The 222075-nt window shown below is 60.4% G+C and carries 184 protein-coding genes, 6 rRNA genes and 6 pseudogenes (1 of these 196 cut by a window edge); 115 read left to right on the top strand and 81 right to left on the bottom strand.

The window, feature by feature from the left end; genetic code table 11:
- The first annotated feature begins 512 nt into the window (after positions 1 to 512).
- From rpmH to CGLUCO_RS12970, 10 genes are all read left to right on the top strand, one after another.
- Positions 513 to 656 carry a 50S ribosomal protein L34 gene (gene rpmH / locus CGLUCO_RS13015; protein WP_005391571.1) on the top strand — a complete coding sequence of 48 codons (144 nt, stop codon included), beginning with the start codon at positions 513 to 515 and terminating at the stop codon, positions 654 to 656.
- Positions 657 to 1016, top strand: a complete 360-nt coding sequence (rnpA, locus tag CGLUCO_RS13010) for a ribonuclease P protein component (protein WP_034988574.1) — start codon at positions 657 to 659, stop codon at positions 1014 to 1016. It abuts the gene before it with no gap.
- Positions 1003 to 1224, top strand: a complete 222-nt coding sequence (gene yidD / locus CGLUCO_RS13005; protein WP_005391575.1) for a membrane protein insertion efficiency factor YidD — start codon at positions 1003 to 1005, stop codon at positions 1222 to 1224. Before rnpA ends, yidD begins: the two co-directional genes overlap by 14 nt.
- Before the next feature lie 31 nt (positions 1225 to 1255).
- On the top strand, positions 1256 to 2221 hold the full coding sequence (yidC, locus tag CGLUCO_RS13000; protein ID WP_070740904.1) for a membrane protein insertase YidC: 966 nt from the start codon (positions 1256 to 1258) through the stop codon (positions 2219 to 2221).
- Between the two features lie 767 nt (positions 2222 to 2988).
- A complete protein-coding gene (gene rsmG / locus CGLUCO_RS12995) occupies positions 2989 to 3606 on the top strand; it encodes a 16S rRNA (guanine(527)-N(7))-methyltransferase RsmG (protein WP_005391580.1) in 618 nt (205 codons plus the stop codon).
- 6 nt (positions 3607 to 3612) lie between these two features.
- Entirely contained in the window at positions 3613 to 4494 is an 882-nt protein-coding gene (locus CGLUCO_RS12990) for a ParA family protein (protein WP_005391582.1), read from the top strand.
- A gap of 3 nt (positions 4495 to 4497) precedes the next feature.
- Positions 4498 to 5511, top strand: coding sequence for a ParB/RepB/Spo0J family partition protein (locus tag CGLUCO_RS12985; RefSeq protein ID WP_084037269.1), 1014 nt, complete (start codon positions 4498 to 4500; stop codon positions 5509 to 5511).
- A 3-nt stretch (positions 5512 to 5514) separates the two neighbouring features.
- Positions 5515 to 6072, top strand: coding sequence for a hypothetical protein (locus CGLUCO_RS12980; RefSeq protein WP_084037271.1), 558 nt, complete (start codon positions 5515 to 5517; stop codon positions 6070 to 6072).
- A gap of 10 nt (positions 6073 to 6082) precedes the next feature.
- The gene (locus tag CGLUCO_RS12975; RefSeq protein ID WP_084037273.1) at positions 6083 to 6763 is read left to right on the top strand and encodes an ATP-binding cassette domain-containing protein; all 681 of its coding nucleotides are present in this window, start codon (positions 6083 to 6085) and stop codon (positions 6761 to 6763) included.
- A complete protein-coding gene (locus CGLUCO_RS12970; protein ID WP_084037275.1) occupies positions 6760 to 7833 on the top strand; it encodes a hypothetical protein in 1074 nt (357 codons plus the stop codon). The genes CGLUCO_RS12975 and CGLUCO_RS12970 overlap by 4 nt, the downstream gene beginning before the upstream one ends.
- Here CGLUCO_RS12970 and CGLUCO_RS12965 read toward each other — a convergent pair.
- The 7 genes and pseudogenes from CGLUCO_RS12965 to CGLUCO_RS12935 all read right to left on the bottom strand — a co-directional run.
- Positions 7830 to 9002, bottom strand: a complete 1173-nt coding sequence (locus CGLUCO_RS12965; protein ID WP_198481454.1) for an N-acetylmuramoyl-L-alanine amidase — start codon at positions 9000 to 9002, stop codon at positions 7830 to 7832. The genes CGLUCO_RS12970 and CGLUCO_RS12965 overlap by 4 nt on opposite strands.
- Before the next feature lie 37 nt (positions 9003 to 9039).
- Positions 9040 to 9351, bottom strand: coding sequence for a thioredoxin (gene trxA, locus CGLUCO_RS12960; RefSeq protein ID WP_005391590.1), 312 nt, complete (start codon positions 9349 to 9351; stop codon positions 9040 to 9042).
- Positions 9352 to 9361: 10 nt separating this feature from the next.
- The gene (gene trxB, locus CGLUCO_RS12955) at positions 9362 to 10333 is read right to left on the bottom strand and encodes a thioredoxin-disulfide reductase (protein ID WP_084037319.1); all 972 of its coding nucleotides are present in this window, start codon (positions 10331 to 10333) and stop codon (positions 9362 to 9364) included.
- 117 nt (positions 10334 to 10450) lie between these two features.
- The gene (locus CGLUCO_RS12950; RefSeq protein WP_005391593.1) at positions 10451 to 11011 is read right to left on the bottom strand and encodes an RNA polymerase sigma factor; all 561 of its coding nucleotides are present in this window, start codon (positions 11009 to 11011) and stop codon (positions 10451 to 10453) included.
- Between the two features lie 178 nt (positions 11012 to 11189).
- Positions 11190 to 13715: a murein biosynthesis integral membrane protein MurJ gene (locus CGLUCO_RS12945; RefSeq protein ID WP_084037279.1), complete on the bottom strand. Its 2526-nt coding sequence runs from the start codon at positions 13713 to 13715 to the stop codon at positions 11190 to 11192.
- A 27-nt stretch (positions 13716 to 13742) separates the two neighbouring features.
- Positions 13743 to 15785 carry a hypothetical protein gene (locus CGLUCO_RS12940; protein WP_084037281.1) on the bottom strand — a complete coding sequence of 681 codons (2043 nt, stop codon included), beginning with the start codon at positions 15783 to 15785 and terminating at the stop codon, positions 13743 to 13745.
- Positions 15782 to 16279 (bottom strand): annotated as a pseudogene (locus tag CGLUCO_RS12935) (NUDIX hydrolase); the annotation flags it as partial. The pseudogene CGLUCO_RS12935 and the gene CGLUCO_RS12940, both read right to left, overlap by 4 nt.
- 130 nt (positions 16280 to 16409) lie before the next feature.
- Between CGLUCO_RS12935 and CGLUCO_RS12930 the strand changes: the two are divergent.
- The 4 genes and pseudogenes from CGLUCO_RS12930 to CGLUCO_RS12915 all read left to right on the top strand — a co-directional run bounded on the left by CGLUCO_RS12930 (position 16410) and on the right by CGLUCO_RS12915 (position 19506).
- On the top strand, positions 16410 to 17843 hold the full coding sequence (locus tag CGLUCO_RS12930) for a CCA tRNA nucleotidyltransferase (protein WP_084037283.1): 1434 nt from the start codon (positions 16410 to 16412) through the stop codon (positions 17841 to 17843).
- Positions 17840 to 18517: a YqgE/AlgH family protein gene (locus tag CGLUCO_RS12925; RefSeq protein WP_070740925.1), complete on the top strand. Its 678-nt coding sequence runs from the start codon at positions 17840 to 17842 to the stop codon at positions 18515 to 18517. Before CGLUCO_RS12930 ends, CGLUCO_RS12925 begins: the two co-directional genes overlap by 4 nt.
- Before the next feature lie 2 nt (positions 18518 to 18519).
- Positions 18520 to 19181: pseudogene (locus tag CGLUCO_RS12920) on the top strand (AzlC family ABC transporter permease).
- Entirely contained in the window at positions 19171 to 19506 is a 336-nt protein-coding gene (locus tag CGLUCO_RS12915) for a branched-chain amino acid transporter permease (protein WP_005391607.1), read from the top strand. The pseudogene CGLUCO_RS12920 and the gene CGLUCO_RS12915 overlap by 11 nt, the downstream one beginning before the upstream one ends.
- On the opposite strand, the gene CGLUCO_RS12910 is transcribed toward CGLUCO_RS12915, so the two are convergent.
- The 9 genes from CGLUCO_RS12910 to CGLUCO_RS12870 all read right to left on the bottom strand — a co-directional run bounded on the left by CGLUCO_RS12910 (position 19503) and on the right by CGLUCO_RS12870 (position 27673).
- Positions 19503 to 19799: a hypothetical protein gene (locus CGLUCO_RS12910; RefSeq protein WP_084037285.1), complete on the bottom strand. Its 297-nt coding sequence runs from the start codon at positions 19797 to 19799 to the stop codon at positions 19503 to 19505. The two genes, CGLUCO_RS12915 and CGLUCO_RS12910, sit on opposite strands and share 4 nt — an antisense overlap.
- On the bottom strand, positions 19792 to 20745 hold the full coding sequence (locus tag CGLUCO_RS12905) for a bile acid:sodium symporter family protein (RefSeq protein ID WP_084037287.1): 954 nt from the start codon (positions 20743 to 20745) through the stop codon (positions 19792 to 19794). Before CGLUCO_RS12905 ends, CGLUCO_RS12910 begins: the two co-directional genes overlap by 8 nt.
- Positions 20746 to 20755: 10 nt before the next feature.
- Complete coding sequence (locus CGLUCO_RS12900) at positions 20756 to 21136, bottom strand: Rieske (2Fe-2S) protein (protein WP_084037289.1); 381 nt, start codon at positions 21134 to 21136, stop codon at positions 20756 to 20758.
- A gap of 340 nt (positions 21137 to 21476) precedes the next feature.
- A complete protein-coding gene (trpA, locus tag CGLUCO_RS12895) occupies positions 21477 to 22319 on the bottom strand; it encodes a tryptophan synthase subunit alpha (RefSeq protein WP_084037291.1) in 843 nt (280 codons plus the stop codon).
- Between the two features lie 3 nt (positions 22320 to 22322).
- Positions 22323 to 23552: a tryptophan synthase subunit beta gene (gene trpB, locus CGLUCO_RS12890; RefSeq protein WP_084037293.1), complete on the bottom strand. Its 1230-nt coding sequence runs from the start codon at positions 23550 to 23552 to the stop codon at positions 22323 to 22325.
- Positions 23545 to 24927: a bifunctional indole-3-glycerol-phosphate synthase TrpC/phosphoribosylanthranilate isomerase TrpF gene (gene trpCF, locus CGLUCO_RS12885; protein WP_084037295.1), complete on the bottom strand. Its 1383-nt coding sequence runs from the start codon at positions 24925 to 24927 to the stop codon at positions 23545 to 23547. Before trpCF ends, trpB begins: the two co-directional genes overlap by 8 nt.
- Positions 24928 to 25539: a glutamine amidotransferase-related protein gene (locus CGLUCO_RS12880; protein ID WP_084037297.1), complete on the bottom strand. Its 612-nt coding sequence runs from the start codon at positions 25537 to 25539 to the stop codon at positions 24928 to 24930.
- Positions 25539 to 27020 carry an anthranilate synthase component 1 gene (locus CGLUCO_RS12875; protein WP_084037299.1) on the bottom strand — a complete coding sequence of 494 codons (1482 nt, stop codon included), beginning with the start codon at positions 27018 to 27020 and terminating at the stop codon, positions 25539 to 25541. The genes CGLUCO_RS12880 and CGLUCO_RS12875 overlap by 1 nt, the downstream gene beginning before the upstream one ends.
- A gap of 230 nt (positions 27021 to 27250) precedes the next feature.
- Complete coding sequence (locus CGLUCO_RS12870; protein WP_084037301.1) at positions 27251 to 27673, bottom strand: SdpI family protein; 423 nt, start codon at positions 27671 to 27673, stop codon at positions 27251 to 27253.
- Between the two features lie 71 nt (positions 27674 to 27744).
- On the opposite strand from CGLUCO_RS12870, the gene CGLUCO_RS12865 reads away from it, so the two are divergent.
- A complete protein-coding gene (locus CGLUCO_RS12865; protein WP_084037303.1) occupies positions 27745 to 29010 on the top strand; it encodes a dicarboxylate/amino acid:cation symporter in 1266 nt (421 codons plus the stop codon).
- A 21-nt stretch (positions 29011 to 29031) separates the two neighbouring features.
- A complete protein-coding gene (leuS, locus tag CGLUCO_RS12860; protein ID WP_084037305.1) occupies positions 29032 to 31806 on the top strand; it encodes a leucine--tRNA ligase in 2775 nt (924 codons plus the stop codon).
- A 67-nt stretch (positions 31807 to 31873) separates the two neighbouring features.
- On the opposite strand, the gene CGLUCO_RS12855 is transcribed toward leuS, so the two are convergent.
- A complete protein-coding gene (locus CGLUCO_RS12855) occupies positions 31874 to 32056 on the bottom strand; it encodes a hypothetical protein (protein WP_198481455.1) in 183 nt (60 codons plus the stop codon).
- Positions 32057 to 32218: 162 nt separating this feature from the next.
- On the opposite strand from CGLUCO_RS12855, the gene CGLUCO_RS12850 reads away from it, so the two are divergent.
- Together CGLUCO_RS12850 and CGLUCO_RS12845 are read left to right on the top strand one after the other, a co-directional pair.
- Positions 32219 to 40666 carry a Rib/alpha-like domain-containing protein gene (locus CGLUCO_RS12850; protein WP_084037309.1) on the top strand — a complete coding sequence of 2816 codons (8448 nt, stop codon included), beginning with the start codon at positions 32219 to 32221 and terminating at the stop codon, positions 40664 to 40666.
- A 273-nt stretch (positions 40667 to 40939) separates the two neighbouring features.
- Positions 40940 to 41278, top strand: coding sequence for a hypothetical protein (locus CGLUCO_RS12845; RefSeq protein ID WP_005391631.1), 339 nt, complete (start codon positions 40940 to 40942; stop codon positions 41276 to 41278).
- Between the two features lie 33 nt (positions 41279 to 41311).
- On the opposite strand, the gene CGLUCO_RS12840 is transcribed toward CGLUCO_RS12845, so the two are convergent.
- A complete protein-coding gene (locus CGLUCO_RS12840) occupies positions 41312 to 42091 on the bottom strand; it encodes an Fpg/Nei family DNA glycosylase (RefSeq protein ID WP_084037311.1) in 780 nt (259 codons plus the stop codon).
- 85 nt (positions 42092 to 42176) lie between these two features.
- Here CGLUCO_RS12840 and CGLUCO_RS12835 point away from each other — a divergent pair, with 85 nt between their 5' ends.
- The 4 genes from CGLUCO_RS12835 to trhO all read left to right on the top strand — a co-directional run bounded on the left by CGLUCO_RS12835 (position 42177) and on the right by trhO (position 46771).
- Positions 42177 to 43664, top strand: a complete 1488-nt coding sequence (locus CGLUCO_RS12835) for a DUF1846 domain-containing protein (protein WP_034988591.1) — start codon at positions 42177 to 42179, stop codon at positions 43662 to 43664.
- Between the two features lie 3 nt (positions 43665 to 43667).
- Complete coding sequence (locus tag CGLUCO_RS12830) at positions 43668 to 44129, top strand: VanZ family protein (protein WP_050762625.1); 462 nt, start codon at positions 43668 to 43670, stop codon at positions 44127 to 44129.
- An 81-nt stretch (positions 44130 to 44210) separates the two neighbouring features.
- Positions 44211 to 45341: an HNH endonuclease signature motif containing protein gene (locus tag CGLUCO_RS12825; protein ID WP_198481456.1), complete on the top strand. Its 1131-nt coding sequence runs from the start codon at positions 44211 to 44213 to the stop codon at positions 45339 to 45341.
- Between the two features lie 575 nt (positions 45342 to 45916).
- On the top strand, positions 45917 to 46771 hold the full coding sequence (gene trhO, locus CGLUCO_RS12820; protein WP_084036447.1) for an oxygen-dependent tRNA uridine(34) hydroxylase TrhO: 855 nt from the start codon (positions 45917 to 45919) through the stop codon (positions 46769 to 46771).
- A gap of 8 nt (positions 46772 to 46779) precedes the next feature.
- On the opposite strand, the gene CGLUCO_RS12815 is transcribed toward trhO, so the two are convergent.
- The 4 genes from CGLUCO_RS12815 to CGLUCO_RS12800 all read right to left on the bottom strand — a co-directional run bounded on the left by CGLUCO_RS12815 (position 46780) and on the right by CGLUCO_RS12800 (position 49301).
- Complete coding sequence (locus CGLUCO_RS12815) at positions 46780 to 47187, bottom strand: hypothetical protein (RefSeq protein ID WP_005391637.1); 408 nt, start codon at positions 47185 to 47187, stop codon at positions 46780 to 46782.
- Entirely contained in the window at positions 47188 to 47814 is a 627-nt protein-coding gene (locus tag CGLUCO_RS12810) for an SDR family oxidoreductase (RefSeq protein ID WP_084036446.1), read from the bottom strand.
- Positions 47811 to 48722 carry a universal stress protein gene (locus CGLUCO_RS12805; protein WP_005391640.1) on the bottom strand — a complete coding sequence of 304 codons (912 nt, stop codon included), beginning with the start codon at positions 48720 to 48722 and terminating at the stop codon, positions 47811 to 47813. The genes CGLUCO_RS12810 and CGLUCO_RS12805 overlap by 4 nt, the downstream gene beginning before the upstream one ends.
- Before the next feature lie 123 nt (positions 48723 to 48845).
- On the bottom strand, positions 48846 to 49301 hold the full coding sequence (locus tag CGLUCO_RS12800; protein WP_005391642.1) for a MarR family winged helix-turn-helix transcriptional regulator: 456 nt from the start codon (positions 49299 to 49301) through the stop codon (positions 48846 to 48848).
- Positions 49302 to 49625: 324 nt separating this feature from the next.
- Here CGLUCO_RS12800 and CGLUCO_RS12795 point away from each other — a divergent pair, with 324 nt between their 5' ends.
- The 11 genes from CGLUCO_RS12795 (at position 49626) to CGLUCO_RS12745 (ending at position 59082) form a co-directional block, all read left to right on the top strand.
- A complete protein-coding gene (locus CGLUCO_RS12795; RefSeq protein ID WP_070740985.1) occupies positions 49626 to 50009 on the top strand; it encodes a DUF5318 family protein in 384 nt (127 codons plus the stop codon).
- Positions 50010 to 50072: 63 nt separating this feature from the next.
- A complete protein-coding gene (locus tag CGLUCO_RS12790) occupies positions 50073 to 52250 on the top strand; it encodes a transglycosylase domain-containing protein (protein ID WP_084036445.1) in 2178 nt (725 codons plus the stop codon).
- Positions 52251 to 53666, top strand: a complete 1416-nt coding sequence (locus CGLUCO_RS12785; RefSeq protein WP_084036444.1) for a glycosyltransferase family 87 protein — start codon at positions 52251 to 52253, stop codon at positions 53664 to 53666. It abuts the gene before it with no gap.
- Positions 53667 to 53676: 10 nt separating this feature from the next.
- On the top strand, positions 53677 to 53856 hold the full coding sequence (locus CGLUCO_RS12780; protein WP_005391647.1) for a hypothetical protein: 180 nt from the start codon (positions 53677 to 53679) through the stop codon (positions 53854 to 53856).
- Positions 53856 to 54074, top strand: a complete 219-nt coding sequence (locus CGLUCO_RS12775; RefSeq protein WP_005391648.1) for a hypothetical protein — start codon at positions 53856 to 53858, stop codon at positions 54072 to 54074. Before CGLUCO_RS12780 ends, CGLUCO_RS12775 begins: the two co-directional genes overlap by 1 nt.
- 117 nt (positions 54075 to 54191) lie before the next feature.
- Positions 54192 to 54479, top strand: coding sequence for a 30S ribosomal protein S6 (gene rpsF, locus CGLUCO_RS12770; protein ID WP_081446544.1), 288 nt, complete (start codon positions 54192 to 54194; stop codon positions 54477 to 54479).
- A gap of 73 nt (positions 54480 to 54552) precedes the next feature.
- Positions 54553 to 55122 carry a single-stranded DNA-binding protein gene (locus CGLUCO_RS12765; protein ID WP_084036443.1) on the top strand — a complete coding sequence of 190 codons (570 nt, stop codon included), beginning with the start codon at positions 54553 to 54555 and terminating at the stop codon, positions 55120 to 55122.
- A 45-nt stretch (positions 55123 to 55167) separates the two neighbouring features.
- On the top strand, positions 55168 to 55620 hold the full coding sequence (rplI, locus tag CGLUCO_RS12760) for a 50S ribosomal protein L9 (RefSeq protein WP_084036448.1): 453 nt from the start codon (positions 55168 to 55170) through the stop codon (positions 55618 to 55620).
- A gap of 508 nt (positions 55621 to 56128) precedes the next feature.
- Positions 56129 to 57592 (top strand): replicative DNA helicase, encoded by a 1464-nt coding sequence (dnaB, locus tag CGLUCO_RS12755; RefSeq protein ID WP_005391653.1) that lies wholly within the window; start codon positions 56129 to 56131, stop codon positions 57590 to 57592.
- Between the two features lie 83 nt (positions 57593 to 57675).
- Complete coding sequence (trxA, locus tag CGLUCO_RS12750) at positions 57676 to 58044, top strand: thioredoxin (protein ID WP_005391654.1); 369 nt, start codon at positions 57676 to 57678, stop codon at positions 58042 to 58044.
- Between the two features lie 153 nt (positions 58045 to 58197).
- Complete coding sequence (locus tag CGLUCO_RS12745; protein ID WP_084036442.1) at positions 58198 to 59082, top strand: PspA/IM30 family protein; 885 nt, start codon at positions 58198 to 58200, stop codon at positions 59080 to 59082.
- 88 nt (positions 59083 to 59170) lie between these two features.
- Here CGLUCO_RS12745 and CGLUCO_RS13145 read toward each other — a convergent pair.
- Positions 59171 to 59515, bottom strand: a pseudogene (locus CGLUCO_RS13145) (NYN domain-containing protein); the annotation flags it as partial.
- Positions 59516 to 59946: 431 nt separating this feature from the next.
- Positions 59947 to 60517: pseudogene (locus CGLUCO_RS13140) on the bottom strand (NYN domain-containing protein); the annotation flags it as partial.
- 583 nt (positions 60518 to 61100) lie between these two features.
- Between CGLUCO_RS13140 and CGLUCO_RS12735 the strand changes: the two are divergent.
- From CGLUCO_RS12735 to CGLUCO_RS12700, 8 genes are all read left to right on the top strand, one after another.
- Positions 61101 to 62625, top strand: a 16S ribosomal RNA gene (locus CGLUCO_RS12735).
- Between the two features lie 376 nt (positions 62626 to 63001).
- A 23S ribosomal RNA gene (locus tag CGLUCO_RS12730) occupies positions 63002 to 66101 on the top strand.
- Between the two features lie 135 nt (positions 66102 to 66236).
- Positions 66237 to 66353 (top strand): 5S ribosomal RNA (gene rrf / locus CGLUCO_RS12725).
- Positions 66354 to 66989: 636 nt separating this feature from the next.
- Positions 66990 to 68514, top strand: a 16S ribosomal RNA gene (locus CGLUCO_RS12720).
- Positions 68515 to 68890: 376 nt separating this feature from the next.
- Positions 68891 to 71989, top strand: a 23S ribosomal RNA gene (locus CGLUCO_RS12715).
- Between the two features lie 135 nt (positions 71990 to 72124).
- Positions 72125 to 72241: ribosomal RNA gene (gene rrf / locus CGLUCO_RS12710) — 5S ribosomal RNA — on the top strand.
- The 16S, 23S and 5S rRNA genes sit together here, the layout of an rRNA operon.
- A 141-nt stretch (positions 72242 to 72382) precedes the next feature.
- Positions 72383 to 73435, top strand: a complete 1053-nt coding sequence (locus tag CGLUCO_RS12705) for an alkene reductase (protein WP_084036393.1) — start codon at positions 72383 to 72385, stop codon at positions 73433 to 73435.
- Positions 73436 to 73489: 54 nt separating this feature from the next.
- Positions 73490 to 73957, top strand: a complete 468-nt coding sequence (locus CGLUCO_RS12700; protein WP_084036394.1) for a hypothetical protein — start codon at positions 73490 to 73492, stop codon at positions 73955 to 73957.
- Positions 73958 to 73986: 29 nt separating this feature from the next.
- On the opposite strand, the gene CGLUCO_RS12695 is transcribed toward CGLUCO_RS12700, so the two are convergent.
- The 3 genes from CGLUCO_RS12695 to CGLUCO_RS12685 form a co-directional block, all read right to left on the bottom strand.
- Positions 73987 to 76509 (bottom strand): ABC transporter permease, encoded by a 2523-nt coding sequence (locus CGLUCO_RS12695; RefSeq protein ID WP_232621934.1) that lies wholly within the window; start codon positions 76507 to 76509, stop codon positions 73987 to 73989.
- A 95-nt stretch (positions 76510 to 76604) separates the two neighbouring features.
- Positions 76605 to 77327 carry an ABC transporter ATP-binding protein gene (locus CGLUCO_RS12690; protein ID WP_005394457.1) on the bottom strand — a complete coding sequence of 241 codons (723 nt, stop codon included), beginning with the start codon at positions 77325 to 77327 and terminating at the stop codon, positions 76605 to 76607.
- A 700-nt stretch (positions 77328 to 78027) separates the two neighbouring features.
- Complete coding sequence (locus CGLUCO_RS12685; protein WP_084036396.1) at positions 78028 to 78912, bottom strand: pseudouridine synthase; 885 nt, start codon at positions 78910 to 78912, stop codon at positions 78028 to 78030.
- On the opposite strand from CGLUCO_RS12685, the gene CGLUCO_RS12680 reads away from it, so the two are divergent.
- The 5 genes from CGLUCO_RS12680 to CGLUCO_RS12660 all read left to right on the top strand — a co-directional run bounded on the left by CGLUCO_RS12680 (position 78911) and on the right by CGLUCO_RS12660 (position 81743).
- On the top strand, positions 78911 to 79057 hold the full coding sequence (locus CGLUCO_RS12680) for a hypothetical protein (RefSeq protein WP_198481457.1): 147 nt from the start codon (positions 78911 to 78913) through the stop codon (positions 79055 to 79057). The genes CGLUCO_RS12685 and CGLUCO_RS12680 overlap by 2 nt on opposite strands.
- Before the next feature lie 71 nt (positions 79058 to 79128).
- Positions 79129 to 80028, top strand: coding sequence for a universal stress protein (locus CGLUCO_RS12675; protein ID WP_084036397.1), 900 nt, complete (start codon positions 79129 to 79131; stop codon positions 80026 to 80028).
- Positions 80029 to 80120: 92 nt separating this feature from the next.
- Complete coding sequence (locus tag CGLUCO_RS12670) at positions 80121 to 80387, top strand: GlsB/YeaQ/YmgE family stress response membrane protein (protein ID WP_005388061.1); 267 nt, start codon at positions 80121 to 80123, stop codon at positions 80385 to 80387.
- A gap of 106 nt (positions 80388 to 80493) precedes the next feature.
- Positions 80494 to 81114: a TetR/AcrR family transcriptional regulator gene (locus CGLUCO_RS12665; RefSeq protein ID WP_084036398.1), complete on the top strand. Its 621-nt coding sequence runs from the start codon at positions 80494 to 80496 to the stop codon at positions 81112 to 81114.
- A gap of 407 nt (positions 81115 to 81521) precedes the next feature.
- Positions 81522 to 81743, top strand: coding sequence for a hypothetical protein (locus CGLUCO_RS12660; protein ID WP_301387014.1), 222 nt, complete (start codon positions 81522 to 81524; stop codon positions 81741 to 81743).
- Between the two features lie 26 nt (positions 81744 to 81769).
- On the opposite strand, the gene yidC (CGLUCO_RS12655) is transcribed toward CGLUCO_RS12660, so the two are convergent.
- A complete protein-coding gene (gene yidC, locus CGLUCO_RS12655) occupies positions 81770 to 82918 on the bottom strand; it encodes a membrane protein insertase YidC (protein WP_084036399.1) in 1149 nt (382 codons plus the stop codon).
- A gap of 51 nt (positions 82919 to 82969) precedes the next feature.
- On the opposite strand from yidC (CGLUCO_RS12655), the gene CGLUCO_RS12650 reads away from it, so the two are divergent.
- Both CGLUCO_RS12650 and CGLUCO_RS12645 read left to right on the top strand, forming a co-directional pair.
- Positions 82970 to 83731 carry a class E sortase gene (locus CGLUCO_RS12650; RefSeq protein WP_084036400.1) on the top strand — a complete coding sequence of 254 codons (762 nt, stop codon included), beginning with the start codon at positions 82970 to 82972 and terminating at the stop codon, positions 83729 to 83731.
- 1 nt (position 83732) lies between these two features.
- Positions 83733 to 83891 (top strand): hypothetical protein, encoded by a 159-nt coding sequence (locus tag CGLUCO_RS12645; protein WP_005394507.1) that lies wholly within the window; start codon positions 83733 to 83735, stop codon positions 83889 to 83891.
- Between the two features lie 114 nt (positions 83892 to 84005).
- Here CGLUCO_RS12645 and CGLUCO_RS12640 read toward each other — a convergent pair whose 3' ends face one another.
- A complete protein-coding gene (locus tag CGLUCO_RS12640) occupies positions 84006 to 84497 on the bottom strand; it encodes a DUF2020 domain-containing protein (RefSeq protein WP_005394509.1) in 492 nt (163 codons plus the stop codon).
- Between the two features lie 18 nt (positions 84498 to 84515).
- Between CGLUCO_RS12640 and CGLUCO_RS12635 the strand changes: the two genes are divergently transcribed.
- Positions 84516 to 85724: a sensor histidine kinase gene (locus tag CGLUCO_RS12635; protein WP_084036401.1), complete on the top strand. Its 1209-nt coding sequence runs from the start codon at positions 84516 to 84518 to the stop codon at positions 85722 to 85724.
- Positions 85721 to 86359, top strand: a complete 639-nt coding sequence (locus CGLUCO_RS12630; RefSeq protein ID WP_005388069.1) for a LuxR C-terminal-related transcriptional regulator — start codon at positions 85721 to 85723, stop codon at positions 86357 to 86359. Before CGLUCO_RS12635 ends, CGLUCO_RS12630 begins: the two co-directional genes overlap by 4 nt.
- Positions 86360 to 86387: 28 nt before the next feature.
- On the opposite strand, the gene CGLUCO_RS12625 is transcribed toward CGLUCO_RS12630, so the two are convergent.
- Positions 86388 to 86540 (bottom strand): hypothetical protein, encoded by a 153-nt coding sequence (locus CGLUCO_RS12625; protein ID WP_005388070.1) that lies wholly within the window; start codon positions 86538 to 86540, stop codon positions 86388 to 86390.
- Positions 86541 to 87221: 681 nt separating this feature from the next.
- Complete coding sequence (locus CGLUCO_RS12620; protein WP_084036402.1) at positions 87222 to 87833, bottom strand: DUF6474 family protein; 612 nt, start codon at positions 87831 to 87833, stop codon at positions 87222 to 87224.
- Positions 87834 to 87899: 66 nt separating this feature from the next.
- Here CGLUCO_RS12620 and CGLUCO_RS12615 point away from each other — a divergent pair, with 66 nt between their 5' ends.
- Together CGLUCO_RS12615 and CGLUCO_RS12610 are read left to right on the top strand one after the other, a co-directional pair.
- Positions 87900 to 89282, top strand: coding sequence for a TM0106 family RecB-like putative nuclease (locus tag CGLUCO_RS12615; RefSeq protein WP_084036403.1), 1383 nt, complete (start codon positions 87900 to 87902; stop codon positions 89280 to 89282).
- A gap of 74 nt (positions 89283 to 89356) precedes the next feature.
- On the top strand, positions 89357 to 90511 hold the full coding sequence (locus CGLUCO_RS12610; protein ID WP_198481458.1) for a DUF8462 domain-containing protein: 1155 nt from the start codon (positions 89357 to 89359) through the stop codon (positions 90509 to 90511).
- Positions 90512 to 90622: 111 nt separating this feature from the next.
- Here the strand turns inward: CGLUCO_RS12610 and CGLUCO_RS12605 are convergent, their stop codons facing one another.
- Positions 90623 to 91762: a hypothetical protein gene (locus tag CGLUCO_RS12605; protein WP_084036406.1), complete on the bottom strand. Its 1140-nt coding sequence runs from the start codon at positions 91760 to 91762 to the stop codon at positions 90623 to 90625.
- 181 nt (positions 91763 to 91943) lie between these two features.
- Between CGLUCO_RS12605 and CGLUCO_RS12600 the strand changes: the two genes are divergently transcribed.
- Positions 91944 to 92147 carry a hypothetical protein gene (locus tag CGLUCO_RS12600; RefSeq protein ID WP_084036404.1) on the top strand — a complete coding sequence of 68 codons (204 nt, stop codon included), beginning with the start codon at positions 91944 to 91946 and terminating at the stop codon, positions 92145 to 92147.
- Between the two features lie 24 nt (positions 92148 to 92171).
- Here CGLUCO_RS12600 and CGLUCO_RS12595 read toward each other — a convergent pair whose 3' ends face one another.
- On the bottom strand, positions 92172 to 92780 hold the full coding sequence (locus tag CGLUCO_RS12595; RefSeq protein WP_070739860.1) for a superoxide dismutase: 609 nt from the start codon (positions 92778 to 92780) through the stop codon (positions 92172 to 92174).
- 118 nt (positions 92781 to 92898) lie between these two features.
- Between CGLUCO_RS12595 and msrA the strand changes: the two genes are divergently transcribed.
- Both msrA and CGLUCO_RS12585 read left to right on the top strand, forming a co-directional pair.
- The gene (gene msrA / locus CGLUCO_RS12590; protein ID WP_084036405.1) at positions 92899 to 93516 is read left to right on the top strand and encodes a peptide-methionine (S)-S-oxide reductase MsrA; all 618 of its coding nucleotides are present in this window, start codon (positions 92899 to 92901) and stop codon (positions 93514 to 93516) included.
- Between the two features lie 282 nt (positions 93517 to 93798).
- A complete protein-coding gene (locus CGLUCO_RS12585) occupies positions 93799 to 94503 on the top strand; it encodes a putative endonuclease domain-containing protein (protein WP_143336887.1) in 705 nt (234 codons plus the stop codon).
- A 66-nt stretch (positions 94504 to 94569) separates the two neighbouring features.
- On the opposite strand, the gene CGLUCO_RS12580 is transcribed toward CGLUCO_RS12585, so the two are convergent.
- The gene (locus CGLUCO_RS12580) at positions 94570 to 95211 is read right to left on the bottom strand and encodes an aminotransferase class IV (protein ID WP_005388081.1); all 642 of its coding nucleotides are present in this window, start codon (positions 95209 to 95211) and stop codon (positions 94570 to 94572) included.
- Positions 95212 to 95817 carry a DedA family protein gene (locus tag CGLUCO_RS12575; protein WP_005388083.1) on the bottom strand — a complete coding sequence of 202 codons (606 nt, stop codon included), beginning with the start codon at positions 95815 to 95817 and terminating at the stop codon, positions 95212 to 95214.
- Between the two features lie 570 nt (positions 95818 to 96387).
- Here CGLUCO_RS12575 and CGLUCO_RS12570 point away from each other — a divergent pair.
- The 6 genes from CGLUCO_RS12570 to CGLUCO_RS12545 all read left to right on the top strand — a co-directional run bounded on the left by CGLUCO_RS12570 (position 96388) and on the right by CGLUCO_RS12545 (position 114542).
- On the top strand, positions 96388 to 97587 hold the full coding sequence (locus CGLUCO_RS12570) for an IS110 family RNA-guided transposase (RefSeq protein WP_084036587.1): 1200 nt from the start codon (positions 96388 to 96390) through the stop codon (positions 97585 to 97587).
- 856 nt (positions 97588 to 98443) lie between these two features.
- On the top strand, positions 98444 to 100069 hold the full coding sequence (gene pabB, locus CGLUCO_RS12565; protein ID WP_232621935.1) for an aminodeoxychorismate synthase component I: 1626 nt from the start codon (positions 98444 to 98446) through the stop codon (positions 100067 to 100069).
- Between the two features lie 151 nt (positions 100070 to 100220).
- Complete coding sequence (locus CGLUCO_RS12560) at positions 100221 to 104015, top strand: Rib/alpha-like domain-containing protein (protein ID WP_084036282.1); 3795 nt, start codon at positions 100221 to 100223, stop codon at positions 104013 to 104015.
- Between the two features lie 10 nt (positions 104016 to 104025).
- Positions 104026 to 106413 carry a zinc-binding protein gene (locus CGLUCO_RS12555; RefSeq protein ID WP_084036281.1) on the top strand — a complete coding sequence of 796 codons (2388 nt, stop codon included), beginning with the start codon at positions 104026 to 104028 and terminating at the stop codon, positions 106411 to 106413.
- A 1224-nt stretch (positions 106414 to 107637) separates the two neighbouring features.
- A complete protein-coding gene (locus tag CGLUCO_RS12550) occupies positions 107638 to 109149 on the top strand; it encodes an alkaline phosphatase D family protein (RefSeq protein ID WP_084036280.1) in 1512 nt (503 codons plus the stop codon).
- 440 nt (positions 109150 to 109589) lie between these two features.
- Complete coding sequence (locus CGLUCO_RS12545; RefSeq protein WP_198481459.1) at positions 109590 to 114542, top strand: Rib/alpha-like domain-containing protein; 4953 nt, start codon at positions 109590 to 109592, stop codon at positions 114540 to 114542.
- Positions 114543 to 114658: 116 nt separating this feature from the next.
- Here CGLUCO_RS12545 and CGLUCO_RS12540 read toward each other — a convergent pair whose 3' ends face one another.
- Positions 114659 to 116218 (bottom strand): hypothetical protein, encoded by a 1560-nt coding sequence (locus CGLUCO_RS12540; protein WP_084036278.1) that lies wholly within the window; start codon positions 116216 to 116218, stop codon positions 114659 to 114661.
- A gap of 271 nt (positions 116219 to 116489) precedes the next feature.
- A complete protein-coding gene (lplB, locus tag CGLUCO_RS12535; RefSeq protein ID WP_494515792.1) occupies positions 116490 to 117551 on the bottom strand; it encodes a lipoate-protein ligase small subunit in 1062 nt (353 codons plus the stop codon).
- Between the two features lie 97 nt (positions 117552 to 117648).
- Here lplB and CGLUCO_RS12530 point away from each other — a divergent pair, with 97 nt between their 5' ends.
- The gene (locus tag CGLUCO_RS12530; protein WP_005394539.1) at positions 117649 to 117849 is read left to right on the top strand and encodes a hypothetical protein; all 201 of its coding nucleotides are present in this window, start codon (positions 117649 to 117651) and stop codon (positions 117847 to 117849) included.
- Between the two features lie 113 nt (positions 117850 to 117962).
- On the opposite strand, the gene CGLUCO_RS12525 is transcribed toward CGLUCO_RS12530, so the two are convergent.
- A complete protein-coding gene (locus CGLUCO_RS12525; RefSeq protein ID WP_084036276.1) occupies positions 117963 to 119420 on the bottom strand; it encodes an alpha/beta-hydrolase family protein in 1458 nt (485 codons plus the stop codon).
- Positions 119421 to 119471: 51 nt separating this feature from the next.
- On the opposite strand from CGLUCO_RS12525, the gene CGLUCO_RS12520 reads away from it, so the two are divergent.
- Genes CGLUCO_RS12520 through CGLUCO_RS12505 form a run of 4 tightly spaced genes read left to right on the top strand, consistent with a single transcriptional unit; the run spans position 119472 to position 123915 of the window.
- Positions 119472 to 121292 carry a pyruvate kinase gene (locus CGLUCO_RS12520; protein WP_084036275.1) on the top strand — a complete coding sequence of 607 codons (1821 nt, stop codon included), beginning with the start codon at positions 119472 to 119474 and terminating at the stop codon, positions 121290 to 121292.
- A 1-nt stretch (position 121293) separates the two neighbouring features.
- Positions 121294 to 122079, top strand: a complete 786-nt coding sequence (locus CGLUCO_RS12515; protein ID WP_084036274.1) for a glycerophosphodiester phosphodiesterase family protein — start codon at positions 121294 to 121296, stop codon at positions 122077 to 122079.
- Positions 121997 to 122887, top strand: coding sequence for a DUF5926 family protein (locus CGLUCO_RS12510; protein WP_232621937.1), 891 nt, complete (start codon positions 121997 to 121999; stop codon positions 122885 to 122887). The genes CGLUCO_RS12515 and CGLUCO_RS12510 overlap by 83 nt, the downstream gene beginning before the upstream one ends.
- A complete protein-coding gene (locus tag CGLUCO_RS12505) occupies positions 122884 to 123915 on the top strand; it encodes an esterase/lipase family protein (RefSeq protein ID WP_070741446.1) in 1032 nt (343 codons plus the stop codon). Before CGLUCO_RS12510 ends, CGLUCO_RS12505 begins: the two co-directional genes overlap by 4 nt.
- Positions 123916 to 123986: 71 nt before the next feature.
- Here the strand turns inward: CGLUCO_RS12505 and CGLUCO_RS12500 are convergent, their stop codons facing one another.
- From CGLUCO_RS12500 to pheA, 4 genes are all read right to left on the bottom strand, one after another.
- Positions 123987 to 125354: an HNH endonuclease signature motif containing protein gene (locus CGLUCO_RS12500; RefSeq protein ID WP_232621938.1), complete on the bottom strand. Its 1368-nt coding sequence runs from the start codon at positions 125352 to 125354 to the stop codon at positions 123987 to 123989.
- A 963-nt stretch (positions 125355 to 126317) separates the two neighbouring features.
- Positions 126318 to 127007: a hypothetical protein gene (locus tag CGLUCO_RS12495; protein ID WP_232621939.1), complete on the bottom strand. Its 690-nt coding sequence runs from the start codon at positions 127005 to 127007 to the stop codon at positions 126318 to 126320.
- A 361-nt stretch (positions 127008 to 127368) separates the two neighbouring features.
- Positions 127369 to 127932, bottom strand: coding sequence for a histidine phosphatase family protein (locus tag CGLUCO_RS12490; RefSeq protein ID WP_005394561.1), 564 nt, complete (start codon positions 127930 to 127932; stop codon positions 127369 to 127371).
- A gap of 7 nt (positions 127933 to 127939) precedes the next feature.
- The gene (pheA, locus tag CGLUCO_RS12485; protein ID WP_084036270.1) at positions 127940 to 128767 is read right to left on the bottom strand and encodes a prephenate dehydratase; all 828 of its coding nucleotides are present in this window, start codon (positions 128765 to 128767) and stop codon (positions 127940 to 127942) included.
- 36 nt (positions 128768 to 128803) lie between these two features.
- On the opposite strand from pheA, the gene CGLUCO_RS12480 reads away from it, so the two are divergent.
- Together CGLUCO_RS12480 and CGLUCO_RS12475 are read left to right on the top strand one after the other, a co-directional pair.
- Positions 128804 to 129907: an amidase family protein gene (locus CGLUCO_RS12480; RefSeq protein WP_232621940.1), complete on the top strand. Its 1104-nt coding sequence runs from the start codon at positions 128804 to 128806 to the stop codon at positions 129905 to 129907.
- Positions 129904 to 131079 (top strand): LCP family protein, encoded by a 1176-nt coding sequence (locus CGLUCO_RS12475; protein WP_005388122.1) that lies wholly within the window; start codon positions 129904 to 129906, stop codon positions 131077 to 131079. Before CGLUCO_RS12480 ends, CGLUCO_RS12475 begins: the two co-directional genes overlap by 4 nt.
- On the opposite strand, the gene CGLUCO_RS12470 is transcribed toward CGLUCO_RS12475, so the two are convergent.
- Both CGLUCO_RS12470 and CGLUCO_RS12465 read right to left on the bottom strand, forming a co-directional pair.
- Complete coding sequence (locus tag CGLUCO_RS12470) at positions 131059 to 131811, bottom strand: type 1 glutamine amidotransferase domain-containing protein (RefSeq protein ID WP_084036268.1); 753 nt, start codon at positions 131809 to 131811, stop codon at positions 131059 to 131061. The two genes, CGLUCO_RS12475 and CGLUCO_RS12470, sit on opposite strands and share 21 nt — an antisense overlap.
- Positions 131812 to 132194: 383 nt before the next feature.
- Entirely contained in the window at positions 132195 to 133580 is a 1386-nt protein-coding gene (locus tag CGLUCO_RS12465; protein WP_198481460.1) for an acyltransferase family protein, read from the bottom strand.
- A gap of 525 nt (positions 133581 to 134105) precedes the next feature.
- Here CGLUCO_RS12465 and CGLUCO_RS12460 point away from each other — a divergent pair.
- Both CGLUCO_RS12460 and CGLUCO_RS12455 read left to right on the top strand, forming a co-directional pair.
- A complete protein-coding gene (locus tag CGLUCO_RS12460) occupies positions 134106 to 134324 on the top strand; it encodes a type II toxin-antitoxin system HicA family toxin (protein ID WP_268753248.1) in 219 nt (72 codons plus the stop codon).
- Positions 134321 to 134761 carry a hypothetical protein gene (locus tag CGLUCO_RS12455; RefSeq protein ID WP_232621941.1) on the top strand — a complete coding sequence of 147 codons (441 nt, stop codon included), beginning with the start codon at positions 134321 to 134323 and terminating at the stop codon, positions 134759 to 134761. Before CGLUCO_RS12460 ends, CGLUCO_RS12455 begins: the two co-directional genes overlap by 4 nt.
- 1 nt (position 134762) lies before the next feature.
- Here the strand turns inward: CGLUCO_RS12455 and CGLUCO_RS12450 are convergent, their stop codons facing one another.
- The 3 genes from CGLUCO_RS12450 to CGLUCO_RS12440 are packed head-to-tail and all read right to left on the bottom strand — an operon-like array spanning position 134763 to position 136839.
- Positions 134763 to 135110, bottom strand: coding sequence for a metallopeptidase family protein (locus tag CGLUCO_RS12450; protein WP_084036193.1), 348 nt, complete (start codon positions 135108 to 135110; stop codon positions 134763 to 134765).
- A complete protein-coding gene (locus tag CGLUCO_RS12445) occupies positions 135107 to 136093 on the bottom strand; it encodes a septum formation family protein (RefSeq protein WP_084036192.1) in 987 nt (328 codons plus the stop codon). Before CGLUCO_RS12445 ends, CGLUCO_RS12450 begins: the two co-directional genes overlap by 4 nt.
- Positions 136094 to 136104: 11 nt before the next feature.
- The gene (locus CGLUCO_RS12440) at positions 136105 to 136839 is read right to left on the bottom strand and encodes a GntR family transcriptional regulator (RefSeq protein WP_005388134.1); all 735 of its coding nucleotides are present in this window, start codon (positions 136837 to 136839) and stop codon (positions 136105 to 136107) included.
- Positions 136840 to 136880: 41 nt separating this feature from the next.
- Here CGLUCO_RS12440 and serS point away from each other — a divergent pair, with 41 nt between their 5' ends.
- Complete coding sequence (gene serS, locus CGLUCO_RS12435) at positions 136881 to 138137, top strand: serine--tRNA ligase (RefSeq protein ID WP_084036191.1); 1257 nt, start codon at positions 136881 to 136883, stop codon at positions 138135 to 138137.
- The gene (locus CGLUCO_RS12430; protein ID WP_016458398.1) at positions 138134 to 138907 is read left to right on the top strand and encodes an HAD family hydrolase; all 774 of its coding nucleotides are present in this window, start codon (positions 138134 to 138136) and stop codon (positions 138905 to 138907) included. The genes serS and CGLUCO_RS12430 overlap by 4 nt, the downstream gene beginning before the upstream one ends.
- A gap of 214 nt (positions 138908 to 139121) precedes the next feature.
- On the opposite strand, the gene CGLUCO_RS12425 is transcribed toward CGLUCO_RS12430, so the two are convergent.
- On the bottom strand, positions 139122 to 140099 hold the full coding sequence (locus tag CGLUCO_RS12425) for an ATP-binding protein (RefSeq protein ID WP_301386995.1): 978 nt from the start codon (positions 140097 to 140099) through the stop codon (positions 139122 to 139124).
- Positions 140100 to 140311: 212 nt separating this feature from the next.
- The gene (locus CGLUCO_RS12420; RefSeq protein WP_232621943.1) at positions 140312 to 140596 is read right to left on the bottom strand and encodes an AlbA family DNA-binding domain-containing protein; all 285 of its coding nucleotides are present in this window, start codon (positions 140594 to 140596) and stop codon (positions 140312 to 140314) included.
- Positions 140597 to 140795: 199 nt separating this feature from the next.
- Between CGLUCO_RS12420 and CGLUCO_RS12415 the strand changes: the two genes are divergently transcribed.
- Together CGLUCO_RS12415 and CGLUCO_RS13090 are read left to right on the top strand one after the other, a co-directional pair.
- Positions 140796 to 142187, top strand: coding sequence for a sodium:proton antiporter (locus CGLUCO_RS12415; protein ID WP_084036190.1), 1392 nt, complete (start codon positions 140796 to 140798; stop codon positions 142185 to 142187).
- Positions 142188 to 142207: 20 nt separating this feature from the next.
- Entirely contained in the window at positions 142208 to 143053 is an 846-nt protein-coding gene (locus tag CGLUCO_RS13090; protein ID WP_084036189.1) for a pentapeptide repeat-containing protein, read from the top strand.
- A 378-nt stretch (positions 143054 to 143431) separates the two neighbouring features.
- On the opposite strand, the gene CGLUCO_RS12410 is transcribed toward CGLUCO_RS13090, so the two are convergent.
- A complete protein-coding gene (locus CGLUCO_RS12410) occupies positions 143432 to 143647 on the bottom strand; it encodes a transposase (RefSeq protein WP_213084998.1) in 216 nt (71 codons plus the stop codon).
- A 215-nt stretch (positions 143648 to 143862) separates the two neighbouring features.
- Here CGLUCO_RS12410 and CGLUCO_RS12405 point away from each other — a divergent pair, with 215 nt between their 5' ends.
- Positions 143863 to 144906 (top strand): pentapeptide repeat-containing protein, encoded by a 1044-nt coding sequence (locus tag CGLUCO_RS12405; protein ID WP_084036188.1) that lies wholly within the window; start codon positions 143863 to 143865, stop codon positions 144904 to 144906.
- A 115-nt stretch (positions 144907 to 145021) separates the two neighbouring features.
- Here CGLUCO_RS12405 and CGLUCO_RS12400 read toward each other — a convergent pair whose 3' ends face one another.
- Positions 145022 to 145672: a methionine ABC transporter permease gene (locus CGLUCO_RS12400; RefSeq protein WP_084036187.1), complete on the bottom strand. Its 651-nt coding sequence runs from the start codon at positions 145670 to 145672 to the stop codon at positions 145022 to 145024.
- Entirely contained in the window at positions 145669 to 146691 is a 1023-nt protein-coding gene (locus tag CGLUCO_RS12395; protein WP_232621944.1) for a methionine ABC transporter ATP-binding protein, read from the bottom strand. Before CGLUCO_RS12395 ends, CGLUCO_RS12400 begins: the two co-directional genes overlap by 4 nt.
- 223 nt (positions 146692 to 146914) lie before the next feature.
- Between CGLUCO_RS12395 and CGLUCO_RS12390 the strand changes: the two genes are divergently transcribed.
- On the top strand, positions 146915 to 147712 hold the full coding sequence (locus tag CGLUCO_RS12390; protein ID WP_084036186.1) for a fumarylacetoacetate hydrolase family protein: 798 nt from the start codon (positions 146915 to 146917) through the stop codon (positions 147710 to 147712).
- A 238-nt stretch (positions 147713 to 147950) separates the two neighbouring features.
- On the opposite strand, the gene CGLUCO_RS12385 is transcribed toward CGLUCO_RS12390, so the two are convergent.
- The 6 genes from CGLUCO_RS12385 to CGLUCO_RS12360 all read right to left on the bottom strand — a co-directional run bounded on the left by CGLUCO_RS12385 (position 147951) and on the right by CGLUCO_RS12360 (position 153065).
- Positions 147951 to 148562, bottom strand: coding sequence for a hypothetical protein (locus CGLUCO_RS12385; protein WP_005388166.1), 612 nt, complete (start codon positions 148560 to 148562; stop codon positions 147951 to 147953).
- Positions 148563 to 148583: 21 nt separating this feature from the next.
- Positions 148584 to 149141 (bottom strand): hypothetical protein, encoded by a 558-nt coding sequence (locus tag CGLUCO_RS12380; RefSeq protein WP_143336849.1) that lies wholly within the window; start codon positions 149139 to 149141, stop codon positions 148584 to 148586.
- Between the two features lie 464 nt (positions 149142 to 149605).
- Positions 149606 to 150265, bottom strand: coding sequence for a methionine ABC transporter permease (locus tag CGLUCO_RS12375; protein WP_005394610.1), 660 nt, complete (start codon positions 150263 to 150265; stop codon positions 149606 to 149608).
- On the bottom strand, positions 150262 to 151236 hold the full coding sequence (locus CGLUCO_RS12370; protein WP_084036185.1) for a methionine ABC transporter ATP-binding protein: 975 nt from the start codon (positions 151234 to 151236) through the stop codon (positions 150262 to 150264). Before CGLUCO_RS12370 ends, CGLUCO_RS12375 begins: the two co-directional genes overlap by 4 nt.
- 4 nt (positions 151237 to 151240) lie before the next feature.
- Positions 151241 to 152068 (bottom strand): MetQ/NlpA family ABC transporter substrate-binding protein, encoded by an 828-nt coding sequence (locus CGLUCO_RS12365; protein WP_084036184.1) that lies wholly within the window; start codon positions 152066 to 152068, stop codon positions 151241 to 151243.
- 235 nt (positions 152069 to 152303) lie between these two features.
- Positions 152304 to 153065, bottom strand: a complete 762-nt coding sequence (locus tag CGLUCO_RS12360; RefSeq protein ID WP_232621945.1) for a MetQ/NlpA family ABC transporter substrate-binding protein — start codon at positions 153063 to 153065, stop codon at positions 152304 to 152306.
- A 59-nt stretch (positions 153066 to 153124) separates the two neighbouring features.
- Here CGLUCO_RS12360 and CGLUCO_RS12355 point away from each other — a divergent pair, with 59 nt between their 5' ends.
- Positions 153125 to 153586, top strand: a complete 462-nt coding sequence (locus CGLUCO_RS12355) for an S-ribosylhomocysteine lyase (RefSeq protein WP_005388184.1) — start codon at positions 153125 to 153127, stop codon at positions 153584 to 153586.
- Here the strand turns inward: CGLUCO_RS12355 and CGLUCO_RS12350 are convergent.
- The gene (locus tag CGLUCO_RS12350) at positions 153583 to 154176 is read right to left on the bottom strand and encodes a hypothetical protein (protein ID WP_084036182.1); all 594 of its coding nucleotides are present in this window, start codon (positions 154174 to 154176) and stop codon (positions 153583 to 153585) included. The two genes, CGLUCO_RS12355 and CGLUCO_RS12350, sit on opposite strands and share 4 nt — an antisense overlap.
- Positions 154177 to 154638: 462 nt before the next feature.
- Positions 154639 to 155310: a DUF3800 domain-containing protein gene (locus tag CGLUCO_RS12345; RefSeq protein WP_005388188.1), complete on the bottom strand. Its 672-nt coding sequence runs from the start codon at positions 155308 to 155310 to the stop codon at positions 154639 to 154641.
- A 123-nt stretch (positions 155311 to 155433) separates the two neighbouring features.
- Here CGLUCO_RS12345 and CGLUCO_RS12340 point away from each other — a divergent pair.
- Positions 155434 to 155565 (top strand): annotated as a pseudogene (locus CGLUCO_RS12340) (ATP-binding cassette domain-containing protein); the annotation flags it as partial.
- Here the strand turns inward: CGLUCO_RS12340 and CGLUCO_RS12335 are convergent.
- Complete coding sequence (locus CGLUCO_RS12335; protein ID WP_232622046.1) at positions 155503 to 155676, bottom strand: hypothetical protein; 174 nt, start codon at positions 155674 to 155676, stop codon at positions 155503 to 155505. The pseudogene CGLUCO_RS12340 and the gene CGLUCO_RS12335 overlap by 63 nt on opposite strands.
- Here CGLUCO_RS12335 and CGLUCO_RS12330 point away from each other — a divergent pair.
- The 4 genes from CGLUCO_RS12330 (at position 155675) to CGLUCO_RS12315 (ending at position 158940) form a co-directional block, all read left to right on the top strand.
- On the top strand, positions 155675 to 155968 hold the full coding sequence (locus tag CGLUCO_RS12330) for an ABC transporter permease family protein (protein WP_232622047.1): 294 nt from the start codon (positions 155675 to 155677) through the stop codon (positions 155966 to 155968). The genes CGLUCO_RS12335 and CGLUCO_RS12330 overlap by 2 nt on opposite strands.
- 187 nt (positions 155969 to 156155) lie before the next feature.
- Positions 156156 to 157076, top strand: coding sequence for a hypothetical protein (locus CGLUCO_RS12325; protein WP_084036180.1), 921 nt, complete (start codon positions 156156 to 156158; stop codon positions 157074 to 157076).
- 447 nt (positions 157077 to 157523) lie between these two features.
- On the top strand, positions 157524 to 158279 hold the full coding sequence (locus CGLUCO_RS12320; RefSeq protein WP_084036179.1) for a tRNA threonylcarbamoyladenosine dehydratase: 756 nt from the start codon (positions 157524 to 157526) through the stop codon (positions 158277 to 158279).
- Positions 158269 to 158940 carry a TatD family hydrolase gene (locus CGLUCO_RS12315; protein WP_084036178.1) on the top strand — a complete coding sequence of 224 codons (672 nt, stop codon included), beginning with the start codon at positions 158269 to 158271 and terminating at the stop codon, positions 158938 to 158940. Before CGLUCO_RS12320 ends, CGLUCO_RS12315 begins: the two co-directional genes overlap by 11 nt.
- Here the strand turns inward: CGLUCO_RS12315 and CGLUCO_RS12310 are convergent.
- On the bottom strand, positions 158922 to 159374 hold the full coding sequence (locus tag CGLUCO_RS12310; RefSeq protein ID WP_232621946.1) for a hypothetical protein: 453 nt from the start codon (positions 159372 to 159374) through the stop codon (positions 158922 to 158924). The genes CGLUCO_RS12315 and CGLUCO_RS12310 overlap by 19 nt on opposite strands.
- Positions 159375 to 159981: 607 nt before the next feature.
- On the opposite strand from CGLUCO_RS12310, the gene CGLUCO_RS12305 reads away from it, so the two are divergent.
- Positions 159982 to 161205, top strand: a complete 1224-nt coding sequence (locus CGLUCO_RS12305) for a hypothetical protein (RefSeq protein ID WP_084036177.1) — start codon at positions 159982 to 159984, stop codon at positions 161203 to 161205.
- A 287-nt stretch (positions 161206 to 161492) separates the two neighbouring features.
- Here CGLUCO_RS12305 and CGLUCO_RS12300 read toward each other — a convergent pair whose 3' ends face one another.
- Positions 161493 to 162755: an ATP-binding protein gene (locus CGLUCO_RS12300; RefSeq protein ID WP_232621947.1), complete on the bottom strand. Its 1263-nt coding sequence runs from the start codon at positions 162753 to 162755 to the stop codon at positions 161493 to 161495.
- Positions 162756 to 162917: 162 nt separating this feature from the next.
- Between CGLUCO_RS12300 and CGLUCO_RS12295 the strand changes: the two genes are divergently transcribed.
- Positions 162918 to 163214, top strand: a complete 297-nt coding sequence (locus CGLUCO_RS12295) for a hypothetical protein (RefSeq protein ID WP_084036175.1) — start codon at positions 162918 to 162920, stop codon at positions 163212 to 163214.
- 446 nt (positions 163215 to 163660) lie between these two features.
- On the opposite strand, the gene CGLUCO_RS12290 is transcribed toward CGLUCO_RS12295, so the two are convergent.
- The 3 genes from CGLUCO_RS12290 to CGLUCO_RS12280 form a co-directional block, all read right to left on the bottom strand.
- Positions 163661 to 163816, bottom strand: a complete 156-nt coding sequence (locus CGLUCO_RS12290) for a hypothetical protein (RefSeq protein ID WP_159447578.1) — start codon at positions 163814 to 163816, stop codon at positions 163661 to 163663.
- Between the two features lie 413 nt (positions 163817 to 164229).
- Positions 164230 to 165462, bottom strand: a complete 1233-nt coding sequence (locus CGLUCO_RS12285; RefSeq protein ID WP_084036174.1) for a type II toxin-antitoxin system HipA family toxin — start codon at positions 165460 to 165462, stop codon at positions 164230 to 164232.
- A 2-nt stretch (positions 165463 to 165464) separates the two neighbouring features.
- Positions 165465 to 165830: a helix-turn-helix domain-containing protein gene (locus CGLUCO_RS12280; protein WP_198481461.1), complete on the bottom strand. Its 366-nt coding sequence runs from the start codon at positions 165828 to 165830 to the stop codon at positions 165465 to 165467.
- Between the two features lie 513 nt (positions 165831 to 166343).
- Here CGLUCO_RS12280 and CGLUCO_RS12275 point away from each other — a divergent pair.
- Complete coding sequence (locus tag CGLUCO_RS12275) at positions 166344 to 167696, top strand: TRAP transporter large permease subunit (RefSeq protein ID WP_005393248.1); 1353 nt, start codon at positions 166344 to 166346, stop codon at positions 167694 to 167696.
- Between the two features lie 3 nt (positions 167697 to 167699).
- Positions 167700 to 167978: a hypothetical protein gene (locus CGLUCO_RS12270; protein ID WP_070741367.1), complete on the top strand. Its 279-nt coding sequence runs from the start codon at positions 167700 to 167702 to the stop codon at positions 167976 to 167978.
- On the opposite strand, the gene CGLUCO_RS12265 is transcribed toward CGLUCO_RS12270, so the two are convergent.
- Positions 167975 to 168685 carry a GntR family transcriptional regulator gene (locus tag CGLUCO_RS12265; RefSeq protein ID WP_232621948.1) on the bottom strand — a complete coding sequence of 237 codons (711 nt, stop codon included), beginning with the start codon at positions 168683 to 168685 and terminating at the stop codon, positions 167975 to 167977. The genes CGLUCO_RS12270 and CGLUCO_RS12265 overlap by 4 nt on opposite strands.
- A 10-nt stretch (positions 168686 to 168695) precedes the next feature.
- Between CGLUCO_RS12265 and CGLUCO_RS12260 the strand changes: the two genes are divergently transcribed.
- Positions 168696 to 171515: an FAD-binding and (Fe-S)-binding domain-containing protein gene (locus CGLUCO_RS12260; RefSeq protein ID WP_084036172.1), complete on the top strand. Its 2820-nt coding sequence runs from the start codon at positions 168696 to 168698 to the stop codon at positions 171513 to 171515.
- Between the two features lie 430 nt (positions 171516 to 171945).
- Here CGLUCO_RS12260 and CGLUCO_RS12255 read toward each other — a convergent pair whose 3' ends face one another.
- Positions 171946 to 174099: a beta-glucosidase family protein gene (locus CGLUCO_RS12255; protein WP_084036171.1), complete on the bottom strand. Its 2154-nt coding sequence runs from the start codon at positions 174097 to 174099 to the stop codon at positions 171946 to 171948.
- 85 nt (positions 174100 to 174184) lie between these two features.
- On the opposite strand from CGLUCO_RS12255, the gene CGLUCO_RS12250 reads away from it, so the two are divergent.
- Positions 174185 to 175282, top strand: coding sequence for a chymotrypsin family serine protease (locus CGLUCO_RS12250; protein WP_084036170.1), 1098 nt, complete (start codon positions 174185 to 174187; stop codon positions 175280 to 175282).
- A 67-nt stretch (positions 175283 to 175349) separates the two neighbouring features.
- Positions 175350 to 176033: a hypothetical protein gene (locus CGLUCO_RS12245; protein ID WP_005388220.1), complete on the top strand. Its 684-nt coding sequence runs from the start codon at positions 175350 to 175352 to the stop codon at positions 176031 to 176033.
- Between the two features lie 351 nt (positions 176034 to 176384).
- Here CGLUCO_RS12245 and CGLUCO_RS12240 read toward each other — a convergent pair whose 3' ends face one another.
- Entirely contained in the window at positions 176385 to 178133 is a 1749-nt protein-coding gene (locus CGLUCO_RS12240) for an HAD hydrolase family protein (RefSeq protein ID WP_084036169.1), read from the bottom strand.
- Between the two features lie 292 nt (positions 178134 to 178425).
- Between CGLUCO_RS12240 and CGLUCO_RS12235 the strand changes: the two are divergent.
- The 3 genes and pseudogenes from CGLUCO_RS12235 to CGLUCO_RS12225 all read left to right on the top strand — a co-directional run.
- Positions 178426 to 179467, top strand: a pseudogene (locus CGLUCO_RS12235) (MFS transporter); the annotation flags it as partial.
- A 552-nt stretch (positions 179468 to 180019) separates the two neighbouring features.
- Complete coding sequence (locus tag CGLUCO_RS12230) at positions 180020 to 180364, top strand: hypothetical protein (RefSeq protein WP_231285981.1); 345 nt, start codon at positions 180020 to 180022, stop codon at positions 180362 to 180364.
- Between the two features lie 4 nt (positions 180365 to 180368).
- The gene (locus CGLUCO_RS12225; RefSeq protein ID WP_084036168.1) at positions 180369 to 180722 is read left to right on the top strand and encodes a hypothetical protein; all 354 of its coding nucleotides are present in this window, start codon (positions 180369 to 180371) and stop codon (positions 180720 to 180722) included.
- A 227-nt stretch (positions 180723 to 180949) separates the two neighbouring features.
- Here CGLUCO_RS12225 and CGLUCO_RS12220 read toward each other — a convergent pair whose 3' ends face one another.
- Positions 180950 to 182737: an N-acetylmuramoyl-L-alanine amidase gene (locus CGLUCO_RS12220; RefSeq protein ID WP_232621950.1), complete on the bottom strand. Its 1788-nt coding sequence runs from the start codon at positions 182735 to 182737 to the stop codon at positions 180950 to 180952.
- A 307-nt stretch (positions 182738 to 183044) separates the two neighbouring features.
- Here CGLUCO_RS12220 and CGLUCO_RS12215 point away from each other — a divergent pair, with 307 nt between their 5' ends.
- From CGLUCO_RS12215 to glf, 5 genes are all read left to right on the top strand, one after another.
- Positions 183045 to 184193 carry a hypothetical protein gene (locus CGLUCO_RS12215; RefSeq protein WP_084036166.1) on the top strand — a complete coding sequence of 383 codons (1149 nt, stop codon included), beginning with the start codon at positions 183045 to 183047 and terminating at the stop codon, positions 184191 to 184193.
- A gap of 277 nt (positions 184194 to 184470) precedes the next feature.
- Entirely contained in the window at positions 184471 to 185136 is a 666-nt protein-coding gene (locus CGLUCO_RS12210) for a response regulator (RefSeq protein WP_159447577.1), read from the top strand.
- Between the two features lie 189 nt (positions 185137 to 185325).
- Positions 185326 to 186411 carry a trypsin-like serine peptidase gene (locus tag CGLUCO_RS12205; protein WP_084036164.1) on the top strand — a complete coding sequence of 362 codons (1086 nt, stop codon included), beginning with the start codon at positions 185326 to 185328 and terminating at the stop codon, positions 186409 to 186411.
- Between the two features lie 13 nt (positions 186412 to 186424).
- Positions 186425 to 186871, top strand: a complete 447-nt coding sequence (locus CGLUCO_RS12200) for a hypothetical protein (protein WP_084036163.1) — start codon at positions 186425 to 186427, stop codon at positions 186869 to 186871.
- A 1251-nt stretch (positions 186872 to 188122) separates the two neighbouring features.
- Positions 188123 to 189259 carry a UDP-galactopyranose mutase gene (gene glf, locus CGLUCO_RS12195; protein ID WP_084036161.1) on the top strand — a complete coding sequence of 379 codons (1137 nt, stop codon included), beginning with the start codon at positions 188123 to 188125 and terminating at the stop codon, positions 189257 to 189259.
- 419 nt (positions 189260 to 189678) lie between these two features.
- Here the strand turns inward: glf and CGLUCO_RS12190 are convergent, their stop codons facing one another.
- From CGLUCO_RS12190 to CGLUCO_RS12180, 3 genes are all read right to left on the bottom strand, one after another.
- A complete protein-coding gene (locus tag CGLUCO_RS12190) occupies positions 189679 to 190143 on the bottom strand; it encodes a Fic family protein (RefSeq protein WP_084036160.1) in 465 nt (154 codons plus the stop codon).
- 3 nt (positions 190144 to 190146) lie between these two features.
- Positions 190147 to 190719 (bottom strand): Panacea domain-containing protein, encoded by a 573-nt coding sequence (locus tag CGLUCO_RS12185; RefSeq protein ID WP_005388250.1) that lies wholly within the window; start codon positions 190717 to 190719, stop codon positions 190147 to 190149.
- 115 nt (positions 190720 to 190834) lie between these two features.
- Positions 190835 to 192094: a hypothetical protein gene (locus CGLUCO_RS12180; protein ID WP_084036159.1), complete on the bottom strand. Its 1260-nt coding sequence runs from the start codon at positions 192092 to 192094 to the stop codon at positions 190835 to 190837.
- A 98-nt stretch (positions 192095 to 192192) separates the two neighbouring features.
- Between CGLUCO_RS12180 and CGLUCO_RS12175 the strand changes: the two genes are divergently transcribed.
- The 7 genes from CGLUCO_RS12175 to CGLUCO_RS12145 all read left to right on the top strand — a co-directional run bounded on the left by CGLUCO_RS12175 (position 192193) and on the right by CGLUCO_RS12145 (position 198999).
- The gene (locus tag CGLUCO_RS12175) at positions 192193 to 194091 is read left to right on the top strand and encodes a glycosyltransferase (protein WP_084036158.1); all 1899 of its coding nucleotides are present in this window, start codon (positions 192193 to 192195) and stop codon (positions 194089 to 194091) included.
- On the top strand, positions 194081 to 194632 hold the full coding sequence (locus CGLUCO_RS12170; RefSeq protein ID WP_005393280.1) for a phosphatase PAP2 family protein: 552 nt from the start codon (positions 194081 to 194083) through the stop codon (positions 194630 to 194632). Before CGLUCO_RS12175 ends, CGLUCO_RS12170 begins: the two co-directional genes overlap by 11 nt.
- Positions 194616 to 195617 carry a decaprenyl-phosphate phosphoribosyltransferase gene (locus CGLUCO_RS12165; RefSeq protein ID WP_005388261.1) on the top strand — a complete coding sequence of 334 codons (1002 nt, stop codon included), beginning with the start codon at positions 194616 to 194618 and terminating at the stop codon, positions 195615 to 195617. Before CGLUCO_RS12170 ends, CGLUCO_RS12165 begins: the two co-directional genes overlap by 17 nt.
- A 5-nt stretch (positions 195618 to 195622) precedes the next feature.
- Positions 195623 to 197431, top strand: a complete 1809-nt coding sequence (locus CGLUCO_RS12160; protein ID WP_084036157.1) for an arabinofuranosyltransferase AftB family protein — start codon at positions 195623 to 195625, stop codon at positions 197429 to 197431.
- A 61-nt stretch (positions 197432 to 197492) separates the two neighbouring features.
- Entirely contained in the window at positions 197493 to 198488 is a 996-nt protein-coding gene (locus tag CGLUCO_RS12155) for an alpha/beta hydrolase (protein ID WP_005388267.1), read from the top strand.
- A gap of 67 nt (positions 198489 to 198555) precedes the next feature.
- Entirely contained in the window at positions 198556 to 198759 is a 204-nt protein-coding gene (locus tag CGLUCO_RS12150) for a ribbon-helix-helix protein, CopG family (protein ID WP_084036156.1), read from the top strand.
- A 24-nt stretch (positions 198760 to 198783) separates the two neighbouring features.
- Entirely contained in the window at positions 198784 to 198999 is a 216-nt protein-coding gene (locus CGLUCO_RS12145; protein ID WP_260322587.1) for a toxin, read from the top strand.
- A 57-nt stretch (positions 199000 to 199056) separates the two neighbouring features.
- Here the strand turns inward: CGLUCO_RS12145 and CGLUCO_RS12140 are convergent, their stop codons facing one another.
- Positions 199057 to 199254 (bottom strand): DUF2283 domain-containing protein, encoded by a 198-nt coding sequence (locus CGLUCO_RS12140; RefSeq protein WP_084036155.1) that lies wholly within the window; start codon positions 199252 to 199254, stop codon positions 199057 to 199059.
- A 191-nt stretch (positions 199255 to 199445) separates the two neighbouring features.
- On the opposite strand from CGLUCO_RS12140, the gene CGLUCO_RS12135 reads away from it, so the two are divergent.
- The 6 genes from CGLUCO_RS12135 to CGLUCO_RS12110 all read left to right on the top strand — a co-directional run bounded on the left by CGLUCO_RS12135 (position 199446) and on the right by CGLUCO_RS12110 (position 210841).
- Positions 199446 to 201332, top strand: a complete 1887-nt coding sequence (locus CGLUCO_RS12135; protein ID WP_084036154.1) for an alpha/beta hydrolase-fold protein — start codon at positions 199446 to 199448, stop codon at positions 201330 to 201332.
- Positions 201333 to 201335: 3 nt separating this feature from the next.
- Positions 201336 to 201788 (top strand): DUF732 domain-containing protein, encoded by a 453-nt coding sequence (locus CGLUCO_RS12130; protein WP_070739079.1) that lies wholly within the window; start codon positions 201336 to 201338, stop codon positions 201786 to 201788.
- A 3-nt stretch (positions 201789 to 201791) separates the two neighbouring features.
- Complete coding sequence (locus tag CGLUCO_RS12125) at positions 201792 to 202691, top strand: cutinase family protein (protein ID WP_005393297.1); 900 nt, start codon at positions 201792 to 201794, stop codon at positions 202689 to 202691.
- A 75-nt stretch (positions 202692 to 202766) separates the two neighbouring features.
- On the top strand, positions 202767 to 204560 hold the full coding sequence (locus CGLUCO_RS12120) for an AMP-binding protein (RefSeq protein WP_084036153.1): 1794 nt from the start codon (positions 202767 to 202769) through the stop codon (positions 204558 to 204560).
- Between the two features lie 90 nt (positions 204561 to 204650).
- Positions 204651 to 209291 carry a type I polyketide synthase gene (locus tag CGLUCO_RS12115; protein ID WP_084036152.1) on the top strand — a complete coding sequence of 1547 codons (4641 nt, stop codon included), beginning with the start codon at positions 204651 to 204653 and terminating at the stop codon, positions 209289 to 209291.
- The gene (locus CGLUCO_RS12110) at positions 209291 to 210841 is read left to right on the top strand and encodes an acyl-CoA carboxylase subunit beta (protein ID WP_084036151.1); all 1551 of its coding nucleotides are present in this window, start codon (positions 209291 to 209293) and stop codon (positions 210839 to 210841) included. The genes CGLUCO_RS12115 and CGLUCO_RS12110 overlap by 1 nt, the downstream gene beginning before the upstream one ends.
- Before the next feature lie 314 nt (positions 210842 to 211155).
- Here CGLUCO_RS12110 and CGLUCO_RS12105 read toward each other — a convergent pair whose 3' ends face one another.
- Positions 211156 to 212292, bottom strand: coding sequence for an HNH endonuclease signature motif containing protein (locus CGLUCO_RS12105; RefSeq protein WP_198481462.1), 1137 nt, complete (start codon positions 212290 to 212292; stop codon positions 211156 to 211158).
- Between the two features lie 65 nt (positions 212293 to 212357).
- Complete coding sequence (locus CGLUCO_RS12100; RefSeq protein ID WP_005393305.1) at positions 212358 to 212717, bottom strand: DUF3054 domain-containing protein; 360 nt, start codon at positions 212715 to 212717, stop codon at positions 212358 to 212360.
- 30 nt (positions 212718 to 212747) lie between these two features.
- Here CGLUCO_RS12100 and CGLUCO_RS12095 point away from each other — a divergent pair, with 30 nt between their 5' ends.
- Positions 212748 to 213641 carry a hypothetical protein gene (locus CGLUCO_RS12095; protein WP_084036461.1) on the top strand — a complete coding sequence of 298 codons (894 nt, stop codon included), beginning with the start codon at positions 212748 to 212750 and terminating at the stop codon, positions 213639 to 213641.
- Here CGLUCO_RS12095 and CGLUCO_RS12090 read toward each other — a convergent pair.
- The 4 genes from CGLUCO_RS12090 to trmB are packed head-to-tail and all read right to left on the bottom strand — an operon-like array spanning position 213596 to position 218077.
- A complete protein-coding gene (locus CGLUCO_RS12090) occupies positions 213596 to 214492 on the bottom strand; it encodes a lysylphosphatidylglycerol synthase transmembrane domain-containing protein (protein ID WP_084036460.1) in 897 nt (298 codons plus the stop codon). The two genes, CGLUCO_RS12095 and CGLUCO_RS12090, sit on opposite strands and share 46 nt — an antisense overlap.
- Complete coding sequence (locus CGLUCO_RS12085; protein WP_084036459.1) at positions 214479 to 216668, bottom strand: MMPL family transporter; 2190 nt, start codon at positions 216666 to 216668, stop codon at positions 214479 to 214481. Before CGLUCO_RS12085 ends, CGLUCO_RS12090 begins: the two co-directional genes overlap by 14 nt.
- A gap of 3 nt (positions 216669 to 216671) precedes the next feature.
- The gene (locus tag CGLUCO_RS12080) at positions 216672 to 217349 is read right to left on the bottom strand and encodes an NYN domain-containing protein (RefSeq protein WP_005388292.1); all 678 of its coding nucleotides are present in this window, start codon (positions 217347 to 217349) and stop codon (positions 216672 to 216674) included.
- Positions 217349 to 218077 (bottom strand): tRNA (guanosine(46)-N7)-methyltransferase TrmB, encoded by a 729-nt coding sequence (gene trmB, locus CGLUCO_RS12075; protein ID WP_198481463.1) that lies wholly within the window; start codon positions 218075 to 218077, stop codon positions 217349 to 217351. The genes CGLUCO_RS12080 and trmB overlap by 1 nt, the downstream gene beginning before the upstream one ends.
- Before the next feature lie 27 nt (positions 218078 to 218104).
- On the opposite strand from trmB, the gene CGLUCO_RS12070 reads away from it, so the two are divergent.
- The 4 genes from CGLUCO_RS12070 to CGLUCO_RS12055 all read left to right on the top strand — a co-directional run bounded on the left by CGLUCO_RS12070 (position 218105) and on the right by CGLUCO_RS12055 (position 221935).
- Positions 218105 to 219139: a hypothetical protein gene (locus CGLUCO_RS12070; protein WP_232621951.1), complete on the top strand. Its 1035-nt coding sequence runs from the start codon at positions 218105 to 218107 to the stop codon at positions 219137 to 219139.
- 4 nt (positions 219140 to 219143) lie between these two features.
- Positions 219144 to 219347 (top strand): hypothetical protein, encoded by a 204-nt coding sequence (locus CGLUCO_RS12065; RefSeq protein WP_005393311.1) that lies wholly within the window; start codon positions 219144 to 219146, stop codon positions 219345 to 219347.
- A gap of 62 nt (positions 219348 to 219409) precedes the next feature.
- Positions 219410 to 221233 (top strand): phosphoenolpyruvate carboxykinase (GTP), encoded by a 1824-nt coding sequence (locus tag CGLUCO_RS12060; protein WP_084036457.1) that lies wholly within the window; start codon positions 219410 to 219412, stop codon positions 221231 to 221233.
- Positions 221234 to 221290: 57 nt separating this feature from the next.
- Complete coding sequence (locus tag CGLUCO_RS12055; RefSeq protein ID WP_084036456.1) at positions 221291 to 221935, top strand: hypothetical protein; 645 nt, start codon at positions 221291 to 221293, stop codon at positions 221933 to 221935.
- A 31-nt stretch (positions 221936 to 221966) separates the two neighbouring features.
- Here the strand turns inward: CGLUCO_RS12055 and CGLUCO_RS12050 are convergent, their stop codons facing one another.
- Positions 221967 to 222075 carry the 3' portion of a hypothetical protein gene (locus CGLUCO_RS12050; protein WP_084036455.1) on the bottom strand. Its footprint extends 104 nt past the window's final position, so only the last 109 of its 213 coding nucleotides appear in the window; its start codon lies off the right edge, out of view — the gene reads right to left on this strand; its stop codon occupies positions 221967 to 221969.

Genomic DNA, 222075 nt, shown 5'->3' with positions numbered 1-222075 from the left:
TCTATCAACAGGGCTGTGGATAACTTTTCCTCACCCCTCAAACCCCTTCTAGCTGCGCCTTTACGGGCGGGCCTCAAGCACGGGTTGAAAGTTATCCACAGGGAGGACTTTCACAGGGTTGTGAAAAAGTGTGTACATCTAGATTTACATGCAGGTGGGGGGTTATGTCTAAAAGGATCAAGGAGCGCTGAACCCCCCGGCTTTCCTGGGGGGCGCCGGTGCTGGCGGGCGCGCGGGGCTGGGCGCAGTTCGACACCCTGCGCTGATTGGCGGGCTTTAGAACGTACAGCGATGTAATTACCCTTTTGTAATTAGGGGGTAAACTTTTTTCGCCCGTTACCGTGGACATTTGTAATTTGGTGTTTGGGCGGCATTAGCGTAGGCTGTAACGGTCTGTCATACGCGCCGTCCCAAACGTGCAGCGTATGGTCGTGGATTCTCGGTGACCTATTCCCAACCGCAGAAACACGCACATGTAAACGTTTCAAAGATCTTGTAAAGGAGTGTTCACAGTGGCAAAAGGAAAGCGGACGTTCCAGCCGAACAACCGTCGTCGTGCCCGTGTTCATGGCTTCCGTACCCGTATGCGTACCCGCGCTGGCCGCGCAATCGTGTCCGCACGCCGGAAAAAGGGCCGTGCACGTCTGAGTGCTTAAGTGTTACCTCGGCCTCATAAGCTCACCCGGAGCAGCGACTTCCGGCGAGCGGTGAAGAACGGGGTGCGCGCGGGGACACGTGTCCTCGTCGTCCATGCCGTCGACTGCTCAACGGACGTCGAACGCCAGGGAGGGCCGCGATTTGGCCTGGTTGTGTCGAAAGCCGTCGGGAATGCTGTGGTACGCCACCACACCTCCCGGCGGCTTCGTCATCTCGCCATGGACGCCATCGCGCGGGAGACAGCCAGGCCACAATGCGACTACGTGCTGCGCGCACTGCCCGGGATCGACGAGGCAACAGCGGAGGAACTCAGCCACCACTTTTCCGCAGCACTGAGGAAAGCGCATGGGAAACTCTAAACCCGGCGTGGCGGAACGTGCGATCCTCTTCTACCAGGCGCACATATCCGCGCTGAAACCATACTCCACCTGCCGATTCGACCCCGTATGCAGCCAATACGCGCTCGATGCCATCCGGAAAAAGGGTACCGTAGTGGGCATCATCATGGCGCTGGTGCGCATTGCCAAGTGTGGCCCCTGGCACCCGGGCGGCTACGATCCCGTATAAAAAACTACCTAAAACCCCCAAGGAATAGATAGTGCTTAACTTTATTTACTGGCCAATTTCCGCCGTACTGTGGTTTTGGCACAAAGCCTTTGGGCTCATCATGAACCCGGACTGGGGCGTGACCTGGGCGCTGTCCATCGTCATGCTCACGTTCACCGTTCGTGCGCTCCTGCTCAAACCCACCATGAACTCCATGCGGTCCATGCGGAAAATGCAGATTCTGCAACCGAAGATGCAGGCCATTCAGGAAAAATACAAAAACAATCCTGAAAAGATGATGGAGGAAACCCGCCGCGTACAAAAGGAAGTAGGCGCCTCCCCGGTGAAGGGCTGCCTGCCGATGCTCGTGCAGATGCCCGTGTTCATCGGCCTCTTCCACGTGCTGCGCTCCTTCAACCGCACCGGCACCGGACGCGGCCAGCTCGGCCTGTCCATCGAGGAAAACTACAACACCCCGAACTACATCTTCGGCGTGGAGGACGTCCGCTCCTTCCTCGAAGCCCGCCTATTCGGCGTGCCGCTGTCCGCCTACATCTCCATGCCGGAGGACATGTACCATGCCTTCGGCGAAGGCGACTTCACCCGCACCAACGTCATCATGGTGGCGGCCCCGTTCATTCTGCTCATCGCCGTGGCCACCCACCTCAACGGCCGCTTCTCCGTCAAGCGGCAGAAGCAGCGCCTGGCCTCCGGGAAGCAGAAGGCCCCTGAGAACGACCAGGCACAGATGTCCATGAACATGATGAACAACATGATGCTCTACTTCATGCCGCTGACCATCCTGTTCACCGGCTTCGTCTGGCACATCGGCCTGTTGTGCTACATGGCAGGCAACAACATCTGGACGTTCTGCCAGCAGCGCTACGTCTTTTCCAAGATGGACGCCGAGGAGGAAGCTGAGGAGCAGGAGCGCCAGGCCAAGGCCCAGGCAACTGCGCCGAAGGTGGGCGCCAAGCCGAACAACCCCAAGAAGAAGAAAAAGCGCAAGAATAACTAACTACGTTTTTTGCCGGTCCCCGCGTGGGGGCCGGTTTTTTGTTTGTGTTTTGGTTGGTGGGCTTGGTTGGTGGGTGCTTTTCCTTCCTGCTGCTGGGGATCGCTAACTCGATAGTTGCGGTGAAATACGGGGTGATTGTGGGGTTAGGGTGTCTGGGGTGGGGCATGTGTGTTGGTGGGGAACGTTAACTCGATAGTTGCGGTGAAATACGGGGTGATTGTGGGGTTAGGGTGTCTGGGGTGGGGCATGTGTGTTGGTGGGGAACGTTAACTCGATAGTTGCGGTGAAAAATGGACTAATTACGGGGTTAGGGTACCTGGGGTGGATCGGCCGGGTTGCTGGGAACGTTAACTCGATAGTTACGGTGAAATACGGGGTAATTACGGGGTTAGGGTGTCTGGGGTGGATCGGCCGGGTTGCTGGGATCGCTAACTCGATAGTTACGGTGAAATACGGGGTAATTACGGGGTTAGGGTGTCTGGGGTGGATCGGCCGGGTTGCTGGGAACGCTAACTCGATAGTTACGGTGAAATACGGGGTAATTACGGGGTTAGGGTGTCTGGGGTGGATCAGCCGGGTTGCTGGGATCGCTAACTCGATAGTTGGGGTGAAATACTGGGTAATTACGCAGTTAGGGTACCTGGGGTGGGGCAGCCGGGTAAAAGGTGTGACTGCAGGGGGTTTTCGCACGCATCTGGTGCAGCAAGATCCGGGCAAGTTTTGCCCAGGGGGTTGGTGGGGTGCGCTGTAGTAGACTTTGTGTCGCTATGGAGACCACTGAGAAGCTAATCGACGACCTGTTTGGCGCCCGTGCCGACCTCGCGCGGGCCTACTATGACCTGCTCGCCACCGACGGGCTGACGCGCGGATTCATGGGGCCGCGGGAGAAGGATCGGCTGTGGGATCGGCACATCCTGCCGTGCGCCCTCACGGAGTCCCTCTATGCGGAGGGGAAAACCGTGGTGGATGTGGGATCCGGGGCGGGGCTGCCCGGAGTGCCGTTGGCAATTGCCAGGCCGGATCTGCAGGTGACGCTTCTGGAGCCGCTGCTGAAGCGGAGCGTCTTCCTGCGGGAGGTGGCGGAGAAGCTCGGGCTGGAGAACGTGCATGTGGCGCGCGGGAGGGCCGAGGATAAGCCCGTGGGCAAGATGGATTATGCGACGTCGCGGGCGGTGGCGCCGCTGTGGAAGCTCGCCAAGTGGTCGCTGCCTTTGGTGAGGAAGGATGGCGGGGAGGTGCTCGCCATGAAGGGTGATAGCGCAGCCGAGGAGATTGAACGGGACTCCGGGAAGATCAAGGGTGCCGGGAAACCGGAGATTGTTACCTTGGAAAACGAGGGGCTCAGCCACCCGACCATCATTGTCAGACTAGTCCGGGTAGCATAAAGGGCTATGGACGATAATGTGTTTGGCGATACGCCGATTGCCGACGCCGCGAGGAGGGCCGCACAAATCCGCAGTTCAAATACGGATAAACTGCCTGCCCCGGAGGAGACCCGGATCATCGCCGTCGCCAACCAAAAAGGTGGCGTGGGAAAGACCACGACCACTGTTAACCTGGCGGCGGGGTTGGCGCTTGCCGGGCTGAAAGTCCTCGTCATCGACCTGGACCCGCAGGGGAATGCGTCGACGGCGCTCGGGGTGGAACACTACTCGGGGACCCTGTCTAGCTATGAGATGCTGATTGGCAACTGCGAACCTGCGGAGGCGACGTACCCGGCGGCGTTTACGTCGAACCTGTTCTGCATCCCTGCCACCTTGGACCTCGCCGGTGCCGAGATCGAGCTCGTGTCTATCGTCCGACGCGAATACCGACTCGCCGACGCGATCAAGAAGATCGAGGGATTCGACTACATCTTTATTGACTGCCCGCCCTCGCTAGGTTTGTTGACGATTAACGCGATGACCGCAGCGACCGAGGTTTTGCTGCCCATCCAGTGCGAATACTACGCGTTGGAGGGTGTGGGACAGCTGCTCAATAACATCACGATGATCGGGGAGAACCTCAACTACAAGCTGCACATCTCCGGCATCGTCCTGACCATGTACGATGGGCGCACCAAACTGTCCGCACAGGTGGAAGAGGAAGTGCGCGGGCACTTCGGCGACCTCGTGCTCAGCCACATCATTCCACGGTCCGTGAAGGTCAGCGAGGCGCCCGGGTATGCACAGACCGTCCTCGAATACGACCCCGGCTCGCCGGGGGCGGCCGCCTACATGGATGCGGCGGCGGAGCTGGCGCTGCGCGGCCCTATGGAAGGATACGAGGGCTAACACATGACCGAGCAGAAGAAGAACAATAGCAAGAACGCCAAGAAGGGTGGGCTTGGGCGCGGGCTCGCAGCGCTAATTCCCGAGCGGCAACAGGAGAAGCCGCACCTGGGTGACTCGGCAGCAGATATTTTGCTGGGCGGCGGGACACCGCCGCGGGGGTTTGCCGACGGGATGGCGAAAGCAAAGGCGGCACAGGAGCGTCGACAAGCCGAAGAGCTGGGGGCGAGCTACCGCGAGATTGACGTGGACGACATCGTCCCGAACGCGCAACAGCCGCGCGAGGATTTTGATCCCGACGCACTCGCAGAGCTCGCGCATTCCATCAAGGAATTCGGATTGCTGCAACCGATCGTGGTGCGGCCCAGGGAAGGCGCGAAGCATTACGAAATCATTATGGGCGAGCGGCGCTGGAGGGCGACGCGGAAGGCCGGGCTGGGGACCATCCCAGCGATTGTGCGGGAAACCGACGACTCGTCCATGCTGCGCGACGCACTGCTGGAGAACATCCACCGCGTGGAGCTCAACCCGCTGGAAGAGGCGGCCGCGTACCAACAACTGCTGGAAGAATTCGACGTCACGCAGGCCGAGCTGGCGGAGAAAATCGGGCGGTCTCGACCCGTGATTACCAACACCATCCGGCTGCTGCAACTGCCCGTCGGCGTGCAGCGGAAAGTTGCGGCGAGAGTAATAAGTTCCGGGCATGCACGGGCGATCCTGGGACTGAAGGACAAGGGGCAGGCCGAGGCGCTGGCGACGCGCGTGGTGGCCGAGGGGCTGTCCGTGCGCGCCACCGAGGAGGCTGTGACGCTGCTCAATAGCGGCGGCGAGGAGCCGAAGCGGAAGAAGCGCGAAGCCGTGCCGCTGCCCGCCTACGCGGAGCAGGCCGCGCACCGGCTGTCTGACGGGCTGGATACCCGCGTGACGGTGAATGTGGGCAAGAAGAAGGGCAAGATCGTGGTCGAATTCTCCGGCAAGGAGGACTTCGAGCGCATCATCGGGCTGCTCGAAGGGCACTAAGGCATGCGACTGGCGCCCATCGACCCGGAGAATTTTCACACCCTCCCCGTCTACGCGCGCCTGTCCACCTACTGGGAACTCGCGCCCGATGTGAGCGACCTGACATCCGGGCAGCGGGAATTTGAGAAGGAAGCGTGGGTGGCAACCGCCGAGAGCTGCGGATTTACGTTCGGGCCGGCGGCGATCTTCTACTGCCACCCGAGTCTTGCGCCCGGGGCGGTGCGACTCGATGCCGGGCCCGTATCCGGCGACGCGCAGCTTGCCACCAGCATATTTGTGGACCCCGGGTTTACCGGGATCGGGATTGAACCCGTGCTCATGGACTCCGTCATTATGGAGGTGACGCTCGGGGGCTCGCCCGCACTGGAGGCCTTTGGGGCACACGAGGAACCCACCGAGGAGCAGGCCGTGGCCGGGTTCTTCAGCGGCGACTTTTTGGAATCCTCCGGGTTTAGCCTCCTGCGCCGCGGCAGCGAGGCCGACCTCTACCGGCTCGAACTCCCGCCGCGGGACCGGGTGCTGTCCATCGCTGCGCTCGCCGATATGGTGGCGGCGATTTAACATATAGGTCATGCTGACCATCACCAACGGAACCTTCGGATACGACACAGACGCAGACCCCATCGTCCGCGTGCCGGCACTGACCCTGGAAGACGGGGCCGTCGCCGGGTTATTGGGGGTCAACGGGGCGGGAAAATCGACGCTCATCAAGGGACTGAGCGGGCTGCTGCCCGTGGCGCAGGTGGAAAAGATGAGCCTCGACGGGGAGGCGACAACCATCACTCGGTTTAAAAAGCACCGGATCACCGTGTTCACCGAGGACAGAAGCTTCGCACAGTGGACGTTTAGCAGGTACATGAGGTTTGTCGCCGGGGCGTACGGGGTGCGGTCACTCCCCCGGCTGGACACGCTTATCGACGGCTTTGAGTTCCGCGACTTCCTGGACACACCGCTCGGGGAGCTGAGCTCCGGGAACGCGAAGAAGGCGCGGCTCATCGCCGCGTTCGCCGTCGAACTCCCCTGCCTCATATTAGATGAGCCCGTGGATGCGCTGGACTTCTTCGCCACTGAATACCTCTACGAGGAGGTGAAGGCGGCCCGGGAGCGGGGTACCGCAGTACTCATGAGCTCGCACGTGTTCGAATCACTGCAGGAACTGGCCAACTGCCTCTACATTGTGACAGACGGTGAGGTGACGGGCCCCCACGAGGTGCCAGGCACCCGCCAGGAACTCGGGGACCTGCTGCGATGAAGCAATACGCAACGGCCTGCCGGGCGCTTGCCGGGGAATTTATGAGCAGGAGGCTCATCGCGCTGACGCTGCTGCTGTGCATGGCCGCCGTGCCGCTGGGAAGGCTCCTGGGGAAGGGTGCCGGGGCAGCCGGGGTGCTCACAGTCACCGCGCTGCTCACCGGGCTGACGGCCTTCTCCAACGCCGCCATGTGGGCGCGGGACGGGCGGCTCAACCAGATCCGCGTGTGGCCCGTCACGGACCGGGCGCTGGCGCGCTGCACGCTGCTGGTGGCGACCGTGCTGTTCCTCGTGGAATTCGGGATCCCACAGGTGGTGCTGCACCACTACGCGGGGCAGGACACCTACGGCGCCGTCATCTTCTCCGTATTTACGTATGCCGCCTGCTGGGCGGTGGTGCTCCACCCGCAGAAACACGTGTGGGTGGCGCAGTTTGCGGTGCTGGCGGTGATCGCCGGTGTGGCGAACGTGCTGCCGCTCGTACCGCTCCTCGTGGTGCTCGCCGGCGGGGTGGCGGTGGGCGCGTGGCTCGCCACTACCCCACCCCGGCTGGGACGACGCGCGCCGTGGGCGACCGCGCAATACGGGAACTACTTTGTTGTGGCCGGTATCGCTGACCAGCGGGTGTGGGTAAACGGGGTGGGGATTGTCCTCTTCGCCGCGATCTTCATCCACCTCGCGCCACCGGACAGCATCTCGCTGCCCCTGGGACTGTGCTTGCCACTGTCCGCCTCCGTGCTGACGACGATGCTCTCCCGCGATCCCGCCACCCACGACGCGGTGCGGATGCTCGGGCGACAAGGGTACTTCTACGGGCAGTACTGGGTGGCGCTGGCCTGCTATTTCACCGTCATGTGCGGGCTTGTTGCCGTGGTGAGCGCCGCACCGGGGCGGGTGCTGGCCAGCATCATCCCGGTGTGTGCCCTGGCGGCGGGGCTGTTTGTGCTGCTGGAAGCGCGGTGGCCGCTGCGGAAGCTGAAGACGGAAAAGGAGATCCTCAAACACCCACGCCGGTATGGCGTGGTGGTGTTAGGCGGGCTCGCGTTTGTGGTGGCGGCGCTCTCTAGCTAGCAGATGCCCTCCTGCTCCAGGAGCTTGGAGAAGGTGAAGGTGCCGGTGGGTTGGTCGTCATTATCGAGGAGGTAGAGGCGCTTGACGGCGACGACGACGGCCTCGGCAATCTTGTTGCGCTGGACGGGATCCGTGAGGATCTGCATGTCCGTGGGGTTGGTGACGTAGCCCGCCATGACCTGGACTGTGGGCATCTTGGTGAGGCGGAGGAGTTCCCAGGTGCGGGCGTGGTTGCGGCAATCGCCAAGGCCGGTGCGGGCGACGATCTCGCGCTGGATGTAGCCGGAGAGCATCTCCCCCGTCATCGAGCTGGCGCCGTGGGTGGAGCCGAAGTAGAAAGTGGCGCAGCCGTGAGCCTTGGCATTGTGGTAGCGGTCGAGGCGGAGGCTGATCGTGACGTCGGCGTTGAAGGCGTTGGCGACGTCGGCACGGTTGGTCTCCGAGGGGTCGTCGACACGCGGGCGGGAGAGGATGGTTTCCATGCCGGCGGAGATCATCCGGCCCTCGATGCGGGTGGCGAGATCCCAGAGGATCTCCTCCTCCGTAATGAGACCGAACTTGCCCTCCGTGGACAGGCCCTTATTCTCGCCGCCGAGACCCGGATCGATGACGACGCGCTTGCCGGACAGGAGCGGGCCCGCGTTGCGGACGAGCTCGCGCTCGCGGATGGCCAGGGGGTTACCGCCGGTGATGTGGTGGCCAAGGAGGCTTAAAGCGCGGACGGTTTCCGGGCCGCAGATGCCGTCCTCGGTCAGGCCCGAATTGAGCTGGTAGGTCTTCACGGCCTCGTAGGTGACATCGTCGTAATGGCCATCAACCTTGTCCGTGTAAAAGCCGAGCTCCTGGAGTTGGGTTTGCAGCTGGACGACATCGTCGCCGACCATTTGCTTGCCGGGGATGAAGTTCAGCACGCGGGTGCCAAGCGTGTAGGAGGCCTCGCGGAGGGCGCGGAGGGTGGGCTCATCGATCATGCCCGTGGCTAAGATGCCGCGAGACTGCTGGAAAGCACAGAGGAGCTCGGAGAGCTCTTCGTCGAAAAGCGTCTCCTCCACCCGGAAGTCGTCAGCCAACGGTGCCGAAAAGGCGTCGTTACGCCCCAGGCGCGCGAGAGTAGCACGAACCTCAGCCACCCGCGGACTACGATCACCGACGGAAAGCTTTTTAAGCACCACCACGTCCCTTCTCTAACAAAGTCACCCTCCTATCTTAGTAGCTTTCCAGCAAGGCGAGAATCTGCTGCGCCGGACGCACACCAGAAAACTCCTCCACCTTCTTGCCGCCCGCGAAGATCATCACCGTGGGGACGGCCATGATCTGGTGCTGGGCGGCAAGACCGCGCTCCTCATCGACGTTGACGGAGGCGACGATTGCGTTGTCACCGACCTCCTCGGCGATGTCCTCGAGGATCGGCGTGAGCTTCTTGCAGGGGCCACACCAGCTGGCCCAGAAATCAACAAGCACCGGGACGTCGGAGGTCAGGGTGACCTCATCGAAAGTAGCTTCCGTAAGTTCAATCATGAGCCCAAGCCTACTGGAGAGCCTGTAGGTAGTGCTCAGCGTCGAGGGCGGCGCGGCAGCCGGAACCCGCCGCCGTGATCGCCTGCTGGTAATGGGAATCCACGAGGTCACCGGCGGCGAAGACACCCTCGACGGAGGTCTGGGTGGAGGGCTCCTGGACCGTGACATAACCCTTCGGATCCGTGTCTACCTGGCCATTTAGGAAACCCGAATTGGGCTGGTGGCCGATGGCGAGGAACATCGCGTCCATGGGGATGGTCTGCTCCTCCCCTGCGACGGTGAGCCTGAGGGCCTCCACCTTGTCCTCGCCGATGACCTCGGTGACCTGGGCATTGGTGATGAAACGGATCTTCTCATTGGACGTGGCGCGCTCCAACATGATCGCCGAGGCGCGGAACTCATCGCGGCGGTGGATGATCGTCACCTCGGAGCCGAAGCGGGCGAGGAACGTCGCCTCCTCCATCGCCGAATCGCCGCCGCCGACGACCGCGATCTTTTTATCCTTGAAGAAGAAACCATCGCAGGTGGCACACGCCGAGACACCGTGGCCCTTGAGGCGCTCCTCCCCCTCGATGCCGAGGTAACGCGGGGCGGCACCCGTGGCGAGGATGATCGTCTTGGCCTGGTAGACATCGCTGCCGACGTAGACCTTCTTGGGGCTGGAGGTGAGATCGACCTTATCCACGTACTCCATGCGGAGATCCGCGCCGAAGCGCTCCGCCTGGTCACGCATCTGCTCCATGAGCTCCGGGCCATCGACACCCTCCGGGAAGCCGGGGAAGTTCTCCACCTCCGTGGTGGTGGCCAGCAGGCCACCGGCCTCGATGCCCTCGAAGACGAGGGGTTTCAGCTCCGCGCGGGCGGTGTAGACGGCCGCCGTGTAGCCGGCGGGGCCCGAGCCGATGATGATTACATCGTGGACATCCTCGTGGACCGTCTCCTCCTGGGATTCGCCGGCGGAGACGAGGTTCACGCCGGACATACCCGGGATGTTTAGAGCAAAGTTATCAGCGGCCACGGTACGTGCACTCCTTTTTCGGGTTTTACGGGTTTCGTTGTTACGGGTTATTTGTAACCTCCAACAGTCTAACGGGTGTCTTTATGCCACCGCTTGCGCGGCCGCTGACGCGTCCGTCTGGAGGCCGAGGATTTTGCGAAGTTCCACACGGGCGCGGCCGCGACGCGATTTGATGGTGCCCGGCGCGCAGCCCAGGCGGTCGGCGGCTTCGTCGACAGGGAAGCCGAGGATATCGGTGATGAAGATGGCCTCCCGCTGATCCTCCGGCAGCTTGTTGAGCGCCTCCCCGATCCACAGGAGCGGCTCGTACGCCTCCACGTGACGGTAGGACAGGCACCGCTCGTAGCCGGCGTCTGCGTCAATGAGCGGGAGCTCCCGGGCGACGAGCGGGCGGTAGAAATCGTAGCTGGCGTTGGCGACGAGGCGATACAGCCAGGTGGAAAAGGAACACTCCCGCCGGAACCTGTGGAGGCGCTGGCTGGCCTTGAGCAGCGCCTCCTGCGTGATGTCCCAGGCATCGTAATCGTTGTGCGCATGGCGGCGGGCGATGCGCAGAATATAAGGCATATAGCGCTGGGCGAGGCTAGAAAAAGCCCGCGAATCCCCAGCAAGATACAGCGTGATCAGATCGAAATCCCCCATTGGATTTTCCCCCGTATGTAGTTGGTGAAATGGTTTCACCACCCAGTGTGGCCCAGGATGCCCGCTGGTGCCAGGCCAGGCGCGACACACGCGTTTGGCGCGCGCTCGTACCTCGTGCGCTCGTACCTCGCGCACGCGTGGAAAAGGAACGCGCGCGGGGAAAAGGAGCGCGCGCGTTTTAGGTCATGACGCTGACGAGGAACATCGTCAGGGAGGCGATGAGGACGAGGATGCCGATGATGGCGGCGACGACGATGACCTTGCCCATCGCGGAGAAATCGCGGGCGCCGAAGCCGACGTGCTCCGGGGGTGCGGGGACGAACTCGTTGGTGACAGCAAAGGTCTCCGAACCTTCGGTGAGGTCGCGGGCGATGTCCTCGACGGGGCGGCCGGAGGCGTCGGCAAGCTCCTGACGGAGGGTGGAGAGCCACGGTGGGATGGGGGCGTCGGCAAGCAAACGATCGAGAGCGGAGGCGACGAGGGCGCGGGAATTCGAGGTGAGCCCCGCGATGGGGAACGCGTTGTGCACCGAACCATCCGTAGCGATGCGCAGCTGATCCGTGGAATGAACCCCCTCGAGGGAGGCGACCTCGGCGGCGGCCCGTGCCGCCTGCTCCGCGTCGAGGTGGGCCTCATCCAGGGACTTTCCCTTTACCCAATTGTTGATGATAAGGGAACCGTAACGGTAACCGACGACCTTGCCCGGCGCGGACGTCGGCCGATCCGTGAAGGTGAGGGACACAGGCGCATCGTTTTCCGTGTCCAGGGCCATCCAGAGGGAGGCACCCGGCCAGCCGCCGTAGGAGCGCAGCAGACGGAAGCGACCGGAGAGGATCGGGGCGCCCGGGACGAGGCGCGGGCGACGCACCTCACCAGCGCTCATCGGCGGGAGCGCACCCATCGTATCGACGATGTCCGTATCCGAACCGCGGCGCGTGAGGCGCTGGATGAAGCTCGGATCCGCCTTGTACATGATGACACCGGTGACGGCCAGGAAGATGATGCCGGAGATGCCCGTGCGGATGAGGAACCAGAGGGAGCCATCCACAGGGACGCGCTCCAGGAGGAGGTAATCGATGCCGAAAGCGACGGCGATGCCGACGAGCGACGCGCCGAGCGCGGACGCGCTGGCCTTGAGGATCGCCTTGTTGCCCAGGTGACCGAGCTTGCGGCGCAGCAACACCGTGCCGATGATCGCGCCGGCGAGGAAACCGAAACCGTTGGCGGCACCGAGGAGGACAACGACGTTGCGGGTGGAGCTTGCGACCACCGGGGCGAGCATGGAGAGGGCGATTTTGGTGATCGTGATGCCGGCGATGATGTACGTCGGCGTCCAGGCCTCCTCGCGGGCGTAGAAGACGCGCAGGTGAAGCAGGACCGCGGCGTACGGAAGGAGGGTGAAGGCACTGGCGGCCAGCGTGATGCCGATGAGGTTCGCCGACTCCGTGTCCATGTTCAGGTACCCGAAGAGGCCACGGCCCATGTAGGGGCCAAAGAACGTCATGAAGATAACGACGGGGATGAGCGCCATAAAAGTCAGGCGGGTGGCGAGGGTAAGGTCCGCGACCACCGCCTCATCGTCGCCCTCGGCGGCGTTGCGGGACAGGCGCGGCATGATGGCGGTGAGCAGCGTGACGCCGATGATGCCGTAGGGCATCTGGAGGAGGAGCCAGGCCTGCATGTAGATGTTCGGAGCGGCGGCATCCGCGGCGGCGGCGATGTTGATGGTGACGAAGTAGCCGATCTGGGAAATCGCCACGTAGACGACGATCGCCATGGCCATGCCGCCGAACTGCTTCAGGCGGGCATCCAGGCCCCACAGCGGCTTGAGGTTGATGTTCAGCTTTTTCAGCGCCGGGAGCATGATGAGCGTCTGGACGACGACGCCGAGGGTGGTGCCGAGGCCCAGCAGCGCAATGCGGGGGTTGAAAATACCCACCTCATCGGGGGCGAGATCGCCGGGGATCAGCCAATACAGGGCGAAGGTGGCAAGACACACCACGTTATTGAGGACCGGGGCCCAGGCGCCCGGCTTGAACACCCCGCGGGTGTTGCAGATCGCCATGAAGAGGGCGAAGACGCCGTAGAAGAAGATCTGCGGGAGGAGGAGATACGCAAAGGAGGTGGCTTGGGCGGTGTTGGCTTTGCCGTCGCCAAGCAACAGGAAGGTCAGGAGTGGGGAGCCGAGCGTGGCGAGGACGGTAACCACCGCGAGCAGGGAGAACGTGAGGGTGGCGAGGCGACGGATGAACTCCGCGCCGCCGTCCGCGTCCTCCTTTTGGGCGCGCACGAGGACCGGGACGACCAGAGCCGTCAGCACCGCACCGAGGACGATCTCGGTGATCAGGTTGGGCAGGACGTTCGCCGCGTTGAAGGTGGAGGCGACGGCCGCGCCTAGAGTGGCCGTGATAGCCAGGTTGCGGAGGAATCCCGTCATGCGGGAGATGAGGGTGGCGATCGCCATCGAGCCCGTTGAGCGGACGACGTCGGCGTCGGAGGCCTGCTGGCCTGCGTCTTTGGTGCTTTCGGGGGTTGCCTGTTTCGCGTTTGGGGCGCCGTTTTGCGGTGCACCGTTTATTGGTGCACCGTTTATTGGTGCACCGTTGGGGTCGCCGCTTGGTGCTCCGAGCGACGGGACCGGCGCGGGTGGCGTCGGCGCAACGATACGCCTTCTTGCTCCTTGATTATCAGACACGTAAGCCATTCTAAAAGGCCAGGCGCAAAACTCCTACTAATGTTTGCGCCGCAACGCCAGACGAACCACGAAGAAGACCACGAGGAGACCGGCGATTAACCACGCCCACCAGTTCGAACCCTTCGTCTGAACGGTCAGACTCACCGGGTCACTAATCGGCGCGCCCGTGTCATTAGCCAGCCACAACCGCATCGATGCCGTCTCCTGCGCCCGCGGCACATCCGCCGTCACCTGAGTCGTAATCGACCCCTGCGCCGGAATCTTCAACGCCCCCGGCGGTGTCACCCGCGCCTCCGACGACTCCGCCTGGATCGTCGCCTCCACAGGCAACGGCAAACCATTCTGCGCCACAATCACCACAGGAGAGCTATTCGACGTCCGCGTGTAGACGTTCCCCGGCGGCATGAGGCGCACCGACGCCCGCAACGCCTGGATCAAATCCCGGTTCTTATCCAGCTTGCGGCGCGTCTCCTCCGTCGTCCGCTCATACAGGTCCAATGCACGCCGCTTATACAAACTCAGCGACTCCGCAATCGACGTGCGCACCGGCGCAGTGAACTCCTCCGGCGACAACGCGATATTCGGGTCCTCCACCATGAGGTTATTGAGGTCACCCACGTAGCGCTGCTGCTGCGCCGCGTTGGTCACCTCCACGTCGGTGAGCGCCGTCGGATCAACAAGCGGCTGCCCGGGGGTATAGGGCGCGACATGGAGCTGGGCGCTCGGGCCTGCGGCCCGGGAGATCGCCGCCGCGTCCTCGGCTGACCAGAGGCGGGGTGGGAGGATGATGGGTGGGGTGTGTGCTTGGTCTGCTTGGTCTGCTGCTTGCTCTGGTGTTGCGTTGCGCGCTTGGGCGTTGGCTTGGGCGCTCGCTTGGGCGCGCGTGAATTGTACTGCCGCGACGGCGGAGGCGCGCCGGGCGGCCGGGGTATCCAGGCGGTAATCGAAACGCGTCAACGGATCCGAATACCCCACCGTCAACGGATGCTCACCCACGATAGCAAGCTGCGCCGACAACGCATCCCCCGTGATCGCGCCCGTGCCCGCAGGAAGCGCCGCCGCCACCTCCGGGGTGACATAACCCGACGACGGAATGATGAGATTCTTCGCAATCGGCGTGTTCAGCTCCTCCTCCAGCACCGAGGAATCCAGCGCCTCGGGGAGGACACCCGCCTTCAACGCTGCGGACAGATCCGCACCCGCCCACGGCAGCGGGATGACGCACGCCCCGTGGGAGACGGCATCAACCTTGTCCAGGAAGCGCTGGGCGGCCTCCGCGCCGCGGCCTGGGGTGGAGGTGACCTCCTTCTTCGCCGTCCAGCGCTCGCGTAGGCGGACGGTGGGCTCCACGGAGGAGACGCGGGTGGCGGTGACGGTGTAGCCGCCCGCCATGCGGGAAACGGTATCGATGAGCTGCGGGTCGATGGCGAGGCACGTGTGGCCGCCCGGGTAGAGGTCCACGAGCTGGTCGAGGCGGCCGCCCGGTTCGATTTCTGCGGTGAAGCCCTCGTTAGCTAGGAGGAGTTCCGGGCGCTCCGGTGCCGTCCCCGTCTCGCCGGGGACGAGGGGGATATCGGCGGCGAGGGGCCAGATGAGGGTTCCCGCTTGCGCGGTAGCCGTGGAATCGGAGGGGATGAAGACGAGGAAGCGGGTGGTCTCCTCCCCTGCCCTGACGAGGACGGCGTGGATGCCGGGGGTGGTGAGACCGAGCTCATCGTAGGTAAAGGAGAAGTCCCCAGGGGCGAAAATGGGGCCGGCGAGGGGGTAGGCCTCCGGGTTCAGGCCGAGGAGGTTGAAGGCGCTGGGGAGATCGCCAACAGGAGGGGCGGTGAAGATCTGGACCTGCTCAACGTCGGTGGCGGTTTCCACCGTGCCGACGACGGTGCCGCCGGTGGTGGTGAGCTGGGTGAGCTTCACGGCGCCGGTGTCGCCGACGCGGAGCATCGGGTTCACCCACTGCTCGGCGACGACCTCGCGGGAGGGCGCTACGGGGGCGGGAAGAGCGGCGCGGGCGGGCGTCGACAAGCTTGGAAAGCAGAGAAGTGCGGCGCAGAGGGCGGTTGCGAGGGCGCGTCTCACCGTGGCGTGACCCTCCCCGCCTGCTTCTCGGCGCGGGCGAGGTCCGGCAACGTATCGTGCGCGATGCGTGCAAGTTTGCGCTCGTCGGAGTACGCGAGGCGCTCCACGAGGTGGGCGGCGGGGACCCAGGCGACCTCGGTGACCTCGGGGTCTTCGTCGTTAAGCTCACCATCGACGTAGCGCAGGAGATGATGATGGACCGTCTTGTGGACGCGACGCCCCTCAGATATAAACCAATAATCAATCGTCCCGAGATCAGAAAAGACCTCACCGACGATGCCCGTTTCCTCCCAGACCTCCCGCTCAGCCGTGTGACGATGGTCCTCACCAGGCTCAACGTGGCCCTTGGGCATCGACCACAGGAGGCGACCGCGACGATCAACACGACCAATCAAAGCAACATAGACAGCGTTCAAATCAACATTGCCTTGTTCATCGACGGCCTCCGGAAGACCAGAAATCACCAACCCACCAGCAGACGTCTCCACCGACACCGGCCCACGACGACGCTTCCTACTACTATGCGTACGCTTCGCAGTCCTCGCATTACGCGCCGTGCGGGTCGCCCGGGACGTGCGAGGACGCCGACGACGACGCCGCCGCCGACGGGGCTCATTCTCGGTCATGAAACCGATGTTACCCACCTCCGGTAACATTAGCGAAGTGATTGAGCTGGAACCGTACAAAGAAATCCTCACCTCACTCGCCGGTGAATTCAACCGCCACGGCGAGGAGCTGTACCTCGTCGGCGGATCCGTCCGCGACAGCCTCCTCGGCAGACTCGCCGGCGACCTCGACTTCACCACCTCCGCCCTGCCCGACATCACCCACGACATCCTCTCGGAATGGGCCGACGCCGTCTGGGACACAGGAATCGAATACGGCACCATCTCCGCAGCTAAAGACGGGCAACAAGTCGAAATCACCACCTTCAGAGCAGACACCTACGACGGCAACTCACGCAACCCCGTGGTGAAATTCGGCGACACCCTCGAAGGCGACCTCGTGCGACGCGACTTCACCATCAACGCCATGGCCATCGCCCTCTCCCCCACAGGCGATCACACCTTCTGCGACCCGCTCGGCGGACTCACCGCGCTGCAAAACAGGATCATCGACACGCCCGACGCACCCGAAATCTCCTTCGGCGACGACCCACTTAGGATGCTGCGAGCAGCACGATTTGCAGCCCAGCTGGAATTCGACGTGGCCACACGGGTCGTCGACGCGATGACCACCATGGCCGCCGAAATCGACCGCATCACCCGCGAACGCATCCAAGCTGAACTGGACAAACTCATCTGCGGGGCCGCCCCCTGGCGCGGCATCGACCTCCTCGTGGAAACCGGAATCATGGACCGGATCTTCCCCGAAATCTCCGCACTCAAAGCCCTCGGCGACGAGCACAACCAGCACAAAGACGTCTACCAACACTCACTCACCGTGCTGCGCCAAGCCATGGAACAAGAAGAAGACGGACCGGACCTCGTGCTCCGGTGGGCCGCCCTCCTCCACGACATTGGCAAACCACAAACCAAACGCGTCCTGGACAACGGACAGGTCACATTCCATCAACACGACGTTGTAGGTGCAAAGATGGCGCGCAAACGACTACGCGCCCTCAAATACTCCAAACAGGACATAAAAGACATCTCGCAACTCATCTACCTACACATGCGCTTTTATGGATTCCCCGAAGGAGAATGGACAGACTCCGCCGTCCGGCGCTACGTCACCGACGCCGGTTCGTTGCTGCCACGGCTACACAAACTCGTCCGCGCCGACACCACCACCAGAAACAAGAAAAAGGCCAGGTGGATCTCACGCGCCTACGACGACCTCGAACAACGCATCGCGGAACTGGCTGAAAAAGAAGACCTCGCACGCGTGCGACCCGACCTCGACGGCAACGAAATCATGGAAATCCTCGGGATCACGCCCGGACCCGCCGTAGGAAAGGCATGGACGTTCATGAAGGAACTACGCCTCGACCGGGGGCCGCTGCCGCACGACGAAGCCGTCGCTGCCCTTAAGAAATGGTGGAAGGAACAACAATGACAAACGGCACATTTGAGGATCCCACGCCATCCATGGATATCGCGCCCGGGCGATTCATCATCGCCGCGCCCGGGAACACATACGGCTTTTTGCAACGATCCGTCCAACTTATCCTGCTTACCGAAGACGGCAACGCGCATACTATTGTGCTCGGGCGGATGACGGATATCCCGCTAAAAGGGATGATTGACAAATGGGTGCCGCTGGCGGGGAAGCCACACGCCTTCTTTCAAGGCGGCCTGAGTAATGCAAATTCCGTTATAGGTATTGCTGCGGCGGCTGCTTTTGGGGGGGCTGGTGTTGGCGGGCCTTCCGGGACTGCTGACGGGATTGGTGACGGCATTGGTGATGGGTCTGCTGGTTCTGATGACGGGTTCGGTAGCGGGTTTGGTATCCCCTTAGAGCGCTGCCCCAGCGTCGGAATCTTGCAGCTCACGGCCGACCCCGACGACTACATCGACACCATCGGCCAAGCACGCTTCTTTATCGGCACCACCCTTATGCCGCTCGACACACTACGCACCGGCATCGAAGAAGGCCACTTCCGCCTCACCGATGCCCGCCCCGACCTCATCTTCGCACCACGCACCACCGATATCTGGCGCGAATGCATGCGGCTCCTCCCCGGAACCGCACCACTCTGGTCGACGCACACACCATACGGAGAGAACTAACCATGTCACCCGCGCTACACGGGTTCAAACTCATGTGGCCCGTCGGACTCGGACTCATCCCTCTCGGACTCGCCTTCGGCGTCCTCATCGTCCAATCCGGATTTGCCTGGTGGTGGGCGCCCATCTTCTCCTTCGTCATCTACGCAGGAAGCGTCGAATACCTCGCCATCACCATGATCACCAGCGGAATGGGGCCACTCGCCGCCACCATCACCGGTGGCATGGTCAACTTCCGTCACATCTTCTATGGCATCACGTTCCCCCGGCATAACGTACGCTCCTTCCTGGGGCGCGCCTACGTCACCTATGCACTCACCGACGAGGTTTACGCCGTCGTCTCAGCAATGCGCATTACCTCCGGGCCCGCCATCGTCGCGATTACCGCCTGGTGTCAGGCGTTCTGGGGCATCCCCGGCATCTGCGGGGCACTGCTCGGCCAAGCGCTTCCCGACGGGTTGAAGGGCATGGAATTCGCGCTCGTCGCCCTCTTCGTCGTCCTCGCCTTCGAATCCTACGAATCCTCACGCTCACGTTCCTCGTCGTCCTCGCGATCACGTGCGCACTCGTAAGCTACGCCTTCTTCCCCGGCAACCTTCTCGTGCCCGCCCTCACCGCGTACTTCCTCATCCTCATCGGGCGCTGGAGGTTGAGCGATGCTTCCTAACTGTGTCACCTCCACAGACGTCTGGGCCGTCCTCATCCCCATCGGCCTCATCACCGTCTTCTTGCGGTGGATCCCCTTTGTCGCCACCAAAAAACTACGCAACTCCACCCTCATCGACTACCTCGGATCGACGATGCCACTCGGCGTCATGCTCATGCTCGTGGTGTACACGTACCTTGGACAGCGCCGCGCCCCCGGCGGGCTGCTCGCAGCCTCCATCGCGCTCGCCTTCACCGTCGGCGTGCACTGGTGGAAACGCTCCGCCGGGCTATCCATCCTCGGCGGAACGCTCCTCTACATGCTGCTTGTCAATCTCGTGTTTTAGGCCTCTTTTGCCCTCTCCCACTCGGCGGCGAACTCCTCCGGCGTAAGTCGCGTCGCCTCCACATCAGGGAAATCGTCGTACGTATCCGGATGCGGCACCGTATCAAGGGGCATCGCGGGATTACCGTGGGCAACGCCGTGATCGATGAAACCCGGGTAGGTATCCCCCATCTTCTCAATTAGGCGGAGGACCCGACAACTTTTCGCATCGGCCGTCTCCTCCAGCTCAGCGATACTCACCGGGGCAATGACGTCCTTATCCTTCAACTCAATCTTGATGTAATGCTTAAGCACGGTTCCTAGCGTACCTGGATGCCAACCACGAACACATCATGAGCTGAACCTGGTGGAAAATCATCAACGGCAAAATGAGGAGCGCCGTTGGCTGCCCCGCGAAGATCACCGCGGCCATCGGGAGGCCCGTCGCAAGCGACTTCTTCGTTCCACAGAACTCAATGGCGATCGTGTCCTCCTCACTGAAGCCCAACTTCAATGCAACAAAGCGCGTCAGCCACAGCATGAACGCCACGAGGATGATGGACAACACAACGAGGAAGACAACGTGGGAGACCGCAACAGAGGACCAGATCCCCTCCACCATGCCCTCCGAGAAGGCGACATAGACCACGAGGGCGATGGAACCCCGATCCACAACTTTCGTTGGACCCTTTTCAGCAAAGCTGTGAACCCAGCGTCGAGTAGCTTGACCAAGAACAAACGGCAACAAGAGCTGGATCGCGATGTCCGTGAATACCGAGGCGTCGATGTGGAACTCGCCGGACTGGCCCATGCACAGCATGACCAAAAGGGGTGTGGCAAAGACGCCCACGAGGTTCGAAGCCGACGCAGAGACGATCGCACCGGCCACATTCCCCCTGGCCACGGACGTAAAGGCGACCGAGGACTGCACCGTCGACGGCACCAAGGTCAGGTACAGGATGCCCATGTAAATGCCGTGCGGAATGAACAACGTCAACGGCCGCAGCGCCACGCCGATGAGCGGAAACACCACAAACGTAAACGCCAAAATGAGCAGGTGTAGCCGCCAATGCTTGAGGCCAGCAAGCGCCTCGGAGGTGGACAAGCGAGCGCCATACAAATAGAACAACAATGCGATGGCCAGGGAGGACGCCAACCTGAAGGCATCGGCCACCTGGCCGCGGGCCGGGAAGAAAATCGCGAGCACCACCGCGACGATGATGAGGACAATCAGAATATCTATGTTTAGGCGCTTCAACATGCCCTAAAGCTTACGGGGTCGCCGTGAGGGAATCCCCCTCCTGGGCGACCTGCGCCGGCGTCAACGGGTCGCGTGCCGGGCTGTTCAGCACGGAACCGTCCACGATGGAAAACTCCGACCCGTGCTTCGTGCACTTCACCCGGTCGCCCTCCACCTTGCTAATCATGTTGTGCTGATGGGGGCACACCGCTGAGTAGGCGACGTACTGGCCCTTCTGCGGTTGGGCGATGATAAAGCCGTCAACGATCACGGCGGAACCCACCGGAACATCGTCGACACTGACATTGGCGGATTTGGACCCGCAGGCGGCAAGGAGGGCACCGGCGAAGGTTGTGGCGGTGCCGAGGAGGAACATGCGGCGGGTGCACGGCGTGGAAACTTTTTCAGTCATGGGTTCAGTATAGGCGGTTGGGTGCTAAGCTGCGGTATTGCGAATCGAACAAATGAGCTAATAGCGAATAGAAAGGGTGTGCGGTACATTTCTCGGAGCATCGGCATGGTCGATGTGGGTGTAATTGTGTGTTGCACGGAGGCGCTCGGTGGGGTGGGGCCGCTCCGGCATGGAGCGGTCCTGCGTCAGGGGGTGCGCGGTGGCTGTCGGTGGCTCGCGGTGGCGCTCGGTGGTTGTGAGATACAGAGGCCCCGGGCCGATTCGACCTTTTTGAGGAGGTTTTGGCCCGGGGTGTGGGTATAGATTAATTACGTCACTGTGACGAATGCATTGGGGTCAGTTACGCCTTCTTCGTAGCAGCCTTCATCTCCCCCACGAACTCCCTCAGCTCGCGGAGCATCCCGTCCTCATCGGAGACGGTGCGCGGCTCGGGGTGGGACCCTTCGACATGGCGCTCGATAATCTTCGTGACCGCCGAGCCCGAAATGGCACCGGAGGCACCGGCTGCGATCGCGTCGGCGACGTGCTTCGGGGTGGAGATGCCGAAGCCGAGGACAACTGGTGCCCCACCGAACCGCTGCAGATTGCTTACCACATCGTGGAGGCCGGTCGTCTCAGAGGCGCGCTCCGTGCCGGTTACGCCATCACGGGAGATCGCGTAGATGTAGCCCTCAGAACTGTGAGCAACACCCTCGAGCGTGTCCTCGGAAGCGTGGGGCGGGGCGATATAGATGGGGTCCACTCCCGCTTCCTTAGCGGCGCTGGTGAAGGGAGTAGACTCCCGCACCGGAACGTCGGGAAGCAAAACAGAGTCAGCACCGGATTGCTGGACCTCCTGATAGAAGCGATCCAAACCATGAACCACCGCAACATTCGAGTAAATGAGGAGCCCGATGGGGAGGTCGGGGTGGCGGCCGCGGAGGCGACGGATGATGCCGAAAGCGTCGGCGACCGAGACCTTCGCATCAAGGGCGCGCACGTGGGCGGCCTGAATGGTGGGGCCATCGGCGATCGGATCGGAGAAGGGAACGCCGAGCTCAAGACCGTCGGCGCCGGCCTCGATGAGGGCCTCCACGATCTTCTCGGAGGTCTCCACATTCGGGTCGCCGAGCATGACGAAGGGGATGAACGCCCCCTCCTTCTTCTCCTCTAGGGCAGAAAACAGCTGTTCGTAGCGTTTCATCAGTTATACCTCCAACTTGAACTCAGGGTGTTCCTGCAGCGTATGACGAATATAATCAACGTCCTTATCGCCGCGGCCGGACAGGGAAACCAGAATGTTGATGTGCTCCTTCTTCCCCTCTGCCTCCTTGGCGCGCTTGAGGGCGTAGGCGAAGGCGTGCGAGGACTCCAGCGCGGGGATGATGCCCTCCTTGAGGGAGAGGAGCTGGAAAGCCTTCAGGGCTTCCTCGTCGGTAATCCCTACGTAGGTGGCGCGGCCGGAATCGCTCAGGTAGGCGTGCTGAGGGCCAACGGCAGGGTAATCAAGGCCGGCGGAGATAGAATAGGATTCCTCTACCTGTCCGTCATCCGTGCGCATGAGATAGGTCTTTGCGCCGTGGAGAACGCCCGTCTTGCCCTCGTGGATTGCGGCGCCGTGCTGGCCGGAGTCGAGACCCTTGCCGGCCGGTTCGGTGCCGATGAGCTCGACACCCTCCTCGTCGATGAAGTCGGCGAACATACCGATGGCGTTGGAGCCACCGCCGACACAGGCGACGACGACATCCGGAAGGGCGCCTGTGATCTCCTTCATCTGTGCTTTTGCCTCGCGGGAAATGACGCGGTGGAACTCGCGCACAATTGTGGGGAACGGGTGCGGGCCGGCCGCCGTTCCGAGCAGGTAATGCGAGGTGGCGTAGGTGGCCGTCCAATCACGCAGCGCCTCGTTCACGGCATCCTTCAGGGTGCCGGAGCCGGTGTCTACGGCGACAACCTTCGCGCCCATGAGCTCCATGCGGTATACGTTGGGCTGCTGGCGTTCCACGTCAACCTTGCCCATGTAGATGACGCACTCGAGGCCCATAAGGGCGCAGGCTAACGCTGTTGCGGTGCCGTGCTGGCCGGCACCCGTCTCGGCGATAATGCGGGTTTTACCCGTGCGTTTTGCAAGCAGTACCTGACCCATAACCTGGTTCGTCTTGTGGGCACCGCCGTGGACGAGATCCTCGCGCTTGAGGAAGATGCGGGCGTAGCCCCTCCCCTCCCCCTCGACGGGGAGGTTGCAGCATTCGGTAACTGGGGTCGGGCGGCCGAGATAATCTTTGAGAAGGTGGTTAAGCTCATCCAGGAATTCCGGATCATCCATCGCTTCTACAAAGGCCTTTTCCAATTGGTCGAGGGCCGGAAGAAGAGTCTCGGGGACGAACTGTCCGCCGTATTCTCCGAAGTAGGCCGGGAGAATTGTTTGCCTAATCATGTGTGTACCTCCTAATGGTGTTAAATGCAGAGTATAGGGTATGTGCGTCCTTGTGGCCTTCCTCGTTTTCGACCTGGGAATTGAAATCCAGGCCGCGGGGGGCGAGGGCTAAGGCCTCGGCCACGTTATCCGGACCAAGCCCACCAGCGAGGAAGGACGTGTGAACAATCGTGGCCGGAATAGTGTTCCAATCAAAGCTCTCTCCGGTTCCACCCTCCCCGTTATCAAGGAGGAGGGTGACACCCTCGGCTGCGAGGGCCTCGGCGATGTCCACCGCATTGGGCTTAGACATCGAGATCGCCCGCCATATCTCGGTATCGGGGCCGACAGCCTCCGATGCTTCCTTTATTAGCTGCTTCTCCTCCTCGATGGTGGATTGAAGAGGTGCGTGAATCTGGATGGCGTGGAGTTGGAGGTCTGCGAGGTCCTCCCAACCTGCCGTTCGCCGTGATACGCCGACGTAGCGCAACCCCGGTTCCGCCTTCATGATTTCCCCGGCGGTTTCACGTGAAACGTTTCGCGGTGAGGTGTCTTCGAAAACAAGACCGCCGTAGACCGCACCCGCAGCGCGGGCGACCTGAGCCGCGTGTCCGGTGCGGAGACCGCAAACCTTGTTCTCGCCGAAGAGCAGCGTGCGAGCATTCGTGTCTACGTCACCCTGCTTTACTAAGTTCGTGCCTACAAGGAAGCCGTCCACTATCCCGCCGAGGCGGGCAATGTCCTGTTTTGTGCGGATGCCGGATTCCGAGATGAGTCGGACACCCTCGGGGGCGAATTGGGCGAGATACTCGGTCCGGCTGATGTCGACGGATAGATCGTTGAGATCGCGGTTGTTGATACCAATGATTTTGGCGCCCAACCTCGTTGCCCTCTCCATCTCCTCACCGGAAATGACTTCTGTGAGGATGTCGAGGTTGAGGTTGGTGGCGAATGTTGACAGCCGTGTGTATTCGTCGTCCGTCAGGACGGAAAGCATGAGGAGGATGGCATCTGCGCCGAAGTAGCGTGCAGCCTGGATTTGCACCGTATCTACGATGAAGTCCTTGCATAGAACGGGGAGATGGGTGGAGCGATGCACCGTTGCCAGGTGGTCGTAGTCGCCGTTGAAATAGTCGGGTTCGCACAGGACAGAGATGCCTGCGGCGTAGCGAGAATAGACAGATGCCAAACGGTCTGGGTGGTAGTCCGGCCGGATGGAGCCCAATGACGGGGATGCGGACTTGCACTCCATGATGACGCTTGGTTCGGGAGCACCGAGGTTGTCGTAGAGGGAGCGAGTGGAGGGCTGCAGGCTCGGCCTCTCCCCTATCCGGCGCCGTATGCCGTCGAGGTGTGTCCGGCGATTCGCGACGATCTTATCTAGTACTGTTGGCATCTACTTGCCCATCTCCTTTGTCATAAGGTCAAGAATTCGATTCAGGATAACGGGTCCCTGAGGGGTGAGGATGCTCTCCGGGTGGAACTGCACCCCAAAGGCGGGAGCCCCATCCGTGGGGAACACGGCTGTCATGGCAACGGGCCCGAGGTCCGAAGGGCAGGAGCCGAGGGGGCGAATGTCCTCCGGCAGCTCCGCAACAGGGATGCCGAGGGAGTGGTACCGAGCCACGGGAATAAGTCCGGTGGGATCGGTCAACCCCTCGAAGATTGGGGAGGTTTCACGTGAAACGTCCATTCCGTCCGTCTTCCCGTGGACGGGACCGCAGGGTCGCACGCTCACACCGTTGTGCAGGAGGAGCGCCTGGAAGCCGAGGCAGACGCCGAGAATGGGCTTCTTGCCGTACGCACGGTCAACGAGCTCCATGAGGTAGCCCGCATCGCGTGGATGTCCGGGTCCCGGGCTGAGCACGATTGCATCGGCGGGAACGGCGAGAACGTCGGCCGCCGGAACGGTATTGCGGAAAACCTTGCAATCGTGGCCGAGGCCGACGAGGGTGTCTACGAGGTTGTAGACAAAGGAATCATGATTATCAAGCAGTGAAATTTTCATTAGCGCTCCACCGTGAGTTCAGCACCCTGAGCCTCGGCGATGGCGCTAAGGGTTGCAAGTGACTTGTGATAGGTTTCGTTTGCCTCCGACTGCGGATCTGAGTCGCGCACGATGCCGGCACCGGCCTGGACGTGGGCGATGCCGTGCTGCACGAAGGCCGACCGAATAACGATGCAGTTGTCCATATTGCCGGCGCCGTCGAAGTACCCGACGGAGCCGCCGTAGGAGCCGCGTCGAGTTCCCTCCACCGAGCGCAGAAGTTCGTTTGCCCGAAGTTTCGGGGCGCCGGTGAGGGTACCCATATTCATGCATGCGCGGTACGCGTCAAACGCATCGAAGTCTGGGGCGAGGGTGGCGGTGACGCGGGAAACGAGATGCATGACCCGCGAATAGCGGTCAATGCGCATAAGGTCCTCTACCCTGCGGGTATTGGGGGCCGCCACGCGGGCGACGTCGTTGCGGGCGAGGTCGACGAGCATGGTGTGCTCCGCGAGCTCCTTCGCATCGGTGCGCAGCTCGAGCTCGGCGCGGATGTCGAGTTCCTCGGTTGCACCGCGAGGCCGGGTCCCGGCGATGGGGCACAATTGGAGGAAGCGGGTGGCGGCGTCGTATTTGAGGTTGGATTCGGGAGAGGCGCCGAACAATTCGTAGGGGGTGCCCTCGGCGTCTAGTCCGCGGATATAAAACATGTAGGGCGAGGGGTTGGTTTCGCGGAGGCGTCGGTAGGCGACGAAAGCATCCGGGCAGCTCATGGAGAAGGTGCGTGCGGGGACGACCTGGTAGATGTCACCGTTGTAGATATTCTGCTTAAGCTTTTCGACGTCCTGTTTAAAGGTCTCATCCCCCGGGCTTGCGATAGCGGCGACGGGACCGGAAGCGAAAGCTGGGATGGGATGCGGCGGCAGATCCTCGGCGATTTGCTGGGCGTAGCGGTCGATGAGGTCCTCGTCGTAGCCGTAGAGCGTGGCCGTATTTGAGGTGTGATCCACAACGAGGAGAACCTCCGCGAGGAGGAACTGATAATCGGGGTACCGATTGGCGGATGCCGATACTTCTGGCAGCTCCTCGAAGGTTTCCAGGTAGTCAAAAGCAATGCCGCCCGCGAGGTACGGCAGGCGTGCACCCCCCTCCCCTACCCCGAGGGCGGCTCGGAGAACATCCATCGTGGAGGGTTCCTTAAGCCGCTCTGCCTCCTCGGCGGCCGTTGCCCGGGAGTAGCTAAAGCTGACGCCCTTCTGCTCCATTTCGGAGATGACTGCCGCACCCCGGGGGCTCAGTGCCTCCGCGGCGACGGTGAATCCGGAACACGTGAAGCGGGCGGAGGCCTTTAATACTGCGATGGATTGCAGGCCTTCCTTTGATTGGATGTCTGCGGATTCCAGGAGTACGGATGAGCGGGCGGAGGTGTCGCCGAGGGCGTGGAAGAGCGCGGAGGCGTCCTCGTGGTAGCGGACTGGCCGCGAAATTTCAGTGAACTGCATCTAATTCCTTTTCCGGGTGGTGTCTCCGCGGAAAGGAGGGTAAAAAAATTCCCGCGGAATCTGAATTCAACGCGGGGTACAAAGCTCAGCTAATTTGGCCCGCGTGTTATATCGCGAGCCACCACCAGGAGCGGGTGAGTTGAGCTGTATACATGGGAGGTACTTTAGCAGTGTTGCTGGACAGCCGGGGCGAAATACCCCCTAATGGGGAGCACGCTAGAACACGCGTTCTATTCTGGCTTTTGTGCCTGTGCAGCCCTGCGCACTGCATCGACATCCACAGAGGGAGAAGCGGTAGGAGTAGACGGTGCGGGATCCTGGGACGGTTCCTCCGAGTCGTCGTAAAGCGCGGAGAACCGTGCCCCACTGCCGACGCCGAGCGCGAGGAAGACGAGCCCCAAGAGGATCGCGATAACGGCGAGGATCCAGGAGCCGCGTGCGGAGAAGAGGGCGGCGAAGACGAAGGCGAGGGCGCCGATGAGCCAGAATGGGCCGGCGACGAAGTGGGCGCGATCCCAAGCTTCTTTGGATTTGCGTGTGCCTGCGGTGGTGATGCCGATGTGTGAATTGCCGGGGAAGTGCCGTGTCCAGCCGAGGATGCCGGCGATGGCGAGGCAGAGGGCGAGAAGTGCGCAGACAACAGTAACAATCATGCTAATAAGCCTACCGTGTCCGAGCGCCAAGACACATTTGAATAATATTCACAGTGGACTATAATCCTCGTATGGATTTTAAGAAGTTAAGCGGAAGTCTCCTGTTCCGCATCATTGTCGCCATTATCCTCGGTATAGTTGCGTCGATAATTTTTCATGGGTCTGGATGGGGAATCACCATCGCCCGAATCTTTGTCACTTTTAACGGTTTGTTCGGAAACTTCCTCGGCTTCTTCATCCCGGTTCTCATCTTCGCGCTCATCGCCCCGGCGATCGCGTCCTTGGGCCGGGGTGCCGGCAAGTGGCTGGGCATTACGACGGCCATTGCCTACGTGTCCACGATCATTTCCGGTCTCATCGCCTACGCCATCGCCAGCGGCTTGTACGGCTGGCTCCTGGCCGGCAACACGACGGCGAAGGTAGAGGATATCGACGAGGGCGCGTTGCAGCCGTTTTTTGAGATCGAGATGCCGGCCCCGATGGATGTGATGACGGCGCTGCTGCTCGCCTTCACCGTCGGTGTGGCGATGACGGCGGTGAAGTCGGATACCCTCTACCGCGGCTGCCAGGATCTGCAGCGCGTGATCATGCACGTGATCAGCGGCTTCATCATCCCGCTGCTGCCGATTTACATCTTCGGCATGTTCCTCTCCCTGGGCATGAACGGCAACCTGCTCAATACGCTCACTGCGTTTGGCAAGGTTTTGCTCCTGGCCGTGATCATGACGTGGATCATCCTCGTGGCGCAGTACCTCATCGCCGGCGGCATCGCAGGTAAGAACCCGTTCACGGCGCTGAAGAATATGCTCCCGGCGTACGCGACGGCGCTCGGCACCTCCTCGTCTGCGGCGACGATTCCGATTACGTACGCGGGTGCGAAGCGGAATGGTGTGACGGATGCGGTTGCCGGTTTTGTCATTCCGCTGTGTGCGACGATTCACCTGTCTGGTTCGATCCAGAAGATTGCGCTGTTCGCCTTTGCCATTGTGTACATGGATGGCATAGATATGCCGCCGAGCTTGGCCATTGGTTTCATCCTCATGCTGGGTATCTTCATGATCGCCGCGCCTGGTGTTCCGGGTGGCGCGATCATGGCGGCTGTCGGTTTGTTGCAGTCGATGTTGGGCTTTAACGACGAGCAGGTGGCACTGATGATCGCTGCCTACATCGCCATCGATTCCTTTGGTACCGCTTGTAACGTCACTGGTGACGGCGCTATCGCAATGGTGATTAACAAGTTTGCCAAGGGTGATATCCAGCGCACGGACCGCCAGGAGGAGACCTCTCCTCTGGATTATCAGTCGGAGGGCACCGCCTCGTTGTACGAGGGTAAGTGACATCTACTACACTGTTGGAGCATGACGAATGACTCTTTCACGTATCGGTATGGCGCGGACCTCGCGCGGAAAATTGAGCAGAAGTGGCAGGGGTTTTGGGCGGATAATAATGTGTTCGCCGCGCCGAACCCGGTGGGGGATCTGAAAGAGCCAAACAGTGATCAACTAAGCAAGCCGAAGCGGTTTGTGCAGGACATGTTCCCGTACCCGTCGGGTGCGGGGCTGCATGTCGGGCACCCGCTCGGCTATATTTCTACCGACGTCTTTGCGCGGTACAGCCGCCACAACGGCTTCAATGTGCTGCATACGCTGGGTTATGATGCCTTTGGCCTGCCGGCCGAGCAGTATGCGATTCAGACGGGGACGCATCCGCGGAAGACGACGGAGAAGAACATCCAGAACATGGAGCGCCAGCTGGGGCAGCTGGGGCTGGGGCACGATAAGCGGCGTGCGATCCGCACTATTGATACAGATTATTACCGTTGGACGCAGTGGATTTTCCTGACTATTTACAACTCCTATTTCGATGAGGGCGAGCAAAAGGCGAAGCCGGTCGCAGAGCTCCGCAAACAGCTCGAAGGGCAATACACAGAGCGCGAGATCGAGGACATTATTGATTCGAAGCGCCTCGTGTACCGCACAAAATCGCTGGTCAACTGGTGTCCCGGTCTGGGTACGGTGCTCGCGAACGAGGAGGTCACCGCGGAGGGTCGTTCGGAGCGCGGTAATTTCCCGGTGTTCCGCAAGGAGCTGTCACAGTGGATGATGCGCATCACGGCCTACGGCGATCGGCTTATCGACGACTTGGACCTCCTCGACTGGCCGGAAAAGGTCAAGTCCATGCAGCGCAACTGGATCGGCCGCTCCACGGGCGCCGAGGTCGACTTCACCATCGGTGGTGAAAAGGTCTCGGTCTACACCACCCGCCCGGACACACTCTTCGGTGCGACGTATATGGTTCTCTCCCCCGAGCATCCCCTCGTCGATAGGCTCACCTCCGGCGACCCGTATGAAAGCGGTACGGATGAGCGCTGGACTTTCGGTGCTAATTCTCCGAAGGAAGCGGTGGAGCAATACCGAATTAAGATTGCCGCCAAGTCCGACCTCGAGCGCCAGGAGAACAAGGAGAAAACCGGCGTCTACCTGGGCGTGACCGCCACCAATCCGCTCAGCGGTGCGGAAATTCCGGTCTTCATCTCTGATTACGTCCTCATGGGTTACGGCACCGGCGCGATCATGGCCGTGCCCGCCCACGATACCCGCGACTACGAGTTCGCCACGGTCTTCGGCCTGCCCATCGTGCAGGTCCTGGAGGGCGGGAACATCGCCGAGGAGGCCTTCACCGGCGACGGCACCCACATCAACTCCGGTTTCCTCGACGGCCTGAACAAGGACGATGGCATCAAAGCTGCCATCGCGAAGCTTGAAGAAGACAGCACCGGCCACGCCCAAAAGCAGTACAAGCTGCGCGATTGGCTGTTTGCCCGGCAGCGCTACTGGGGCGAGCCCTTCCCCATCGTCTACGACGACGAGGGTCGTGCCCACGCGCTGCCAGAGGAAATGCTGCCTGTGGAGCTCCCGGATGTGGAGGATTACAAGCCGGTGACCGCAGACCCGAACGATCGCAATTCGGAGCCGCACCCGCCGCTGGCAAAGGCCACGGATTGGGTAAACGTCACCCTTGACCTGGGCGACGGCCCCAAGCACTACCGCCGCGATACGAACGTCATGCCGCAGTGGGCCGGGTCTTCTTGGTACCAGCTCCGCTACATCGATCCGACCAACGAGGAAAAGTTCGTTGACCTTGAAAATGAGCGCTACTGGACGGGGCCACAAAGCGATAAGGATTGCGGCGGTGTCGACCTCTACGTCGGCGGTGTCGAGCACGCCGTCCTCCACCTCCTGTACTCCCGCTTCTGGCACAAAGTCCTGTTTGACCTGGGCTATGTCACAAGCTGCGAGCCGTACCGCAAGCTCTTCAATCAGGGCTACATCCAGGCCTACGCCTACACGGATTCTCGCGGCGTCTACGTCCCGGCCGCCGAGGTCGAGGAGAAGGATGGAAAGTTCTTCTACCAGGGCGAAGAGGTTAATCAGGAGTACGGCAAGATGGGTAAGTCGCTGAAGAATGCGGTCTCCCCCGACCAGGTCTGCGAGGACTACGGTGCCGACACTCTCCGTCTATATGAGATGTCTATGGGTCCGTTGGACATGTCGCGCCCGTGGGCGACGAAGGACGTCATCGGTTCGCATCGTTTCTTGCAGCGCGTCTGGCGCCTCGCCGTCGATGAAGGCACTGGTAACCCTGTTTTCTCCGAAAACAGCCTGACGGAGGACGACGAGAAGCAGCTCCACCGCACCATCGCCGGCGTCCGCGACGATTATGAGCACCTGCGTATCAATACGGTCGTCGCCAAGCTCATCGAGTTCACGAACCACCTGACCAAGGCCTACCCCGCCGGCGCCCCCCGCGCTGCCCTCGAGCCCCTGGCCATCATGCTTTCCCCGATCGCCCCGCACATCGCGGAGGAGCTGTGGTCCCGCCTCGGTCACGACGGTGGCATCACCTATGCTGCCTTCCCGGAGTTCGACGAGTCTCAGCTTGTCGACGACTCGGTCGAGCTTCCCGTCCAGGTCAACGGTAAGGTTCGCGCTCACATCACCGTTGCGGTCGACGCCGCCAAGGATGTGGTCCTGGAGGCAGCGCGCGCCGCGGCTGCGTCCAACATCGAGGGGAAGACCGTGGTCAAGGAGATCGTCGTCCCCGGTAGGCTCGTCAACCTCGTGGTGAAGTAAACCGTCTTCCGGGCGTTTTAATGGTGCCGGGTTCCGCCGTGGGTGTGGCGGGACCCGGCATTCCTCTTTACGCGCGCCTTTTTACGCGCGCCTGGGCGGGCCCCTTTTTACGCGCCTGAGGCTTGCCGAGGGCGCGCTTGCCGAGGGCGCGCTTGCCGAGGGCGCGCTTGCCGAGGGCGCGCTTGCCGAGGGCGCGGCTAATAACAATTTCTGTGCGTTTGTTATACGCCAGGTGGGACGCAACATTCATCCCCCTGGTAAATAAGCCCCTAGTTAAAAGTTACACACAGCGAACTCTGTCGTATTTGGCAGAATTGTTCTAAAATCGGGACCAATAGGAAACCCTCACGGCTTAATATAAAACGAAAATTATTTAAGGCGAGGGGAAGCACCCAAAACAAAGGATGACGCTGTGCACTACAAACCCAAGGGCTTTTCCATCGCGGCAGCAGCCGTATCACTGACGCTGATCCTCCCCGGGATCGTCCCCGTCACCTACCCGCAAGCCGTCGCCCAAACCGCAAGCGCCCCGGCCACCGCCCCCGTGACCGCCGACGAGGTGCAAAGTGGCTTCTTTGCCAGTGCCATTGAGGCGACCGGCGAGCAAGATGCCAAGGGCACCGTTAACGGCACCGTGGCGGAGCTGAAGACGGTTCCCACCGTCTGGATCCAGGACGCAGTGGCAGCAGGTGCACCACTTGGGGGTGTTGAGGTGTATGCCAAGTGGACGGAGAAGAATAAGAATGGGCAGATCTCCTCTCCCCTGTATAAGACAGTGACCAGGGATGATGGCACGTTCACCATCGAGATGAAGCCGTACTTGGATGCCAATGGCAAAGAGCACACGTTCACTGCCGATCCGACGCTGGCCTATAAGGAAAAGGTGCAACTCTGGTTCCGCCCGCCGGAGGGTATGGAATTGTTCTGGTCCTACGGCTACCGTCCGGTTCCCGACGGCGTCGTCGTTGATACCACGGGCCACGCGGATTGGACAGGCGGCCGCGTGCGCAATGCGCGGGCACTGTTTAAGAAGAAGGAAGACCCGTCGCTGCCCAATCACAAGCCGCGGGAGCAGTGGGTGTTCCAAACCCCGGAGGCGATGCAGGGCACAAGCGGTGATGTGAATGGTCGCGTGTATTGGAACTGGGTGCAGGGCGTGGGCTCCCTTCGCTGGGAGGATGTCAATAACCCGGCCTATGACCGAGGCATCCCGAATGTGCAGGTTGTTGCCTCCTATTTGGCAGACGAGGCGGTCAATGAGATCCTTGCTTACCACAAAGCCAACCAAACTAGGCTTTTCAACGGCCATGCGCTGCGCGGGGAGCAGTGGACGTATGAGGATGCGGTGAAGCTCAATGACTGGATTATGGAGCAGGTGCGGGCGCATCCGGAGTGGATCGCGGAGACGGTCGCCACCACCACGGATGCCAAGGGTGCGTACAAGATTCGTTTCAACGGCACGTGGGGTCGGGATGACCGTTCCGCTGGTCGTGTGCCTAGGGATAAGGTGGGTACGGTTGCTGGCAGTCCCACGGAGGGTTCCTGGGGCAACGGTAGCTTGGACAATAGCGTCAAGCACGTCAACTGGGACTGGATGTACATTTCGACGCCGAATATGCCGCGCGTTGCCGGTGTGACTACTCCGTTTAGGAATGAGATCTGGGGTGGGTCCAATTTCACTGGTAAGGACCCGTTCGGCACTGGCTATTTGCTCGATGCGAACGCGTCGCAGTCGCTTTCGGCCGAGTATTTCGCCAACCTCAATATCGGCGCGCTTACTCCGCATTCCACGTTTGACGTGCTCACCTACGACACGCGGACGTCCTTTGCCACCCCGGGCGTAACCGTCGATACGGGTGCGTCGGGCTGGCCAGCGCAGGCGGATCAGAAGTACCGCATCATCTGGACGGATCCGAACGGCGCCGAGGTTAAGACCTGCGAGGAGTTCGCCACTGCGGATGGCCTCATCCCCTCCTGCCCGCTGACGGTGTCGGAGGATCTGAAGGAGGTCTCCACCTACACGGCGACGCTGTACGCGCTCCCGGATGGCCAGGACCCGCTGATCATGGGCGTGGATAGCTTCACGGCGATCCCCGCCAGGCTTCACACCCCGTACGGCAGTGTGGGCACGTCGTACCCGCTGCAGACCCCGGGTAACCCCGCCAACAACGCGGATAAGACCAAGGCCGAGGGCTTCGTCGAGGTTCCGAGCGAGATCGCCAAGACCAAGGTGGACTGGACCTTCGAGCTTGACCCGGAGACCCCGCTGCCCCAGGGCCTGACGTTTGATGAAAAGACAGGAAAGATCACGGGCACGCCGACGGAGTTCGGCACCTTCCCGGTGAATGTCACCGCCGTCGGCCAGGTCCCCGCCGCATCGGGCAAGCCGAAGACTATTCGGATCGGCACCACCGATAATTTGACGGTGACCAAGGCCACGATGCTGGATTACACTTTCAAGGAGGGCGAGAAGGCCTCCAAGCCGATCAGTGTGGTTGGCCTGCCTACGGATGCGAAAGACAAGGACGGCAAGCCCGTCGAGATCAAGCCCACAAACTTCAAGGTAGTGAGCGAGCTCCCGCAGGGCTTCTCCCTTGCTCCCGACGGCATGTTGACGGTGGATGAGACTGCTAAGGCGGGCACGTACACCGATGTCACCGTCCAGTACGAGGTCACCGATGAGGATGGTGTGAAACACACGATCCAGGGTGGTGGCAAGGTCGTCGTCGATCCGAACCCGGCCCTCGTCAAGCAGGATCGAGACACGTATCAGCCCCAGGTCGGTTCGGATACTCCGACGGTGGAGCAGGGCTCGTCGGTCACGACGGCCCCGCTCACCTTCGATGATCCGAACACGCCGGAAACGGAATCTGCCCCCTCGGGCACGCTTTTCGACGCGCCGGATGCCACCGCCTTGAACAGCATTTTCCCGGACGCAACGCCGGCTCCTGACTGGGTCACGGTGAACCCGGATGGTTCGGTCACCGCGAACCCGCCGAAGGACGCGAAGCCTGGTGTCTACCAGGTCCCGGTCCGCGCCAACTACCCGGACGGTTCCTCCGATATCGTGTTCGTGCCGGTAGAGGTAACGAAGCGGACGCCGGATGCAGAAAAGTACAGCCCCACGTACGGTTCCACGCCCACGAGTGTGGCGCAGGATTCCCGCGGTTCGGTGACGGATCCGAGCTTCGATGATCCGAACACAACGGATGTGCAGGAGCGCGTTCCCGCTGGTACGACCTTCGCCCCCGGAGCGGATGCACGGGATTGGGTCGAGGTTGATCCGCAGACCGGTATGCTCACGCTGCGCCCGAATGCGGAGGTCCCCGTCGGAACGTACGAGGTTCCCGTCACAGTGACGTATCCGGACGGTTCGACGGACACGATCACCGCCCCGGTTGTCGTGACGGAGAAGGTGCTCACTCAAGCCGAGGCCAACGTTCCCGCATACCCGCAGGCAACGGAGGTTTCGCAGCGCGGCAAGACGACGATCCCTGTCACCTTCGATCGCCCGCGCACCTCCGAGAAGGAGGAGATGCCGCAGGGCACGACGTTCGCTAAGGGCACCGGTGACAACGTTCCGGAGTGGGCAACGGTCGACCCCGCTACCGGCACCGTCACCGCCAAGCCCGGAGCGGACGTTCCGGCGGGCGATTACACCGTTCCCGTCGTCGTCACCTACCCGGATGGCACCACGGACAGGGTCAACGTTCCGGTGCATGTCAACCAGTACGTCACGGATGCGGAGAAGAACCAGGCTGCCTACCCGCCCGAGCCGACGGTCGTCGGTAAGGATGCGCCGGTCACCATCCCCGCTCCTACGCTTGTCGACGGCTCCCCCCTCCCCGAGGGCTCTACATTCGGCCCCGGTGACAACGTTCCGGGGTGGGTAACGGTCGACCCCGCTACCGGTAAGATCACCGTCAAGCCCGGTGCAAACGTTCCGGCCGGTGACACCACCATTCCGGTCGTCGTCACCTATCCGGATGGTTCCACGCAGACCATCAACGCCACGGTGACGGTCCTCCCCGCGGCCGATGCGTCGCAGCCGCTGTACCCGTCGTCCACGACGACGGTTCCTGCCGGTTCCGAGGCCACCATCGCGGCCCCGAGCTTCGATGACCCGACCACCGACGGCGTCGAAAAGGCCCCGGAGGGCACGAGGTTCGCCAAGGGCTCCGGTGACAACGTTCCGGAGTGGGCCACGGTCGACCCGAATACCGGCGAGATCACCGTCAAGCCCGGTGCGGACGTTCCGGCGGGCGAGTACACCGTTCCCGTCGTCGTCACCTACCCGGACGGCTCCACCGACACGGTCAACATCCCGGTGAAGGTGACCGCGAAGGTAAAGGACGCGGACACGAACCAGCCGTCCTACCCACAGGCCAACACCCCGGTTCAGGCCGGTGGCACAGCTACGGTTCCCGCCCCCACCTTCGATACCGGCAAGAAGCCGGAGGGCACGACCTTCGCCAAGGGCGAGGGCGCTCCCGACTGGGCTACCGTCGATCCCGAGACGGGCGAGGTCACGGCCAACCCGCCGAAGGATCTCGAGCCCGGCGAGCACACCATCCCGGTTGTTGTCACCTACCCGGATGGCTCCACGGACACGGTGAACGTCCCGTTCACGGTGACGGAGGCACCGAAGGAGGCCTCCCTCAACGATCCGTACTACCCGGCTAAGGACCTCACCGCCCAGGCTGGTGGCGACCCGGTGACGGGCGACGCCCCGAGCTTCGACGATCCGAACACCGAGGAAACGGAAACCGCCCCGGCAGGTGCGACCTTCTCCCTCGGTGACGGCGCTCCGAGCTGGGTGTCCATCGACCCGACGACGGGTGCGGTCACCGCCAACCCGCCGAAGGGCACCGATCCGAAGGCCTACGACATCCCCGTCGTTGTCACCTACGCGGATCAGTCCACCGATGAAGGCACGGTGACCGTCGTTGTCTCCGAGCCGGAGAAGCAGGCGGTGGAGTTCCAGCCGGATTACGAGGATGCGCCGGCCACGACGCAGGGCGAATCCTCCACCATCCCCGCCCCGAGGGGCGAGAATGGAACCACCCTCCCGTCGGGCACCACCTTCGAGAAGGGCTCGGGTGCCCCGACGTGGGTGACGGTGAACGCCGATGGGTCGCTCACGGTCAGCCCCGGTGCCACGGTCGAGCCGGGCACGTACAACGTCCCGGTTGAGGTCACCTACCCCGACGGTTCCACGGGAACCGTCATGGTACCGGTGCGCGTCGCCGCCCAGGAGGTCCCCGAGACCCCGGAGGATAAGGTCACCTACGATCCGGCAACGCCGGACGAAGCGAAGGTCACCGCGGGTGAAACGGCGAAGGTAAAGGCCCCCGGCTGGGTCAATGACAAAGCCCCGGTCACCGCAACCTACGCCACAGGAAAGGCAGCACCGGATTGGGTAAAGGTCGATCCGACAACCGGCGAGCTCACCGCCACCCCGCCCGCAGGCACCGAGCCGGCCACGTACAACGTCCCGGTTGAGGTCACCTACCCCGACGGCACGACGGATACGTACTTCGTCCCGGTGACGGTTTCCGCCCAGCCGAAGAAGACGGCGCAGATCGCGGAGCCTCGCTACAAGGCCAACGATAACGCTGTTCAGGCGGGTCAGACCGTAAAGTCCACGGTCCCGAGCTTCGACGATCCGACGACCTCCGAGAAGGAGGAGCGCCCCGAGGGCACCACGTTCTCCTTCGAGGGCCCGGACTGGATCACCGTAGATCCCAACACCGGTGCCGCCACGATCGCCCCTGGTGCCGAGGTGGAACCGCAGGCCTACACCGGTACGGTTGTCGCCACCTACCCGGATGGCTCCACCGACCGCATCCCGGTGACGGTGACGGTTCTGCCCATACCGAAGGATCTGAGCCAGCAGCTCAACCCCGGCCCCTCCTCCCCCACCGCCACGGTCGCAGCGGGCGAGAAGGACAAGGTTGTCTCCGGCCCGAGCTTCGACGATCCGGCGACCGAGGAGAAGGAGGAAGCCCCGGCGGGCACCTCCTACAAGCTCGGTGCGGACGCTCCGGATTGGGTGACCGTCGACCCGCAGACCGGCAAGCTCACCCTCAACCCGCCGGAGGGCCTGGATCCGCAGACGTACAACGTCCCGATTGAGGTCACCTATAGCGACGGTTCGACGGATAAGGTTGTCATTCCCGTCAACGTGACGGAGGCAGCGCAGAAGGAGGAGACCGCCGACAAGGTCCAGCCGCGCTACCCCAGCACGGCCACCCCGGTCGAGGCCGGCGCTAAGGAAAAGATCCCGGCTCCGAGCTTCGACGATCCGAGCACCGAGGAGAAGGAGCAGGCTCCGGCTGGTACCTCCTACAAACTCGGTGATAGCGCTCCGGAATGGGCCTCTGTCGACGCAGCTACCGGCGAGTTCACCGCGAAGCCGGGTAAGGACATCGCGCCGGGCACCTATAATGTCCCCGTTGTCGTCACCTACGAGGACGGCTCCACGGATACGGTCATGGTTCCGGTGCTGGTCAAGAAGCCGGTGACGGATGCCGATACCTATAATCCGCGCCTGGCCACGGAGAATGTGCCCAACGGTACGTTGTCCACCGCGCCGGTCACCGCCGGCAATGAGATCTCGCTCTCCCCGCAGTTCCCGGTCCAGCCCCCGGCGGAGACGACCTTCGCCGGCGATCCAGACAACCCGAGTTGGGTCACGGTGAACCCAGAGACGGGTACGGTTACTGCGACACCCCCGGCCGCTGCGCAGCCCGGTACGTACCCGGTAAAGGTGCAGGTCACCTACCCTGATGGTACGAAGGATGTCATCGAGTCGACGATCACGGTGCGCGAGCGCCCGATGCTCACCCCGAGTTACGGCCCCGCCCACCCGGTCGAGCGCGGCGAGACACTCACCATCGATCCGCCGTCTGTCGACGACCCGTTTACCGGGCACGTCGAGCGCGTTCCGGAAGGTACCTCCTACAAGCTCGGTGCTGACGCACCGAATTGGGTCTCCGTCGATCCCAAGACCGGCCAGGTCACGGCAAATCCCGGTGCGGACGTTCCGGCTGGCACTTACGAGATTCCCGTCGAGGTCACCGTCGGTGGTGTGACCAAGACGGTGATGACGCAGGTCACGGTCGTTGTCACGGATCCGAAGGAGGAGCCCACGCTCACCGAGGCGCAGACGACGCAGCCCTTCTACCCGGGTGCCGCCACCCGCGTTGAGCAGGGCACGGACGTCACCGTCCCCGCCCCGTCCTTCGATGATCCGACCACGGACGCGGCGGAGGAAAAGCCTGCGGATGTCTCCTTTGGCTTGTCGACGGCCCCCGGGGACCCGAACCTCGATTGGGTCACCGTCGACCCCACTTCCGGTGCGCTCACTCTGAAGCCCACGGACAAGGTTCAGCCCGGCGGCTACCTCGTCCCCGTAGAGGTCACCTACGGCGATCACTCGACGGAGATCGTCAACGTCCCGGTCGTCGTCGAAAAGCCCGCTGCCCGCCCGACGAAGGACACGGCGCAGCCGTACTACCCGGGCACAACCCCGGTGATCTTCGCCGGCACCACGGACAAGGTGAAGGCACCGACCTTCGACGATCCCACTACCGCAGATACGAAGGAGACAAAGCCCGAGGGCACAAAGTTCGCCCTCGGTGAGGGTGCTCCGAAGTGGGTGACCATCGATCCGGAGACCGGTGAGCTCACCATCGCTCCGGCGGCAGATGTCCCGACGGGTGCTCACCGCATCCCGATCGAGGTCACCTATGCCGACGGCTCCAAGGGCATCGTCTACCAGCGCGTCATGATCGCGAATTCGAAGCTCGCCTACCCGAAGACGACGGTTGGCGATGAGCCTGTGAAGGTGAAGACGAACCTGGGCGATCAGGTTGTTCCCGGCTCCACTTTCCGGCTGGTTTCCTTCCCGGATGGCTGGAACGTGACGATTGATAAGAAAACGGGTGAGGTCACCATCGATGCCCCGGCTAACGCAGAACCCGGCGATTATGAGATCAAGGTTGAGGGTCTGGCGAACGGTGAGGTCATCTCCAAGGCGACGCTGGTTGCCGAGGTGAAGGAATCGAAGGATACGGCGGAGCCGCGGTACCCGGATGCGAAGCCGATCGTTCCTGGTGGTTCGGGCATTGTGGTCACGCCGTCCTTTGATGATCCGGCTACGGAGGCAACGGAGACGATGCCGAAGGGCACGAAGTTCGCCCTCGGTAAGGACGCTCCGGCGTGGGCGAAGATCGATCCAAAGACCGGCAAGCTCACTCTCAATCCGCCGGCGAACATCAAGGACGGGCCCTATGTCATCCCGATTGAGGTCACCTACCCCGACGGCTCGAAGGATCTCGTCAGCAAGAGCGTGACGATCGCCAAGTCTGACACGCCCACCCCACCGGCCAACGGCTCCTCCGAGGAGGAAAAGGCTGGTGCCATCATCGGTGGCATCCTCGGTGGCCTCGCTCTGTTGGGTGGCGGTGCCTGGGCACTGGATCAGTTCGGCATCGTAGACACGGGCTCCGCGCCAGGTCGCCACGCCCTCCCGGATCTCCCGCAGGCTCCTGGCCAGACGGCACCGGGACAGCAAGCCCCCGGCAAGCAGGCCCCTGGCAAGCAGGCCCCTGGCAAGCAGGCCCCTGGCAAGCAGGATCCGTCGCCGCAGTCCCCGAAGGGCCGTGGCGAGGCGGGCGAGCCGACTCGCTCCGGAAATGGTGCTACCAATCAAAAGCCCGGGAAGCACTCCAAGAAGGATTCCGCTCTGGCTGAGACCGGCGCGCAGTATGTGCAGCTGGCGCTCACCATCGGCTTCCTCTCCCTGCTTTTGGGTGGCGCGTTCATCGCACTCCGCCGCCGTAAGGATGCGGAGTAAGGATGCACACTCAAGGGTGCGAAACGGTAAGGTAATACCAAACTAAAAGCGCCCCCGAGATAACTCCATAAAACACACAGATGGCCGAGTTTCACGTGAAACTCGGCCATCTGTCTGGTATATCAGACATGACAACGAACCTGTCCAGCCACTATAAGCCCGCTATTATTGAAGAGCGAAAACTGCTACTTTATTCCCGGCTCAAAAGTTGTTACCGTGCATAAACGAAAGTAGGACAAGGCGATTCAACAGGCAAAAGGAGCGTGCACGGAGATGAAACAGGCCATGCGAACAGTCGGCGTCGGCCTCAGTGGCATCACGGCGTCTCTCCTGCTCAAAACCGCCGTCTGGTTCCACTTCCTCGACACCAGTGAGGATCCCCGCATCATCACCATCTTCGAAAACGGCAACTGCACTTTTGCGCTCACCGATTACGCCAAGGCCATCGGCATGACCAGCCTCTTTTCCTCCACCGACCCGCACGGCTGGCTCCTCGGCGCCCTGTGCCTCGCCATCGTCGCGTTCGTCGGCTGGGTCATTGGTCGCCTCACCATCACCCACCGCGCCGAGCACGCTGACGCCGACCCGCTCATCCCCTATTACAACTGGTAGGCGCCCCAAGGCCAGCAAGCGCCCCTAAGCAACCTACGCCTGGCACGTCGGACACCAGTACAGCTTCCGCCCGCCGTCCACCGTCATCTCCACCGGCGTCCCGCATACCAGACACGGCTGGCCCGCCCGCCGGTACACGTACACCTCCCCGCCGTGCGCGTCCTCGCGCGGCGGCCGTCCCTGCGCCTCCGGCGAGTGCTCCGCCCGCACGGTGTCGATCCGCCCGGTTCGTGCCCCATACTCCATGAGCTGCACGAGGTCGTCCCAGAGCGCCTGCCCGTCGACCGCCGCTGCCGGCGCAAACGGAGAGATTCCCTGCCGAAACAGCACCTCACAACGGTAAATGTTGCCCACGCCGGCATACAGCGACTGGTCCATGAGCGCTGCCCCAATTGTGCGTCGCACCCGCGCCAGGTTCGGTGCAATCGCACCGTTTTCTAGTGGATCGCTTCCTAGCTTGTCACGGGCCCTCTCTACATCAGACTTCAACACCAACCGGCACCACTGGGGCCCATGCAGGTCTGCTGCCATCTCTCCGTTGGCAATCCGCAGCCGCACGACACCGACCGGCGCCGCCAGCGGCGCGACTTTGAACTTCCCAATCAACCCGAGGTGAATGTGGATGTACCTCTCCCCCGCAAAGCGGATGAAGAGCTGCTTGCCGTGCGCGAAGGCATCGATAAGCTCCGCCCCATTTAGCACGTCGGCCTCGGTGCTGAACCGACCTTGTGGGGACGAAACGTCGACCGGCTTTCCCCCAAACGTGTCCGTGAGTGTGCGCGCTAACCGGTGAATCACATGACCTTCTGGCATACCGACCCATTCTAATGCACACCAAAATGCCCGTTGACCTAACGTTTTGAAAGACCCACCCCAACCTCTGCTACGCTGGAAGAACGTGAAACGAGGATTTGATCGCGATAAGTATATACAGATGCAATCGGCGCACATCGCCGAGCGACGGGACTCCATCGGCGGGAAGCTGTACCTGGAGATGGGTGGCAAGCTGTTCGATGACTATCACGCCTCGCGCGTGCTCCCAGGGTTCACCCCCGACAACAAAATCGCAATGTTGGAGACCCTCAAAGACGAGCTGGAAATCCTCGTCTGCATGAATGCCAAGGATCTGCAGCGCCAGAAGGTGCGCGCGGACCTTGGCATCACTTATGAGGACGACGTATTGCGTCTCATTGATATTTTCCGTGACCGCGGCTTCCTTGTGCAGACGGTGGTCATCACGCAGTTCGAGGACGATAACACGCTGGCTTTCGATTTCCGCGATCGGCTCGAGCGCCTCGGTCTCACCGTCCGCCGCCACCGCGTTATCCCTGGTTATCCCAACAATCCGGACACGATCGTGTCGGAGGAGGGCTTCGGACGCAACGAGTACGTGGAAACCTCCCGTGACCTCATCATTGTCACCGCTCCCGGCCCGGGTTCCGGCAAGCTCGCCACGTGTCTTTCGCAGGTCTATCACGATAACAAGCGCGGCATTCCCGCAGGTTACGCGAAGTTTGAGACGTTCCCCATCTGGAATCTCCCGCTTGAACACCCGGTGAATCTCGCCTATGAATCGGCGACGGTGGATCTCGCGGACCTCAACGTCATCGACCCCTTCCACCTCGCCGCCTACGGCAAGCAGGTCTCCAGCTACAACCGTGATGTGGAGTCGTTCCCGCTGCTCAAGACGCTTTTGGAGAAGGCCACGGGCAGCTGCCCCTACAACTCCCCCACGGACATGGGCGTCAACATGGCTGGTAATTGCATTGTCGACGATGAGGTCTGCCGCGAGGCCGCCGGCCAGGAAATCATCCGCCGCTACTTCAAGGCCCGCGTCGAGGAGAAGCAAAACGCCCTGGATGATACCCTTTCCTCCCGCGCCGCGATGGTCATGGCCAAGGCCGGTCTGTCCACCAAGGATCGTCGGGTCGTCGCCCCGGCCAAGGAGCTTGCAGAGCTCACCGGCGCCCCCGCCTCCGCTCTTGAGCTTGTCGACGGCACCATCATCACTGGTAAGACGTCCCCTCTTCTCGGCTGTTGTTCGGCAATGGTCTTGAACGCCCTAAAACACCTCGCGGGGATCGATAAGACCATCGACCTCCTCTCCCCCGAGTCCATCGAGCCGATCCAAACGCTCAAAACCAAGCACCTCGGCTCGAAGAACCCCCGCCTGCACACCGACGAGGTCCTCATCGCCCTCTCGGTGTCTGCGTCCACAGACGAAAACGCCCGCCGCGCACTGGATGAGCTGGGCAATCTCTGCGGCTGCGACGTCCACACGACAACCATCCTCGGCTCTGTCGACGAAGGCATCTTCCGCAACCTCGGCATCCTCGTCACCAGCGAACCCGTCTACCAGCGCAAATCCCTTTACAAGAAGAAGTAATCCATGTCCAGGACACGCTTTTGGGCGACCCTCGCCGCCGCCCTCGGCCTGATTGTCCTGCTCACGGTAGGTAAATCCGCCGTCTCCATCCCCGGACTTTGGGAGGCAAGCGTCCACCACACGCGGGCGCTTCGCCTCCTCCCCTTCGGGGATTTTTTCCGCTACTCCTCCCCAATAATCCCCTTATATTACCTGGTCAGCAACATAATCCTCTTCGTCCCCCTGGGCTGGGTCCTCGCCCACCGCGCCCGCCACCCGGTCCTCCTCGGCCTCGCCGTCTCACTCCTCGTCGAGCTCTCCCAATTCGCCTTCGCCCTCGGCTTCACCGACCTTAACGACGTCCTCCAGAACACCGTCGGCACAGCCCTCGGCGTCTGGCTCTCCCCCCGCTTTAGCTTGTCGACGCCCATCCTCCTCGCCCTCGCCTTCATCGTCACCCTCTATCTAGCTGCACTTTGTGCATAACCTCCGCAGCCCCACCCGAGTTATCCACAGATTCCAAGCGCACCCTTTGCACCCTCCCCTACGCGCTTTATTGTGTGTGGCATGACCGCTTTAACGGAATGTGCTTCCCTCCTGTCGCAGGCGATGGTGATCGCCGGGGAGGCGTTTGGCATGTCCAAAAAAGCTTTGGTTCGCCTGGGTTATGATCCAACGACCGCCCACGATATTAAGAAGCTTGCTGGTATCTACTTTGGGCGCGCCAGCGCCCCACGTAAGCAGGAGCTAGCCCGTGAAAAGGCCACCGTGGCCGGGTGTAGTTTTGCTTCGCTGAAGGCTATTGAGCGGTTTGTGGTGAAGCTGCCGAAGAAGCATGCGTGGACGATCCGTGAGGCTCTTGTTCCCTATGGTCGGGACATCACCGCGATTAACGCGGAGGGTGCGCGTCTCCTGCAGGAGTACACCCGGGCGGATAATCCGGATAAGAAGTTGACGTATCGGGCGATCCCGAATTCCACGTTCGCAACCCTCACCTTGACGGCGGAGTCGTCGCGGGTGAAGCAGATTTTTGACCGGGCACAAGCAACGGACACGAAGTGTCCTGCCGATGGTTTGATCAAGCTTGCGCTTGCGGCTAATGATGGGGAGCTTCCCCCTGTTGCTGTCCCGTTGTTGGTGATTCCGTTTACGATGCCGTATGTTCACGTTACGGAGATGGAGCGGGGGAAGTTTGTTTTCTCCATGACTAACGGTGCCACCATCTCCGGTGAAGAGATCGTGCGGGCAAAGCTTGCTGAGGAGCGTCTTGTTGCTCTTGTTAGTCCTTTGGGGCCGAAGGATTTTGGTGTGTATCGGGTGGAGATGACACCGGATTCTCGTGGTGCGGATCCGTTGGAGCGGTTTATTCAATCAACCCGTAACCCGGTGTGCGCCTGGCCCGGCTGCGGCAGACCCGCCAGTAAGTCGCAGATTCATCACATTAAACCGGTGAAGCATGGTGGGAAAACCGTATCAGAGAACTTGATGGTGTTGTGTGACTACCACAATGGCATTAACGATGATGATCTGGATAAGCCGAAGCATGGTCACATGGTGCGAATCGATGGCCTGGAATACTGGCAGCCTGCCTTTGGTGGCCCGCTGAAACTCAACATGCACCCGTGTGCCCAAGGCGGTGCGGTGCGTCTTGCCCGGATGCAACTCGGCATCCCCATCGACCCCAGCCCACCCGGGTAACCCCCCACGCCAAAAGCCCGAGCACACACTCGGGCCATTTGGCATGCCCAGAACACCCGAAAGCCCGGCCACCACGGCCGGGCTTTCAACGCGTGCGCACCTCATCACCGCGCACTAGCTGTTGAAGTTCCTAATATTTGCTCGATCCGTACGGACAAAGAGTCGTTGGTATGGAAATGCGAGTTTTCTGCTGATGCGGATTACTTCATTTCGCGACCTCTGAAGACTCATTTTCGGCTAATGCGCAAGCTACCTCCCCTTACCGCAAAGAGAATCACCGTACCTGCGAATCGTATGGATCGTTCTACCTACTGGAAATTAGTCTTGTAGATTACCCCGGAAAATACCCGCTTGAGTAGCACCCTTTTTAGCCCAAACACAACCAAACCCCGAGGCCCACGTGTCAAGGATGATCTCCATCACCCACACGTGACCCAAGTCTGGCAAAGAGTCCGGCCACCACGGCCGGGCTTGCAACGCGTGTGGTGCTCACCTCATCAGGCCGCGATGGAGCGAAGACCACCATCCGCCCCACAAATTTAGCCCCCGCCCCGTGTCCACTTAAGATTGTATGCGTGGCAGTTAACAAGATTCTCCTGTATTACAAGTTCGCCCCCCTCGCCGACCCGGAGGCGATCAAGCTGTGGCAAAAGAGCCTGTGCGAGATGCTCGGCCTCAAGGGCCGCATCCTGGTGAGCAAGCACGGCATCAACGGCACGGTTGGCGGCCCGATCGACGCGTGTAAGGCGTATATCAAGGGGATGAAGCAGTATCCGGCCTTTAAGGATACGGAGTTCAAGTGGTCGGAGGGCACGGGCCATGATTTCCCCCGCCTCTCCGTCAAGGTCCGCGATGAGATCGTCTCTTTCGGTGTCCCCGATGAGGTGCAGGTGGATGAGCACGGCGTTGTCGGCGGCGGTGTCCATTTGAAGCCGGAGCAGGTCAATGAGCTCGTGAAGAATAACTCGGATGTTGTCTTTTTCGATGGCCGCAATGCGATGGAGGCGCAGATCGGTAAGTTCAAGAATGCCGTGGTACCGGACACGCACACGACGCATGATTTCATCGGCGAGCTGGAGTCTGGCAAGTATGACTGGATGAAGGATAAGCCAGTTGTTACTTATTGCACGGGCGGCATCCGGTGTGAGATTTTGTCGGCGTTGATGAAGAATCGCGGTTTCGACGAGGTTTACCAGATCGATGGCGGCATCGTTCGTTACGGTGAGCGTTACGGTAACGGTGGTCTGTGGGAGGGCTCCCTCTACGTTTTCGATGATCGCATGCACATGGAGTTCGGTGAGGATGCGGCCCAGCTCGGCCACTGCGCGGATTGTGGCGCCCCGACGAACACGTTCCACAATCGGGACGATGCGGACGGCAATCGCATCCAGGTTTTGCTTTGCGACGCCTGTGCTAACGGTAGTCTCTAGCCTCCCCGTCACCCCCGCCCGATGATGGCGATTGTGCCAAAGGACGCCATCCACCCGAGCGAGAACGGGATGAGCACCCACATCACGGCGAGCCACGGCCACCAGCGGTTATATGTTTTGAATTTGATATAGCAGTTGATGCCGGCGCCGATGAGTCCGCCGAAGGCGACCACGAGCGGCGCCACGCAGATGGCGATCTCGGACCACCTGGTGCACAGCCAGGTGGCGAGCCCCGCCTCGCACAGCGGTCCGCCGGAGGCGCGTCCGAGGAAGGCGACGATGAGCCCGGTGATGATGGTGAGCGCGGGGACGGTGAATCCCCAGACGACGGCTTGGACGGAGCTGGCGTGGCGGCGTTCGAGGCGCAGCAGCGGGTCGAATTCGAGGTCTGCCTCGCTGTATTTCTTCCCGAACATTTATCGCGGCCTGATCATGATTTCGGTGGGTGTCGCGTCGCGCGTCATTTCCAGCGCGTGAATAATGGCCTGGGCGACGGTCGCCGGTTGGATGTACCGCGACCCGTCGTATACGCCGCCTTCCTTGGCGACGATCCTTTCCTGCATCCCCGTATTTATCCTGCCTGGGTGAATCGACGTGACGCGGATGTCGGGTTCCTCCTGCCGCAGCGTGTCGCACCACGCCTTGGCCGCGAATTTGGACGCGCAGTACGTCCCCCACTGCGCCTTGGCCGTAAGCCCCGAGCCGGAGTTCACGTATATAACGTGTCCGCCCGCGCCGCGCAGTAAAGGAAGCGCCGCGCTTGTCATCAGCGCCGGCCGGATGACGTTGACGTCCATCGCCCGCCGCCATTCCTCCTCGCTCACTTCGGCGAGCGGCCCGAGTTTGCACACACCCGCGCAGTGGATGAGCGCGTCGATCCGTTCCACATCGGGCACGTCCCAGCCGTCGAACCAGGTCACGCCGTCGCGCGCCGCCCCATCGGTGGCGTGTTGTGCGGCGTAGACGTGGTATCCGCCGTCCACGAGTAGCGGCAGTAGTGCCTGTCCGATTCCCCCGGTGGCGCCGGTGACGATGGCGATCATTGTTGACCTTTCCCTGCGGGTATGACGATGGCTGGTGTTTTGATGTTGCGCAGGATTTCGCCGGCGGCTGAGCCGACGAAGACGCGTTCGAGGGCGCCGACGGGGGTGGATCCGATGAGCAAGAGGTCGCCCTTTTTCCACCGTGGGGTCTCCATGGCGTCGGCGACGTTGGGTCCGTATGCAAGCTCTGTTTCGATGCTCATGTTTTGGTGCTTGTCGACGATTTCATCGTGCAGCTTGTCTAGAAAGCTCAGCGCATCCTCGCGCGAGGAGTGCTGTAGTTCGGACTGCAGCGATGTCGGCGTGTCTACGTCTTCGCGCAGGATGGCGAGCACCCGCATCGGGACGTCGAGTCGTGTCGCCAGGTTCACCGCCGTTGCCAGCGTGTCTTCCTCCGGCTGCATCGACGTAAACGCGACGGTGAGCCGCTTGACGCCGTGTTTCGCCAGTTTTGGCCCGCGCGGCGTGAGCCCGAGCGCGTAGGGCGAGGAGTGCAGCAGCGCCTCAACAGTGGAGTTGGCCCGGAAGGATCCTTTCTGTGCGGCGCCCTGCGAGCCGAACAGGATGAGCGACGCGTTGAATTCGGCTGCCTGTTCGTTGAGGAGAGCGGGCTGCGAGGAGCCGTCGACAAGCGTGTGGACGGGCCGGTCCCAACATTCCTCGGGAACCCCAGCGGCGGTGAGTGCTTTCTTCGCCTGCGCCTTGGCGCGGTGTGCCTCCTTGGCCAGTTGTTTCTCGTACTTGGAGGATAGTTTCGACAGTGTGAGCCAGGGCCTGACGACGATCGTTACAGTGCGCACCACCGTCGGTGTTGTGCGGCAGAGCCAGGCAGCGAACTCTAGTGCTTCGTTCCCTGACGCGTTGGGGTGCCAGGCGACGAGTACTCGGAGCGGCGCATCGCTATCCACTAATACCTCTTCTCCCTCGGGTCCTTAGGCCACACCAATTGTGCACTAGGGCGCGGACGGGAACAAAACCCGTTTCCTTTATCGTAGGTCACGGGTGCGGTAAAAAGGCCTGTTTTGTTGTGTCTACTCTGCTTCTTTCTTATGCAATGCGTTGTAGGAGTTGGCCAGCTTCTTGATCACGGGTGCGAGCTTCGTGCAGAGTTCCAGCTCGTCCTGGTCAAGCACGGAGAGCACGTCGGCGAGGTGGGCGGTGCGTTGTTTGCCCACCTCGTTCACGGTGTCGTGGCCGTCGCTCGTGATGGAGACGAGGATGCCGCGTCGGTCGAAGGGGTCTCGTTCGCGCTTGACCAGTCCGCGCTTTTCCAGGTTGTGGATGGCGTTGGAGGCCGTAGGCATCTGGATGCCTTCTTGTTGGGCGATGTCGGAGACGCGGGAGGGGCCTTCCTTGTCCAGCATGCTGAGGATGGTGAGTTGTGGTCCGGTGAGATCGCCGTTGTCTGCAAGTCGGAAGTAGTTGACGTATAAAACCGTCATGTCTGCGCGGATTGCGTCCGCGACCTCGTACGGTGTCACACTCATGGAACCTGTGTCCTTTCTTTTTAGGGAACGCGCACCATCTTTCCTGGCTGTCGCAAAATTGATCCTATTTTAACCTGAAAACCATTCTATTGTTAATAAAATATGACACAGTGAGACTGTTGGTCTGAACGTCGATAGCGCCAGGCTTAGCTACAGTTTGGTTACCGTGCGTGCGCGTGTTATGCATGCATAGGCGGGTGGGTGCCCGCTCACCTGCGTGTACGAGCAATCCGTGCGTACACTATGCCCCTTAAACCTATAAATTGCTCTTTCTGGTAGAAATGTAGGAAGGTCTAGTATCCGAGACAAAAAGGGAGTGTTGTCGTGGTTGCAATCATGCCGTGGGTGAGTCATCGCCTGTCGCGTGCGCGCCTCATCCAGGATTATCAGGTCGGCCTCGTCTCCCGCGAGGCGGTGCAGGACGCGGACTTTCTCCTCCTCGCCGCCGCCGATTTTCACGGCTACCCCTCCTCCGCCGCCTGCCCGATCTGCGGCGAAAAAGAGATGCGCACGGTCTACTGGGTCTACGGCGACGAGTTGAAGAGCCGCGCCGGCACCGCCCGCAGCCTGGAGGAGATTGACGCCTTCGCCGCCGAGGGCCTCACCTTCGATCTTCACGAGGTCGAGGTCTGCACGTCCTGCAAGTGGAATTACCTTCTCCGCACGTCCACCGTCCTGCCCGCGAGCGGTTTCCAGCCGGGCGTGTGACCGCGTACTGTTAAGCTATCTACCGTTATATTTTCCCGCAAGAGAAGTTGGACACGATCACACATGTCTCGCAGTAATTCGGAGCCGAAGCGGAAGGCGTCGGCGAGTGCTATTAAGAACCGTGCGCAGGGTCTTCCCGTCTGGGCGAAGATCGCGGTGAGCCTGCTGGCGGTCATCATTATTGTGCCGCTGGTGCTGTTCGGCGTCGCCTATGTGCGTGCCGATATCCCGGAGCCGGGTGAGTTGACTAATCCGCAGATCGCCACGATTTACGCCGCCGATGGTGAGACGCAGCTGGCCCGCCTCGTGCCGCCGGAGGGCAACCGCCGCCAGGTGAGCTTAGATAAGGTCCCGCAACACCTCCAGGACGCGGTCCTCGCGGCGGAGGACCGGGAGTTTTACACCAACCCCGGCTTCTCCCTGTCGGGTTATGCGCGCGCGGCCTGGGGCATGTTGACGGGTAACGAGTCCGCCGGCGGCGGTTCGACGATTACCCAGCAGTACGTGAAGAACTCCCTGGTGGGCAACGAGCGCACGATTAGCCGTAAGCTGCGGGAGCTGGTGGCGAGTGCGAAGATGACCAATGAGTGGTCGAAGGAGGAGATCCTCGAGGCCTACCTGAACACGATTTACTTCGGCCGCAATGCGTACGGTGTCGCCGCCGCGGCGGACGCGTACTTCGGCAAGGACCTGTCGCAGCTTACCCCGGAGGAGTCGGCGGTGATCGCGGCGGCGATTCAGCGTCCGAGCCAGTTGGATCCGTGGGTGAACCGCGAGGAGGCGGAGGCCCGCTGGAATTACGTGCTCGATGGCATGGTGCACACGGGTGCGATCACGCAGGAGCAGCGCGCCCAGGCCCGCTACCCGGAGACGATCGATCCGGCGAATAACCGCGCCTTCACCGAGGCCACGGGTGCCAATGGCCTGATCAAGAACCGCGTCGTGGAGGAGCTTGCCACGGTCGGCATTTCCGAGGAGGACGTGGAGACCCTGGGGCTCAAGATCACCACCACGATCGACGCGCAGGCGCAGGCAGATACGGAGCAGATCGTCAAGGATAACCTGGCCAGCCAGGTGGACAAGATGCGTACGGCCGTGGTCTCCATCGATCCGCGCAACGGCGAGGTGAAGGCCTACTACGGCGGCGAGGATCCCAATGGTTGGGATTACGCGAATGCCCCGGTGCAGACGGGTTCCACGTTCAAGATCTTCGGTCTGGCGGCGGCCCTCCAGCAGGGCATCCCGCTGAACAGGATGTATTCCTCGGATCCGGTGCAGACGGGCAACGCGACGGTGACCAACTCGGATGGCATGACGTGCGGCACGTGCACGATCCAGCAGGCCACGAAGATGAGTCTCAACACGAGCTTCATCCGCCTACAGAAGGATCTGGACAACGGCCCGGTGGATACGCAGCATATGGCGTGGGCGCTGGGTGTGCGCAAGCAGAATCCGGATGGTTCCCCCACCCTGAGTGAGCCGAATGGCGAGCCGTATGAGGGCATTATCCTCGGTCAGTACCCCACCCGCCCGATGGATATGGCGATCGGTTTGGCCACGTTGACCAATAATGGCATTTGGCATCAGCCGCACTTCGTGAAGTCGGTGGCCACGAACTCGGGCGAGGTCATCTACGAGTTCAAGAACAACGAGGGCGAGCGCCGCGTCGGCAAGAACACGGCCAATGGTGTTACCGCCGCGATGCTGCCCATCGCCGCCTGGTCCAATGGCAACGTTCTCGCAGGTGGTAATCGTCCGAGCGCGTCCAAGACGGGGACGACGCAGTTCGGCGATTGGGGCACGAAGGATGCCTGGATGATCGGTTCGACGCCACAGCTCGCCACGGCGGTTTGGGTCGGCAATTCCGATAACTCTCTGCTTGTGAATTCGTGGGGTGGCTCGGTCTACGGCGCGGGCATCCCGGCCACGATCTGGCGCCAGACGATGGACGCTCAGCTTGCCGACGCCCCCGTGGAGGAGTTCACTCTCCCCGTCGGCCTCGGCTACAACGCCGCGGGCTCGGGCGTCGGTTACGGCACCACGTATCCCACCCAAACTGCGCCGACGGGCGCCGCGACCCCCCAGGCTCCCACGAGCAACGCCGCCCCGTCTGGCGAGCAGGCTCCGCAGGCTCCCGCCCCGGAGGCCCCGGCCCCTGCTCCCCAGCCTGCACCGCCGGCCCCCGCCCCGCTCCCGGAGGTTCCCCTGCCTGACCTCGGCAATCTCATCCCGGCGGCGTAAATGGCGGTGCTCGCGCGCGACGAGGGGCGTGTCCTCCCCTCCTTCACGGAGCCGCTGGCCAGCGGTTTTGTCGAGTTCCTCGGCGGCCGCCCCGGCCGTCACGCGCTCATCGGCCGCCAGCGCCTGTCACCGCAGGTCGTCCTCACGCTCACGGCGATGGTGTTCCTCGCCCTCGCCTACCTCTTCCGCGTCCCCTGCATCACCGGTTCGCTTGTCGACGCCCACTGGGACCTCAACTGGTCAGGTCACCGTCAGTACGTGGCCGCCTGCTACTCAGACATCATCCCCCTCTACAACGTGGAGGGCCTCCAGGCGGGTCACCTCCCCTACGCCTACTCCTGGCAGGAGGGCGACCAGACCCGCTACATGGAATACCCCGTGGCCTCGGGTTTCTTCATGTACCTCATGGCCTCCCTCACCCGCGGGCTCGTCGCCGTCGCCCCCTGGATCCCCGCCCCCGAGGTCTCCGTCTACTTCACCATCACGGCCTTCGTCCTCGGTTTCTTCTGGCTCCTCACCATCCGCGCGCTGTCGCGCCTGGCCGGCAACCGCGTCTGGGACATCGTCCTGGTGGCGGCCTCTCCCCTCGTCATCGTCCACGCGTTCACCAACTATGACATCCTCCCCATCTTCTGCGCGGTGCTGGCGATCGAGGCGCTGGGCAAGCGCCGTTTCGTGCGCGCCGGGCTGCTCATCGGCCTGGGCACGGCGCTGAAATTGTGGCCGCTCTTCCTCCTCGGCGCGGTCCTGACGCTGGCGGTGCGCCGCCGCGTCTTCCGCGGTTTCCTCGTCACCACGGCCACGGCGGCGCTCACGTGGTTGCTCCTCAATCTCCCGGTGGCCATCTGGTTCCCTCAGGGGTGGCGGGAGTTCTTCCGCCTCAATTCGGAGCGCGGCGCGGAGTGGACCACGATCTACCAGCTGGCCTCCCGCCTGTTCGGCCTGGATCTCTCCCCCGCCACCATCAACGTCGTCAGTTTCGTCCTCTTCGCCGCCTCCTGCGCCGCGGTCTTCGTCTTCGGTATTCGGTGCCCCAAAGAACCCCGTCTGGTGCAGCTCGCGCTCCTCATCGTGGCGGCGTTCCTCCTCTTCAACAAGGTCTGGAGCCCGCAGTATTCGCTCTGGCTCCTCCCCCTTGTCGTGCTGGCGCTGCCACATTGGCGCCTCGTCGCCTCCTGGGCTGCGGCAGAGGCGCTTGTCTGGCCGATCCTCATGTGGCATCTCCTCGGCGTGGAGAACAAGGGCCTGGGCCCCGAGCTGCTAAACGTCATTATCCTTGTCCGCGATGGCCTCCTCATCGCCGTCGTCGTCTCCGTCATCCTCGTCCTTGCGGATCGCCTTCCGGATAAGGTGAGAAATAGCCACGGCGGTTTCGACCCCGCCACCATCCGTCCCCGACGCACAGAAGGGAACTAGTCCATTGTCCATGTGGGTCATCCTCACCATCGTCTCGGTGGCGCTCGGATTTCTGCTCTTCACCATCTCCTTCGCGCTGTTCTTCTACGGCAAGTCCAAAAAGCTCATCCTCGTCCTCATGCTGCTGGCCTTCCTCCTGGTGACGGTCCTTCCCCTGTACGTGGCGATCTGGCAGGCGGCGTATATCTGATGTACGGCCCGTTTACTATCGAGCAGGTGGCCCTCATGGGCATCGTCTGCGTGGCGATCGGCTTCGTCGGCCTCGGCGTAGCCTATTACTCCTTCATGGTGACCAAAAACAAAAAGCGATTCCGCATCGGCCTCGCCGTCGCCATCATCTTCGTCCTAGTCCTCCCCTTCAGTTTCACGGTGGCCTCCACATTCATGAGTGGCACGCCTTTGCAGTAGGAACCCCTGTGGTGTACCCTGGGGTGGTTGCTGACGCAACGACCCTCCTGCCACGCGCAACAAGATAGTGCGTGGCCGAAACTGTAACTACTAGACCATAGGAGGTGATGAGGTCCCGTGCGTCACTACGAAGTAATGGTCATTCTTGACCCTTCCCAGGACGAGCGCACTGTCGCCCCGTCCCTAGACAAGTACCTTGAGGTAGTCCGCAAGGAAGGCGGCTCCGTAGACAAGGTTGACGTTTGGCCGAAGCGCCGTTTGGCATACCCCATTAACAAGAAGGAAGAGGGCATCTACGTTGTCCTCGATCTGACCTGCGAGTCGGATACCGTTCTTGAGCTCGACCGTCTGCTCGGCATCAGTGAAATGGTGCTGCGCACGAAGGTTCTGCGGGGCGACCGCTAAACCCTGCGCGTGTGGTTCATCCATTCTAGGATGGAACCAATACGTCCACCTGCATCGCGAAAGGTAAGAAATTATGGCCGGAGAAACTCCCATCACTGTTGTCGGCAACCTCGTTGCTGATCCTGAGCTGCGCTACATTCCGTCGGGCGCGGCGGTTGCGAATTTCCGCATCGCCTCCACTCCCCGCACGTTTAATCGCCAGACCAACCAGTGGGAAGACCAAGAGGCCCTGTTCCTTACCTGCAACATCTGGCGTGAGGCTGCCGAGAATGTCGCCAATTCCCTGTCCAAGGGCATGCGCGTCATCGTCAACGGCCGGCTCCGCCAGCGCTCGTACCAGACCCGCGAGGGGGAAAACCGCACGATCTTCGAGATTGAGGTCGATGAGGTTGGTCCGAGCCTGCGCTACGCTACCGCCCAGGTCACCCGCAACGAACGTTCCGGTGGCGGAAACTTCAACCGTGGTGGTGGCAACGCGAACGGCAACAACAACTACGGCGGCTTCGGCGGCGGCCAGCAGCAGCAGAACCAGGGTGGCTTCGGCGCCCCTCAGCAGCAGCAGTCGCAGCAGTCTGATCCGTGGAATAGTTCGAGCCCTGCCGGTGGTTTCGGTGGCGACGCCAATGGCGAACCGCCGTTTTAATACATTGAAAGCCAAATTTTTACCTACTTACTTTGAGGAGTGATCATGAAACTGATCCTCAACGCTGCGGTAGATAACCTCGGTGTCGCAGGCGACATCGTCGAGGTTAAGCCCGGCTACGGACGTAACTACCTGCTTCCGCGCGGGCTTGCCATCGTGGCAACCCCGGGTGCTGAGAAGCAGATCGAGGAAATTAAGAAGGCTCGCGAGGCTCGCGCTATTAGCGACCGTGAGCACGCCATCGAGCTCAAGCAGCAGCTGCAGGAGCTCAAGGGTGTAACCATTAGCGTTCGCACTTCTGAGAGCGGCAAGCTCTTCGGCTCCGTGAAGGCCGATGACATCGCCAAGGCTGTCAAGGCTGTCGGCGGTCCGCTTCTGGAAAAGCGCGCTATTGAGGTTCCGAAGGGACTTGTCACGGGTACCGGGAAGTACAACGTTCTGGTCAACCTGCATGATGATGTCTCTGCACGCGTGAACTTTGAGGTCGTTTCCGCTTAAATTTTTAAGCGTGTGAAACGGCGGCCCTACGGGGCCACATGACAACAGCAACAAAAGTGGCGGTTGCCCTGCACGGGTAACCGCCATTTTTGTCCCGTTTTACCCCCTGTGGATAACTCCGGGCAATCTGTGGATAACTTTTTCCTGCCCCCTGCGCACCGCGTCCCCGCAGTTCACGGCTTTGTAACCTTTCCGTTGTTTCCGGCGATTTTGTCTCGCCCGCGCGACAACTCGTTGACCTGCATGTTTGCCCATGTTCGAATGACCTGTGTCACGTTTAGAAAAGGTGCTGGTAACGGAAGTATTTCAGTTTGGTGACGATAATCACGTCAAAAAGTTATCCCCAGACCCTGTGGATAACCCTGTGGAAATCCCTGTGGAATAGTTGTGGATAACTCCCCATTCTTAGCGGTCAGCACCCTCTTCGCACACCCGTCCGAACGCCTGTTCTAAACCTTTTCGTACGGGTGGGTGGTTCGCGCTATGGTGTAATCCTGACCGAGTAAGGATGTGTGATGCGGTGACCAACCCCAGCTTTGATGATGCCTACCTTCCCAGCGAGCCGCCTGCCGCTGAGGATATGCCGGCGCCTGCCTTTGAGGCGGGCCGCCTCCCCCCGCACGATATCGAGGCGGAGCAGGGCGTCCTCGGCGCCATCCTGTCCTCCCCCTACGTCCTCACGGACGTGTTGGAGGTCCTCAAGCCGGATGATTTCTACCGCCCGATGCACCGCATCATCTACTCCACCATCATTGACCTGTTCAGTGAGAACCAGGAGATCGATTCCCTCATCCTCGCCTCCCGCTTGGAGCGCGATAACAACCTCGAGCGCGCCGGTGGTGCCCCGTACCTGCACACCCTCGTGCATTCGGTGCCCACCGCCGCCAATGCCCGCTACTACGCCAATATCGTCGCCGAGAAGGCCACCTTCCGCCAGCTCGTCGCCGCCGGCACCCGCGTCGTTCAGTTGGGCCACCAGTCGGAGTCCGGCATCGACGCGGATCAGGCCGTCGACCTCGCCCAGCAGGCCGTCTTCGAGGTGCAGCGCGAGGGTGCGCAGGAGGATTACCAGATCCTTGCGGATCTCCTCGGGCCCACCATGGAGGAACTCGATGAGATCGCCGCTCACGGTGGTCTCGCCGCTGGCGTGCCCACAGGTTTTGTGGATCTCGATGCGGTCACCAACGGTCTCCACGGCGGCCAGATGATCATCATCGCCGCCCGCCCGGGCGTCGGTAAGTCCACCCTCGCCCTCGACTTCGTCCGCTCCGCGAGCATCGCCCACGATCAGACCTCCGTCATCTTCTCCCTGGAGATGTCCAAAAACGAGATCGTCATGAGGATCCTCTCCGCGGAGGCGGACATCAAGCTGACGGACATGCGCTCCGGCAAAATGGAGGATACGCAGTGGAATAAGCTCGCCAACACGATGGGACGCATCGAAAACGCCAAGCTCTATATTGACGATTCTTCCAACCTCACGATGATGGAGATCCGCTCCAAGGCGCGTCAGATCGCCACCAACGTCGGCCTCGACCTCGTCGTCGTCGACTACCTCCAGCTTATGAGCTCCAACAAGCGCGTGGAGTCCCGCCAGCAGGAGGTCTCAGAATTCTCCCGCCAGTTGAAGCTGTTGGCCAAGGAGCTCGATGTTCCTGTCATCGCGATCTCCCAGTTGAACCGTGGCCCGGAAAGCCGTACGGATAAGCGCCCGCAGCTTGCGGATCTGCGTGAGTCCGGTTCGCTGGAGCAGGACGCCGACATCGTCATGCTCCTCTACCGCCCGGATTCCGCCGCCGGCGAGCAGGATAATGAGCGCGCCGGCGAGGCCGATATCATCCTGGCCAAGCACCGCGGCGGCCCGCTGGACACCATCTCCGTCGCCCACCAGCTGCATTACTCGCGCTTCCGTGATCTCGCCCGGCCGGGTATGCGCGATGCCGTTCCGCCGCCGGAGGAGCCACCGGCCTAGTTGCCGAGTGGTTGGAATGAATCCTCGTTCTGTATCGTTGCAGTGGTACGAAAGCTGAAAACCTGTTTAAGGAGTTACGTAATATGGCAACAATCGAGGTTAACGAACAGAACTTTCAGGAAACCATCCAGAAGGATGGCATTGTGCTTGTCGATTGCTGGGCCAGCTGGTGCGGCCCCTGCCGCGCCTTCGGCCCCACATTTGAGAAGGCTTCCGAGGATCACCCGGACGCTGTCTTCGGCAAGCTAGACACCGAGGCTAACCAGGGTCTGGCTGCTGCTCTGCAGATTCAGTCCATCCCCACCCTCATGATCTTCCGCGATCAGATCCTCGTGTACCGCGAGGCCGGCGCCCTCCCTGCACCGGCTCTTGAGAACCTTATCCAGCAGGTTAAGGGCCTCGACATGGACGACGTCCGTCGCCAGGTCGCAGCCCAGCAGGAAAACAACTAGAAAACGCCTGCCTATCCCCCGCCGCACGCGTGCGGCGGGGGTTTCTCTTGCTATTGCGCGCGCGGGAGGCGCAAACAGCATAGAATGTTCACTAAAAGGCCAGTTGTGATGTCCTCGTTGGCCGAGTGAGATTAGATAAGGAGCTCGTGGATCATGGCTAACCCGTTCAAGAAGGGGTGGAAGTACCTCACCTCGTCATTAGATAAGAAGATCGAGGATAACGCCGATCCGGAGGTTCAGATCAACCAGGCTGCCGAGGAGACGAAGAAACAGGCGGCGGAGATCCAGGAGCAGGCCGCGAAGATCGTCGGCGATAAGAAAGCCCTGGAGCTGAAGCTGAATCGCCTCCTCAAGGATCAGCAGTATCTGCAGGAGAAGACAAAGACTGCCCTCCAGGTCGCCGATCAGGCCCAGGCCGAGGGCAACGCGGAGCGCGCTGCCAAGTACACCAGTTCGGCGGAGATCTGCGCCTCCCAGTTGGTTGCTGTGGAGAACCAGATCAATGAGACGAAGGTTATGTACGAGCAGGCCGTGGTCGCCGCCGATCAGGCGACGGCGCAGGCGAAGAAGTCGCAGGCCAATTACCACCAGCAGATGAGCTCCATTGATCAGCTTCGTGGCCAGGCCCGCCAGGTGAAGATGCAGGAGACCGCCGCCCGCGCGAACGATCAGATCGGCTCTATCGATCGCGACCCCTCCGTCCCCACTCTTGATCAGGTTCGCGACAAGATCGAGCGCCGCTACGCCGACGCCCTCGGCGCCCAGGAGCTCACCCAGAACGCCGTGACCTCCCAAATGTCGGAGATCACCTCCTCGGGCACGGACATGAAGGCCAACGCTCGCCTTGCCGAAATCCGCGCCGCGATGCAGGAGGAAAACAAGCAGGAAGCGATCGCTTCCGAGCCCGCGGAGAAGCCCGCCGAGAAGCCCGCCGAGACTCCGCAGGAAACCCCGGCAGAAGAACCCGTCGAGAAGCCTGCGGAGAAGCCGGAAGAAAAGCCGGCAGCAACGCCCGCGGACGCCCCCGAGAAGAAATAACCCCCGACATAAAACCGGCCCCCAACATAAAACAGGCCCCGTCCAACGTGTTGGACGGGGCCTGTGCGTCGGAAGCGCACGTGAACATTTATTTCCGTTTGTTGATGTTTACTAGAACGCCGCGGATTCCAGAGTGGAACCCGTCGCGCAGGTTGACGCGTTGCGTTTCGCTCAGCGTGTATTCGTGAAGCGTCTCGCATGCGAATTGGAGGAGTGGCCGGTCGATCTCCGGGGGCAGTCCGCCGCCGGAGAGCATGTGCGCGGAGTCGCGCTGATCGGCCGTCGCCGCGTGATCGTACCACCACGAGGCGTACTGTTGTCCCACGTCAAACGGGGTTTGGAAGCCTGCGGAGGCCCACACCTCGTTCGGTAGCGGCACGTACCGCGAGCGCAGTTTGCGCCGCGGTGCCATCATCGAGGGGTTCGGGGTCGGCTTCTTCTCCTCTCCGGATTCCGCGTCCACATCCGCGCCGGAATCCGAGTCGGAGTCCGCGTCCGCGCCAGCAGCCGAACCGGGGTCTCCGCCCGCGCCCGCAGCACCCGCCTTCGCCGCGACATCCGCCGGCGTGGGCTTCTTCGCCTCCGCCCCGGTGACGATGTCGTGTTCCATCGCCTCGTCGGAGTTGTCGTTGTCCTGCGACATTGACGTCCGCGGGTCGGAGAGCGAGCTGACGGCATCGTCCCTGTCCGCCGGTTCGCCGGGCCGCGTCGGCCACGATTCTGCAGGCGACCCATCGTCCGGCGATCCCGCCGGACTCCCGCCGACAGAAGCCTCCGGCAGCTTGCCCGCCTCCGCGGCCTCCTGCGGGATAAGCGTGGATTCGGCCACCTCCAGGGGCTCCGCGTCGCCGATGGGCTTCACCGACGGCACGACCGGCGGCAGCGGCCCCTCGAGCACATGCAGCTGCATGCAGTCGGCGAAGTCTTCCCGCGGGTCGAGGATGGTCGTCGTGTCGCATGCGTGGCGCAGCGCCGAGGACATGGAATCCCAGCCGAATCCGTAGAGGTGGACCCGCACGCCGGAGTTCGTTGCCTCGTTGACGCCGGGGATCATGTCGGCGTCGCCGGATACGAGTACGGCGTCTGAGCAGGTCTGATGCACGCCGGCGAGCACGAGGTCGGCGACGAGTCTCGTATCCACGGCCTTTTGTGTGCGGCGTTCTCCCCATTCGATGAGTTGTCCGACCCGTAGTTGCACGCCGTTACATGCGCGTAGTGCGCGGTGGTAGCGGTGTGGTCCGGAGTCGGGGATTCCGTCGTACCACATTTGCCGGTGGATGGGTTGTCCTAATTGGTCTTCGATCATTCCTTTCAGTTGGGCTACGACCTCAGGGAGGTCAATTTCTAATTGTGCGCGGGCGCCTGTCTCCCACGAATTGTAAAAACTCGCAAGTAAATAGGAGGTGTCCACGAACACCATTGTTCTTTCAAGCATGGCTCCTAAATCCGTCCTTTATTAAATGTTCCCTTCAAGCATGCCTGAAAATGGTTCGGAAGGTATAACTCAAGGGGGTGGCCTGGAAAAAGTTTCCGTCGGCACACCATTTTTTGGCTTGTCGACGGTCGGTTTCTCGGTTTCCTCCCCTGTCACCCTCTCCTGACCTGCGGATTTGCGTTAATACCTCGGTGTGCTATTGTTATCCCTCGTTGGTCACGAACCAACGAATCCCCCGCTATGGTAGCCCTTTCAAGGGTTCATTTAGTGTGGGAACATGTTGTGTGAGAACTCGATAGTGTGTTGATGTACTACTTTTTGTTTGTTTGACAGGTTTTTGTGGTGCTTGTTGGGTGTGGTTTTCTGGTTTTGTGGCTGGGGGGCTGTCATCTGGCTCTGTAGGCGTCCGTTTTTTGGGCGCGTATTAGATGTGGCGCTTCAAGAATTTTGTTGACATTGTGGTGGTGGTTTTCTCGTTGAGGCCATCATTTTTTTGTTTACTTTTTTCTTTACGCTTTTGTTCTTTTGGAACGTTTTTATTTTTTTTGGATTTGAGCTGTTTTTTGCTTGTTCAACTTATTTTTTGTTGGAGAGTTTGATCCTGGCTCAGGATGAACGCTGGCGGCGTGCTTAACACATGCAAGTCGAACGGAAAGGCCCCAGCTTGCTGGGGTGCTCGAGTGGCGAACGGGTGAGTAACACGTAAGTGATCTGCCCTGCACTGGGGGATAAGCTTGGGAAACTGGGTCTAATACCCTATAGGACCGCATCGTGGTTGGTGTGGTGGAAAGGTTTTTCTGGTGTGGGATGAGCTTGCGGCCTATCAGCTTGTTGGTGGGGTAATGGCCTACCAAGGCGGCGACGGGTAGCCGGCCTGAGAGGGTGTGCGGCCACATTGGGACTGAGATACGGCCCAGACTCCTACGGGAGGCAGCAGTGGGGAATTTTGCACAATGGGCGGAAGCCTGATGCAGCGACGCCGTGTGGGGGATGAAGGCCTTCGGGTTGTAAACTCCTTTCGTCAGGGACGAAGTTTTTTTGACGGTACCTGGATAAGAAGCACCGGCTAACTACGTGCCAGCAGCCGCGGTAATACGTAGGGTGCGAGCGTTGTCCGGATTTACTGGGCGTAAAGGGCTCGTAGGTGGTGTGTCGCGTCGTCTGTGTAATCCAGGGGCTTAACTTTTGGTTGGCAGGCGATACGGGCATTGCTTGAGTGCTGTAGGGGAGACTGGAATTCCTGGTGTAGCGGTGAAATGCGCAGATATCAGGAGGAACACCGATGGCGAAGGCAGGTCTCTGGGCAGTTACTGACGCTGAGGAGCGAGAGCATGGGTAGCGAACAGGATTAGATACCCTGGTAGTCTATGCTGTAAACGGTGGGCGCTAGGTGTGAGTCCCTTCCACGGGGTTTGTGCCGTAGCTAACGCTTTAAGCGCCCCGCCTGGGGAGTACGGCCGCAAGGCTAAAACTCAAAGGAATTGACGGGGGCCCGCACAAGCGGCGGAGCATGTGGATTAATTCGATGCAACGCGAAGAACCTTACCTGGGCTTGACATATGTGAGATTGGGCTAGAGATAGTTCGTCCCTTGTGGCTCATTTACAGGTGGTGCATGGTTGTCGTCAGCTCGTGTCGTGAGATGTTGGGTTAAGTCCCGCAACGAGCGCAACCCTTGTCTTATGTTGCCAGCACGTTGTGGTGGGGACTCGTGAGAGACTGCCGGGGTTAACTCGGAGGAAGGTGGGGATGACGTCAAATCATCATGCCCCTTATGTCCAGGGCTTCACACATGCTACAATGGCTGGTACAGTGCGTGTGCGACACCGTGAGGTGGAGCTAATCGCGAAAGCCAGTCTCAGTTCGGATTGGGGTCTGCAACTCGACCCCATGAAGTCGGAGTCGCTAGTAATCGCAGATCAGCAGTGCTGCGGTGAATACGTTCCCGGGCCTTGTACACACCGCCCGTCACGTCATGAAAGTTGGTAACACCCGAAGCCCATGGCCCAACCGGTTTTCCGGGGGGAGTGGTCGAAGGTGGGATTGGCGATTGGGACGAAGTCGTAACAAGGTAGCCGTACCGGAAGGTGCGGCTGGATCACCTCCTTTCTAAGGAGTTTTATTTATTATTTTTTTCTTCTACTGGCACTCATGGTTGGTAGGGGATGCAGGTGTTTGTGTCGCCGCAGGTGTGACCGCGCCTAAAGTTTTGAATCCAGCGTGGATGCAAAACGGGTGAGCCGCCCAATATGTGGGTGCTGCAAGGATTGTGTTGAACGTGAAAAACATGTGGTGGTGCATTGGCATGCTGTTGGGTGTCTGGGGCAATATGTGTTGTTCCTTTTGGTCACCATGGTTGAAAGACAGGGTTTTTGTTTTCTTGTTTTTTGGTTGTGGTGGTGTGGTGTGTGTGAATTGTATAGTGGACGCGTGTGATTTCTTTTTTGTTCATGTTTTAGTTTTTTGATTGTGGCATTGTGTTTGTGTTTTTTATTTTTTAGGCACACGGTGGATGCCTGGGCATGGCAAGCTGATGAAGGACGTGGTGGGCTGCGTTAAGCCTCGGGGAGTTGCCGTATGAGCGTTGATCCGAGGATGTCCGAATGGGGAAACCTAGCCCTCAGTGATGGGGGTTACCGTATGATGAATTCATAGTTGTGCGGGAGTGGCCGGGGAAGTGAAACATCTTAGTACCTGGTGTGTAAGAAAACAATTGTGATTTTGTGAGTAGTGGCGAACGAAAGCGAATTTTTGACTAAACTGCATGCAGCGTGATGCCTTGGTTGGGGTGTTGTGTGTGGGGTTGTGGGGTCTGCGTTGGTGGTCAACCTTTTTGCCACCAGCCTTTAGCGCATGCGTAGCGGAAGTGGTGTGGAATCGCCTGCCGGAGTAGGTGAGAGTCCTGTACGTGAAATGTGTGTGCTTGGGTGTGCGTGGTGTCCCCGAGTAGCAGTGGGCTCGTGGAATCTGCTGTGAATCTGCCGGGACCGTCCGGTAAGTCTGATAACTTGCTTGTGACCGATAGTGTATGAGTACCGTGAGGGAATGGTGAAAAGTACCCCGGGAGGGGAGTGAAATAGTTCCTGAAACCGTGTGTTGACAATCCGTCAGAGCCTCTTTTAATGGGGTGATGGCGTGCCTTTTGAAGAATGAGCCTGCGAGTCAGCGGCATGTCGCTTTAAAGTTAACTATTTGTTGTAGGTAGCTGGAGGGAAACCGAATCCTAATGTAGGGTGTTGGTGGCATGTTCTGGACCCGAAGCGGGGTGATCTACCCATGGCCAGTGTGAAGCAAGGGTAAGACTTTGTGGAGGCGCGAACCCACGTAGGTTGAAAACTGCGGGGATGAGTTGTGGGTAGGGGTGAAAGGCCAATCAAACTCCGTGATAGCTGGTTCTCCCCGAAATGCATTTAGGTGCAGCGTCGTTGGTAGTGCTGCGGAGGTAGAGCTACTGGTTGATTGAGCGGGATTTTGTCTTAGTGACGTCAGCCAAACTCCGAATGCCGTATGTATGGTCCACGGCAGTGAGACTGCGGGGGATAAGCTTCGTAGTCGAGAGGGAAACAGCCCAGATCGCCGGTTAAGGCCCCTAAGGGTGTGCTAAGTGGAAAAGGATGTGTAATCGCGATGACAGCCAGGAGGTTGGCTTAGAAGCAGCCATCCTTGAAAGAGTGCGTAATAGCTCACTGGTTAAGTGGTTGTGCGCCGACAATGTAGTGGGGCTTAAGTACACCGCCGAAACCGCGGCAAGAATGTTTTTTGTTTTTGGGTAGGGGAGCGTCGTGCATTGTGTGAAGCCTGCTGGTAACGGTTGGTGGATGTGTGTGCGAGTGAGAATGCAGGCATGAGTAGCGAATGGTAGGTGGAAATCCTACCCGCCGGATGACTAAGGGTTCCTGGGTGAAGCTGGTCTTCCCAGGGTGAGTCGGGACCTAAGGCGAGGCCGACAGGCGTAGTCGATGGATAACCAGTTGATATTCTGGTACCCGCGCATGTGCGACAAATGGTGAATCATTGATACTAACCACCCATGGAGATCAACGTTTTCCTGCATTTTTGATGTGGGGTGTTGTTTTTTGTGTGTGGGACCTGATGTGGTAGTAGCCACGTGATGGGGTGACACAGTAGGGTAGCCGCGCCACTTAGTGGATTGTGGTGTAAGCGTGTGGCACGAGGACGTGTTAAATGCCGTTCTCATTTATGTGTGAGGCGTGATGCGTAGCCTGTTAAAGGGTGATGGTGGTGATCCTGTGCTGTCGAGAAAAGCCTCTAGCGAGTGCAAGTGTGGCCCGTACCCCAAACCGACACAGGTGGTCAGGTTGAGAATACTAAGGCGAACGGGTGAACTATGGTTAAGGAATTCGGCAAAATGCCCCCGTAACTTCGGGAGAAGGGGGACCCATGACCGTTGCTGACAGCAACTAGTGCGGTTGTGGGGCGCAGAGAATAGAGGGAAGCGACTGTTTACCAAAAACATAGGTCTGTGCGAAGAAGGTTAATTCGATGTATACGGACTGACGCCTGCCCGGTGCTGGAAGGTTAAGAGGACCTGTTAGATCATTTTGTGGTCGAAGCGGAGAATTTAAGCCCCAGTAAACGGCGGTGGTAACTATAACCATCCTAAGGTAGCGAAATTCCTTGTCGGGTAAGTTCCGACCTGCACGAATGGCGTAACGACTTCTCTGCTGTCTCGACCATAGGCCCGGTGAAATTGCAGTACGAGTAAAGATGCTCGTTTCGCGCGGCAGGACGAAAAGACCCCGGGACCTTCACTATAGCTTGGTATTGGTGTTCGGTTCGGTTTGTGTAGCATAGGTGGGAGACGTTGAGGCGTGCACGCTAGTGCGCGTGGAGTCGGAAGGTGAAATACCACTCTGATCGGATTGGATGTCTAACTTCGGGCCATGATCTGGTTTCAAGGACAGTGCCTGGTGGGTAGTTTAACTGGGGCGGTTGCCTCCCAAAATGTAACGGAGGCGCCCAAAGGTTCCCTCAGCCTGGTTGGCAATCAGGTGTTTAGAGTGTAAGTGCATAAGGGAGCTTGACTGTGAGACGGACATGTCGAGCAGGTACGAAAGTAGGGACTAGTGATCCGGCACCGATGTACGGAAGTGGTGTCGCTCAACGGATAAAAGGTACCCCGGGGATAACAGGCTGATCTTCCCCAAGAGTTCATATCGACGGGATGGTTTGGCACCTCGATGTCGGCTCGTCGCATCCTGGGGCTGGAGTAGGTCCCAAGGGTTGGGCTGTTCGCCCATTAAAGCGGCACGCGAGCTGGGTTCAGAACGTCGTGAGACAGTTCGGTCTCTATCCGCCGCGCGCGTTAAGAAACTTGAGAAAGGCTGTCCCTAGTACGAGAGGACCGGGATGGACGTACCTCTAGTGTGCCAGCTGTCACGCCCGTGGCACGGCTGGTTGGCTACGTACGGGAAGGATAACCGCTGAAAGCATCTAAGCGGGAAGCCTGTTTCAAGATAAGGTTTCTTAGGTTCCCTATAGACGATGGGGTTGATAGGCCAGAATTGGAAGGTGGGTAACCACCGAAGGTGACTGGTACTAATAACCATACTTTTAAAAAACACTATAACCTGCTACAAACACTAAACGCGAACAACGAATCACACGTGGTCCACTATGCAATATCAGACACACCACACCGTCGGCTGACGCCGACGACGAAAAGATAAATGAAAAACAACACGCCCAAATTAAGACGTGTCGGTGGCGATAGTGGTTGGGAAACGCCCGGTCCCATTCCGAACCCGGAAGCTAAGCCAACCAACGCCGATGGTACTGCACCCGGGAGGATGTGGGAGAGTAGGACACCGCCGACCACAAACATGAAAAAGGGAGGAGCAGAGAGACAATCTCTGCTCCTCCCTCTTTTCGCATGCCCACACAGGTTTCTAAACGAGTTCATGAGAAGTTAACGTGGGGTCTTCTGTCCAAAATAACCCCTATTTACCTGCGGGTTTGTGGTTTTGTTGGTGTGTGGTTTATTGTTGTTTTCACCGCATCGGGGGCCTAAAAGCTTTTTGGTTGTTTTGGTTGTTGGTGTGGTTGTTGACTGGGTTTTGACTTTTGTTTACTTCCTGGTTAATATGTGAACTCGCGCTTTTGAAGCGGCTCGATGTGGTCGAGCGTGGATTTTGTGCGGCATGTTGTGTGAGAACTCGATAGTGTGTTGATGTACTACTTTTTGTTTGTTTGACAGGTTTTTGTGGTGCTTGTTGGGTGTGGTTTTCTGGTTTTGTGGCTGGGGGGCTGTCATCTGGCTCTGTACAAGGCGTTTCCGTTTTGGTTTCGTTTTGGTGGATGTGGCGCTTCAAGAATTTTGTTGACATTGTGGTGGTGGTTTTCTCGTTGAGGCCATCATTGTTTTTTGTTTACTTTTTTCTTTACGCTTTTGTTCTTTTGGAACGTTTTATTTTTTTTGGTTTGAGCTGTTTTTTGCTTGTTCAACTTATTTTTTGTTGGAGAGTTTGATCCTGGCTCAGGATGAACGCTGGCGGCGTGCTTAACACATGCAAGTCGAACGGAAAGGCCCTTGCTTGCAAGGGTGCTCGAGTGGCGAACGGGTGAGTAACACGTAAGTGATCTGCCCTGCACTGGGGGATAAGCTTGGGAAACTGGGTCTAATACCCTATAGGACCGCATCGTGGTTGGTGTGGTGGAAAGGTTTTTCTGGTGTGGGATGAGCTTGCGGCCTATCAGCTTGTTGGTGGGGTAATGGCCTACCAAGGCGGCGACGGGTAGCCGGCCTGAGAGGGTGTGCGGCCACATTGGGACTGAGATACGGCCCAGACTCCTACGGGAGGCAGCAGTGGGGAATTTTGCACAATGGGCGGAAGCCTGATGCAGCGACGCCGTGTGGGGGATGAAGGCCTTCGGGTTGTAAACTCCTTTCGTCAGGGACGAAGTTTTTTTGACGGTACCTGGATAAGAAGCACCGGCTAACTACGTGCCAGCAGCCGCGGTAATACGTAGGGTGCGAGCGTTGTCCGGATTTACTGGGCGTAAAGGGCTCGTAGGTGGTGTGTCGCGTCGTCTGTGTAATCCAGGGGCTTAACTTTTGGTTGGCAGGCGATACGGGCATTGCTTGAGTGCTGTAGGGGAGACTGGAATTCCTGGTGTAGCGGTGAAATGCGCAGATATCAGGAGGAACACCGATGGCGAAGGCAGGTCTCTGGGCAGTTACTGACGCTGAGGAGCGAGAGCATGGGTAGCGAACAGGATTAGATACCCTGGTAGTCTATGCTGTAAACGGTGGGCGCTAGGTGTGAGTCCCTTCCACGGGGTTTGTGCCGTAGCTAACGCTTTAAGCGCCCCGCCTGGGGAGTACGGCCGCAAGGCTAAAACTCAAAGGAATTGACGGGGGCCCGCACAAGCGGCGGAGCATGTGGATTAATTCGATGCAACGCGAAGAACCTTACCTGGGCTTGACATATGTGAGATTGGGCTAGAGATAGTTCGTCCCTTGTGGCTCATTTACAGGTGGTGCATGGTTGTCGTCAGCTCGTGTCGTGAGATGTTGGGTTAAGTCCCGCAACGAGCGCAACCCTTGTCTTATGTTGCCAGCACGTTGTGGTGGGGACTCGTGAGAGACTGCCGGGGTTAACTCGGAGGAAGGTGGGGATGACGTCAAATCATCATGCCCCTTATGTCCAGGGCTTCACACATGCTACAATGGCTGGTACAGTGCGTGTGCGACACCGTGAGGTGGAGCTAATCGCGAAAGCCAGTCTCAGTTCGGATTGGGGTCTGCAACTCGACCCCATGAAGTCGGAGTCGCTAGTAATCGCAGATCAGCAGTGCTGCGGTGAATACGTTCCCGGGCCTTGTACACACCGCCCGTCACGTCATGAAAGTTGGTAACACCCGAAGCCCATGGCCCAACCGGTTTTCCGGGGGGAGTGGTCGAAGGTGGGATTGGCGATTGGGACGAAGTCGTAACAAGGTAGCCGTACCGGAAGGTGCGGCTGGATCACCTCCTTTCTAAGGAGTTTTATTTATTATTTTTTTCTTCTACTGGCACTCATGGTTGGTAGGGGATGCAGGTGTTTGTGTCGCCGCAGGTGTGACCGCGCCTAAAGTTTTGAATCCAGCGTGGATGCAAAACGGGTGAGCCGCCCAATATGTGGGTGCTGCAAGGATTGTGTTGAACGTGAAAAACATGTGGTGGTGCATTGGCATGCTGTTGGGTGTCTGGGGCAATATGTGTTGTTCCTTTTGGTCACCATGGTTGAAAGACAGGGTTTTTGTTTTCTTGTTTTTTGGTTGTGGTGGTGTGGTGTGTGTGAATTGTATAGTGGACGCGTGTGATTTCTTTTTTGTTCATGTTTTAGTTTTTTGATTGTGGCATTGTGTTTGTGTTTTTTATTTTTTAGGCACACGGTGGATGCCTGGGCATGGCAAGCTGATGAAGGACGTGGTGGGCTGCGTTAAGCCTCGGGGAGTTGCCGTATGAGCGTTGATCCGAGGATGTCCGAATGGGGAAACCTAGCCCTCAGTGATGGGGGTTACCGTATGATGAATTCATAGTTGTGCGGGAGTGGCCGGGGAAGTGAAACATCTTAGTACCTGGTGTGTAAGAAAACAATTGTGATTTTGTGAGTAGTGGCGAACGAAAGCGAATTTTTGACTAAACTGCATGCAGCGTGATGCCTTGGTTGGGGTGTTGTGTGTGGGGTTGTGGGGTCTGCGTTGGTGGTCAACCTTTTTGCCACCAGCCTTTAGCGCATGCGTAGCGGAAGTGGTGTGGAATCGCCTGCCGGAGTAGGTGAGAGTCCTGTACGTGAAATGTGTGTGCTTGGGTGTGCGTGGTGTCCCCGAGTAGCAGTGGGCTCGTGGAATCTGCTGTGAATCTGCCGGGACCGTCCGGTAAGTCTGATAACTTGCTTGTGACCGATAGTGTATGAGTACCGTGAGGGAATGGTGAAAAGTACCCCGGGAGGGGAGTGAAATAGTTCCTGAAACCGTGTGTTGACAATCCGTCAGAGCCTCTTTTAATGGGGTGATGGCGTGCCTTTTGAAGAATGAGCCTGCGAGTCAGCGGCATGTCGCTTTAAAGTTAACTATTTGTTGTAGGTAGCTGGAGGGAAACCGAATCCTAATGTAGGGTGTTGGTGGCATGTTCTGGACCCGAAGCGGGGTGATCTACCCATGGCCAGTGTGAAGCAAGGGTAAGACTTTGTGGAGGCGCGAACCCACGTAGGTTGAAAACTGCGGGGATGAGTTGTGGGTAGGGGTGAAAGGCCAATCAAACTCCGTGATAGCTGGTTCTCCCCGAAATGCATTTAGGTGCAGCGTCGTTGGTAGTGCTGCGGAGGTAGAGCTACTGGTTGATTGAGCGGGATTTTGTCTTAGTGACGTCAGCCAAACTCCGAATGCCGTATGTATGGTCCACGGCAGTGAGACTGCGGGGGATAAGCTTCGTAGTCGAGAGGGAAACAGCCCAGATCGCCGGTTAAGGCCCCTAAGGGTGTGCTAAGTGGAAAAGGATGTGTAATCGCGATGACAGCCAGGAGGTTGGCTTAGAAGCAGCCATCCTTGAAAGAGTGCGTAATAGCTCACTGGTTAAGTGGTTGTGCGCCGACAATGTAGTGGGGCTTAAGTACACCGCCGAAACCGCGGCAAGAATGTTTTTTGTTTTTGGGTAGGGGAGCGTCGTGCATTGTGTGAAGCCTGCTGGTAACGGTTGGTGGATGTGTGTGCGAGTGAGAATGCAGGCATGAGTAGCGAATGGTAGGTGGAAATCCTACCCGCCGGATGACTAAGGGTTCCTGGGTGAAGCTGGTCTTCCCAGGGTGAGTCGGGACCTAAGGCGAGGCCGACAGGCGTAGTCGATGGATAACCAGTTGATATTCTGGTACCCGCGCATGTGCGACAAATGGTGAATCATTGATACTAACCACCCATGGAGATCAACGTTTTCCTGCATTTTTGATGTGGGGTGTTGTTTTTTGTGTGTGGGACCTGATGTGGTAGTAGCCACGTGATGGGGTGACACAGTAGGGTAGCCGCGCCACTTAGTGGATTGTGGTGTAAGCGTGTGGCACGAGGACGTGTTAAATGCCGTTCTCATTTATGTGTGAGGCGTGATGCGTAGCCTGTTAAAGGGTGATGGTGGTGATCCTGTGCTGTCGAGAAAAGCCTCTAGCGAGTGCAAGTGTGGCCCGTACCCCAAACCGACACAGGTGGTCAGGTTGAGAATACTAAGGCGAACGGGTGAACTATGGTTAAGGAATTCGGCAAAATGCCCCCGTAACTTCGGGAGAAGGGGGACCCATGACCGTTGCTGACAGCAACTAGTGCGGTTGTGGGGCGCAGAGAATAGAGGGAAGCGACTGTTTACCAAAAACATAGGTCTGTGCGAAGAAGGTTAATTCGATGTATACGGACTGACGCCTGCCCGGTGCTGGAAGGTTAAGAGGACCTGTTAGATCATTTTGTGGTCGAAGCGGAGAATTTAAGCCCCAGTAAACGGCGGTGGTAACTATAACCATCCTAAGGTAGCGAAATTCCTTGTCGGGTAAGTTCCGACCTGCACGAATGGCGTAACGACTTCTCTGCTGTCTCGACCATAGGCCCGGTGAAATTGCAGTACGAGTAAAGATGCTCGTTTCGCGCGGCAGGACGAAAAGACCCCGGGACCTTCACTATAGCTTGGTATTGGTGTTCGGTTCGGTTTGTGTAGCATAGGTGGGAGACGTTGAGGCGTGCACGCTAGTGCGCGTGGAGTCGGAAGGTGAAATACCACTCTGATCGGATTGGATGTCTAACTTCGGGCCATGATCTGGTTTCAAGGACAGTGCCTGGTGGGTAGTTTAACTGGGGCGGTTGCCTCCCAAAATGTAACGGAGGCGCCCAAAGGTTCCCTCAGCCTGGTTGGCAATCAGGTGTTTAGAGTGTAAGTGCATAAGGGAGCTTGACTGTGAGACGGACATGTCGAGCAGGTACGAAAGTAGGGACTAGTGATCCGGCACCGATGTACGGAAGTGGTGTCGCTCAACGGATAAAAGGTACCCCGGGGATAACAGGCTGATCTTCCCCAAGAGTTCATATCGACGGGATGGTTTGGCACCTCGATGTCGGCTCGTCGCATCCTGGGGCTGGAGTAGGTCCCAAGGGTTGGGCTGTTCGCCCATTAAAGCGGCACGCGAGCTGGGTTCAGAACGTCGTGAGACAGTTCGGTCTCTATCCGCCGCGCGCGTTAAGAAACTTGAGAAAGGCTGTCCCTAGTACGAGAGGACCGGGATGGACGTACCTCTAGTGTGCCAGCTGTCACGCCCGTGGCACGGCTGGTTGGCTACGTACGGGAAGGATAACCGCTGAAAGCATCTAAGCGGGAAGCCTGTTTCAAGATAAGGTTTCTTAGGTTCCCTATAGACGATGGGGTTGATAGGCCAGAATTGGAAGGTGGGTAACCACCGAAGGTGACTGGTACTAATAACCATATTTTAAAAAACACTATAACCTGCTACAAACACTAAACGCGAACAACGAATCACACGTGGTCCACTATGCAATATCAGACACACCACACCGTCGGCTGACGCCGACGACGAAAAGATAAATGAAAAACAACACGCCCAAATTAAGACGTGTCGGTGGCGATAGTGGTTGGGAAACGCCCGGTCCCATTCCGAACCCGGAAGCTAAGCCAACCAACGCCGATGGTACTGCACCCGGGAGGATGTGGGAGAGTAGGACACCGCCGACCACAAACATAAAAGACCGGCCCACGAACACCAGTTCGCGGGCCGGTCTTTTCTATGCAACCAAACGCGCACCCAAACGTTCGCGCCCGCTATCCATCAGCCAATTCCCCACCCACCGTCATATAAGAGTATTGTTGCGGGACATGACAACATTGTATGAACCGGTAACCTTTGGAAGCACCGAACTGAAAAACCGCATCGTCATGGCCCCCCTCACCCGCACCCGCGCGGACCTCGACGGCACCCCCAATGACCTTCTCGTCGAGCATTATCGCCAGCGCGCGGGCCTCGGCCTCATTATCGCCGAGGGGACGTGGCCCACGATCGAGGGCCGCACCTGGTACAACCAGCCCGGCATCGCCACCGCCGCACACCGCGACGCCTGGCAGAAGGTGACCGACGCCGTCCACACAGCGGGTGGGAAGATTTTCCTGCAGATCATGCACGGCGGCCGCATTTCCCACGAGGAGATCACGGGCACCGGCCGCATCGTGGCCCCGAGCGCTATCGCCGCCCCGAATCCGATCCGCCTTAAGGAGGGCAAGGCCCCGGCCCCGGTCCCGCATTCGCTTACCGCGGCTGAGATCGGCCAGATCGAGGACGAGTTCGTGCAGGCGGCCGAGCGCGCCATCGCCGCTGGTTTCGACGGCATTGAGCTCCACGGCGCGAACGGGTACCTTATTAACCAGTTCTTCTCCCCGGCGGCTAACACCCGCGACGACGCCTACGGCACGGACCGTTCCCTCTTCGCCACGGAGGTGACCAATAAGGTTGCGGACGCTATCGGCGCGGACAAGGTCGCCATTCGCCTGTCGCCCGGCCAGAACATTCAGGGCGCTGACGAAACCGACCCGGAGGAGACCGCGAGGACGTATCTCACCTTCGCCCGCAACATCCCGCGTCTCGCATTCCTTCACGTCATGAACCCGGATCCTGCCGATTCGCTCGTCCAGGAGCTCCGCAGGGGGCAAAACCTCGTTCTCAATACGGGCTTTGGCACGGTGACCACGAAGCAGGATGCCGAGCAGATCGTGGCCGCAGGCCACGCGGAGGCGGTCTCCGTCGGCCGACGCGCCATGGCGAACCCGGACCTCGCCTACCGCTGGGAGAACAACCTTCCGGAAAACGAGCTCAACCAGGCCACCGTCTACGGCAGCGGCTCCGAGGGTTACACCGATTACCCCGCGTATCAGTAGCACACGCGCTTACCTGTTTGTTCCTGCGTACGATGGAATTAAAAGGGGGCCACGATGACGAGTGATGCTACGTACCGGTTTGCGCTTGCCCATATGGGCGGTCTCCTCGTGCAATTGGCGCCGGTTCTGGAGAATGCGACGCAGGATACGCTCACCTTTGTCCTCGTTAACTTCGACGCAGCCGAAGCCCACCCCATCGGCACCTTCGAGACCATCCGCGCCGTCGATATGGGCGATTTCTCGGGCCCCTCGTTCGAGAAGGACTTCGGCACCGGCCCCACGGTCGGCGTCATCGCGGTGACGGTGGGTGAGCACTACCGGCTGGAGTCGATGGCCCGCCCGGCTGGCATGGAGCGGGCCTTCCAGCGCTTCCCGTTCTGGGCCTTGACGTATTCGGCCGACGGTTCGTGGGGCATCGTCGGCACGAGCTATCCGGTCGAGTACGAGGATTTCGACAAACGCGCCATCCCCGCGCACCCACGGCCACTCTTGACTCCTTTCGCTGACCTCGGGGAACTGTAGTCTCCGCTTTTCGACGCCCCGCCAAACCCCTACTCCTCCGCAATCGCCTCCAGCGGGCTCGTCGCTGCTGCGGAGCGCGCAGGGATGGCGGCAGCGAGCACCCCAATGACGCCGGATGCGGCGAACATGAGCGCGATTTGCCCCCAGGGCATGACGATCTCCTCGATGCCGACCCCGGCCAAAGCCCGCAAAAAGCCCCAGCCAATAAACAGCCCGATGCCGGTGCCCAGCAGCGCGCCGTAAATGGCGATGATCACGGATTCGATGTAGATCATGCCCCTGACCTGCCGCGCATGCGTGCCCACGGCGCGGAGCATGCCGATCTCCTGCCGCCGCTCAGTAATGGATAGCGCGAGCGTGTTCACGATCCCCAAAATGGCGACGAGCACGGCGAGCCCGAGCAGCAGGTACAAAATGGTCAGCATCTGGTCGATGAGGTTCGCGTAGCTGTTGGAGTACTGCTCCTTGTCTTTGACGGAGACGACGAGGTACGGGTCTGTGACCTTCTCAATCGCGGCGCGGCCTTCCTCCGGCGTGACGCCGTCGGTGAGCCGGACGTAGATGAGGTCGGTCTTGATGTCATTGCCGGAGACGATCCGCGCGGCCAGCGGCTCCGCGATAATCGCGCGCCCGATGCCCACTGCCTGCCCGTATGTGCCGACCACGGGCGCGGTCGTCGTGTGCCCATCCAACGACGCCAGCTGCACCTGCGCGCCCACGCCGATCCCGAACCTCTCAGCCATGGTCTCGGCGAGCAGCACGCCGTTGCCGATCTCCAGCGTGCCGTCTACCAGTGGCATGTCGGTGAACCCGCGCGGCGCCCGCGTGGCCACCGGCGACCCCGGCGTGCCAAACGAGTCGGACATCGGCACCTCGTTAACAAAAATCGGCGCCTTCGACATGGTCATCACATCGTCCACTTCCGGCAGGTCAGCTACCTTGTCGGAGACCTCCCGCGGAATCGTAAGCGTGCTACTACCGCTCGCCCCGCCGGGCCCGGTGAGCACAAAATCCGCGGTCACGGACGTATCCAGCTGTCCGGTGAGGCTGTTTTTCATCGTCGCCCCGAGCGCGCCCACGGACGTGACCAGCGCGAGCCCGAGCGTGAGGGCGAAGGCTGTGGCTGCGGTCCGTCTCGGCGTTCGCCGTGCGTTCGTTGACGCTAGCTTGCCGACGGCTCCGAAGGGCGTCGCCACGAAAAACCCCAGGATGGCTGTGCATACGCGCGCCAGCGCGGGCCCCGCAAACCAGGCCCCGAGGATGAGCGCCAGCGACCCGCCGGCCATGCACCACGCGCGGGAGCCCGTCGAATAGCTCGGTGTGAGCGCACCGACGAGTCCCGCGAGAATACCGCCCACGATCAGCACCCCACCAGCGATCGTCCGTCCTCGCAGCGAGTCTGAGGAGCTCTGGTCGCCTGCGCGCATCGCCTGCACCGGGTGGACGGCCCCCGCCCGGCGGGCCGGTGACCAGGCGGCGAGCACGGTCACGAGGACCCCGAGTACTACGGGCACAATAATCGATTGGGGCGTGAGCATGAAGGTGCCGGGGCTGAGCACCGCCCCGCGGCTGGCGGCGATCTCCATGAGCGCCTGCACGAGCCCCCACCCTGCGATGACGCCGAGTGCGGAGCCGATGAGCCCAACGATGATCGCCTCCACAATGACGCTCCGCGTGATCTGTCGCCGCGAGGTCCCCAGTGCCCGCAGCAGCGCAAACTCCCGCGTGCGCTGCGCCACGATCATGGAGAACGTGTTGGTGATGATGAAGGTGCCCACCACGAGCGCGATGCCGGCAAACGCCCACAGGAAGTAGTTCACAAAGCTAAGCGAGTCGGTGATCATGCTGGTCAGCTTGTCGGCGATGGCCTGCCCGGTCTGGAATTCCACCCCCGGGTACTGCGCCTTCAGCTTTTCCGTGAGCGCGTCTACGTCCGTGCCGTCCCTCAGCGAGATCGCGATCTCGTAGAGGTGCTTCCCGTCGGTGAACTCGTCGATGTACGTCTGCTCATCAAAGGCGACGCTGACCAGCCCGGTCCCCATCATCGCCGGCGTGAATGTGCCGGTGACGGTCTTCGTGGACCGCCCCTTCGGCGTCACCACATCGAGAACATCCCCGGGCGCGACCTCGGCTTTCTTCGCCGATTCGCTGTCCAGCAGCATCTCGTCCGCCCCCGTCGGCGCGCTGCCGCTATCGAGCGTCCCGGCCACCTCATCTACCCAGATCACGCCTTGCGAGGCGCCCCCAGGCGTGAGCTTCAGCGGCTCGCCCGCCGGCGTCGCCACCACAATCGAGGTCGCATGGCTTGACGAGGGCTCCACCCTCTCCACATCCTCGCGTCCCCGCAGGTCAGCGACCGCTTCAATCGGCGCATTATCCGTCAGCCCCATTGTCGACCCCATGACGAGGTCCACATCCGCGTACCGCGACGTCGCCATCTGGTCAAACGTGTTAGACAGCCCCGCCGTGAGGATGGACGACCCCGCAATGAACGCAGTCCCAAGCACAACAGCAAGCACCGTGAGCAGCAGTCGCACCTTGTGCGCGAGCACGTTCCGCCAGCTCACCCTCGCGAGCGGCGCCCGCGTCCGCTTACGCGGCGCCCGCGTCGGCTGACGCCGACGCGCCTTTAACGTATGTTTCCCCATCAGTTCAGCCCCGCCATCGTCTCGAGGATCTCCTCCGTCGTGGGCTTGACGAGCTCCTTCGTGATCCGCCCGTCGTCAAGGAACACGACGCGGTCGGCATAGCTCGCCGCAGTCGCATCATGGGTCACAATAACCACGGTCTGCCCCCACTCGTCCACGGAATTGCGCAGAATCGCCAGCACCTCCGTCGAGGCATTGGAGTCCAGGTTGCCGGTCGGCTCGTCGCCAAAAATGATCCGTGGCCTGCTCACCAGCGCCCGCGCCACGGCCACGCGTTGCTGTTGCCCGCCGGAGAGCTCGCTCGGCCGGTGCCCCAGTCGCTCACCTAGTCCCAACTTGTTCACAACAAGTTGGTACCACTCGTAGTCCACCTCACGGCCGGCAATATCTGTCGGCAGCGTGATGTTTTCCGCAGCCGTCAGCGTCGGCACGAGGTTGAACGACTGGAACACAAACCCCAGCTCGTCACGACGCAGATCCGTCAGCTCCTTATCATTCAGCGTGCTCACATCCACATCGCCGATAAACGCTTGACCGGAGGTGATCGAGTCGAGCCCCGCCATAGTGTGCATGAGCGTCGACTTCCCAGAGCCACTCGGCCCCATGATGGCCGTGAACTCCCCCTCCCGGAACTCTATGGAAACGTGGTCGAGTGCGGTGACCAGCGTGTCACCGCTTCCATACGTTTTCACAATATCCACTGCACGGGCTGTTCCAGACATACCTCTACATTACATAGGCACAGGAACGCCGGGGCTGTGCAAAGTAGATTGCAAAGTACATTGCAAAGTAGATTGCAGTGCAATGAACATTGCAATCTACATTCGTTGCAGAGCAGTGAAGGGGCCGACAAAAAGCCGTTGTAGTGCAGTAAAAGGTGCAATGCACATTCTTTTTCAAAGCCTGGCCCGCCCCACACAGTTGCTCGCGGTACCTTTTGTCCACGCCCCCACGACGACCAGAAACCGCCCGTGACAAAACTTACGGTTTTGTTGCTGCAAACCTGCGGAATTCCCAGGTGGTCAGATCTGCTACCCTAGATCCGGTTACCTTTTGTCTACGCCCTCCATTAGAGCGCCACCATCAGGTCCAGGCTGGCAGCAACGGGACTCACATCAAACCAGGTATACCGCAGCCTGCAGAAGAACAGCCACATTCAAAAAGTCCGCGATCTAGAAGATAAGCGAGTTATCCGCTATTACCTCGAAAGCTAAGTAGGCGGCTTCTCATTTGGCATGTGATCGCTCGCGGTTCCCACAGGTATTCGGGTACGGGTTGTCCGCGTGTTCACGAGCGTAACCACCTCTCCTGGCAAAAAGTAGACGGCTATTTCCGGGTCGCCCCCAGCGTTCCAGGTGGTCAAACCTGCTACACAGAATCCGTCTACCTTTTTCTCGCACCCCGCTGAAGCCCCAGCAAAACCTACAGCGAAAACTCCCGCTCCCGCCCATCCACCGGGTCCTCGAACCGCAGCGAGTACGCCGTGAGCCCCAAAGGCCGCGTGAAGTCGTCCATGAGGTCGTTGCGGATGGCGGGGTACAGCGGATCGTTCACGATGGGCACGCCGGCCTCGCACATATGAAGCCTGAGCTGGTGCGTTTTCCCCGTATGCGGCGCCAACACGTGCACCCGCCCAGAAACAGAAACCACATGCGTCTCAGCATTAACTTCCCCGTCAACCGTGTGCGCCTGCAAATCGCCTGGCACCTTGGAGATCCGCGACCGCCACACGGTTCCCGGCGCAACAGCCGAAGGCACAGAAGACACAGCATGATACGTCTTTTCCACCTGACGCCGGGCAAACATCTCCTGGTACGCGCCCCGAAATGCCCGCGACTTCGTGAACAGCAGCAACCCACTGGTGTGCCGATCCAAGCGGTGCGCGGGGGAGAGCTCCTCATTCCCCGTCGCCCGCCGCAGCCGCACGACGGCTGTCTCCGTAATGTGCGCCCCCTTCGGCACGGTCGCCAAAAATGGCGGCTTGTTCACCACAAGTATGCGCGCATCTTCATACACAGGAGAAATAGAAAAAGGCACATGCGGCTCCGGCGCCGGCATGCGGTAGAAGTACACGTCCTCCCCAGCGGCCAACACCTGCCCCGGCGCAATCACCTGCCCCCGCCGGTCCCGCACCTCCCCCGCGGCAAACCGCCGATCCAACGCACGAGCATTATCTAATGGGTGCCTGTGTCGCTGCCCTTCAATCACCAAACGCAAAAAATCGCGCGCCACAATCGAATACGGTGCGCGCACGCGGGAGGCGGTGAGCCCGTTGCGCGGGGGCAGTGGCTGTACGATAGGGCGCATGAACCTTGATTTTCTCACAGACGCGTTTGTTACTTACTCTTCCGACGGCATCGGCAAGGCCATTGCCGACGTGATCAGGGCACTGTACCACGTCCTCTTCCCGGCAAACGCCGACGCACCCCACACTCTTCCCCCCATTGAGTAAAAAAGGCTACCGGCCAACCACCCCCTGCCGGTAAACTGAAGTCAGGTATCCGCGAGAGAAGGGTTTTCATCATGTCCAAGGAAGAACTGATTGTTTGTGCCGTCGACGGCTCGAAGGCCGCGGAGGTTGCCGTCGCGTGGGCCGCGAATACGGCGAACAAGCGCGACTGCCCGCTCCAGCTGGTTTCCAGCTACTCCATGCCGCAGTTCCTCTACGCTGAGGGGATGATCCCGCCCCAGGAGCTTTACGACGACCTTCAGGCCGAGACCATGGAAAAGATCGAGTCTGCCAAGAAGGTCGCTTTGGGGATCGCTCCGAACATCAAGATCGGCCACACGGTTGCGGAGGGTAGCCCCATCGATATGCTCCTCGAGATGGCTGAGGACGCAACGATGATCGTCATGGGTTCCCGTGGTCTCGGTGGGCTTTCGGGCATGGTCATGGGTTCGGTCTCCGCCGCCGTTGTGTCCCACGCGTGCTGCCCGGTGGTCGTCGTCCGTGAGGATAACCAGCTGACGCCGGATAACAAGTACGGTCCGGTCGTCGTCGGTGTCGATGGTTCCGAGGTGTCCGAGCGCGCCACGCGTCTCGCCTTCGAGGAGGCTCACGCCCGTGGTGCCAAGCTGAAGGCTGTCCACACCTGGATGGATATGCAGGTGCAGGCCTCTCTTGCTGGTCTCGCCGCCGCTCAGCAGCAGTGGGAGGCGGTCGAGGAGGAGCAGCACCGGCTGTTGTCCGAGCGTCTGGCCGGCTACGCCGAGGAGTTCCCGGATGTGGAGGTCGAGAAGATCATCACCCGCGATCGTCCGGTCCGTGCGCTTGCCGATGCCGCCGAGGGCGCTCAGCTCCTCGTCGTCGGATCCCATGGGCGTGGTGGCTTCAAGGGCATGCTGCTCGGCTCCACCTCTCGTGCTCTGCTGCAGTCGGCTCCCTGCCCGATGATGGTTGTCCGCCCTGATTGCAAAGATTAGGTAACAAATTCTCCGCTGGCTGGCAAACGCGCTTTTAATGCGTATACTGGCCAGTACAACCGTTCGGTATTAGTTTTTAAGGAGAATATTCTATGTCACCTGCACTTGGTTTCTTTGGTTGGATTATCGTTGGCGGCCTCGCCGGTTGGATTGGCTCCAAGATTATGAAGACTGATGAGCAGATGGGCTTGTTCCTGAACATCATCGTTGGTGTTGTTGGCGGCTTCCTCGGTGGCTGGGTCCTTGGCCTGTTCGGCCTGGGTGGCTCCACCGGTAACTGGATCCTCAGCTTCATTACCTGCCTCATTGGCGCGTGCTTGCTGCTCTGGATCGTGGGCTTCATCACCAAGAAGAAGTAGCCTCGTCTCTTAGCCCGCCTTCCGCGTTTCGCGGAGGGCGGTTTTTTATGTCCCGCGCGGTGGGTCTTGGAGAGACTGGGCTGTCTAGTTTTGCTATTGTTAGGGTATGGCTACAACGAAGAAGGCGAAGAGCAGGAGACGGGACCGGCCGAGCCCGCGTGTGCGGCTGCTGGCCAGCGCAACCAACCTGTTCACCACGGAAGGCATCCGCGTCATTGGTATTGACCGCATCCTCCGCGAGGCCGATGTAGCCAAGGCATCCCTGTATTCGTTGTTTGGTTCCAAGGACAATCTCGTCATTGCTTACATTAATGAGATGGCGCAGAAGTGGACCGAAGAGTTCGAGCGCCGCACGGAGCACCTCACCGACCCCGAGGCAAAGATCAACGCCATGTTCGATCAGGTCATCGACCAGCAGGAGAAGGAGGGCTACCCCGGTTCCCACTTCACCCATGCGGCCAGCGAGTACCCGAATCCGGAGTCGGAGAGCGAGCAGAATATCGTCGCTGCTGTTGCCGAGCACCGCGATTGGATTTTCAACACTTTGACGGAGCTCCTCACCGAGCGCAACGGGTACCCGTCCCAGTCGATCGCCCGTCAGCTCATGATTCTTATCGACGGTGGCATCACCAACGCCCAGCACATGAAGTCTCGCGAGCCCCTCGACCTCGCCCGCACCCTCGCCAAGCAGCTGCTCGGCGAACCCGCCGCCGACTACTCCATCTAGCGCAACGGCGCAATAAGTAGAGCTGTATGGAAATTTCCTAACCCAGCGCTGCTTCTTGCGATTGTCGAGCGTGCCGGGGTGGCAGCCGCTGCTGTGCGCAACGGCGCAATAAGTGCGCACTAAAATGACCCACAAATACTGATGTCTCCCCGCACCTGCCCGCCATGCCATCCATGTGTGCGCAACGGCGCAATAAGTAGAGCTGTATGGGAATTCCCTAACCCGGCGCTGTCGCTTGCGATTGTCGAGCGTGCCGGAGTGGCAGCCGGTGCTGTGCGCAACGGCGCAATAAGTGCGCACTGATATGCGGGATTCGGCGGGGAAGGTACTGGCGAGTCGGGCTTTGCGCGTCGGGGTAGGCGTGCTCATGTTGCCTTGCGTCCGCTCGCTGCTTGAGTCGGCCGGTTGTGCGCAACGGCGCAATAAGTAGAGCTGCATGGAAATTCCCTAACCCAGCGCTGTCGCTTGCGATTGCCGAGCACACCGGAGTGGCAGCCGGTGCTGTGCGCAACGGCGCAATAAGTAGAGTTGTATGGGAATTCCTTAACCCAGCGCTGTCGCTTGCGATTGTCGAGCGTGCAGGAGTGGCAGCCGGTGCTGTGCGCAACGGCGCAATAAGCGCGCACTGATATGGGCGCGAAATCGGGCCCCGCCCCTACTCGGTAGCCGAGGATGCCTCCGCCGAGGAAGCCCCCTCCGCCTCCGCCGACGGATTCTCCGCCGAAGAATCCGCCGACACCTTCTTCTTCTTCGCAGCAGCCTCCTCCTTCTTCAGCCGCTTCTTCTCCTTCTTAAACGCCTTGTCCTCCTTCTTCCGCAGCTTCGCCGCATCCTTCAGCGCGCGCCGCTCCGCCACGTAGTCGGAGGCATCGCGCCCGCGCAGCCGCGCCCACAGCGCCTTCACCAGCAGCGTCACCGGCGCGTAGCGTTTGCGGCGTGCGCCGTCGCGGAATTCCTTGAATTCCGGGGTGAGCGGGTGGCGGACAGTCAGCATGGTCCACAGGACGATGAGTTGTGACATGGTCCAGAAGTTGTTCACAAACCAGTAGAAGATGATCGCCACGGGGATGGGGCCGTTGAAGGCGAGGGTGAGGATCATGAAGGGGGTGTAGATGGCGAAGAACACCATGGAGAAGCTCACGTTGACGGCGAAGCCGCTGCGCCAGTCCATTGTCTCAAAGGAGCGGATGGTGGACAGGATCATGTTGAGCGTCATGAAGCAGGTGGCGGCGATGACGATGGGGGTGATGGTGTGGACGAGGTGGTCGCCGGTGGTGCCCAGTTCGTTGAGTTGCGCCTCAGGCATGGAGGCGTAGGCGGCGATGGGTAGCCCGAAGGCGCGTGTTTCCAGGAAGGAGCCGACGTCGGCGGAGGAGAGGAAGCCGACGGACGGGTACGGTGATGTGCCTAGTCCGCCTTCGGGGCGGGCGATGCGCAACACCATGCGGTAGAGGCCGAGGATGACGGGGAATTGGATGAGCATGGGGGCGCACCCGGCCATGGGGTTGACCTCGTGCTCGTCCATGAGCTGCTGGGATTTGCGGGAGAGCTCCGCTTGGCTTTCTTTGTCCAGTTTGCCGCGGTAGTCCTCTTTGAGTGAGGCCATGTGTGGCCGCATGATGGCGGTGCGGCGGGCGGAGACGTACATCTTCCAGGCCAGGGGTGCGATGAGGCTGCGGACGGTGATGATGAGGCCGACGAAGGAGAGGATCCAGGCGATGTTTTCGTTGACTCCGAGTCCGCCGTGGAGGAAGGTGTGCCACAGTTTGAGCACGGCGGATACGAGGTAGACGAGTGCGTCCATCACAGCGGCGGCTCCTTTATCAATAGGCTACGAAAGGATATTATCGAGCACGTGAACAACTCGGCAAAACGATTTTCCTGGCTGCAGTTCCTTGGTGAGCTGCTCATCACGCTGGGTGTCGTCTGTTTATTGTTCGCCTTTTATGAAGCCTACTGGACAAACCTGGAGGCGCAGCGCAATCAGGTGCAGGCGGAGCAAAACCTATCGCAGCGGTGGGAGAACCCTCGTCATCGGGTCTCCCCGGAGCTTGGCCAGGCCATGGCGCGCCTCTACATCCCCGCCTTCGGCCCGGATTACCAGTTCGCCATCATCGAGGGCACGGATGAGGAAGAGCTAAAAGCCGGCCCCGGCCACTACGAGGACTCCGAACTCCCCGGCCAGCCGGGTAATTTTGCGGTCGCCGGCCACCGCGTCGGCAAGGGCGCGCCGTTTAATGATCTGGGCCACCTCCACGCCTGCGACGCAATCATCATCGAGACGAGCACCACGTGGGAGATCTACAAAGTCCTCCCCATCGAAGACGACCAGAACACATCCTGCCTGCCACCAGATGTCCAACAGCGCGTCACAACTGGCGATTACAGCCACGTCCAGGGCCGCCACATCACTACCCCCGACGATTACTCGGTTGTCCACGCCCTTCCCGGCACCGACGAGGAGGATCCGACCCCGGACATGCTCCCTGTCGTCACGCTCACCACCTGCCACCCGCAGTTTTCCAACGCGGAGCGCATGATCATCCATGCGGTGCACGTCCGCTCCCAGGACAAAACCGCGGACAGCACTAGCGTCCCTCAAGAAATGGAGTCTTGACATGTACGGTTACCTTTGGCGCGCGCTCCCCGGCCCTACCTGGCTCAAAACGCTGCTCATGATCGCACTCGCCGTCGCGGTGTTCTTCCTGCTCATGGAGGTTGTTTTCCCCTGGGTGTCGGCGCACATGCCCTACAATGATGTGTCGATCACGGAGTAGAATATGGCCGTGACTGGTTCGGAGTTGGAATACATCCGCATACTCGAGGAGGAAGCTGAGGCTGCTCGTCGTGGGGAAATAGGGACAATCAGCCTGGAGGAACTCGAGGCCGAGCTAGAGCTGTAGGTTCCTGATCGTCTCCTCGGCCACAAGCTGCGCCTTCACCGATTGTTCCTGGTCAGTGAGCACAACCACGGCCGTCGCCCCCTTGCTCACGGCATACACCGCGCCCCCCTCCACGGGCCCGCGCCCGCCGCTCCACCCCTCCGGCTCCTCAGCCGGCGACGTCTCCGCCACCGGCGCATAGTGGTCGACCACGGCCCGCGCCCCGCCCTCACTCGCCATCTCCCGCACAATCACCGTCAGTTGCGGTTCCTCCCAATAAGACCAAAACTGGCACGCCGGCACCTCAAATTGCTTGTCGACGCCCACTCGTAGCACCTTCTGGCCATTCATCTGGGCTACCGCTTGGCTATCCAGGTAGGGGCACTCCCCATCCTCAGCCTGGACCTCCTTTACCACAGGCTCCGGAGCCTGCGACGGAACCTCTTCTGCGGAACACCCAACCAAAAACAACACGGGTATAAAGGCAAGCCGTTTGAACATAGGGCATAGGATACCTGTATGGCCACGAACAGACACGCGCCCGGGTTTTCCTATATAACAGTGGGAATCCACATCATCACCGCCCTCCTCCTCGCCGTGACGGTGGCGACGTCGCTGACCGTCGGGATCCTGGAGTTCATGCAGGTGAGCTTCCTGGCCGTGACCTTCGGCGCGATCTATTACGCGGGTAACCACTTCTTCCACCAGCTAAATTCCACCCAGCACGGCCTGTGGGCGTTCGGGCTGACGGCGCTGTGGATCCTGCTTCTGCCGCATCACCTCTCGGCGGTGTACCTCGTGGCCGCGCTGTACTTCGTCTACCTGCGCAGTTTCGATGAGCGCACGTCCACGGCGGCGATCCTGGGCGCCACGGGCATCGTGATCGTCGCAAATATCCCCACGGGTATCACCGTCGGCGCGGTCGTCGGGCCCCTCCTCGGTGGCGTGGTGACCATCGGCATCGCCTTCATTTTCCGCCGCATGTGGCGCATGTCCGCGGAGAAGGAGGAGCTCATTGACCAGCTGATGAAGACGCGGTCGCAGCTGGCGCAGACGGAGCACGAGGCCGGCATGGCCGCCGAGCGTCAGCGCATCGCGCACGAGATCCATGACACCGTCGCCCAAGGGTTAAGTTCCATCCAGATGCTCCTCTCCGTCGCAGAGGCCGACATCAAGTCCGGCAAGCCGCAGGAGGAGCCCCTGAAGAAGATCGCCATCGCCAAGAAGTCCGCAGCGGACAACCTTGCCGAGGCCCGCGCCATGATCGCTGCCCTCCAGCCCGCAGCCCTGGCCAAAACAAACCTCGAGGGCGCGCTCGAGCGCATCGCCGAGAACATCGAGTCTGTCGACGTCAACATCTCCGTCGAGGGCGAGGACCGCCAGCTCCCCATGCGTACGGAAACCACCCTCCTCCGCATCGCCCAGGGCGCGCTCGGCAACGTCGTCAAGCATTCGCAGGCCACCGCCGCCCTTGTCACCCTCACCTACGACCCCGACGAGGTGCGTCTCGACGTCGTCGATAACGGCGTCGGCTTCGACCCCGCCCAAGTCGCCGCCCGCCCCCGCGGCCTCGGCCACATCGGCCTCGACGCCATGCGCGAGCGCGCCCGCGAGGTCGGCGGAACCTTGGCGATAGAATCTACCCCAGGCCAGGGGACGGCAATTAGCGTCGCGGTGCCTATTATCAATACAATGAGGGACGAACGAAAGGATGAAACACTGTCATGATCCGCGTCTTGCTTGCCGATGACCACGAAATCGTCCGCATGGGGCTCAAAGCTGTCCTCGACAGTGCCTCTGACATTGAGGTTGTAGGCGAGGTCGCCACTGCCGAGGATGCCATCGCCGCAGCGCAGCAGGGCAACGTCGACGTCATCCTCATGGACATGCGCTTCGGTGCCGGTGCCGAGGGCTCCAAGATGCGCACGGGTGCCGACGCCACCGCCGAGATCAAGCGCACGATGAAGAACCCGCCCGCCGTCCTCGTGGTGACCAACTACGACACGGACGCCGATATTCTCTCCGCCATCGAGGCCGGCGCCCTCGGCTACCTGCTGAAAGACGCCCCGCCGCAGGAGCTCATCGCCGGCGTCCGCTCCGCCGCCGAGGGCGACACCACCCTGTCCCCCGTCGTCGCCAACCGCTTGATGACGCGCGTCCGTGGCCCCAAGACCACCCTCACCCCCCGCGAGCTCGAGGTCCTCCGCCTCGTCGCCGCCGGCTCCTCTAATAAGGAAATCGGCCGCGTCCTCTTCCTTTCCGAGGCAACGGTCAAGAGCCACCTCGTCCACATTTACGACAAGCTGGACGCCCGCTCCCGCACCGCCGCCGTCGCCGCCGCCCGCGAGCAGGGAGTGCTCTAGCGCTTCCTCATCGCCCCGGCTATGAAGGCTAGCGCACGTCGTCTTTTGGCGTGCGCTTAGTAAACGCCGCCACAAAGATGATGACCGCGCAGATCCCCAAGACGATCTGCAGCCACAGGGCGTTGCTGATTATGGCCAAGAATGCGAAAAAACCGCCAACGATGATCAGGGTGGCTTTCATGGTGTCTCCTTTCTCCTTTTAAAACGGATAGCTAAAGCCTACCTTGTCGGCGCCTGCTCTGCCCGCCAACCGGACAGGAAACCCCACCCCGCAAAGCGAGAGGTTTGTGTGCGGCTCTACACCGCTCGTGACAAAAGTTACCGTTTTGTCGCTGCAGATGTGCGGAAACCCCAGGTCGCCGAAACCGCTACCCGGTATCGCGTTACCTTTTGTCGCCAGCTCCTCGCCAACCGGGCAGGAAACCCCAAGCCGTCACACCCGCCACCCTGCAAAGCGAGAGGTTTGTGTGCGGCCCTATACCGCCCGTGACAAAAGTTACCGTTTTGTCGCTGCAGATGTGCGGAAACCCCAGGTCGCCGAAACCGCTACCCGGCATCGCGTTACCTTTTGTCGCCAGCTCCTCGCCAACCGGGCGGGAAACCCCGAGCCGTCACACCCGCCACCCTGCAAAGCGAGAGGTTTGTGTGCGGCCCTATACCGCTCGTGACAAAAGTTAACGGTTTGTCGCTGCAGATGTGCGGAAACCCCAGGTCGCCGAAACCGCTACCCGGCATCGCGTTACCTTTTGTCGCCAGCTCCCCGCCAGCCGGCCATAATCGCCAACCGGCCATAATCGCCAACCGGACAAGAAACCCGCACACAGAAAAAAGCGACCTCCCAAAGGGAGGCCGCAAAACAAACTTAAGCCCGCAGCTTCTCGTCAATCTGCGAGGCGATGAGGTCCAGGTCGTTGCCGATGGAGCGGTGGGTGGCGCGGCGCTGCTCGGGCGTCATGTGCTCGGCGTTGTCCACGGCCTGCTCGAGCTCGTCCAGGCGCGCGTCCACGTCCTTCTTAAAGCCCGTAGGCAAACCCTCAACCGAGCGCAGCTTATCTATCCGCACCTTCAGCGGGGCCCCGTGCCCGCCGTGGCTGGCCAGGTCGGCGCCGCTAAACCCGAGCTGGGAGGCCTGGCGGTTGGTGTTCTGCTCCCGCCACTGCGTGACGGCGCGGTAGATGAGCGGGATCGCCAGGGGTGCGAGTGCCCGCAGCGCGCCTGCGTAGCGGTTGACGGTGTCCTTGTTAAAGCGGCCGGCGCGGATCTTCGCCAGTTCCTGCTTGGCCAGCTTGGTGTCTTCCTTGAAGCGCTTCTTCTCCAGCTTGGCGTTGTGCTTCGCCAGGTTCTTCTCGTGCTTCATGAGCAGCTTGTTGAGCTTCAGCTCGTTCTTGGAATCGGCCTTGGCGCGGGCCTCTGCGGCTTTGATCTCAGCCTTGGTCTTTGCACGTGCCTTGCGGATGGCTCCGAAAAGTCCCACGGGTGCTCCTTTAAAGATTCGTCGGTGTTACCCCTCCACCTTACCTGTTGTATATAGTATGTAGCCATGGTGCAGGCCTCGGATTTGGTGGGGTGCCGGTTTAAAGGTGTGCAGCGCCGCCGGTTCCCTGATGCGTCGTACCCGCCGGAGGCCCAGGCCCGCCACGAGCGTCGGCAGCAGGCTGCTGACCAGCTCGTCAGGCTTCTCCCGTACACGAAGGCGATCGGTGACCGTGGCGTTTTCACCCGCGCAGACGCCAATGGGGATTTCTTCGATACCCTCGAGCTCATGGCCGCGCAGACGACGGTCATCACCCATCCGTACATGGATTGCGAGGCCCTCGTCCGCTGGAACGGTGCCTACGCTCCGCTGGTCATGAGCACGCATAAGCTTCTCTATCCCGCGAAGGCGCAGACCAAGGTCGTCGCCACGCAGCGGGTTGGCCTGAGTAAGCCGGTCACGGCGAAGCTTGCCCCGCGTCACCATACGCTCGATGGGTATCGGGTGAGTCTCGCGGACCGTGAGCTCGCCCGCCTGGGTCACGATTCGGGCATCGCCCTTGTCACAGGTCAGGATCTCGCCCTCTGCGCCATCATCGAGACTGCCCCCCTTGCGGTGCCCACGGACCGCGCCCTTGCCACCCCGGAACCCACGGGTCCCCGTCGCGTCAAGGAGTGCGAGGGTTGCCGTTTCTGGTTCGATTGCCAGAAAATCCTCGAAGCCCGCGATGACATCTCCCTCTTCCTCTCCGGCGATAAGGCCCGCCCTTACATGCAGCGCGGCATCCACACGGTCGACGCGCTCATTGCGTCCGGCAATCGGCTCGCCGCCGCGTGGCGCGCCGGGGTTCCCGCCTTACGGAAGGTTCCTACCTCCGCCCCGCTTTTCGACGTTGAGGTGGACGTGGACATGGAAGCCTACCTCAACCACGGCGTGTACCTCTGGGGCACGTACGACCAACACACCTACCGCCCCTTCGTCACCTGGGGCGAGCTCGGCGGCGAGTCCGAGGCCCGCAACTTTGCCGAGTTCTGGTCCTACCTCATGGAGATGCGCGCGTCTTCGCCATCCTTTTGCGCCTTCTGCTACGCCTCCGGCGGAGAAAACCACTGGCTGCGCACCTCCGCCAAGAAGTTCGCGGGCTACCCCGGCGTGCCCCCTGTCGAGGAGGTCAATGCCTTCATCTCCTCCGGCCAGTGGATCGACGTCTTCAAGCTGGTGAAGAGCCAGCTCGTCGGATCTAACGGCCTCGGCCTCAAGGTCATCGCCCCGCTGGCGGGCTTCACCTGGGAGGAAGAAGGTGTCGACGGCGAGGAGTCCATCGAGCTCTACCGCGCCAGAGAGCGCGACCGCCTCCTCCGCTACAACCGTGACGATTGCCGCGCCACCGCCGCCGTCCGCCACTGGCTCGCCCAGGGCGCGCCGGGAATCCCCGATCTTAACCCCTAAAACAGCAGGTCACAGCGGAGTTATAAAAGTTCTAAAAGTTATAAAAGGTTATAAAAGTCGGCTACACTAGGGGCATGAATTTCGTTCGTAATCCGTACAGAGCGACCCTTGGTGCGAACCCGCCCATGCTGGTTGGTAGGGAAGAAGAGATCGAAGAGTGTGACCGAGCGCTTCGCAATGGACCAGGGACACACGAGCGGATCTCCCTCGTCTCGGGACCGCGTGGTGTTGGCAAGACTGTGCTTCTCAATAAGTTCGAGGAGGTCGGGCGTTCGCACTCGTGGTGGGTGATCTCGGAAACCGCTTCGCACGGTTTTATCGAGCGGATTCGCGACGCCGCGTACCAGATCGCGGTTGAACAGCTGCGTTCCAGTAGGACGCGCATCCGTGGCATCTCCCTCCCACATGGATTTGGTGTGACCCTGGAAGATGCGGAGAAGCATTCGCCAAAGCTGACGCTTAGAGCAGCGTTGACCGATCTCCTCACCCTGCAGTCGGAAATCGATCGTCACCTCGGGCAAGAGCCCGTGGGTGTCTTCATCACGCTGGATGAGCTGCACCACTCTCAACGTGACGAGGTCATCGAGTTTGGCACCACGATCCAACACCTAGTTCGAGAAGATCGCGAAATCGCCGTCGCCATGGCAGGCATTCCCAGTGCGGTGAAACCACTATTGGCAAGCGACGCTGGCTCTAATCCCGTCACCTTCCTTCGCCGCGCCAATATGATCGAGCTCGGTCTGGTTAGCGACGACGAATCACGCCGGGCCCTGGAAGAACCACTGCTTGATCTCGCTTTTTCCTGGGAACCAGCCGCACTTGACCAGGCCGTAAAGGCATGTGCCGGCTACCCCTTTATGATTCAGCTCGTCGGTCAAGAGGCATTCCTTTGCAGGGAAGGTAACGCCATTACCGCTTCCTCAGTCGCTCGGAGCCTCCCCGTAGCACGCAGAAAGCTCGGCCAACTCGTCCACGAACCCGCGCTTGCCGATCTTTCCGGGAAAGATCGCCAGTTCCTCGCCGTCATGGCGCGCAACGACGGCCCAACCCGCACGTCAGACATCGCGGACCGTCTTGGCGTTGGCGCGTCGTATGTGAGCGTTTATCGCGCACGCCTCATAGAAGCGGGAATCATTGCGGCTCCCAGCTACGGTTACGTGGATTTTGAATTACCGTATCTACGTGAGTACATCCGCAACCAGGAGTGGTCAAAGGAGGATTTCGCCTGATAGGAGCTGAGTTCTAAAAGTTCTAAAAGGTTATAAAAGCAGACTTGCGGACAATTTTGCTGAAACTATACTTTCAACAATTCGTAAAACTGCCGAAACCTGAAAGTATATTTACAGCGTCAGCGCCCACACGGCTACCACCGTCAAAACGCCACCAGCCACCTGCCACCAGGGGTTATAGCGCGCCGAGTCCGGCTTCTCCGCTTCGCCTGCGATAACCGCCTGCTGCTCCCGCCTCGACACGAACTGCGCCGGCAGGAACATTGCCAACGACGCCACCGCCAGCACCGGAAACCCCACGAGCAGCCCCAAGTTCGTGAGCACCACCCGGTAGTACGCCCCGCGGTTGTGCGCGTACATGCCGGCCCGCACCGCGCCGGGCCCGCCACCCATCCGCGAGGGCAGCAGGAAACTCATGGAGCCGATGAGCAGCTGTCCGATGAACCCGATGACCAGAGCCTCCGTCGGAACCACACCCGAAAACGCATATGTAACCAGCCCGCCGATGAGCCACACGATGGACATCGCCATCGTCAGCGCCGCATATCCCACGCGGTCGCGTGGGTCCCGCAGAACGGTGGTGATCTCACGCACCCACCCGGCGGCAGCCCACAGCCAGCCCGCAACATACACAACGAGCCCCACCGCAGACAGGGGAACAATCACCACACCCACCGTGAGGAGCGCAATCGCCACCTCGATCCGCGAGGACTTCATCTGCGTCCGCCACACCATCGGCAGCATCAATGCGAGCGTCGATAGCGCCGTGATCCCCACGAACCCGAGCACCGTAAACGCCACATGCGCCCCGCGCACCATGTCCGAGGGCCACCATTCCAGCAGCACACCCGCCCCCGCGCCAACCACGAAGCACGCCGCCGCGATCACGTATCCCACGACGGAGCTGGAAAAACGGCGCCCGCGCCGGTATTGCCGCGCCAGCCGCCACCCGTGGTACACCAGTACCCCGACAGCCCCCGCAGCGCCCACGCCGAGCAGCGCCACCATCTCCACAGCCTGGCCCACGAACATGAGCAGGATGAACGCATTGAGGGCAACGCAGCGTCGAAAAGCATCAGAGCGTTGCCGCATGAACTTGTCCGTCCAATACTGCGACCAGTACACAATCGACGTCGTCACCGCGCCCAGCGTGAACGCGTGGATGACAAACCAGCGGGGCTGCGCCGTAACCGCCAGCACAATGACCGCGACAAACCACGCCATGACGGGTACCAGGGCCTTCGTTCTCATGGCCTCAAGAGTAGAACACAGCACAGACAGGGTGCCCCCGATACGTCAGACAAGAACTTTCGTTCCGACACCAAGCAACACCCACCCCTGGGGAAAGAAACGAACGTTGCCCATAACCCCCGAAACCGCACAATAAACCACCTATACTGGCACAATCCGCAGAAAAAGAAGGAGCCGCCCCGTGAAAAACCTCTCGTCCCCGTTGCTGGCCATCGGCTTGCGGATCCTGCTTGCCGTGGACGTCATCCTGTTCACCGCCCTCGACTGGAACGCCCTGAGCATGGGGATCATCCTGGTTCCCCTCTTTGCCCTCGCGGTGATCACCACAGTTAGAGCAATAAAAAAGTGCGCAGCAACACAAAAAGTGGCACCGCGCACAAACTAACGGGTTCGCCAGAACCTCTAGAACCTACTTAGCCTTCGCTGCAGCGTAGCGCTCTGCCACGTCGTCCCAGTTGAAGACGTTCCAGACGGCCTTGACGTAGTCGGCCTTGACGTTCTTGTACTGGAGGTAGAAGGCGTGCTCCCACATGTCGAGCATGAGCAGCGGGGTGAAGTTAACGGAGATGTTGCCCTGCTGGTCGGTGAGCTGCTCGATGATGAGGTGGCCGGAGAGGTGGTCGTAGCCGAGCACTGCCCAGCCGGAGCCCTGCAGGCCGGTGGCTACTGCGGAGAAGTGAGCCTTGAACTGCTCGAAGGAACCAAAGTCTGCCTTGATAGCCTCGGCAAGCTCGCCGGTGGGCTCGCCGCCACCGTTGGGGGAGAGGTTCTTCCAGAAGATGGAGTGGTTGGTGTGGCCACCAAGGTTGAACGCGAGGTTCTTGGTGTAGGCGCGAATCCTGTCGGCGTTGGCCTCGCCGGCACGCTCCTCCTCGAGTGCCTTGAGCGCGGCGTTGGCGCCCTTGACGTAACCTGCGTGGTGCTTGGAGTGGTGCAGCTCCATAATCTCAGCGGAGATATGCGGCTCCAGAGCGTCGTATGCGTAGTCGAGTTCGGGGAGGGTGTAGATATCAGCCATGAATTCGTCCTTTCTTGGTTGTTGACGTGGCCCCCATGATAGGGGAAAATCCGGACTTGTAAAGGGATTCAGAAAAATTTTTTCTACCCCCGCCCCTGACCAGGGGTAAGGTAACCCTATGTTTATTAATGAACCGGTTATGCCCACCCGCGAGTCCGCCCTCAAGGGCGGAAAAACGCCCGTCCTCCCCAACCCGGGCACCCACGCGGTCCTTGGCACTCCACTTGATTCCCCTGGTGCTTACGTCCTATTCGGCCTGGGCTGCTTTTGGGGCGCCGAGAAATTATTCTGGTCCACCCCTGGTGTAATCACCACAAGCGTGGGATTCGCCGGCGGCTACACCCAAAACCCCACCTACCGGGAAGTCTGCACCGGCCGCACCGGCCACGCCGAGGTGGTGAAGGTTGTGTACGATCCGGAAAAAATCTCGTTCGAGCAGTTGGTGAAGATCGCCCTCGAGGCCCACGATCCCACCCAGGGCTTTAGGCAGGGCAACGACGTGGGAACCCAGTACCGCTCATGCATCTTCACTGAGACCGATGAGCAGGCCGAGATCGCCCGTGGCATCGCCTCCGCCTACGCCCCCAAGCTCAAAGAGGCAGGTTACGGCGATCTCACCACCGAGATCCGCGCCCACGTGGACTACTACCTTGCCGAGGAAGAGCACCAGCAGTACCTCCGCAAAAACCCGGGCGGCTACTGCCCCGTCCACACTACCGGCATCGCCTGCGGGTAGCTACCGGTTGCGGGGGAGTAGTACCCGTGCGAAACTAAGTCCATGCAATCGGGGGATGAATTACTTCTAATCCGCTCACTGGGACCCGGCGAGCGCCTTCACGTCATCGAGGGGTTCCGTGCCGGAAGGATGAAAAGGCTGGCACGCGGTGTCTATTACCCAACCTGGAATTTTTATGGGTTGAGGTCAAATCAGCGTTCGGTTCTTGCTTCTGGTGCACAAGGAGTTAGCGGGCGCCACCTCGTGGGCAGATCCGCAGCCGCTATGTGGGCGTACCCCCACATGCTCTTATCGACGACCTTCCGCCCCGAGGTCCGCGGGCGCACAAGCAAATACGCCGATGGCCGAAATATCCCCGATACCCACATGACGACCACCCCTTTTAAAGGCATCGAGGTCACCCTAACTACCCCGGCGGTGACGGTCATTGATGTTGCCAGGTGGCATGGCCTTTATGAGGCTGTCCGCCTTGGCGACATCCTTGCCCGCAAAGGGAAGCTCACCCGTGCCGACCTCGCGGAAGCCGTCGCTGCCCGCTCGAATTTCGCCAACATCGAGCGTGCCCGCACAGCTGCAATGCTTGTCAACGATCGCTCCGAGAGCCCCCGCGAAAGTGACGTGAAAGTCTCTTTGTACCTAAACAACATCAAGGGCTTCGAGCAGCAAGTGACGATCACCAACTACCGGGGAGTCAGCATCGCTCGACTGGATTTCCTCAACCGCGAACACTCGGTCGGAATTGAGTACGACGGCCGCGGAAAGACGTGGGGCCAGTATGGTCTCTCTGCGGAGGAAGCTGCCAACAATGAGCTCAGCCGCCAGCGCGACCTCGAGTGCGAGGGCATCTTCGTCGTCCGCGTAACCAATTACACCTACACCAACGACGATTGGCTAGCTCAGCTTCGCCGCGCGCTGAAAGTGAATCACGGTCGCGAGTTTCCTGCCGACCGCTGCCTGCCCTACACCAAGGGACCCCCCACCTTTTAGTTTTTGCAGCAGATTCGTCCCAAATCTCCGAAATTAATGGGGGTCCGCTCCAATCTGCTGCAAAAACTAAATCGCTTCGTACGCCCGCGCAATGTCCGCAGCGATCTCGGCACCCCGCGGCGTCGTCACGAGCGCCGAATCGATCTGCGTAATGAGCCGAACCCCGCGCGCAGCGTTCGTCGCGATAGCTCCGATGTACCCTTCGACCTCTCCCACCCGAATTTCCTTGCGTACCGACGGCCACACCCCCTCAATGAGCTGCTGCGTCGTCCCGAGAAGAAGCTCACCTACGGGCCATTCCAAAGTCCCCGAAGGTGTAATGAACCCCACGTTGAACATGGTCCCCTCGGTCACCACGTCTCCGGTAACCAAAATCGCGTCGTCGGCTGCGACCGCCCGCTGCGCCTCCCACTGTGGGGCCAGGTCGTCGTGCTTCACGCGGGGCAGCTCCCGCACCAATGGATAAAAAGCGCAGCTTATCGGCTCCGAGGGTGGGATCGCCCGCGCGGTTATGTTGAAAGAATCCGCGAAGCAGGAAACGCGGTAGGTGTTTGGTTCCCGCAGCTCCCGCATGGCGTCGACAAGCCCGTCGGGGAGCCCCCGACCGAACAGCGATCGCTGACCGTAGACCAATCTCTCCACGTGCAGGTCGAAGCCCCGCACATGTCCATCGGGGAGGACATTAAACGTGGTGAAGTGGCCTTCCACTTACTTCTTCCTCTTCTGGTTAAGCCAGGAAATGATAATCGGTAGGACAGAAATCCCCACAATAATAATGACGATCGCGTCAATGTTGTCGGCGATGCCGGGGATATTCCCCAGGAAGTACCCCACCGCAACCATCGAGCACACCCAGCCGACGGCCCCCAGAACATTCCAACGCACAAACGAGGTGTAGTGCATCTCCGCCGTTCCGGCTGCTAGCGGCACGTAGGTGCGCACAATCGGCACGAACCGCCCCAGCACCAGCGCCAACGGGCCATGCTTGGCAAAGAAATCCTCCGCACGCTGCAGATACTCCGTCTTGAGCACGCGGGCATCATCCTTGAACAGCCGCCTGCCAAACGTCTTCCCCAGCCAGAAACCAACCTGATCCCCGAGGAACGCCGCGACGATAGCTACCCCCAGGATCCACGGCACCGTCAGGTGGAACGTCTCGCGCAGAATCGTGGCCGTGACCAGCAAGGAATCGCCGGGCAGGAAGGGGAACAGGAATCCCGACTCGATGAACACGACGATTGCAAGGCCGGGCAACACGAACGGGCCGAAGGCCTCCAGGAGTGCGCCGGCATCGAGAATATTAGAAAGGGACATGCGGTTCTAAAGCTCCTTCGCGCGAAAAGATGACAAACCTACAACCTACACCGAAATGCATTGCGGGTGGGGCGCGGCCTGGGGTTTGGGCATCTTTCCCGTCCGCAACCGAGATTGCATGCAGATGTCTCCGCGGATTTTGCTGCCCTCCGCCCGCCGGCAAGGTCCAGTTAGCGGTCGTTTGAGCCCGCCCCTGGCAAAACCTAGACGTATCTTGCCTCCTTTCTACGGGGCCGAAGGTCCCATTACGGTTTAGGCAGTTCCCTGCTGGGGACCCGAGGATTCATGGTTTCTCCCCTTTTGGGGTGGGTTATGTTTGTTCCGGTCCCTGCTTAGCAGCGGGACTCGTCACTGGCTTCGGTATGGCTTGTTTTTGTCCCTGTCTGAAAATGATCCGGGGGGTGATGCCGCCGAAGGCAGTGACATACTTCAACTGCTAATAGGAACCTGACTCGCCGGAATGCCTGGTGAAGTCTCAAGTAATGTGGATGCCAGCGAGAGTATGTCCGACGAACCCAGTGACGATATCTGTCCGTTTCACACTTATATCGCACATGGAGAATCGTCCTCGTGACCTACGATTTCGTCATCGGCATCGATGTCGGTAAATACTTTCATCACGCTTGTGTCCTCGACAAAGATGGTAAACAAGTAAAGTCAAAACGCATTGACCAGTCAGAACATTCTTTACGCAGGTTCTTCGACCTTTTCCTCGCCCTGTCCTCGAAAATTTTGGTTGTGGTCGACCAGCCCAACAATATTGGCAGGCTTACCGTCGCAGTTGCCCAAGACATGGGGATTACCGTTAAATATCTTCCTGGATTGTCGATGCGGCAGCTGTCGAGGGTTCATGTCGGAAATGCGAAAACTGATGTTCGTGACTCATATGTCATCGCGCATGCAGGAGCCAATCTTCCCGATGCCTTGCGCAATGTTGACCGTGTCCAGCAGGTGTTCAGTCAGCTAAAAGTACTCAACGGTATCGATGAAGACCTCGCCCGGTCCTACACCAGGCTGATCAATCAAATCCGCTCCTCCCTTGTTGGATCCTATCCCGAATTCGAACGGGTACTTCGTGGCCAAAATATCCACAGACGGTGGGTGTTGCACATGCTGGCCAAATATGGTGGCCCCACAAAAATCAAACGAATGGGGCGCGCACGCCTGATCGCGTTCGCGAAGAAGTACAAAGCAAGAAACCCCGAGAAAATCATCGATGGCCTGCTGGATGCCATCAAGAATCAAACCGTGTCAATCCACGGGTCGGAATATGTTGAACTCGGTGTCGCCATGTCCGCCACTGATGCCTTGGCAAAGCTTGACCACCGGAAAGTTATCGAAGAAAAAGTAGGCGCCCTCATCGAGGAGGTTCCGCACACCCACATCCTCTTGTCTATGCCTGGCATCGGCCCGAAAACCGCAGCTCAGATCCTCATGACAGTCGGGGACTTCTCGGACTTTAAAACAGCTTCCCACATGGCCTCATACGCAGGACTATGCCCACAGACCAACCAGTCAGGCACATCCATCAACACGAAATCACCGAACAGGGCGGGAAACAAGAAATTAAAGAACGCCCTATGGCAATCCTCATTTTCAGCGATCAGATACCACGAGCGTTCACGCCAATACTACGAGCGGAAACGTAAAGAAGGCAAGAGACACAACGCCGCAGTCGTAGCTCTAGCAAGAAGACGCCTCACCGTCTTGTTCACCATGATGGCAAATCACAGCCTCTACCAAGAACCAGAAAAACAGAAGACAGCTTAACGGGCTAAAACACCCCAGCCGATTGGCAATACGCCAATCGGCTCCCAGGCGTACCCAAAAACAATCCCACACCGAACGTCACCCCCAACAACTACCCCCCTCAGGTTGACGAACTATATAGGAACACCCCCCTGGTGGGCGGATCTGATACTTCATAGAGCTCTACCTTTTGCTCGCACCCCGAAGTACACCCTCCAGAATCCCCAGGTGGCCGCATCTGCCGAGGAACAAACGTCTACCTTTTCCAGCGCTCCGCAGTAGTCCCACACGTAACCACCGAAATAGCTTCCAAAACTGTCACTTGGGCAGCCGCATACGGGGTGCACATACCTCCAGACAAAACTTAACAGTCTGCAGCTGCAAGTGTGTTAAAACCCCAGGTGGTCAAACGTGCTGCCATGCAAAACGGTAACTTTTGTCGCCCCCAGGACGCAACCACCCCCCAAAAACCCCAAAACCCCAGCAGCCCCCGCCAAAAAACCACCACGCACCAAGTCACACCCGTGCCTCCCAGGAAAAAGCAGAAGGATATCCCTGGGGTGCCCACCCATCATTCCAGTCAGGCACATCTGCCGAGGAACAAACGTCTACCTTTTCCAGCGCTCCGCAGTAGCCCCACACGTAACCGCCGAAATAGCTTCCAGAACCGTCGCATGGGTAGCCGTATACGGGGTGCACATACCTCCAGACAAAACTTAACAGTCTGCAGCTGCAAGTGTGTTAAAATCCCAGGTGGTCAAACGTGCTGCCACGCAAAACGGTAACTTTTGTCGCTCCCAGGACGCAACCACCCCCCAAAAAAAACCCAAAACCCCAAAAACCCCCAACCCCCCAAACCCCGCTAAACTCGAACACCGTGCGCGTGCTCCTCATAGATAACCACGATTCGTTCACCTACAACCTCGCCCACCTGGTCTTCCAGGCCGCCGGCGTGATGCCGGAGGTGGTTCTGGCGGAGGACGTAACCGAAGCGCACCTTAATAATGCGGACCGCATCATCATTTCCCCTGGTCCCGGCCGCCCGGAGGAGTACCCGTGGTTTCCGGGCATTTTCCGTGATCCACCCGCCCCCATCCTCGGCGTCTGCCTGGGTTTTCAGGGCATGTGCATGGCCTTCGGCGCCACCCTCACCCGCGCTGAGCATCCCCGCCACGGCGAGGTCACGGAGGGTCACACCCGCTATCATTCCCTCGCCATCACGGACCTCCCCGAAACCCTCGAGGCCACGGAGTTTGCCGCCGATGGCACGCTCATGGCCGCCCGCCACCGCACCCTCCCCCTCATGGGCGTCCAGTATCACCCCGAGTCGATCGCCTCCGCCGGCGGCCTCGCACTCCTCACCACATTTCTCCGCCCCGACCTCTGGATCACCAAGCTTCCCGATACCCCCGCCGAGGTCCTCTTCCAGGCTAACTTCGCCGCCGCGGACAACGCCGCCTGGCTCGATTCCTCCGACGGTGAGGGCTGGAGCTATCTCTGCACAGGCGACAATCTCGTCACGCTCGACCACCCGGGCACGAAGGTCGGGGTCATCACGTACGAGGGCGAGGAGCTCTTCATCGAGGTCACCCGCGCCATCGTCGTCAGCCCGTCGGGCGCCGCCTGGGCCCTCGGCACCGCACCGTGGCAGCCAAAGCTCACCGCCCCGGTTCCCCGCGAGCCGGTCCCGCGCACGCCCCGCACGTTCCGTTTCGGGCGCGCCGCGTACCTGGACAAAATCAAAGCCTGCCAGGAGTTCATTGCCCGCGGTGATTCTTACGAGCTGTGTCTTACTAATTCCATTTCCTTCGCCTTCCCCGCCGATCCGCTCGCGGTGTATCTCTCTCTCCGCCGCGCGCACCCGTCCCCCTTCGCCGCCTACCTGCGCCTTTCTGGCACTGAGGTCCTTTCCACCTCACCGGAGCGCTTCCTTCGGCTTGTCGACGCTCACCTGGAGGCCAAACCGATCAAGGGCACCCGCCCCCGTGGTCACTCTCCCCAGGAGGATAAAGAGTTAGCCCGGGACCTCGCCACCTCCGTGAAGGACCGCGCCGAGAATTTGATGATCTGCGATCTCCTCCGCAACGACCTCGGCCGTGTCGCCGTCCCCGGCAGCGTGCAGGTTCCGGTCCTGTGTGGCATCGAGTCTTTCGCCACCGTCCACCAGATGGTCTCCACTATCACCGCCGAGCTCCTCCCCGGCAAATCGCCTGTCGACGCCCTCCGCGCCGCCTTCCCCGGTGGCTCCATGACGGGAGCCCCCAAGGAGCGCTCCATGGAGATCCTTGACGAGCTCGAGGAGCACCACCCCCGCGGCATCTACTCCGGCGCGATCGGCTATATCGATGCGGCGGGCACGATGGATTTCTCTATCGTCATCCGCACCATCGTCGTCGAGGGAGGGGTCGCCACCTACGGCACGGGCGGCGCCATCACCCGGCTGTCGGATCCGGAGGAGGAGTGGGAGGAGATTCTCGTCAAGGCTCGCCCCATTCTCAAGTAATTATGTGTAGCACCTGGAAAGAAACTGGGCTAACATTAAGACCAGCTGTGAACACCCATTGAGGAAAACCGGTCGCGAAGCATTGTGCTGTTGGGCGTTTGCGCAGGCAATTGACGGTTTGCCTCAGCCCCAAGGAAAGGACCAATCCTCGATGACTAAGCGACGCATCGCCGCCGGCCTCGTAGCCTTATCCCTCATCATGCAGGTAACCCCCGCAATAACCACCCCCGTCGGCCCCGTAGGCCCCGCCGTGGCAGCCGCCCAGGAGGCAAGCGCCCCCATCGACGCCGACGGCATCGCCTCGGGTGCTATTACCAACATGGATCAGCTGGCTGATCCTGCGCTCATCGAAAAGAAGCGTGGCGAAAACCACGGTGGTTTGGTCGGTGGCCGTCTATACGCCCCGACGACGGGTGACTTCTCCACGGTTCGTCAGGGTAATGAGCGTCTGACCGGCTACACCGTGTACTCCCAGTGGATGGATGAAGACGGTGCGGTTTCCCCGGTCTACAAGGCTGAAACGCATGATATTCCTGGTAACGCTGGTGGAGCCGGCTCCTACGTGTTCCACTACCCCAACTGGACCGATGCTAACGGCAAGGAGCACGTCTTCAACGCAAAGCCGTACGACGTGCGTATCCGCATGTGGATTGCCCCCGGCCAGACAGGTCCTGGCAGTGGAGAGCTCTTCACTATCCGCCAGGCACCGGGTGTGCAGCCTGGCTTTATGAATAATGCTGACGGCGGAGCCGGCATGTGGTCGAACATTCCGCAGTCCTTCACCTTCACCGGTATCTTCACCTATGAGGGTCCGTCTGATGTGATGTATGCCAAGGAGGGCGACCCACGTTTCCACGTCGACACGAAGGGTGTTTCCAGTGGTTGGGACGCAAGCGATAAGGGTGCTGTCACCGGTAAAGTCTGGTGGGAGACCGGCAGGGGAGATATAGGCAACTTTGGCTTCCCCAATTCCACGGGTGAGAACTTCGCCAAGAAGGGCGACGCTCGCGTTATCACGTCTATTCTCACCGACGATGGTGTTGCAGCCTTCACGGAGGTTAATAACCTTCCCCGTAGTGAGCGTCTGAAGAAGCAGCAGGAGCTGCTGAAGGCACACCATGAGTACATTGCGGAGACCGTTGCGGCCGAGACCGATGAGAACGGTGAATACTTCGCTCGTTTCAATAAGAAGGACTTTGACAACAAGTATCTGTACCAGTTTGTGCAGGTCAAGCGCGGTGGTAAGTGGGTGACACAGCCTGCGTACTCTTCATACATTGTTCCGATGTACGGAAAGCCGAATGCCTTGATGAATATTCCGCAGTTGTGGCAGGTTGTCCGCCACAACTGGGTGAACATGCACTTTGGTCTTGTTCACCAGCCCACGGAAAACGTGCTGCAGATTGATCCGGAGATCGGTAAGGAGGGCGACAGGCTTATACCGAAGATCGCTACGTACGCGAACCCCGGCGAGGATGCCTACGTTCAGTGGTACAACTCCAAGGGCGAGCCGATCAAGCTCGACGGCTCCAAGGGTGAGGAGAAGATCCCGGTATCCGGTGGTCACAACCTTGCTAACCCGCTTGAAGAGGCAACCCTGACCGTTCCAGAAGTGACAGAAGACGATACATACAACGCGCGTCTCATCTACAACGGTGCAATCGTTGGCGCCGACTCTGTCGCTGTCGCCCCCAAGACCAAGGTCGAGGGCGCGCCTAAGGAGGTCGAGCCGACCGATGCAGATCAGGATGCCGGGCTGTGGGTTAGGAATCATACCGCGCAGACAGGAGTGCAGGCTGTGGACGAGGATGGCAATGATATCCCGGTCGCTGTCGACTCCGACGGCAGGGTTAGCGTCACCCCAGGTATTCGCGTTGATGGCCCGATCACACTAATGGTGGAAGACCCGGATCTGAGGTACGGCAAGGCCACCTATAAAATCCCGGTAATCGGCCACGCCCAGGGCAAAGATGACAACAACTCGGACAGGACTAATGCCGACATTTACGATCCGCAGGCCAAAGATCAGACGGTAAACACCGGTGAGACTCCGAGGGCTGAGGATTCCATCGCTAACCTGAAGGATCTGCCGCGGGGTACGAAGGTTTCCTTCAAGGATCCGGTCGACACCAGCAGGCCGGGTGACATGCTGGCAACGGTCATCGTCACCTACCCAGATGATTCCTCCGAAGAGGTTCCGGTCCGCGTCACAGTAAGGGAGGATCTGTCGAGAGAATTTGATCCGAAGTATGACGATCGTGCGGTTGTGAAGCAGGGCGAGCAGACTACTATTCCCGCTCCGCGCACTCAGGATGGTCGTAGGCTGCCAGCGGGTACCAAGTTTGAGAAGGGCGAGTATGGCCCTAATTGGGCGGCGGTAAATCCGGAGGATGGCTCTATTACTGTGATCCCGGCCCCAGACGTTGCGCCTGGCAAATATACGATTCCGGTTATCGTCACCTACCCAGATGGTTCCTCCGAAGAGGTCCTGACATCTATCACAGTCGTCGAAGCTGACCCCGACTCCGACGGCGACGGCTACCCCAACAGCGTGGACGCCGACCCCTCCGACCCAGCCGTGTGGCTGGCGACGAAGGTCCGAACCGTCTACCCGGAGGTGTGGGTCCGCCCCGGCGAGACCGCTACGAGCGCCCAGCCTTTCGAGGACCTCACCGAGACGCAGGCCGTGGAGCGCCGCCCCGCCACGGGCACGAAGTACGAGCTCAGCGCGGACACCCCGGCAGAAGCACAGGGCATCACCATCAACCCAACAACAGGCCAGGTCACCGTCGCTGCCACCCAGGACGCGCAGCCCACGACGCTCGCCGTCCCCATCACCGTCACCCGCGCAGGCCACGCCCCCGAGCGCACGACCCTCACCGTCCGCATCATCGGCAAGCGGATGAGCGACACGTACGCCCCGGCGCTGCCCCCGACAGCGAACATCACCGCGGGCAACGGCGTAAAACTCCCGGTCACCGCCACGAACCCCGCCCTCCCCGCGCGCACGACGTTCACCGTCACCTCGCAGATGCCGGCGGACTGGATCGCTGCGGTTGATCAGGCCTCGGGCACGGTCACGGTCTACGCGCCGTTCGCCGCCCCGGTCGGCGCGAAGGCCACCGTAAACCTGCTGGTCACCTACCCCGACGGCACGACGGACACGCTCACCTCCGAGGTCACCGTCGACACCGCCACCCCGCAGCCGTTCTACGAGCAGACGCAGCTCCGCGCCGGGACGCAGGTCAGGGCCCCACTCAGCGGCGTCGATAAGCTCCCCCGAGGAACCACCTTCACCCTCCCCGGCCAGCTCCCCGCGGGTCTGACCGAGGCGACGCTCGCCGCGGACGGCACCCTCACCCTGACCGCCGACGCGACGGCCCTCCCCGCCATCGCCACCTTCCCCGTCACGGTCACCTACCCCGACGGCACGGGCACGACCCTCACCGCAAACGTGCAGGTCCTGAGCCCGGGCGGCCACCGCACCCTCGCCGAGGACGACACGATCCCCGCCGTCTCCGGCACCACCCGCGCGGCCGGCATCACCCGCAGCAACCCGACGGAGCAGGTCTCCTACACCGTCACCGACGCGCCTCGTGGCTGGTCTATCCAGGTGCTTGCCGACGGCTCCATCCAAGCGCAGGCTCCTCACGGCACCGCCCCAGGAACCAAGGCAAAGGCCACCATCCAAGCCGTCTACCCCGACAAGTCGACGACATCCATCCCGGTCACCATCACCGTCGCCGGCGACGATTCCGGCGGCTCACCGGGCGACACCGGCTCGTCCTCCACAAGCGGCATCGTCGGCATCGTCACCGGCGTTGTCGGCGGCCTGCTCCTGCTGCTCGCCGCCGGGGTCGCCGCCGTAGGCATCAACCCCTCAATCCTGCCCCCGCAGGTGAGAGACATGATCGCACCGTACGCACCATGGATCAACGGAAAGTAGGAGAGACACAATGAAGATTGCAAAGAAACTCACCGCCGTTGCCACCGCGCTCAGCCTGGCCGTCGCCTGCGCCGTCCCGTCGGGCGCCGGTGCCGTGGACTTCCGGCAGAACTCCGATCCCGAGCGCTCCTCCTTCTCGTATACCAAGGACGGCACGGTTGCTGGTGACGTGAGCATCCAATCCCTGCCGATGATCCGTGTCGACGGGCAGGAAGTGAAACTAGAAAACTTCTCCGTCCCCGCCGGCGAAAACCCGCTGGTCAACGTCTACGAGGATAAGAACGTCAAGGTAGAGGACACCCGCGCCTTCGACGATGATGTCTACACGCACACGGTGACGGTGACGAATACCGCCGACACCGCGAAGCAGATGCAGACGGACATCTACACCGGCATCGGATATGGCAACAATTCCGGCGATGCCTATTACACACCCGACGGCGTGGACTTCAGCGGCGGCGAGTACGCCCCGCGCGTGTCGTTTAGCGCGACGGGGGAGGACGTTCTTGCGGACGTCTTTAACTGGAAAAACCAACGCAACATCGTGCTGAGGAAAGATCCCTACGTCATTTCTCCTGGCCTTGACTACTACGACCTGGCCCGATCCTTGCAATTCCTCCGCCTCGACCCCGGCCAGAGCATGACGATGACCGTGAAGCTCACCTTCACCATCCCGCCATCGGCCCTGGACAGTGACGGCGACGGGCTCCCCGATGACTGGGAGACGATGGGCGTGCCGCTCGAAAACGGCCAAACCCTCCCACTGCAGGCCTGGGGCGCCGACCCGCACAAGAAGGACATCTTCCTCCAGCTCAACTGGATGAAATCGGAGATGGAAACGCAGGGCTGCCTCGACGCCTTCGGTCGCCCGCGCGCGGACGTCGACAAGGTCACCGACTATTCCTACTGCACCGGCCTCGACTCCCGTTCCCACGCCCCGACGATGAAGGCGCTCGAGGACCTCGTTAAGCTTTTCGACGATCATGGCATCAACCTGCACATCGATGCCGGCGACATGGTCCTCGGCATGCCCCGCGAGGCCGGCGGCTTCGGCGGCCCCCGGATGGACTACGAGAAGTACTACTTCGGCACCTACGACGGCGGCGGCGACCACGGCAAGCTGAAAGACCAGCTGAAACTTGTCGAAGGCGCCCGCCAGTCCGTCTTCCGCCTCGGCACCCTTGTCGATTACCTCTGGGGCGAACCAACCGGCACCCCCGTCCGCATCAGTGGCCTCGGCCAGATGCCCGGCACGAGCTTCGCTGTCGGCAACTTTGAGGGCATGAACTCCGACCACGTCCGCAACACGATCCTTCACGAGATGGGCCACACCCTCGGCTTCGGCCACGCCGGCAGGTACTACCCGGACAACCCGCTCAACGGCAAGAACTACGTGCCGAACCATGTCAGCGTGATGAACTACCTGTACCAGTGGAGCTTCTTCGACTACATGGATCACCTCGCCACCAACTCCGATCCAGTGAGCACCGTCCCGTACACGTGCCCGCTGAATGGCTGCTTCACCGGTGCGTACACCGTGGAACCCGAGTGGGGTCACCTGACCATCGGTAACTACCCCATCGGCACAGTCACTGATTCCATGTTCCTGCCCACCCCACCCGTGCGGCCGACCCCGCCGCCGGCACCAGAGAAGCCGCACACCGAGGCCACCATGCATGACCTCGAGGTCGTCTCCGCCGAGGCCAACAAGGGTGTGGGCGCCATCGACATCGTCACCAGCGAGTTGGTCAAGGCGCGTAACGATAACTTCATCGAGGTACAGGTGCGCAACAAGGGCGCTGACCTGCACCAGTTCTCCGTCCTCCTCGAGTACGGCGACCACGTCCAAAAGGAGCCGGTGTACCCCGTCGGCGCCGTGGAAACCGACGCCGAGGACGCCAACGCGTCGGTGAAGAAGTTCCGTATCGACCCGAGCGAGCTCAGCGGCGACGGCCTCGCCGTCACCGCGCACCTTGTCAACCAGTCCGGCGAGGTCGTCCAGACCGCCAACGCCACCCTCCCCGTCCTCGACCTCACCCGCAAGGACCTGGAGAAGGCCGTAAAGGAAGCGCCTGCCGAGAAGAAGAAGGATGCCAAGCGCCTGCTCCGCAACGAGGAGACCGTCGACACGGCCGTCCGCCCGGTGGAGAAGTCGAAGAGCGAGGAGCCGACCACCAGCACCGCGCCGACCTCGACGGAGCCGACCCGCATCACTGCCTCCCCGCAGCGCACCCGGCCGTCCACCGTCCCGACCTACGAGAAGCCGACTCCGGAGCCCACTCCTGAGCCGACGGACGAGGGGCTCTCTACAGAGGCGATCATCGGCATCGTCTTCGGTGTCATCGGTATCGGCACGCTGGCAGCCGCTATCGCCGCCTTCCTGCAGGGTGCGCTCTAGCGCCCACGCCAACCCCAACAGTGGCCATAAGTAGGCGACGGAGCGCTAAGTAGCGAACGTGCGAATTATGCCCAAATTTGTGGGCATAATTCGCCCAGGCACCCCGAATGTGGCCGTGTACGGGATGATCTCGTGGACGAGCGGAGCCAGCGGGCGTTCGTCTCTGTATTTTTGCGTCTGTCACTGTATTTTGGGCGATCGTCTCTGTATTTTCGCACCCGTCTCTGTATTTTCGCACCCGTCTCTGTATTTTCGCGCCTGTCACTGTAAAAAGAGATACACTGACAGACCTGATCGAAGATGGGGGCGCGACAAGGACGGCGCGGTAGTTGCCACTCTTGAGCATGCAGCGCCTTTATCTGCGAAGGAAATCTCGGTGCGTACAGGGATCAAATTAAACACGCTCCGACCGATCCTGCGACGTCTCATTGGATCTGAGCTCATTGTCGCAACTGCTCCCGCGACAAGTAGGAACAGAAAGTATGTGCTTGCGTAGGTAGAGGTCCATGGCCGAATCTGACTACCTAATCTGGCTGCGCAAGCTAAACCATAGCGTTGCCCTGTAGTCCCTCAATAGCTCCTCCGCGCGCCGGGCCCGCCGGGCGATTGGTCAGCCCCATCGAACCACGCCATCCACCGTTCCCCGGTCGCACCGGATACGCAACCCGCGAGGCTCGGCTTCGGACCCGCGTTGCCGGGGTTGATTTTCGAGCTTCATGTTTCCTGTGAGGTGCCGAAGCCAAACCCCTCCGGTGGTCATACATTCAGGGCTGATGTTTTACACCTCCACGAAGGCATCGCAGTGACCATTTGCTGGCGCCGGAGAGCTCGGCAGCAAATGTGACAAGGGGACCCAAATATTTTAGGCAAAATCCGTGTTTTACTTCGCGTATTTGCCCCAGTTCGCCAAAAAGCGAGAATCACATCCGGCCGACTCTTGGAGAGTGCCGCCCCGGGGAACCCCACCACATCGCGCCCGAAACAATTCCCAACCAACCCCACACGTCCACAACTACGTGGCGTACGCCGACTCCGCGTGTTTCCCCAGGTCGTCGGTCGCACATGTGCGACTAGTATCCATATTTCTTTAAGGCAAAATCCGCCCAGGCGGCATGAGCTCAGGAAGTGCTACCCACCGCTTACCGGCCCCGCGAGTAAACCCCGCGTGAACTCTTTATGAAAACACCGCTTTTACCCTAGCCACCGCGCGGTTGACCAACCACAATGAGGGGCATGGGGATCACGCGCAGGACGTTCTTAGCCACGGCGACAACCGCAATAGCTGCAACGATGGGTGTCGCCCGTGCACAGTATTCGGAGTACGACGAAACGTCCAGCGCCTTCCAGCACGGTGTCGCCTCCGGCGATCCGCTGCCCACGGCGGTCATCATCTGGACGCGGCTCACCACAGACGAGGCGGTAGCAACAGTCGCCTGGGAGGTATCCACCACGCCGGATTTCCGCACCATCGTCCGCCACGGCGAGGCGCTCGCCCGCGAGGAGCACGACTTCACCGTCCACGTCGATGTCACGGGGCTTACGCCCGGCACGGTGTACTACTACCGGTTCCGCGCAGGCGAGGACACCTCCCGCACGGGTCGCACCAAGACCGCTCCCACTGACGCGGAGCGCGCCGTCTTCTCTGTGACATCCTGCGCGAACATGGAGAGCGGTTATTTCAGTGCCTACTCGGAAATCGCCCGCCGCGCCGACGAGATCGATGTGGCTCTCCACCTTGGCGATTATTTCTACGAGTACGCCAGCGGCAGGTACGTGGGCAAGAGCGGCATCACGCGCCCGCACGAGCCGACGTGGGAGTGCACGACGCTGCAGGATTACCGCACCCGCTACGCCCGCTACCGCCGCGATGCCGAGCTTCAGGCGGCGCACGCGGCGGTGCCGTGGGTGGTGACCTGGGACGATCACGAGTGTGCGAACGATTCCTGGGCGGCCGGCGTGGATCTTCAGCGTCGCGACGCGGCGATGCAGGCGTACCTGGAGTGGATGCCGATCCGCGCGACGAGCCCGTCCGCCGGTGGCCATATCTATCGCAGCCTCCGCTTCGGCGATCTTGCCGAGGTCTCCATGCTGGACCTGCGCACATATCGCAGCGCCCCCGCGCGCTTCAAGTCTTCCGACCCCACCCGCCAGATGCTGGGGTCCGAGCAGTTCGAGTGGCTCACCCGCCAGTTGACCACGTCGGATGCGCAGTGGAAGCTGATCGGCAACTCGGTGATGATGGCCCCGCTGCAGATCCTCGGCACGCCGCTGACGGAGTACCTCGGCCACGGCATGGGGAGCCTCCCGCTGAACCCCGACCAGTGGGATGGCTACCAGGCGGAGCGCGCGCGTCTGCTGGAGCTTGTCTCCCGCACGCCCGGGTGTGTGTTCCTCACGGGGGATATCCACTCGGAATGGGCCAACGAACTCCGCTTAAGCGGTTCCGCCCCCATCGCCCCCGAGTTCGTCTGCACCTCCGTGTCGGCGCCGAATGTGGACGATAAGCTGCGCCTGCCCGCCGGCAGCGCCACGTCCCGGGGCCTCGCCTCCTACGTCCGCAGCGTCAACCCCCATGTCCGCCACGTGGAGTTGGATGCGCACGGATACATGCTGGTCACGGTTACCCGCGAGGATGTCCGCGCGGAGTGGTTCCGGGTCGCCGATGTAGAGACTAAGGGCTCCCCGTTCACGCGCGGGGCGGTCGCCACGTGGGACGGGTCGGTCCTCACCGTTTAGCTTGTCGACGTCCCCCCGCCAGCCCCGTACCGCACTCGCGCGAGAATTTTTCCCTCCGCTTTGGGGTAGTTCCCCCCCCACCGACAAATAAATTTAGACCTATTTGAGAAAGCTGCCCCCGGGTACCTGTATGACATAGCTCACCTGGGAAGGATGCACACTTTTCCTTTAGCCTGCAATAAAAGGCCAGAGTAACAGTGCAAACACCTTAATGGAGGCTATTCATCCCCAGAAAGATATATTCAAATTACCTGTAAAAATATGAAATTGGTACATTGCAGCTGAAAATAAACTGGGTTACACTTGTACCCAGTCGTGTTAGTTGGACCAGACAACTGCAACGGATTGACCGCCCTTAGCTGGCGCGGAAGATCTAGCGACGCGAACGTGGTTTTGACGGGCCGCGTTCACATAAATCTCCAAGGAGGGAAGAATTTAACATGGCTAAACGAGCCTACGGAAAGCGGCGCAAGGGTATCTCCATCGCCGCCGGCCTGGTGGCCCTGTCTCTCGTAGCACAGGTTGCGCCGGCCACAGTTCTACCAATTAATCCTGCAGTCGCAAGCGCTGCAGAAGCAGACGCGCCACAACCCGCAGAAACTGCGGGTGCCCCGATCGATGCTGATGGTATTGCCTCAAAGGCAATCACCAATATGGACCAGCTTGGCAACTACGCGCTAGTTAAAGGCAAGCGTGGCCTTACCCACGGTGGCATGGTCGGCGGTCGTCTTTACTCCTCCACCACCGGTGACTTCTCCACGGTCGGCCAGGGCAATGAGCGCCTGAACGGCTACACGGTATACAGCCAGTGGATGGATGAAGACGGCTGGGTTTCTCCTGTCTATAGCGCTAAGACCGCCGATATCCCCGGCACTGCAGGTGGCCCGGGTTCCTACGTGTTCCACTACCCCAAGGTCGTGGATAAGAACGGCGTGACGCACGAGTTTGACGCCAAGCCGTACGTTGTTCGCATCCGCCTGTGGATTGCCCCAGGCCAGAAGGGACCTGCCGGCGGCGATCTGTACACGCTTCGCCAGGCACCGGGTGTGCAGCCCGGATTTATGAATGAATCCAACGGTGGCGCAGGCTGGTGGCCGAACATTCCGCAGTCCTTTACCTTCACTGGCATCTTCGCCTACGAAATGCCCTCTGACCTCATGGTGAAGAAGGGCGCGGACGGTAAGCCAGACATCCGCGTGGATGAGGCCGGCTACCCCGGCGATACCTGGTCTTCTGCAGACCGTAGCTCCGTTTCCGGCCGTGTGTGGTGGGAGACTGGCAAGACTGAGCAGGGCACTATCACCTTCCCTGTGTCCACTGCTGAGAACATGGCAGATAAGGGCGAAGCCCGCGTCGTCACTTCCATTCTCACTAATAAGGGTGTAGCAGAATTCCGTAAGCTTGAGAAGCTCCCGCGCGGCGAGCGCATTAAGGCTCAGCAGGAGCTGCTGAAGAACAACCCCGGTTTCATCGCAGAAACCGTTGCTGCGGAGACCGATGACAAGGGCCGTTACTTCGCACGCTTTGAAAAGAAGGACTTTGACAACGAGTTCCTCTACCAGTTCGTCCAGGTAAAGCGCGATGGTAAGTGGGTTACTCAGCCTGCATACTCCTCCTACCCGGCACCAATGTTCGGTGATCCGACTGCCACGATGAACATTCCGCAGCTCTGGCGCGATGCTCGTCACAGCTGGGCAAACATGCACTTCGGCCTCGTTTCGGACCCTGAGAACACCGATCTGCAGATCGATGAAGACGTTGTCTACGCAGGCAATAAGGTCACCCCGAAGATTCAGGCACTCCTGAATGGTGGCGAAGAAGCCTACATCCAGTGGACCGACAAGAACGGCAAGGTCGTCCAGGTTGACGGCAAGGACCGCATTGATGTTGCCCCCGCTGGCTACAACATCAACAACCCCTTTGAGGCTGCTACGCTGACCGTTCCGGATCAGGCAACGCTTACCAAGTCCGGCAATGACACTTACACCGCAACGCTCTACGTGAACGGTGCCCCGGTTGCCGCTGACTCCGTCGCTGTCAGCGTGAACGGCCCGGATTCTGATGCTGCTAAGTACAACCCGTACTACGAGACCACGTACATCTGGTACAAGAAGCTGGACGAGAACGGCAATGTCGTCAACGCGACGTTGGATGATGTGAAGAAACACCCTGAGATCATCCTCGATACCGCGACAACTGGATGTAAGAACCAGACAACTGCAGAGGCTCCCGCAAAAGGAGGCGTAGAGAATCCTGGTTGCTCCAACATGGTTGGCATCGCTCGTATTGCCAACATCAATGACATCCCGCATGCAGCAAATGCAGCAGACGGAAAGGGAATCAAGGAGGTCACGGTAACCGGCGTTGAGGCTCCAAGCCTCTTCGGGAAGCTTGATCTCAACCAGAATGGTGGTAAAGGCAGTGGTTGGGCCGGTGGTAAAGGTGCTGGCAACCACGCTGCCGATCCGGTCATCGCCAATCCTGAGGCTCCCAACGTTAAAAAGGCAATGTCGGCATTAAAGCTTGACGATTCTCGCACCGAGAGTGACATCGCCGTTGGTATCAGGACGAATGCCGCTACTGTGGGCACTGCTCAGAATGTCAAGGTTCGTGTCACCTACGCTGACAATTCTTACGACGACATCATTGCCCGTTTTGTTTACGGTGATGAAACCACTCGCCCGTCGGATGAGCCGACTGCCGAAGACCGTGACAAGTTCGATGTCTCTTACAAGAACACCGAGGCAAAGCCCACTGAGAAGGCATCGGTCCAGCCGAAGATCACCACGCGTGATGAGGCCGGTAACGAGAAGGCCGCTGGGGCTGAGAACGTAACTAAGTACGAGAAGGCCGGCAGCGTTGAGGGCATTGACGATGCTGACTGGACCGTGGATGAGACCACGGGTGAGGTTTCCTGGACTCCGCAGGAGGGCACTGCCCCCGGCAGCTACACCTTCCCGGTGAAGGTCACCTACAAAGATGGGACGACCGAAACCACCACGGCAACCTTCACGGTCAAGGACGATGCCAAGCCTGTGACTAAGCGTCTTGCTTACAAGAAGACCACGGCTCCGCAGGGTGAGGAAACCAAGGTAGACGTGCCCACTGCCGACGGTAAGACCCTCGAGGGTGCTTCCTACACTATGACCGAGGCCGACAAGGCTCAGTTCCCGTGGGTAACCGTGAACTCGGATGGCTCTCTCACGCTGAATCCGACGGCGGATACTAAGGAAAAGAAGGGGACGCCGAAGGGCACGTACTACGTGCCCGTCATGGTGAAGGAGGCCAACGGTGGCGAGCAGATCGTCTACGCCGAGGTCGAGGTCACCGATGAAATTGCCAAGACGGAGAAGCCTACCGTCAACGCGCCTGTTGCAGGTGCGAAGAAGATCACCGGTACGGCTGAAAAGGGTGCCGAAGTTACGGTCACGTTGCCTGGCAACAAGAAGGTTAAGGCAACCGCTGACAAGGATGGCAACTACAGCGTTGACGTGCCCAAGGGTGTCACGCTGAAGAAGGACGACACGGTCACCGCTGTTGCTACCTCCCCGAACAAGAAGCAGTCCGATCCGGCTGAGGCAAAGGTGACAGCGAATGACGCCGAAACCTACAGCCCGAGCTACGAGGATGCTACCGGCCAGGCCGGTACGAAGAAGAAGGTACCTGTCAAGACCGACAAGGATCTGCCGAAGGAGACCACCTTCGAAATCCCCGAAACGGCGAAAATCCCGGAGGGCTGGACTGTTGAGGTCGACCCGACTACCGGTGAGGTATCGGTCACCCCGAAGGCTGACATCAAGACGAACACGGATGCAACAATCCCGGTCACGGTTAAGTACCCGGATGGTTCCTCCGAGACGATCAACCTGAAGTTCACGGCAAAGCCGAAGCCGGTTACGCCGGTGGAGAAGACCACCGAAAAGCCGAAGGTCAACGCGGTTACTGAAGGCGACACTGAGATCACGGGCAAAACCGAGCCGAATGCTAAGGTCGTAGTTGAGCTGCCTGATGGCACCACGGCGACCGACAAGGCCGGCGAGGATGGCACGTTCACGGTGAAGCTGCCTGAGGGTAAGACTGTTCCGGCTTCCGGCACGGTTAAGACCACGGCAACGGCACCAGGTAAGAAGGTTTCCGAGCCGACCAACACCGAGATCACCGCTAAGGACACGACGACTGCTCCGAAGGTGAACCCGGTCAAGGAGGGTGACGATTCCATCAGTGGTGAGGCTGAGCCTGGCGCAACCGTGACGGTGACGCTGCCTGATGGCACCACGGCGACCGACAAGGCCGGCGAGGATGGCAAGTTCACGGTGAAGCTGCCTGAGGGTAAGACTGTTCCGGCTTCCGGCACGGTTAAGACCACGGCAACGGCACCAGGTAAGAAGGTTTCCGAGCCGACCAACACCGAGATCACCGCTAAGGACACGACGACTGCTCCGGAGGTGAACCCGGTCAAGGAGGGTGACGATTCCATCAGTGGTGAGGCTGAGCCTGGCGCAACCGTGACGGTGACGCTGCCTGATGGCACCACGGCGACCGACAAGGCCGGCGATGACGGCAAGTTCAGCATTCCTGTTGACAAGTCCAAGCTGAAGGAGGGCGACAAGATCACCGTCGTCGCTGAGAAGGAAGGCCAGAAGCCGTCCGAGTCGACAACTGTCACCGTTGGCCAGAAGGATCAGACCCCCGGGTTCGACACCACGGTTCAGCCTGGCCCGGGTGAGTCCAAGGTCATCCCGACCAAGGACGGCAGCAAGGCTCCCGCTGGCACGACTGCGAAGGTCATCGACGGTCCTGGCACCGCCACGATCGACAAGGACGGCAACCTGGTTGTCACTCCGAATAAGGATGCTAAGCCTGGTGACAAGATCAAGGTTCAGGTGACCTACCCGGATGGCACTACCGAGATCATTACGATCACGGTTGGTATCGACATGGGTCTCTGTGTTGGTGCTTCCGCTGCATCGGCTATCCCGCTGCTGCTCCTGACCCCGATTGCCCTTGGCCTGGCCATGGACAACCAGCAGGTGAAGGATATGACTGCGGGCTTCGGCAAGCAGCTGGAGGATATCAACACTGGTATTCAGAAGACTCTGGGTATTTACAACCCGGCTCTTGCTCAGCAGTTCAAGGTTCAGGTTGCTCCGCATCTGCAGAACATTGCTTTGGCGGCTGGTTTCATCGCCTCCATTGGCCTTCTGGCTGGTGTAGCCGCGTCGCAGTGCACCGTTCCCACTGAGGGTGGTTTGTCCAGCGATAAGAATGCGGATCAGGCGAAGCCGACCGCGTCTGCGCAGCCGACCACAGAGGTGCCTGTTTCTGAGGAACCTACCTCCGAGGCTCCTACCTCTGAGCTTCCGACTCCTGAGTCGCCTGCTCCTGAGGCATAACTAAATAACGCTTCTTCCACGGGCACCTAGTGCCCAGGGGAAAAGTGAAACAAGGTAGCGCCCTGGCCGCACACGGCTGGGGCGCTACTTTTTGGTCAACCCGGGGCGATGGTGGTTTACCCGTTCTTGTCCTTCAAAAGCTTGGTCAGATTGAGAGCGGGGAACAAGGAGAGCTGTGTATCGTCGGTTACGTCGCAGCGGCGGGCGATGTTGGCGTTAATCCGGTTGCGGCGGACGATGAGGCGTAGGAGGGAGCGGTTATTGGCGTTGAGCTCCTCGCGGTGCCAGCGATGGTTCGAGATCATGTCGATTGCCGTGCTGATCACGGAGTCCGCACTCCGCTTGGGCACCTCGATGGGGGAGGCGATGAAGGCGGGGCCGTCATCGTCATAGGACGATAATTCATAGTCGTCGAAGCGATGTTGGAGCGTGTCGCGTATTGTGTCCACATCCATCACGTCCACCTCTTTTAGTTTTCCCACGTTTTCTATGGCCAACAACGCCAGGTGGTCCTTTCGCCAGTCGCGGGTCACGGGATCGTAGAAGAACCCCCAGCCGTCGCCGGAGTCCATGAGGAGGAGCCGCCCGTGGTAGTAAAACCGGGGCTCGTTGGGGTCGAATTCGATTGCCGATGCCTCGTCGCGCCACCTCACCACGGCGCTGGTGTGGGGGTAGTTGATGCCCGCCTCGTCGAGGAGTTCCAGCGCCTCGAGGAGGGAGTCCGCGTCCTGCTGTTGATTAATGACACTTTTCCGCATCTCCTCCCACGGTTTGGAGTGGAATTCGGAGTAGCTTTCCCAGTAGCAAAGGTAGGCGAGAAAGGTACGGGCCCATCGCCTGTTGCGTGGGTCGTACATGTACCAGTGATGCTTTGGATCCTGCATGATGCAGATTCCGGCGCTGGAGTAGTAGGTTGCACCCTCGCACGGGTCATCGTCCGGGACCGTCTCGAACACCCGACCGTTGGGGCCCTCTACCTCGCGGTCGTAGGTGTCATCGAGAATTTTTGTCTCGGCAACCACCTCGGCCTTCGCCTGATTTTCCCCGATGTTGTAGGGCCACAAAAGCCTGTTTCCAAAGGTGGGTGTGTAGCCGTACCAATCGTCTAGGGCCTCCATGGATTCGGGATCGTTGTAGATAAATTCGTCAAGAAAATGCCGCTGTCCGTAGTCGTCGTCGGTGGAGATGTGTTTCCACTCGTCGCGCAGCTGTGGGGCGCGGTTGCGGGCCTCGTCCGCGTTGAGGGTTTCGCACTTGCCGGCCCACGCGGTGTCCATGAGCCAGTTGGCAAGCGGTGTGCGCACCCACTCGTCGCAGGTGGGATCGTAGAGGAAGCGGGTGTCGCGCCCGTCGTCCATGATGAGGAGCATTCCGGTGCTCACATACAGGGGTGCCGGGGGAACGTTGCCCCATTCGGAGCGAAGTGTTTCACTGTCCTCGTCTTCGGGCTTCCAGGCGTTTTCCCACTCGTCGTAGGATTTTTGGATGTCCTCGAGCTTGGCCTCGGCCTCGTCCTCGTCGAGTTCCTCGTGGGGCACCTTGTGGCCACGGCGGTTGAACCATTCGGCAAAAGAAGTGTTTTGCCAGTCGCTCATGCTGGGGTCGTAGAATCCGCTATCGCCAGGCCCACAGTCGCTTAGAAGCAGGCCTGCAACAACGTAGTAGTGGGTCTCCATGAGACAACCTTTCACTTGTGGGGTGGTTGCCTCGAACACCGGGGCAACCAGTGTTTAGGGGGATTGGTGGTGCGAGCGCACCGGAGAATGTCGCAGCGAGTGCGACTAGCAATCGTGGGGGAGTCAAGGGTCGCGCCTGAAAAAGATGAAGAAGAGGCTATACGCCCGAAAAATATTTTGTCCCCGATTGCAAAATTAATGTTACACCCCCGAGCGGTTTTATGGAACCTCGAGATGCCAGTCACGGCCCCGAGGTACCCCCGATTCCCCCTTACGGAATCTTCTTCGTCCACTCCTCGGTGCCGTACTTCTCCTCAACAAGCCGACGCGCGGCCGCAAGGTCTTCCTCGCTCAGCTCCGCGGGCAAGGCGCCGTAGCGGGTGGCAAACTCGCCCACCATGGTGTCGATGATCTCCTCGCGGGGGATGCCCGTCTGTCGCCGCAGCGGGTCGACGCGCTTCTTGGCGGAGGCGATGCCCTTGGATGCGGTCTTCACCTTGCCCACGCGCAGCACCTCCATCATCTTGTCGGCGTCGATGTTGTAGCTCATCGTCGTGTGGTGAAGAACGGTGTGCTTGCGGCGCTTCTGCGCCGCGCCGCCGATCTTCCCGCCGGTGGAGGTGATGTCGTTGATGGGCACGTACCAGGCGTTCACACCGAGCTTCTGCAAATTGGCGAGCACCCATTGATCCAGGTACGCGTACGAATCCGCATACGAGTACCCGGCCACGAGGCTGTCCGGCGCGTAAATGGAGTAGGTGATGCAGTTCCCACCCTCCATGAACATCGCGCCCCCGCCGGACATCCTGCGTACCGGTACGATTTTATACTTATCGACGCCTCCCTGGTTGAGCTCGTTGGAATAGCTCTGGTAGGAGCCGAACACCACCGCCTTGTCGCTCCATTCCCAAAAGCGCAGCGTCGGCGGGCGCGTGCCGTCGGCCACCTGGTCCTGGATGACCTCGTCGAGCGCCACGTTCACCGGTGTCGGCAGGGGGCCGGGGCGCAGGATCTCCCAGGTGTGGTCGGTGAAGTCCGTGCCACCGGAGACAGCGCGCTTGACGGCCGTGGCGATGTCCTTCGTTTCGAATCCGTGGAATTCCAGGTCCTCGAACTGTGAGAGTGCCTTGTCCAGTCGCGCAGTCATGCCGTCGGTAGGCTCCTTTATGGATAGCCCTTCAAACGCCGGGCTGATGGCCTCGTAGGCCTCCTCCGGGTCGAGGAAGAAATCGCCGGAGACCTGGGCTTTGGTGATGATGTTGTCCTGGGCGTCCACGTCCACGACAATCAGCTTGCCGCCGGGGACCTTGAGCTCAAAATGGTGAGATGTCATGTCCCCCAGCGTAGTCATTTAGGCTGACCTTAGATAAGGGTGGCAAGTGGGAACGAAAGTACTTTCTGTTTCTCGGCCTTCGGGGTAAAAATAAGTCATGAGCAAAGTGATCAGGATAGCCATCGTAGCCGTTCTCCTTGTGGGCATCGGTCTTGTCCTCGGCCAGATGATTGCGGGCTGGCCAGAGCTCTACGCCGAGCTAGGAAGGAATGTCATCCTTATCGGGTTAGGTGCTATGTGCATCTATATGGTTGCGAAAGTCGGACGCTCCTCTGCCGGTGGGAAGAATCCTCGCTAATCCGCGCGTACTCAGTGCGCAACGGCGCAATAAGGGCGCATTTATAGAAGCAGGTAGAAATGTTCCTGTGCCCTCTCGCGGCGGGAGTGGTGGGAGGCAGCTGCCTGTCGCTTCTAATCATCCAGCCCTAGCACGGCTCGCCATACGGGGATGAGTTCCTCGTGGTAGGTGTGGCCATGGCCGCCGGTCTGGCGGTGGGAGATCGGCATGTCGACCAACAGCTGCCAGCCGGTGAACAGTGGCCACCACACGAGGGCGGGGGTGCGGTCGGCACCGGGGAGATGGTCCTTCATCCAGCGGGGCGGGAGGAAGAAGATCGGCCAATCAAAAAAGGCCACTGGATCTGAGGGGTGCTGGACGAAGCAAATTCGTGGTGTCGCCCATCGTTCCTCGTAAGCCATGCCGCGCCAGTCGGTGGTGAGGTGTGCCGGGGTGGCAACGAACCGGATGTGCGCGCCGCCGTCGACAACAGGAAGCGAGTGGGGAGTACTGCTCACGCGGGTGATGATCGGGGTGAAACGAGGGGTGCCGGTGAAGACGGCGCCGTCGACACGCTCCAGGAGGTCATCGTTACTCGCCGCACCGTAGGCACCGAGTGATTCCCCAGCGATGTACACGCCGTGGCTGCGCCGGTCGAGGATGGCTGAGAGGAGCTCACGCGCCGCGTCGACAGGCGTGGAGCGGTCCGCAACGTAGGTGATGGGGCTTTGCAGGTAGGAGTACTGCATGGAGACGCTCGCCACGTTGCCGTCGGTGAGGATCTCCGGCGCCGCCACGTGCCACGGGTTCACCCAGCCGGTGCCCGTGGAGATGTGGATGATGAGGTAGTCGCGTTCCCATGCCCCGGTGCGGTCCATTTCAGCGAGGATGTCCCCCACGGAGGCGGAAATTCCGCCGTAAATACGAACCGCCGAGTCCGATCCACCGGACACGAATTCGCGGCCTTTGGCGCCGAGGGACTCCCAGGACATGAGGGAAGCGGGGGAGCCGGAGCGCAGCGGCGATGTCGGCCGGGCGAGGGTGGGATTAATAAACAGGTTGAGCTCTTCGGCCTTCTGCGTGATCCGGGAGGAGAGGCGCCGGACGATGAGGAAGCGGGTGCCGATGAGCCACGTCGTCGCCGTGATGGCCAGCGCCGACAGCGCCGGAACGGGGACGCGGGGGCGGCGCGGGAAGGCGCGGCGGATGAGACCACGCACCCAGCCGAACTGCGCCTTCATCACCTCCCCCACAAGGACGCACTCGGCGTAGCCCGCGGTGCCGAGGACGGCGCCGACGGCGGTGTCGCGCACGGCGGGGCGGGGCGACTCCACCAGGTCGGCGATCTCCCGCTGCCGGAAAATGGAGCGCACGAGGGCGACGCCGGTGATCGCGCCGGTCAGCGTGAGCGGTGCGCGGAAACGGCCGCCGATGGAGCGCGACACCCCGGCGGCGATGGCGTGGCCTGCGGCCTGGCATCCGGCGACGTTGAGGGCGGTCTGCCACATGCGGCGGGGGAGCAGGGAGGGGGACAGGGCTGCCCACGTGCCAATTTCTGCGCCGAGGAGAGCACCACGTCGGAAGAGTCTCACGCCTTAAAGGTTAACCCTGCAAACTTCATTCATCTAGTGGAAAATAAAGGCATGGATGATTTGCTTCAGGATTTGGAAGACCTGCTCGTCGGCATGGAGGCCAACGCCGAGCAGTACAAGGAGAAGATTGACAAGGTGCATCCGCGCCACAAGATCGGCGCGGTAAACCTGCTTGACTACGCCTACCTTCGCGCGCACGACCACTCGAAGCTGCAGGCGGCGCTCTACCGCGTGGGCGCGACCCGCCTATCCACCACCGAGCCGTGCGTGCGGGCGCGGCTCCAGGCGGCCCACAACGTGGTCAGCCGCATCATGCACAAGGACATCAAATACGAGTTTTCCTATCTCTCTGACAAGATGGCCGAGGCCGACGACCTCCTCGAGGAGCACTCTGAGCTGCTGCTTGGCACCTCCCCGAACGATTCCCCGGCCCTCATCATGGTGACCCTGCCCGCCGAGGCCGCTGACGATTACGACATGGTCCTCGATTTCGCCAAGTCTGGCATGGATCTCGCCCGCATCAACTGCGCCCACGATGGCCCCGAGGTGTGGAAGAAGATGATCGCCAACGTGCGCCGCGCCGAGGAGGAAATCGGCCACCGCCTTGAGGTTTCCATGGATCTCGCCGGTCCGAAGATCCGCACCGCTGGCATTGCCGACGGCCCCGCGGTCGGCCGCGCGCGCGTCACCCGCGACGAGGCGGGTGTCGTCCTCACCCGCTCCAAGCTGTGGATCACCCGCAAGCCGTACACCACCGACAACGTCCAGCCCCCGGCCCCCGCCGGCCTCCCCGGTCGCCCCGCCCTCCCCGTGCAGGTCGACGCGGCCTGGTTCGATCGTCTCACCGTCGGCGCCCAGATCATGGTGCATGATACCCGCGGCTCGCGCCGCTATTTCACCGTCACCGACGCCACCCCCGACGGTGTCCTCGCGCAGGGCGAACGCAACGCTTACATCGCCGACGGCACCCTCCTCGAGTGCGATTACGAGCGCACCCGCGTCACCGGCATCCCCACGACCACGCGCAAGCTGCGCCTCGAGGCCGGCGACGAGCTCATCCTCACCACCGACCAGTCCGACGCCGATCTCGAGGCCCCCGGCACTCCGAAAATCGGTTGTACTCTTCCGCTCGCCGTCGAGTCGATCAAGGTCGGCGACGAGGTGCTTTTCGACGATGGGGCCATCGGTGCCCACGCCGTGAGCGTCGACAAGCGTGGTGAGGACACCGAGGTCACCCTCCACATCGACCGGACGAAGGTCGGCGGCGCCAACCTCGCCGCCTACAAGGGCATCAACCTTCCCGATACCGACCTCCCCCTGCCCAGCCTCACCGAGGAGGACGAGGAGAACCTGAAGTTCATCGGCGAGTACGCCGACATCGCCGCCGTGAGCTTCATCCGCACCCCCGAAGACGTCGCCTACGTCCTGGACAAGATGCCCCGCGAGGACCTTGGCCTCCTCCTCAAGATCGAGACGATCCCCGGCTTCGAGAACCTGCCGCTCGTCATCCTCGAGGGCCTGCAGCACGAGCGCTTCGGCGTCATGATCGCCCGCGGCGACCTCGCCGTCGAGCTCGGCTTCGCCCGCATGGCCGAGGTGCCCCAGCAGATCCAGACCGCCGCCGAGGCTGCCCACATCCCCACCGTCATGGCCACCCAGATCCTGGAGAACCTGGCCAAGAACGGCCTGCCCTCCCGCGCCGAGATCACCGATGCCGCCGTTGCCCTGCGCAGCGAGTGCGTGATGTTGAATAAGGGACCGCACATTACCGATGCCATCAAGATCCTCGATAAGATGGCTAAGAAGCTGGGTAAATCCCAGCGTAAGAATCGAATCATGCTCCGGCACATTCATTCCTGGGATCGAGACTGACATGTTGATCATTGCGCACCGCGGCGATAGCGAGCAGTACCCCGAGCAGACGGCGGCCGCCTACGAGTCCGCCTTTTCCGTCGGGGCAGACGGCGTCGAAACCGACGTCCGACTCACGCGCTGCGGTGAGCTGGTCTGCATTCACGACCGTTTCCTCAACCGCGTTTCCGACGGCTCCGGCAAGGTCTCCACCTGCACGATGGATGACCTCTCCCGCCTCAACTTCGGCAGCGAGGACTGCCCCCAGCCCGTCCTCACCTTCCGCGAGTTCCTCGAAATCGGCGAGTCCTACCCCGACCGCCACCTGTTCATCGAGACGAAGCACCCGTCCCGCTACGGTGTCATGCTGGAAGAACAGATCGTGCGGCAACTGCAGTACTTCGGCCTATCCACGTCCGAGCGTGTCCACATCATCTCCTTTAACCCCGTCTCCATCCAGCGCATCCGCCGCATGGCACCGGCGCTCGACCGCATCTGGTTGCGCCAACTGCGCTACATGTGGGCCAACCTGGCGATGGAGAAATTCGGCCACCCCACCGGCATGGGGCTATTCATCCAAGAAGCCAAGATCAACCCCGACCTCATCGGCCGCCACGGGCTGCCCACCTACATGTTCACCGTCAATGACCTGGAGGACGTCGATTGGGCGCGCGAGCGGGGAGTTAAGTATCTTGCCACTGATAACCCAAGTAAGGTAGTGGCCTATGAGCAAGAAAAAGAAGAAGGACCAGGATCTGCCCGAGGGGATGACCCGCAGGCAGGCCAAGATGGCCAAGCGCGCAGCTGAGCGTGCCGCCCTGGAAAAGGACCCCCGTCCCTACGGCGGCCTCGACGCAGAAACCATGCTCGTCGCCCTCCAGGAATTCGTCCCCTCCGCCACCGCGGAGATCACTGTGCAGGACACCCCGGTCACCCTGGCCACGGTGCTCCCTGGTGCCGTCGCCGCCCTCGTGCGCGACACCGGCGAACGCTTCGTAGCCCTCCAGTCCCGGCTGCGCTCCCACAACCCCGGGCGCGATCTCGCGTACTGCCTTAACTGGGTGATCAACGCCAAGCCCGGCGCCGTGCTGAACAACGCCACCAACGACGGCAGCCAGCCCGCCATCGCGGATATCTTCCCCGCCGGCGAGCTCGAGGTGACGGAGCACCAGGACTTCAACTGGTGGCTGCCCGAGGGCGCCGACCTGCAATCCAAGCAGATGATTGAGCAGGCCAACGCCTCCATCATGCCCTCGTACCAGGTCCATGCCGACATCGACGGCACCATTTTCTGGGTCGACGCGGGCGACAAGGCCCACATCCGCTGGGTCCGCTCCGACGACGAGGACACCCTCCTCGCCTCCCTGGCACGCGCCGCCGCAAAGGACGAACTGCACCTCGGTGAAGGCACCAAATTCGCCGGTGTCTTCCGCACCCACGGCATCCTCGTGCCCGTCTTTGACCTCGACCCCACCGTCAGCCATACCGAATACGACGCTGAGCTGAAGCGCCTGAACGAGTTCTTTGCCAAGGACACATCCAACACCGCGCAGCTCACCTCCGAGGAGCGGCGCAAGATGGAAAACATTAAATCGAGGCAGGTAACAATCAGATGATGAAGACGATCGGCGCTGTCGCAACGGCGTTCGCCCTCACCCTCGGTGCCACTGCGGGCACCGCCACTGCTGCGGAGCCGACATTCGACAACCTCTCCGCAAACCTTTCCTCCGCGTTCTCCGGTTCCTCCGAGACGCTGCCCCTGGAGCCCAACCTGCCTGTTGTTCCTGGTGGCACTGGTGAGGCGATCGACTACACCCAGCCGCTGCCCGGCAACGCCGCCAAGGATGCCCAATACGGCTTCCCCACCGGTGCCGCGCTCGGGCCGGAGAACGACTTCTACGCCGCGCTCATGAAGACGCTCGTGTACACCGGGCAGTACCCCAAGGGAATGAACGACTTCTCCTGCACCTCGGAGAAGAACCCGGTCATCCTCCTCCCCGGCACCACCACGAACATCTACAACGATTTCTCCAAGATGGCTCCTGCCCTCATGGACGCCGGCTACTGCGTGTACGGGTTTAACCACAACCCCGGAACCATCCCGGCGACCCAGTTCGCGGGCGACATCAAGGACTCCGCCCGTGCCCTCGGCCTCGTCGTCGACCGCGTGCTGAAGGAGACAGGCGCTGAGAAGGTTACCCTCGTCGGCCACTCCCAGGGTGGCGGCATCATGCCGATCTACTACATCAACAACTACGGCGGCGATAAGAAGGTCGATCACCTCATCGGCCTCGCACCCTCCAACAACGGCACGACTGTTGGCGGAATGTTCAAGGCCTCCGAGTTCACCAACGGTGTCGTTGACTTCTTCGCCGGCGTGGCATCGCGCCAGCAGCTCATCGGCTCCGACCTGGTCAATGAGGTGTACCACAACGGGCCGGTGACGCGCCCCGGCGTGAAGTACACGATGATCGCCTCCGCCACCGATCAGACGGTGACCCCGTACACCAACTCGTTTATCGACGAGCCCGGTGTCACCAACATCACCGTCCAGGATCACCACCCTGGATTCGTCTCTGATCACAACAACATGACCTACTACGAGCAGGTCATCGACCTCACCCTCCACGCCCTTAAGGCGTAGACCCGGTCTTTTCCACCGGCGAGACGGTTGTAACCCGTCTCGCCGGTTCTTGTTTTCTTGCCTCAGAAATTTCAGCCTTGAGGCCCTCCTGCTGGTTCTGGTAGATCATCGATCGGAATCGTCTTTCCGTCGACAAAGTATCGCACCTCCTCGTCGAAGGGGTTCAGACCGTACGGCAATATCGCATCCCTCATCGGCGGCTTCCTGCCGATGGAGGTGAAGCAATCGCCATTTCGGAACTGGAACCGAACAAGCTGCGGGTTGCGTGAGTCGATGAAAATGCGGATCAGCCCATCGGTAACCAGCGCATGGCACCCGGAGCACAGCGGGATGAGATTATCCGCGTTCGTCTCACCGCCGTCCTGCCATTCCTTGATGTGGTGGAACTCCAAGAACTGCGTGTGCGTGCAGCCGGGCATCGCGCACCGGTGATTCCAGAGGTCAAGCAGAGCTTTTTCCTGTGCCTTGCTCACCAAACGGCGGCGCCTGCCAAGCGCCATTGGGTTGCCGTTGCGGTCAACCCACAGGAATCGGTACGCTGCATTCCAGATGAACGGAACAATGTCCTTCGCCTCAGCTCCGAACTGCTCAGGGAGGGCGAGGGTGCCATTCTCCCGCAGTATGACGGTGACCTCGGCTCCCGGGGCGCGTACCTGCGAGCGTGGCTGGCTAAGCGTCATTGTGACCATCCCGAAGAACGCCGGCAGAAGTTCCCTCTTCACACACCTGCCAAAGCGTGACACAGCCTGCTTCTTCTCATCATGGGAAACCTCCCCGGATTCCATTGCCTTCTTCCTAATCAATTGGTCCTCCGGCGACTCGAGAATGTCGTCCACAGTGAACGAGGTGTGTTCTTTCTCCTCCGGCTCCGTCGGCTCGTAGTCGTAGGCGTTCGCGTCCTCCTCCGCAGCTTGTTCTTTCATCTCCGCTTCAGTATCCAGCCCATCAGCAATTCGCTGTGCCTCCTCTGCGCTGCAGCTTCGCGTCAAGCTGATAAACGCGACCTTGAGCGCTGCTTCAAACTCAGCGGTATGCATGGGATTGAGGTCGATGACAGTTTTCGACCAGCCAGTTTCTGGGTCCTTGACTATCCTGAACCCCTCCTTCTGTTCGTCGCCGCCGTCGTCCTTCTTTTGTCGCCCACCAAGCGCCTGCTCCAGTCCATCGAACGAGTTGTTGCTTGCTAAGTCGACGAGCTCAAGCTCATTTTCCTTGGTCATATATCTCAGTATCTTCCGCACTTTTGAGTAGGAGAGCTGCGCTGAAGCAAAGGCTTGGGCGAGGAATTCAAACTCCAGAAGCTTCAGCCCGACCTGGCAGTACTCGTACGCGGTTCGCTCCGACAACCCCAACTCACGAACAAGATAGGAGTGAGGCGATGACACACCCACCCATGGAGCGACGTTGAGCGTCATGTAGATGCCAATCGCTAACAACATTCGCGCCTTCTCCATGGTCTCGTTGAGGAAGCGGAGTCGAATACATTCAGTTATTTGCTGCCCATCTGGGAGCTCTCCCTTGTCCCTGAGATTTCTACCTTGAGCTCGTGCCCAGGCTCGTTGAATTTTTTCCTCATTGAATGCCGTCATCTTCCATTCTTTCCCCCTCGCCCCGACATCGAGAGTATGTTCGATATGTGATTGCCAGTATAGGGTGGAAAGGCTGGATTTACGTTAACGTAAGGTGAACATTTTATAACAGTTCGATTTGTTCGAACGTCGCTGTTTTCTTGTGTGGGAGCACCGGCGAGGGCCGTGTCGGAACGTTTGCCCCGTCCTGTGCGCAACGGCGCAATAAGTTCGTTGCTATGTGCGCTGCTACTGGGGTGGGGCGCGGCGAGGGGTCCACAAGCCTGGCTTGTTTTAGCGGCTGCGGTCGGGTTCGGTGCGTGTCGGAACGTTCGCCCCGCCCAGCGCGCAACGGCGCAATAAGTTCGTTGCTATGTGCGCTGATCTTGGGCGTGAGGCGTGGTGAGGGGGTTGGGTGGTTGTTACAAGCCTGGCCTGCTTTAGCGGATGCGGGCGGCGTGGGGGTGGTGTGGCGCACCGTGGTCGGGGTCTGTCTGGTTCGGAACGTTTGCCCCGCCCAGCGCGCAACGTCGCAATAAGTTCGCTGTTATGTGCACTGCTACTGGGGGTGGGGCGTGGTGAGGGGTTCACAGGCCCGGCCTGCTTTGGCGGCTGCGGGCGGGTTCGGTGTGGTTCGGAACGTTTGCCCCGCCCTGTGCGCAACGGCGCAATAAGTTCGTTGCTATGTGCGCTGCTACTGGGGGTGGGGCGTGGTGAGGGGTTCACAGGCCCCGCCTGCTTTGGCGGCTGCGGGCGGGTTCGGTGTGGGTCGGAACGTTCGCCCCGCCCTGCGCGCCACGGCGCAATAAGTGGCCCTGCATAAGTGCAGGTAGATTACTGACTGACCGTGAAGTGGTAGGTCGAGGAGTTGAGTGGCCCCAGGCGCCCGAAGATGCGTTTTGGAGGTGTGTGCAGGACCGGCAAAGCTTTCTCGTTCAAGCGCTTGTCTAGGTTGAACCGGTTCGAAAACCCCGCGGCAAAGTGGTCGCCAGGGGTAAGCGTGACTATGTCCTCCTTGCCCCACTCGATGTGGGTGACCTCGTCATTGATGGCGTAGTAGGGCATCGTGATGAGCTTGTGGTAGATCCACGCGATATGTGAGGGGTTGAGGTTTACAGCAGTCATCCCTGGCGTGGCTGGGGTAGCTGGGGTGGCTGTGGTGTCGGTGTCAATGCTGGGCTGCTCATCCGTGTGTTCATCGGCGTGGGCTGCTGTTGTTTGCACTGAGAGGAAAACGCCGACGAACGTGACGGCTGCGGAGATGAGTGGCCACAGCTGGCTCGTTGCGTCGGCGAAAGCAATGTAGGCAACGATGAGGGCCAGGGTCGCAGCGGAGATCAGTGGGGCTGGAGATGTTCTCCCATGCAGGGCCGACGAAAAGGAGGATGCAAGGGCAAGAGAAACGGTGCAGAAGATCAGCACCAGGGTGAGGAGCAAGCCGTTGTGGCCGTCCTGGACAAGCATGCTCGTCGCAAGGTAGGTGGTGATTGCCACCGACAGGGACATGAGTGTTCGTTGTACCATCTTCGCCTCCAGCTAGGGAATTTTGTCGGGACTGCGACATAGATATAGACATAGATATAGACATAGATATACAGGCCAAAGATACTCCGATAGTCACAATCCGGGAAGATTTTCTGCCCTGCGCGCAACGGCGCAATAAGTGGTGGGCCATACGTAGGAGACGGAGGAGGAGGATGGATCAGCCCTGCGCGCAACGGCGCAATAAGTTTGGCGCTATACAGCGAGCTAACCGGCTTGGGGGTTGCCGTTGGTTTCCACCGTCCACCCACTCGCCCGGCGATAAGCGTCGAGCGATGGGTCGCGCCGTTCGGGCGATACCCGTCCAACCGTGAACAGGACAGGTGCGGGATAGGTGCGAAAGCTACATCCACATATCCCGGTTGATCAGCCGCCACGAGCCGAAGGCGCCGGTGCGCTCAAGGCCGACCCACTCGCAGTTGTTCAAGGGGTTGGCCATCACCTTGTCGGCGTCGAGGCCGCAGGCCAGCGCGCTGAAGATGCGGATGGCGCAGCCGTGGGAGACGATGAGCGTGTTCTCCTCCACGCTCGTGATGGCAGGTAGGTAGCGCCCCAGAAAGCTCTCCTTGGTCTCCCCGCCGGGAATCGGTGTGTCGGTACCGATGAGCCAGTCGTGGACGGCGCGGTGGTAGCGCTCCAGGGCGGGTAGGTCGGCGCGCATCTCCAGGTCGCCGGCGTTGATCTCCTGCACGCCGTCGAGCACCTCATAGGTGCGGCCGGCGTGGTGGGCGGTCTGCTGCGCGCGGCGGGCCGGCGAGGCGAAGGTGGTGGTCATTCCGGTGAGCTCCGGGGCCACGCCCGAAGCCTGCTCGCGCCCGAGGTCGGTCAGATCCGCGCCGGGCAGGGCGGTGTCGAGGGCGTGCGTGAGGTTCGAGGTGGTTTGTCCGTGACGCAGCAAAATGATCATAGTGTGCTCAATTATCCCTCATTTCGTCACCGGCTGCAGGCCACGAGCCGAGGTATTCGAGGTTCTCGGCGTGGGCGCGTACGGCGGCGAGGGCCTCCGCGACGCTGGGGGAGGATGCGTGGCCGATGAGGTCGCAGTAGAACACGTAGGTGCCGAGCGCTTTCTTCGTCGGCCGGGATTCGATACGGGTGAGGTCCACGCCCCGGGTGGCGAATTCGGTGAGCGCGTGGGCGAGTGTGCCCGGCTTGTTGGGCAGGGTGAAGGCGACGGAGGTGCGGTAGGTGATGCCGCGGCGCGGGGGAGCGACGGCGGTTTTTTCCACGCGCAAGAAGCGTGTCCGGGCGCGTTCATGGTCGGCGACGTCGGTTGCCAGGATGGGGAGTCCCCGGCTGACGGCGGCGGGGTGTGGGCAGGCGCAGGCATCGGCCTCACCGGTGGCGACCATGTCGGCGGCGGCCGCATTAGAGGAGGCGGGGACGAATTCCACCCCGGGGCTTGCCGCCTCCACCCAGTTCTTCACCTGCTGGTAGGCGATGGGGTGGGTGGCGAAGCGGCGGGCGGGCAGCGTGCCGGCGATGGTGAAGCTGATGGCCAGGTCCACTTCGGCGGTGATGGTGACGCCGGCACCCACGAGTGCGTCGAAGGTGGCGGTGACGGCGCCGTCGACGGAGTTTTCCACGGCGACGACGGCCGCATCCGCGCAACCGGACGAGACGGCCGCGATGGCGTCGGCGGGGGAGGAGACGAGGTGGGGCTGAAAACCCTCGGGGACGAGGGTGTGGGCGGCCTGCTCAGTAAACGTGCCCTGCGGGCCGAGGTAGGAAACCGTGGTCATGCATGTATCTTAATACGGGTGAGGAATCTGCCGATTGTGAGAGATGGCGTGGACACGCGTGGCCTGGCGCCGGAGGAGCACGGCTTTGTCAATACGGACGTGCTCCTCCCGGAGGTCGAGGGGGATCTCACGGGGTGGACGATTCCCGCCAAGGATCTCACCGCTGTCGAGGGCCTGACCTGCAGGTTAGGGTCCGTCTACCGGGAGCACATCCCGGATACCACCGACCCCGCGATCCGGGCGCTGCGCCGCCGGGGCGCGACGATCTACGGCAAAACGCAGACGAGCGAGCTGGGGCTTTCGGCTTATTGTGAGCCGAACGGGATGCCCGCGCCGGTGAATCCGCGGTTCCCGGGCGCGACCACGGGTGGTTCCTCCGGTGGCGCCGCTGTTGCAGTCGCGCGCGGTCTCGTCCGTGTCGCCCACGGCACCGACGGTGGCGGCTCGATCCGGGTTCCCGCCGCGGCCTGCGGGGTCCTGGGGCTGAAGTTGGCGCACAACAACCAGGGTGCCGTCCCCACGGGTCACGGTTACCTCGCCCGCACGGTCGCCGACCTGGCCACGGTCACCCGGACTGAGCTTCGAAGTCGAAGCGACGAGCCCCGGGTCGGTTACCTCGTTGAGCCCCTCCACGCCGATGTCGACCCGCAGGACGTTGAAAGCACACAAGCCGTCGCCCGCGCGCTTGGTGGTCACGAGGTCCGTCGCCCCTATCCTCGCTCTCACTTTGCTTGCTTTTCGACGCTCTTTTCCTACCGCACTGCGCGCATCTGCGGCCCCCTGCAGCCTCTCGGGGCGTGGCTACGGGACCGCGGCCAGCAGGTCACCTCGGCCGAGTACGTGCAGGCCGCCGAGCAGTTCATGGCCACCGGCGAGATGGTGGAGGCCCTCGGCGTGGACATCCTCGTTATGCCCGTCCTCGCCTACGAACCGCCGCCGATCGGCTTCTTTTCCTCCCTCGACCCGGCGGAGGACTTCGCGGAGCAGACCCGCTGGACGCCGTGGGCGACGCTGGCGAATATGGCGGGTTATCCAGCGTTAACGCTGCCCATCGGCCTGGGTGTGCAGCTTGTTGGTGTGCGGGCATCGCACGAGGAGCTTCTGCGTGTGGCGGCGCGTGTTTACAATGGTGAGTTATGAGTGAATACGCCACGGACCGAAACGGGAACGTGATCCGGGACCGCTACGGCCGTCCCGTGCCCAAGCGCACCCGGACTCCGCTGCAGGAGGCGCGTGGTAACGATAATCACTCCGGGCTCGCCGAGCGCGTCCAGCGCCGCAACAACCCGCCGGTCAACAACCGCGTAGAGCGCGTCCCCAACGCCTCCCGCGAGATCCCCAGCCGCCGCGATTCGCGGATCCCCAACCGGGCCCAGCGGATCGCCCCGCAGGACAACCGCCGCACCCGTCGCACCCGCAGCGGTTGCGCAAAACCCCTGGCCATCTTCCTCATCGTGCTTCTGGTGGCGCTGGTCGGTGGCGGTGTCTGGGCCGACGGTTCGCTCACGCGTATCGACGCCTTCCCGTCCCGCCACATCGCCGACACCGCCGGCACGAACTGGCTGCTCGTCGGCAGCGACTCCCGTGAGGGGCTCACCCAGAAGCAGAAGGATGAGCTCATGACCGGCGACGATGAGGGCGGTTCCCGCACGGACACGATCATGGTGCTGCACCTGCCGATGAGTGGCAAGCCCACGCTGCTATCCATCCCCCGCGACAGCTACGTGCCGATCCCCGGCTACGGCAACAACAAGATCAACGCCGCCTTCGCCATCGGCGGCTCGCAGCTGCTCACCGAGACCGTGGAGCAGAACACGGGCCTGAAAATCGACCACTACGCCGAGGTCGGCTTCGGCGGCCTGGCCAATATCGTCGATGCCGTCGGCGGCGTGGAACTGTGCACCGAGGACCCGATTTACGACGACGTCATCGCCTTCTACCTGGAGCCGGGCTGCCACAAGTTCGACGGCCCGAACGCCCTGAAGTTCACGCGTTCCCGCGCCACCGCCCTCGGCGATATTGACCGCGTCGCCCGCCAGCGCCAGTTCCTCGGTGTCCTCCTCGATACGATGACGAGCCCGAAAACCTTGGCCAACCCCCTGAAGATCGTGCCGCTCGTGACCCACGTGGCGGGCTCCTTCACCGTGGATAATGGCGACCACATCTGGCACCTCGCCCGGGTGGCCTTGGCCATGCGCTCGGGCATCAACGAGCAGACCATCCCCGTCGCCTCGTTTGCGGACACCGAGGTCGGCTCCGTGGTGCTGTGGGATCAGGACGCGGCGACGAAGCTATTTAATTCGCTCAACTAGCTTGTGCGCCGCGGCCCGTGCCGACGCCGGATTCTGCCCCGTCACCAGGCGCCCATCCGTTTCCGTGTGGGAGATAAACGGCACCAGCCCCTTGCTGTACGTGGCGCCCCGCTCCTTGACGGATTGCTCCACGTTGTAGGGGACGATCTCCGCAACACCGGCAAGCACCTCCTCCACCCAGGAAAAACCGGTGAGTTTCTTGCCCGCGATGAGCAGGGAACCGTCGGAAAGTTTCGTCTCCAGCAGCCCACAGTAACCGTGACAGACGGACCCAACCGCGCCGCCGGCCTCGTAAATGTCGTGGATGAGGCGCTGCAGCGCATCGCAGCCGGGGAAGTCGTACATGACGGCATGGCCACCGGTGAGGAAGATGGCATCGAAATCTGCGGCAGACACGTCCTCCAGCGAGGCGACATCGTCCAGCAGCGCCATCTTCTCTTTGTCGTGGTACCACGCGCGTGTCGACGCATCGAAGTTCGGGAAGCGGATGGACTTCGGCTCCAGCGGCACCGCCCCACCGCTGGGGCTGGCGATGACCTGCTCAAACCCGGCATTCATAAACACATCCCAGGAGTGGCTGAGCTCTCCCAGCCACAGTCCGGTGCGATGCCCCGGACGATCAAGGTAGCGGTTAACGCCGGTCACCACCTGCAGGATGCGACGCGGATGCTCGCCCCGCAGCTCGTGTTTGTTCCTCGGCTCAGGTGTCGGCGTATAGCGTATCGACGGCATAATAAGGTGTCCCTTTCAGTTAGTGCACCTCAATTGTGCATGAAATGACCGCGGATCGCAGGGCGTGTAAACACCCCGGCCCGGCTGGGGATCGTTAACTCGCTTATTACCCTGGAATTGGGGCTATTTATGGAGTTAGGGGGTCCGGGCTGCGTTGGGGGGTGCGGTGGCGAGGGTGTGGTCCCGATTTTCGGCATCCAACATCGGGCTGGGGATCGTTAACTCGCTTATTACCCTGGAATTGGGGCTATTTATGGAGTTAGGGGGTCCGGGCTGCGTTGGGGAGTGCGGTGGCGAGGGTGTGGTCCCGATTTTCGGCATCCAACATCGGGCTGGGGATCGTTAACTCGCTTATTACCCTGGAATTGGGGCTATTTATGGAGTTAGGGGGTCCGGGCTGCGTTGGGGAGTGCGGTGGCGAGGGTGTGGTCCCGATTTTCGGCATCCAACATCGGGCTGGGGATCGTTAACTCGCTTATTACCCTGGAATTTGGGCTAATTGTGGAGTTAGGGGGTCCGGGCTGTGTTGGGGGTGCGGTGTTGAAGGCGTGGTCCCGATTTTCGGCATCCAACATCGGGCTGGGGATCGTTAACTCGCTTATTACCCTGGAATTTGGGCTAATTGTGGAGTTAGGGGGTCCGGGCTGTGTTGGGGGTGCGGTGTTGAAGGTGTGGTCCCGATTTTCGGCATGAGCTTCCGTTCCAACAGCAGGCTGAGGCCTCGCCAGGCTCGGCGGCGTCAGCGTCCAGCCCAGCACCGGCACCTTCGACAGCAGGTGGAACAGCCAGCCGGACACGAGCGCGATGAGGATAGCGTAGGCGAGCCAGAAAGTAGTGGACTGCGGGCCCGCATCGTCGAGCGCGTAGCGCACCAGGTGGTAGCCCAGGGTCATGCCGATCGGGTGCCCGATGTACATGGGCAGGGTGTGGCGGCCGACGAACTGCAGGTCGTTGGACAGGTGCGGCAGGTGTGTGATCGCGACCGCGACGACGATCGCCAGTGGCAGCGAGAGGAGCTCCCTGGACAAGCGCACCAGCAAGGCAGCCTCGTAGTGTCCGATGGCATCCATGCCTGGCAGGATCCACGGCAGCGCCACACGGTCCGGGTCCACCTGAGCGAAGAGCTTGACCAGCACCACGCCCAAGAAAAAGCCCATAGCTGCTGGCAGCCAGCGCGTGACGGAGGTCGCTGTCGCTGCAAAGCGGGAGATCGGGCCACGCAGATGCAGGCCGCCGACGAAGAAGGGTAGGTAAAGGATCAGCATGCCGACGATCGGGATCTTGTCGTGCCAGGGCAACAGCAGCAGCGGAGCGAAACTGGCGGCAATTGCGACCGGCGGGGGTAGCTTGCGTAGGGACCAGAGCACGAGGTTGAACAGCACCAGGGCCCAGAGGAACCACGCCAAGTTGGCGCCGATGAGCATACGCCACAGGATCTCGTCGGCACCCACGGAGTCGGCGTCGAAGACCAGCTTGAATTCAATGAACTTTAGCTTGATCTCTACCGGAACCCAGACCGCGTAGGGAACGAGGAAGAACCACAGTCGGCGAACGAAGAGTTCTGTGAGACTGTAGTCCAGGATCTTGGCTGAGAAGAACCCGGAGACGAGAAAGAATAGCGGCATGCGCAGGGGATCCATCACGGAGTTCGCGCGTGCGAGCAGGGTGTCCATCCCACCCGGCACCGCCAAGCACACGTGCAGCACGATGACTCCGAGGATCGACACCCCCTTTGCCACGTCGGGCCACGCCAGGCGCTTCTTCCCCACCTATATCTCCTTTCCCAGTAATAGCGACACAATATCCCCCCCAAGCCGAAAATCTGAAAACGAGCATTCAGAAGGATGGCTCCGTTACCCCTGCTTCCCCGTACCGTCTGCCACACAAAAACTCTGACAGAGAGGGAAAGGAATAAAAAATGGCACGAGTAATCGCTTTTATCACTATCGTGCTCGCTCTTATTTTCAGCCGTTCGCCCAATGGGTCATTAATAAAAGCACACCAGCCCATATGGCACTCGCATTTGCGAGAACGTCAGGTTTGATGGTCCTTGCCGTAGCAGCTATCGGATCCTCACAAATGAGTGCACATGAGAGTGCGACGCACACTGTCGCTAACATCGGAATGCTCGTATTCGCAATCCTGGCAATCCTCACTGCGGCCCTATTGTGCGGCCCTATTGAATATTGCTCCTGACAAGCCCGGGCGACGCTGTCAGGTCCAGTGATACCGGCACATCGCAAGGTAAAGTGCGTCATCGGTGTACTTGTAGTTTAGTCGCTATACAGTAAACTGTGCGCGTAACAGAATTGACCAAGATACTAGCTGCGCGTGGCGCGACAATGATTCGTCAGCGTGGATCGCATCAGAGGTGGAAGGCATCCCGCGATGGGATCACGGCCTACACCACGGTTGCGATGCCCGGGATGCGCAGTGGTGATATTCCGCAAGGGACCCTTCGCCAAATAGAGCAACAAATGGAGCCGGTACTGGGGAAAGGATGGCTGAGATGACAAGCGAAAGCAAAGTTGAGGCGAGGGCTAAGCAGTTGTGTTTCGGTACTGCGCCTAATTACAGCGTGCGCGTCACTCGCGAGGGAACGGATTGGTTGGCCGAGGTAACCAACCTTCAAGGTGTGTCTACCTGGGCCACAACCTTTTCCGGTCTGGACCGGAATGTGCGTGAAGCCATTGCCTTGGCCGAGGATCTGCCTGACGGAGCGGAAGAAAAACTGTGGGTGTCGTGGGATCTCCCCGTGACGAGCCCGGAGCTTTCACATGCGTACAAAGTGGCGGAACAGCGTCGGCTGCTTGTACACGCGCAGGAGGATCTGCTGCCCGAGGTGCGTAAGACAATCGAAGCGCTGACGAATGAGGGGTGGTCGGTCCGTGATCAGGCAGCGCTTTTGGGGATGACAGCAGGGCGCGTATCCCAGTTGGCCACCAGCTAACCTACCCCCACCCCAGCTCATGCAGCCGCTCGTCGTCGATGCCGAAGTGGTGCGCAATTTCATGCACGACGGTGATCGCGACCTCCTCCTCAAGCTGCTCCCGCGTCTCGCACCAGTCCTTGAGCGATTCCCGATAAATCGTGATCGTGTTCGGTTGAAACGCACCGAAATACGTCTGCTCCGTCATCGCTTCGCCCTGGTAAAGCCCCAAAATGGTGGGGTCCTCCTCGTTATAATCGTCGATCAGGATAACGGTGTTCTCGATCCGATTGATGAGGGCTTCGGGGATCAGCTCAAGGGACTTGTCGACGAGCTCCTCAAACTCGTCGTCGGAAATCTCGACGCTCACTGGGGGTTCCTCAGGGGTCGCCGCTCCGGACGCGGGGCCGGCGGGTTACCGTCGATGGTAAACCCGGCGGGCGCACTGCCCTGCAGCGTGGAGAATCCGCCCCCTTCCGCCGGGTGGAATAGTGCGCAGTTGGCGGACTGGCTGCCCGCATTCCAGCTGGCCGTGGGGATCGTCGTCCAGTATACGGCGAGCCAGGAGTTATACAGGTTGTCGTCGCCGCCCATGTAGTCCAGGGCCGCCTTCGTGCACACGTCCTTGAGGTGGGTGTCTTGCTCCTCCGTTGTCGGCGGATGGTCGAACACCTCGGAGAGGTTGACGCGGTCGGTGACCTCGTAGGAGTGCGGCTGGCCGCAGTCCACCTTGTGGCTGCCGTTGGCGGAGTCGATGGCCACGCATTCGCCGCGTTCGGCCACGCGTGACTGGTCCTGGTTCTGCGCCTTGCCTGTCGAGGTCGTGATTTTGCCGGCGTCATCGGTGCGCTGCACGCCGCAGAGCATCGTCCGGTCGCCGGCGGTCCAGGAATCGGCGGGCGGCAGGATGGAGGCGATGGAGTACACGCCGGTCGGGTCGTATTTGCCGCCGAGGTAGGTGATGGTCTGCTGCTTGCACAGCTCCTCGCGCAACTGCGCCTGCCGGGTGATGTCCGGGGCGGCGGCATCGGTGCCGAACTCGCTGGAGGGGTAGGTGGCCAGGTCCTCGCGGGAGGAGATCTCAAAGCGGTGCTCCTCGGCGCAGTCCACGGTGGTGAAGTTGCTGGTGGAGCCGTCCTCGCCGACATCCCACGTGAGGCACTGGCCAGGGCCGGCGGCGGTGAAAGTGTGCGCCTTCGGCTTCGCCGATGTCGTTACCGTGGTCTCCTCCCCGCCTGTGCGCGCGGGCTCGTCTCCGCCGCGCATCGTTGCATATCCGCCCATGAGCGCCCCTCCCGCCAGCGCCGCGATGAGGGCGGTGTGCAGGATGGTGGAGTCGCGCAAGATATTCATTGCTACATACCCTACTCGCTGTCCTTGCGGGTCACGTGCGAGCGCAGGGTGTAGCGGTCGGCGCGGTACAGGGAGCAGCACCACTCGATGGGGCGCGTTCCAGAGCGGGCGCACCGAATCGTCCGCAGCAGCGGGTCGCCGATTTCTACTTCCAGGGGCCTGGCGACCTCCTCACCGGCGCACACCGCGTTGACGGCCTGTTCCGCATCGGTGATCGGGAAGCCACGGGCGTCGAGGACACGGTAGACGGACGCCTCCACATCGTCGGAAAGCAAATTCGGGAGGAACGTGGAGTTATACCAGGCGTCGTCGATGCAGTATGGCCGTCCGTCGCCAAGCCTGAGGCGGGTGAGATGAACGTGCGGGGTATCCGAGGTACCGAAGAACGAGGAGACGACCTCGGGGGCGTCCTCCATCTCCGCATGCAACACCTTCGAGGTAGCCTTGAGCTGCTGGGCGCGCATCTCGGAGGAAAAGCTCGCCAGGTTGAGCCGCGTCGCCAGGGGAGTGGGGGCAACAAAGGTGCCTTTGCCGCGGGCGCGGACGAGGTGTCCGGAGGCGACGAGGTCGCCGATGGCGCGTCGTACGGTGATCCGGCTGACACCGTAGGTCTGCTCCAACTGGCGCTCGCCGGGGAGCATATCGCCAGGTTGGAGCTGTGTAGTGCAGAGTTCTTCGAGTTGTTCGCGGAGTTGTTGATGCTTGGGTTTAGCGGCCATATGGTTCATTATAGGCGCGCTGGTCATAACCTTTATGGTTTAGCGTTCAGGCATGTAGGCTAGTAGCCATGATCGATCTTAAATTTCTCCGCGAAAACCCCGATGTCGTCCGCGAGTCCCAGCGCACCCGCGGCGAGGACCCCTCGCTAGTAGATAAACTCCTCGCCGCAGACGAGACCCGTCGCGACGCCATCCAGAAGGCTGACCAGCTGCGTCAGGAGCAAAACGGGTTCGGAAAGAAGATCGGTCAGGCCTCCCCGGCCGAGCGCCCGGCGCTCATTGAGGAATCCACGGCGCTGAAGGCGCGTCTGAAAGACGCCGAGGCCGCCCAACGCGACGCTGAACAGGCAGTTTTCGATATTCAGATGCAGCTCGGCAACGTTGTCGAGGGCGCGCCCGCCGGCGGCGAGGATGACTTCGTCGTCGTCGAGGAGGTCGGGGAGAAGACGACCTTCGATTTCGAGCCGAAGGATCACCTCGACATCGCCGAAAATTTGGACATCCTCGATATGGAGCGTGGCGCCAAGGTCTCCGGCAGCCGTTTTTACTTCCTCAAGGGCCTCGGCGCGCAGCTGCAGCTGGCGATGATGAACCTCGCCGCGCAGAAGGCCATCGAGCACGGCTTCACCCTGATGATCACGCCGGTCATCGTCCGCCCCGAGACGATGCAGGGCACGGGTTTCTTGGGTCAGCACTCGGACGAGATCTACTACCTGCAGGAGGACAACCAGTACCTGGTCGGCACCTCTGAAGTTGCCCTCGCCGGGTACCACTCCGACGAGATCATCGATCTGTCCAACGGCCCCCTCCACTACGCGGGCTGGAGCTCCTGCTTCCGCCGCGAGGCCGGCTCCTATGGCAAGGACACCCGCGGCATCATCCGCGTCCACCAGTTCGACAAGCTGGAAATGTTCGTCTACTGCAAGCCCGAGGACGCCGAGGCCCAGCACCAGGCGCTGCTCAACATGGAACGCGACATGCTCGCCGCCATCGAGGTCCCCTACCGCATCATCGACATCGCCGGCGGTGACCTCGGCAGTTCCGCCGCTCGCAAGTTCGACACCGAGGCCTGGATCCCCACGCAGAACACGTACCGCGAGCTCACCTCCACCTCGAACTGCACCACCTTCCAGGCCCGCCGCCTGAAGATCCGCTACCGCGACGAGGACGGTCGCACGCAGATCGCCGCCACGCTGAACGGCACGCTCGCCACCACCCGTTGGCTCGTCGCCATCCTCGAAAACCACCAGCAGGCCGACGGTTCGGTCATCATCCCCGCCGCCCTCCGTCCGTTCATGGGAGGTATGGAAAGGATCACCAAGTGATAATCGTCACCGATGTCGACGGCACGCTTCTCGACGACTCCGAGCGCGTCCCCGCCGACACCCTCTCCGCCCTCACGGAGGCTTTAGCCTCCGGTCACCGATTGGTTCTCGCCACCGGTCGTCCCCCTCGTTGGCTTTCCGACGTTTTGGAGCAACTCCCGCTGCGTCCCACCTGTATCTGCGCCAACGGCGCCATCATTTACGACTCCGAGCACGACCGCATGGATGCCGTCCACCCCCTCGACCCGAAGGCGATGCGCTCCATCGTCCGCGCCGCCCGCGAAGCGATCCCCGGCATCACCATCGCCGTGGAGCGCGCCGGCAACAGCGCCTTCAACCCGGAGAGCGAACTCTTCGTCGTCACCCCGGACTACGCCCCCACGTGGGACACGGACGCGCCGGGCATGGAGGACGACGATAAGATCCTCCGCATCCCGGCGACCAAGCTGCTGCTCCGCCACGAGGGCATGAGCTCCGCGCAGATGGCTAAGGTCCTGGCCGACCGCATCCCCTCCGACCTCGGCTACATCACCTACAGCGTCGACGAGGGCCTTCTCGAAGTCTCCCACCCCGGCATCACCAAGGCCACCGGGCTTGTGGACCTCGGCTTCGCCCCCGAGGACGTCGTCGCCTTTGGCGACATGCCCAACGACATCGAGATGCTTCGCTGGGCTGGTACCGGCGTAGCCATGCCTCACGCCCCCGCGGAAGTCCGTGAAGCCGCCGACGAAGTGGGCACCATCGCCGAGGTGCTGGGGAGGCGCTTCTAACAGGCGCGCAGAAGCGCGCCTGCCTCGCGTGCCTGTTATGTGGCGTGTTTCTTGTGCTCCGGCTCGGAGCCGGGGCATGATCCAAAGGAAGCTAATGATAGAAAAATTAGCCTCTACCAGGGCAAGCGTGAGCACTCTACACAACACACCACACAACACTCGCGTGTGGTGTGTTGGTTACTCGGGCGACTTTCTAAGATGCCCGCGAAAAGAGCTAACGTACTAGGCGGTACCGTTGTTTGGGGCTCCTTAGCGGTCGGGTGCGTTCGAGTTCGCCTTCTTCAACGAGGTCTTTAAGGATCCGGCGCGCACCACTGAGCGTGATTCCAGCTGCTGCAGCTAGTTCGCGACTGGAAGAAGTTGCATGCTTACTGGCGTAATCAATGATTCTCTGCCTACTACTCTGCGCATTTGCCGCTTGCTTTTTAGGGGCAGTCGGCTGCCGAATTTTGAAGGTGAGGCGGAAACCGGTGAGTGAATCCTCGGGGATTGGAGGTGGAAGCATCTGTGCTTCCAGTTGGCTGAGTATCTCTTGGTAACCACTACCACGGTTTTCTGCGACAAAACCACCGGCCGGATACTCGCAAACTTCCAGAATCCGGGATAAGTATTGATTCCGGGTGCTCGAGATACCAGCTTGGCCGAGATTATCCTCTGTGACTATGCCGTAAAGTCCTCCGGGATTGAATATCTCCAATCGATCTGGGTACATGTTGATCTGTACTTGTGCACCTCGAGCTTGGGGAGAATAATCCCTGTGCATGAGTGCATTTGTGATTGCTTCGCGTACTGCAATTGGAGGGTAATCAGGAAGATTCTTGCGGTAAACTCTTTCGATCATGCCTCCTACGCGCATATTGCGCTGAACGGCGGTTACCGCGTCGAAAACAAGTGGGGGAATAGGTCCGACGAAGCTCTGGTTGTCTATGAATCGCTGGCCAGTGTCATTTGTCGCCTTTGAATCGCCAACATAGTTGGAAAATGTGACGCTGAGCCGTGGAAAGAACTGTTGTGGGAAAGCGCCTGCGCATAAAAGCCCGACGATTGTAGGGCGTGGTACTCCGCGATCGTCTCGTGCAAGAACGTTGAGGCTCAAGAGGGCATCTTCATCAGATTTATTTTTGAAGATTCGCTCGTGGATCAAACGCTCGCGTTTTAGTATTCCTTGGATAATTTCCGGATCCAGATTCACCAGCCCTGCCCGAGGAACGATTTCACTATCCCACAATGGCTGTGTCCGATTCTCTTCCAACCTGTCTATCTCATACGGCTTCAGGTTCCGCGCTCCATCCTGTGCGCGAATAAAACTTCCGCAGTATTTTCCCTGTGTTGCAACGTAGCATGGTCGAAGTCGTGGGTCGAGAGGTGCGATCGTTCCAACAACTACGGGCGCATCTTCTCACGTCAGGGTATCAATCTGGGTGTGACACTGGGAACTAGTTGCTCCCTGCATACTGTTGCTAGGGCATCTGCAATGCTCCGGGCATCAAAATGTGGCGATGGGGCGAATCCATTCTCCTCATCAAGACCTAGGATCACAGTTCCCCCGTCTGTATTTGCAAAAGAAGAGATGTCGCGGACCAGTTTCTTGGGGAAGCCACCAGCAGCGGCTTTGACCTCCACGCTAGAGGTGTCTGTCCCGATTTGCCGCAGGCTTTTCACTAGTGCATCAAGCTCTCTTTGATCCACTGCAATCCTTTCCCAAATATCAACACTCTACACAACACACCACATGCGAGTGTTGTGTGGTGTGTATGCGTTGTGTTGGTCTGACCTGGGAAAAGGGTGAAAAAGTCACACAATCACTACTATCTGTTGTGTCGCGTCACCCACAACCCGTTTACACTGAAGAGTGTTTTAACTCTGATTCAATGTGAGGATGTGACTTGTGACTATTCCAGCCTGGGGTCTAATCCCCTTCGTACTGATGCTTTTAAGCATCGCCATTTTTCCGCTTGTGCCCGCACTTTCCGGCTTCTGGGATAGACCCCGTAACCAGCTGATTGTCGCACTCATCCTGGGCGTGCCCGTCGCCGCGTGGATGATCCTCGGCGGGGAGCCCGCAGCCGTCCTTGGCGCCGCCATTGAATATTTCAACTTCATCATGCTGTTGCTGTGTCTGTTCACGGTGGCTGGTGGCATCTATTTGCGTGGCGACGTGGAAGCGACACCCCGTAACAACACCATCTTCCTCGCCATCGGTGGCGGTATTGCCTCCTTCATCGGCACCACGGGTGCGGCGATGCTGCTCATCCGGCCGATACTTAAAACCAACGAGGAACGCAAGTACGTCGCCCACACTGTTATCTACACAATCTTCATCGTCGCAAACGCCGGTGGTCTGTTGACCCCGCTGGGTGATCCGCCGCTGTTCCTTGGCATGCTCCGCGGCGTGCCGTTCACGTGGACGTTCAGCCTGTTCAAGGAATGGGCATTCGTGTTCATCCTCCTGCTCGTGAGCTACTACTGCCTCGACCGCAAGATCCACGCGATGGAGTCTAAGGAGGACACCGAGCGCGACCGCACGGAGACCGAGCCGATCCACCTCGACGGCAAGATCAACTTCCTTTTCTTCGCCATCATCATCGTTGCCGTTGCTCTTGCTCCCTCAATGAATGCTGAAGCAATCGAGTCAGGCACCGCAACGCTCACGGATTGGATTCCCACCCGCGAGATCATCATGGGGCTTGCAGCACTGGCCTCACTCAAGTTCGGTTCGGATAAGGTCCGCTACGATCTCAACAAGTTCGTGTGGGCCCCGATTCTCGAGGTCGCCGCCGTGTTCGTCGGCATCTTCCTCACCATGATTCCGGCGCTTCGCTACCTCGCCGAGGTTGCCCCCAAGCTTAACCTCAACGAGGCAAGCTTCTACTTCCTCACCGGCTCCCTGTCGTCCTTCCTGGACAACGCGCCCACGTACGCCACGTTCTTCTCCATCGCGGGAGAGCTTCCAGGCGATCCCCGCGTGGCTGGAGTTCCCGAGCACTACCTTGTAGCCATCAGCCTCGGTGCCGTGTTCTTCGGTGCCATGACCTACATTGGCAACGGCCCAAACTTCATGGTGAAATCCGTCGCCGAATCCGATGGTGTGGATATGCCGTCCTTCGGCGGATACATCGGTAAATCCTGCATCCACCTGCTGCCGGTGCTTGTCGCCGTGTGTGGCTTCTTTGTTGCGCCCGGAGCGATTATGACGCCCATCGCCGTGGTGTGCACGCTCTTTGAGCTGGGCCGTGCCGCGCTTAACTTCCGTGCAGGTAAAAAAGAGCTAGCGAAATAAGCTAGCCCAGCTAGGCGGGGATGCCAGAGGTTCCTAAGAGAACAGGCTGCATCCCCGCTCTGCCTATACTGGCACTCATGAGACAGACAGAGCTGCATGCTCGCTATGAAAGGTATAGCCGAGAAATCGGAAGTACATCCGCCTTAACGCGGCTCTCATCGGCCTATCAGCTGGTATATTTAGGGGATGAACTATCGTTACAGGGGTCCACTTTAGTTAACGATGTTGCTCATTTGCTATTTAATGAAGCCACTCATCCGGATGAAGGAAGCACGTCGGATCCCACGTATTACACGGTTGCTAAATGGGAAATCTTAGGTGCGCTGGCGCGTAGACTCCAACCACTTCAAGAGATTTCCACCTACCTTTGGCGTGCGCCGGACCAGCCGGAACAGTCTAAGGGAATTGTAAAGCTCGGTCTGAATACGCTTTCCCTACATTCGAGTGGCTGCGGTGGAATCAATATTTCCAATAGGAATCTTCGTGAATCGTCAATTAGACAATTTCAACTCGTTAACGGTGAGTTCTGTATGGTTCAGCTGTCTGGGTCTCACTTCGATGGGGTTGTGGTAATCGATTCGCGTTTTACTGACTGTGATTTTTCACATTGCAGCTTCACGTGGGGGAACTGTGAGAGATGCACTTTTGAACGGGTAGATTTTTCGGAAGCCTCCATCGATTCTGTGGAGTTTCATCGGTGTACGTTTGTGGACTGCACTTTCCAAGGTACACTGTTTTCTCGTTACACAAGTTTCAGCGCGGAACAGTTCTCGGACTGTCTCCAATATAGAGGTTGCGAATTTATTCCGCCAAATCTTCCAGGGGCTGTTTACAGCGCAGATCTGATGAGACTCTTCCGGTTTTAGAGTGCGTGGGTTTTGTGGCCGATGCTTCCGGAGTAGATGAGGTAGTGGTTTAGGGTGGAGAAGTGGGGGGGCGATTCCTCTCAAGCGCTCGAGTCTGCCATTGATTGCTTCGACGGTTCCATCCGATAGTCCTTCGTTGAAGTAGGCGAGGATGTCAAAGAGGTTTGTGAAGGCTGTGTCCTAGTTGAGTGAGCTATGGATAGATTTTGGTCATGGCTTTCAGCTGGTAGATAATATCATGCGTACTTGTTTGCGCTGCCTTTTTTATTTGGGTATCACAGACGATGATCTACTTATAGGCGCACCAGACGACCTTTAGCTGCAGATGGCCAGGATCGTCGGGGAATAAGGTTCCAAGCTGGTTTTCGGCCGAGGCGCCTATCGTTTCTTAGAGGTGAGAAGTGCTTTTAGGCACTTGTTTAACGGATCATCTTCTCGCCCCCTACAGTGGTATTTCTCCTGTTGGAAGCGTGGATGAACGGCGGTGAGTCTGCCGGCTGCAAGATGCACCACGTGGAAGGTGGTCATCGCCCGTCGTACTGTAGGTAAGTGCTCTTTGATAGCGGTGGCGTAGCTGGAAAAAATGGATACCACTGTTCACAACTTGCGGGTAGCCTCATAACTGTGATTTATAGAGGAAGAAATGAAAGGACTTTTTTGGGTCGGCCCTCTTCATTGTCTAATGATTCTTTTGACGTGGGTGTAGTCACCGCGTGGTGCGAGCCGTCGGAGTCTGGGAACCATACTCGACCGGTTCGTTCAGTCTGTCCGGACTACGTCAACGATACGAGCAGATTTGGTAGCGTCCGATGACGGCTAACGAGGATTTTGACCTTGCGGTTGAGCTTCTGAAAGCATCGGAATGTAAACTCCGCCGGGAGGGAGTGAACCGTCTACTGGGCTATATTGACTCTCGTGGCGCGGAAGCAAAAAGCGAGGCCGTCAGCCATCGTGTACAGGACGCTTTCAACGTGTTAGCGATGTTTCTGCACACAGATTGTGGTTGCCCGGGCATGGATCGAGGCCTCTCAGAGGAACAACGTAAATTTGCTCTAGGCGGAGCTCCACTGGCTCGCCCCTACCGTGCATTTACGCAGCTCCACCATGAGTGTCAGTGGGATCCAGTGAGCTTCGGTGTGACCGGGATCTGCGAACGTATCGGCGAGCGGTTGTACTTCGGTCAGTCGCCCAATGTTTTGGAGCAGGCCACAATCCTAGGCCGGATTGCCAACGTGAAACTGGTTTCGATTCCCGTGCGGGTGTCTTTTGCTGGACTGAACCTTCCCTATCTCCAGCTTTCGGGTATTTCGCTCGATGACCTATCCTTTCATGAGGCTTTCCTCAACTCAGCTCGTCTGCGGGATGTTTCCGCTCGCCGTACTAACTTCTCTGTCTCACATTGGGATGGGGGTATTGCTGGGGGAAATTTCACTCGTTCGCGGTGGGTAGGTGCATATGTACCGAACTGTACCTTTTCTGGAGTCTTCGCCCATGCGCATTTCGATGGCGCTGAGCTACGAGGTGCGAGCTTTCGTGGAGCGGATTTGCTCTTCGCTCACTTTCACCGAGCAATCATTTCCGGTGCTGATTTTTCTGGCTGTCGGGTTCATACCTCGGTTTTTGATGGTGCATTTGTTGATGAGCAGACCATCTTTCCTGATGGAATGTCGATCGTGAAAGACGGCTTCGAGTTGGTATCTAGTCGTTGGCCGGGAATTCAAAGGGAAGTCGATGCAAATCTTGACATCGATGAGGTGGAAGAAAATGAAAAGACTTTCCGCACTCCTCCTATGGAGCTCAAAGAATACGACGCAATAGGTGCAAGCCCCACTTTCCTCCCCTGGCATTCTTAGGGCGCACTAGCCGCTCATACTCCGAAGTATACGATCCCGCAGTCCGCCGAGCTAAGTGCATGTGTCGTGGCGGTGTCTGCGGGGGCGCTCAGTGGTGTGGAGCACGTAGGAATACTTAGTCTCGCGCGCGGCGGGACAGGTAGTTGCCAAGTGACTGGATACCCTGCACTACCACGATGAGAATGATGACGGTTATCACCATGGCGACGGTATCGAACTGCTGGTAGCCGTAGCTCAGCGCGAGGTCGCCCACGCCGCCACCGCCGACGTACCCGGCCATCGCCGTGGCGGAGATGAGTCCCACGGTGGCGGTGGTGAGCGCCAAGATGATGGACGCCTTGGCTTCCGGCAGGAGGAAGTAGCGGATGGTCTGCCACAAGGTTGCCCCCATGGAATCTGCAGCCTCGAGGATGCCAGGGCTTACCTCAAGCAAGGATTGCTCGATGAGCCTGGCAACAAACGGAGCGATGTAGATGGTCAGTGGCACCAGTGCTGCTGTGGTGCCAATGGAGGTACCTGTGATGAGCCTCGTCAGTGGCACAATGGCCACCATGAGGATGACGAAGGGGAGCGAGCGCAGGATGTTCACCACCCCGTTGACCACCTGGTAAATGGCAGGCTGCGGGCGCAGCCCGCCGGGCCGGGTGATCACCATCAAAAGCGCCAGCGGGATACCGATGAGAGCGCCAATGGCTAGGGCGATTCCCACCATGTAGGCGGTTTCTGCCCCGGCGTTGAGGTACATTTCTGGGGTCACACGGCTCATCGGATAACCTCCACTGAGAGTCCGTCGGTATGTGAAATAAGGGCAATTGCCTGGTCAGCGCCCGGATTGTCCAGCCCGATGAGCATGGAGCCCACGGTGGTGCTGCGCAGTGGCAGGTCGTTTGCCTGCAAAAGTGAGGCACGCACGCCGAGGTGGGCGAGCTTATCAAATAGCGATCGCGCGGCGCCGTCGCGGTGGTGCACTCGGATGAGCCGCTCGGTGTCGCTGTCAGCGTCTGCTCGCGGCACCGTGGTGGCCACAAACTCGCGGGTGAGCTCCTGCTGAGGGCTCGAAAACACATCCTCCACCGGGCCATGCTCAATGAGGTGGCCGTGTTCGAGCACGGCCACCTCATCGGCGATGCGGGCGATGACGTTCATCTGGTGGGTGATAATAAGGATGGTGATCCCCAGCTTCTCATTAATGCGGGTGAGGAGATCCAAGATCTGGCCGGTGGTCATGGGGTCGAGCGCGGAGGTCGGCTCGTCGCAAAGCAGAATCCGCGGTCGCGTGACGAGTGCACGCGCGATGCCGACGCGTTGCCGCTGACCGCCGGACAGTTCCCGCGGCTTGGCGTCGGCCTTGTCGCCGAGGCCGACGAGCTCAAGCGCGTCGTTCACCCGCCGCGCATCGCGCGTCCCCTCCAAGGTGAGGGGCATGGCGACGTTCTCCGCGACGGTTTTCGATCCCAGTAGGTTGTACTGCTGGAAGATCATCCCAACTTCACGACGCAGACCTCGTAGTTCCCCAGCCCCGAGCGTCGCTGGCTCCACCCCGAGGGTGGTCACCGTGCCCCCGGTCGGCGTCTCCAGTCCATTAACGGTGCGAAGCAACGTCGACTTGTCGGCACCCGAGGTTCCCACGACACCAAAGATGGAGCCCTCGGGCACGGTGAGGCTCACCCCAACTAATGCGGTGACGTCGCCAAAGGTGCGGGAACATTCACCCTGACGGTTGAGGGCATGACCGCACCGCAGTTTGGCGGCAGCACGAGCGACGCAGACCATCACACTAAACATCGCTGGTCTTCTCGGCTGCCAGGAAGGAGGGCTCTATCGCCGGCGTGCTAGCCTTGCCCGCACTTCTGGCGGGCGGCGGCAACATTGTGATGAACCCGGACATCCTGGCGTCGGTGCTGCCGCGGTCGCCTAAAATCCCACCTGGTGAGTTTTCTAGTCCATTAGGTGGCACCATTTGAGGAATTTTCCAACCGGTAGCTCGGGCGTGAACTATAGTTCCGTTATGCGTTACGCCAGAATTGCAACCCCAGAGGCTATGACCTTCGCCGTCGTCGAGGGCGACGGCGAGGATATAAAGTTCAAAGCCATTTCCAACCACCCCTTCGAAGCCCCCGAGTACACGGGCAAGGAGTATGGACCCGACGAGGTACGCCTGCTCGCCCCGATGCTCCCCTCCAAGATCCTCCTCATCGGCCGCAACTACGCCGACCACGTCCAGGAGGTCTTCAACCAGTCCGCGTCGACCCTCCCGCCGACGCTGTTCATGAAGCCCCCGACATCCATCATCGGACCGGGCGCTGCCATCAAGATTCCTGACTTCGCGCAGAAGGTCGAGTTCGAGGGCGAGATCGCTCTCGTCATCTCCAAGCCCTGCAAGAACGTGAAGAAGGAAAACTGGCGCGACGTTGTCCTTGGCCTGACCATCGTCAACGATGTTTCAGACCGCAACCTCCAGTTCGCCGAGGGTCAGTGGACCCGCGGCAAGGGCATTGACACCTTCTGCCCCATGGGCCCGTGGATCGACACGGACATCGACGCCTACGATCTTGCCGACACCAAGATCAAAGGTCACCTCACCCACGAGGGAGAAACCAAAACCTGGCAGGACTCCTCCACGAACCAGATGATCTGGGGCTTCGGCGAGATCATCGAATACATCACCGGCTCCATCACCCTCCTCCCCGGCGATGTCATTTCCACCGGCTCACCCGCTGGCACGAAACGCATGGTACCTGGCGACACAATCGCCATCGAAGTGGAAGGCCTCGGCCAACTCCGCAACACGGTCACCGAGGCCTAGGCCATTCTCGGACAAACCGTACCGGGCTTTGCAGCATATCTACTGGCTGAAGACCCCTAGTCCTTAACAAAGATCCTGGTATCCGTTGTTCAATGGGCTGGCGATAGGCTACCGAGTGTGCACCCGTCACTGCTCAAACAACACCGCGATGCATGAACATCGCGGTGTCTGGGGCCGGAATCGCGGGCTGTCGCGGCAACCCGTCAAGGTTCTCTAGCATGTACAGCTCCAGGACTCGTCAGTCAACGATGCTCTTTCGGCTATCGATTGAAACCTTCTGCCAATGTGCGTTTTCTTCGGTAATGAAACTAATTAGAGCAGCGGTTTCCATAAGACCCCATGAGCTAGAAGTTAAATTGTTCCCATCGGTGTCGAAAAGATAGGGAATCCTATGTGAAGCTTTTCGGGCGAGTTCGGACGAAAACGGCGACACTGTCAAATCCCACGTCGCATATCTTTCTATCCGGTTAAAGAAATTTCCCCACCAGCAAGCTGGCACCGAACCGGAATTGTCTCCCGGATGCAATTCCACTGTGATCCGTGATGGCGTTACCGGTTTGTATGCCTTTTTTAAACTAATCTGTATTGCCAGCATGATTGATGGTAGAAAGGTCGCAACGGGAGCTGAGCTCTCGTCTGCGGAGTAGATCCCGAACACAAGAGTGTCTACTTGGCCATTGCCTAGAATTTCACTATCGTTGCTTTCCCCAACGAACCAAGGGGAAAGTGCAGCCCCCGACATGATAGATGCAGTGGAGTTAATCAGGCTCCAGAGGTCTTCTGCGTCGTCCGAATCCCGAAGCGGTCCGAATGGATTAATGCTCCATGTTCCGGTGAGAGACAGAATCATCGCTAACCACCGATGCCAATGCTAAACGCCACAATTAACCCAGTTTTCCTTATAGGCCTTCATTGGAGGATCAATGGCTCCCAAAATATCCACATCCACAACATTTCTATATAGCGTCCTAGTAAAGTTGCTGCACTGAGCTCGGGCATTAGATCGCTTCCCTCGACCGCACCCCTGCGGAACGGTGACTGGTTGTCCCGTGGCTACCCTTTCCCAGTTTCCATTGGCATTCTTTCGCTCAATCCAATTTTTCACAATGGCTTGTCCTCCGAGGGGGCCACCGGTGTAGCAACCGTGAGCTGACACTGTTCCTTGGGAAAAATGTGGGTTATCCGCAACCATTACAAATGGTCCTATACTTCCACCAGCTCGTTCTTCGAAACTTTCTGCATCATCATCCGGATTTTGCTCAATTCTCCATAGACCAGGAACATGAGCAGCGTCGGCGGACGAGGCATCCAAAGTTGACATCGGCACCTGTTCGGTGGATTGAGCCATAGCCGGTACGGGAATTGTGATGGTGAGCGATATAGTCACTGAAGCTGCCACCAACGCTACATTCCGGGGAGTGATTTTCATATTTCTTCCGATCCCTTTGTATGTAAGTCAGTTCAATCGTAGCAGAAAGTAAAGGTATTTCCTGTGGTAAACAGATCGATGTTTTATAAAGGAGAACCTGTATAACGATTCGTAGCTTACAAGCCTTGGATCCCCTGCCCTGGAAAGGCGTATGAGTGAGCACTAGCGGTGGTTTCGGGGTTGTGGGCCTTGGTATGTACCCTGCAATCGCACTGCTAAAACGGTACAGGAAGCCACCGTACACGACGAACCACACGTACGCTGGTGTGAGTCCAGAACCGCACTCGATATGCCCTCCGCAGCATGACCCCACCCCGTCGCCGCATCCCCTTCTTAGCAAAAAGTATTGGCCTGCTGGTCTACACCAAGAGTTGTGGAACGCTCTGGAAGTCAAGCCTGCTACCCGGAGTCGCGGAACTTTTCGGCTACGCGATCTCCACGGCTCCGGGCACCGCAGAACGGCACTACCCCCTGGCCCTCCTGCTCAGCCAGTTGCCCAGGGACTGAATGCCCTGCACCACAACGATGAGGATGACCACGGTAACCACCATGGCGACAGTGTCGAACTGCTGGTAGCCGTAGCTCAGCGCGAGGTCGCCCACGCCGCCACCGCCGACGTACCCGGCCATAGCGGTGGCGGAGATGAGTCCCACCGTCGACGTGGTCAGCGCGAGGATGATGGAGGGCTTGGCCTCCGGCAGGATGAAGTAGCGGATTGTCTGCCACAAGGTGGCGCCCATGGAGTCTGCGGCCTCGATGATGCCGGCGTCCACCTCGAGCAGGGATTGCTCGATGAGGCGGGCGACAAACGGCGCAATATAGATGGTCAGGGGGACCAGCGCCGCCGTCGTGCCGATCGACGTGCCGGTGATCAGCCTGGTGAATGGAACAATCGCCACCATGAGGATGACGAATGGCAGCGAACGCAAAATGTTCACGATCACGTTGACCACCTGGTACACGACGGGCTGCGGGCGCAGGCCGCCGGGCCGCGTGATGACCATCATTAAAGCCAGCGGGATGCCGATGAGCGCGCCGATAAACAGGGAAATGCCCACCATGTAGATGGTTTCGGCACCCGCCGAAAGGTACATGTCGGCGGTGACGCGTGTATCTAGGTTCATCGAATTACCTCCACTGTCAGTCCGTCCGTATTCCTCAACGACGCGATTGCGTCAGCGATCGCGCTGCCGTCCAGCCCAATCACCATCGATCCGACGGTCGTGCGCCGCAGCGGCAGGTCATTGGCCTGCAGCAACCGGGCGCGCACGCCGTGGGTCTCCAGGTCATGGAGCACGGACTGCCCGGCGCCGCCGCGGTGGACGACGCGGATGATCGAGTCGGCCTCGGCCTGCAGGTGCGTCGTGGGCACGGTCGTCGCCACGAAATGCCTGGTCAGCTCCTGTTGCGGGGCGCTGAACACATCCTCGACGGAGCCAGTCTCAATCAACTTCCCGTGTTCGAGGACAGCAACGTTGTCGGCGATCCGCGCGATGACGTCCATCTGGTGGGTGATGATGAGAATAGTGATGCCGAGCTGCTCGTTGATCTGTGTGAGCAGGTCAAGAATCTGCCCGGTGGTCATAGGGTCGAGCGCGCTGGTCGGCTCGTCGCAAAGCAGAATCCGCGGCCGTGTGACGAGTGCACGCGCGATCCCCACGCGTTGCCGCTGACCGCCGGACAGTTCGCGTGGCTTGGCGTCGGCCTTGTCGCCGAGCCCGACGAGTTCGAGCGCGTCGTTCACCCGCCGCGCATCGCGCGTCCCCTCCAGCGTGAGCGGCATGGCGACGTTCTCCGCCACGGTTTTCGATCCCAGCAGGTTGTACTGCTGGAAGATCATCCCCACTTGTCTGCGCAGACCTCGCAGGTCCGCCGTCCCGAGTGAAGCGGGCTCCAGCCCGAGGGTGGTTACCGTGCCGCCGGTCGGCTTCTCCAAACCGTTGACCGTGCGCAGCAACGTCGACTTGCCTGCGCCGGAGGTTCCCACGACACCGAAGATGGAGCCTTCGGGCACGGTGAGGCTCACGCCGTCAAGGGCGGTGACGTCGCCAAAGGTGCGGGAGACGTTGTCGAAAATTACAGCAGGCTCTGCCATTGGCCTAGCCCTTCAGGGAGTCAGGGATGAACCAGTAGTTGTTCACGTTCTGGTCCTCCACAAACTGCAGGAACTCGGGATCGCGGTAGGCCTTCTTGACCTCTTCGACCCACTCCTCATCCACCTTGTCGCTCGTGGTGGCGGCGTTGAGGATCAGTTCGGGGCGCAGGTTTTCCTGGAAGAGCTGCAGGTTCGGGTCGACCTTGGAGGCGTACGACATGGAGCCGGGGAGCACACCCCAGTCCACGTCGGGCAGTGCGCGCGGGATGCCCGCCGAATCCATTGGTTTGAAATCAAGGTTGTGCGGGTTCTCGTCGACGTCGTTGACGGACAGGAGAGCGGGGTCAGCCTCAGCCTTGATGGTGATCCAGTCGGCGTCCTTCAGCAGGTTGAGGGCGCGCGACAGGTTGGAGGCATCGATCGGGATGGCGACGGACTGGCCGGTGGCGACATCGTCGAGGGAGCCGTGGCGTTGCGAGTAGAGGCCGGCCGGAACGGTCGGTAGCTCGGTGAAGTTCACCAGGTCGGCGCCCTTTTCCTTGTTAAACACCTCGGTGTACGCGGAGTGCTGGTCCACGTTGAGGTCTACCGAGCCCTCGGCCAGCGCGGTGTTGGCCTGCATGAGGTCGGAGAAGTCGGTGTATTTAACGGTGTACCCGTCCTTTTCGAGGATCGGCTGAATCCCGTCCTTAAACAGCACGGAGTACGGCCCGGGGGAGGTGCCCACGGTAACCGTCTTGGCGTCGGTCTCGCTATTGCCGGCGCAGGATACGAGCCCAAAGCTTAAGGCTGCAGCACTAAGCGCAGCAACGATTTTCGAAGGTCGGTTCATTGGCATAACTCCTCTTGTGTACTAAGCGGTCTATCGGACTAAGACCATCGTGTCTATTATTTACCAACAAGACATTACGCCAGTTATTCCCAGATAGCGAAAATTTCCCCTCCCCACACGCCCGCCGGAAATAAAACTCCGATATGACAAATGGTGGGCATCTGTGAATTGGGCAGACCCAACGTTCCAGCCCGTCAGGTCTGCTGACACACAGATGCCCACCAAAATTCACGCGCTAGGGCAGATACCAGTAATTGTTGAGGTTCTCATTGTTCATATAAGAGGCAAAAGCCGGATCGTGGTACGCGGCCTGCACGTCGTGCACCCACGCGCTGTCGGCATCCTCGTTCCGTACGGTGATGGCGCGCAGCAGCTCAGGGCGCATTTTCTCCTGGTAGACCTGCATGCGCGGGTCCGCCTTCACCGGGTAGCTCACAGAACCCGGGAGCACCACCCAGTCCACCTTCGGCAGCTCGACGGGCAGGTCCTCGCTGTTGCGCTCGCTGATGGTGAGTCCGCGATCGTCGCTCTCCGTGATAAACCCCGCCTCTTGCAGGAGCTCCATCGCCCGATCGCGCTCCGCCGGCGTTCTCGGGATGGCCACGGTCTGTCCCTCGGCGACGTCCTCCACCGACCTGTGTTCCTTGGAGTACAGCCCGGCCGGGATCGTCGGCAGCGTATCAATATTCACCAGCGTCCCGCCCTTGGCCTTGTTATATAGGTCAGTGTAGGCCGGGTATTGCTCCACGCTGAGATCCGCATTCCCCGCCACCAGGGCGTCGGTTGCCTCGTTGAGGTCCCGGTAGACGTGGTAGTTGACGGTGTACCCCTTGGCCTTGAGCAGGGGCTCGATCCCGTCCTTGAAGATAATGGAGTACGGCCCCGGGCTCATGCCCACCGTGAGCGCTGTGCCTTCCGTCTCGGTGTGAGTCGCGCACCCGGTCACGCCGAGGGTCACGGCGACAACGACCGCGGTCAGCCTTGCTAACACTCCCATATCAAACTCCCTTTGTCCGCGCATGATTAAATCTAGTCCACTCCATTAAACTAGGGACCATGGAAAAACGCATGAATGTTGAGTCTTTCAATCTTGATCACACGCTTGTCGACGCTCCTTTCGTCCGCATTGCGGACGAGAAGACGCTCCCCGGTGGGGATGTTTTAAGGAAGTTTGACGTACGGTTCTGCCAACCCAACAAGGAGCATCTGGAGATGCCCACCGTCCACTCCATCGAGCACATGACCGCCGAGCACATGCGCAACCACACCGACCGCCTCATCGACTTCTCCCCGATGGGCTGCCAGACCGGCTTCTACGCCATCACGCTTGATCTATCCCCCGAGGACTTCATGGACATCCTCGAGCAGACCTTCCGCGACATCCTCGCCGCCACCGAGGTTCCCGCAGCCAATGAGAAGCAGTGTGGCTGGGGCCAGAACCATTCCCTCAAGGGCGCCCAGGAAGCCGTCGAAAAGATGCTTGCCAAGCGCGACGAGTGGGGGACCGTCTTCGCCTAGCGGGCGGCCTGCCTGAGTGCGTAGTAGTAGGCGTAGCCGTCAGGTCCTTCGAAGCAATAAGAGGTATCAGCCGGCCACGTCGAGGCGTCTTGGTCGCAGGTCCATCCAGACTGGAACGGCCCCTTTGTAAACCATTCCATGCCCTGACCGGGCTGGTACGGAACCGACGGCCACTGGTATTGGGACTGCTGCGGTTGCGGTGCCTGCTGCTGCGGGCGCTGCGTGGGCTCCTGCTGCTGCTGTCGCTGTTGCTGCTGGCGCTGCCGCTCAGCCTGCTCAGACGCGCGGTACTCGGATTCCCGTGACGCGGACGCGCGCGACTCAGACGCCCGTGACTCAGACGCCCGCGACTCAGACGCCCGCGACTCGGACGCCCGCGAGCTCTCGATCGCCTTCTCCTTCTCCTCCACCTCAATGCGCTTCTTGGCGACGGCATACTCCGACTCATCAATCACGCCGTCACCGTCGGCATCATCCGACGCGGTGAGCAACCCCTTGTCGACGAGGTCATGCACCTCCGTCTCGCAGGTCGTGGACCCCTCACACGCCTTCCAGGCAACATTGGTTCCCTCAATGGTCTTTTCGCTCATGGCACACGAGCTCAGGGTTAAAAGCGCAGCTAGGGGTAGGGCAAGGCATCGTTTCATAGCAAAAATTCTAACACCGTAGCACTGCAACTACTGGCGTTTGTGCAAATGGGGGACTTGTAGGATTTTCTACTCGTGAAGCTCCACATTTGACGGAACAACAACGTAGCCGCTGGTGTCGAGATCATGGCGGGCATGGTAGTCCGACCTAGTTTTCACCTCGAAGGCGAGGAAAACACTTTGCTCACACCTTTCTGTTTCGAGAATATATTCAGCTAAAACTTCCGCAGCGAATTACAGCAGCGAGTTTTGCGCCGATAGTCCTTTCCTGTCATGTGAACCGGTTTGCAACGTCGATTTAAGAGCCTGGAGGTTCCAGTTGTTTGGTAAACTGAAAGCAAAGCTGGCGACAAGTCCTCCAGGGGAGGACTTCCCACCCCGATAGGTGGGATAGCCAGTCTTCTTTTATGGGGTGCCCCAAGGCGTGAATACACTGCTGAGCGTTGGCTTTACGCAAGAGTCGTACCAGGGACATTTCTTGCCTTCGAGACGACGCTGTACTGCCCACAATCCGTAGTCGGCAACTTGCAGTCCCCACGCAGATTGGGCACTCCAGATGCAGAGAGTAATGTCACGGGAAATCTGGTCACAAACTTCCTCAATAGCCTTGTGTGCAGCGGTCTTAAACTTCTTGGTTCCAAACTCGGCTACGATAACGTACAACTCATCGTGTTCATCGGACACCTGTCTTGCGATTTCTTTGAGATGTAAGTACCAAGCCATTCTGTAGAGATACATTGGTCCCTTTTCTCTGAACTGCGGGTATGCATTGGATTTGTATAGGAATGTGGTGTCGAATCGTGGGGCTTGTTCCTTAACTAGGTTGAACATTTCTTCTCTCGTCTTTCGAGAGTCATCGACAGCATGAAATCCTCTTGGCAGGCTCAAACCTTCCTTTGCATTTTTCGCACGCAAATGTAGGCCCTCCAGGAGGTCATCTCCGTGCCGATCTGTTTGGAAGGTCGCAGTACCAAAACCAAAATATGTCGAAGCACCACCTCCTTTGGGGTTAGGGGTGCCACTGTAATCAAGGTTTCCGGTTTCGTCTGCGTATAGGTAAATGCGACGTTTTGTCATCGGTGCTTTATTCCCCCTCTTTGGATCTGCTAATCCAATACTAGACGCGAATAGATGGGCCCTGCGCCCCGCCGAGCCTTTCTGTACCAGCGAAAACCAACCTAAACCTAAGGACGGTGCACAATGAACGACGGCTTGCAGGTCACGGACCTGTGGAAGTCCTACGGGTCCATTGACGTGCTCAAAGGCATCTCACTCCACATCCGCCCGGGCGAAATCTACGGCTTCGTCGGTGCAAACGGTGCCGGAAAATCCACCACCATGCGCACCGTCATCGGGGTCACCACCGCCGACGCGGGTGAGGTTTCCTGGCTCGCCCTCATCCAGCGCACCGAGGATCTGCACTCCGCCCAGGCCCCCGATCATGTTCCCCATCTTTGTCACGCTGTATACCCCGGCAATTTTCTTCGGCAAGGTGGATACGTGGTGGATGCAGCTGTTCGCCTGGCTGCCGCCCCTGTCCATCGGCAACGCCCCGCTCCAATACGCCTCCGGCTACATGAACCTCGCCCAGTTCAGCTTATCGATGCTCATCATGGCCACCATCACCGCCATCACCGTCTACTACGTAGCCAAGATCTACAAGTTCGCGATCCTCAACAACGGCTCCAAGATCTCCTGGGGCAAAGCCCTCAGTGGCGCCACCCGCGCATCATGATTTACCCCCTTGAGCACGGGTAATAGCTCCCTGAAAACACAAATGCAGAATTTCAAACCCCACATTTTGACACAAATGCAGAATTTCAAACCCCACATTTTGACACAAATGCAGGATTTTGTCCGTCCTTCAGAGCAGAGGCCAACTCGAGTGGCAGGATCCCCCAGCCCGTGTGACAATGTGAATCATGAAGTTGGGGGATCATCTCATTCTTACTCGGGGGTTTACATCCACGCAGCGCCAGCGGTTCGACACCAGCGAGCTCATCAAGCTCGCCTGCGGCGTCTACATCGATCGGCACACCTACTGGGACCTTAAGCACTGGGACCAGTACAAATTGCGCTGCCTGGCGCTCGGCATCGAGGGCCGAGTCCTCGTCGGCAAGGCCGCCGCCACCCTCTGGGGCTTCCCGACGACCTACCTCAAACATGCCGACATCCCCATCATCGGAACTGGCAAAAAACGCCCCGGCATCGTAAAAAAGCGCATCCCTACAGACGACCTACGCATCATAGACGTCGATGGCTACGACGTCTTCGTCACCTCCGCAGCTCTCACAATCATCGACATCGCCCGCTGGAACAGCCTCGGCGAAGCCGTCCGCGCTGGCGACTGGGCGGTGGTGTACAACAAAACCACAAAAGCCGAGCTCACCGATGCCCTCGAGGCCCGCCACGTAACCAAAGGCATCGACCGCGCCCGCACCGCCGTCCGCCTCATTAACCATCTTTCCGAAAGCCCCCGTGAAAGCGATGTCAAAGTAAATCTCTTCCTCAACGGCTTCGAGCCGCCCTACCAGCAGGCTGTGATCCGCGACTCCGAGGGCGTGGAATTCGCCCGCGTCGACTTCTTCTACCCGGAAAAATCCATCGTCATCGAATACGACGGCCAAGCCAAGACCAAAGGGCACGACGGAATCAAGGCTGTCAACAACGAACGCACTCGCGAGCGCCGCCTGATAAGCGAAGGCCTCCTTCCGATCAGAGTGGACAACAATTCCTGGCAAAGAAAGCTCTACCTAAAAGAACTCGAGCGCTACTGGAACGACGATCGCAAGCCCTTTCCCAGCGTTCAGTGGTCCGCGCCCGGTCGCGCGTGGGAGCTCTAACCCTCCAGACAAAAGTTACCTTTTTGCGGGAATGACCCCTCCCAAAACCCCAGGTGGCCAATCTTTCCTAGGTGTAAAACGGTACCTTTTGTCTGTCGTGCTCGCCGCCGAGACAAAAGTTACCTTTTTGCAGGAATGCCCCTTCCCAAAACCCCAGGTGGCCAATCTTTCCTAGGCCTAAAACGGCACCTTTTGTCTGTCGTGCTAATCCCCGAGACAAAAGTTACCTTTTTGCAGGAATGGCCCCTCCCAAAACCCAAGGTGGCCAATCTAGCCAAGGTGTAAAACGGTACCTTTTGTCTGTCGTGCTAATCCCCGAGACAAAAGTTACCTGTTTGCGGGGATCGCACCTCCTAAAACCCCAGGTGGCCAATCTAGCCAAGGTGTAAAACGGTACCTTTTGTCTACGCTATAATCTCCCCAGCAAACACACGAAAGGAGCGGCCGGTGCAATACAGCGAGCGCCACGCAAGGCTGAAGCTGATTTTCGGTGAGGAGGGCCTGGAGAAGCTATATAACTCCACGGTGATGGTGCTAGGTCTCGGCGGCGTGGGCTCTGCCTGCGCGGAGGCGCTCGCGCGTGGAGGCATCGGCAACCTCATCGTCCTCGACCGCGACATAGTCGACGAGTCCAACATCAACCGCCAGGCCCTCGCGTTCACGAGCACGATCGGCAAGGTGAAGGCCGAGGTGATGGAGAGCATGATCCACGAGATCAGCCCGGATTGTGCGGTGACCACCCGCGAGGTGTACCTCACCCCGGAGAATATCCCCGAGATTCTCAGCGGCCTCCCGCGCCCGGATTACGTCCTGGACTGCATTGATACGATCACGCAGAAGCTCGCCATCGCGCAGTGGTGCGCGGAGCGCCACATTTACCTCCTCTCCTCCATGGGCGCGGCGAACAAACTCGACCCGGAGTACCTCACGTTTACCAATATTCGCCACACGATCAATTGCCCCATGTCGCGCGTGATTCGTGGCGAATCCTACCGGCGCGGCATCCGCGGTCTCGAGGTGCTTTACAGCAAGGAAGTCCCGGTCAAGGTGGATAACCCGGGCGCGCGTACGAAGGGGGAGACGCTCGGCTCGATGAGCTACATGCCGCCGATCATGGGCCAGATGATCGCGGGCAAGGCCATCCGCCGCCTGGCCGGTCTCGAGGAGTTCCCCAACGCGCCGAGGATGCGCCGTGCTCATTGATACCCACTTCCACCTGGACTTTCTTCCTGATCCCACGCCATTTAAGAGCGCCCCGATCATTGCCCAGACTCTCACCCCCACCGCCTACCTCGCCCAGCCGCACATCCCCCGCCACGCCCTCGGCCTCCACCCCTGGTACGCGTCCCTCGACGAGCTCCCCGCCTTCGCCGCCACTGTCGATTCCACAAAATTCATCGGCGAGGTCGGCCTCGACTACCGCTTTCCTCACCAAGAAGCTTTTCGACGCCTCGTCGACCTCACCGTCTCCTCCTCCCGCACGCACGTGATGTCCATCCACGCCGTCCGCTCCGTTACTGCCGTCCTGGATATCCTTGATGAGTTTGATCCGTGCCGCACCCAGATCACCCCGATCATCCACTGGTTTACCGGCACGAGTGATGAGCTCACCCGCCATATCCGCGCCGGGGGTTTCATCTCCGTCAACCCGCGGATGCTGGAGACCAAGCGTGGTCGCGCGTATGTCACCCAGGTTCCCGCCGACCGTCTGCTTGTGGAGACGGATCTCCCGCGCGAAGCGGGGGAGATGCTCACGCCGGAGGATCACGCTGCGATTATCCAGGGAACCGTCGACAAGCTGAGCGAGCTACGCGGGGAGGATATGACGGCGAGGATTGAGGAAACTCAGAGGGAGATTCTGTAGCCGCGCCACAACTTCTGCCCGGGCTTGTAATCGCCCTGGGGTGTGAAACGCATGGTGGTCAGAGGTAGCCAGGTGAGGTGCTCGGGGATACTGAGGCAGAGCCTCACATTTTCAGGAAGCGTAATCGTCTTTAGTAGGGATGAATCGTTGCTGCGGAAATACAGGACCTCCCTGGAATCTGTCCAGGTCAGGTCCTGGGCTTTCTCCTTAGGTATCCCGAGCGCGTCCGCTGCTTCTTGGTCGCTTTGGTAACCACATTGAAGCGCAAACTCTGTGGAATCCACCTGGTAGGTTTTTGCCATATCTAGTTCAATTGGTGCGGTTTCTCCAGCCAAAGTGGTAGCCAGCGGATCTCTGTTTAGCCACCACACAAGTCCCGCGGCGAAAAGAAGGCAGACGATAGCCACACAGGTGAGAAGCCGTTTCAAGGTCACAAGCAGTATCGTAGTTCACCCCGCGGTCACCGTAAACGGAGGAACAGCAGCAAGCACAGACACTCGACAACGAACGCACCGCTGTTGCAGCTAACGGCAGCAAAGCGCCCACGAAGTAAGAACTGTACGCACAATGCAGGATAAGCAGGGCTGCACAGGCAGAAAGCATAGTGGCACATCAAACCGATCGATTAATTCAGCGAGCCTCCACTGGCAGGCCATTGCCACATAGGTCAGGCCGATGGTTGCAAGAACAACCGTGGCAGTCACTTGGACCCGACCCCAGGTGTCCACATCCAAGGGGTCGGGTCCGTTGGTGTAGCTATCAAGCCCCGAACACTTTCGAGGAGAAACAGATGTACCGCGTTGCCTAACCACGTCTGCTAAGATCAAACCCAATTAATTTTTCACCCCAGGTGTCCACATCCAAGGGGTCGGGTCCGAGTTTCGGACCACATGCAGAAGACAAGCTAAACTGTTCCGAGCTGGTATGGAGGGCCTACATGCGAGCTGCACCGACAATCAATCTCGACTCTAACCGCGGCCCAGGAGTCTATCCATTTAACATCGTGCGCAGTGGTTTACTCGAGGAATACTAGTGAGTGCGATGTCTAAGCTTGTGCGCTTTTTTAGAGGCTTGTCGCGTCCGAAACGCTGGCTGGCGGGCTGCGGTCTCGGTTGTATAACCGTAGTGGTTCTGATTGGTCTCCTGATGGGCGCCAATGTTGGTGCAACGTACTTTTTTGGGGCGAAGCCCCAGGAGGTTGGAGCAGAGGCGTGGGACGGCCCGCCTGTGTTAGTGACTCTGAAAAGCGATTACACAAAAACCGGCTTCTTTGGTACTGGACTGGAAACTGCGGACGTACGACTTCTGCAAGATGGAAAGCTTACCCCCTTGGTGTGGACAGGAACCCACGGAGGAGAATTTACAGCCGTTCCCCTTGACCATGGGTTCGCCCTCACCACCGCAGAAACCATCACCTTCTACGATTGGGACGGTAACATCACCGGAGATGTAGACTTCCCCGGCATCGATGCAGTGAAACGCTCCGCTACAACCGATGGGTGGTACATAGTTTCGAGCGTCACCCATTCAGGAGAGAATACCGATGGGTGGGTTGATGATTATGCATTCATTAACCGCACAGGTGAAACCCATATCGTAACAGTTAGCGGCAATTCTAGCGCCACCGGAGTGTGTGGAGGAAAGCGCTACATAGCTGCTGTGGATATGGATTACGACGAGTCGACATACGAATCAACACGGCGCTATCTCAACATCTACGAGGTAGCCGACGAGTGGAAAATCGGCGATCCCCTGTTTACCGTTGAACTTCCGGGGGATCCGCGCCCACTTGCGCACATCTTCACGGAGATGGCTCCCTGCAGCGATGAAGGAGTGCTCACAGTTCTTGTCAGCATGGATGATGCGGAAGGGCAAAGCCACATGGCAAGCGCGAACATCGACATAGCAGGAAAGTCAGTGGCGTTCACTCCTCTGCCGGACGGTTATGAAGCTCTGCTGCCATATAACAGCCTCATCAGCGATGGGGACTATTACTGGCTGAACCGGCACGGCCGCATGTCAAGCATGGACAAGCACACCTCGCGTGTGGAAACAACATGGCAGGCTGATCCCCTGCCGGAGGATGCCCTATATGCAAGCACGCTGTCCCAAGACTATGTTGTGACAGGCACAAGTGACGAGGACACTTTCTACTTCACCGCGTACGATGCCAAAACAGGAAAGAAAACCGCTCATGTAGCAATTCCGAAAGACATGGGACCATCCATATGGATCGAAGATATCGAGCTAGTTAATCCGCATTAACTAGCGCTTGAGTATCGCAAGCAGGAGCGAACCTGGGGCAGATCCTTTCTCCACGCAAGCAGTAATTTCGATACACGAAGATTCTGCCCCATTTGTACACAGTGCACATTGACGCACGTGAAGGGGTCCTCAAGCAGAGTGGACGTACCGATCAAACTGTGACAATCCAAGTCCGTTCGTGCGCTCCCCTGAGGCTTCCTGCAACGGCTCGTACCCCGATTTAACGTGGTCACCGTGACGAGATCCCCAACTGACTTTCTACTCAGTGCAAACCTGTTTGTCCGACATCACATCCCTAGGCGAGCGAGCGGGAACGTGTGCACCCCAGAGGGGAAGGTGAGCGTGGGGCCAGTCGCGGTAATGACAGCTAGGAACACTGGCGGCTGCTCAATAACCGCCGCCACCTGCGCAAGCCTCTCCGCGCCGGGGACGATGAGCCTCCCGCCGAGCTTCACCTCAATGCCAGCCCACCGTCCGCCGGGCAGGACGCACACGGCATCCATCTCGTAACCGTTCGAATCGCGGAAGTGGTGCACCGTGCCACCCAGTGCCTCAGTCATCACGGTGAGGTCGTGAACAACCGCCGATTCAAACAGGCTCCCCAGAAGAGTTGGTTCCCCCATGAGAAGCGTCTCGTCCGCATTGAGTGCCGCGGCTGCCAGCGCCGGGTCCACCAGGTGATATTTCGGGCTCGTCCGCAGTCGGGCTCGGCTTTGAAGTCGAGGTGTCCACGCTGGTTGCTTCTCGACGATAAAAAGTTTCTCAAGCAGCTCCACATACCGAGCCACAGTCGCCAGCGACAGATCTGGAGAGATAGATAAAAGATCCTTGCGTAGTGTTGTGATGCTGGTTTCCTCAGCACTATTCCTAGCGATGGCGCTCAAAAGTTGCTCGATAACCATCGGATTATGACGGATTTCCGCAAGTCGTGACACATCGGTGCGGGAAACTTCATTGATGTAGCCCCGCAGAAGTCGAAGCGACTGATCGGGCGTTGAATTTCTGTGTGCCGGGAACCCGCTGCGCAGCAGGAGTTCAACGGCCGTGCCGAGTGGTTCAACTTCTGGATCCGTGGCGGGTTTCACACCGTTGACGAGGCTCTCAAAGCTCACCGCAGGTGAGTGCCCGCGTTGTTTTTCTGCCCAGGTCAGTGTGTGCATGGGGATGCGAAGGAAACGGGCAGCGCCCGTGTGTCTGGTTATGTCGTCGTTGGGAACGGAAGAACCAGTGAGAATGAATTGCCCTGGATGGCCAGCACGATCGATTGCTCGTCTGGTGAGGTTCCAGACCTCGGGATGTAGTTGCCATTCGTCGACGAGTCGCGGGGAATCTCCACTCAGTGCCGCCGAGGGGTCGATCGACATGAGGATTTCCGAGTCTGGATCATCCAGGAGAATTGCAGACCGAGCATGGTGTGCCCCGCTCATGGTCTTCCCGCAACCGCGAGCTCCCTCAAGCACAATGCCTCCCGAAATCTCTAGTGCGGAAGCAATGCTGCGATCGGTGATCCGGGGTCGGTACTCGATGCCTAGAAGCTCCTTTGTGTCCACGGTTGTATGCTAGCACAGAAAGTGGAAAATGCCAGCTAGACGAATCGTATCTAGCAATCTGCAGCGTCTCTATTGTGGAAAAAGCAGGCTCACTATTGTGGAAAATGCAGAATTGTAGGTGCATATCTGGGAAGCACGCAAAACTTTTGTAGGGTTGGGGATATGGAAGAACGGAAACTGACGTCGCTGTTTTTCGGCAACGTTGTCCTGGAATCGCACATTCTGGGTACGGCGATCCGGGTGTTTGCCTCGGATATGCGGTCGTACTCCGAGAGGCTGAAGCCCGATATCTCCCTCTCAGTTCCGCTGGATGAGGTGCGAGGCAAGCTTGAATCTGACCACGCTGAGGCTCTGTCCAAGAAAATTCTCGGATACGTGGCTGAGGAGCTTGACAGGAGTTATCCCGGTGGGTGCAGCCGTGCGGAGGAGGAACTACAGGCCTGGCTTGTACTACATTAGGGACTTGTCCAAAAAGCAGTGAGAATCCCAGTCGAAAAAGTCCCGGGACTCCGTGTCCAGCAACTACTGAGACATAACATTCTTAGCCACGGAGTGGGATTAACGGATGGCTATTCCGCATCATCTCCGTAAGATACCCGTGGATTTTGGCCCCGTCCGCAATAGAAAAACGGTTAAGCAGTTTTGTCGGGACCATGAGATTCGTTGTGCACCATCAGAAAATAAACAGAGCGACTTGGGGGCAGTGGCATTTCGCCGTTAAGCGTGGCTCCGAAAACCTCGTCCACCGCGTACAGCACATTCGTTCGCGATAGTGTGCTCCAAGCTCGAAGACGTTGAAGGAAGAACGGTTGGATTACGGCGCGCGGTCGCTCTACTAGCCTATCGATATCACACAACGGTTACGTGATGCTGGCTCGGCGGATGCGAAAGCAAAAAAACATCCATCATTTTTCATCCGTGTTTGTTGACATCCCAAAGTAGAACGTGACGAGCGCCAATGCAGCAAGCGCAATCGGAACCAGTGTCGATGTAGCGCCGGTACCAAGAACTATTACCGCAATTAACGCCAGAGCTATGGTCAAGATATTTGTCAGTTTCATAGCAAACCTCTAATCTAGACGCAGTTATCAAGAAAGCCGTCGACACCAAAAAGCTCCGCCGCTAAACTCGACAACATTCCACCGACAGTTTCCTCGTTGGCCTTCTGGCCCGCAACTTTCCCTAGTCCACCAGCTTTTTAATTTTCTCAGCAGTAGCACGAGGCCCACCAAGTTTCTTAACATCCCTCACTACCTCGCCCGATCCACCGCCCGATACGGCTGCGACGGCGATTTCGCAACATCAACCAAACCCCTCCCGCTCATCATCAGACAGGCGCAGCAGCATATGACATACACCAATACTGCCATGAATGACGACGGAATCGCGTATATGAACTTCCCAATTGCAGATCATGAATCGTGAACGGCCTAATTCGCTATTACATCGTAGGAATTCACCATTTCGCTCCTCGTCACACCTGTTTCCTCAGAGCTTCAATTCTCAGGTTGAAATTTTGTTCCATGCGTTTTACTTCCCGGGCAGCAAGCCCAGCGGTGCGTGCCACGTCCTTCCATGAGCTCACTGCCTCGATCACACGCGAAATGATGTTCTTGGCTGTGTCTGGTTTCAAACCACAGAAGGAAGAAAACTCCAACAAAGCTTCTGTTTCCTCTGGAAATGTTGTCGCGCCAAGCAACGAAGTGGAGCGACGTGCTCGGATGTTCGGGTTGGGGTTGACATCGTAAAGGGGGGAAAATCGCCACCCGTGAGGATGATGCAGGAACCCGAGGTTTCGCAAGTGATCGTCGGTGTTTCCAATCGCAACGAAGAAAACGACGCGCGTGAACAGGGATGTCAGATCATCCTGAACTCCACCAGACAACTCGCGGATTGCCCCCGCTACCTCGACATAATCAACATTCATCCCGTCCGTGGAGGAGCAGGCTGTCATGGCGCTGATGAAAGGTATACGGTTATTCGTTTTGAAAGCACCGCTGCGATCGAAGCGTCGTAACACAAGGACATTGGCGTTTGCGACAGGTACGAGGCGAAAATCGGGGACATCGAGGCCGCACACGTGGGCGAGCAGGAGGGTGGCGTATTCCCAACCAATGACATCCCAGTCATCGCTGGCGTGTGGGAATTTTGCTATGCCAAGGGATCCATCAGGGCAGAGAATACTTGCCTTCGGTCGAGCGCCGCCAAGGGCGGATGTTCCGGTGTCTAAGAGGACTTTCACGGCCTGTATGTATTCATCACTGTCAGCTACTTCCCGAGCAGTGTGCAGGAGGGTGGGCAGAGAAATAAACGGTGGTACAACCGATGGCGGGCCGACGAACGTGTCGCTGTTCCTTGGTTTGAAACGGAGCGCCCCTTGACGAGTATCGTCGCTAACCGCAAGGAGATAATCAACCTCATCCAATTCCCTCGCGCGCCGCCATGTAGTGCTATCCCTATTAATGAGATTTCTTCCCCAGCTGTCGGGTGCGGCATCGGAAAATACAGGTAAGAGGCCATTGTAATGCTGTGAACCTGACACCAATACAAGCGAGGGATCGATATTAAAACCGCCACCACCCAGGTACGTTGGATCGTACGCAAACGTGGTGGAAATCCCTCGTGGCCCACGATGGAAATAGGCTGTCCCTACTTTGGTGGGGGAGGTGCCGTCAAGGAAAACCTCGACCTCTGCAGACTCTGTCATCGCTACCGCGCCCTCTTCCTGTGGATGCGATCCGCACGCAACCTGCCAATCTCGCTTTCAAAAGGATCGATGGCATTCACCACAAGATCTAAGATTCCAATTGCGCGAAGCACGAGGTAAAGGGATTCGGAGCTTGCGGTGGTATCCCCATTTTCGATCTTGCGAAGAGTGTCTCGAGAAATCTGCGCACGCTCGCACACTTGCTGCGCTGTCAGTCCCAACACCATGCGCCATCCGCGAATGTGCTCCCCGATGGTCGTCACCTCGCGAGAAATGTTGTAGCCGCGGAGCCGATTCCTGCCGTCTACCATAGTGAAAAGACTACCATAGTCGCCGTAAATGGTAATTATGACGAACCTAATAGTCATAGGAGCCTTCAAAGTGGCAAATACTTTAACATCAAAACATTCACTATTTTCTGACCAGCGGGTTTCCCTATTTGGTGCTGCATAGAGCGTGAAAAAGCGCTGTTTATCGCACGTGACCTGCTAATTCACTATGTAAAACCAAATTTTCACTATTTCACACTTTGTCTACCAGTGGAAACGTCGGTAAATGGTGAAAGTGTGAATCTCTTTTTACTATGTGCCCCTGCCGGTGGCGTAAACCTCCACGGCTCCTCGTGCGTGTGGGTCGGCAGCGGGGAGCTCCACGCCGGAGCGCACGGCATGTCGGGCACGCTCTACGCAGGGGGTAACACGTCTTAGCCCCCGAAAGTGTTCAATCGAACGCGAAAAATGTCTAAAAGTCGTACCATAACTCCCGGACATAAACCCATGAGTCACCCCATTTGGGGGAAATTTACCAAAACCCTCGCGCCAGTAACATGTTACGCCGTATTCTGCAGGGCATTACCTGAATACAAAAGAAGGGAGTGAAGCATGGGCATCGTAGCGTTGCTTGTCTTTATCGCGATCACAGTTGTCGTCAACGTGCTGCTGAAACGCAATATCGCGGAGGCGCTGCTACTCGGCCTGGTCGGCGTCGCGCTGGTCGGCGGGACGCGGGCGCCGGAGCTGTTGTGGCATGGCATTACGTCGGCGGTCTCGTCTGAGGTCACGTTCGCCGGTATGGCGTTTGTGTTCATGGGCATCATCGTGCAGTCAACGGGTCTGATTGACCGGTTGATCACTATTTTGAACTCGTTGTTTGGCAGGCTGCGGGGTGGCGCAGGTTACGTGTCCACGTTCGCCTCCGCCATGATGGGGCTCATCGCCGGGTCCACGGCGGGCAACTCCGCGACGGTCGGTTCGGTGACGATCCCGTGGATGAAGCAGACCGGATTTAGCCCAAACAGGGCGGCGACGCTGGTTGCGGGCAACTCGGGTTTGGGTGTGGCGCTGCCGCCGAACTCAACGATGTTTATCATCCTCGCGATGCCGGCGGCCGCAGCTTCCTCAGCAAGCCAGGTGTACGTGGCGTTGGCGTGCGCGGGCGCGTACGCGGTGCTGTACCGCCTGGCGGTGGTGTGGTTCTGGACCCGGAAGGACAAGATTCCTGCCACGCCGAAGGACCAGATCGTGCCGTTTAAGCAAGCGTGGTCGCAGGGGTGGCGCTCGCCGTCGATCTTCATGGGCATCCTCATCCCCGTGCTGCTGACCATTGGCCCGCTGGCGAACTGGTTGAAGGAATCCACGGGCGTTGGCGCGGACGGTGTGAAGGCGATTTCCATCATCGTCTGGGTGCCGGTGCTCATCACGCTGATTGCGCTGATTGAAGGTGCGAGTAGAATCCGCCGGAACAATGCGCAGTTCAGGGTGCAGATCGTGCAGGATCTTCCAAGCTTTGCCACAGTCGGTATCTCCCTGTTTGCGGCGCTCGCCGCAGCTGCGATCATGGAGGAACTCGGCGTGGGTGATCAGCTGTCGAACACGCTCGGCGCGATGGATCTGCCGAAGTGGGCCATGATTGTCATTGTTGGTGTGTTGGCGGTTGTGGTGGCGACGCCACTGTCGTCGACGGCAACGGCGGCCGCGATCGGTGCCCCCGCCGTGGCGGCGCTGACGGCCGTGGGCATTGACCCGACGGTGGCGATTGTCGTGACGTTGCTGTGCACGTCGACCGAGGGCGCGTCGCCGCCGGTCGGTGCCCCGATCTATCTGTCGGCGGCGATGGCCGATGCCAACCCGACGAAGATGTTCGTGCCGCTGATCATGTACTTTGTCCTCCCGATGATCCTCCTCGCGTGGTTGGTCGGTATGGGCCTTATCCCCGTCTACGTTCCAGGAGTGTAAGAAATGACTGCCTTTTTTAAACTGTTTCGCATCCTCTTCTTCGTCTTCCTAATCGCCTTCATGGTCGGCGGAGTCGTGCTCGTGGGCCTGCAGACGGTCGGCCTCTTCGCAACAAGCGGGGATCTCATCACGGGCGTGAAGTCGCACCTGGCACCGTGGGTGTTCGGCTCAGCCACGCTGTGTGCGATCTGCGCGTTTGTGCTGGGTTATCGCCCGGAAGCCCGTGCCGCCAGGCGCATCCAGAAGGAGCGCGAGGAGCACATTCGGCACCCGGAGGATTAGAGGCCGTCGACGTGTTCTGCCCAGACTTTCTCCACGATGGCACCGACCTCCTCCGTGCCGGAGGCACCTCCTGCCACCACCGCCTGCCGCACAAGCAGCTTGCCGGTCGTGGTGAGGTGGGAAAACATCTCTTCGCGTGCTTCGCCGGCATCCTGCGAGATAATCGCCTCGATGATGGGGCGGTGCTCATCCAGGATGTTCTGCAGCGATCGCGAGGTGTGCGCGGTGGTGTGCCCCAGAATGTTGGTGATGTCGCGCAGCCGGGACACGACGTTATCGCCGAACCGGGAGCCGCTCATGCGGAAAAACAGGGAGTGCAAGGCGCGGTCGTGAATGAAGAATTCCCGTTCGTCGTCGGCATCGGCGGCGCGCTGCATGAGTTCGAGCAGCTCGTATACCTCGCTGAGGTGCGAAGATTGTCGGTGGAGCGCCGCGCGGTAGGCAGCCGCAGGCTCGATGCCGAGGCGCACCGCGAAGATTTCTGCGACGTTACCTGGGGAGGGAGGAAAGATTTGGAAGCCCCGGTTTTTCACAAACTTCACAAGTCCGGCTTCCTCTAGCCTGAGCAGCCCCTCGCGCACAGGGGAGCGGGACACACCCATCTCTTCGGCAAGCTGGATTACGCTGTACCAGTCACCCGGGCGCATGTCGCCGTCGTGGATCGCATCCCGCACATAATTAACTACCGCGTCAGCCATTGTCGTCATAAGGAATAACATGTTACCTGAAACCACCTCGTCTATCGTGACTAAATTGCGCAAAGATATGCCGACGCGTGCGGCGTATTCCTCTGATGCGTCATTGTTCCGGCGTGTCCCGGCGGCGGTGTTGGAGCCGTCGTCACGCGAGGATGTGCTGGCCGGCATCGCGTTGGCCCGTGAGCGCGGGTGGGCGATCGTCGGCCGCGGTGGAGGCTCGTCCGTCGCAGGCAACGCGATCGGCGACGGCCTGGTGATCGACACATCGCGGCACTTCAACCGCATTCTCGAGATCGATCCCGAGACGAAGACGGCGGTGGTCGAGCCAGGTGTGGTGTGCGATCGCCTGCGCGAGGCGGCCGCCGAGTTCGGCCTCACCTACGGCCCGGACCCGTCGACGCATTCCCGCTGCACGATCGGCGGCATGGTGGCGAACAATGCGTGCGGTTCGCACTCGGTCGCGTACGGCACGTCGGCGGATAACCTCGTGGACGTCACGTTGGCTCTGGCTGACGGCCGCGAGGTCACGTTCACGTCCGATGGTTGTGATGATGAGCTTCTCGACGCCCAATTGCGCGCCCTGTACAGCCCCAACCGGGAGTTGATCGAGAAGGAGTTGGGGCGCTTCCCGCGCCAGGTCTCCGGTTACGGCCTGCACTACCTGGGTCACGACATGGCGAAGGCGATCGCCGGATCCGAGGGCACCCTCGGGGTGATCACGCGGCTGACGGTCCGGCTCGTCGAAAAGCCGAAATTTACGGCGCTGGCCGTGCTGTCCTTTGAGGACGTGTTCGCGGCGGCCACGGCGGCGCCCCTGTTGCGGCAGCCCGGCGTGGCCACCATCGAGGGCATGGGCGGCGATCTTCTCGACGCCCTCCGCACCAAGAACGGCCAAGAACACGCAGGTGAGAACCTCCCCGGGCAGCCCCACGCGGGAGGCTGGCTCTACTGCGAAACCGAGGGCGACACCCTGGAGGAAGCGGTCGCGGCGGCGCAGGCACTGACGGAAACAGTCGAACACATCGGCGCCGTCGTGGTCAGCGACTACGCGGAGGCCCGCGCGCTGTGGCGCATCCGCGAGGCATCCGCGGGCACGGTGACGCGGCTTCCCGACGGCGGCGAGGCCTGGCCGAACTGGGAGGACTCCGCCGTCCCGCCCGAGAACCTGGCCGGTTACCTTCGCGACCTCTACGCCCTCATGGATCGCTACGGCTACCGCGGCATCCCCTTCGGGCACTTCGGCGAGGGCTGCGTCCACGTGCGTATCAGCTTCGACTTCCACACCACCGAGGGCATCACCACGTTCAATAGCTTCATGAACGACGCCGCCGAGCTCGTCTCCTCCTACGGTGGCTCCCTCTCCGGCGAGCACGGCGACGGCAGGGCCCGCTCGTCGCTTTTGCACACAATGTACAGCCCCGAGATGCGCGACCTCTTCGAGCAGTTCAAGCTCATCTTCGACCCGCAGCGCATCATGAACCCAGGTGTCCTCGTCTGGGCCTATGCCGTAACCGACGGCCTGCGCATGGAACCAGCACAGCGCAAAAACGAAATCACCCCGCTGCAGCTCTTCCCGGGCGATAACGGCAGCTTCACCGACGCCGTGAACCGCTGCGTCGGTGTCTCCGCGTGCCGATCGATGGAGGGCTCGATGTGCCCGTCGTTCCAGATCACCCACGACGAGGTCCACTCCACCCGCGGCCGCGCCCGCGTGCTGTCCGAACTGTTCCGCGGCGAAACCGTCGACGGCGACGGTGCCGAGGAAGCCCTGGACCTCTGCCTGTCCTGCAAGGCGTGCGCCTCCGAGTGCCCCGTCAACGTGGATATGGCCACCTACAAGTCCGAGTTCTTGAACGCCCACTACTCTGGCCGCATCCGCCCCCGCGCCCACTACCTCATGGGCTGGTTGCCGCTGCTTAGCCACATCGCGCACAAGCTCCCGGTCGTGCCACGCCTGGTGAACTGGGCCATGCACGCCCCGGGCATCTCCACCCTCCTGGCGCGCGCCGGTGGCCTGGACACCGGCAGGCCGCTCATCAGCTTCGCCCCGGAGTCGCTGCAGAAGTGGGCATCGAAACGCGAAGCCCACCCCGGCAAGGAGCGCATCGTCCTCTGGCCAGACTCGTTCAACTCCAAGCTCAACACCGGCCCCGCGCAGGCCGCCGTCGAGGCCCTGGAGATGCTGGGCTACGAGGTCATCGTCCCGCAGGAGTTCGTCTGCTGTGGCCTGACCTGGCATTCCACCGGGCAGCTGTCCATGACGCGCCGGGTCCTCGAGCATTCGGCGAAGGTCTTCGCCCCCTACATCGAGGAGGGCTTGACGGTGGTGGCGCTGGAGCCGTCCTGCACCGTCATGCTCCAGCACGACGCCACCACGCAGTCAACAGACCCGTTGGTCAAGCAACTATCTCAAGCCACCCGCAGCTTCGCCCAGGTCGTCGCCCCGAAGATCGCCGCCCTCGTCGAAAAAGGCCAGCTCACCCCCCAAGCCGGGAGCGCGTTGACGCAGGTCCACTGCCACGAGAAGTCGCTTGGTGACCCACAGCAGTCCTCCCTCATCCTGGAGGCCCTGGGCTACGACGAAGCGCAGATCGAGACCGGCTGCTGTGGCCTCGCCGGCAACTGGGGCTTCGAGGCCGGACACGCAGAAATGTCCATGCAACTTGGCGAGCGCGAACTCTTCCCCCGCGTCCGCGAGCACAGTGGCCCCGTCATTGCCGACGGCTTCTCCTGCCGCACCCAGGTATCCCAGGGCACCGGCGCGCAGGCAGTACACGTGGCCGAGATTGTGCGCGATGCGCTTAAGGACGGTCTGACACAGAAGGGAAAAGATAGATAGGACTCAATGCTGGGTTTACAGCTCCCCAGGCACAGCGAATCGTGCGAGGGAAACGCTGGACGCATCATGCTCCCAGACAAAAGTTACCTGTTTGCGGGATCGCCTCTCCCAAAACCCCAGGTGGTCGATTGCGCCTAGGCGTAAAACGGTACCTTTTGTCTGTCGTGTTCGCCGCCGAGACAAAAGTTACCTGTTTGCGGGGATCGCCCCTCCCAAAACCCCAGGTGGCCGATGGCGCCTAGGTGTAAAACGGTACCTTTTGTCTGCCGTGCTAACCCGCCCAGACAAAAGTTACCTGTTTGCGGGATCGCCCCTCCCAAAACCCCAGGTGGCCGATTGCGCCTAGGCATAAAACGGTCCCTTTTGTCACCACGATAACTCACAAAGCAAACGCCCCGAGCAAGAGCCCGGGGCGCGAAAAAGATGACGCTTAGACGGTGAACGTGCTCACATTCGAGTCATCGGTGACATCGTGGCCGACGTACACGGTGAACTCGCCGGAGGGAACCACGAAGTCGTGGGCGGCAACATCCCACACCGACAGCGGGTGGCTGGATGCTTCCGCGTCGATGGAAATCTCCATCTTCTCGCTCTGGCCAGCAGCAACGAAAACCTTTGCAAAGCCAACGAGGCGCTTCGCCGGCTGGCCCTCCGACGGAATGCCGAGGTAAACCTGGACAACATCCTTGCCGTCCACGGAGCCCGTGTTCGTCACGTTGGCGGAGACCTGGATGCCTGAGGCAGAGCCCGAGACCGAGACGTCGGAAAGCGAGAACGTGGTGTAGCTCAAGCCGTAACCGAACGGGAAGGCCGGGGTGATGTCCGGGGAGCGGTAGCCCATTTCGAGGCGCTCCGAGTAGGTCATCGTGTTGTAGCCTTCGCCGAGGTTGATGCCGGGGTAGCGCTCCTCGTGGCCGTGGCCGATCCAGTCCTCTACCGTCTTCGGGTAGGTGGTGGGGACGCGGCCGGAGGGGTTGACCTTGCCAAACAGCAGGTCGCCGACGACGTGGCCGTCTTCCACACCCTGGTTCCACACCTCGAGGATGGTGGACGCATCGTCGGTCCACGGCATGACCATCGGGGCGGAGGACTTCAGAACAACAACCGTTTTCGAGTTCGCCGGCAGCAGCTTGGCGATCATCTCGTTCTGCTTGTGCGGCATCGTCATCGACGGCATGTCGGCGCCCTCGGTGGCGATGAGGCCAGCCATGACAATAACCACGTCAGCCGAGGAAGCAGCCGAGACGGCCTCATCCACGTTAGACAGGTCGCGTTCCACAATGAAGCTCGACACCGATGCGCTTCCGCCCAGCTCAGCCACAACATCCTTGAGGCCGGGCTCCGGGTCGACGGTGTACAGCGGGTCGACCTTGGAGGAGCCGCCGCCACCCTGGCAGGCGAACTCGGCGAACTTGGACTGGCCGACGATGAGGATCGTGCCCGCATCCGGCGACAGTGGCAACAGGCTCGAAGAGTTTTTCAAAAGCACAGCCATGTCCGCGCCGATCTTACGCACGATCGCGCCATGGCCCTCCGCATCGATCTCAACCGGGTTGTACGGCTTGTCAAACTGGTTGAACCTAAACATCTGCGTGTAGCGGCGCACGAGCGCGCGGTCGATGAGCTCAATCTCCGTGGAGGTGTCCTCGAGCGCGGCCGTGATATTGTCCTCGTTGAACCACTTGGCATCCGGCATCTCGTGGTCGAGGCCTGCGTTGAGCGAGGCAGCGCAGCTGCGCGTGGACCAGAAGTCACTCTGCACGTAGCCTTCGAAGCCCCAGTCACCGCGCAGGACGTCGTTCAGGAGGTAGCGGTTCTCGGTGGCGTAGTCGCCGCGGACGCGGTTGTACGCACTCATGATCGCGGCGACCTCGCCGTCCTTGACCGCCATCTCGAACGGCAGTAGATACAGCTCGCGCAGGGTCTGCTCGTCCACCTCAATGTTGGTGCGGAAGCGCTCGTATTCCTGGTCGTTCACCACAAAGTGCTTGGCCATGGCGATAATGTCGTGGTCCTGGATAGCCTTGGTCACCTCGACACCCATGACGCCGGTGAGGTAGGGGTCCTCGGAGAAGTACTCGAAGTTGCGCCCGGCGGTGACGGTGCGGTGCAGGCACAGCCCCGGCCCCTCCAGCACGTGCTGGCCTAGGTCAGAGGTCTCCTGGCCGATAATGTCGCCGTATTGGTGGGCGAGCTCCGGGTCGAAGGAGGCTGCCACGCCGATGGTCATCGGCAGCGCGGTGGCGGGCGGGGAGGGCGTGCCGTCGCCCATGCCCACGCCCACCGGGCCGTTGGTGATCCGGAAGCGGGGGATCCCCAGCTCCTCGATCTCCGGCACGTGCCTCTCGATCTGAATCTGGGCCGCCAGCTGCTCCATCGCGTGCTCGTCCTCGGGGTCGATTTCGTTGCTGTAGCCGTAAATGTTGATCGTCTCCATGCCCCCGTGGAGCTGGGCGATCTTCTGCTCAAGTGTCATGCGCGACACAAGTTCCTCGGCGCGCTCGCGGGGTGTCTTCGTCATGTTTCCCACTCTAAATTTTTTGCTTGGCGACGGCTTCTTGTTGCCGTTAGTTGCCTCCGTCACTCTCTGCTCGCCACATCTGCTATCCTCGGGTTTTCATCACATGTCGCGCACGCCAATATAGTGTGGCGGTAGAGGAGGTGATGGAATGCGACGCAGCGCTCTTGTCGCGGCGACCATTGTCATCGCCGCCCTTATCGTGGCAACTTTTGTCGCCACCCAGCCCGATCGCGAGCCACAGGACACCGCGCTACCACCATCAATTCCATCCAGCGTCGCTTCCTCGCCAACCCCCGAGCCACCTCGGCCACCCGCCGCTGAGCAGCAGCGCAGCGACGCTCATCCCGATACGGGTGCCTCCACCGATGGGCCCACCGAAGAGTACAGTTACGGGCGCGGCTACGTCGTGGAAGATCCCGACCCGACGGATGTTCCGGAGACCTTCGATGACCTTACCGCTGCCGACATCGCGCGGATCGCAACGGATAATGGTTTGCTCCTGCACCGCTACGAGGTGGGTTTTCTGGAGCAGAATCAGGCGATGATCCGCACCTACCCGGTGTATGAAACGGCAGGCTATGCCGACAATAACTGGTACACGTGGGATAACCCCACAGCCGGCATGACGATCCTTCTCCGCGACCCGCAAACCGGGGACAATACCGCCTGCACCCTGACCGGTTTTGCGCGCAACCCCGAAAGCGGCGACACGTACGGCATTACCGCTGGTCATTGCGCCGAAGAGAATCATACTGAGGTGTACTGGCAGCCCGCTGGTTCCCCGCAGCTGGTTAGGCTCGGCAGCATTACTGTCCGGCAGACGGCGGGGAAGCCGACCGCCGATTCGCCCTTCGGCTTCGACACCGATGTTGCGCTTTTCCTCATCAGCGCGGAGCCGTCCGCCGCAGTGAACCCGCTTATCGCCAACGTCTACCAGGCAACCTCTGTGCGTGCTCCCGAGGACCTCGTCCCTGGCCAGCAGGTATGCAAGATGGGTTACCGCACGGAAATAACGTGCGGCTCCGTCATCGCGGCCAATGATTCCTTTGTCCGCGTCAACCTCTACACCATGCCAGGCGATAGTGGTGGAGTGCTCTACGCCCCGCGTGACGACGGCACCGTCGCCATCATCGGTGCGCTATCCGGTTCGCCCACCTTCACCACTGGTGAGGCGCATGATTTCCTGGCGGATTTCTCCTTGCTGCAGCCGGTTCTCGCCGGGATGGAACTGCAGTATGTGAATTAGTTTCGTCGGTCCGCGCAGAGGAGTGGTCTTGCCTACAATAAGGGGAGAAAGAAAGGGGTTCTCACCGGTGGCAGACAAAGCGCGTAATAAGATCAGCACCGACGCGGTAAAGGCTTGGCTTGGCGACGGTTTCACCACGGCCCTGCAAAAACAGCAGCCCTTGGCATTAAAAACGGTTGAGCGTCTCCGCCGAGTTCACAAGAACGAGTCTCCTGAGCAGCTCCTAACGCGCCTTAATCGCTATTACGTCACCTCCGTAACCGCATCCGGCACCGGCGCGGGAGCGGCAGCTGTTGTCCCTAATGGGGCGGTGCAGCTTCCCGTCGCGATGGCCGATTTTGCCACTTTCCTGGAGCTTTCCATCCTGTATGTGCTTTCGACGGCGGAGATTTACGGTGTTGATGTCGAGGATCATGAACGTCGTCGGTTTCTCGTCCTTACTGCGTTGTTGGGAAATTCGGGCACATCGACGGTCACGCAGGCCCTTGGAAAAAAGACCGTTCCGTACTGGTCAAAGACCATAGTCAATTCGATTCCGATGGATGCAATTAAGGCTGCTAACAAGGTCTTGGGCCCCCGTTTCATCACAAAATATGGCACCAAACAGGGGCTTCTCGTCCTCGGTAAGCAGTTGCCTCTCGCGCTGGGGGCTGCAGTTGGAGCCGGCGGGAATGCCACCTTCGGCTACTTCGTAATTCGGTCAACGAAGAGACTGCTTGGTGATCCGCCTGTGACCTGGGGAGAAAAATAGATTTTGCTCGTTTCCGTTGTGAGCGACGTGAACGTATCAGGAGAAAGTTGTTTCTTTACTTGCCCCGGCAAAGGCGAGTTTTCCAACAACTCATGCGAGAATTGTTTGTAGTGGTATCGCCGTAATTTGTTGGATATGCCCAGTTCACATCGAACTTCTGTGAAAAGCGCCACCCCTTCACATCTAGAGTTTTCTAAAAACTCCTGCCAAAGCTGTTTGAAACAACTCTCCGCCAGGCGTTCGATTTGACCAGGTCAGGCTGTGTCCTGCAGAAACGAATGTGGCTACCGCACCTCGAGTTTTTAATAAACTCGCGCCGGAGTTGTTTAAAACAACTCCCCGCGGAGTTTTCTAATTACTCTGCAGCTTCTTCGTCAGCCGCTCCACCACAAGCGCCACGCCGTCCTCCTCGTTGGCGGCGGTGGCCAGCGTTGCCTTTTCCACGGCCTCGGGGACGGCATTGCCCATGGCAACGGAGGTCCCCACGAGCTCGAAAAGCTCAATGTCGTTGGGCATATCGCCGAAGGCGAGGACGTTCCTGGGGTTGATGCCCTTCTCCTCGAGGATGCGGGCGACGCCGGTTGCCTTGCTCACGCCGGGCACGGAAATCTCGGCGAAGCCACCCTCCGCCGACCACGTCACGGTCGCGCGGTCACCGACGCGCCCGGAAATGTCGGCGCACAGCTCGGCGGAGGTGAACTGGTCGTCGGAGACGAGGCACTTCACCTTCCCGGACCAGGCGATCGCCGCGTCGTCGCTCACGGCGCGTACGCAGGAATCAATGAATTGGATGTCGGCGTCGGAAAATTCCGCCTGGTAGAGCACGGTGTCGGTGGCGGAGTCCCAGATCATGGCGCCGTTGGCCAGCACGCACAGGGGCTTAAACGGCAGCTGGTTCACGACCTCGTCGATCTTGTCGCGCGGCCGCCCGGTCGCCAAAATAACCGGCACGGGCGCGGCATCCAGCGCCGCCGCGGTCCGCTCAGAAACGGTGTGATCGCTCCGCAGGATGGTGCCGTCGACGTCGCAGGAAATGAGCTCAATCGTCTTGGGCAGCACAAAAGGAAGCTTGGAGTAGACCTGCTTGGCCTGCAAGGCGAGCGCAACCAGGGAGTCGTCGGAAAGCTTCTTGGAACCGTTTTCCCAGGCCTCGCGGATCTCCGCGCGGGCGGCAGCGATCTTGTCCTGCCCTTCGCTCAGGCCCTCAGACACGTCTCCGAGGAGTTTGTCCAGGTGAGCCTTCGCTTTCCGGAGGTTCTCCTCCGATGCTGCTTCGCCGTACAGCTCTTTGGTCTTTGTGCTTATCGACGCACTTATGGCCTTCAAATCATCCCTCAGCGTGCGCACGCGAGACCTTTCCTCCTCGATCTTCTTGTAGTCGGCCTCCGCTTCCTCCAGCGTCGGTGCGGTTCCACCGAATCGGGCGGGCACCCAGTACTCGTGGGGCAGTGGCCCCTCCTTCTCCTCGTACTCGGCGATGACCTGGTTCAAGCCTTCCTGCATCTGGGTGCGCAGCTTCTCCTTGTCGGCCTGCACCTCCTCCGGGGTCGTCGCCGTCGACTGCCAGCCCGGCAGCACCCGGATGTGGATCGGCGTGTGACTGCGGCCGAGGTTGGCCTTGTGTCCCTTCGTCAGCACCCGCTGCGAGCCGAACATGATGACGGGGATGATCGGCGTGCCGGACTCCGCCGACATCCGCACCGCCCCCGACCGAATCGATTTAATCTCAAAACTTTGCGATACCGTCGATTCCGGGAAGATCCCCACGAGCTCCCCGCGCTTCAGCGCATCGACGGCCGCCTCCAGCGAGGTGTGCCCATCGATCCTGTCCACGGGGATGTGCTTCATCCCGCGCAGAATTCCGCCCACGAACGGATTTTTAAAAGCCTCCGCCTTCGCCATGTACCGCACGTACCGCTTGTGCAGGCGAAACGGAATGCCTGCGTACATAAAGTCCAGGTAGCCGGTGTGGTTCACGGCGATGACCGCGCCACCATCCTTGGGCACGTTCTCCCAGCCGCTGACCGTGAACTTCAGGCCCTGGGCCTTGAACAGTGCGCGCGCGAGACCGATGACGGTGTGGTAAAAAGGCTCTCCCATAAATAAGCATCGTATCCTACGGGCGCCACATCCACCCCGTCGTCTCCCGCATAGTGGGCATAAGGATCAGTTCCGCACTACGGAAAAATGCTGAGCGGGGGTAACGGTTGCGGTTCGTCGGTAATGGAAGAGGTGGTGTTCCGTTTCGGAGTTAGCTTTTCGACGCCGGCCTGATCTGCTCGTTCCCTGATGGGCATCGTGGGGCGGGTGCGACCTTCACCACATTCAAGATGGAACACGTCCGCCCTGCGGGGCCGCAGGTGCTCGGCCTGAGCGGGAAAAACTGCCCGCCGTCTTCGACGGCTATGACCTTATCGTCTATGGAACGGTGCAAACCGCCCTTGCGCACGAGCGGGGGCTGACGCAAGCCGCGCTCGGCTCAATCGGGTCGATGGTGGTGGGGCCGCCCTCATTGGCCGCAAAGCTGCTGTTATCGGCTCCGTCACGACGCTGTCCGCATTCGCCCCCGGCCCCTGCATGTTTGCTACTATGTGCCAGCTAGCCGACATCGGTCTCGCCGGACGCCTCCCCAATGATTGCTGACCTCGTGTCGGCACGTTACGTGTCTGCCTGGGCCACAGTCATGATGCCCGGAGTACCACTGGGCGGTTCGACCGCCGCGATCATCGCCCGCTGGGTCGTGCCCTTCGACCCGGATTGGGGATGGCGCTGCATGTTCCTCATCGCCATTGCTGTCCTCCCTTCTGACAGTGAGAAATCGAGGGAAACCCAGCGCGACGCTCGATTCTTCGACCTCCTCAACCCCACCTATCGCGCCGTCACGATCTGGTTCTTGATCGCCACCTTTGTCACGCTGCTGGCCTAGTACGGGCTGGGCACCTGGTTGCCACGCCTCATGCAGACAGCCGGTTACGATTTCGGTGCTGTTTTGCTGTTTACCCTCGCCCCTGAACCTAGGGGCAGTCCTCGGATCGATTCTCACCGCCTGCGCAGGTGTGTGCTATGGGCCGGTGAAAGCGGGATCCTTCGCTGCACGCCTGGCGGGTGTGTCACTGCTTATGCTGTTAACTTCCCCCTCAACCAGTGCGGTCTACGTGATCCTCGTCTTGGCGGGCATCGGCAGGCGCGGCACCCAGATTCTCGTCATTGCGGCGGTTGCAGATTTCTACCCGTCCGCCTTACGGGGCACCGCCCTAGGCTGGGCCCTCGGCTTCGGGCGAATCGGTGCGGTTGTCGCGCCCACGCTCGCCGGTGTGCTCTTGGATTTGAACCTCGGAATTAGCTCCAATTACCTGCTATTCGGCGTCTCCGCCCTGCTCAGCAGCCTTTCCTTGACCGTGCTCGCGCGCAAGCAGCAGGACCTGTGTGTAACCATCGTGCACGATGTTGCCCCTAGGAAAGTGGGGCCCACAAAAGCGTTGACGCATGCGTTTGTGGGTGGTCTGAGGTGCGCATGGTTGCCCTCCCGCGGCAGCTCAACCGGCGTGGGGTGGCGCACTACGTTCCCGCCACGTTTTTGAGTGGCAAACGCTCGTGGCATGTTTCATGGAGTTGCCACCCGCTGTTTGCCATGTGGTCAGGTAGAGATGCCACAATGCGGCTTTATCCCGATGGTGACAGTCTCTCCTATAGATCCTTCTCCGCTCTTGCCGGTGGGGGTAAGGACCCGTCGGAAGAGGATTGGGTTTGCCTGCAATGCGTCGGGTTCTGGTGTGGGGAATAATCTCGTTTTCGCCGGTGATGATGCACGCGGAGAGCGCTCACACGAGCATCCACCACCACCTGTGATACAAAGGAACCCAATAAGATGGATTCTGCTGCAGCAGTGGTTGTCACGGTCTTCCCATTTGGGGTCTATAGATCGGTGCTAAAAGAAAAAGTCCGGTCGGGGCATTACTTCGAAGGCGGCAATGAAGGAGGTTGGCATGTGGCGGTGGATCTGGCTCATTGGCTGGTCAGTGGTCATCGTTGCCATTGGATGGCAGGTGATCGTTGAGGCTGAGCACTACGCGTTCGTGAAGGGGGCTGTTGTCGCGGTCGTCTTCGCTTTTTATGCGGTCACACTGGCCCGCTGGCTACCCAGACGGCAAGATACAGCGGCCCTGTTTAAGGGCACATTCACCCCGTTTGCCTGCTCCTATGTGCTGCTCGCCGTGACCGGCGGGGGCTGGGTGGGACTCGCCTTATCGGTGTTTCTCTGCCTGGTTATCTACGGTGCCTTTGTTGCCGACGGCCGGTTCCAGAACTGGTTAACGGAAAACGAGAGGTAATCGTATGTGGCGGTGGATTTGGCTCATTGGCTGGTCTGTTCTCATCGTGGGGTCTGGCTACCAAGTGATCGTTGGCGCTGAACGCTTCGTATGGCTGCAATGGGGGCTCGTGGCTTGCGCCTTTGTCCTGTACAGCTGGACGCTGCGGGTCTGGCTGTCAAAACGACAGGACACAGCGGTGCTTTATAAAGGCACGTTCGCGCCCTTCGCCGTGGCGTACCTCGTGCCACCGATCATTTATCTTCCCTGGTGGCAGTGGGCCCTCACGCTTTTCGTCGTCTTCTGCATCTACGGCGCCTTCGTTGCCGACGGCCGGTTCCAAGACTGGCTCAAACAACACGACCCGGCATCGTCATAGCGATCCTTTTAGCCACAGCCGAAAGGTCGCCCCACCGACGTGAGGGTGGGCGGCCCCCTTTTTATTCCCGCTACCGAATCTTTGTACCTTCTGTTCACGGTCACGCGCGAAGCGCAAAAATCCGCCGCAGCCACACAGGGTGGCTGCGGCGGTCACAAGGAGGGTATTCAGCAAGCTGAATACGAAGCCAAGCACGCTGGGCACGTCCCCAGCACGCTGGGCACGCTTTAGTTGTTGTGCACCTGCGTCTGGTCAGTGGCCGGATCGTAGGTGATGGAGCCGTGTTCGAAGTCGACGCGGATGAGGTTGCCGTCCGGGTGCTCCTGGTTCACGGGGAGGCCGAGGGCACCGGCATCGAAGCCCTGGGCGGCCCAGGCGTCGCCGATCTTGCCCCACAGCGCCTGCGTTCCGGTGCGCGGGTTGTCCAGGATGATGCCGTTCTGGAACGTCTGGAACGCCGTGTCCGTACCGGCGGCGTAGGCGACGACACCGGTGGCGGCGCCGAGAACCTTACCCATGACGGAGGACAGGTTGCGGATGGCGTTGGCCCGCTCCGGGTTGGAGCCACTGGAAAGGTTGGCCACCTTATCGCCCAGTGCAGGGATGTCCTTCAACGTCAGACCGGGCAGGAGCTGTTTGCTGGAGAGGTTCTTCAGCTCCTGGGGGAGCATGTCGTTCTTGGCCAGGAACGTGATGACGAGCGCGAGGATGGTGCCCACCGCGCCGATGGCGATGATCGCCTTGCTCGTGTCCGTGGTGGCGTTGTTGCCACTGGACAGGTTGCTCAGCGCCTTGACAGCGTCGATGGCTTCACCGAGCTGTCCGCCGCTTCCGGTGGCGCCGGTGCCGGTGCCACCCGGCTCTGCGGGCAGCGGGCTGGAGTTGCTGCTGCCACCGAGGTAGTCGTAGTTCCGCTTGGCGATCCTGCGAATCTCATCCATCCGCGCATATCCGGCATCGCCGGGGCACGTGGTGTTGCCCACGTCGCGGTGCGCGAAGATGTTGGGCAGGCGCACGGACTGACCCATCGGGTACTTGGTGTAGCTCGTGCCCTCAGAGGTGTGTGTGCTGTAGCCGGTGGGATCGAATCCGGCGACGGCGGCGCGCCAGCCGGCGAGCTGCCCGACGGCGTCGATGGTGTCCTGTGTGGGGTTCACGGTGGTGTAGTTACCCATCATGGAGATGCCCCAGGTGTTCTGGTTGAAGCCACCTGCGTGGGCGCCCTGTACGGCCTTGGTGAAGCCGCCCTTGCGGCCTTCGTAAATGTTGCCGTACTTATCCACCAGCGCGTTGTATCCGATGTCGCACCAGCCGAGCGTGTTGGCATGGTAGTTCCAGATACCGCGGACGATGCCGGCGGCCTGGCCTGGGGTGTAGTTATTGGAGCCTGCGGTGTGGTGGATGGTGATGGCGGAAACCTTGTCGTCGTAGGTGACGTTGCAGCCCTTGTCGCCTGCGCCCCAACCACTGCGGCTGATCACCTTCGGGATGCCAGTCTGGGCTGCCGCCAAGTCGATGGTGGACTGGTCGCCTGTGAGCCCCTCGCCACCGTCGATGAAGTGGACCTCCATGGTGTTCATGGTGTCCGGGTTGTTGAAGTCCACGTTGTTCATGGACACCTGGATGTCGTGCGTGGGCTCCACGTAGATCGGCTCGGTGCCGTTGGTGCCCTGAGTGGGCACGTCAAGTGGGTCGGCATCGTACCACTCGGACCACGAGCCGTCGGCACGCTTGGCGCGGAAGAACACGCCGAAGTTGGCGTCGCCCTTCCACGTGAGGGCGAACATGGAGAATTCCTTGTCATTGTGGAATTCCTTCACCGTCTTGTCGCCGGCCTCGCCCTGGGAGGCTATGGCGGCATCGGGGACGGTCACTGACCGTCCTGCAGCAAGTGACTGGCTATCGTTTGTGACGTCGGTGGATCCGGCGGTGCGGGTGACATCGAGGACGCGAGGTGCGGCCACCATCATGGCCGCCACCATTGCGATGGCGACAAGGAAGGCGAGTATAGGCACCCGCCTTGTCGGGTTCAAGGTTTTCCTTTGAATCTGCACTTTTTTGCTCCCTGTGACTAGATAAAAATGTGCGTACTGAGTACTCAGTTATCGTGACTAAAGATACCAGTGTTACTAATGTTACTAGTGTGACACGCCGGTGTGAAGAGATTTGCTGAGTATTCTCCACTTGATGAAGGGGGTATAAGGTGTGTTGCGCGTTGCAAGCGCGCCTGAAGGGGGGAAGTGCAATCCGTGGCGGAGGGGGATCCTAGGCATTATGATTGCAAGCATTCCGTTTAATAGTCCTGCTTAAAAAGGAAAACTGATGAAAGGTTTCCCCAACCTGCCTACATCATCGGGTGAATGGTGGCCACTTTTCAGAGACTCGCGCAGCATTTATCTCATCACGCTTGGTTCTCTCTTCCTTTTTGCCCTCCTGGTAGGACACAGATTTCAAATCTATGAGTTAGCGGCAATTGTTGCTGTAGCTGTACTTGGGGCAACAGTGAAGCAGCACCCGAAAGCATCGTGCGTTGGTATGGCGGTAACTAGCGCGACGATTGCCGTTTTTACCATTGCTGAAAGCCCTGTTTATTACTTCGGGGCAATCCTTTTCTGTGCCTTAGCGTGGAGATACGCCGGGTGGAGATTTGCCCTACTTCCCACGCTGTGCATTGCAGTGTTAAGTTACGTGAACGTTGATTTCGGCAACTACAAATGGGATGGCACAGCGGTAACGATTTGGCTGACTCTCGTGGGTTTTTCCTGTATAGGCGGGGTCAGTTGGAAAAGGGTATCCAACCAAGTTGAGACCCAAGAAGAGATATTTCGAAAGAAACTGAAAAATGACCAGAGGGAGTTGTCGGTTTTTCTCCATAATTCCGTGGTCTCCCAGTTGACCAACGCACTTAAACTTCTCGAAACGATTTCAGAAGACCGGGCGCTGCCCAAAAAACACTTGGAGAACTTAATATCCTCCCAAGACCTGATTAGGTCTTCGGTGAACAAGCTTCGATTTCTTATCAATGGGCGTGAGATACTTCATCAGGGACATAACGGTTTTGAGAAAGCAAATTCGAAAGAGCTACTTGATGCGCTAGTCCGTGACCTTTCCAGGCTTGGGTTCACGGTCGAGAGCAATATACATGAGCTCGCGGGGAACAGTAGAGCGCGGTTTTACTCCGATGTCGCGCTTCTCCAACTCTTCATTGGGGAAACGGGAACGAACATCATCAAGTACGCGAACATAGAGATGTCAGTCAGGGTCAATTTGAACGGGAACGTGGGGGGCTATGTTCTTGAGGTAGAAAACGGAATCGATCAAATTGCCGTTGAAAAAAATAACAACAGCTCTAGCGTCGGTATCGAGTATTTAACTGAAGTTGCTCGGGAATCTGGGGCGGAAATTCGCGTGAATGCAAGTGTTAGAAGCTGGATGATCACTTTAACTGTTAGTGGGGCTGCCCCCGATTAGCGTGTACTTTTGTATCTTTTTAAAGAATAACAGTCTTGAAGAACAACGGGTAGCAAACTGAATATTAGAAATGCTCAAGTCAAATGGAAAGAAGTAGTGGAATGCAGGAGAAACTACTGAACCACAAGAGATTCCTAGTGGAAAAATACTGGTTCGAATTGCAAACGCCTGCAATCGTTTTCCTTAAGCTAGGAATCTCTCAATTGATCGATTGGTGTACTAGGTTTCCGAGCCTTCCTATTTGTCGATAACGCCCAGTGAAGCGAGATGTCTTACCGTGCTATTTCCTATACATTTGCTGTTAGTAGATGACGACAGAGCTTATCTGGATGAGCTATCTAAGAGCCTTGAAAGAGATTCAAGGTTCGATATTGTCGCCGCATTAACATCGGGAAGTGAAACGTTACATTTCCTACGTAAATGTGCTGGCGAGTCTTTTCCTTTAGATGTTGTCCTCTCGGATGTTTCTATGCCTTCAATATCGGGCCTGGATTTATTGCAAGAAATTCGTTCTATGGAGCTTGATTTACGTTTCTTGGCGATGACGGCCTTCGACTCAGACGCTGTGATGCTACAAGCTTTGCTACAAGGAGCGGACGGGTATGTCATTAAAGCGGATCGCACCGAGGATATAGCACAGTCGATAATCGATGCTATGGATGGGGGTACATATCTTTCTCCTCAATGCTTGGCACGACTTTTGCGCTATACGCCTTTTGATGGACGTTTAGATTCCAGCTTTCGTGACATCGATTTGTCTCCGTCAGAGATGCAAGTTTTTCTACTTTTGAGTCGTGGGTATTCAAACCGCGAAATAGGGGATGCACTTGGCTACGCCGATTCCACGGTAAAGAAACATGTCGGAAACCTATTGAGATATTTTGGGGTGAAATCTAGAGTCCAATTGGCTCTTATAGCTGTACGTATGGTGCGCACCCTCTAGGAGCCTTTTCTTTAATTGGACGACAAGAGGTGCTAAATTTCACTACTCTGGTGTGTACTTTGGTATACAAACCTATAACATTATCAGATCTCGAATAGTCTCGCTCTTGCCAGGATTTTCTGGTTCCAAGTTGCTTAAGCAACTCGAAAACTCACTTGTCACCCAACTGAGTGACAGAAAGGTTCAGAAATGAGTCGCAGTAATCGAATTAAAAAGTACTTAGCTGCGCAGTTTGCAACGCTAATCATCTTGGCTGCGTCATCTCCGGTAGTGGCGGCGGCTGAGGAAACCTCGTTTGTGGAAGCTGAAGCCCAAGTTACGAGTGAAGTCCAAGCTTCAGAAGCGTCTAATGATGTGATTAAGAAATCCGACGAGACAGGAGAAACTACAGAGAAAATCGCCTTAGACCAGTATTGGGATGCTACCAGGATGTCCACTGCAATCCCTTATGACTCGATGTTGGAAACTGGGCTGTCAGGTACATCCGATGGAAATGTGCAGTTACCCGAAGTAGTCGATCGTGAAGTACAACCTTCGGATCCGGTTGCAAAGGGAGGGAGCAGCGGAAGCGTGTTCGATGGCACAGGTTCTCGTATTGGCAATTCAGGTCCCGTGAACGGAAAAGTGTTTTTCACAGGGACGGACGGCAAAGACTACGTATGTTCAGGATCTGCGGTCAATTCCAATAACAAGAGCGTTGTCGCAACCGCTGGCCATTGCACACACGGGGGACCGGGGGAAAACTTTCACAAGAACTGGGTTTTTGTACCGGAATACACCATCGGAATCGCCCCATATGGAAAATTTGCGGCGAAGCATATGGTAACGACCAAAGATTGGGCAGAAAATGGTGAAAACTCCAAAGGGTTCAATGGTGACTTTGGATTCGTTGTAGTTGGTACTGCAAAAGGAAAGAAACTTGTTGACGCTGTTGGTGGAAACGGACTCCGCTCGGGGGACCTCCCAGAATTCGATGGTGTCCTTATTGCCTACCCGCAGAATAGGTTCTTTGGAAGCGCCATGTTTCGGTGTAACGGGAAAATGACCAATGAGAATCGGGGAAGTTATTCTTTCTACTTCATCCGCGGATGCAATTTCGGCGGAGGTGCTTCTGGTGGTGCCTGGCTCGAAGATTATGACGGATCGCACGGTTATATTCGGTCAGTTACCTCATTTGGCCCGAGAAATTCAACTCAGTATCTCGGCGGGCCTATTATCACCAAGCAAGTTTGGGACATGTTCGATAAAATCGCTGATTATCAGGCGAACAATTAAGGAGGAGTCCACCATGTTCGTATTCAACAAGGACACCATCATTTCCACCCTCGGCACCGTCGTCGCGGTGCTGGGGGCACTGGCTGGGATTATCGCGGGGATCATCTCTGCGACGCCGCTCAACCAGGAGCTCGGAACGTCGAGTAGCGTGCGGGAGGAGGAGTTCACCGGGACGGACGAGAAACCGGCCCCGGAGCTGACGGAGAAAACCCCGCTGCGCTGGGGCGCGTGGCAAAAAGTGGGCGAGGAGGGCACCAAGGTGCGCGTCTTCTTCAACGGCGCCACGCCCACGTGCCACGGCTGGCAGGCCGAGGTGAGCGAGAACGCCGTCGCCGTCACCATCAAGCTGTACGAGGGCGCATTGCCGGGAGCGCCCGCCGACTGCAGCGCCGAGGGCGTGCGAGGCTCCCTCGTGGTGGACCTCAAGGAGCCACTCGGCCACCGGTTGGTACTGCAATAATTAATGCTTACTAACTAAGAAGGATTATGACAGCACGGCCTATACGGAGTGGGGTAGTTGCTGAACCTTGTTTGGTGCGGTGGCTACGCCTATTCGGACTCCACCGCACCCTACTGATAAGGCTGCGTAGTTTCACGTTTCGTGGCATTTTCGTCGTCCTTATCGCTCAACCACGCGTGCATCGCCGTCGCCAGTGCAAGACTGAGCAGTAGCCCGTGGAGGAGCCAACCGATAATCGGCGCACTTCCCCATTCTCGTAACGCCATACCAATGTTGAGAGGAATGAGCGAGAGTAGTAAAAAAATGACCGGATAATTGAGAGTCTTTAATCCTCGCTCAGTGCTTTTCCTACGCATGTACCCACAACTCCTCCCGTGATTAACCCTGTGCCGATGGCACACGCCGCGCACCCTGCGCCCAAAGAAACTACGCAAGCGGTTGTGCATGCAACCGCGATGGCATTGATGACCCAAGAGGCAATTCCAGCGCTGCTAAGACAATCTTTAAACGTATCCATGGAAAAATGTGTCCCATACAAGGCGTGGCTGGTTTCGCCGGTTTGCTTCACAATTGTAAGTGCATCATCGGGGGTTAACCGAGAGTCGCTTGCAAAAATTGTCTTCACGTGAATCCCGTTGCTGTATAGCTCAGCGTGCCCTGAGTTTGGGGAATCCTGGAAGAGATTCATCTGGTGAGTTTCGGTCAGAGCGCCCGAGGCATTAAATACTGCGATGACTCCACCGGGGAGTGCTCCTCCTGGATGAAAATTTCCCTGGATAGGGATGAAAAAACTGTCTTTTGCACCACGGATCTCAACTCTTCTGGCAGATGGGTAGTCCAACCAGGTATTTGGAGGTAGGTGTGTAGCGCCTGCTACTTGGGCTTGGTCGGTAACTAAGCTTAGTGCGTCATGTGACTCTTTGTCAGTGGAGGTAGTCTCCCGCCCATGCGTTTGAATTGGGGGTAGAGTGAGCAAATCTTGCTGTAGTGGTAAACCTGAAGGAACTAGGGCCATAGAGAGGACAAGAGCTGGTATAACGTTCAGATGAAGCACGGAAAACCTCCATCCTCTAAGGCGTGTTGTTCTGCTGTCAAGAGTAATACGTGTATTAACCTGCGGCAATAGGGGGTAATCTGCAGCAATCGAGGGTAGTTCTGATTTTGAATGCGAGCGGTGGGACTGCTACCGGTTGCACCAGAAAGCAAGGTTGGTACCGCAATAACCCGCAGGCACCCGCTAGGCTTAGGCACATGAAATATGACTTGATCGTTGTAGGTGCGGGCCTGTTCGGCCTGACAGTGGCCGAGCGCGTGGCCAACGAGTACGGCAAGCGGGTGCTCATCGTGGAGCGCCGCGATCACATCGGCGGTAACTGCTACTCAGAGCGTGACCCGGAAACAGGCATTGAGGTGCACAAGTACGGGGCTCACCTGTTCCACACCTCCAACAAGCGGGTGTGGGAATACGTCAACCGGTTCACCTCGTTTACCGGCTACCAGCACCGCGTGTTTGCCATGCATGACGGCCAGGCCTACCAGTTCCCCATGGGGCTCGGGCTCATCTCCCAGTTCTTTGGCAAGTACTACTCGCCGGAGGAGGCCAAAAAGCTCATCGCCGAGCAGGCCAGCGAGATCGATACGGACGAGGCTACCAACCTGGAAGAAAAGGCCATCAGCCTCATCGGGCGTCCGCTGTATGAGGCGTTTATTAAGAACTACACGGCTAAGCAGTGGCAGACGGATCCGAAGAAGCTTCCGGCCTCGAACATCACGCGCCTGCCGGTGCGTTACACCTTCGATAATCGCTATTTCAACGACACCTACGAGGGTCTCCCCGTTAACGGCTACACCGCGTGGCTGGAGAAGATGGTTGCTTCGGAGCTTATCGACGTCCAGTTGTCCACCGATTGGTTCGAGGTCCGCGACCAGTATGAGGGTATCCCGGTTGTCTACACTGGCCCGGTTGATCGTTACTTTGATTACTCCGCCGGTCGCCTCGGGTGGCGCACCCTCGACTTCGAGTGGGAAACGCTGGATGTGAAGGATTTCCAGGGCACCCCGGTGATGAACTACAACGATGCGGATGTGCCGTACACCCGCATCCTGGAGTTCCGTCATTTCCACCCGGAGCGCAATTACGAATCCGACAAGACCGTGATTGTGAAGGAGTACTCCCGCGCCGCTGAGGAAGGCGACGAGGTGTACTACCCGATTAATACGCCGGAGGACCGCGAGAAGGTGGCTAAGTACCGCGAGCTTGTAGAAAAGGAAGACGGTGTCCTCTTCGGCGGACGGCTGGGCACCTACCATTACCTCGACATGCACATGGCTATCGCCAGCGCCCTCACGATGGTCGACAACAAGATCCCCGAGCTCCTCGGCCTCTAAAAGAAAACAAAAACTCGGACTTCGTTTCGATACAACCCTGTATCGCGCCCGGTGGTCACATCTGCTACCCAAACGAAGTCCGAGTTTTTTCACATCCTCCGGAACTGGCACGCGTGCGTGCACCCGCCGTTTCTTAGAGGTTTGCACATACCTCCGTACAAAAACTTAACCGTCTGTTGCTGCAAGTGTGCGAAAAGCCCAGGCGGTCAAAACTGCTATCCGAAAGAGCGTGCAGTTTTTGTCCGCCCCACCGACCCAAGCCCCAAACGTTCACCGCCCGCGCACCCCGATTTAGGTCCCCACGTCACCTGTCCACAACTCGCCATGTGCGGAAGCACCAGGCTGTCACCTCTGCTACCTCAACGAAGTCCGAGCTTTTCACGCACGAATCATGCGCAACGGCGTTGCCAGAGAGCAATCTATCGGAGGTCAGTCCAGTTGATTAGCTTTTGGCTTGTGTACTGACGTCTTTGTTCGTAAGAAAGGTCGGTGCGGGTAACGAGGTCTTCTACCAGACGAGAACCTGCCTCTGGAGATGGCGGTCGGACATTAATACTGAAGAACCTCAGGTAAACCAATGAAATGAGGAGTGCTGTTCTTTTGTTGCCATCTTGGAAATGATGACCCGTCGCAATATTGATCAATAGTGCTGAGGCAACATCGTACACGGAAGCGAACCGAGGGTGGCCTCCAAAGCTCTGAAATGGTGCTGCAATCGCAGACTCAAGACCTTCAGTGCTGACTGAAAAACCGGAATACTCGTGCTTTTTGCCATTCGGTTTGGTGAGGTCACCACATTGCGCGTTGAGGTTACATGCTAATTCAACGAGGAGCTTGATAAAGCTATCCTCGTTGAATTGTGGATCTGGAAGCAACTGGGCCACAGGTTAACGGGTTGCAAGTAAAGCGAGAGAGTCTTTCCACGTTTCCTTTACCTGGTCAGCGAGAGATAGGCCTTCCTCTAGCGTGACGTGCTCTGGAAACAAATTCTCTCTCGGAGCTACTGGGTTTTCTTCCGAAGATCGCAGATATTCAATAAACTCCCTGCGGATTGTCGCAGTATGGAGTACGTCGCTACTACGGGATTCATTGGGTAGCCCCCCACGGGCTTCGCGCCAAGCGAGCCCATGACTCTCGAAGGACAGCTGGAAAGACCTGCTTTTGCCGTAAAAGTCGACAATGCTCTCAATCGTTCGCTTTTCCGCAACGGTGAGCTCACTAGAGTCGCCTCTGGGGACGAATGGGATGGTGTTGCCGTTCGCGATCGGATCGGTACAGTTCCTCAGCTCAACAGGTACGGGCCCGTAAGTCCAGGCCTGGAAATCTTCCGGGAAGAGTCGCCGACCGGTCCATGCAAGATTCCAGCCTTGAGCAAAGTAACAAAGCTTGTAAAGTTTCATCTTGTCCACGTTCGGGACAAGCTCTGTTATGTATTGTCCAGCGTCAAGCACAGTAGCCATGGGGCGCTCCTTCCTATTTCTTGTAGTCTTCGTAGCAGGTAACGCCTAGTGTAGCTGTCTCATGACCCCGCTACATCCACCGAATTACCTAGTCGATGGCGGAAAGCCACAAATCCTAGTGCAGCGACTCGAATGTCTGCAGTTCGCAGAAGGAATAGCAGGGGTGCCAGTCGAAATCCCACACGGCGGGCAGCCGGCGCTTGTCCAGGTTCTTGATGCTCATGAGCTGGTCGGTAAACGGAATGTACTCGGTGTAGAGGCCGCAGAGGGCGTGGATGAAGTCGGGATCTGCGGGAGCCAGGTTCTGTGCGCCTTCGATAAGCAGCGTAAGTGCGTCGTCGCGGGTGGCGGAGCGGGTGTGCCGCATGTCGCGGGAGAGCCAGGTCAGCTCGTTTTCGCGGGCGTTCGGGTCGCCGTTTTCCAGCGCGTAGAGGTATTCGATGTTGCTGCAGGCCGTCTGGAAGCCTTCCACGTTGTTGCGCATGACCGATACGCCCTGTTCCATGGTGTCGCGGTTCTCCGACTTGCCCAGTTCCTTGGGGTCAGGAAGCGCGCCGACAAGCGAGGCGATCTCCTTCATTTCCTTGGAGATGGAGTCCCACTGCTTGTGCAGCTGTGTAGAGGCGAGCGGGGAGCGGAGCGCCTCCGCCTGCAGGTCAACCTGCTTGAATCCGAGCGCGATGGAGGGCACGTTCTTTTTCAGCCAGCGGATATCGGCGGCGGTGGAGTGCTGTCGGTTCCGCAAGAGCCGGGTGACACCCCACAGTGCGGCGATGACACACATGGCGATGAACCAGCCCATGGAGATCTTCAGCCACATGGGGACGTGATCCTTCGCGGCCTCCGGGTCGGCGGCGGCCCGGGCAGCGTCGAGAAGCGCACGATCGTAGCGGTTCTGGGAGGTGTGGACGTCCATTGCCGAGCGAGCACCGGCGAGGTGCGAGGAATCGTTGAGGCCGAGGGCCTCACAGACCTCGGGTGAGCAGTAGATACCCTTCGACTTGGGGTTCACGCCGATGGCGATGATGAGGGTGCCGGGGGCAAATTGCTTGCCGTCCTCGCTGAGCAGTTCCGCAGGGTAGGTGGTGGCGATGGTGCGCGACAGGTCGGACTCGTTGTCCATGAACACCACGTAGGCCAGGCGTTTGACCTCTTCGGGGAACTGGATGTCGTAGGTGAGCTGGGTGATGACCCATTCCTGGTTGTAGGGGATGAGGTCGTAGTCGTCGTAGATCTCCACCGGCCCGTTCAACGGTCCGTCGAGCGCGAGCGAGATGGACCCGTCGAGCGCGAGCGGGGTGGACTCCTCGAACGCATAGGCTGTGGGGCCGCTGAGCGCAAGGGCAGCGGTAGCCAGGGCGGCGAGAAGCTTCATAATGGTTAATGGTAACCCATCGGCGCGGAAACTCCATAGCATTTGGGCGGGGCACTAGGATTGGGCGAGAGTTAATATACGTGTTCAAAGGATGTGGCATGACTAAGGCAGTAGAGCGCCTCCAGCGGGTACTTCTCCCGCGCCGGGGAGAACCGAAAGACGTACGCAGTCTGTACCTCTTAGAAGAAGGAGGGTGCCGCTGGAGTGACCGCTTCAGCCTCACCATCCCCGCAGGCGAAGAAGTCAGCTTCGAAACCTACTTCGGCGCCTTCCCCGCCTCCTACTGGCGGCGCTGGACTGTCCTCGAGTCCGTCATCCTCCGCATCGAGGTGGAAGGCGCAGCGCGTGTGGAATGCTACCGCTCAAAAATCGACGGTGCCCGCATCAGCCTCGGCGGTGAACTCGTCGAAGACGGCGTCCACGAATTCGAGCTCTCCCTCGCCCCATTCGAAGACGGCGGCTGGCTGTGGTTCGACATCACCGCCGAATCGGACTGCCGCATCGTCTCCGCCGAATGGTGGGCGCCCCGCGAGCCCGCCGAACACGCCGGAGAAGCCAAGGTCACCGTGGGTATCCCCACGTTCAACCGGCCGCAGGATGCCGTCGCCGCCCTCTACGCGCTGGCGGAGGATCCCGAGGTAGACAAAGTCGTCGACGCGATCATCATGCCCGACCAGGGCACGAAGCACCCCGCCGACGAGCCCGGCTATCAGGAGATCACCGAGCACTTCGGCGACCGCTTCTTCGAGTTCCGCCAGGGCAACCTCGGCGGCTCCGGAGGATACTCGCGCATCATGTTCGAGGCGCTGGGGGACAAGACACCGGACAGCCCCTACATCGTCTACATGGATGATGACATCGCCATCGAGCCCGACTCCATCCTCCGCGCGCTGGCCGTGTCCCGCTACGCCGAAAAGCCGATGCTCGTCGGCGGGCAGATGCTCAACCTCCAGGAGCGCAGCCACCTGCACTCCATGGGCGAGGTCATCGACCCGGTGACCTTCATGTGGACCTCCGCCCCGCACGTCCACTACGACCACAACTTCGCCAAGCACCCCTTGAGCGATCAGGGCAAGTTCGGCGACAAGCCGGATGCCCCGAACTCCCGCGACCTGCACCGCCGCATTGATGTCGACTACAACGGTTGGTGGATGTGCATGTACCCGCGCGAGGTCGCCGAAAAGATCGGCCAGCCGCTGCCGCTGTTCATCAAGTGGGACGACGCCGAGTTCGGCATCCGCGCCGGCAAGGCGGGCTACCCCACGGCAAGTTGGCCGGGCATTGCCATCTGGCACATGGCCTGGTCGGACAAGGATGATGCCATCGACTGGCAGGCCTACTTCCACCTCCGCAACCGCCTCATCGTCGCCGCGCTGCACCACGACGGCCCCGTCAAGGGGATCCTCCGCAGCATGCAGAAGGCGACCATCAAGCACCTCATGTGCCTCGAGTACTCCACGGTCGCCATCCAAAACGAGGCCATGCGGGACTTCCTCGCCGGTCCCGAGCAGCTTTTCCGCGTCCTCGAGTCCTCACTGCCCAAGGTGGCAGGCATCCGCAAGCAGTACCCCGACGCGGTGAAACTCCCCACCGCCGCAGATCTCCCGCGCCCCTCCGGCGCGCCGGGTGTCCCCACCAAGGACATCGGTGGCAGGCTTGCGCCGCTGAAGAAGGCGATCTGGCTTGCAAAAGGGCTGAAGCACTCCCTGAGCAAGGAGAATAAGGAGCATCACGACGTGCCGCAGGCGAACTGGGCGCCGATCGAGGCCCGCTGGTTCTCTCTGTCGCGTGTCGACGGCGCGACGGTCACCACCGCCGACGGGACCGGCGTGGTGTACCGTAAGCGTGACCGTGACAAGGCCAAGGCGCTGCTGGAGGAGTCGCATGCTCTTCAGCAGGAGGTCGTGCAGCGGTTTGATGAAATGCGTGAGCGCTACCGTGGTGCCCACGAGTGGTTGACATCACGCGAAGCATGGGGAGAGGTTTTTGAAGATTAAAGGTGATCCGTGGGGCGAGTCCGATATTCTCGTCGCCCTGCAAGAGGCAACACGTAGCCTGCAGCCCGCGCTGGGAGCGACCGCCCGTGGCATGAGCCACTTCGGTGAGCACGCGCTCGGCTGGATGGGCATCGCCGCCGCCGGCGCGCTTTTCGACGCGAAAACACGCCGCAAGGCGTGGATCGAGATGGGCACCGCAGCGTTTACCAGCCACGCGGCCTCCGTCATCCTCAAACGCATCGTGCGCCGCCCGCGCCCGCACCGCGAGGACATCGAGATCGGCGTCGGCACGCCCAGTGCGCTGAGCTTTCCGTCCTCGCACGCCACGAGCACCACGGCAGCGCTCGTCTACACGGGCTGGATCATCGACAATAAGGCCGTCTACGTCGGCATTCCCGCGATGATGGCTTCGCGTATGGTGCTCGGCGTACACTACCCCACGGACGTGACGGCTGGCGCGCTGCTTGGCGCCGCGACGGCCGTTGCCGTGCGTAAAAGCAACGTTGTAGGAAGGATTCTGAGCCGTGCCGGACGACTTTAACTCTGAGCCGCACACCCAGGGCATCGAGGCACCTGTGGATTCAGGCGCGAATGCGTCAAAGAAGCGCCCCCCGAAGAACCTGCCGGATGCCATGATTAAGGCGTTGCGCCCCAAGCAGTGGGTGAAAAACGTCCTCGTCGTCGCCGCCCCCGCGGCCGCCGGCTCGGAGGCGCTCACCAACGTCGGCACGCTGCGCGACATCGTCATCGCGTTCGCCGTGTTCTGCATGGCCGCCAGCTCGATCTACCTCATCAACGACGCGCGCGACGTGGAGTCCGACCGCCAGCACCCGACCAAACGCTTCCGCCCGATCGCCGCCGGCGTGCTGCCGGTGAACCTCGCCTACGTCATGGCGGTGGTGCTCATCGTCGCGGCGATCGGCGTCTCCTTCCTCGCCACGGCGGGCAGCTCACTGGCCATCGTCGTCGCCATCTACATCGCCCTCCAGCTGGGCTACTGCTTCGGCTGGAAGCACCAGCCGGTGCTGGACATCGCCCTGGTCAGCTCGGGCTTCATGCTGCGGGCGATGGCCGGTGGTGTCGCCGCCTCCATCGACCTGTCGCAGTGGTTCCTCATCGTCGCGGCCTTCGGCTCGCTGTTCATGGCCTCCGGCAAGCGCTACGCGGAGCTCATCCTCGCCCGCGAGACGGGCGCGAAGATCCGCAAGTCGCTGGCCGGTTACACGGATACGTACCTGCGCTTCGTCTGGACGCTGTCGGCAACGGCCGTGGTCATGAGCTACTCCCTGTGGGGCTTCGAGATGGCTGAGGCCGCCCGCCAGGCGGGTTCTGCCGGCGCGATCTGGTACCAGATCTCCATGGTTCCGTTCACCATCGCGATCCTCCGCTACGCCGCCGACGTTGACCGTGGCGACGGTGGTGCCCCGGATGAGCTGGCGCTGACGGACCGCACGCTGCAGCTTCTCGCCGTGGCGTGGCTTGTCTGCATCGTCCTCGCCGTCTACATCACCCCGGCGGTCCTCTAGGCACCATGATCCGCAAGGTCGAAGCTAGCCTCCTCGTCGTCGTTCTCGCTGTCTGCACGGGCATCTGGGGCTGGATGCGCCGCTGGATGTCGGACGACGGTCTCATCGTCCTGCGCACCGTCCGCAACCTCCTAGCCGGCCACGGCCCCGTCTTCAACGCCGGCGAGCGCGTCGAGGCCAACACGTCAACGCTCTGGCAGTACCTCATCTATGCTTTCAGTTTGCTTTCCGACGCCCGGCTGGAGATCATCGCCCTCTGGTTAGCCCTCGGGCTTTCGGTCGCTGCTGTGGCGATCTCCACGTGGGCGTCCGCCCGCATGCACTGGGGATCCTTCGTTCTCCCCGTCGGTGCCCTCGTCTACCTGGCGCTGCCCCCGGCCCGCGACTTCTTCACCTCGGGCCTCGAATGGGGACTGTGCATTTTCTGGATCGCCGTCGCCTGGGCGCTCCTCCTCCGCTGGGCGTCCTCCGACGCCGAGTACATCACCTACCTCCTCGCCTTCTGGGCGGGGCTGTCCTGGCTCGTCCGCCCCGAGCTAGCTCTCTATGGCGCCTTCATCGGTTTGCTGCTGTTCGCCGCCCGCCCGACGTGGAAGCTCATCGCCGTGGCACTACCGGTGCCGCTGGGCTACGAGATTTTCCGGATGGGCTACTACGGTCTCCTCGTGCCGCACACGGCGGTGGCGAAGTCCGCCTCCGGTGCCATGTGGGAGCAGGGCTGGAAATACGTCCGGGACCTAACGGATGCCTATAACCTCTGGCTCGTCCTGGCGCTGGTCGTGGCCGGTGGCATCCTCGCCGTCGTGCGTCGGCCGAGCCGGTTCGATCTGCGCTCCCGCTCGATGGTCGTCATCCTCATGCTCGTCTGCGGTGCCATCCACGTGCTCTACGTCGTCCGCGTCGGCGGCGATTTCATGCACGGCCGGATGCTCCTGCTGCCGCTCTACGCGATGCTGCAGCCGGTGTGGGTGCTGCCGGTGCGCCATATCATCGAGGCGATTATCCCCGCGGCCGTGGCCGTGTGGGCGATCGTCGTCTCCGTCAACGGCTACCACTGGTACTACAACGACGACCCGTCCACCCTGAACATCGTCGACGAGCGCGCCTTCTGGCTGCGGATTACTCACCACACCGTCGAGGACCCGATGCTCACAGCCACGGACTTCCTCAAGGCAGACCGCATGAGCGGCTACACGGAGGCTCTTGAGGAAGCCTTCTCCCAGCCCACAGGCATGCTCATGCCGATCCTGAAAAACAAGGATCCGGAAGAGTTCGGCTGGATCACCGTGCCCCGCATGGTGCGCGAGTCCGCCCCGGCCTACACCCACCAGATGGATTCCATCCCGATCACCATCTACTACACCAACATGGGCATGACGAGCATGAACGCCCCGCTCAACGTCCGCGTTCTGGATACCATCGGCCTCTCCACCCCGCTGGCCGCCCGCGGGCCACGCCTCGAGGGGGCGCGCATCGGCCACGATAAGTACCTGCCCGAATACTGGCAGCTGGCGGCCAGCGCCTCCGACGTTCACCGCCTCCCGCCGTTCGCCCAGCCGGAGAAGGTTCCGGCCGCCCGCGATGCCCTGTTCACCTCTGATCTCGTGGACCTCGCCGCAACCTACAAGGCCCCGCTCACGCCGCAGCGGTTCTTCGACAACATGAAGTGGGCTCTGAAGAACGGCCGCACCCTCGAGGTGTCGCACGATCTGGAGGATTACGCCGACAAGCCGGTGGAAAAGGACGCGACCATTGTTTGGCCGATCCGCTGGGGTGACGATACCCATCCGCAGACTTTTCTCACTTGGGAGTAACGCTTCGTGGGTGCCTACCGATATAGTGTGTGACAAATAAAAGATACCGGAGGAGTTTTATATGAGGAAGTTGATGCGACGCGCCGTCGCGGCGATCATGGCCTTTGTGTTGGCCGTTACCGTGACGCCGGCCGCCCAGGCCGCGAACCGTGACTGGTTGCGCAACGATTCCACCGGCCAGTGCGAGTGGGACCGGGCACAAAACTGGGTCCAGTACTGCACCGTCTGGTCCCCGTCCATGGAAAAGCACATCCCCGTCCATATCCAGCCAGCCATCCGCGGCGGCAACGCAGGCCTCTATCTTCTCGACGGCATGCGCGCCCTCCCGGACCGCTCCGCCTGGACCACCGATGTGAACGCGGCGGAGCTCTTCGTCGATTCCAACATCACCCTCGTCATGCCCGCCGGCGGTGCCGGTTCCTTCTACTCTGACTGGGACGGCCCAGCCACCTTCAACTTCAAACAGCCCGTGAAGTACCGCTGGGAGACCTTCCTCACCCAGGAGCTGCCCTCTTACCTGGAGACGAACTTCGGTGTCGCGCGCAACAACAACTCCATCGCCGGCCTGTCCATGGGCGCCACCGCAGCCATTTCGCTCGCCGCCAAGCACCCCGACCAGTTCCGCCAGGCCATCAGCTGGTCCGGCTACCTCACCACGACCCTGCCGGGCATGCAGTCCCTGCTCCGCCTCGCGCTTCTCGACGTCGGTGGCTTCAACATCCTCACGATGTACGGTTCCACCATCAACCCCCGCCGCTTCGAGAACGATCCCTTCTGGAACATGGGCGGCCTAAAGAACACGGACGTCTACATCTCCGCCGGCCCCGGCATCCCCGGCCCTGCCGATGCCGGCTATCCCACCGGCCAGAAGATCTCCGGTGCCCTCCTCGAGTGGTTCTCCGCCTACTCGACGACCCTCTGGGAGACCAAGGCCCGCGCCACCGGCCTCCACGTCACCGCCGACTACCCCAAGACCGGCCTCCACAACTGGATGAACTGGCGCGACCAGATGATCCGCACCAAGCCCCGCATCCTCGATGTCATGAACGCCTGGTAACAAAACCACTCTGATCGGCGCACCCCTTTCGGGTGCGCCGATTTTTTATTTCGTCACTGAAGAACAGTTGGAACAGTGGGTCGCGGAAGCGGAAGAGGGCTACGACGTTGACGAGCTAAAGAAGCGTGGTCGCGCCGCTGCCCCAACGCACGTCGTTGCTGTTCGCCTAACGACGGACGAGCTGGAGTCGCTCGATCGACTCGCTGCAGAGAGGGATCCCTCGCGGTCTGAGCTCGTGCGCCAAGCCATCGCTGCCTTAACAGCTGCGTGAGAGCGGCAAAATCTGCAACTAAGCATGGCATCAGCGCTCGCGATGCTTTTCAGGCTGCAACGGATTCCCTATGGGTCGAAACACTGGATGATGGTTCGGAGCAGTGGGGAGAACTACGTCTTGGGTTCGATACCCCATGCCAGACTTCTTGAAACCGTTGTCGTTGTTTCAGTAGACGGCGAAGAAGTTTTCATCCATGCAATGAAAGCCAGAGCAAAGTACATCGATCTTCTCGGCTGATGGGTTTGCGCTGGAAAAGACCATGAACACCTGGTAACCCCTTCCTTGGGGCGTAATCTACGCCCGTTGAAACTCTTCGGGCAGTATCCGCGACGCACAGACGAACTCGATCCCGATGATCGTGCCCCGCGCATCGATATCCACGATCACCTCTCCATCCTGCACGTCACACACCACCTGCTTTTCCGAGGGGGTACTCGCAGCTGTCGGCAAGAGATACGCTGCATCGGCCTCAGCGTCATAGGTCAGTTCCATGCCTCGATTCTTGCCAGACACCGCGTACGCCAGCCCCTTCCGCTCCGCCCGCGTGTCTCTTTTACAAACCCTCAAGTTTCACTTAAGCTTAATGGCAGTCAAAACCAGACGCCGGAAGAGGGGAACTTTCGGACCTGCGTTTTTCCTGAGTCAATTTGCCCTGCGAAAAAACGTTAAAAAGGAAGTTTCACATGTCTTCACGACTGCGCTATCTTGCCTACCCGCTCGCCCTGAGCCTCCTCATCACCCCGGTCGCCGGCGCGCAAAGCTCCTTCCCGAGCGTGCCTAACCAGCCGGGACTCTCCGACTACCTCCAGGACGATGTCCCCCAGCGCACCCCGATCCGCACGGACTACCCGGAGATCAAGGGGCTTCCCGACGGTGTCTCCGTCGACCGCGTCGAGTGGATCACCGACCGCCGCATCGCCGTCTTCATCAAGTCCGCCGCCATGCCCGGCGAGCCGGTCCAGGTGCAGATGCTGCTCGCCCGCGACTGGTACTCCAACCCGGCCAAGACCTACCCGGAGGTGTGGGCTCTCGACGGCCTGCGCGCCCTGGACACCGAAAACGGCTGGACAATCAACACCAACATTGAGCAGATGTTCGCGGATAAGAACGTCAACGTCATCCTGCCGGTTGGTGGCGAAAGCTCCTTCTACTCGGATTGGCTGAAGGAGAATAACGGCAAAAACTACAAGTGGGAGACGTTCCTCACCCAGGAGCTGCCGGCCGTGCTGAAGCAGGGCTACCGTTCCAACGGCCAGCGCGCCATCACGGGCATCTCCATGGGCGGCACGGCGGCGATGAACCTCGCCCAGCACCGTCCCGATATGTTTAACTTCGTCGGTTCGTTCTCGGGCTACCTGGATACCACCTCGCCGGGCATGCCACTGGCCATCCGCGGCGCGCTCTCCGATGCTGGTGGCTACGATGCCACGGCCATGTGGGGCCCGGATGGATCCCAGCAGTGGATTGATCACGATCCGAAGCTCGGCCTCGACGCGCTGAAGGGCAAGACGGTCTACGTGTCCTCCGGTTCGGGTAAGGACGACTTCGGCGAGCCGGGGTCGGTGGCGACGGGTCCGGCCAATCCGGCGGGCATCGGCCTGGAGGTGGTTTCCCGCATGACCACCCAGACTTTCGTCGATCGCGCGAACCGGGCGGGTCTGAAAGTCATCTCGCAATTCCGTGGAAGTGGCGTCCACGCCTGGCCGTACTGGCAGTTTGAGATGGTGCAGGCCTGGCCGTACATCGCCGATTCCCTCGGCCTGTCCAAGGAGGATCGTGGCGCCGACTGCGCCACGGTCGGTGCGATCGCCGAGGCCACCGCGAGCGGCGATTACGGTTCCTGTACGGTCAACGAGTACGACGTCAAGGGTGGCAAGGCACAGGACTTCCGCCGCGGCCGCGCCTACTGGTCGCCCGACACCGGCGCCCACGTCCTCTTCGGTCGGATCGGTGCTGTCTACGCCGAGGCTGGCGGTCCCGAAAGCTGGCTCGGCTTCCCGACGACCGGTGAGCAGGTAACCCCGGACGGTCACGGTCGGTACGTGCACTTCCAAAACGGCTCCATCTACTGGACCCCGGAGACCGACGCCCAGGCCATCCCCAAGGACATGTTCGATGCCTGGGGCGAGAACGGCTGGGAGGCCGGCGACCTGGGCTACCCTGTGTCGGCACCGAAGGAGCACGACGGCAAGCTGGTGCAGACCTTCCAGCGTGGCTTCATCGTCCGCAACAGCGACAAGGCCTACTGGGTCCGCGGCGAGATCGCCAAGAAGTACGGCCTGCTTGACACGGTGAACTCCAAGCTCGGCGCCCCGGTGGGCAACGAGGAGCTTATCAACGGTGGCGCGCTGCAGCGCTTCGAGGAGGGCAGCATCTACTGGTCCCCGGCAACCGGCGCGAATGTGATCTTCAACGGCCCGATCCGCGACGCCTGGGGCGAAGCCGGCTGGGAGAACGGCAAGTTCGGCTTCCCGGCCAAGGACCAGGAGAAGATCCCCGCCGGCGGCGAGAAGGTCGTCTTCGAGCACGGGACCATCTCTCAGATCAACGGCAAAATTGTGGAGAAGTAACCGATGAAGAAACTCAGCCTGGTGGCACTCGCTTTCTTGCTCACAGCCTGTGGGTCGGCAACGAGCGAGTCCACCGATGATTCACAGACAGTTGCCACGAGTATCCCAAAAATTGAGCGTAGCGTGAACCCGACAACGGGTTCTGCCGCACCCCGTCAGACCGCCCCCCAGGTGCAGGACGGCGAGGCCAGCGAGGTCTCCTCCGTTCCCGTGCCGCAGGATAAGCGGACGGACGGGGAGGTGGACTACCTTGCGCAGCTTGATGAGCAGGGGATCACCACCCAAGGCATGGAGGATCAGCTGATTGGGGCCGGCCAGCAGGCCTGCCGCGCCGGCAAGGATTCCTACATCATCCCTGCCGTCGGTGGTCAGCTCGTTGAACAGAAAAAGACCGATCTGACACCCGAGGAGGCCTCCAACGTGATTCGCGCCGCTGCCTCCGATCACCTGTGCTAACACATGAAGAAAATACTCACTGTCCTCGCCGCCCTCATCGTCCTCGCTATCATCATCGCCGGAATAGTCCTGTGGATTTCCGGCGAGAAGAAGGAGGGGCCAACTCCTCCCCCCACGCCGCCGGCTCCGGAGGCGATGTGTCCCCGCTATGAGGTACTGTCCGCGCCGGGGACGTGGGAATCTGCCAAGGATGACGACCCGATCACCCCGAGTTTCAACCCGCAGAGCTTCATGCTGTCCATCACCCAGCCGATCCAGGCGGCCTACGCCCCGGACGACGTCAAGGTGTGGACGCTGCCCTACACGGCTGAGTTCAAAAACATTCAGTCGATGGGGGAGAAGAGCTACGACGCCTCCCGCGAAGAGGGGACGGCAACGCTCCTTAAGGAAATGGAAAAGACTCATTCCGAGTGCCCGCAGACACCCTTCATCCTCGCCGGCTTTTCGCAGGGCGCGGTGATCATGGGGGATGTCGCCAGTGAAATCGGCAACGGCCGGGCCTCTATTCCTGCGGAGTCCATTGCCGGCGTCACCCTCATCGCGGACGGGCGCCGTGAATCCGCCTACGGCCAGGTCGTGGGCAACCCCGTGGCGGGCGTCGGCGCGGAGATCGCGCTGCACCCGGTCAATGCCCTCATTCAGCCGATCGTCCCGCAGGCCACCATGCGTGGCACCCGTGCGGGCGGCTTCGGCGAGCTGGATGGCAGGGTGAACGAGATCTGCGCCCCAGACGATTCGATTTGCGACGCTCCCATTGACGTCGAAAACGCCCTCGGCCGCGCGCAAGCGCTCATCGATGCCAACGGTGTCCACGCCATGTACGCCACCAACCCCAATGTCATCCCGGGGACAACGGCAAATCAGTGGACAGTGGATTGGATGCATGGAATCATAAACGGGTAATTTTGCATGCAAAAGTAACACGCGCCCGCAGTTACTTCGATATGTAGCAATGAAGACATCACCCGAAGGAGTTTTATGAAGATTTCAGCCGCCATTACGCAGTTCGTTGGCCCCGACGGCAACCTGGCTCTCCCGCCCACCCTCAGTGTGCCCGCACTGTCCGAACTGATCCTCTCAATGAGTGGGAATGCCTCCTCGGACGCGTCGCGCGAAGCGCGACCCGTGCTGAGGAATCAAGACTTCTCCACCTCCCGCGAGGGCGTCGTTGAGGAGCTCACTGCGGCGGAGATCAACGCCCGCGTGAAGGCGCTGGCCGTCCGCCTCGGCCAGGTGGCGCAGCCCGGCGACCGCGCGGCAATCCTGGCAGAGAACTCGCCTGCCTACCTCATCGGCTTCCTCGGCGCGATGTACGCCGGGCTCATCCCCGTGCCGCTCTATGACCCGAACGAGCCGGGCCACTCCGGCCACCTCGCCGCCGTCATGACGGACTGCGAGCCTGCTGTCATCCTCACCAACCGCCACTCGGCCCGCGCCGTGCGCGCGCTGCAGTCGGACCGCCCGCAGGCCGAGCGCACGCGCGTCATCGCCGTCGACGCGGTTCCGGCGGCGCTGGCACGGGACTATCAGCCCGTCCCCGTGGGCCTCGATTCCCCGGCGTTCATGCAGTACACCTCCGGTTCCACGCGCACCCCTGCCGGCGTCATCATCACGCACCGTTCGATGCTCGCCAACGTCATCCAGATCCTCATGGCCGCGAAGATCAAGGAGCCGGCGCGCGTCGTCCTGTGGCTGCCGCTGCACCACGACATGGGCATCATCCTCGCCGTGATGTGCCTCGCCGTGGGCTTTGAGCTGGACCTCATGACCCCGCAGGCCTTCATTCAGGAGCCGACCCGCTGGCTCACGCAGCTGGATCGCCGCGCCGACGACGAAAATGTTTACACGGTCCTGCCGAACTTCGCCTTCGAGCTCGCCGCCCGCTATGCCACGCCCACTGAGGGGCTCGACCTCTCCGCCGTCGACTGCATCATCAACGGTTCGGAGCCGGTGACGATCTCCACGGTCAATCAGTTCGTCGACACGTTCGCCCCCTTCGGTCTCCGTCGCGAGACAATCCGCCCGTCCTACGGTCTGGCGGAGGCAACGCTCCTGGTCACCACCCCGCAGACGGATAACCGCCCGTACACGGTCTACTTCGATCGGGAGAAGCTTGCCGACGGCCAGGCGGTCACCGTTTCCTCGCCCGACAACGCGGTCACCGCCACCGCCGTCGGCGAGGTCGTCCGCCCCCAGTGGCTCGTCGTCGTCGATCCGGACACCCATGATGAGCTTCCCGACGGTCGGGTGGGTGAGCTTTTCATCCACGGCTCCAACGTCGCCGGTGGCTACTACCAGCGCCCCGACGACACGGCCGAGACCTTCGTCAACCGCCTCGGCACCCCCGGCCACCGCGCCGCCGGCGCCCCCGACGACGACGCCTGGCTCGCCACCGGCGACCTCGGGGCATTTGTCGACGGTCAGTTGTTCATCACCGGCCGCCGCAAGGACCTCATCGTCATCGCCGGTCGCAACCACTACCCGGCGGACATCGAATCCACCGTCACCGAAGCCACCGACCAGGTCTCCGCCGTCGCCGCCTTCGCCGTGCCTGGCGAGGACGTCGAAAAGCTCATCATCCTCGCCGAGCGCGCCACCGATGTGACCGCCGACGATGCGACGATCATCGAGACCATCACCGGGGCCGTCAGCGCCGCCCACGGCGTGCAGCCCGCCGATGTCCGGCTCTTCCACCCCGGTGAGATTATCCGCAGCTCCTCGGGCAAGATCGCCCGTAAGCTCAACCAAAAGAACTACATCGCTGGAAAGTAACGTTTCCGGCGAGTGGGACTATAAACTACATAGCGCGCCCCGCACGGGGCACGCTTTTGTGTGCACATATAGACGAAAGGGTTAACGCTGGTGTCAACGAAACTTATCACGTGGATTCGTGAGTGGGTAGCGACAGCTACCGACAGTGACCTCGACACTATTAGCGTGGACACGGACCTCACCTCGCTGGGACTTAGCTCCCGCGACGCGGTCGTCCTGTCCGGGGAGCTGCAAAACCTCCTAGACAAACCTGTCGACCCGACAATCGTCTACCAACACCCCACCATCGCGGCGCTCGCCAACGCCCTCACGGCTTCTCCGGCGGAGCCGGAATATAGCGGCGTGGCCGAAGGACACGTCGCCGCAGGCCGTGACGTCGCCATCATCGGCCTCGCCAACCGCGTGCCGGGGGCCGACTCGCGGCATGACAACAACCTCGATACCCTGTGGAACCTGCTCGAGACCGGCACCTCGACGGTGGGGGACAAGCCCGCCGGGCGCTGGAAGGAATACCTCGCGGATCCGGTCACGGCGCAGAAAATGGAAGAGGTCAACCTCACCGGCGGCTACTTCGAGGACATCGCCTCCTTCGACGCCGAATTCTTCGGCCTGTCTCCCGTCGAGGCCGCGAACATGGACCCGCAGCAGCGCATCATGCTCGAGCTGGCCTGGGAAGTCCTCGAAAACGCCGGTTACCCCGCAAACACGCTGCGCGGGGAGCACGTCGGCGTCTTCGTCGGTTCCTCCAACTCCGACTACGGCATGCTCGTCACCTCGGATCCCGCCGAGGCGCACCCCTACGCCCTGACCGGCACCGCCTCCTCGATCATCGCCAACCGCATTTCCTATACTTTCGATTTCCGCGGCCCCTCGGTGGCCGTCGACACCGCCTGCTCCTCCTCGCTCGTCGCCATCCACCAGGGTGTGCGGGCGCTGCGGGACGGCGACGCGGACCTCGTCCTCGCCGGTGGCGTCAACGTCATGGCCGCGCCGTTTATCTCTACCGCGTTCGGTGAACTCGGCGTCATCAGCCCCTCCGGTGGGATCCACGCCTTCTCCGCCTCCGCCGACGGTTTCGTCCGCGGCGACGCGGCGGGCCTGTTCGCCCTCAAGCGACTTGCCGAAGCAGAAGCCGACGGGGACCACATCCTCGCCGTCATCCGCGGCTCCGCCGTCAACCAGGACGGCCACTCCAACGGCCTCACCGCCCCGAACCCGGACGCCCAGGTCGATGTCCTGCGCCGCGCCTACGCCGATGCCGGCGTCGATCCCCGCCAGGTGGACTACATCGAGGCCCACGGCACCGGCACCATTCTTGGCGACCCGATCGAGGCCCAAGCCATCGGCACCGTCCTCGGCGTCGGCCGCGACGCTGCCGATCCGGTCCTCATCGGCTCCGCGAAGACGAATTTCGGCCACTCCGAGTCCGCTGCCGGCGCCACCGCGCTGGCCAAGGTCGTCCTGTCCATGCAGCACGACACCCTGCCGCCGTCGCTCGGCTTCGACGAGCCGAACCCCTACATCGACTTCGACGGCCAGCACCTGGAGGTCGTCACCGACGCCCGCGAGTGGCCCGAGTACTCCGGCGAGAAGATCGCCGGCGTCTCCGGATTCGGCTTCGGCGGGACGAACGCCCACGTCGTCGTCTCCTCCTACGCTGGCGATCCAAAGAACGTCCAGCAGCAGCTCGACGCCCCGGCCGTGGTCACCGTCTCCGGCCTGCTGCCCTCGCGCCGTCGCGAAGCCGCGACGAGCTTGCTCGACGCCGACCTTTCCGATCCGCACGCCGTCGCCCGCGCCACCGCGCGCCGCAACCACGGCCGTTCCCGCGCCGCCATCGTCGCCACCGACGAGGAGCAGCTGCGCCACCGCCTGGAGCTCGTCTCCCAGGGCAAGAAGGGCCCGGGCATCGAGGTTTCCGACGCCCCAAGCACCGCCGGCCCCGTCTTCGTCTACACGGGTTTCGGTTCCCAGCACCGCAAGATGGCGAAGCACCTCTACTACCAGTCCACACTGTTCAAACAGCGCATCGATGAGCTCGATGAACTGGTGACGTTCGAGTCCGGCTGGTCGATGGTGGACATCATCACCGACGACGGCCAGACCTACAACACGGAGACCGCCCAGGCCACCATCACCGCCATCCAGATCGCCCTGACCGACCTGCTCGCCCACTTCGGCGCTAAACCCGCCGCCGTCATGGGCATGTCCATGGGTGAGATCGCCGCCGCCTACGCCTGCGGTGGCCTGACCGCCCACGACGCGATGATGATCGCCTGCCACCGCGCCCGCCTCATGGGCGAGGGCGAGGCGATGCTCACCGAGGAGACCCAGGGCGCCATGGCCGTCGTCGAGGTCCCCGCCGATGAGCTTCCCGACGGCATCGAGCCCGCCGTTTTCGCCGGCCCCGGCATGACCACCGTCGGCGGCCCGCGCCAGCTGGTGCTGGACTTCGTCGACAAGCTCGACGGCGAGGGCAAGTTCGCCCGCGCCCTGAACGTGAAGGGTGCCGGCCATACGAGCGCCCTCGACCCCCTGCTCGGCGAGCTTGCCGCCGAGATTTGCGATATCGATCCCCAGCCCCTCACCATCCCCCTGTTTAGCTCCGTCGATCAGGGCGTTGTCTACCCGGCCGGGACGACGATTCACGACGCGGACTACTGGCTGCGGTGCACCCGCGGCTCCGTCTACTTCCAGGACGCCACCGAGCAGGCGTTCGGCGCCGGCCACAACACCCTCGTGGAGATCTCGCCCAACCCCGTGGGCCTCATGGGCATGATGGCCACGGCCTTCGCCGTCGGCAAGCCCGACGCGCAGCTCACCTTCGCCCTCAAGCGGAAGATGGACGAGGGGCAGACGATCGCCGAGCTCCTGGCCAAGCTGTACGCCGCCGGCAGTCCGGTGGCCTTCGGCGAGGTTTACGGCACCGGCCCCACGGCGACGCTCCCGCACACCCCGTTCAAGGACACCTCCTACTGGACGGCCGCCACCCCGAGCTCCTCGCAGCCCGGCACCGGCACCCTCCTGTCCGCCCCGGTCACCCTCCCCACGGGCCAGCTGGCATTCTCGGCGCAGGCCGAGCGCTGCCCGAGCGCCTACGCTCTCCTCGAGGAAGCCGCCCAGGCACTGCTTCCCGGCTCCGAGCTCGTCGCTTCCGAGGATCACGCGCCCCTGCCCACCTCCGGCGAGGTCACTGTCCTCGCCCGCAAGCACATCGGTGGCGTCAACGTCGAGGTTTACTCCGATCATCTCCTCGCAGAGGGCTTTTCGACGCTTCCATCTCACGCGTCTGCGTCAGCGGGCGCCCCGCCAGCGGAGCCCCCAGTGGAGATTGAAGAGCGCCACTGGGAGCCTGACTCCGGGGAGACCATCAAGGAGCGCCTCCTCTCGATTGTTTCCGAGTCCATGGGCTACGAGGTAGAGGATCTCCCCGAGGAGCTCCCCCTCATTGACCTGGGCCTGGATTCCCTCATGGGCATGCGCATCAAGAACCGCGTGGAAAACGATTTCCAGATCCCGCCGCTCAACGTGCAGGCGCTTCGCGACGCCTCCGTCGCCGACGTCGTCACCATGGTCGAGGAAGCCGTCGCCGGCAAGGAATCCGAACTCAAGGCCGTCGACAAACAGCCCACGCCCGATCCGCATCCCACGCCCGAGCGGAGCGAGGGCGTTGGTGTCGCACCCCGCGACGCCTCCGAGCGCCTCGTCTTCGCCACCTGGGCCGGAATGACCGGCGCCGCTGCCGCCGGCGTGACCAGCACACTTCCTGAAATCGACGAGGAAACCGCAACCAAGATCGCCGAGCGCCTGTCCGAGCGCGCGAACGTCGAGATCACGGCCGACGAGGTCCGCGCAGCGCGCACTCTCGAGCCCCTGGCCAACCACGTCCGCGAGGGCCTGGAAACCGAGGTCACCGGCAACGTCCGCGTGCTGCGGGAGCGCCCCGCAGGCTCCGACGAGCCCGCCGTCTTCCTCTTCCACCCGGCCGGCGGCTCCTCCGTCGTCTACCAGCCCCTGACCCGCAGGCTTCCCGACGACGTCCCGGTCTACGGCATCGAGCGCCTGGAAGGCTCCCTCGAGGACCGCGCCAAGGCCTATCTCCCCGAGATCGAAGAGCTCGCCGGCGACCACAAGATCATCCTCGGCGGTTGGTCTTTCGGCGGCGCCCTCGCCTTCGAGGTCGCCTCGCAGCTCGATCGCGACGTCGCCGTGATCGTCCTCCTCGATACGGTGCAGCCCTCGGAGAAGGTGCCGGACACCCTCGAGGAGACGAAGGCCCGCTGGGAGCGCTACGCAAAGTTTGCCAAGAAGACGTACGGGCTCGAATTCCCCGTCCCGTACGAGATGCTGGAAACCCAGGGCGAGGACGCCGTCATCGGCATGCTCACCGAGTTCCTGGCCACCACGGACGCCTCCAGCCACGGCCTGGCCGCCGGCGTCCTCGAGCACCAGCGCGCCTCGTTTGTCGATAACCGCATCCTGGACAAGGTGGACTTCAACCGCTGGTCCCACGTCACCGCGCCCGTCATGCTGTTCCGCGCTGAGCGGATGCACGACGGCGCCATCGAGCTGGAGCCGCGGTACGCAAAAATTGACCCCGACGGGGGGTGGTCTACTATTGTGGACGATTTGGAGATCATCCAGCTCCACGGGGATCACCTGGGTGTCGTAGACGAACCAGAAATTGCCACCGTGGGTGCTTACCTTACGCGGCGAATCAAAGGAATGTAATGGATCTTTCAACCACAGCAGGAAAACTCGCTGACCTTCGGGCCCGTCTCGAGCAGGCGAAGGATCCGGGCAGTGAGCGTTCGCGCGCCAAGCGTGACGCGGCAGGGCTGACCACCCCGCGCCAGCGTATCGACGCGCTGTTGGACAAAGGCTCCTTCGTCGAAGTCGGAGCCCTTGGTCGCACCCCCGGCGATCCCGACGCCCCGTACTCCGACGGCGTCGTCACCGGTTACGGCCGCATCGACGGCCGCCCCGTCGTCATCTACGCCCACGACAAGACCGTTTACGGCGGTTCCGTCGGCGTCACCTTCGGTCGCAAGGTCTGCGAGGTCATGGACATGGCGATCAAGGCCGGCTGCCCGGTCATCGGCATCCAGGACTCCGGCGGCGCCCGCATCCAGGATGCCGTCACCTCCCTGGCCATGTACTCGGAGATTTCCCGCCGTCAGCTGCCACTGTCCGGCCGCAGCCCGCAGATCTCCATCATCATGGGTAAGTGCGCGGGCGGTGCCGTCTACGCCCCGGTGACCACCGACTTCGTTGTCGCCGTCGACGAGCGCGCGGAGATGTACGTCACCGGCCCTGCCGTGATCAAGGAGGTCACCGGCGAGGACATCACCTCTTCTGAGCTGGGCTCCGCGCGCCAGCAGGAGCTCAACGGCAACGTCTCCTACGTCGCCTCCTCGGAGCAGGACGCCTTCAACTACGTCCATGACCTGTTGGATTTCCTCCCTACGACGTGTTTCGACGAGCCGCCGCGCTGGTCCGCCCCGGCCGACGACGAGCTCGAGGCCCCCGCTCTGGACTCCTTCATGCCCGACGACACGAACGCCGGCTATGACATGGCTGATCTCCTCGCCAAGCTTTTCGACGACGACAACGTCCTGCAAATTCAGGAGAACTTCGCCCCCAACCTGATCACCGCTTTCGCGCGTGTCGACGGCCGGTCGGTCGGCGTTGTCGCCAACAATCCCATGCACTCCGCCGGCTGCATCGATGCCGACGCCGCCGACAAGGGCGCCCGCTTCATCCAGATTTGCGACGCCTACAACATCCCCCTCATCTTCGTTGTCGACACCCCCGGCTATATGCCTGGCGTCCAGCAGGAGAAGGTCGGCCTCATCCACCGCGGCGCGAAGCTTGCCTACGAGATGGTCAACGCCACCGTCCCCAAGATCGCCCTCATCGTCCGCAAGGCTTACGGCGGCGCCTACGCGGTCATGGGCTCGAAGAACCTGTCTGGCGATTTCAACATGGCCTGGCCAACCGCCCAGGTCGCCGTCATGGGATCGTCTGCCGCCGTCGTCATGATCCAGGGCAAGCAGCTCGCCAAGATTGACGACGAAAAGCAGCGCGCCCACATGAAGAAAGTCTTCATGGACTTTTACGACGAGAACATGACCTCCCCCTACGTCGCCGCCGAGCGTGGCTACATCGACCGCATGATCCAGCCTCGCGACACCCGCCTCGAGCTCCGCCGCGCCGTTCGCCAGCTCGATTCCAAGGTCGAGGTCCGCGTCGCCAAGAAGCGTTCCATCTCGCCCATGTAGGGGTTGAAGGATCGCCGAAAAACCATTACACTGTCCTGCGTTCATCACCCCTGAGAGGAGAAACTTATGCTGAGCACCGCTCTTGACATCGTCGGAGACATCCTGACGTTCATTGGGACGCTGTGGCCGAACTACATCGCTCCGGCTCTCGGTATCCCCCTCGGCTCTTCCTAAGCAGAGCCCCAATCAAGCGCACCCCTCGGGGTGCGCTTTTTTGCTTTCCGACGCCCCAAAGCAACCCCAGCGGTCTTGTCACCCGCCCGCAGGCGTGCGAAGGGAACCCCCTGCTGAGGGGGTTGTATTTCGAGCAGTGTTTAGCTGTTTAGTGTGGCCATTTTTCGTGCTAGGCGGATGGCGCCGCCTTGGGCGCAGGGGTGCATGTTGAGTTTGGGGTTGCCGCCGAAGGCGGGCACCCACATGTCCAACCCATCAATTTTCTCCACATGCCCATGCAGGGGACGGTCCCGATCATCATCGTTTCGCCCATTGTCATACGGGCACAGCATCGTCAGGTTGGAGGTTGTGGTTTTCCCACCGTGTTTAAAAGCCACCACATGGTGCGGCTGGCAATAATCTGCACCGACCCCGCACCCATCGGCCACACACACCGGGTTGATAAGCCGGAGCACCTGACGCTGATACGCATCAGCAAACCGGGCATCCGGATCCTCTGGATCCAGGCGGAACAACCCCAGGTCCTCACCAGTGATGTGGTTGACAGTCAGGGCTAAACCGAAGGCGGTGATTTGGACTTGGGTGAAGTCTTTGACTTGCATCACCGACCCGTCGGTAAGCGATAAGACGGCGTGTGCGCGTTCTGCGGGGGTCACCCCCAACACGTCGGGGTTAAGCGGCACGATGACAGCGGGGGTAACGGTTGCGACTTTGCCGGTGGCATTGCCCAGAATCAACTGGCAGATGGCGTCTGCCAGGTCGAGGTGTTCCTTTTCGGCGTAGGCTTTGGCGGCGTTTATAGCCTGGGTGACCAGGTGGCTGGAGGTGCGTACGCACAGGTCTTTCATGGTGGAGTTTTTCACCCGCCTCGTCGACACCGCCTTCTTCGGGTTCTCCGCCCCCGTGCCATTGATCGCGGCCAACAGTTCTTTGGCGCGGTGGCTTATTGCCGCTTGGTCGGCGGGTTGTTGCAAAAGGCCGATGCGGAGCTGCCAGGCGTTGTTTTTGTTTTTCAGTTTGGCTACGTGGCGTTCGATTTCCCGCAGTGATTCCAGTGTGTGGTGGTTAGCACTAGACCGCGCCCGGCAGCGTTCTTGTTTGACGGTGGCGCTGGTGGTGCCGAAGTAGATGCCGGATAGTTTCTTAATCACCCGGGCGTGTGCCGGGTCGGCACCACCGCGAACAAGTTTTGCAACAGACCAGCCTTGGTACACCCCAAGGATGGTGTTCATCGAATCAGCGTAGAGGCGTAAATAATCCCCCCGAAATGTTTCCATACCCCGCACACTAACGCGGGGCAGGAGACATCGCATGACAAATAGGGGGTACACTACCCCCGAAATTACAAGAATCGCTTAGCCACAGCGCGCCACCCCAAAAGGAACAGTGCGGACATGGAGCTTGCCACGACGATAAATGACCAGTGGGGGAACGCGGCGTGCCGGATGCCCCAAATGCCAAGCCCGGTCACGACGGTGACCAGCCAGATCGCCACGCCGCCGGGTGTCACCTTCAATGGTGCCCAGGAGCGCCACAGCGTCAGGATCCAGCCGAGGATGATGCCGGTGACGAACGGCCAGGCGGTGTCGAGCCAGCCGACGAAGCTGAGCGGCAGTTCGGGGGAGTTGTGGGCGATGCGCGCGAGCAGTGCAAAGGCGAGGATGGAGGCGATATCTGCGGCCAGGGCTTTAGAGTTAGACATGCGAAAAGTGTACCCGCTATTGTTAGGCTTATGAAAAAGATTGTCACGTCTGCTACGGTTGCGGCTCTTGGTTTGTCCGCGCTGGTGGCGCCGCAGGCTGCAGCGGAGTACACGGAGCAGTATTCGAATGGCACCTGCACCATCCAGGTGAAGCAGGCGGATCAGGACGCTATTAATGCGTATTTGGCAAGTCCCACCGATAGTGCGAATAATCTCGCGAAGGCGCTGCAGGCGATTCTGCTTAAAGAGAAGCCGGACCAGGCCGAGAACATTAAGGCGCTGGAGGAATACCGCGCCAAGTACCCTGAAGATGCCATCCTCGGTTTGACGTTGATCCGCGGTGGTGTCCCCCTCGAGAACAAGAAGCAGGACCTCATCAAGGCTGTCGGTGGGCTCACCTACGAGGGTCTCACCTTCAAAGGCGGCGATGCCCGCTGGTTCGTCAAGGGTCCCGAAAAGGCCACCGAACCTGTGACTTTCGATCCTATTTCGCTTTCCGACGCCCAGGTGGCTGAGGTTCTCTCGTCAGGAGACGTCTCCTCAGTTGCTCCCCAAAACGCCGAGCTGAAGAAGAAAATCGACGAGCACTACAAGGAGGAGACAGCGGACCTCGACAACCTCGGGGCTTTCTACTCCGATTCCGTCAAGGCCGTCTCGGAGACGCTCAAGGATAACGCCGAGAAGGAGCGCGACCGCGCCTCCAAGGCCCTCGGCACGCACTCGCTGAAGACGGCGCTGGAGAACTGCCAGTACCTGTCCCAGGGCAAGGACCCGGAGGACGAGCGCCAGACGGGCTCCTCGGAGGACATGGAGATCATCCGCCCGATAGCCTACATTTTCGCGGGTGTGACGGGCTTGGCGATGCTTCTTACCATCGCCTACGGCTGGGTGCGTGAGCACCAGCCCCAGCTTTTGGGGATGTAGATAATCCAGCCGATGACGGTCATCAGCGCAAAGCTGATGATCCGGTAGGCCACCACGGCCGCGGCGGCGGTGGTGGCATCCACGCCCGTGGACACAAACGCGGCCACCATGGCCGCCTCCACAGGGCCCAATCCACCGGGGGTGACGGGGACGGCGCCGGCGATTTTCGCGGCGGCGTAGGCAAGCAGCACGCCGAAGATGCTGGGGGTGGCGTCGACGGCCCACAGGCACAGGGTGAGCGTGAGGACGTCGAAAAGCCGGTTGACCAGGGACAGGCCGGCGGCGAGGAAGAAAGAAGACGCCGAGATGCGGACGTCGGCAAGCCGGGGGTGCTTGAGCGAGACCACATAAACCACCACGGACAACGCCACGAGCACCGCGAGGGTGACAAACAGCGAGGTCAGGGAGATGGAGGCACCTGTCAACACGATGGCGGCGATGCCGAGGCCGGCGAGCCACACATTGGACAGTGTGCCGGAGAAGACGATGAACCAGCCGCACACGAGCCGCGAGGCCCCCCAGGAGCGTTGCGTGTTGTACTGGTAGGCGGCCGATAGCGCCCCGCCGCCGGGGAAGGTGGTGGACCATGCGTTGCCGATGAACGTCAACACAACGGTGGCGCGTCGTCGCACGTCAACGCCTGCGGATCTGAGCAGTGTGTGCATGACGAGCCCCATCGCCACGAGCGTGAGCAGCGCCGAGCAGACGGCCAGCACCAGCGGCAGCGGGGAGGCCGTGCGCAGCGAGGCAATGCCTGAGCGGAAGAACCCCAGCTGGTCGCGGAAAAACCACACGGCTGCGGCGAGGACCGCGAGCGAGATGACCAGCTGGAGGTACTTATTCGTTTTCAAGGCGGGCGATGAGGTCGGCGACGTTGAGCTGCTGGGTCGGGGGACCACCGGCGGAACTGTTGTGCCCCAGCGCAGCGGAGGCTTTCTTCACCCAGCGGGGCGCCCACCAGCAGTCGTCGCGCAGCATGTGCATGACGGCGGGGACGAGCAGCATGCGGATGATTGTCGCGTCCAGGAAGAGGGCGGCGATCATGCCGAAGGCGATGTATTTCATCATGACGATTTCGGAGAATCCGAAGGCGCCGCAGACGACGATCATGATGACGGCGGCGGCGGTGATGATGAAGCCGGTGTGGGCGGTGCCGTACCGGATGGAGGTGTCGGTGTCGGAGCCGTTTTCGCGCGCTTCCACCATGCGCGACAGGAGGAATACCTCGTAGTCGGTGGATAGGCCGTAGACGATCGCGACGATCAGCACGAGCACCGGCGACATGAGCGGCCCCGGCGTGTAGCCGAGCAGTCCCGCGCCGAACCCGTCGACGAACATCAACGTCAAAATGCCCAGTGTGGCGCCGAGCCCGAGGATGTTCATGATGACGGCCTTGGCGGGCAGGATGACGGATCCGAAAATCAAAGACAGCAAAATGAACGTCGCAGCAACGATGTACAGCGCCATCCAGGGCAGTTTGCCGAGCAGCGCTTCGATGGATTCGACCTCGAGCGCGGGGGTTCCGCCGATGTGGACGGTCACGCCCTCCGGCACGTCAATGTTTCTCAGCTGGTCAACGACGTAGGCATTATCCTTGCGGTCGGCTATCCCTGCGGTTAGTACGGTCGTCTTGTCGACGGTCGGTTTGGCCCCGAACCTTCCCGTCAGCCCCTCTACCTTATTGGCCTGGACGAATACGTCCGCGAGCTGTTGCGGTGTGGCGTTTTCTACCACGAGTTTGACGGGGTCGGTGCGCATGGAGAACGTCTCGTCGAATTCTTCCTGCGCGGCCCGCACGGAGTTGTTCGGCGGCAGGTACGTTTCGTTGATGCCGCCGAATTTGATGCCGCCCAGCGGCAGCGTGAGGCCCAGCAGCACGGCGACGATGGCGACGGTGACGAGCTTGGAGTGCTTCATCGCCCACGTGGGGATCCGCGCCCAAAACGTCTGCGACCAGTGTGTGGTGGAGTCCTTCGTCTTCCGGATCGACCACTTGTCGATGTTCTTCCCCAGCATGCCGAAGATCGACGGCAACACCGTAATCGACAGCACCGCGGCGAGCCCGACGGCGGAGATCGCGCCGTAGGCCACGGACTTCAAAAACGCCTGCGGGTAGATGAACAGTCCGCTCAGCGCGACAGCAACCATGGCCGCCGAGAAGACGACGGTCTTGCCCGCCGTGGACACGGTGATGCCTACCGCATGTTCGATTCGATCCTCGTCATGGCCGACGGAGTCGGCCATTTCTTCCCTAAAGCGTGACACGAGGAACAGGCCGTAGTCGATGGCCAGGCCGAGTCCCAGCAGCGTGACCACGGACTGCGCGAACACGTTGACCTGCGCCACGGTGGCGATGAGCGAGAGGATGCCGAGTGAGCCCATGATGGACAAGATGCCAACAAGCAGGGGCATGGACGCGGCGACGACGGAGCCGAACACGATGAGGAGCAGCACGCCGACGGCGGGCAGCGCCACAACCTCGGCGCGGGAAATGTCACTGCTCATTCCCTTGTCCAAAGCGTCGGCAACAGCAGTGGCACCGGCCACCTGCACATCGGCGCCGGCGACCTCGGTGGGCAGCTGGTCGGCGATGGCGCGGAAGTCCTTCAGGGTCTGTTCTCCGTCGCCGGCCAGCCCGATGGCCACAAACGCGAGGGACTTGTCCTTCGTGGCGAGGTTCGGGTTGAGCGTGGTGAAGTAGCTGGTGACCGTCTCCACCTCGGGGTTGGCCTTGAGCTTTTCCACCTCCGCCGCCATGGATTTGTACAGCGTCGGGTCGTCGACGGTCTTCCCCTCCGGTGCGGTGACGAGCAGGATCACGTCGCCCTGGTTGTCGCGCCCGTAGATCTCCTGTTCGACGACGGCGGCCTGCGTGGACGAGGAGTTCGGGTCGTCCCAGCCCTCCTGGCTCATCCGCTCGCCGAGCTGCGTGCCTACAAGCGCGAACAGAAGCACGATGAAAGCGACGACGACGATGGGCACCACGCGCCGATGCTTGTATGCGAAAAGTCCCCAGCGGTAGAACATGCGTTAATCCTCCGCGTGGTGTGCGTTGCGTCCGGTGAGGAGCGCAGAAAGCGGGCGGAATGGCTGCAGCCAGGCACCTTCCTCCGGCAGCGCGTCGAGGGAGATGCGCGGCAGCGGTTCGCGGAACACGCCGGGGATCTCCTCCAGGTCGACAAACTCGATGTTCTCGGCCGTGACAGCCCACGATGCGTGCTCGTGGAAACCAATCACTGTGGCGGGGATGCCTTCGTCGGCAAGCTCAAGAAGGAGCTCGCGGAAGTTCTGGCCGTCGGCGCTGGCGACGACAACCCCACGCAGCACGCCTTCGGTGTGGCGGCGGCGGATATGTGCCAGCATGTCCGGGTCGACGTCGGAGTCTTCCTCGGACTTGGGCTTGGCAAACACGGCGAAGCCGACGTTGCGCAGCGCCTCCACCCACGAGCGCATGACTTCCGCGCCGCCGGGTGCGACGTTGGTGAACACAGTCGCCTCAGGCTCGATGTCCTCACCCAGCTGCTCTGCCCGCTTCAGGAGCCACCGGCCGATCGCATCAAACCGTGGCCGGTACGCCGAGGTGGGCCGCCCGCCGAGGATGGAGCCCAGCCCCATGTCCACGTTGGGGGCATCCCAGACGAGCAGGTAGTCGGGCGGGCCGGGCTCAGCGCCGGGGGTGTAATGGTGTGGAATTTCGATATCGTGCATTATGAACGTTTCCTCCACAGGAATTCCGTAATGGTGTGCTCCTGGCGGAGGCCTTTACCTTCAAATTTTGTGATTACTTGTCGGTCGGTGAGGATGGGGGCATCCTCCCACGGCCAGCCCATGAATTCTAGGCTTGGTTCTACGTTAGTCAGTTCGGAAATCCAGGCAGCATAGTCCGCGTGGTCCGTGGCGACGTGGAGCACGCCGCCGGGGCGCAGCTTGTCGGCCAAAAGCCGCAGCGTGCCGGATTGGATGATGCGACGCTTGTGGTGGCGGGCTTTGGGCCACGGGTCGGGGAAGAAGATGCGCACGCCGGCGAGCGCCCCGTCGGGGATCATCCGGTTGAGCACTTCGACGCCGTCGCCGCGCACCATGCGGATGTTGGGGATGTCTTCCCGCACGATGGCGCCCAACAGCTTCGCCAGCCCCGGCTTGTAGATCTCCACGGCGATGATGTTGTACGAGGGTTCCAGCGGCGCCATGGCGGCGGTGGAGGTGCCGGTGCCGGAGCCGATCTCGAGGATGGTGGGGTGGTTTTTCCGCCCGAACCATTCCTCAATATCGATCTCTTCATCGGCCAATTCGCGCCCGTAGGTGGGCCAGTGTGTCTCCCAGGTGGCGGCCTGGTTGTCTGTCAGTGTGCCGCGGCGGAAGCTGACGGAGCCGAGCCGCGGGTAGTCTAGTCCATCGTCAAAGGTGGACTGCATTTTCCTATCAAAATCAGTCATAGCGCAGTTTATTGTTCCTGTCTGGGGGTGATTTTTCAATTTGCGCGCGGCTGTGGCCTGACGGACAATGGGGGAAAGCTACAAAGGGGGTTGTCGATGGGGGATCTGGAAAGCACCTGTCGTGCCTGGTTAGCCACCCGTCCGCCGGGGTGTCCGGCGCGTCGCGCGGTGGAGCGTTCGTTGGCGCGCCTGTCGGGTCCGCCGCGGGTGGCGGTCACCTCGCCGGTGGCGGCACTGGAGGTTCCAGTCCGCGGTGCCACCGTGGTGCACGCCGCCTGGCCGCTCACTCAGCCGGGCATTGATGTGGGGGTTCTCGTCACCGAGCGCGTCACGGGTCGCATGCGCGCGCGGATGCAGGTCGGTCCGTTTCCCATTGTCGTCTGCGCGAGCATTGCCGACGTCCAGCAGGCCATCGATGCGGTCAACCTCCCCCGCGCCCGCGAGCAAGCCTTGGCCCGCGAGGTTACCCACACCGCCCGTCAATATCCGCATGCTAATGTGCCAGCGACGCACCTCCCACGCCCACGCGAGCAACGAGCGTGGGCGCGAGGAACGAGCGTGGGCGTGCGCGTGTGCGTCGTCGGCCACGGCCGCGTTGACCTCCCCGGTTTCGATGTCGTCGCGGGGCCGGACAAGGGCGCGGATGTCTGCGTCGCCGTCGCTGGTCCGAACGGCTGGGAGGCCGGTGATCGCGAGATCCTCGCGGAGTGTTTCGCGGCCATCGGGCGCCTTGTTGTCACCGCCCCGCCGCCGCCGGGCCTCGATGACTGGGTGGTTGTCGCGCGTCACGGCCTGCCCGAGGCGATTGCCCAGGCGTGCCAGCGCCCCCCGGCCGTGCCGCTGCCACCGGTGCCGGTGTCGCGCGTGGCCACGGCGCGGTTTCGCCGCCGCACGCTGTGGGAGCCGATCATTGTCAGCGTCATCGTGGCCGTCGGCCTGTCTCGGATGCTGCCCGTCGCCGTGGCGGCAGCGCTCGCGGGAGTGTTGTACGGGGTGAGACGGAGTCGTCGACAAGCAAAAAGCCCGGGGAGGGCCTGGGCGGAGAACCTAGTACAGGGGTAACCAAATGGACGATATCTTAGACTTTTTCATGGATGGGGATCACTTCGAAATTCCGAATGCTTTCGGTGGTGAGGCGACTTTTTACTCCGATGACGGCATCCTAGTTTTTGCAGATCTGGACGGGGACGGAACAGTAGATCAGGTGGCACATACCGATTTTGAGGGGCATTCCAGGGTGTGGAACAAAGAGATGTGGGACGGTGCCTAAGACTGGTTATGACAGGTGGTAGTGTTGGGGTTATAAAGTGTTACCGGATTTAGGAGATGTAGATGACTGCACCCACCATCCCAGGGCTTAAGGGGACAGCCCCTACCAACAATGTCGATCTCATCCAGTGGATCGTCGAGGCCGTGAAGTTGTTCGAGCCGGACGAGGTCCAGTTCTGTGACGGTTCCCGCGAGGAGTGGGATCGTCTGACCAGCGAGCTGGTGGAAAAAGGAACGCTCACCAAGTTGAACGAGGAAAAGCGCCCGAATAGCTTCCTCGCCCGTTCCAACCCCAGCGATGTCGCTCGCGTCGAGTCACGCACCTTCATCTGCACGGAGGATCCGGACGGCGCCGGCCCCACCAACCACTGGGTCGACCCGAAGCAGATGCGCGAGGAGATGACCGAGCACTTCCGTGGCTCCATGAAGGGCCGCACGATGTACGTCGTGCCGTTCTGCATGGGCCCGATCACGGATCCGGCACCGAAGCTCGGTGTCCAGCTCACCGACTCCGCCTACGTCGTCTTGTCCATGGGCATCATGACCCGCATGGGTGCCGAGGCGCTGGAGAAGATTGGCGACGACGGCGACTTCGTCCACTGCCTCCACTCTGTCGGCGCCCCGCTCGAGGAGGGCGAGGAGGACGTTGCGTGGCCGTGCAATGACACCAAGTACATCACGCAGTTCCCGGATACCCGTGAGATCTGGTCCTTCGGCTCCGGCTACGGCGGCAACGCCATCCTGGCCAAGAAGTGCTACGCGCTGCGCATCGCCTCCGTCATGGCTCGCGATGAGGGTTGGATGGCAGAGCACATGCTCATTTTGAAGCTCACCTCCCCGGAGGGTAAGGACTACTACATCACCGGCGCTTTCCCGTCGGCATGTGGCAAGACCAACCTCGCCATGATCACCCCGACGCTCGAGGGCTGGACCGCCGAGGTCGTCGGCGATGACATCGCCTGGATGCACTTCGGCGAGGACGGTCGCCTCTACGCCGTCAACCCGGAAAACGGCTTCTTTGGCGTCGCGCCGGGCACGAGCTACGAGTCCAACCCCAACGCCATGAAGTCGATGGAGCCGGGCAACACGCTGTTCACCAACGTTGCGCTTACCGACGACGGCGACGTCTGGTGGGAGGGTATGACCAAGGAGCCGCCGGCCCACCTTATCGACTGGCACGGTAACGACTGGACCCCCGAATCCGGCGTGGCCGCCGCCCACCCGAACTCCCGCTACACCGTCCCGCTGGATCAGTGCCCGGTGGCGGCGCAGGAATTCCATGACCCGAAGGGCGTGCCGGTGTCCGCCATCCTCTTTGGTGGCCGCCGCCCCGACACTGTCCCGCTCGTCTCCGAGACCCGCGACTGGAAGCACGGTGTCCTGACCGGCGCGCTGCTGGCCTCCGGCCAGACCGCCGCTGCCGAGGGCGAGGTTGGTGCGCTGCGCCACGACCCGATGGCGATGCTCCCGTTCATCGGCTACAACGTCGGCGACTACCTGGCTCACTGGCTGGAGATCGGCAAGAAGGAAGGTGCCAACCTACCGCGCATCTACCTTGTTAACTGGTTCCGCCGCGGCGAGGACGGCCGCTTCCTGTGGCCCGGCTTCGGCGACAACTCCCGCGTGCTCAAGTGGATCACCCAGCGCATCGAGGGCGAGGTCGAGGCCGACGAGACCCCGGCAGGTCTCACCGCCCGCTTCGAGGACCTGGACCTCACCGGCCTGGACTACGAGGAGGACGACATCCGCGAGTCCCTGGCCGCTCCCGTCGAAAAGTGGCGTGCCGACATCGAGGACAACGAGCAGTGGCTCGAGCACCTCGGTGACCGCGTGCCCAAGGAACTATGGGACGAGTGGGAGAAGCAAAAAGCTCGCCTGAATAAGTAAACACGCGAAGGGAGGTCCGCCAAGGACCTCCCTTTTTTCACGGTAAGGCAGGGTGATATGGCACATTATGCGCGTCCGGCCTTGGCTAACCTGTACCTAGAAGAGCACATAGATGTACCGGATCCTGTCCTGTTCATCCAGCAGTACACCGAGCTGATGGGCTTTCAGTGGGATCTTAACGACGCCGGCTTTGCCACAGACCTCTCCGAACACCACGGCGACAAGCCTGCGGTCTGGTTTCAAGTGGGGATCGACAGCGGCTACCCCATCGCGCAGATGCTCCAGCTACTCGCCGCCTACCAGGACTTTTCCGGGGTAGAGGGGAAAAGGGAGCTGGTGGTGCCAGTATTCTCGTCCACCGATCTAGGTCTTGCCCTAACCCCTGCGTGGGGCCCGTGCTGTGTCCCGGCTGTTGGCACTTTCACGTGTTCGTCTGAAGAGAAGATGGGCGGGAAACTCGAAGAGGCGCTGGCGATGGCGGAACAAACTGGCCTGTGCGCAAACGTGAGCCTCACCCCGTGTGCACCGAGCAATCCGGGCAGTTTCGTCGACAATCTGCTCGGGCAGAGCACACAGACTTTTCGCTTTTCGTTCTTGCGCCCGCGCTTCGAGCTGGGCAGTGTGCCACCTGTGCTCATGGCAATGGTGTGTGCGGTGGAAACGCTGTGTCCTGATTTCTACGTAGATATCAAGCTCTTTTAGAGTCGGAAACGCCCCACCCGCTGGAAGATCGCTATGCGATTTCGGACTTGAGCCGGGCGTTTTCCTTTTTAACGGTGAGGTAATCAAAGAGGAAGATAAGGAAAAAGATGGGGAAAGCGATCTTCCCCGCGAGCTCCCCG

Source organism: Corynebacterium glucuronolyticum DSM 44120, assembly GCF_030440595.1.
Taxonomy (GTDB): domain Bacteria; phylum Actinomycetota; class Actinomycetes; order Mycobacteriales; family Mycobacteriaceae; genus Corynebacterium; species Corynebacterium glucuronolyticum.
The sequence above is the reverse complement of the archived record's forward strand: the minus strand, read 5'-3'. Positions and strand labels throughout refer to the sequence as shown.

Bases quoted from the DNA above. Each gene is read 5' to 3' on its own strand.
- yidD (WP_005391575.1), top strand. From the start codon at position 1,003: ATGGGAAACTCTAAACCCGGCGTGGCGGAACGTGCGATCCTCTTCTAC.
- rsmG (WP_005391580.1), top strand. From the start codon at position 2,989: ATGGAGACCACTGAGAAGCTAATCGACGACCTGTTTGGCGCCCGTGCC.
- CGLUCO_RS12990 (WP_005391582.1), top strand. From the start codon at position 3,613: ATGGACGATAATGTGTTTGGCGATACGCCGATTGCCGACGCCGCGAGG.
- CGLUCO_RS12985 (WP_084037269.1), top strand. From the start codon at position 4,498: ATGACCGAGCAGAAGAAGAACAATAGCAAGAACGCCAAGAAGGGTGGG.
- CGLUCO_RS12980 (WP_084037271.1), top strand. From the start codon at position 5,515: ATGCGACTGGCGCCCATCGACCCGGAGAATTTTCACACCCTCCCCGTC.
- CGLUCO_RS12975 (WP_084037273.1), top strand. From the start codon at position 6,083: ATGCTGACCATCACCAACGGAACCTTCGGATACGACACAGACGCAGAC.
- CGLUCO_RS12970 (WP_084037275.1), top strand. From the start codon at position 6,760: ATGAAGCAATACGCAACGGCCTGCCGGGCGCTTGCCGGGGAATTTATG.
- trxA (WP_005391590.1), bottom strand. From the start codon at position 9,351: ATGATTGAACTTACGGAAGCTACTTTCGATGAGGTCACCCTGACCTCC.
- trxB (WP_084037319.1), bottom strand. From the start codon at position 10,333: ATGTCCGGCGTGAACCTCGTCTCCGCCGGCGAATCCCAGGAGGAGACG.
- CGLUCO_RS12950 (WP_005391593.1), bottom strand. From the start codon at position 11,011: ATGGGGGATTTCGATCTGATCACGCTGTATCTTGCTGGGGATTCGCGG.
- CGLUCO_RS12945 (WP_084037279.1), bottom strand. From the start codon at position 13,715: ATGGCTTACGTGTCTGATAATCAAGGAGCAAGAAGGCGTATCGTTGCG.
- CGLUCO_RS12930 (WP_084037283.1), top strand. From the start codon at position 16,410: ATGAAACCGATGTTACCCACCTCCGGTAACATTAGCGAAGTGATTGAG.
- CGLUCO_RS12925 (WP_070740925.1), top strand. From the start codon at position 17,840: ATGACAAACGGCACATTTGAGGATCCCACGCCATCCATGGATATCGCG.
- CGLUCO_RS12915 (WP_005391607.1), top strand. From the start codon at position 19,171: ATGCTTCCTAACTGTGTCACCTCCACAGACGTCTGGGCCGTCCTCATC.
- CGLUCO_RS12905 (WP_084037287.1), bottom strand. From the start codon at position 20,745: ATGTTGAAGCGCCTAAACATAGATATTCTGATTGTCCTCATCATCGTC.
- CGLUCO_RS12900 (WP_084037289.1), bottom strand. From the start codon at position 21,136: ATGACTGAAAAAGTTTCCACGCCGTGCACCCGCCGCATGTTCCTCCTC.
- trpA (WP_084037291.1), bottom strand. From the start codon at position 22,319: ATGAAACGCTACGAACAGCTGTTTTCTGCCCTAGAGGAGAAGAAGGAG.
- trpB (WP_084037293.1), bottom strand. From the start codon at position 23,552: ATGATTAGGCAAACAATTCTCCCGGCCTACTTCGGAGAATACGGCGGA.
- trpCF (WP_084037295.1), bottom strand. From the start codon at position 24,927: ATGCCAACAGTACTAGATAAGATCGTCGCGAATCGCCGGACACACCTC.
- CGLUCO_RS12880 (WP_084037297.1), bottom strand. From the start codon at position 25,539: ATGAAAATTTCACTGCTTGATAATCATGATTCCTTTGTCTACAACCTC.
- CGLUCO_RS12875 (WP_084037299.1), bottom strand. From the start codon at position 27,020: ATGCAGTTCACTGAAATTTCGCGGCCAGTCCGCTACCACGAGGACGCC.
- CGLUCO_RS12870 (WP_084037301.1), bottom strand. From the start codon at position 27,673: ATGATTGTTACTGTTGTCTGCGCACTTCTCGCCCTCTGCCTCGCCATC.
- CGLUCO_RS12865 (WP_084037303.1), top strand. From the start codon at position 27,745: ATGGATTTTAAGAAGTTAAGCGGAAGTCTCCTGTTCCGCATCATTGTC.
- leuS (WP_084037305.1), top strand. From the start codon at position 29,032: ATGACGAATGACTCTTTCACGTATCGGTATGGCGCGGACCTCGCGCGG.
- CGLUCO_RS12855 (WP_198481455.1), bottom strand. From the start codon at position 32,056: ATGAATGTTGCGTCCCACCTGGCGTATAACAAACGCACAGAAATTGTT.
- CGLUCO_RS12845 (WP_005391631.1), top strand. From the start codon at position 40,940: ATGAAACAGGCCATGCGAACAGTCGGCGTCGGCCTCAGTGGCATCACG.
- CGLUCO_RS12840 (WP_084037311.1), bottom strand. From the start codon at position 42,091: ATGCCAGAAGGTCATGTGATTCACCGGTTAGCGCGCACACTCACGGAC.
- CGLUCO_RS12830 (WP_050762625.1), top strand. From the start codon at position 43,668: ATGTCCAGGACACGCTTTTGGGCGACCCTCGCCGCCGCCCTCGGCCTG.
- CGLUCO_RS12825 (WP_198481456.1), top strand. From the start codon at position 44,211: ATGACCGCTTTAACGGAATGTGCTTCCCTCCTGTCGCAGGCGATGGTG.
- CGLUCO_RS12815 (WP_005391637.1), bottom strand. From the start codon at position 47,187: ATGTTCGGGAAGAAATACAGCGAGGCAGACCTCGAATTCGACCCGCTG.
- CGLUCO_RS12810 (WP_084036446.1), bottom strand. From the start codon at position 47,814: ATGATCGCCATCGTCACCGGCGCCACCGGGGGAATCGGACAGGCACTA.
- CGLUCO_RS12800 (WP_005391642.1), bottom strand. From the start codon at position 49,301: ATGAGTGTGACACCGTACGAGGTCGCGGACGCAATCCGCGCAGACATG.
- CGLUCO_RS12790 (WP_084036445.1), top strand. From the start codon at position 50,073: ATGTCTCGCAGTAATTCGGAGCCGAAGCGGAAGGCGTCGGCGAGTGCT.
- CGLUCO_RS12785 (WP_084036444.1), top strand. From the start codon at position 52,251: ATGGCGGTGCTCGCGCGCGACGAGGGGCGTGTCCTCCCCTCCTTCACG.
- CGLUCO_RS12780 (WP_005391647.1), top strand. From the start codon at position 53,677: ATGTGGGTCATCCTCACCATCGTCTCGGTGGCGCTCGGATTTCTGCTC.
- CGLUCO_RS12775 (WP_005391648.1), top strand. From the start codon at position 53,856: ATGTACGGCCCGTTTACTATCGAGCAGGTGGCCCTCATGGGCATCGTC.
- CGLUCO_RS12765 (WP_084036443.1), top strand. From the start codon at position 54,553: ATGGCCGGAGAAACTCCCATCACTGTTGTCGGCAACCTCGTTGCTGAT.
- rplI (WP_084036448.1), top strand. From the start codon at position 55,168: ATGAAACTGATCCTCAACGCTGCGGTAGATAACCTCGGTGTCGCAGGC.
- dnaB (WP_005391653.1), top strand. From the start codon at position 56,129: ATGTGTGATGCGGTGACCAACCCCAGCTTTGATGATGCCTACCTTCCC.
- trxA (WP_005391654.1), top strand. From the start codon at position 57,676: ATGGCAACAATCGAGGTTAACGAACAGAACTTTCAGGAAACCATCCAG.
- CGLUCO_RS12745 (WP_084036442.1), top strand. From the start codon at position 58,198: ATGGCTAACCCGTTCAAGAAGGGGTGGAAGTACCTCACCTCGTCATTA.
- CGLUCO_RS12705 (WP_084036393.1), top strand. From the start codon at position 72,383: ATGACAACATTGTATGAACCGGTAACCTTTGGAAGCACCGAACTGAAA.
- CGLUCO_RS12700 (WP_084036394.1), top strand. From the start codon at position 73,490: ATGACGAGTGATGCTACGTACCGGTTTGCGCTTGCCCATATGGGCGGT.
- CGLUCO_RS12690 (WP_005394457.1), bottom strand. From the start codon at position 77,327: ATGTCTGGAACAGCCCGTGCAGTGGATATTGTGAAAACGTATGGAAGC.
- CGLUCO_RS12680 (WP_198481457.1), top strand. From the start codon at position 78,911: ATGAACCTTGATTTTCTCACAGACGCGTTTGTTACTTACTCTTCCGAC.
- CGLUCO_RS12685 (WP_084036396.1), bottom strand. From the start codon at position 78,912: ATGCGCCCTATCGTACAGCCACTGCCCCCGCGCAACGGGCTCACCGCC.
- CGLUCO_RS12675 (WP_084036397.1), top strand. From the start codon at position 79,129: ATGTCCAAGGAAGAACTGATTGTTTGTGCCGTCGACGGCTCGAAGGCC.
- CGLUCO_RS12670 (WP_005388061.1), top strand. From the start codon at position 80,121: ATGTCACCTGCACTTGGTTTCTTTGGTTGGATTATCGTTGGCGGCCTC.
- CGLUCO_RS12665 (WP_084036398.1), top strand. From the start codon at position 80,494: ATGGCTACAACGAAGAAGGCGAAGAGCAGGAGACGGGACCGGCCGAGC.
- yidC (WP_084036399.1), bottom strand. From the start codon at position 82,918: ATGGACGCACTCGTCTACCTCGTATCCGCCGTGCTCAAACTGTGGCAC.
- CGLUCO_RS12645 (WP_005394507.1), top strand. From the start codon at position 83,733: ATGTACGGTTACCTTTGGCGCGCGCTCCCCGGCCCTACCTGGCTCAAA.
- CGLUCO_RS12640 (WP_005394509.1), bottom strand. From the start codon at position 84,497: ATGTTCAAACGGCTTGCCTTTATACCCGTGTTGTTTTTGGTTGGGTGT.
- CGLUCO_RS12635 (WP_084036401.1), top strand. From the start codon at position 84,516: ATGGCCACGAACAGACACGCGCCCGGGTTTTCCTATATAACAGTGGGA.
- CGLUCO_RS12630 (WP_005388069.1), top strand. From the start codon at position 85,721: ATGATCCGCGTCTTGCTTGCCGATGACCACGAAATCGTCCGCATGGGG.
- CGLUCO_RS12625 (WP_005388070.1), bottom strand. From the start codon at position 86,540: ATGAAAGCCACCCTGATCATCGTTGGCGGTTTTTTCGCATTCTTGGCC.
- CGLUCO_RS12615 (WP_084036403.1), top strand. From the start codon at position 87,900: ATGGTGCAGGCCTCGGATTTGGTGGGGTGCCGGTTTAAAGGTGTGCAG.
- CGLUCO_RS12610 (WP_198481458.1), top strand. From the start codon at position 89,357: ATGAATTTCGTTCGTAATCCGTACAGAGCGACCCTTGGTGCGAACCCG.
- CGLUCO_RS12605 (WP_084036406.1), bottom strand. From the start codon at position 91,762: ATGAGAACGAAGGCCCTGGTACCCGTCATGGCGTGGTTTGTCGCGGTC.
- CGLUCO_RS12595 (WP_070739860.1), bottom strand. From the start codon at position 92,780: ATGGCTGATATCTACACCCTCCCCGAACTCGACTACGCATACGACGCT.
- msrA (WP_084036405.1), top strand. From the start codon at position 92,899: ATGTTTATTAATGAACCGGTTATGCCCACCCGCGAGTCCGCCCTCAAG.
- CGLUCO_RS12585 (WP_143336887.1), top strand. From the start codon at position 93,799: ATGCTCTTATCGACGACCTTCCGCCCCGAGGTCCGCGGGCGCACAAGC.
- CGLUCO_RS12575 (WP_005388083.1), bottom strand. From the start codon at position 95,817: ATGTCCCTTTCTAATATTCTCGATGCCGGCGCACTCCTGGAGGCCTTC.
- CGLUCO_RS12560 (WP_084036282.1), top strand. From the start codon at position 100,221: ATGACTAAGCGACGCATCGCCGCCGGCCTCGTAGCCTTATCCCTCATC.
- CGLUCO_RS12555 (WP_084036281.1), top strand. From the start codon at position 104,026: ATGAAGATTGCAAAGAAACTCACCGCCGTTGCCACCGCGCTCAGCCTG.
- CGLUCO_RS12550 (WP_084036280.1), top strand. From the start codon at position 107,638: ATGAGGGGCATGGGGATCACGCGCAGGACGTTCTTAGCCACGGCGACA.
- CGLUCO_RS12545 (WP_198481459.1), top strand. From the start codon at position 109,590: ATGGCTAAACGAGCCTACGGAAAGCGGCGCAAGGGTATCTCCATCGCC.
- CGLUCO_RS12540 (WP_084036278.1), bottom strand. From the start codon at position 116,218: ATGGAGACCCACTACTACGTTGTTGCAGGCCTGCTTCTAAGCGACTGT.
- lplB (WP_494515792.1), bottom strand. From the start codon at position 117,551: ATGACATCTCACCATTTTGAGCTCAAGGTCCCCGGCGGCAAGCTGATT.
- CGLUCO_RS12530 (WP_005394539.1), top strand. From the start codon at position 117,649: ATGAGCAAAGTGATCAGGATAGCCATCGTAGCCGTTCTCCTTGTGGGC.
- CGLUCO_RS12520 (WP_084036275.1), top strand. From the start codon at position 119,472: ATGGATGATTTGCTTCAGGATTTGGAAGACCTGCTCGTCGGCATGGAG.
- CGLUCO_RS12515 (WP_084036274.1), top strand. From the start codon at position 121,294: ATGTTGATCATTGCGCACCGCGGCGATAGCGAGCAGTACCCCGAGCAG.
- CGLUCO_RS12510 (WP_232621937.1), top strand. From the start codon at position 121,997: ATGAGCAAGAAAAAGAAGAAGGACCAGGATCTGCCCGAGGGGATGACC.
- CGLUCO_RS12505 (WP_070741446.1), top strand. From the start codon at position 122,884: ATGATGAAGACGATCGGCGCTGTCGCAACGGCGTTCGCCCTCACCCTC.
- CGLUCO_RS12500 (WP_232621938.1), bottom strand. From the start codon at position 125,354: ATGTTGTTAGCGATTGGCATCTACATGACGCTCAACGTCGCTCCATGG.
- CGLUCO_RS12495 (WP_232621939.1), bottom strand. From the start codon at position 127,007: ATGGTACAACGAACACTCATGTCCCTGTCGGTGGCAATCACCACCTAC.
- CGLUCO_RS12490 (WP_005394561.1), bottom strand. From the start codon at position 127,932: ATGATCATTTTGCTGCGTCACGGACAAACCACCTCGAACCTCACGCAC.
- pheA (WP_084036270.1), bottom strand. From the start codon at position 128,767: ATGACCACGGTTTCCTACCTCGGCCCGCAGGGCACGTTTACTGAGCAG.
- CGLUCO_RS12475 (WP_005388122.1), top strand. From the start codon at position 129,904: ATGAGTGAATACGCCACGGACCGAAACGGGAACGTGATCCGGGACCGC.
- CGLUCO_RS12470 (WP_084036268.1), bottom strand. From the start codon at position 131,811: ATGCCGTCGATACGCTATACGCCGACACCTGAGCCGAGGAACAAACAC.
- CGLUCO_RS12455 (WP_232621941.1), top strand. From the start codon at position 134,321: ATGACAAGCGAAAGCAAAGTTGAGGCGAGGGCTAAGCAGTTGTGTTTC.
- CGLUCO_RS12445 (WP_084036192.1), bottom strand. From the start codon at position 136,093: ATGAATATCTTGCGCGACTCCACCATCCTGCACACCGCCCTCATCGCG.
- CGLUCO_RS12440 (WP_005388134.1), bottom strand. From the start codon at position 136,839: ATGACCAGCGCGCCTATAATGAACCATATGGCCGCTAAACCCAAGCAT.
- serS (WP_084036191.1), top strand. From the start codon at position 136,881: ATGATCGATCTTAAATTTCTCCGCGAAAACCCCGATGTCGTCCGCGAG.
- CGLUCO_RS13090 (WP_084036189.1), top strand. From the start codon at position 142,208: ATGCCAGAGGTTCCTAAGAGAACAGGCTGCATCCCCGCTCTGCCTATA.
- CGLUCO_RS12405 (WP_084036188.1), top strand. From the start codon at position 143,863: ATGACGGCTAACGAGGATTTTGACCTTGCGGTTGAGCTTCTGAAAGCA.
- CGLUCO_RS12400 (WP_084036187.1), bottom strand. From the start codon at position 145,672: ATGAGCCGTGTGACCCCAGAAATGTACCTCAACGCCGGGGCAGAAACC.
- CGLUCO_RS12395 (WP_232621944.1), bottom strand. From the start codon at position 146,691: ATGTTTAGTGTGATGGTCTGCGTCGCTCGTGCTGCCGCCAAACTGCGG.
- CGLUCO_RS12390 (WP_084036186.1), top strand. From the start codon at position 146,915: ATGCGTTACGCCAGAATTGCAACCCCAGAGGCTATGACCTTCGCCGTC.
- CGLUCO_RS12385 (WP_005388166.1), bottom strand. From the start codon at position 148,562: ATGATTCTGTCTCTCACCGGAACATGGAGCATTAATCCATTCGGACCG.
- CGLUCO_RS12380 (WP_143336849.1), bottom strand. From the start codon at position 149,141: ATGAAAATCACTCCCCGGAATGTAGCGTTGGTGGCAGCTTCAGTGACT.
- CGLUCO_RS12375 (WP_005394610.1), bottom strand. From the start codon at position 150,265: ATGAACCTAGATACACGCGTCACCGCCGACATGTACCTTTCGGCGGGT.
- CGLUCO_RS12370 (WP_084036185.1), bottom strand. From the start codon at position 151,236: ATGGCAGAGCCTGCTGTAATTTTCGACAACGTCTCCCGCACCTTTGGC.
- CGLUCO_RS12365 (WP_084036184.1), bottom strand. From the start codon at position 152,068: ATGAACCGACCTTCGAAAATCGTTGCTGCGCTTAGTGCTGCAGCCTTA.
- CGLUCO_RS12360 (WP_232621945.1), bottom strand. From the start codon at position 153,065: ATGGGAGTGTTAGCAAGGCTGACCGCGGTCGTTGTCGCCGTGACCCTC.
- CGLUCO_RS12355 (WP_005388184.1), top strand. From the start codon at position 153,125: ATGGAAAAACGCATGAATGTTGAGTCTTTCAATCTTGATCACACGCTT.
- CGLUCO_RS12350 (WP_084036182.1), bottom strand. From the start codon at position 154,176: ATGAGCGAAAAGACCATTGAGGGAACCAATGTTGCCTGGAAGGCGTGT.
- CGLUCO_RS12345 (WP_005388188.1), bottom strand. From the start codon at position 155,310: ATGACAAAACGTCGCATTTACCTATACGCAGACGAAACCGGAAACCTT.
- CGLUCO_RS12330 (WP_232622047.1), top strand. From the start codon at position 155,675: ATGTTCCCCATCTTTGTCACGCTGTATACCCCGGCAATTTTCTTCGGC.
- CGLUCO_RS12335 (WP_232622046.1), bottom strand. From the start codon at position 155,676: ATGATCGGGGGCCTGGGCGGAGTGCAGATCCTCGGTGCGCTGGATGAG.
- CGLUCO_RS12325 (WP_084036180.1), top strand. From the start codon at position 156,156: ATGAAGTTGGGGGATCATCTCATTCTTACTCGGGGGTTTACATCCACG.
- CGLUCO_RS12305 (WP_084036177.1), top strand. From the start codon at position 159,982: ATGTCTAAGCTTGTGCGCTTTTTTAGAGGCTTGTCGCGTCCGAAACGC.
- CGLUCO_RS12295 (WP_084036175.1), top strand. From the start codon at position 162,918: ATGGAAGAACGGAAACTGACGTCGCTGTTTTTCGGCAACGTTGTCCTG.
- CGLUCO_RS12290 (WP_159447578.1), bottom strand. From the start codon at position 163,816: ATGAAACTGACAAATATCTTGACCATAGCTCTGGCGTTAATTGCGGTA.
- CGLUCO_RS12285 (WP_084036174.1), bottom strand. From the start codon at position 165,462: ATGACAGAGTCTGCAGAGGTCGAGGTTTTCCTTGACGGCACCTCCCCC.
- CGLUCO_RS12280 (WP_198481461.1), bottom strand. From the start codon at position 165,830: ATGACTATTAGGTTCGTCATAATTACCATTTACGGCGACTATGGTAGT.
- CGLUCO_RS12275 (WP_005393248.1), top strand. From the start codon at position 166,344: ATGGGCATCGTAGCGTTGCTTGTCTTTATCGCGATCACAGTTGTCGTC.
- CGLUCO_RS12270 (WP_070741367.1), top strand. From the start codon at position 167,700: ATGACTGCCTTTTTTAAACTGTTTCGCATCCTCTTCTTCGTCTTCCTA.
- CGLUCO_RS12265 (WP_232621948.1), bottom strand. From the start codon at position 168,685: ATGACGACAATGGCTGACGCGGTAGTTAATTATGTGCGGGATGCGATC.
- CGLUCO_RS12260 (WP_084036172.1), top strand. From the start codon at position 168,696: ATGTTACCTGAAACCACCTCGTCTATCGTGACTAAATTGCGCAAAGAT.
- CGLUCO_RS12250 (WP_084036170.1), top strand. From the start codon at position 174,185: ATGCGACGCAGCGCTCTTGTCGCGGCGACCATTGTCATCGCCGCCCTT.
- CGLUCO_RS12240 (WP_084036169.1), bottom strand. From the start codon at position 178,133: ATGGGAGAGCCTTTTTACCACACCGTCATCGGTCTCGCGCGCGCACTG.
- CGLUCO_RS12230 (WP_231285981.1), top strand. From the start codon at position 180,020: ATGTGGCGGTGGATCTGGCTCATTGGCTGGTCAGTGGTCATCGTTGCC.
- CGLUCO_RS12225 (WP_084036168.1), top strand. From the start codon at position 180,369: ATGTGGCGGTGGATTTGGCTCATTGGCTGGTCTGTTCTCATCGTGGGG.
- CGLUCO_RS12215 (WP_084036166.1), top strand. From the start codon at position 183,045: ATGAAAGGTTTCCCCAACCTGCCTACATCATCGGGTGAATGGTGGCCA.
- CGLUCO_RS12205 (WP_084036164.1), top strand. From the start codon at position 185,326: ATGAGTCGCAGTAATCGAATTAAAAAGTACTTAGCTGCGCAGTTTGCA.
- CGLUCO_RS12200 (WP_084036163.1), top strand. From the start codon at position 186,425: ATGTTCGTATTCAACAAGGACACCATCATTTCCACCCTCGGCACCGTC.
- glf (WP_084036161.1), top strand. From the start codon at position 188,123: ATGAAATATGACTTGATCGTTGTAGGTGCGGGCCTGTTCGGCCTGACA.
- CGLUCO_RS12185 (WP_005388250.1), bottom strand. From the start codon at position 190,719: ATGGCTACTGTGCTTGACGCTGGACAATACATAACAGAGCTTGTCCCG.
- CGLUCO_RS12180 (WP_084036159.1), bottom strand. From the start codon at position 192,094: ATGAAGCTTCTCGCCGCCCTGGCTACCGCTGCCCTTGCGCTCAGCGGC.
- CGLUCO_RS12175 (WP_084036158.1), top strand. From the start codon at position 192,193: ATGACTAAGGCAGTAGAGCGCCTCCAGCGGGTACTTCTCCCGCGCCGG.
- CGLUCO_RS12160 (WP_084036157.1), top strand. From the start codon at position 195,623: ATGATCCGCAAGGTCGAAGCTAGCCTCCTCGTCGTCGTTCTCGCTGTC.
- CGLUCO_RS12155 (WP_005388267.1), top strand. From the start codon at position 197,493: ATGAGGAAGTTGATGCGACGCGCCGTCGCGGCGATCATGGCCTTTGTG.
- CGLUCO_RS12145 (WP_260322587.1), top strand. From the start codon at position 198,784: ATGGCATCAGCGCTCGCGATGCTTTTCAGGCTGCAACGGATTCCCTAT.
- CGLUCO_RS12140 (WP_084036155.1), bottom strand. From the start codon at position 199,254: ATGGAACTGACCTATGACGCTGAGGCCGATGCAGCGTATCTCTTGCCG.
- CGLUCO_RS12135 (WP_084036154.1), top strand. From the start codon at position 199,446: ATGTCTTCACGACTGCGCTATCTTGCCTACCCGCTCGCCCTGAGCCTC.
- CGLUCO_RS12130 (WP_070739079.1), top strand. From the start codon at position 201,336: ATGAAGAAACTCAGCCTGGTGGCACTCGCTTTCTTGCTCACAGCCTGT.
- CGLUCO_RS12125 (WP_005393297.1), top strand. From the start codon at position 201,792: ATGAAGAAAATACTCACTGTCCTCGCCGCCCTCATCGTCCTCGCTATC.
- CGLUCO_RS12120 (WP_084036153.1), top strand. From the start codon at position 202,767: ATGAAGATTTCAGCCGCCATTACGCAGTTCGTTGGCCCCGACGGCAAC.
- CGLUCO_RS12110 (WP_084036151.1), top strand. From the start codon at position 209,291: ATGGATCTTTCAACCACAGCAGGAAAACTCGCTGACCTTCGGGCCCGT.
- CGLUCO_RS12105 (WP_198481462.1), bottom strand. From the start codon at position 212,292: ATGGAAACATTTCGGGGGGATTATTTACGCCTCTACGCTGATTCGATG.
- CGLUCO_RS12100 (WP_005393305.1), bottom strand. From the start codon at position 212,717: ATGTCTAACTCTAAAGCCCTGGCCGCAGATATCGCCTCCATCCTCGCC.
- CGLUCO_RS12095 (WP_084036461.1), top strand. From the start codon at position 212,748: ATGAAAAAGATTGTCACGTCTGCTACGGTTGCGGCTCTTGGTTTGTCC.
- CGLUCO_RS12085 (WP_084036459.1), bottom strand. From the start codon at position 216,668: ATGTTCTACCGCTGGGGACTTTTCGCATACAAGCATCGGCGCGTGGTG.
- CGLUCO_RS12080 (WP_005388292.1), bottom strand. From the start codon at position 217,349: ATGCACGATATCGAAATTCCACACCATTACACCCCCGGCGCTGAGCCC.
- trmB (WP_198481463.1), bottom strand. From the start codon at position 218,077: ATGACTGATTTTGATAGGAAAATGCAGTCCACCTTTGACGATGGACTA.
- CGLUCO_RS12065 (WP_005393311.1), top strand. From the start codon at position 219,144: ATGGACGATATCTTAGACTTTTTCATGGATGGGGATCACTTCGAAATT.
- CGLUCO_RS12060 (WP_084036457.1), top strand. From the start codon at position 219,410: ATGACTGCACCCACCATCCCAGGGCTTAAGGGGACAGCCCCTACCAAC.
- CGLUCO_RS12055 (WP_084036456.1), top strand. From the start codon at position 221,291: ATGGCACATTATGCGCGTCCGGCCTTGGCTAACCTGTACCTAGAAGAG.